General features: G+C 45.1%; 159 protein-coding genes, 2 tRNA genes and 1 other RNA gene. 64 read left to right on the top strand and 98 right to left on the bottom strand.

The window, feature by feature from the left end; genetic code table 11:
- A partial coding sequence (locus ACWYVB_RS17385) for a hypothetical protein (protein ID WP_281190218.1) occupies positions 1–195 on the top strand: 195 nt, incomplete at its 5' end.
- Between the two features lie 13 nt (positions 196–208).
- On the opposite strand, the gene ACWYVB_RS17380 is transcribed toward ACWYVB_RS17385, so the two are convergent.
- Positions 209–1,387, bottom strand: coding sequence for a 2-octaprenyl-3-methyl-6-methoxy-1,4-benzoquinol hydroxylase (locus ACWYVB_RS17380; protein WP_048626106.1), 1,179 nt, complete (start codon positions 1,385–1,387; stop codon positions 209–211).
- Positions 1,388–1,644: 257 nt separating this feature from the next.
- On the opposite strand from ACWYVB_RS17380, the gene miaB reads away from it, so the two are divergent.
- From miaB to lnt, 5 genes are all read left to right on the top strand, one after another.
- Positions 1,645–3,069: a tRNA (N6-isopentenyl adenosine(37)-C2)-methylthiotransferase MiaB gene (gene miaB / locus ACWYVB_RS17375; protein WP_005391310.1), complete on the top strand. Its 1,425-nt coding sequence runs from the start codon at positions 1,645–1,647 to the stop codon at positions 3,067–3,069.
- Between the two features lie 73 nt (positions 3,070–3,142).
- On the top strand, positions 3,143–4,240 hold the full coding sequence (locus ACWYVB_RS17370) for a PhoH family protein (protein WP_457529557.1): 1,098 nt from the start codon (positions 3,143–3,145) through the stop codon (positions 4,238–4,240).
- Between the two features lie 2 nt (positions 4,241–4,242).
- Complete coding sequence (ybeY, locus tag ACWYVB_RS17365; RefSeq protein ID WP_005391311.1) at positions 4,243–4,707, top strand: rRNA maturation RNase YbeY; 465 nt, start codon at positions 4,243–4,245, stop codon at positions 4,705–4,707.
- A gap of 105 nt (positions 4,708–4,812) precedes the next feature.
- The gene (gene corC / locus ACWYVB_RS17360) at positions 4,813–5,712 is read left to right on the top strand and encodes a CNNM family magnesium/cobalt transport protein CorC (RefSeq protein WP_005384118.1); all 900 of its coding nucleotides are present in this window, start codon (positions 4,813–4,815) and stop codon (positions 5,710–5,712) included.
- 33 nt (positions 5,713–5,745) lie between these two features.
- Positions 5,746–7,281, top strand: coding sequence for an apolipoprotein N-acyltransferase (gene lnt, locus ACWYVB_RS17355; protein WP_457529555.1), 1,536 nt, complete (start codon positions 5,746–5,748; stop codon positions 7,279–7,281).
- 229 nt (positions 7,282–7,510) lie between these two features.
- Here lnt and ACWYVB_RS17350 read toward each other — a convergent pair whose 3' ends face one another.
- A complete protein-coding gene (locus ACWYVB_RS17350) occupies positions 7,511–7,981 on the bottom strand; it encodes a zinc ribbon-containing protein (protein WP_005373024.1) in 471 nt (156 codons plus the stop codon).
- Between the two features lie 153 nt (positions 7,982–8,134).
- Here ACWYVB_RS17350 and leuS point away from each other — a divergent pair, with 153 nt between their 5' ends.
- From leuS to lipA, 12 genes are all read left to right on the top strand, one after another.
- On the top strand, positions 8,135–10,708 hold the full coding sequence (gene leuS / locus ACWYVB_RS17345; protein ID WP_005391313.1) for a leucine--tRNA ligase: 2,574 nt from the start codon (positions 8,135–8,137) through the stop codon (positions 10,706–10,708).
- A gap of 152 nt (positions 10,709–10,860) precedes the next feature.
- Entirely contained in the window at positions 10,861–11,400 is a 540-nt protein-coding gene (locus ACWYVB_RS17340) for an LPS-assembly lipoprotein LptE (RefSeq protein WP_005373019.1), read from the top strand.
- A gap of 5 nt (positions 11,401–11,405) precedes the next feature.
- Entirely contained in the window at positions 11,406–12,425 is a 1,020-nt protein-coding gene (gene holA / locus ACWYVB_RS17335; RefSeq protein WP_457529552.1) for a DNA polymerase III subunit delta, read from the top strand.
- Between the two features lie 88 nt (positions 12,426–12,513).
- Positions 12,514–12,831 carry a ribosome silencing factor gene (rsfS, locus tag ACWYVB_RS17330; RefSeq protein ID WP_005373015.1) on the top strand — a complete coding sequence of 106 codons (318 nt, stop codon included), beginning with the start codon at positions 12,514–12,516 and terminating at the stop codon, positions 12,829–12,831.
- A 4-nt stretch (positions 12,832–12,835) separates the two neighbouring features.
- A complete protein-coding gene (gene rlmH, locus ACWYVB_RS17325) occupies positions 12,836–13,306 on the top strand; it encodes a 23S rRNA (pseudouridine(1915)-N(3))-methyltransferase RlmH (RefSeq protein ID WP_017821762.1) in 471 nt (156 codons plus the stop codon).
- 29 nt (positions 13,307–13,335) lie between these two features.
- A complete protein-coding gene (mrdA, locus tag ACWYVB_RS17320) occupies positions 13,336–15,252 on the top strand; it encodes a penicillin-binding protein 2 (RefSeq protein ID WP_457529549.1) in 1,917 nt (638 codons plus the stop codon).
- The gene (gene rodA, locus ACWYVB_RS17315; RefSeq protein ID WP_005391317.1) at positions 15,252–16,373 is read left to right on the top strand and encodes a rod shape-determining protein RodA; all 1,122 of its coding nucleotides are present in this window, start codon (positions 15,252–15,254) and stop codon (positions 16,371–16,373) included. Before mrdA ends, rodA begins: the two co-directional genes overlap by 1 nt.
- A gap of 2 nt (positions 16,374–16,375) precedes the next feature.
- Positions 16,376–17,179, top strand: a complete 804-nt coding sequence (locus ACWYVB_RS17310; RefSeq protein WP_046874297.1) for a septal ring lytic transglycosylase RlpA family protein — start codon at positions 16,376–16,378, stop codon at positions 17,177–17,179.
- Between the two features lie 90 nt (positions 17,180–17,269).
- The gene (locus tag ACWYVB_RS17305) at positions 17,270–18,448 is read left to right on the top strand and encodes a serine hydrolase (RefSeq protein WP_012842069.1); all 1,179 of its coding nucleotides are present in this window, start codon (positions 17,270–17,272) and stop codon (positions 18,446–18,448) included.
- Between the two features lie 139 nt (positions 18,449–18,587).
- Positions 18,588–18,866 (top strand): DUF493 family protein YbeD, encoded by a 279-nt coding sequence (ybeD, locus tag ACWYVB_RS17300; RefSeq protein ID WP_005384135.1) that lies wholly within the window; start codon positions 18,588–18,590, stop codon positions 18,864–18,866.
- Positions 18,867–19,042: 176 nt separating this feature from the next.
- Positions 19,043–19,705, top strand: a complete 663-nt coding sequence (gene lipB / locus ACWYVB_RS17295) for a lipoyl(octanoyl) transferase LipB (protein ID WP_457529545.1) — start codon at positions 19,043–19,045, stop codon at positions 19,703–19,705.
- A complete protein-coding gene (gene lipA, locus ACWYVB_RS17290) occupies positions 19,702–20,667 on the top strand; it encodes a lipoyl synthase (RefSeq protein WP_005391329.1) in 966 nt (321 codons plus the stop codon). The genes lipB and lipA overlap by 4 nt, the downstream gene beginning before the upstream one ends.
- A gap of 448 nt (positions 20,668–21,115) precedes the next feature.
- On the opposite strand, the gene glyA is transcribed toward lipA, so the two are convergent.
- A complete protein-coding gene (gene glyA / locus ACWYVB_RS17285; RefSeq protein WP_301640453.1) occupies positions 21,116–22,366 on the bottom strand; it encodes a serine hydroxymethyltransferase in 1,251 nt (416 codons plus the stop codon).
- 347 nt (positions 22,367–22,713) lie between these two features.
- Here glyA and ACWYVB_RS17280 point away from each other — a divergent pair, with 347 nt between their 5' ends.
- From ACWYVB_RS17280 to ACWYVB_RS17270, 3 genes are all read left to right on the top strand, one after another.
- Entirely contained in the window at positions 22,714–23,316 is a 603-nt protein-coding gene (locus ACWYVB_RS17280; RefSeq protein ID WP_031780204.1) for a YitT family protein, read from the top strand.
- A gap of 90 nt (positions 23,317–23,406) precedes the next feature.
- A complete protein-coding gene (locus ACWYVB_RS17275; protein ID WP_268979760.1) occupies positions 23,407–24,927 on the top strand; it encodes a winged helix-turn-helix domain-containing protein in 1,521 nt (506 codons plus the stop codon).
- A gap of 131 nt (positions 24,928–25,058) precedes the next feature.
- Positions 25,059–25,958, top strand: a complete 900-nt coding sequence (locus ACWYVB_RS17270) for a hypothetical protein (RefSeq protein ID WP_457529542.1) — start codon at positions 25,059–25,061, stop codon at positions 25,956–25,958.
- Between the two features lie 101 nt (positions 25,959–26,059).
- Here ACWYVB_RS17270 and treC read toward each other — a convergent pair whose 3' ends face one another.
- From treC to gmhB, 4 genes are all read right to left on the bottom strand, one after another.
- Positions 26,060–27,745, bottom strand: a complete 1,686-nt coding sequence (treC, locus tag ACWYVB_RS17265) for an alpha,alpha-phosphotrehalase (protein WP_457529540.1) — start codon at positions 27,743–27,745, stop codon at positions 26,060–26,062.
- An 87-nt stretch (positions 27,746–27,832) separates the two neighbouring features.
- A complete protein-coding gene (gene treB / locus ACWYVB_RS17260; RefSeq protein ID WP_005391342.1) occupies positions 27,833–29,257 on the bottom strand; it encodes a PTS trehalose transporter subunit IIBC in 1,425 nt (474 codons plus the stop codon).
- A gap of 178 nt (positions 29,258–29,435) precedes the next feature.
- The gene (gene treR / locus ACWYVB_RS17255) at positions 29,436–30,383 is read right to left on the bottom strand and encodes a trehalose operon repressor TreR (protein ID WP_085342969.1); all 948 of its coding nucleotides are present in this window, start codon (positions 30,381–30,383) and stop codon (positions 29,436–29,438) included.
- A gap of 103 nt (positions 30,384–30,486) precedes the next feature.
- Positions 30,487–31,038 (bottom strand): D-glycero-beta-D-manno-heptose 1,7-bisphosphate 7-phosphatase, encoded by a 552-nt coding sequence (gene gmhB / locus ACWYVB_RS17250; RefSeq protein ID WP_005391350.1) that lies wholly within the window; start codon positions 31,036–31,038, stop codon positions 30,487–30,489.
- A 341-nt stretch (positions 31,039–31,379) separates the two neighbouring features.
- Here gmhB and metN point away from each other — a divergent pair, with 341 nt between their 5' ends.
- Genes metN through ACWYVB_RS17235 form a run of 3 tightly spaced genes read left to right on the top strand, consistent with a single transcriptional unit; the run spans position 31,380 to position 33,923 of the window.
- Positions 31,380–32,414, top strand: coding sequence for a methionine ABC transporter ATP-binding protein MetN (metN, locus tag ACWYVB_RS17245; protein WP_005391353.1), 1,035 nt, complete (start codon positions 31,380–31,382; stop codon positions 32,412–32,414).
- The gene (locus ACWYVB_RS17240; RefSeq protein ID WP_005391355.1) at positions 32,404–33,081 is read left to right on the top strand and encodes a methionine ABC transporter permease; all 678 of its coding nucleotides are present in this window, start codon (positions 32,404–32,406) and stop codon (positions 33,079–33,081) included. Before metN ends, ACWYVB_RS17240 begins: the two co-directional genes overlap by 11 nt.
- 32 nt (positions 33,082–33,113) lie before the next feature.
- Positions 33,114–33,923: a MetQ/NlpA family lipoprotein gene (locus ACWYVB_RS17235; protein ID WP_005391357.1), complete on the top strand. Its 810-nt coding sequence runs from the start codon at positions 33,114–33,116 to the stop codon at positions 33,921–33,923.
- A gap of 113 nt (positions 33,924–34,036) precedes the next feature.
- Here ACWYVB_RS17235 and ACWYVB_RS17230 read toward each other — a convergent pair whose 3' ends face one another.
- Entirely contained in the window at positions 34,037–34,813 is a 777-nt protein-coding gene (locus tag ACWYVB_RS17230) for a Zn-ribbon-containing protein (RefSeq protein ID WP_005391359.1), read from the bottom strand.
- Between the two features lie 2 nt (positions 34,814–34,815).
- Positions 34,816–35,361, bottom strand: coding sequence for a SecY-interacting protein (gene syd, locus ACWYVB_RS17225; RefSeq protein WP_053808745.1), 546 nt, complete (start codon positions 35,359–35,361; stop codon positions 34,816–34,818).
- 108 nt (positions 35,362–35,469) lie between these two features.
- On the opposite strand from syd, the gene queF reads away from it, so the two are divergent.
- From queF to xni, 5 genes are all read left to right on the top strand, one after another.
- Positions 35,470–36,315, top strand: coding sequence for an NADPH-dependent 7-cyano-7-deazaguanine reductase QueF (queF, locus tag ACWYVB_RS17220; protein ID WP_104971358.1), 846 nt, complete (start codon positions 35,470–35,472; stop codon positions 36,313–36,315).
- Positions 36,316–36,480: 165 nt separating this feature from the next.
- Entirely contained in the window at positions 36,481–38,763 is a 2,283-nt protein-coding gene (locus ACWYVB_RS17215) for a tetratricopeptide repeat protein (RefSeq protein WP_134647928.1), read from the top strand.
- Positions 38,764–38,861: 98 nt separating this feature from the next.
- Positions 38,862–40,427, top strand: a complete 1,566-nt coding sequence (locus ACWYVB_RS17210; protein WP_006743207.1) for a GGDEF domain-containing protein — start codon at positions 38,862–38,864, stop codon at positions 40,425–40,427.
- 290 nt (positions 40,428–40,717) lie between these two features.
- Complete coding sequence (gene ppnN / locus ACWYVB_RS17205) at positions 40,718–42,094, top strand: nucleotide 5'-monophosphate nucleosidase PpnN (protein ID WP_248381777.1); 1,377 nt, start codon at positions 40,718–40,720, stop codon at positions 42,092–42,094.
- Between the two features lie 57 nt (positions 42,095–42,151).
- Entirely contained in the window at positions 42,152–42,934 is a 783-nt protein-coding gene (gene xni / locus ACWYVB_RS17200) for a flap endonuclease Xni (protein WP_005391374.1), read from the top strand.
- Between the two features lie 108 nt (positions 42,935–43,042).
- On the opposite strand, the gene rlmM is transcribed toward xni, so the two are convergent.
- From rlmM to pomA, 7 genes are all read right to left on the bottom strand, one after another.
- Positions 43,043–44,134 (bottom strand): 23S rRNA (cytidine(2498)-2'-O)-methyltransferase RlmM, encoded by a 1,092-nt coding sequence (gene rlmM / locus ACWYVB_RS17195; protein WP_005391375.1) that lies wholly within the window; start codon positions 44,132–44,134, stop codon positions 43,043–43,045.
- On the bottom strand, positions 44,131–44,529 hold the full coding sequence (locus ACWYVB_RS17190) for a DUF423 domain-containing protein (RefSeq protein ID WP_005391376.1): 399 nt from the start codon (positions 44,527–44,529) through the stop codon (positions 44,131–44,133). The genes rlmM and ACWYVB_RS17190 overlap by 4 nt, the downstream gene beginning before the upstream one ends.
- Positions 44,519–45,142, bottom strand: a complete 624-nt coding sequence (locus tag ACWYVB_RS17185) for an alpha/beta fold hydrolase (protein WP_104971354.1) — start codon at positions 45,140–45,142, stop codon at positions 44,519–44,521. The genes ACWYVB_RS17190 and ACWYVB_RS17185 overlap by 11 nt, the downstream gene beginning before the upstream one ends.
- On the bottom strand, positions 45,123–46,043 hold the full coding sequence (locus ACWYVB_RS17180; protein WP_005391378.1) for a transcriptional regulator GcvA: 921 nt from the start codon (positions 46,041–46,043) through the stop codon (positions 45,123–45,125). The genes ACWYVB_RS17185 and ACWYVB_RS17180 overlap by 20 nt, the downstream gene beginning before the upstream one ends.
- A 510-nt stretch (positions 46,044–46,553) precedes the next feature.
- Positions 46,554–48,002 (bottom strand): tRNA uracil 4-sulfurtransferase ThiI, encoded by a 1,449-nt coding sequence (thiI, locus tag ACWYVB_RS17175; protein ID WP_457529533.1) that lies wholly within the window; start codon positions 48,000–48,002, stop codon positions 46,554–46,556.
- Positions 48,003–48,213: 211 nt separating this feature from the next.
- The gene (locus tag ACWYVB_RS17170) at positions 48,214–49,161 is read right to left on the bottom strand and encodes a flagellar motor protein MotB (RefSeq protein ID WP_006741833.1); all 948 of its coding nucleotides are present in this window, start codon (positions 49,159–49,161) and stop codon (positions 48,214–48,216) included.
- A gap of 14 nt (positions 49,162–49,175) precedes the next feature.
- On the bottom strand, positions 49,176–49,937 hold the full coding sequence (gene pomA, locus ACWYVB_RS17165) for a flagellar motor protein PomA (RefSeq protein ID WP_005381564.1): 762 nt from the start codon (positions 49,935–49,937) through the stop codon (positions 49,176–49,178).
- Between the two features lie 263 nt (positions 49,938–50,200).
- On the opposite strand from pomA, the gene xseB reads away from it, so the two are divergent.
- The 3 genes from xseB to dxs are packed head-to-tail and all read left to right on the top strand — an operon-like array spanning position 50,201 to position 53,235.
- Complete coding sequence (gene xseB / locus ACWYVB_RS17160; RefSeq protein ID WP_005381566.1) at positions 50,201–50,443, top strand: exodeoxyribonuclease VII small subunit; 243 nt, start codon at positions 50,201–50,203, stop codon at positions 50,441–50,443.
- Between the two features lie 21 nt (positions 50,444–50,464).
- Positions 50,465–51,349, top strand: a complete 885-nt coding sequence (gene ispA, locus ACWYVB_RS17155) for a (2E,6E)-farnesyl diphosphate synthase (RefSeq protein WP_005391389.1) — start codon at positions 50,465–50,467, stop codon at positions 51,347–51,349.
- Between the two features lie 20 nt (positions 51,350–51,369).
- The gene (dxs, locus tag ACWYVB_RS17150) at positions 51,370–53,235 is read left to right on the top strand and encodes a 1-deoxy-D-xylulose-5-phosphate synthase (RefSeq protein WP_047010153.1); all 1,866 of its coding nucleotides are present in this window, start codon (positions 51,370–51,372) and stop codon (positions 53,233–53,235) included.
- 46 nt (positions 53,236–53,281) lie between these two features.
- Here dxs and pgpA read toward each other — a convergent pair whose 3' ends face one another.
- The 16 genes from pgpA to ACWYVB_RS17070 all read right to left on the bottom strand — a co-directional run bounded on the left by pgpA (position 53,282) and on the right by ACWYVB_RS17070 (position 67,730).
- Positions 53,282–53,788: a phosphatidylglycerophosphatase A gene (pgpA, locus tag ACWYVB_RS17145; protein WP_046874310.1), complete on the bottom strand. Its 507-nt coding sequence runs from the start codon at positions 53,786–53,788 to the stop codon at positions 53,282–53,284.
- A 91-nt stretch (positions 53,789–53,879) separates the two neighbouring features.
- Positions 53,880–54,845: a thiamine-phosphate kinase gene (gene thiL / locus ACWYVB_RS17140; protein ID WP_253658727.1), complete on the bottom strand. Its 966-nt coding sequence runs from the start codon at positions 54,843–54,845 to the stop codon at positions 53,880–53,882.
- A gap of 78 nt (positions 54,846–54,923) precedes the next feature.
- Positions 54,924–55,391 (bottom strand): transcription antitermination factor NusB, encoded by a 468-nt coding sequence (nusB, locus tag ACWYVB_RS17135; protein WP_005381571.1) that lies wholly within the window; start codon positions 55,389–55,391, stop codon positions 54,924–54,926.
- Positions 55,391–55,861, bottom strand: a complete 471-nt coding sequence (ribH, locus tag ACWYVB_RS17130) for a 6,7-dimethyl-8-ribityllumazine synthase (protein WP_005381572.1) — start codon at positions 55,859–55,861, stop codon at positions 55,391–55,393. The genes nusB and ribH overlap by 1 nt, the downstream gene beginning before the upstream one ends.
- A gap of 169 nt (positions 55,862–56,030) precedes the next feature.
- Complete coding sequence (gene ribBA, locus ACWYVB_RS17125) at positions 56,031–57,140, bottom strand: bifunctional 3,4-dihydroxy-2-butanone-4-phosphate synthase/GTP cyclohydrolase II (protein ID WP_005381573.1); 1,110 nt, start codon at positions 57,138–57,140, stop codon at positions 56,031–56,033.
- A 174-nt stretch (positions 57,141–57,314) separates the two neighbouring features.
- Complete coding sequence (locus tag ACWYVB_RS17120; protein WP_005391403.1) at positions 57,315–57,968, bottom strand: riboflavin synthase; 654 nt, start codon at positions 57,966–57,968, stop codon at positions 57,315–57,317.
- Positions 57,969–57,976: 8 nt separating this feature from the next.
- Complete coding sequence (gene ribD, locus ACWYVB_RS17115) at positions 57,977–59,104, bottom strand: bifunctional diaminohydroxyphosphoribosylaminopyrimidine deaminase/5-amino-6-(5-phosphoribosylamino)uracil reductase RibD (protein ID WP_256949095.1); 1,128 nt, start codon at positions 59,102–59,104, stop codon at positions 57,977–57,979.
- A 7-nt stretch (positions 59,105–59,111) separates the two neighbouring features.
- Positions 59,112–59,561: a transcriptional regulator NrdR gene (nrdR, locus tag ACWYVB_RS17110; RefSeq protein WP_005381578.1), complete on the bottom strand. Its 450-nt coding sequence runs from the start codon at positions 59,559–59,561 to the stop codon at positions 59,112–59,114.
- Between the two features lie 206 nt (positions 59,562–59,767).
- Positions 59,768–61,018 (bottom strand): glutamate-5-semialdehyde dehydrogenase, encoded by a 1,251-nt coding sequence (locus ACWYVB_RS17105; protein WP_457529527.1) that lies wholly within the window; start codon positions 61,016–61,018, stop codon positions 59,768–59,770.
- 17 nt (positions 61,019–61,035) lie between these two features.
- Complete coding sequence (proB, locus tag ACWYVB_RS17100; RefSeq protein WP_047010158.1) at positions 61,036–62,175, bottom strand: glutamate 5-kinase; 1,140 nt, start codon at positions 62,173–62,175, stop codon at positions 61,036–61,038.
- A 218-nt stretch (positions 62,176–62,393) separates the two neighbouring features.
- On the bottom strand, positions 62,394–63,536 hold the full coding sequence (tnpC, locus tag ACWYVB_RS17095; RefSeq protein ID WP_457529566.1) for an IS66 family transposase: 1,143 nt from the start codon (positions 63,534–63,536) through the stop codon (positions 62,394–62,396).
- Between the two features lie 17 nt (positions 63,537–63,553).
- Positions 63,554–63,820 carry a DUF6444 domain-containing protein gene (locus ACWYVB_RS17090; RefSeq protein ID WP_025441450.1) on the bottom strand — a complete coding sequence of 89 codons (267 nt, stop codon included), beginning with the start codon at positions 63,818–63,820 and terminating at the stop codon, positions 63,554–63,556.
- Positions 63,821–63,882: 62 nt separating this feature from the next.
- Positions 63,883–64,257, bottom strand: a complete 375-nt coding sequence (gene crl / locus ACWYVB_RS17085; protein WP_457529525.1) for a sigma factor-binding protein Crl — start codon at positions 64,255–64,257, stop codon at positions 63,883–63,885.
- A 115-nt stretch (positions 64,258–64,372) separates the two neighbouring features.
- Positions 64,373–65,620, bottom strand: coding sequence for an esterase FrsA (gene frsA / locus ACWYVB_RS17080; RefSeq protein WP_005391416.1), 1,248 nt, complete (start codon positions 65,618–65,620; stop codon positions 64,373–64,375).
- Positions 65,621–65,711: 91 nt separating this feature from the next.
- Entirely contained in the window at positions 65,712–66,176 is a 465-nt protein-coding gene (gene gpt, locus ACWYVB_RS17075) for a xanthine phosphoribosyltransferase (RefSeq protein ID WP_005391418.1), read from the bottom strand.
- A gap of 264 nt (positions 66,177–66,440) precedes the next feature.
- Entirely contained in the window at positions 66,441–67,730 is a 1,290-nt protein-coding gene (locus ACWYVB_RS17070) for an NCS2 family permease (protein ID WP_225461965.1), read from the bottom strand.
- A 1,025-nt stretch (positions 67,731–68,755) separates the two neighbouring features.
- Between ACWYVB_RS17070 and ACWYVB_RS17065 the strand changes: the two genes are divergently transcribed.
- Positions 68,756–70,228 carry an aminoacyl-histidine dipeptidase gene (locus tag ACWYVB_RS17065; protein ID WP_457529522.1) on the top strand — a complete coding sequence of 491 codons (1,473 nt, stop codon included), beginning with the start codon at positions 68,756–68,758 and terminating at the stop codon, positions 70,226–70,228.
- Positions 70,229–70,290: 62 nt separating this feature from the next.
- Here the strand turns inward: ACWYVB_RS17065 and ACWYVB_RS17060 are convergent, their stop codons facing one another.
- Positions 70,291–70,830: a DUF3332 domain-containing protein gene (locus ACWYVB_RS17060; protein ID WP_047010162.1), complete on the bottom strand. Its 540-nt coding sequence runs from the start codon at positions 70,828–70,830 to the stop codon at positions 70,291–70,293.
- 329 nt (positions 70,831–71,159) lie between these two features.
- Here ACWYVB_RS17060 and ACWYVB_RS17055 point away from each other — a divergent pair, with 329 nt between their 5' ends.
- The 3 genes from ACWYVB_RS17055 to ACWYVB_RS17045 all read left to right on the top strand — a co-directional run bounded on the left by ACWYVB_RS17055 (position 71,160) and on the right by ACWYVB_RS17045 (position 75,240).
- Positions 71,160–72,227, top strand: coding sequence for a succinylglutamate desuccinylase/aspartoacylase family protein (locus ACWYVB_RS17055; protein WP_457529520.1), 1,068 nt, complete (start codon positions 71,160–71,162; stop codon positions 72,225–72,227).
- A gap of 264 nt (positions 72,228–72,491) precedes the next feature.
- A complete protein-coding gene (locus tag ACWYVB_RS17050; RefSeq protein WP_457529518.1) occupies positions 72,492–74,678 on the top strand; it encodes a TonB-dependent receptor domain-containing protein in 2,187 nt (728 codons plus the stop codon).
- A gap of 118 nt (positions 74,679–74,796) precedes the next feature.
- Complete coding sequence (locus tag ACWYVB_RS17045) at positions 74,797–75,240, top strand: DNA-directed RNA polymerase subunit beta (protein WP_134647908.1); 444 nt, start codon at positions 74,797–74,799, stop codon at positions 75,238–75,240.
- 90 nt (positions 75,241–75,330) lie between these two features.
- Here the strand turns inward: ACWYVB_RS17045 and ACWYVB_RS17040 are convergent, their stop codons facing one another.
- Both ACWYVB_RS17040 and purL read right to left on the bottom strand, forming a co-directional pair.
- Positions 75,331–75,639, bottom strand: coding sequence for a DUF3622 domain-containing protein (locus ACWYVB_RS17040; protein ID WP_005391432.1), 309 nt, complete (start codon positions 75,637–75,639; stop codon positions 75,331–75,333).
- A 295-nt stretch (positions 75,640–75,934) separates the two neighbouring features.
- Positions 75,935–79,828 carry a phosphoribosylformylglycinamidine synthase gene (gene purL / locus ACWYVB_RS17035; protein ID WP_457529564.1) on the bottom strand — a complete coding sequence of 1,298 codons (3,894 nt, stop codon included), beginning with the start codon at positions 79,826–79,828 and terminating at the stop codon, positions 75,935–75,937.
- A 299-nt stretch (positions 79,829–80,127) separates the two neighbouring features.
- Between purL and mltF the strand changes: the two genes are divergently transcribed.
- A complete protein-coding gene (gene mltF / locus ACWYVB_RS17030; RefSeq protein ID WP_085343063.1) occupies positions 80,128–81,705 on the top strand; it encodes a membrane-bound lytic murein transglycosylase MltF in 1,578 nt (525 codons plus the stop codon).
- 572 nt (positions 81,706–82,277) lie between these two features.
- Here mltF and tadA read toward each other — a convergent pair.
- The 6 genes from tadA to ACWYVB_RS17000 all read right to left on the bottom strand — a co-directional run bounded on the left by tadA (position 82,278) and on the right by ACWYVB_RS17000 (position 87,645).
- A complete protein-coding gene (tadA, locus tag ACWYVB_RS17025) occupies positions 82,278–82,787 on the bottom strand; it encodes a tRNA adenosine(34) deaminase TadA (RefSeq protein WP_373924694.1) in 510 nt (169 codons plus the stop codon).
- Between the two features lie 252 nt (positions 82,788–83,039).
- Entirely contained in the window at positions 83,040–84,599 is a 1,560-nt protein-coding gene (locus tag ACWYVB_RS17020; RefSeq protein WP_005383758.1) for an AbgT family transporter, read from the bottom strand.
- 288 nt (positions 84,600–84,887) lie between these two features.
- Entirely contained in the window at positions 84,888–85,298 is a 411-nt protein-coding gene (locus tag ACWYVB_RS17015; RefSeq protein ID WP_005381606.1) for a type IV pilus modification PilV family protein, read from the bottom strand.
- Positions 85,288–86,541: a hypothetical protein gene (locus tag ACWYVB_RS17010; protein WP_257889602.1), complete on the bottom strand. Its 1,254-nt coding sequence runs from the start codon at positions 86,539–86,541 to the stop codon at positions 85,288–85,290. Before ACWYVB_RS17010 ends, ACWYVB_RS17015 begins: the two co-directional genes overlap by 11 nt.
- Positions 86,538–87,155, bottom strand: coding sequence for a PilW family protein (locus ACWYVB_RS17005; protein ID WP_074190963.1), 618 nt, complete (start codon positions 87,153–87,155; stop codon positions 86,538–86,540). The genes ACWYVB_RS17010 and ACWYVB_RS17005 overlap by 4 nt, the downstream gene beginning before the upstream one ends.
- Positions 87,136–87,645, bottom strand: a complete 510-nt coding sequence (locus ACWYVB_RS17000) for a GspH/FimT family pseudopilin (RefSeq protein WP_047010169.1) — start codon at positions 87,643–87,645, stop codon at positions 87,136–87,138. The genes ACWYVB_RS17005 and ACWYVB_RS17000 overlap by 20 nt, the downstream gene beginning before the upstream one ends.
- Positions 87,646–87,748: 103 nt before the next feature.
- On the opposite strand from ACWYVB_RS17000, the gene ACWYVB_RS16995 reads away from it, so the two are divergent.
- Positions 87,749–88,180, top strand: coding sequence for a type IV pilin protein (locus ACWYVB_RS16995; protein WP_457529562.1), 432 nt, complete (start codon positions 87,749–87,751; stop codon positions 88,178–88,180).
- Positions 88,181–88,249: 69 nt separating this feature from the next.
- Here the strand turns inward: ACWYVB_RS16995 and dnaJ are convergent, their stop codons facing one another.
- The 4 genes from dnaJ to grpE form a co-directional block, all read right to left on the bottom strand.
- A complete protein-coding gene (gene dnaJ, locus ACWYVB_RS16990; RefSeq protein ID WP_005391453.1) occupies positions 88,250–89,398 on the bottom strand; it encodes a molecular chaperone DnaJ in 1,149 nt (382 codons plus the stop codon).
- A 204-nt stretch (positions 89,399–89,602) separates the two neighbouring features.
- Positions 89,603–91,516, bottom strand: coding sequence for a molecular chaperone DnaK (gene dnaK, locus ACWYVB_RS16985; protein WP_005391455.1), 1,914 nt, complete (start codon positions 91,514–91,516; stop codon positions 89,603–89,605).
- A 349-nt stretch (positions 91,517–91,865) separates the two neighbouring features.
- Positions 91,866–93,140 carry a dicarboxylate/amino acid:cation symporter gene (locus tag ACWYVB_RS16980; protein ID WP_012842090.1) on the bottom strand — a complete coding sequence of 425 codons (1,275 nt, stop codon included), beginning with the start codon at positions 93,138–93,140 and terminating at the stop codon, positions 91,866–91,868.
- Positions 93,141–93,557: 417 nt separating this feature from the next.
- On the bottom strand, positions 93,558–94,154 hold the full coding sequence (gene grpE, locus ACWYVB_RS16975) for a nucleotide exchange factor GrpE (RefSeq protein WP_012842091.1): 597 nt from the start codon (positions 94,152–94,154) through the stop codon (positions 93,558–93,560).
- A gap of 146 nt (positions 94,155–94,300) precedes the next feature.
- Here grpE and nadK point away from each other — a divergent pair, with 146 nt between their 5' ends.
- The 4 genes from nadK to bamE all read left to right on the top strand — a co-directional run bounded on the left by nadK (position 94,301) and on the right by bamE (position 99,163).
- Positions 94,301–95,185, top strand: coding sequence for an NAD(+) kinase (nadK, locus tag ACWYVB_RS16970; RefSeq protein WP_213874907.1), 885 nt, complete (start codon positions 94,301–94,303; stop codon positions 95,183–95,185).
- A 265-nt stretch (positions 95,186–95,450) separates the two neighbouring features.
- On the top strand, positions 95,451–96,641 hold the full coding sequence (locus tag ACWYVB_RS16965; protein WP_457529512.1) for a DUF3103 domain-containing protein: 1,191 nt from the start codon (positions 95,451–95,453) through the stop codon (positions 96,639–96,641).
- 167 nt (positions 96,642–96,808) lie between these two features.
- On the top strand, positions 96,809–98,473 hold the full coding sequence (gene recN, locus ACWYVB_RS16960; RefSeq protein ID WP_104969114.1) for a DNA repair protein RecN: 1,665 nt from the start codon (positions 96,809–96,811) through the stop codon (positions 98,471–98,473).
- A gap of 330 nt (positions 98,474–98,803) precedes the next feature.
- Complete coding sequence (bamE, locus tag ACWYVB_RS16955; RefSeq protein ID WP_005391468.1) at positions 98,804–99,163, top strand: outer membrane protein assembly factor BamE; 360 nt, start codon at positions 98,804–98,806, stop codon at positions 99,161–99,163.
- Between the two features lie 105 nt (positions 99,164–99,268).
- Here bamE and ACWYVB_RS16950 read toward each other — a convergent pair whose 3' ends face one another.
- Both ACWYVB_RS16950 and ACWYVB_RS16945 read right to left on the bottom strand, forming a co-directional pair.
- The gene (locus ACWYVB_RS16950) at positions 99,269–99,622 is read right to left on the bottom strand and encodes an RnfH family protein (protein WP_005391471.1); all 354 of its coding nucleotides are present in this window, start codon (positions 99,620–99,622) and stop codon (positions 99,269–99,271) included.
- On the bottom strand, positions 99,612–100,055 hold the full coding sequence (locus tag ACWYVB_RS16945; RefSeq protein WP_005391473.1) for an SRPBCC family protein: 444 nt from the start codon (positions 100,053–100,055) through the stop codon (positions 99,612–99,614). The genes ACWYVB_RS16950 and ACWYVB_RS16945 overlap by 11 nt, the downstream gene beginning before the upstream one ends.
- A gap of 118 nt (positions 100,056–100,173) precedes the next feature.
- On the opposite strand from ACWYVB_RS16945, the gene smpB reads away from it, so the two are divergent.
- The 4 genes from smpB (at position 100,174) to ACWYVB_RS16925 (ending at position 103,606) form a co-directional block, all read left to right on the top strand.
- A complete protein-coding gene (gene smpB, locus ACWYVB_RS16940; protein ID WP_005391476.1) occupies positions 100,174–100,659 on the top strand; it encodes an SsrA-binding protein SmpB in 486 nt (161 codons plus the stop codon).
- Positions 100,660–100,725: 66 nt separating this feature from the next.
- Positions 100,726–101,093, top strand: a transfer-messenger RNA (tmRNA) gene (gene ssrA / locus ACWYVB_RS16935).
- An 818-nt stretch (positions 101,094–101,911) separates the two neighbouring features.
- Complete coding sequence (locus tag ACWYVB_RS16930; protein WP_225462117.1) at positions 101,912–102,463, top strand: DUF6795 domain-containing protein; 552 nt, start codon at positions 101,912–101,914, stop codon at positions 102,461–102,463.
- Positions 102,464–102,466: 3 nt separating this feature from the next.
- The gene (locus ACWYVB_RS16925) at positions 102,467–103,606 is read left to right on the top strand and encodes a lipase family protein (protein ID WP_258508376.1); all 1,140 of its coding nucleotides are present in this window, start codon (positions 102,467–102,469) and stop codon (positions 103,604–103,606) included.
- Between the two features lie 121 nt (positions 103,607–103,727).
- On the opposite strand, the gene ACWYVB_RS16920 is transcribed toward ACWYVB_RS16925, so the two are convergent.
- Complete coding sequence (locus ACWYVB_RS16920) at positions 103,728–104,291, bottom strand: porin family protein (RefSeq protein WP_005391484.1); 564 nt, start codon at positions 104,289–104,291, stop codon at positions 103,728–103,730.
- A gap of 424 nt (positions 104,292–104,715) precedes the next feature.
- Here ACWYVB_RS16920 and ACWYVB_RS16915 point away from each other — a divergent pair, with 424 nt between their 5' ends.
- From ACWYVB_RS16915 to ACWYVB_RS16900, 4 genes are all read left to right on the top strand, one after another.
- On the top strand, positions 104,716–105,597 hold the full coding sequence (locus ACWYVB_RS16915) for a LysR family transcriptional regulator (RefSeq protein WP_301949836.1): 882 nt from the start codon (positions 104,716–104,718) through the stop codon (positions 105,595–105,597).
- Between the two features lie 120 nt (positions 105,598–105,717).
- Entirely contained in the window at positions 105,718–107,253 is a 1,536-nt protein-coding gene (locus ACWYVB_RS16910) for a bifunctional GNAT family N-acetyltransferase/carbon-nitrogen hydrolase family protein (RefSeq protein ID WP_005391488.1), read from the top strand.
- 204 nt (positions 107,254–107,457) lie between these two features.
- Positions 107,458–108,045 (top strand): DedA family protein, encoded by a 588-nt coding sequence (locus ACWYVB_RS16905; protein ID WP_193621589.1) that lies wholly within the window; start codon positions 107,458–107,460, stop codon positions 108,043–108,045.
- A gap of 180 nt (positions 108,046–108,225) precedes the next feature.
- On the top strand, positions 108,226–109,593 hold the full coding sequence (locus tag ACWYVB_RS16900) for a Na+/H+ antiporter NhaC family protein (RefSeq protein WP_186437868.1): 1,368 nt from the start codon (positions 108,226–108,228) through the stop codon (positions 109,591–109,593).
- A gap of 70 nt (positions 109,594–109,663) precedes the next feature.
- Here the strand turns inward: ACWYVB_RS16900 and ACWYVB_RS16895 are convergent, their stop codons facing one another.
- The 3 genes from ACWYVB_RS16895 to ACWYVB_RS16885 all read right to left on the bottom strand — a co-directional run bounded on the left by ACWYVB_RS16895 (position 109,664) and on the right by ACWYVB_RS16885 (position 113,302).
- Positions 109,664–110,503 carry a 3-keto-5-aminohexanoate cleavage protein gene (locus ACWYVB_RS16895; RefSeq protein ID WP_457529507.1) on the bottom strand — a complete coding sequence of 280 codons (840 nt, stop codon included), beginning with the start codon at positions 110,501–110,503 and terminating at the stop codon, positions 109,664–109,666.
- The gene (locus ACWYVB_RS16890; protein ID WP_457529506.1) at positions 110,494–111,825 is read right to left on the bottom strand and encodes an aspartate aminotransferase family protein; all 1,332 of its coding nucleotides are present in this window, start codon (positions 111,823–111,825) and stop codon (positions 110,494–110,496) included. The genes ACWYVB_RS16895 and ACWYVB_RS16890 overlap by 10 nt, the downstream gene beginning before the upstream one ends.
- Positions 111,826–112,033: 208 nt before the next feature.
- On the bottom strand, positions 112,034–113,302 hold the full coding sequence (locus ACWYVB_RS16885) for an O-acetylhomoserine aminocarboxypropyltransferase/cysteine synthase family protein (protein WP_457529504.1): 1,269 nt from the start codon (positions 113,300–113,302) through the stop codon (positions 112,034–112,036).
- A gap of 290 nt (positions 113,303–113,592) precedes the next feature.
- Here ACWYVB_RS16885 and ACWYVB_RS16880 point away from each other — a divergent pair, with 290 nt between their 5' ends.
- Positions 113,593–115,338, top strand: a complete 1,746-nt coding sequence (locus tag ACWYVB_RS16880) for an amidohydrolase (protein ID WP_457529502.1) — start codon at positions 113,593–113,595, stop codon at positions 115,336–115,338.
- 61 nt (positions 115,339–115,399) lie between these two features.
- Here the strand turns inward: ACWYVB_RS16880 and ACWYVB_RS16875 are convergent, their stop codons facing one another.
- Positions 115,400–116,317, bottom strand: a complete 918-nt coding sequence (locus ACWYVB_RS16875) for a LysR substrate-binding domain-containing protein (RefSeq protein ID WP_457529500.1) — start codon at positions 116,315–116,317, stop codon at positions 115,400–115,402.
- Between the two features lie 106 nt (positions 116,318–116,423).
- Here ACWYVB_RS16875 and ACWYVB_RS16870 point away from each other — a divergent pair, with 106 nt between their 5' ends.
- Together ACWYVB_RS16870 and ACWYVB_RS16865 are read left to right on the top strand one after the other, a co-directional pair.
- Positions 116,424–117,680 carry a D-amino acid dehydrogenase gene (locus ACWYVB_RS16870; RefSeq protein ID WP_170903106.1) on the top strand — a complete coding sequence of 419 codons (1,257 nt, stop codon included), beginning with the start codon at positions 116,424–116,426 and terminating at the stop codon, positions 117,678–117,680.
- A 307-nt stretch (positions 117,681–117,987) separates the two neighbouring features.
- A complete protein-coding gene (locus tag ACWYVB_RS16865) occupies positions 117,988–119,535 on the top strand; it encodes an alanine/glycine:cation symporter family protein (RefSeq protein ID WP_012842106.1) in 1,548 nt (515 codons plus the stop codon).
- 99 nt (positions 119,536–119,634) lie between these two features.
- Here ACWYVB_RS16865 and ACWYVB_RS16860 read toward each other — a convergent pair whose 3' ends face one another.
- The 5 genes from ACWYVB_RS16860 to guaB all read right to left on the bottom strand — a co-directional run bounded on the left by ACWYVB_RS16860 (position 119,635) and on the right by guaB (position 127,068).
- Positions 119,635–120,225: an acetate uptake transporter gene (locus tag ACWYVB_RS16860; RefSeq protein ID WP_005391518.1), complete on the bottom strand. Its 591-nt coding sequence runs from the start codon at positions 120,223–120,225 to the stop codon at positions 119,635–119,637.
- A gap of 181 nt (positions 120,226–120,406) precedes the next feature.
- Positions 120,407–122,047: a chitinase gene (locus ACWYVB_RS16855; protein WP_457529498.1), complete on the bottom strand. Its 1,641-nt coding sequence runs from the start codon at positions 122,045–122,047 to the stop codon at positions 120,407–120,409.
- 212 nt (positions 122,048–122,259) lie between these two features.
- Entirely contained in the window at positions 122,260–123,783 is a 1,524-nt protein-coding gene (locus tag ACWYVB_RS16850; protein WP_457529496.1) for a Na+/H+ antiporter NhaC family protein, read from the bottom strand.
- Positions 123,784–123,948: 165 nt separating this feature from the next.
- The gene (gene guaA / locus ACWYVB_RS16845; RefSeq protein WP_005391523.1) at positions 123,949–125,502 is read right to left on the bottom strand and encodes a glutamine-hydrolyzing GMP synthase; all 1,554 of its coding nucleotides are present in this window, start codon (positions 125,500–125,502) and stop codon (positions 123,949–123,951) included.
- A gap of 99 nt (positions 125,503–125,601) precedes the next feature.
- Complete coding sequence (gene guaB / locus ACWYVB_RS16840; protein WP_005391524.1) at positions 125,602–127,068, bottom strand: IMP dehydrogenase; 1,467 nt, start codon at positions 127,066–127,068, stop codon at positions 125,602–125,604.
- A 231-nt stretch (positions 127,069–127,299) separates the two neighbouring features.
- Here guaB and xseA point away from each other — a divergent pair, with 231 nt between their 5' ends.
- Positions 127,300–128,631, top strand: coding sequence for an exodeoxyribonuclease VII large subunit (xseA, locus tag ACWYVB_RS16835; protein WP_258460403.1), 1,332 nt, complete (start codon positions 127,300–127,302; stop codon positions 128,629–128,631).
- Positions 128,632–128,644: 13 nt separating this feature from the next.
- Here the strand turns inward: xseA and ACWYVB_RS16830 are convergent, their stop codons facing one another.
- From ACWYVB_RS16830 to trmJ, 20 genes are all read right to left on the bottom strand, one after another.
- A complete protein-coding gene (locus ACWYVB_RS16830; protein ID WP_053808712.1) occupies positions 128,645–128,869 on the bottom strand; it encodes a zinc ribbon domain-containing protein in 225 nt (74 codons plus the stop codon).
- 309 nt (positions 128,870–129,178) lie between these two features.
- The gene (locus ACWYVB_RS16825; protein WP_053808754.1) at positions 129,179–130,054 is read right to left on the bottom strand and encodes an alanyl-tRNA editing protein; all 876 of its coding nucleotides are present in this window, start codon (positions 130,052–130,054) and stop codon (positions 129,179–129,181) included.
- A 59-nt stretch (positions 130,055–130,113) separates the two neighbouring features.
- A complete protein-coding gene (der, locus tag ACWYVB_RS16820; protein ID WP_046874335.1) occupies positions 130,114–131,610 on the bottom strand; it encodes a ribosome biogenesis GTPase Der in 1,497 nt (498 codons plus the stop codon).
- Positions 131,611–131,777: 167 nt separating this feature from the next.
- The gene (bamB, locus tag ACWYVB_RS16815) at positions 131,778–132,938 is read right to left on the bottom strand and encodes an outer membrane protein assembly factor BamB (RefSeq protein WP_074190949.1); all 1,161 of its coding nucleotides are present in this window, start codon (positions 132,936–132,938) and stop codon (positions 131,778–131,780) included.
- A gap of 12 nt (positions 132,939–132,950) precedes the next feature.
- Complete coding sequence (locus ACWYVB_RS16810) at positions 132,951–133,565, bottom strand: YfgM family protein (protein ID WP_005391529.1); 615 nt, start codon at positions 133,563–133,565, stop codon at positions 132,951–132,953.
- A 126-nt stretch (positions 133,566–133,691) separates the two neighbouring features.
- Positions 133,692–134,960, bottom strand: a complete 1,269-nt coding sequence (hisS, locus tag ACWYVB_RS16805) for a histidine--tRNA ligase (RefSeq protein WP_046874336.1) — start codon at positions 134,958–134,960, stop codon at positions 133,692–133,694.
- A gap of 26 nt (positions 134,961–134,986) precedes the next feature.
- Positions 134,987–136,105: a flavodoxin-dependent (E)-4-hydroxy-3-methylbut-2-enyl-diphosphate synthase gene (ispG, locus tag ACWYVB_RS16800; protein ID WP_005391537.1), complete on the bottom strand. Its 1,119-nt coding sequence runs from the start codon at positions 136,103–136,105 to the stop codon at positions 134,987–134,989.
- A 6-nt stretch (positions 136,106–136,111) separates the two neighbouring features.
- Positions 136,112–137,062, bottom strand: coding sequence for a cytoskeleton protein RodZ (gene rodZ / locus ACWYVB_RS16795; RefSeq protein ID WP_074190947.1), 951 nt, complete (start codon positions 137,060–137,062; stop codon positions 136,112–136,114).
- 435 nt (positions 137,063–137,497) lie between these two features.
- Positions 137,498–138,625, bottom strand: coding sequence for a bifunctional tRNA (adenosine(37)-C2)-methyltransferase TrmG/ribosomal RNA large subunit methyltransferase RlmN (locus tag ACWYVB_RS16790; RefSeq protein WP_005391540.1), 1,128 nt, complete (start codon positions 138,623–138,625; stop codon positions 137,498–137,500).
- A 377-nt stretch (positions 138,626–139,002) separates the two neighbouring features.
- A complete protein-coding gene (gene ndk / locus ACWYVB_RS16785; RefSeq protein WP_005391542.1) occupies positions 139,003–139,428 on the bottom strand; it encodes a nucleoside-diphosphate kinase in 426 nt (141 codons plus the stop codon).
- Positions 139,429–139,523: 95 nt separating this feature from the next.
- The gene (gene pepB / locus ACWYVB_RS16780) at positions 139,524–140,822 is read right to left on the bottom strand and encodes an aminopeptidase PepB (protein ID WP_048626046.1); all 1,299 of its coding nucleotides are present in this window, start codon (positions 140,820–140,822) and stop codon (positions 139,524–139,526) included.
- A gap of 161 nt (positions 140,823–140,983) precedes the next feature.
- Positions 140,984–141,178 carry a Fe-S cluster assembly protein IscX gene (gene iscX, locus ACWYVB_RS16775; RefSeq protein ID WP_005391546.1) on the bottom strand — a complete coding sequence of 65 codons (195 nt, stop codon included), beginning with the start codon at positions 141,176–141,178 and terminating at the stop codon, positions 140,984–140,986.
- A gap of 44 nt (positions 141,179–141,222) precedes the next feature.
- Positions 141,223–141,561 carry an ISC system 2Fe-2S type ferredoxin gene (fdx, locus tag ACWYVB_RS16770; protein WP_005391548.1) on the bottom strand — a complete coding sequence of 113 codons (339 nt, stop codon included), beginning with the start codon at positions 141,559–141,561 and terminating at the stop codon, positions 141,223–141,225.
- Positions 141,562–141,574: 13 nt separating this feature from the next.
- Complete coding sequence (gene hscA, locus ACWYVB_RS16765; protein WP_046874339.1) at positions 141,575–143,428, bottom strand: Fe-S protein assembly chaperone HscA; 1,854 nt, start codon at positions 143,426–143,428, stop codon at positions 141,575–141,577.
- A 21-nt stretch (positions 143,429–143,449) separates the two neighbouring features.
- Entirely contained in the window at positions 143,450–143,965 is a 516-nt protein-coding gene (gene hscB / locus ACWYVB_RS16760; RefSeq protein ID WP_012842113.1) for a co-chaperone HscB, read from the bottom strand.
- A gap of 55 nt (positions 143,966–144,020) precedes the next feature.
- Positions 144,021–144,344, bottom strand: a complete 324-nt coding sequence (gene iscA / locus ACWYVB_RS16755) for an iron-sulfur cluster assembly protein IscA (RefSeq protein ID WP_005391554.1) — start codon at positions 144,342–144,344, stop codon at positions 144,021–144,023.
- A gap of 70 nt (positions 144,345–144,414) precedes the next feature.
- Positions 144,415–144,798, bottom strand: coding sequence for a Fe-S cluster assembly scaffold IscU (gene iscU / locus ACWYVB_RS16750; RefSeq protein WP_005381718.1), 384 nt, complete (start codon positions 144,796–144,798; stop codon positions 144,415–144,417).
- Positions 144,799–144,836: 38 nt separating this feature from the next.
- A complete protein-coding gene (locus ACWYVB_RS16745) occupies positions 144,837–146,051 on the bottom strand; it encodes an IscS subfamily cysteine desulfurase (RefSeq protein ID WP_005391556.1) in 1,215 nt (404 codons plus the stop codon).
- Positions 146,052–146,079: 28 nt separating this feature from the next.
- Complete coding sequence (gene iscR / locus ACWYVB_RS16740; protein WP_457529488.1) at positions 146,080–146,586, bottom strand: Fe-S cluster assembly transcriptional regulator IscR; 507 nt, start codon at positions 146,584–146,586, stop codon at positions 146,080–146,082.
- A 125-nt stretch (positions 146,587–146,711) separates the two neighbouring features.
- Complete coding sequence (gene trmJ, locus ACWYVB_RS16735) at positions 146,712–147,431, bottom strand: tRNA (cytosine(32)/uridine(32)-2'-O)-methyltransferase TrmJ (protein ID WP_457529486.1); 720 nt, start codon at positions 147,429–147,431, stop codon at positions 146,712–146,714.
- Positions 147,432–147,662: 231 nt separating this feature from the next.
- Between trmJ and suhB the strand changes: the two genes are divergently transcribed.
- Positions 147,663–148,466, top strand: a complete 804-nt coding sequence (suhB, locus tag ACWYVB_RS16730) for an inositol-1-monophosphatase (protein WP_047010191.1) — start codon at positions 147,663–147,665, stop codon at positions 148,464–148,466.
- Between the two features lie 209 nt (positions 148,467–148,675).
- Here the strand turns inward: suhB and secF are convergent, their stop codons facing one another.
- From secF to ACWYVB_RS16700, 6 genes are all read right to left on the bottom strand, one after another.
- Positions 148,676–149,623, bottom strand: coding sequence for a protein translocase subunit SecF (gene secF, locus ACWYVB_RS16725; protein ID WP_005391572.1), 948 nt, complete (start codon positions 149,621–149,623; stop codon positions 148,676–148,678).
- 14 nt (positions 149,624–149,637) lie between these two features.
- On the bottom strand, positions 149,638–151,494 hold the full coding sequence (secD, locus tag ACWYVB_RS16720) for a protein translocase subunit SecD (protein ID WP_006741889.1): 1,857 nt from the start codon (positions 151,492–151,494) through the stop codon (positions 149,638–149,640).
- A 21-nt stretch (positions 151,495–151,515) separates the two neighbouring features.
- Positions 151,516–151,845 (bottom strand): preprotein translocase subunit YajC, encoded by a 330-nt coding sequence (yajC, locus tag ACWYVB_RS16715; RefSeq protein ID WP_005381725.1) that lies wholly within the window; start codon positions 151,843–151,845, stop codon positions 151,516–151,518.
- A 166-nt stretch (positions 151,846–152,011) separates the two neighbouring features.
- Entirely contained in the window at positions 152,012–153,160 is a 1,149-nt protein-coding gene (tgt, locus tag ACWYVB_RS16710; protein WP_005391577.1) for a tRNA guanosine(34) transglycosylase Tgt, read from the bottom strand.
- A gap of 150 nt (positions 153,161–153,310) precedes the next feature.
- A complete protein-coding gene (gene queA / locus ACWYVB_RS16705) occupies positions 153,311–154,363 on the bottom strand; it encodes a tRNA preQ1(34) S-adenosylmethionine ribosyltransferase-isomerase QueA (RefSeq protein ID WP_046874341.1) in 1,053 nt (350 codons plus the stop codon).
- A 270-nt stretch (positions 154,364–154,633) separates the two neighbouring features.
- Positions 154,634–155,800: a S1 family peptidase gene (locus ACWYVB_RS16700; protein ID WP_301640500.1), complete on the bottom strand. Its 1,167-nt coding sequence runs from the start codon at positions 155,798–155,800 to the stop codon at positions 154,634–154,636.
- A gap of 323 nt (positions 155,801–156,123) precedes the next feature.
- Here ACWYVB_RS16700 and ACWYVB_RS16695 point away from each other — a divergent pair, with 323 nt between their 5' ends.
- A complete protein-coding gene (locus ACWYVB_RS16695) occupies positions 156,124–156,573 on the top strand; it encodes a CBS domain-containing protein (protein ID WP_005391583.1) in 450 nt (149 codons plus the stop codon).
- A 124-nt stretch (positions 156,574–156,697) separates the two neighbouring features.
- Here ACWYVB_RS16695 and aceA read toward each other — a convergent pair whose 3' ends face one another.
- The 3 genes from aceA to ACWYVB_RS16680 form a co-directional block, all read right to left on the bottom strand.
- Positions 156,698–158,011, bottom strand: a complete 1,314-nt coding sequence (aceA, locus tag ACWYVB_RS16690; RefSeq protein ID WP_005391585.1) for an isocitrate lyase — start codon at positions 158,009–158,011, stop codon at positions 156,698–156,700.
- A 120-nt stretch (positions 158,012–158,131) separates the two neighbouring features.
- Positions 158,132–159,760, bottom strand: a complete 1,629-nt coding sequence (aceB, locus tag ACWYVB_RS16685; RefSeq protein ID WP_301640501.1) for a malate synthase A — start codon at positions 159,758–159,760, stop codon at positions 158,132–158,134.
- Positions 159,761–160,366: 606 nt separating this feature from the next.
- Positions 160,367–161,272: a hydrogen peroxide-inducible genes activator gene (locus ACWYVB_RS16680; RefSeq protein WP_005383681.1), complete on the bottom strand. Its 906-nt coding sequence runs from the start codon at positions 161,270–161,272 to the stop codon at positions 160,367–160,369.
- A gap of 200 nt (positions 161,273–161,472) precedes the next feature.
- Here ACWYVB_RS16680 and ACWYVB_RS16675 point away from each other — a divergent pair, with 200 nt between their 5' ends.
- The 3 genes from ACWYVB_RS16675 to ppk2 all read left to right on the top strand — a co-directional run bounded on the left by ACWYVB_RS16675 (position 161,473) and on the right by ppk2 (position 163,958).
- Positions 161,473–162,084, top strand: a complete 612-nt coding sequence (locus tag ACWYVB_RS16675; protein WP_005381738.1) for a peroxiredoxin C — start codon at positions 161,473–161,475, stop codon at positions 162,082–162,084.
- Positions 162,085–162,367: 283 nt separating this feature from the next.
- On the top strand, positions 162,368–163,111 hold the full coding sequence (locus ACWYVB_RS16670) for a copper homeostasis protein CutC (protein ID WP_457529560.1): 744 nt from the start codon (positions 162,368–162,370) through the stop codon (positions 163,109–163,111).
- 70 nt (positions 163,112–163,181) lie between these two features.
- Positions 163,182–163,958, top strand: a complete 777-nt coding sequence (gene ppk2, locus ACWYVB_RS16665; RefSeq protein ID WP_301640504.1) for a polyphosphate kinase 2 — start codon at positions 163,182–163,184, stop codon at positions 163,956–163,958.
- Between the two features lie 62 nt (positions 163,959–164,020).
- On the opposite strand, the gene phoU is transcribed toward ppk2, so the two are convergent.
- From phoU to ACWYVB_RS16645, 4 genes are read right to left on the bottom strand one after another with little or no spacing between them, the layout of a single operon-like run.
- The gene (gene phoU, locus ACWYVB_RS16660; RefSeq protein ID WP_005381744.1) at positions 164,021–164,719 is read right to left on the bottom strand and encodes a phosphate signaling complex protein PhoU; all 699 of its coding nucleotides are present in this window, start codon (positions 164,717–164,719) and stop codon (positions 164,021–164,023) included.
- Positions 164,720–164,749: 30 nt separating this feature from the next.
- Positions 164,750–165,568: a phosphate ABC transporter ATP-binding protein PstB gene (gene pstB, locus ACWYVB_RS16655; protein WP_005381745.1), complete on the bottom strand. Its 819-nt coding sequence runs from the start codon at positions 165,566–165,568 to the stop codon at positions 164,750–164,752.
- Between the two features lie 2 nt (positions 165,569–165,570).
- Entirely contained in the window at positions 165,571–167,244 is a 1,674-nt protein-coding gene (gene pstA, locus ACWYVB_RS16650; protein WP_301640505.1) for a phosphate ABC transporter permease PstA, read from the bottom strand.
- A gap of 30 nt (positions 167,245–167,274) precedes the next feature.
- Complete coding sequence (locus ACWYVB_RS16645; protein ID WP_301640506.1) at positions 167,275–169,479, bottom strand: ABC transporter permease subunit; 2,205 nt, start codon at positions 169,477–169,479, stop codon at positions 167,275–167,277.
- Positions 169,480–169,686: 207 nt separating this feature from the next.
- Between ACWYVB_RS16645 and ppk1 the strand changes: the two genes are divergently transcribed.
- Together ppk1 and ppx are read left to right on the top strand one after the other, a co-directional pair.
- Positions 169,687–171,777 carry a polyphosphate kinase 1 gene (gene ppk1, locus ACWYVB_RS16640; RefSeq protein ID WP_457529479.1) on the top strand — a complete coding sequence of 697 codons (2,091 nt, stop codon included), beginning with the start codon at positions 169,687–169,689 and terminating at the stop codon, positions 171,775–171,777.
- On the top strand, positions 171,761–173,266 hold the full coding sequence (ppx, locus tag ACWYVB_RS16635) for an exopolyphosphatase (protein WP_316681778.1): 1,506 nt from the start codon (positions 171,761–171,763) through the stop codon (positions 173,264–173,266). The genes ppk1 and ppx overlap by 17 nt, the downstream gene beginning before the upstream one ends.
- Before the next feature lie 34 nt (positions 173,267–173,300).
- On the opposite strand, the gene ACWYVB_RS16630 is transcribed toward ppx, so the two are convergent.
- Genes ACWYVB_RS16630 through phoB form a run of 3 tightly spaced genes read right to left on the bottom strand, consistent with a single transcriptional unit; the run spans position 173,301 to position 176,288 of the window.
- Positions 173,301–174,260, bottom strand: coding sequence for a PstS family phosphate ABC transporter substrate-binding protein (locus ACWYVB_RS16630; RefSeq protein WP_457529477.1), 960 nt, complete (start codon positions 174,258–174,260; stop codon positions 173,301–173,303).
- Positions 174,260–175,558 carry a phosphate regulon sensor histidine kinase PhoR gene (phoR, locus tag ACWYVB_RS16625; RefSeq protein ID WP_005383667.1) on the bottom strand — a complete coding sequence of 433 codons (1,299 nt, stop codon included), beginning with the start codon at positions 175,556–175,558 and terminating at the stop codon, positions 174,260–174,262. The genes ACWYVB_RS16630 and phoR overlap by 1 nt, the downstream gene beginning before the upstream one ends.
- Positions 175,559–175,598: 40 nt before the next feature.
- Entirely contained in the window at positions 175,599–176,288 is a 690-nt protein-coding gene (gene phoB, locus ACWYVB_RS16620; protein WP_005381752.1) for a phosphate regulon transcriptional regulator PhoB, read from the bottom strand.
- Between the two features lie 224 nt (positions 176,289–176,512).
- Here phoB and rdgC point away from each other — a divergent pair, with 224 nt between their 5' ends.
- The 3 genes from rdgC (at position 176,513) to ACWYVB_RS16605 (ending at position 179,250) form a co-directional block, all read left to right on the top strand.
- Positions 176,513–177,427 carry a recombination-associated protein RdgC gene (gene rdgC, locus ACWYVB_RS16615; RefSeq protein WP_005391604.1) on the top strand — a complete coding sequence of 305 codons (915 nt, stop codon included), beginning with the start codon at positions 176,513–176,515 and terminating at the stop codon, positions 177,425–177,427.
- A gap of 165 nt (positions 177,428–177,592) precedes the next feature.
- Positions 177,593–178,993 (top strand): prephenate-dependent tRNA uridine(34) hydroxylase TrhP, encoded by a 1,401-nt coding sequence (gene trhP / locus ACWYVB_RS16610; protein WP_104971298.1) that lies wholly within the window; start codon positions 177,593–177,595, stop codon positions 178,991–178,993.
- A gap of 2 nt (positions 178,994–178,995) precedes the next feature.
- On the top strand, positions 178,996–179,250 hold the full coding sequence (locus ACWYVB_RS16605; protein WP_031780214.1) for a YfhL family 4Fe-4S dicluster ferredoxin: 255 nt from the start codon (positions 178,996–178,998) through the stop codon (positions 179,248–179,250).
- Between the two features lie 42 nt (positions 179,251–179,292).
- On the opposite strand, the gene ACWYVB_RS16600 is transcribed toward ACWYVB_RS16605, so the two are convergent.
- The 5 genes from ACWYVB_RS16600 to ACWYVB_RS16580 all read right to left on the bottom strand — a co-directional run bounded on the left by ACWYVB_RS16600 (position 179,293) and on the right by ACWYVB_RS16580 (position 181,629).
- Positions 179,293–179,601 carry a hypothetical protein gene (locus tag ACWYVB_RS16600; RefSeq protein ID WP_005391608.1) on the bottom strand — a complete coding sequence of 103 codons (309 nt, stop codon included), beginning with the start codon at positions 179,599–179,601 and terminating at the stop codon, positions 179,293–179,295.
- Between the two features lie 322 nt (positions 179,602–179,923).
- Complete coding sequence (mepA, locus tag ACWYVB_RS16595; RefSeq protein WP_258684871.1) at positions 179,924–180,760, bottom strand: penicillin-insensitive murein endopeptidase; 837 nt, start codon at positions 180,758–180,760, stop codon at positions 179,924–179,926.
- 12 nt (positions 180,761–180,772) lie between these two features.
- Complete coding sequence (locus tag ACWYVB_RS16590) at positions 180,773–181,105, bottom strand: DUF1904 domain-containing protein (protein ID WP_005391613.1); 333 nt, start codon at positions 181,103–181,105, stop codon at positions 180,773–180,775.
- Between the two features lie 335 nt (positions 181,106–181,440).
- Positions 181,441–181,517, bottom strand: a tRNA-Trp gene (locus tag ACWYVB_RS16585).
- 35 nt (positions 181,518–181,552) lie between these two features.
- A tRNA-Asp gene (locus ACWYVB_RS16580) sits at positions 181,553–181,629 on the bottom strand.
- Between the last annotated feature and the right edge of the window lie 114 nt (positions 181,630–181,743).

Genomic DNA, 181,743 nt, shown 5'->3' with positions numbered 1-181,743 from the left:
GAATTGGTAGACGCACCAGATTTAGGTTCTGGCGCCGCAAGGTGTGAGAGTTCAAGTCTCTCCTTCCGCACCATTATCGGAAAACCCAGCATTACTTTGCTGGGTTTTTTCTTTTTTTGGTTCTGGACTCGGGAAATCATTAGATTTGCCGAATTAAAAAAGCGAGCCCATGGCTCGCTTTTTTTCTATCTGTGATTTGAGTAGCTTACTACATACCTAACGCGTATTTCAGTACTTGAGCCTTAATTGGCCCTGAGTTTTCAGCAAACTTCAATGCAGCATTACGTACAAACTTCAATGGCCCAAGATCGTTGCTAAAACTTTTATAGAAAAAGTCCATGCCTGTCTGCATGAGTAAGTTGTCAGGTCGACGTGCACGTTCGTATTTCGCTAGTAAGGCATCTTCTAGCTGTTCTCGGTGTTCTGTTACCGAAAGGAGAACGTCTACATCTTTGAATCCTAAGTTTACCCCTTGCCCTGCAAGCGGATTGATCGTATGAGCAGAGTCACCTACTAATACGCAATTTTTGCTTGAGTAGCTTTGCGCATGACGACGAGTGAGTGGGAATGAGCCAAACTGTAAAACTTCAATATCGCCCAATTCAACAGGGAAATGACGTAAGATTTCTTCCCTTAGTTGAGGTTTACCCATCGCACACAGTTGTTTAATGCGTTTTGGCGAGTCATACCAAACCAACGAACCTTGGCCTACTTCTTGACCGTCTTCATTAGTCAAAGAGCACAAAGGTAAAAATGAACGCGGGCCTGAAGGAGTAAATTGTTGCCAAGTGATATCTTGCTGTGGCAATTCTGTTTTCACGTTAATCAACATGCAGTGTTGTCGGTAATCCCACGCAGTCACACCAATTCCAGCCAATTGACGAACTTTAGAGTTTGCACCATCAGCACCAATTACCCAGTTAGCTTCAAACTGCACCCCACTTTCTAGTGTCACAAGGTTTACATCTGCAAACTCAATGTCTTTTAATCGCTCGGGACACATCACGGTTAGATTGTCATACTGAGAGAAGACTTGCCAAAGACCTAATTGGATTAGGCGGTTTTCAACGATATAACCTAGCTGCTCCAATGACAGTTCATCAGAGTGAAAACGAGTACGGCACTCCGGGTGCTCCCAAGTTTCTAAACGCCGATAAGGGCAAACTCGCATACTTTTAATTTCTGACCATGCGCCGAGTGAATCAAGTAACTCCACCGACTGGTGCGAAATCGCAGATACGCGAATATCCATCGCCTGAGCGGCATCAAAAGCTTTGGGTTTTGCACCTTCAACCAAGACAACGCTTCTGCCCTGCTTGGCAAATCCAACAGCGACGGCTGCCCCAACCATACCGCCACCGATCACGGCGATGTCATACTTGTTCATTTTTTACTCTTCATCGTGCTGATTAATTGGCGTTTTTTATTGTACTTTCCATGGCTATTTTTACAAAATTGTTTAACAAAAAACCTTGTTCTGCATAGGGCGAAAAACTAGATTTCATCAGGCTTTGCAGAGAATTAGCCAGATCACTAGTCAGGTGCTTTTTAAAGCAGTACAATACGCCGCTTACCGCCGTGATGGCGGCTATAATTTGAGCAATAGCTCTCCAATTTAAGTACAACTGAACGAGCGAAAGTGAGATGAGTAAGAAACTGCTAATTAAAACCTGGGGCTGCCAGATGAACGAATACGATTCATCAAAAATGGCCGACCTGCTTAATGCTGCAAACGGCTACGAGCTGACGGAAGAGCCAGAGGAAGCAGACGTACTTCTACTTAACACCTGTTCGATCCGTGAAAAAGCGCAAGAGAAAGTTTTCCACCAGCTTGGCCGCTGGAAAACACTAAAAGATAAAAAACCTGGCGTAGTTATCGGTGTAGGTGGTTGTGTAGCAACGCAAGAAGGTGACCATATTCGTGAACGTGCACCATACGTCGACGTTATTTTTGGCCCACAAACTCTGCACCGCCTACCTGAGATGATCAAACAATCTCAGTCGGATGACGCACCAGTTATGGACATTTCGTTCCCAGAGATCGAAAAGTTCGACCGCCTACCAGAGCCTCGTGCAGAAGGCGCGACAGCATTCGTTTCTATTATGGAAGGCTGCTCGAAGTACTGTACTTACTGTGTCGTACCGTACACTCGTGGTGAAGAAGTAAGCCGTCCAATGGATGACGTGCTGTTCGAAATCGCACAGCTTGCTGAACAAGGCGTACGTGAAGTAAACCTACTGGGTCAAAACGTAAACGCGTACCGCGGTCCAACACACGACGGTGAAATCTGTTCATTTGCAGAACTGCTTCGTTTGGTTGCGTCTATCGATGGTATCGACCGTATTCGTTTCACAACGAGCCACCCGCTAGAATTCACTGACGACATCATCGCGGTTTACGAAGATACGCCTGAGCTTGTGAGCTTCCTGCACTTACCTGTGCAAAGTGGTAGTGACCGTATCCTAACTATGATGAAACGCCCTCACACCGCTATCGAGTACAAGTCGATCATCCGTAAACTGCGTAAAGCTCGTCCTGATATTCAAATCAGTTCAGACTTTATTGTTGGTTTCCCTGGTGAGACAGACAAAGACTTCCAAGACACAATGAAGCTAATCAAAGATGTAGACTTTGACATGAGCTTCAGCTTCATCTTCTCTCCACGTCCAGGTACGCCAGCAGCGGATTACCCTTGTGATGTATCAGAACAAGTGAAGAAAGAGCGCCTTTACGAACTACAGCAAACTATCAATGCTCAAGCGATGCGTTACTCTCGCTTAATGCTTGGCACAGAACAACGTGTTCTAGTTGAAGGTCCTTCGAAGAAAAACCTAATGGAACTGCGCGCTCGTACAGAAAACAACCGTGTAGTAAACTTTGAAGGTAGTGCAGACCTAATTGGTCAGTTCGTTGATGTGAAGATCGTAGACGTATTTGCGAACTCACTGCGTGGTGAGCTAGTACGTACTGAAAAAGACATGGATCTTCGTAGTGTGATTTCCCCAACGCAGATGATGGCGAAAACACGTCGCGAAGATGAGCTGGGTGTAGCTACTTTTACGCCATAAGCTCGTATAAATAGCCATGGAGAGCCTGGTCGTTATCAGGCTCTCATTAAGTGGCAAAAAATGAGAGGCAACATTGAGTAATAAAATCGTAACTCTAGAAATTAACCTAGAACCTTCCGACAACCGCCGACTTGCTAGCCTGTGCGGTCCATTCGATGACAACATCAAGCATTTAGAACGTCGTCTAGGCGTTGAAATTAACCACCGTAGTGACCATTTTACAATTGTCGGTAAACCTCATACCGCATCAGCTGCGCTGGATATCCTGAAAACTCTGTATGTTGATACCGCACCTGTACGAGGTGAGATCCCAGACATTGAGCCTGAACAGATCCATTTAGCGATTAAAGAGTCTGGTGTTCTTGAGCAGAATACTGAGTCTAATATCGAGCATGGTAAAGAAGTCTTCGTCAAAACCAAGAAAGGCGTGATCAAACCACGTACGCCAAACCAAGCTCAGTACTTGGTTAATATGGTCACGCATGATATTTCTTTTGGTATTGGCCCAGCTGGTACAGGTAAAACTTATCTTGCTGTTGCAGCAGCAGTTGACGCACTAGAGCGCCAAGAGATCCGTCGTATTCTATTGACGCGCCCTGCGGTTGAAGCCGGTGAGAAACTGGGCTTCCTACCTGGTGACTTAAGCCAGAAAGTCGACCCATACCTACGTCCGCTATACGATGCCCTATTTGAAATGTTGGGCTTTGAGCGCGTAGAGAAGCTGATTGAACGTAACGTGATTGAGGTAGCCCCTCTTGCTTACATGCGTGGTCGTACTCTAAACGACGCTTTCATCATTCTTGATGAGAGTCAGAACACCACGGTTGAGCAGATGAAGATGTTCCTAACGCGTATTGGTTTTAACTCTCGCGCAGTTATCACTGGTGACGTCACGCAAATCGACTTACCTCGTGGTGCAAAATCGGGTCTTCGTCATGCTATTGAAGTACTAAGCGAAGTCGACGACATCAGCTTTAACTTCTTTTTAGCAGACGACGTTGTACGTCACCCAGTGGTTGCTCGTATCATTAACGCGTATGAGAAGTGGGAAGCACAAGACCAGAAAGAGCGTAAAGAGTTCGAGAAGCGTCGTCGTGAAGAACGCGATGCGAAGTTATTAGAAGCAGCGAAAGCCGAACTGAATGCACAAGTTGCTTCCACTAAGGAATAATCATGGCGATTGAACTTGATCTGCAACTGGCAGTCGAAAATGAAGAAGGGCTGCCTTCGCAGCAAGATTTCCAATTGTGGCTAGATAAGACGATTCCTCTCTTCCAGCCACAAGCCGAAGTCACCATTCGCATTGTGGATGAACAAGAAAGTCACACGCTTAACCATGAGTATCGTGGTAAAGATAAACCGACCAATGTGTTGTCTTTTCCATTTGAAGCCCCTCCAGGTATGGAAATAGATTTACTTGGCGACTTAATTATTTGCCGCCAAGTCGTTGAAAAAGAGGCAATTGAACAGAACAAGCCTCTGTTAGCACATTGGGCGCATATGGTTGTACATGGCAGCTTGCATCTGCTAGGTTATGATCATATTGAGGATGACGAAGCCGAAGAGATGGAGTCCCTCGAAACCGAAATCATGCAAGGTATGGGCTATGAAGACCCTTACATTGCTGAAAAAGAGTAGCCATTGGCTATTCAGCAGGGAAAGGCGAACCACCAAAATGATTCTCGTGTTCGCCTCTCTATGTGTGCTATCACACTTCTGATAGCGTTACTTAATTGAGAAACAATGAACGAAGATAATTCTCCCTCTTCTAACGAAGATAAGAAAGAAAAGGCAGAAGGTCCGAGTAGAAAGTCCTTCTTTGAACGTCTAGGTCAATTATTTCAGGGCGAACCAAAAGATCGCCAAGAGCTTGTGGATGTTATCCGTGACTCTGAAGTCAATGACCTGATTGACCATGACACCCGCGATATGCTTGAAGGTGTTATGGAAATCTCCGAAATGCGCGTGCGTGACATTATGATCCCGCGTTCGCAAATGGTTACGGTTGAGCGTACTCACGACCTTGATACCTTGGTTGCCTTGATTACCGATGCTCAACACTCTCGCTACCCTGTGATCAGCGAAGATAAAGACCATGTGGAAGGCATTCTTCTTGCGAAGGACTTACTTAAATACTTAGGCTCAGGCAGTAATCCATTTGATATCGAAGAAGTTATTCGACCAGCCGTTGTGGTACCGGAAAGTAAACGCGTTGATCGACTGCTGAAAGAGTTCCGTGAAGAACGTTATCATATGGCCATTGTTGTCGATGAATTCGGTGGTGTTTCTGGTCTTGTGACCATTGAAGATATCCTTGAAGAAATCGTCGGGGATATCGAAGATGAATTCGATGAAAGCGAAGAGACAGACATTCGTAAGCTTAGCAAGCATACGTTTGCTGTCAGAGCGCTGACAACCATCGAAGAGTTTAATGAGACATTTGGAACTAACTTCAGCGATGAGGAAGTAGATACCGTTGGTGGCATGGTCATGACTGCCTTTGGTCACTTACCTTCTCGTGGTGAACTGGTTGAAATTGAAGGTTACAACTTCAAAGTCACCGCTGCCGATAACCGTCGTGTCATTCAACTCCAAGTGACGATCCCAGACGAAGAAACCCTGGTTGAAGCCACTCAAGAGTAACGCGATACCCATTGGGAATCTCAGAAAATTATAATGATGAATGAACTCTTTCATCGCCTCAAGCGGCCCTTAGTGGCCGCTTTTGTTGGCGCCTCTACTACGCTCGCTTTTGCACCTTACCAGTTGTGGCCTGTTGCCATTCTTAGCCCAGCTATTCTACTGATTCTTCTTGCTAACCAAACTCCGAAACGTGCACTGTGGATTGGCTATGCTTGGGGGTTGGGTCAATTTGCAACTGGCGTTAGCTGGGTGTACGTCAGTATCTCCGGCTTTGGTGGCATGCCACTGATTGCCAATTTATTTTTAATGGGCTTGCTTGTCGCCTACTTGGCTGTTTATTCAGGCTTATTTGCTTGGCTCAACAACAAGCTATTTCCTCAATTCACACTCACAAAAGCGCTTCTCGCTGCGCCCGCTTTATGGCTAATCAGTGATTGGTCGCGTGGTTGGGTGATGACCGGCTTCCCTTGGTTATGGCTAGGTTACAGCCAGATTGATGCTCCACTAGCAAGCTTTGCGCCTATCGGTGGCGTGGAACTGCTCACTCTGTTTGTCCTTATTAGTGCGGGGGCATTAGCCTATGCTTGGGTTCATAAACAGTGGCTGATGGTGGTTATTCCCGCGGTATTACTCAGCACAGGCTTTGGGATTCGAAACTACGATTGGGTAACACCTCGGCCAGAAGACACGACTAAGCTCGCGCTGATTCAAGGTAACGTTGACCAAAACCTTAAGTGGCTGCCAAGCCAACGTTGGCCAACCATCATGAAATACGCCGATCTCACTCGTGAAAACTGGGACGCTGATATTATCGTCTGGCCAGAAGCTGCAATTCCTGCTTTTGAAATTGAAGTGCCTTCATTTTTGAGCAATATCGACAGCGCAGCAAAAATGAATAACAGCGCAATCATCACTGGTGTCGTCAACCAAGCTGAAGATCGACAGTTCTACAACAGTATCCTATCCCTTGGCATCACACCATACGGTGACTACAGTTTCGACTTGAGCGAACGCTACCATAAGCATCACTTGTTACCGTTTGGTGAGTTTGTTCCATTTGAAGATATTTTGCGCCCATTAGCGCCATTCTTTAACTTGCCGATGTCGTCGTTTAGCCGGGGAGCTTTTGTGCAGCCCAACATCGTTGCGAATGGCATGCACATGGCACCAGCGCTTTGCTATGAGATCATCTTTAATGAACAAGTGCGTCAAAATGTGACTGACGAAACGGACTTCATTCTAACGTTATCAAACGACGCATGGTTTGGTCACTCTATCGGCCCTCTTCAGCATATGGAGATCGCCCGTATGCGTGCCTTAGAATTAGGTAAACCGCTCATCCGCTCGACTAACAACGGATTAACAGCGGTAACCGATCACAAGGGAAAAATCGTTGAGCAAGTACCGCAGTTTGAAACTGCAGTGCTACGCGCAGAGCTCACCCCAACCAATGGGAAAACGCCATATCGAATCGTAGGTACTTGGCCATTGTATATTTGGGTTGGGTTAAGTTTAGCGCTGACTTTCGGTTTAAGAAGAAAACAGAGTTATACCAATCACAGTAAATAAGTGATCAGAAATTGCGTAGGAAAAACGCTTGAGAACAAGGCAAAAATTTTCGATAAGTAGTTATTCTACAATCAAAATTTTTAACGCAGTTATCGAGTATTTTAACAAGCTAGAATAACCAGTTATTTACTACGATTGGTATTAAGAGCAGCTTGAAAGTAGAAAAGACAAAAAAGAGGCTACCAAGCCTCTTTTTTATTCATTGCATTATACAGTCGTTACGCGCCATTTATGGCTTTAATGACTGGCGAGTAAAGCCTTTGTGACCACATTTAATACACGGAATGATTACAGTTGGGTGGTTATACGTTGTCTTGTGACCACACTCATCACAGACCAAAGTGCCTAAGCCTATCACCTCTCCTGCTTCATATAGCCCTTGATGCTCTAAGTCATCGAACAACTCAACCCACTCAACTTTAGTTCGGTCTGTAATCTCTAACAGCCCTTGCCATATCGAATCCGCAATCGTTAAGTAAAACGGGCCGCTTTTACTGTCCTCGTAACTCTCTGAAAACTCTTTTAAGTCTGCTTTAAGGTACGCTTTGATTAAAGCCAATTCATCTTTGGTCAAGTCATTAGCAGCATCCACCACTTTGCCCGACGTCTCAATCGCTTTGTTAACTTCTTCCGGACTGTGCTTCAAGGTTTCAATCACATCCTCGAGCATTTCCTCATAACCTGTTTTACGTTTAGGCATAACTGACCTCCATCTTTCTCCTACCTGCGTCACTTAAGGGCGCATGGGTACAGATTGGCTATTGTTGTGATCCCTAGCTTTAGGTATTCTATGACGATCTATTTAAGTCTGTTCTAACCGAACTCACAAATTCCAAGATAACGGATACCATCGATGCAAGAACAATACAACCCACAAGATATTGAACAAAAAGTTCAAAAGCACTGGGATGACAACAAAACCTTTGTTGTAAGTGAAGACCCAAATAAAGAAAAATTCTACTGTCTATCCATGTTCCCATACCCAAGTGGTCGACTGCACATGGGTCACGTGCGCAACTACACTATCGGTGATGTAGTATCTCGTTTCCAACGCCTACAAGGCAAAAACGTGATGCAACCAATCGGTTGGGACGCATTCGGTCTACCAGCAGAAAACGCAGCAGTAAAAAACAAAACTGCGCCAGCACCTTGGACTTACGAAAACATCGAATACATGAAGAACCAACTTAAGCTTCTAGGCTTTGGTTACGATTGGAACCGTGAATTCGCAACTTGTACACCGGAGTACTACCGCTGGGAGCAAGAGTTCTTCACTAAGCTTTACGAGAAAGGTTTAGTTTACAAGAAGACTTCTTCTGTTAACTGGTGTCCTAACGACCAAACTGTTCTTGCAAACGAGCAGGTTGAAGACGGTTGTTGCTGGCGTTGTGATACGCCTGTAGAGCAAAAAGAAATCCCTCAATGGTTCATCAAAATCACTGAGTACGCTCAAGAGCTACTAGACGACCTAGACAAGCTTGAAGGTTGGCCTGAAATGGTGAAAACCATGCAGCGCAACTGGATTGGCCGCTCTGAAGGCGTTGAGCTGAAGTTTGAAGTTAAGGGTCAACAAGACCTAGAAGTTTACACAACACGTCCAGATACGCTAATGGGTGTGACTTACGTGGGCATCGCAGCCGGCCACCCTCTTGCAGCTCTTGCTGCAGAGAACAATCCAGAGCTTGCAGCGTTTATCGACGAATGTAAGAACAACAAGGTTGCAGAAGCTGAGCTAGCGACAATGGAGAAGAAAGGTATGGCTACTGGCCTTACTGCTATTCATCCATTGAACGGCCGTGAAGTTCCTGTTTACGTAGCAAACTTCGTACTGATGGACTACGGTACAGGCGCGGTAATGGCAGTACCTGCACACGACCAACGTGACTACGAGTTCGCAACGAAGTACGGTCTAGACATCGTGCCAGTTATCAAGCCTGCTGATGGCAGCGAGCTAGACATCTCTGAAGCAGCATACACTGAGAAAGGCGTACTGTTCGATTCAGGTGAATTCGACGGCCTAGAATTCCAAGCGGCGTTCGATGCAATTGCAGCGAAGCTAGAAGCAGAAGGCAAAGGCACTAAGACTGTAAACTTCCGTCTACGCGACTGGGGTGTATCTCGTCAACGTTACTGGGGCGCACCAATCCCAATGGTAACGACTGAAGACGGTGAAGTTCACCCAGTACCTGCTGACCAACTACCAGTGATTCTTCCAGAAGACGTGGTAATGGACGGCGTAACCAGCCCAATCAAAGCAGATAAAGAATGGGCGAAGACCACATTCAACGGCGAACCTGCTCTACGTGAGACAGATACGTTCGATACGTTCATGGAATCTTCTTGGTACTACGCGCGTTACTGTTCACCGCAAGCAGACGACATCCTAGATCCAGAAAAAGCAAACTACTGGCTACCAGTAGACCAGTACATCGGCGGTATCGAGCACGCTTGTATGCACCTACTGTACTCTCGCTTCTTCCACAAGTTGCTACGTGACGCGGGCTACGTAACGTCTGACGAACCGTTCAAGCAGCTACTGTGTCAAGGCATGGTACTGGCAGACGCGTTCTACTTCGAGAACGAGAAAGGCGGTAAAGAGTGGGTAGCTCCAACAGACGTAGCCGTTGAACGTGATGGTAAAGGCCGCATTACTTCTGCTAAAGACACTGAAGGTCGCGATGTAACGCACTCAGGCATGATCAAGATGTCTAAGTCTAAGAACAACGGTATCGACCCTCAAGAAATGGTAGACAAGTACGGCGCTGACACAGTACGTCTATTCATGATGTTCGCGTCTCCAGCGGACATGACACTTGAATGGCAAGAGTCTGGCGTAGAAGGTGCGAACCGCTTCCTAAAACGTGTTTGGAAACTAGTGAAAGAGCACACAGCGAAAGGCGCAGCAGAAGCAGTAGATACCGCAGCGCTTTCTGGTGATCAAAAAGCACTTCGCCGTGACGTTCACAAAACTATCGCGAAAGTGACGGACGATATCGCTCGTCGTCAAACATTCAACACCGCGATCGCAGCGATCATGGAGCTGATGAACAAACTAGCGAAAGCGCCTCAAGAATCTGCGCAAGATCGTGCAATCCTTGACGAAGCACTGAAAGCTATCGTTGTCATGCTTTACCCTATCACTCCTCATATCTCATACGAGCTATGGGCAGCACTAGGTGAAACAGACATTGATAACGCGGCATGGCCGACGTTTGACGAAAAAGCGCTAGTTGAAGACGAAAAAACTATCGTTGTTCAAGTTAACGGTAAGCTACGTGCGAAGCTAACAGTTCCAGCAGATATCTCTAAAGACGATATCGAACAGCTTGGTCTAAACGACGAAAACGTGGTTAAGTTCACTGATGGCCTGACTATTCGTAAAGTCATTTACGTTCCAGGTAAACTGCTGAACATCGTTGCAAACTAATCACAGCTTGCAATTTGTCTCTGTTTAGCGAACTTATTTGTTAACCAAGAGTCATTAAACAGGGTAGTTCGCTACCCTGTTTATTTACCTCAAACCATTCACATGAGTGGTTTAAGGTAAATAACCCCTTCAATTTAGGATGAATACAATCAATGCGCTTTTTCTCTTTGATTAAACTACCAGTGGTATTGGTATTAGCGGGGCTTCTTTCTGCCTGTGGTTTTCACCTTCGCGGCGAGTATTCCGTACCGGAAGAGCTGCACACTATGTCTTTCTCCAGCTACGATGAATACAGTGAATTAACTCGCTATGTTCGCTCTCAACTCGAACTGAACAAAGTTGAACTTGTTCAACCATCATCGACTGTACCCAACCTTCATTTGACGGAAGCGACTATCGATGAGCGTACACTGTCTCTGTATCAAAATAGCCGTGCAGCAGAAAAAGAGCTGACATACGTAGTAAAATACCGTGTGACGATTCCTGGCTATGGCTCTAAAAACTTTACGACAACAGTAAACCGCAACTACCTAGACAACCCGTTGACGGCACTTGCAAAATCTGTTGAACGTGACGTAATTGAAGACGAGATGCGCTTGCAAGCTGCAAAACAGATGATGCGCCAGTTGGGCCGTATTCGTGCCGAATATGAAGCAGGACAAATCTCTGAGCCAGCGAACACAAACTCTTAATCACTATGCGAATTTATGCCGATAAATTAACGGATCATTTAACTAAACACGTTAAACAAGTTTACCTAATCTTTGGGAATGAGCCGTTACTGATTCAAGAGAGCCGCCAAGCAATCCAAAAGGCAGCGTTTCAACAAGGTTTTGAGGAAAAACACCGTTTTGCGGTAGACGCAAGCATCGACTGGAATCAAGTTTACGATTGCTTCCAAGCGATGAGCCTGTTCTCAAACCGTCAATTGATCGAGCTTGAAATTCCAGAGAGTGGCGTGACAACCGCCCTCAGCAAAGAGCTGCAAACACTGTGTGATATGCTGCATGATGACATCATGCTCGTCATTGTTGGTAGCAAACTGACCAAAGCCCAAGAAAATGCGAAATGGTTCAAAGCATTAAGCTCAAAAGGCGACTGGGTAAGCTGTTTGTCGCCAGATCTACAACGCTTACCTATGTTCATTCAGGCACGTTGCCGCGCGTTGGGCCTAAAACCCGATCAACAATCACTGCAAATGTTGGCTCAATGGCATGAAGGTAACCTGTTTGCATTGTCACAAAGCTTAGAGAAATTGGCCCTACTCTACCCGGATGGTGAGCTGACCATCATACGTTTAGAGGAAGCCCTAAGTCGTCATAATCACTTTACTACGTTTAACTGGATCGACGCCTTACTGGCAGGTAAAGCAAACCGTGCACAACGCATTCTTCGCCAACTTGAGGCGGAAGGGGTCGAGACCGTGATCTTGATTCGAAGTGTACAAAAAGAGTTGAGCCAACTTTTAAATATGCATCAAGACTTAACTCAAATGGGAATGAACCAGGTATTTGAGAAATATCGAGTTTGGCAAAACAAGCGTCCACTCTATAACGCAGCACTGACCCGCTTATCGGCGAGTCGTATTTGTGCATTGCTCTCCTTGTTGGCTCAAGCAGAGATAAAAGCCAAAACTCAATATGACGAGTCTGTATGGCCAACTATTCATCAGTTGAGCTTAGAAACCTGCTCTCCTGATATTAAGCTGGCAATTTAAAAATCAAAGCGTGATATAGTGCGCGACCTGTTTTGCAAGCAAGAATGTAAAACACTGTAGAGATAAGAGACAAACCGAGGAAAACCGAGTGCTTCGCGAAGAACTGAAAGACTTTTTAGCTGATAAAGCCGACGACATGAAAGCGGAAGACATTATCGTCCTAAACGTGGAAGATAAATCAAGCGTGACAGATTACATGATCATCTGTACTGGCACATCCAAACGCCACGTTTCATCCATCGCTGACCACGTTGCAACAGAAGTGAAAAAAGCCGGTCTTGAGCCACTAGGAATGGAAGGTGAAAACGAAGGTGAATGGGTAGTCCTAGATATGGGCGACGCCATGCTTCACGTGATGCAAGAAGAGCACCGCGAACTCTACCAGCTAGAAAAACTCTGGGGTTAATCTTTTGAAAATTCAACTAATTGCTGTTGGCACAAAAATGCCCAAATGGGTTGAGGAAGGCTTTCAAGAATATCGTCGCCGTTTCCCACATGATATGCCATTGGAGTTGATTGAAATCTCTGCTGGCAAACGTGGAAAAAATGCCGATATCGCTCGCATCCTGCAAAAAGAAGGGGAAGCGATGCTCGCTGCGGTACCAAAAGGCAACCGTATCGTCACGTTAGATATCCCAGGTAAAAAATGGGACACTCCTCAACTTGCTGAGCAGTTAGAAGCTTGGAAATTAGATGGCCGTGATGTATCAATCTTAATCGGCGGTCCTGAAGGACTCGCTCCTGCATGCAAAGCTGCAGCAGACCAAAGCTGGTCATTGTCTGCCTTAACGCTACCCCACCCTTTAGTGCGTATCGTAATGGCAGAAAGCTTGTACCGAGCGTGGAGCATCACCGCGAACCATCCTTACCACCGCGAATAATCGTTGTTTAACTTTAGAGCCAAGCGTTAATGATTCGTAAGCGCCGCAGTCAAATCCGAGATTATCAAGCCGAAGCGCGTCTGTTTGCCAGCCGCGCTATTGTCGCTTTTATCGGTATTGTTCTCTTGATGGGAGCTCTGGTCACCAACATGTACAACATTCAGGTGAACCAGTTTCAAGATTATCAAACCCGCTCGAACGATAACCGTATCAAAGTGGTTCCTATCGCGCCTAACCGAGGTCTGATTTATGATCGAAATGGTGTTTTACTGGCAGAGAACCGTCCCGTCTTTAACTTAGAACTGACTCCAGAAAAAATTAAAGACATTGATGCAACCATCCAAGAACTACAAACCATTCTGGAAATTACCCCAGATCAGATTGAACGTTTCCACCAAGAGCGTAAACGGACTCGTCGATTTAAGTCAGTCCCACTGCTTACCCAACTGAACGAAAAACAAGTAGCGGTATTCTCCGTCAATCAGTACCGCTTTCCTGGTGTAGAAATAAGTGCGACCTTAAAGCGCTATTACCCTTTCAGCGAAGTCTTAACCCACGTGATTGGTTACGTTTCTCGAATCAATGATCGCGACATGCAGCGCCTGATCCGAGAAGAAAAAGATGCAAACTATCAAGCCACTCGCGACATTGGTAAGCTGGGTATCGAAAAATACTACGAAGACCTCTTACACGGTACGGCCGGATATCAAGAAGTCGAGGTAAACAGCCGCGGCCGCGTGATTCGTACGTTAAAGTACGTTCCACCTGTACCCGGAAAAGACATCGTTTTAAACCTTGATATCAACTTGCAGCTGTACGTACACCAATTATTGGATGGCCGCCGAGGCAGTGCTGTAGTGATCGATCCTAGAGACAACGGCGTGCTGGCTATGGTTTCAAGCCCTAGCTACGACCCTAACTCGTTCGTGCACGGAATCTCGGGTAAAGACTATCGCGCCCTTTTGAACGATAAAAACCGTCCTTTGGTCAACCGTACCACACTTGGCATTTACCCACCTGCGTCTACCATCAAACCATTTATGGCGGTAGCCGCGCTGCAAGAAGGTGTCGTCACACCTAACACCACGCGAAATGATCCTGGTTATTGGCGCATACCAAACTCCAACACTCGCCCATTCCGTGACTGGTTGCGTTGGGGGCACGGACGCGTCGATATCATTAAGTCGATCGAAGAGTCTGTTGATACCTTCTACTATCAAATCGCTTATGACATGGGTATTGACCGTATTTCGAATTGGATGATGATGTTCGGTTTTGGTGATTACACTGGCATCGATATCTACGAAGAAAGTAAGGCGAATATGCCGACTCGTGACTGGAAAATGTCTCGCCATAAAACCCCGTGGTACAAAGGCGATACGATCCCTGTGGGTATCGGCCAAGGTTATTGGACAGCAACACCAATGCAAATCGCCAAAGCGACCTCCGTATTAGTAAATGAGGGAGAAGTGATCGCACCTCACTTGCTCAAAGCGACGATAGAGAACGGCAACGACTTCGAAGAACAACAAACAACAGAATACGTGACTTACCCGCCAATCAAGAATGTACCGAAAAAGTACTGGGATATGGCGAAAGAAGGCATGCGTCGGGTAAACCATGGCACGCGCGGAACAGCTCGCCGCTCATTCTACAAAATGAGTTATCAAACAGCGGGTAAATCAGGTACTGCACAGGTCTTCGGTCTGGGTGAAAACGAAGAGTACAACGCCGATGAGATCGCCGAGCACTTACGTGACCATGCGTTATTTACTGGCTTTGCACCATTTGATGATCCTAAAGTGGTCGTCACTGTAGTACTAGAAAACGCCGGCGGTGGTTCTAGCAACGGTGCCCCAGTAGTAAGGAAAATTTTTGACCGAGTCGTTCTAGGCCCAGAAGAAATTGAGCCTGAAAACAATGCGAAGAAAGAGGTAAAACAGTAATGAAGATGGATCCCTCTACAGGTAAAAATCGCGCCCTGTTTGAACGCTTCCATATCGACTTACCACTCCTACTTGGCATACTGGCCCTGATGGGGTTTGGCCTGGTGATCATGTACAGCGCTAGTGGCCAAAGTTTACTAATGATGGATCGCCAAGCTATGCGGATGGTGCTTTCACTCGTTGTGATGATCGTTCTTGCGCAGCTTTCTCCACGAACCTACGAGAGCTTGGCACCTTTGATGTTCGTCGGCGGCGTCATACTGCTCTTTGGCGTGCTGTTTTTCGGTGAAGCCTCGAAAGGCGCACAGCGTTGGCTTAACCTCGGTTTTGTGCGCTTTCAACCTTCCGAGTTATTGAAGCTCGCGGTGCCATTAATGGTGGCACGCTATGTTGGTCGACAGCCCCTTCCGCCAACGCTAAAAACACTCATCGTTGCACTGATTATGGTCTGCTTACCAACCATCCTCATTGCAAAACAGCCTGACTTAGGGACCTCTATCCTAATCGCCGCTTCCGGTATTTTTGTTATCTTCCTCGCGGGCATTAGTTGGAAAATCATCGCTGGTGCCGCCATCGCACTCGGTGGTTTCATTCCGATTTTGTGGTTCTTCTTGATGCGCGAATACCAAAAAGTTCGCGTACGTACTCTGTTTAACCCAGAGTCAGATCCGCTTGGTGCGGGCTACCACATTATTCAGAGTAAAATCGCGATTGGCTCTGGTGGTATTTCAGGCAAAGGTTGGTTGCAAGGCACTCAATCACAACTGGAATTTCTTCCTGAACGACACACTGACTTTATCTTTGCAGTAATTGCTGAAGAATGGGGTATGATTGGCTTCCTTTGCCTTTTAGCCATCTATCTATTTATTATTGGACGAGGTTTATACCTCGCCAGCCAAGCGCAAACTGCATTTGGACGAATGATGGCAGGCAGTATTGTACTCAGCTTCTTCGTGTATATTTTTGTAAATATTGGCATGGTAAGTGGCATCCTACCTGTAGTAGGTGTACCGTTGCCACTCATTAGTTATGGCGGCACATCAATGGTAACCTTGATGGCTGGCTTTGGTATTCTGATGTCAATTCATACGCACCGAAAAGCATTCTCTAAGGCGACCTAGACATGCAAAAACGCGCTTTATATTCCTTGGTTTTCTCTGCTCTTATTTTGGCAGGCTGTTCATCAACTAGCCAAAAAGAACAAGAAGGCCGTTACGAACTCGAATCCGATGTTGCACCGGATACACCGCTTTCAGTCGAACACATCGAGGATGCGCACCCTAAATATGAACCGTACAGCCTAGGTGGGAACAAAGATTACCACTTGCGTGGCAAAGACTACAAAATAGTTCGCGATGCCAAAGGCTTTAAGGAAAAAGGCCGAGCGTCTTGGTATGGGAAGAAGTTCCAAGGTCATTTGACTTCTAATGGCGAAATCTATGACATGTACTCAATGACGGCTGCGCATAAAACGCTACCGTTACCAAGTTACGTAAAAGTCACCAACACTGACAACGGCAAAACTACCGTAGTACGAGTTAATGACCGAGGTCCGTTTCACGATGGCCGTATTATCGATTTAAGCTATGCCGCAGCACATAAGTTAGATGTGATAAAAACAGGTACAGCGAACGTGGAAATTGAAGTAATCAGTATCAATCAGCCCACGGATAAAAAATCATTAGAAGCGCACCCTAAGTACGTTATTCAGGTGGCATCATCAAAAAATGAAGAACGCGCACGAACTTTAGGCACCGAGCTTGGTCAAAAACTGGATACAGAAACTTTCCTAGAAAATGCGAAAGAGTCTTATCGCTTGTTGTTAGGGCCATTTACTGACTATTCCCTGACGCAAGCCACTCTAGATAAAGTAAAGTTGCTCGGCTATTCGTCTGCATTTATTAAAAAACACAACACTGCCAAATGACCTAGTGTCATGAATTTCTCCTCGATCCCCTCTTACATAGCTGGGGATTCTGATAAGATGTCCGCAGTTAACCCAAAAATTTGAATTACCATGAATAAAAATAAGTTTGTGAAATCTATTCTCGTTTCTTCGGTTGCCCTTTCTGCAACTTTCGCTCAATCTGCTCTTGCATCACCTATCGTTGTTCCAGATGCCCCTCAAATCGCGGCGAAGGGCTACGTACTGATGGATTACCATTCAGGTAAAGTACTGGCAGAGAAAGAGATGAACACAAAATTGTCTCCAGCTAGTCTGACTAAGATGATGACCAGCTACGTAATCGGCCAAGAACTAGCGCGTGGTAATATCTCAGAAGATGACGATGTCACCATCAGTAAAAATGCATGGGCGAAAAACTTCCCTGAATCATCAAAAATGTTCATTGAAGTAGGCACAACTGTAAAAGTACGTGACCTAAACCGCGGTATCATTGTCCAGTCTGGTAACGATGCCTGTGTAGCGATGGCTGAACACATTGCAGGCTCAGAAGATGCGTTTGTTGACCTAATGAACGCTTGGGCCAACACACTAGGTATGACGAACTCACACTTTGCCAACGTTCATGGCTTAGATAACGCTGAGCTGTACTCGACACCATACGACATGGCATTGCTAGGTAAAGCCCTGATCCGTGACGTACCAAATGAGTACCGCGTGTACTCAGAGAAGAAATTCACTTACAACGGCATCACCCAATACAACCGTAACGGTCTACTTTGGGATAAGAGCATGAACGTTGATGGCATCAAAACGGGTCACACAAGCAATGCGGGTTACAGCCTAGTAAGTTCAGCAACTGAAGGCCAAATGCGTTTGGTTGCGGTCGTAATGGGCACGAAAGATGCCAATGCTCGTAAGTCAGAAAGCAAAAAGCTACTAAGCTACGGCTTCCGTTTCTTCGAAACAGTAGCGCCGCACAAAGCGGGTGAAACGTTTGTAGAAGAAAAAGTGTGGATGGGTAACAAAGACACTGTAGCGTTAGGCCTTGACCAAGATACTTACGTAACACTACCACGTGGTGAAGCGAAAAACCTAAAAGCCAGCTTCGTCCTTGAAAAAGAGCTAGAAGCCCCAATTAATAAAGGTGATGTAGTTGGTAAGCTATACTATCAGATCGATGGTGAAGATATTGCCGAATACCCACTAATGGCACTAGAAACCGTAGAGCAAGGTAGTCTATTTAGCCGCATGTGGGATTACATCGTATTGTTATTCAAGAGCTTCTTCTAAGAAGAACGTTAGAGTAGCAAACTTATTCGCAAAGCCGCCTGAAAAGGCGGCTTTTTAAGTTTGAGATCCTCGTCTTGAGTTCCCCCTAATTTGACTGTACTATTTCGCACCGCAACGAATATCTACTGGAGTTATCGATATGCTAACCATCAACTCTGATGCAAAATTAAAAGACCTGCTTGAGTTCCCTTGTTCATTTACTTACAAGGTAATGGGTCATGCAAAGCCTGAACTTCCAGAGCTTGTTCTTGAAGTTATTCAGCGCCATGCTCCAGGTGACTACAGCCCGACCGTTAAACCAAGTGCTAAGGGCAACTACCACTCGGTATCAATCAACATCACTGCAACGTCTATCGAGCAAGTTGAGACGCTATACAAAGAGTTAGGTGAAATTGACATCGTGCGCATGGTTCTATAATTTTTTGATAGATTAAATTTTTTTTGAAAGCAGCTTCGGCTGCTTTCTTTTTATTTATCAATCAGATAACAAAACTTTACATCGCTTTCAGTTAAAAATCTGTTACTCAGCGGTAGAGCATCAGGGTTATCCGGTTTATAATCCAAAAACTTTATATATTAGCAACAGGAATTCCCATGCAACACCAACTTGTTGTAAAACGACTTGGCCGCCAAGACTATGAGCCTGTATGGAAGGCGATGCATGAGTTCACCGACCAACGCACAGAAGAAACCCCTGATGAAGTCTGGTTGGTAGAACATAACCCAGTATTTACGCAAGGTCAGGCAGGTAAAGCTGAGCACCTTATTAACACTGGTAACATTCCTGTTGTACAAAGTGATCGCGGAGGCCAAGTTACGTATCATGGCCCTGGTCAGTTGGTCGCCTATTTCTTGATCAACTTACGCCGCAAAAAATTAGGTGTACGAGATCTCGTTACCACTATCGAGAACCTCGTGATCAACACGCTAAAAGCATACAATATCGATTCGGCCGCGCGACCTGACGCACCAGGCGTTTACGTTGAAGGTAAAAAAATATGCTCTCTCGGTTTACGCATTCGTAAAGGATGCTCGTTTCATGGCTTAGCCTTGAACGTAAATATGGATTTAACACCGTTTCTGCGTATTAACCCTTGTGGTTATGAAGGTATGGAAATGGTTCAGGTCAGCCAATTCGGCGGCCCAGACAATGTAGAAGCCGTAGAAAAACAATTAATAGAAGAACTCGTTACTTTGCTCGACTATGAGCAAGTAGAATTCAGCACAGAAGCACCTTCTCAAGGTAATAAAGCATGAGCAAACCAATCCAGATGGAAAAAGGCGTTAAATATCGTGACGCCGATAAAATGGCATTGATTCCCGTAAAGAACATGCCTACAGAGCAGAAAGAAGTGCTACGTAAGCCTGATTGGATGAAGATCAAGCTACCAGCCGACAGCCAACGAATTCAAGACATCAAGGCGGCGATGCGCAAGAATAAACTTCACTCCGTATGTGAGGAAGCATCTTGCCCTAACCTAGCGGAATGTTTTAACCACGGTACAGCTACCTTCATGATCCTAGGTGCCATTTGTACTCGTCGTTGTCCTTTCTGTGACGTTGCTCATGGCCGCCCATTACCACCGGAAGCAGAAGAGCCTCAAAAACTGGCGAAAACCATCGCCGATATGAAGCTGAAATACGTAGTAATCACTTCTGTAGACCGTGACGATCTGCGTGATGGTGGTGCACAGCACTTTGCCGATTGTAACCGCGAGATCCGTGCGTTGAACCCTCATATTAAGATTGAAACTCTGGTTCCTGACTTCCGTGGTCGTATGGACGTAGCGCTTGATCTAATGAAAGATAACCCGCCAGATGTCTTCAACCACAACCTAGAAACAGCGCCACGTCTTTACCGTAAAGCTCGCCCAGGTGCAAACTACAAGTGGTCGCTGGAGCTTCTTAAGAAGTTCAAAGAGCAGCATCCAGATGTACCGACCAAATCTGGTTTGATGATGGGTCTTGGTGAAACCAAAGAAGAAATCATCGAAGTACTGAAAGATCTACGCGCACACGGCGTAACGATGCTGACTCTAGGTCAGTACCTAGCGCCAAGCCGTCACCACTTGCCAGTAGAGCGTTACGTTCCGCCATCAGAGTTTGACGAGCTAAAAGAAGTTGCACTAGAGCTTGGCTTCACGCACGCAGCGTGTGGTCCATTTGTTCGCTCTTCTTACCATGCCGATATGCAGGCTCAAGGCATCGAGATTAAATAAGCACTCGCTTATTTTGAAGAGAAAAGGTTGGCTCAGTGCCAACCTTTTTTGTATCAGTCAAATGGTGATAAAAAGCCATTCTACCTCCGTCATTCTGAACAGCGAGGAACGAGCGTGATTGAGAATCAGTTTCCAACGTACTGATGATTTTTTGGGGAAACGCTGAGTAAAAGAGTGTGCCTCAACAAGATTCCTGATCTCGCCTAGGCTCGTCGGAATGACGCGGTTTGGATATATTGAAAGGGACAGTGTTGGTAGCCATCTCCTTATCACACACTCTTCGCTATATCTCATTCAAAACGCCAGACAAACAAAAAGGCCCTCAATTGAGGACCTTTAGTATATCAATGTTCAAAATAGACGAGTCGAGTTCTAGGAGAACACACGGCGTTTGCGCGAGCAAATGAGTATGTTCGACACCGAAATCGACTCATTCTATGAAGAACAGTTAGGCGTAAACCGGTAGACGCTTACAAATTTCGAGCACTTTCTGTTTAGTCGCTTCGATAACTTCTTCGTTGCCGATGTTATCTAGAACGTCACACATCCAGTTTGCTAGCTCTTTTGCATCTTCTTCAGTGAAGCCACGGCGAGTGATCGCTGGCGTACCTACACGGATACCAGACGTTACGAATGGGCTGCGTGGGTCATTTGGTACCGAGTTTTTGTTCACTGTGATGTTTGCTGCACCTAGTGCCGCGTCTGCGTCTTTACCAGTGATGTCTTTGTCGATCAGGTCCACAAGGAACAAATGGTTTTCTGTGCCGTTAGATACGATTTTGTAGCCACGCTCTTGGAATTGACCAACCATTGCTTTTGCGTTTTTCACTACGCGAGCTTGGTAAGCTTTGAACTCTGGCTCCATCGCTTCTTTGAACGCTACTGCTTTACCGGCGATAACGTGCATTAGAGGGCCACCTTGACCACCAGGGAACACTGCTGAGTTCAATTTCTTGTACATATCTTCGCCAGCATTTGACAAGATAAGACCACCGCGAGGACCTGCTAGTGTTTTGTGCGTCGTTGTTGTTACCACGTGAGCGTATGGAACAGGTGTTGGGTATTCGCCTGCTGCGATAAGACCCGCTACGTGCGCCATATCAACGAAAAGGTAAGCATCTACTTTGTCCGCGATTTCACGCATGCGCTTCCAATCAACGATTTGCGAGTAAGCAGAGAAACCACCGATGATCATCTTAGGCTTGTGCTCAAGCGCTAGCTGTTCCATCTCGTCGTAGTTAATTTGACCCGCTTCATCGATACCGTAAGGGATAACGTTGTAGTGCTTACCAGAGAAGTTAACTGGAGAACCGTGAGTCAGGTGACCACCGTGCGCTAGGCTCATGCCTAGAACTGTATCGCCTGGGTTAAGAAGCGCCATGTAAACCGCGCTGTTTGCTTGAGAACCTGAGTGAGGCTGTACGTTCGCGTATTCACAACCGAACAGTTTGCATGCACGGTCGATAGCAAGTTGTTCCGCTTTATCTACGTACTCACAACCGCCATAGTAACGCTTGCCTGGGTAGCCTTCAGCGTATTTGTTCGTTAGCTGAGAACCTTGCGCTTCCATTACACGTGGGCTTGTGTAGTTTTCAGAAGCGATAAGTTCAATGTGTTCTTCCTGGCGAAGAGTTTCTTCCTGGATAGCTGCGAACAGTTCCGCATCGTAATCTGCGATGTTCATATCACGCTTAAGCATCTGTATCTCCTGACTCAGATTAGTACTGAAAGTTGCAAAAAAACTGTTGAATGACCCTACGCAAACGTTTTCGTCACCCTAATGGCGCGCATTCTACATAATTTGATCTGGGTCATAAAGAGAAATTTACAATTTTTCTCATGCAGTTTTTTCATGATGGCAAGCAATCTGTATCACGCCCGCATTGCAATTGCATAACGACGATCTATTGCCTGTCAATTTTGTGCTTTACACCCTGTAAAACAGCAATTACATAGGTTTACCGTAAATTTTACCCTCTAGCTACCGAAAAGATCATCTTTTTACTACTATGCACGCCTTATTTATCACTAATGACTGCAACATTGATGGAAAAACACTCATTAAAAGAAGACTGGATAGCGATTCTCACGGGTACTTTTTTGGTAGCTCAAGGCGTTTTCTTTCTCCAATCCGCAAACCTCCTAACAGGGGGGACGACAGGATTGGCTCTGCTTATTAGCCAATTTACACCTTTTACGTTTGGTGTGCTGTACTTTTTAGCAAACAGTCCCTTTTACTTGCTAGCATGGAAACGCTTCGGCCGTCATTTCGCCATTAATAGTGCCATTTCTGGCGCTTTGGTTTCTATCTTTGCCGATCATCTTTATTTGCTAATCTCGCTCGAATCGGTAAATGAAGTTTATTGTGCCGTCGCAGGTGGGCTTTTAATGGGACTCGGTATGCTGATCTTGTTCCGACATCGCTCCAGCTTAGGTGGCTTTAACGTGCTGTGTTTATTTATTCAGGACAAATTTGGCATTTCAGTTGGCAAAAGCCAAATGGCAATCGATGCGTGCATCCTGTTTGCGTCATTCTTCTTTGTCACTCCAGAAGTAATTGGTCTTTCGATTTTGGGCGCGTTTGCACTGAATGTCGTGTTAGCGATGAACCACAAGCCTCATCGCTATTCCGTGACCTACGGTTCATAAACTTTTGATGATAATTGGAGCGCAATTTATAAGATTTCGCGCTCCAATCGCTATATAATATTTCGCTATTTCCAAATAACGCGGTGCGGTATGCGCGATTTTTTGCAACAAGCCAAACAAACTCACAGTTGTATTGCGATTGGCGAGTTGGTCTATAACCCGAAGACACAAACTCTTCATCAAGACACTGTCGCGATTGATCTCGAACCTCGTACCATTGAGTTATTAGAGCTGCTGCTAACAAGCGTGGGACATCCGCTCTCTGCCGATACCATTATCGAAACCATTTGGCAGAGCAAATTCATCTCTAAGAATGTACTCACTAACCGCATTAGCACCTTACGTGCGCTGCTACAACAGCATCTCCCCGAGTACGATGCGACTAAGCTCTTGGTCACTTATCCTCGCAAAGGTTACTTTCTAAACCCAGCGAATATCCGTTTAGTGCCACCAGCGAAAAACCATCGACGTGCTATTACAGCTCAAGTTGCGAACCGTAAGAACATCAAGCTGATTTTGGCTTATAGCTTATGTGCCGTACTTGTGGTTTGTAGCGTGACGCTCGCAAGCTTGTTATGGCAACGCCAAGAGATTTCAACGCAGCAAACACGTCATCAGTTACTTATCCCCAAAGTCGAGTTGCTGCTCAACCGTGTCGATGCGATTGGCTCCCAAGCAAGAAAATATCGCATACTGGTCAAAGCCATCTTGCTGCAACAACAGGTCGAATATCCATACACCGACATCGCCAACCAAGACGCTCCCAGTTACTTTCTTGATCCTATCGGTCATACGCCGTATTTCCCTGGCGCGCGAAACATGCAGACCAGTGATTACGAACTCAACATAGAGTTAAAAGACGGCGCAGAGCAAGGCACCTTTAAAGCTCAGATGAACCTTATTTATCCTGCGACAGGGAAACTGGCGTTTCGCAACGAATACACACTGCGCTTATCCGACCTACAATCGGATATCTTCCAAATTCACTCAGATGTCGCGCAATACTTCAACTTGCCTGCACCTTCGGCAAGCACATGGCAACTGTCAGACGTTCACCAAAAAATGCTGTTTGAGAATGTCTTTTCTAACCAACCTCTACAACAAGCTGATGAGTTTGCAGCTATCACAACCGCAAGGCATCTCGCTTTGTACGAGCAAGAACCTCAAAAGCTGGAGGCGTATTTGACACAAGTGCAGTCGTCGTTCGATGTTTTGCCAGATGAGCTAAGCCTCTGGTTGGGCGTATTGCATTTCAAACTAGGCAACCTAGACCGAGCAAAAGTTCTGCTGACCACTCCAGATGGCGACTCACGTATTCAAAACGCGCTGATTTATACGTTTGTGTCTCACATCGCTTATAAACAAAACAAACTCGAACAGTTCCGTCTCAACTACATGGAATCACTGGTGGCACTGCTGCGCGTTTTGCCTTCCGAGACATTGTTTGAACGTCTTTCTCAATCTGAATCGAAAGAGACTTGCCTTCAACCATGGAAAACGTTGCATGTCAGTTTGACCGATCAAGAAATTATCAGCCGATGGAAAGCGCTCATCAACGAGTATTGCACCAACGTAGCTAACGAAATAAGCCCAAATAAAACAAAGACCTAAATATAAAATTAAGCTTTCGTTAAGCCCTATTAGCTTTTGTTTTTTGCCCTTTTTAGCTCATTAAACTTAGCATGCTCGCATTCAAGCAACGGCCCAACATGAAGCGGCCTAATCAATCAGGAATGTAAACCATGCTAAACAAAATGACGCTTATCGCAGCAGCAACTCTGGCTCTTTACGGCTGTGGCGGTGGTTCATCTTCTGGCAGTGCTAATCCAAACAAAGTGCCTCAAGAAAGTTTCGACATCGCGATTCAAAACTCAATCTTCGCTCCCACGCCAAGCACACAACTAAACTACGCGTTTAGCCTGGATGGCCAACCTGAAGGCGAGATGAAACTGAGTTTCCAAGCGATGGATAACGAGCAATTGTTGGCAGCATTGGCACAAATCCCAAACAGCGAAGCAATGGTCCAGTTGGTTAATGACTTGGTGAACTACGGCGCCAAACAGTTGTACTATTCTGACGAACAGTACAACGACGATGAAGAGAGCAATACGCTTTATTTTGCAGGCTCTGATGGCGCACTTCATGAAGTCACCGACGCTTATTCCATTAACCAGCAGTTTGTTGCCATGCTGATGCACAGCAGCCCAATTTTCCGTCTCAACGGTGACGACGTAAAAGAGAAAAGCCCGAACATTGATATCGGTGAAGAGACCATATCTCTGCAAACCACTCTAGCAGGCTACGCAGTTCACAACCTACTAGACAGTTTTGAAGATCATGAGTGGGTGCAAAACCTGCCAATGACAGCATCTTGCCAAGTGGTTTGGCAGCAGCAAATCCGAGAGACTGGCGTACGTAAAACGTTCTCGATTTCAAGCAAGAAAATTGAAGCGGCGTACCTGACAGAAGAGAATACTTACAACCTAAACTGCGATGATATGGACTCAATGGAGTTCGCCACTTCGGCAGAACGTTGGTTTAACCCGAGCTTAGGTCTGATTGAGCAAATCGAGCTGCTAAAAGTACAACAAGTACAAATCAACGAAGAGAAAGTGCTGCTAACAGCAATTGAAACAAAATAAGCCTGTACTCCACAAGTATCTCGCATCTCAATAAAAAAGGCTTTGGGGAGCACACCAAAGCCTTTATCTCGAACATCAATCTTAGGGGGTGACACCCGAGTTTATTCTTCTATCAATAAAATACGAGTTTCGTAAGGTCGTAATACTTGATGTTTTGACGCGACTGCACTCGCTGAGTTTTGATAGTTAGATAGCAAGTTTTTCGCTTTACTCATATCAAAACGCTCTGGCAGAACGCATTCCACCTCTTCAGCGTAGTAGTTGTTGATACACAGCAGCGTTTGTTTGTCGTTCTGGCGAGCGTAAGCAAAAATGCGTTGATGCTCTGGCAATAAATCTTCATAACGGCCATCGGTGATCACCGAAACATGTTTACGTAGCTCAATCAAACGTTTGTAGAAGTAGAACACCGAGTTCAAATCAGCAACCGCAGCTTCTGCGTTGATTTCAGAGTAGTTCTGCGCCACTTCAAGCCACGGTGTGCCTTCGGTAAAACCGGCGTGCTTTTGGCTGTTCCATTGCATTGGCGTACGTGAGTTATCACGCGACTTCTGCGCCAAAATCGCCATCATCTCCTCGTGTGATACGCCATCACGGTTGACCATGATGTCGTACATGTTGGTGCTTTCTACGTCGCGGTACTGGCTGATATCAGTGTAACCTGGGTTGGTCATACCAATCTCTTCACCTTGGTAAACATAAGGTGTGCCTTGCATCATGTGTACAGACGCCGCCAACATTTTGGCTGATTCGACGCGGTATTGTTTATCATCGCCTAAGCGGCTGACCACACGAGGTTGGTCGTGGTTACACCAGAACAGCGCCCCCCACCCTTTGCCATTTAAGCCCGTTTGCCAATGGTTGAAGATCTGCTTTAACTGAATGAAATCAAACGGCGCTTTGGTCCATTTTTCACCATTCGGATAATCCACTTTCAGGTGGTGGAAGTTGAACACCATGGATAGCTCTTTGCCGTCTAGCGAAGAGTATTGCTGGCAGTGCTCTAGCGTGGTGGAAGACATTTCCCCCACCGTGACGCTGCCGTACTTTTGGAACACGGCTTCGCTGATTTCTTGCAGATATTCGTGCACGCGAGGACCATCAGTATAGAAACGACGGCCATCGCCAATATCATCGCTTGGGAAATCTTGTTGTTTAGAAATCAGGTTGATGACATCAAGACGGAAACCATCCACGCCTTTGTCTGCCCAGAAGCTGATGACTTCTTTGACTTCTTCGTGCACCACTGGGTTTTCCCAGTTCAAATCCGCCTGCTCTTTAGCAAAAAGGTGCAAGTAGTACTGCCCTGTCGCTTCATCCAATTCCCAAGCATTGCCTCCAAACTTCGATTGCCAGTTGTTGGGCTCTACGCCATCAACCGGATCTTTCCAGATGTAGTAATCACGGTAAGGGCTGTTTTTATCACCTAACGCAGATTGGAACCACTTGTGTTCTGTCGAAGTATGGTTGACCACGATGTCCATGATGATTCGAATGCCCAACTGATGAGCCTCTGCCAACAGGGTATCGAAATCTTGCATCGTGCCGAACTCGGGGTTGATCGAGTAGTAATCGGAGATGTCATAACCGTTGTCGATCATTGGCGATTGGTAAACCGGCGTCAGCCAAATCGCATCCACACCGAGGTGTTTTAGATAATCCAGTTTAGAAATGATCCCTTTAATATCGCCCGTGCCTTTACTGCCGCTGTCACAAAAGCTTTTTGGGTAAATTTGATAGATGGTTGCGGTTTTCCACCAGCTCTCATCATGCTTGGTCATAGCCATTTCTAACACTCACTTACCAGTAATCGGAAACTTAAAATTTGAAAAGAAAAATAGGGGGAGGCAGCCAAGTCACTGCCTCAAATTGAATTACGCGTTTGCCGCCTCAAGCTCACCTTTCGCTTGTGCACGCTTATAAAGAAGTAACGTTAATGCAGCGGGTACCACCATCGCGACCAACATCGCCAGAGCAAAGATGCCCCAGAACTGCGGCTGGATAGATAAGATGCCCGGCAAGCCGCCCACACCGATACCGTTCGCCATGACGCCCGCACTACCACAGATAGCAGCAGCACATGCACTACCGATCATCGCACTCAACATTGGGAACTTGTATTTCAAGTTGATGCCGTACATCGCCGGCTCCGTTACGCCAAGGTAGGCAGAAATCGCTGCTGGCACTGAGATTTCACGCTCATCCTGCTTTTTACTGATGATAATGATGCCAACCACTGCCGATGCTTGAGCAATGTTCGATAGTGCAATCAAAGGCCAAATCGGCGTGCCACCCAATTCTTGCATCAACTGCAAGTCAACGGCGTTGGTTGTGTGGTGGATACCTGTGATCACAAGTGGCGCGTATAAGAAGCCGAAGATGGTTGAACCAATCATCGCGAAGTCACCCGTCATGGCTGCTTTTGCTGCGAAAGCAACGCCGTCACCCAACATACGACCGAATGGGCCAATGATAGAGTGCGCAAGAATCACAGACACAATGATAGAAACAAACGGTACTACTACTAGGTAAAGGTAAGACGGAATGATGCGTTTTAAGCGTGTTTCGATAAACGCCAGTGCGATACCTGCTAACATCGCGGGAATCACCTGCGCTTGGTAACCGACTTTCTCAATCGCAAACAACCCAAAGTCCCACACTTCAGGTACTTGCTTACCAATCAGGTAGGCGTTCATTAACTGCGGCGAAACCAAAGTTACACCAAGCGTGATACCCAGAATCGGTGTACCACCGAGCTTTTTCACGGTCGACCAACACACACCAACGGGTAGGAAGAAGAAAATTGCTTCACCAATTAACCATAGGAATGAATGAACAGTCGCCCAAAACTGACTGATTTCCGTTAGGGTTTGACCATCAAACATCTTGATGTCGCCAATCACATTACGGAAACCAAGAATCAAACCACCAGTAATGATCGCAGGCAACAGTGGTACAAAGATTTCTGCAAGGTGGGAAATACCACGCTCAACGATATTCATGTTTTGGCGAGCAGCATTCTTGGATTCGTCTTTGCTCGCTTCACTTTTACCGCTAAGCTCGATCAGTACTTTGTAAACCTCATCAACTTCAGTGCCGATGACGACTTGGAATTGACCTGCGTTGGTAAAGCAGCCCTTCACCATAGGTAATGCTTCTAACTGTTTCGTGTCTGCTTTGTCCGTATCGTTTAGAACAAAACGCAAGCGAGTTAAACAATGGCTTACACTGGCAATATTGTCCGGCCCCCCGACCAGCTCAATAAGACGCTCCACGTCTTTACGCGCAATCTTACTCATAACTTTGTCCACCCTGTATTGGATACATTCGATTCATCATTTTATTTTTTTATAAATGGGAACATTCCCATTTCTTAATTTTAATATTGCCACTCAAAGACAAAAAACAAAATGGGAACAGTCCCATTAATTGAGAATGATCACAGTATAATTCTAGAGCAAATCGTTGTAGTGTGGATTAGCGGCAAATAGGTTGTTGAGTGAAGTGAACGACTTCTTCATCGCCATTTAATTGATTAATCAGCATTTTAGCGGACTTTTCACCCGCAAGGGTATAACCAGGATCGACACTAAATACTTTAGGGAAAAGGAAAGAAAGCAACTCGTTACCACCCACGCCTGTCACGACCACGTCTTCACGACCTAACTCTTGAAGACGCTTGATTACGCCCAATGCAATGGTATCGCTGGCACACACAATGGCTTGCGTGTCTGCTTTCAGAACGTGGTCCACCAGCTGATAAGCACTTTCATGGCTAAGCTTACCGGTTTGGAAGCAAGGCGTAAGTTGCTTGCGTTTACACCACGATTTATAAGCATTTAGACGAGCTAAGCCAGTGGTTTTGTCTTCAGGATCAACACCAATATAAGCAATGCGAGATAAAGATTGCTGCTCAAGGTGAGACAAAGCCATGTCTATCACGCCTTGGTTATCATAATTGATGGAAGAGACGTTATCGGTATCCATCGCAATCACCACAATGCGATTGCCCCACTCGGCTAAGGCTTGCTCATCGCACCCAGTAAAGCCAAATACAATCACGCCATCCACATTGCGACGCTTAAGCACACTCAAGTGCTCATTGGTTTTGTCGCGGTCAAACTGACTCTCCATGATCACTGCATCATAACCAGCGGAATACAATGCATTGAGCATTGTACCAACGGCGCGATTTTCTGATGGTGAGTCTAGACGGGAGATGATAACACCAATGACTTTTTGGCTACCGCCACGCATTGATTGCGCAGATTTGGACGGTACATAGCCAGATTCACGAATGATTTGCTCTACTTTCTCTCGCGTTTGAGGTTTCACTTTTGGATCGTTGGTAAGCACACGGCTTACTGTTGATTTGCCAACGCCTGCCAATTTCGCGATATCAAGAATGGTGAGTTTTTTGCTCATAAGTGATCAAACTAGAATGGATGAATGCTTAGGTGACTGAACTTTAACAGTAATAAGAGAAAAGGGAAGCAAACGCTTCCCTTAAATATGCGAATTGTGCAGATTATTTCTTTAGATATGCAGGCACGTCAGCAACACTATCAAGCACAACCGTTGCCAATGCTTCACCTTGCTCGGTGATTGGCTTACCTGTGCGAACCAAAATCTTGGTGCCAACGCCCGCTGCTTCTGCTGCCATCATGTCTTCGGCTTTATCACCAATCATCACAGATTTTTCCATGTCGATTTTCAAGAAGTCGCGAGCAGAGATAAACATACCAGGCTTAGGCTTGCGGCAATCACAATCCTGCTTGTAATCCCCAATGCCATGTTCAGGGTGATGTGGACAGTAGTAGATACCATCAAACTCAACACCATGATCAACAAAGTTCCAGTCCATCCATTGAGTCAGAGACAAGAAACGGTCTTCACTGAATTTACCACGTGCGATGCCCGATTGATTCGTCACTAGCACTAAGAGGTAACCTTGATCTTTCAGCGCTTTCGTCGCTTCAAACACACCATCAATGTACTCAAAATCATGTTCGTCATGAACGTAGCCGTGGTCAACGTTTATCACGCCATCACGATCGATAAAAACAGCAGGTTTTGCCAAAACATATTTCTCTATTAACTCGGTTTAATCAGATTATTACATACCTTATAAACTTCAACACTATCTAATTCGTTCTAGGCCTCGACAAAACAGTTGATTTGTTGGGCAAGAATCGGTAATTCTGAGGGGTCTCTCCGCTTATCTTCTCTTCGTAACTTACTCCTCATTCTTTCCAAAACAGAACATCTATACATTTAGACGTCTAGACGTAAAAATATCTATTGACTTCATTCTGGTTAACCCATAGCATCAACTGAGAAGTGAGATAAAGCTCAACATTAAGTTCTGTCAAATGCCGTTTTTGACAGCGAAGTTCCCCGTATCTTTGGGCAGGTTGAAACATGATAGAAATAAAAAACGTCAATAAAGTGTTCTACCAAGGCAGTAAGGAAATCCTTGCCCTGAAAGACATTAACCTACACATCGCCAAGGGCACCATCTTCGGTGTTATCGGTTCATCTGGTGCTGGTAAAAGTACGCTGATCCGCTGCGTAAACATGTTAGAAGCACCAACATCTGGCTCCATCATCGTTGATGGCATTGATTTAACAAAACTCAGCAAAAAGCAGTTGGTCGAAACGCGCCGTAACATCGGCATGATCTTTCAGCATTTTAATCTGCTCTCGTCTCGTACTGTGTTTGATAACGTGGCGCTACCACTGGAACTGGCAGGCAAAGACAAATCGCAAATCACAACAAAAGTCACTGAGTTATTAAAACTTGTTGGCTTAGCCGACAAACACGAAAGCTATCCGTCCAACCTAAGTGGCGGTCAAAAACAACGTGTGGCTATTGCTCGCGCATTGGCATCCGATCCAAGCGTACTACTGTGTGACGAAGCCACTAGCGCACTGGATCCTGCAACAACTCAATCTATCCTTGAGCTATTGAAAGAGATCAACCGCAAACTCAACATCACGATTCTACTGATCACCCACGAAATGGAAGTGGTAAAAAGCATCTGTCACGAAGTGGCGATCATCGGTGGTGGTGAATTGGTGGAGAAAGGCACCGTTGGCGATATTTTCGCGCACCCTAAAACGGAGCTGGCGCACCAATTCATTCGCTCAACGCTGGATCTATCCATTCCTGAAGATTACCAAGCACGTCTGCAAGCAGAGCGTGTTGATGGCAGCTACCCGTTGGTTCGCTTAGAGTTTACTGGCGCAACCGTCGATGCACCGTTAATGTCGCAAATTTCTCGTAAATACAATATTGATGTGAGTATTTTGAGCTCCGATCTTGATTACGCTGGCGGCGTGAAATTCGGCATGATGGTCGCAGAGCTATTTGGTAACGAAGAAGATGATAACGCAGCATTGGAATACCTGCGTAAGCACAACGTAAAAGTAGAGGTACTTGGTTATGTCCTTTAACACAATTTCTGAATGGCTGAGTTTAAACAGCAAACTACTTTTAGGTGCAACGTGGGAAACGCTTTACATGGTTGCGGTTGCCGGATTAGTCGGCTTTGCCGTGGGTATTCCATTAGGCGTAATCCTCCATATTACTAAGAAAGGCGGCCTACTTGAAAACACCAAACTAAATAGCAGCTTAGGCGCTGTCGTTAACATTGGTCGTTCTGTGCCATTCCTCGTCCTGATGGTTGCGATTATTCCAGTGACAAAAATGCTAGTTGGAACCTTTATCGGTACAACCGCAGCAATCGTCCCACTGACTATTGGTGCCATTCCGTTTGTTGCCCGTCTTATTGAAGGTGCTTTGTTAGAGGTACCAACAGGCTTGGTGGAAGCGGCACAATCAATGGGGGCGACACCAACACAGATCATCACAAAAGTTCTACTACCTGAAGCAATGCCGACTATTGTTAACTCAGTAACGATCACCTTAGTCACTCTCGTTAGCTACTCGGCCATGGCGGGTACGGTAGGCGGCGGCGGCCTCGGCGACGTAGCCATCCGTTACGGTTTCCACCGCTACGATGTAACTATCATGGCTGTGACTGTCGTGATGCTGATTGTTCTAGTACAGATTATTCAGTCTATCGGTGACGCAGTGGTGCGCCGTGTAGACCACAGATAAGCATTGAAAATACAAATTATAAGGAGATAAAGATGAAATTTAGCCTTAAAGGTCTTTTGACTGTAGCAACAGCCGCTTCTGCTCTTGTTCTAGCGGGTTGTGGCGACAAAGAAGTAGACGTAAATAAAGTAAAAGTTGGCGTTATTGCTGGTGCTGAAGCACAAGTTGCCGAAGTGGCAGCTAAAGTAGCAAAAGAAAAGTACAACCTAGACGTTGAGTTAGTAACATTTACCGATTACGTAACGCCAAATGCCGCTCTGGATGATGGTTCAGTAGACGCGAATGCGTTCCAACATAAACCATACCTAGACCAACAAGTGAAAGACCGCGGCTACAAACTGGCTATCGCGGGTAACTCATTCGTTTACCCTATTGCTGGTTACTCTAAGCAAGTGAAGTCAATCGATGAAATCCAAGATGGCGCACGCATCGCAGTTCCAAACGATCCAACAAACCTAGGTCGCTCACTACTGCTTCTTGAGCAACAAGGTTTGATTACGCTACGTGATGGCGTTGGTCTACTCGCTACAGTACGTGACATCGTAGGCAACCCTAAAAATATCGAAATCATTGAGTTAGAAGCGCCACAACTTCCACGTTCATTGGATGACGTAACGCTATCTATCATCAACACCACTTACGCAAGCTCTATCGACCTATCGCCAGAGCGTGACGGCGTGTTCGTTGAAGATAAAGACTCACCATACGTAAACCTAATTGTTGCTCGCGAAGAAAATGTTAATGCGCAAAACGTACAAAACTTCGTAAAAGCTTACCAAACGGAAGAAGTTTACGAAGCTGCAAAAGAGCTATTCAAAGGCGGCGTAGTGAAAGGTTGGTAATCCCACTTTTCTAAACCATACTGAAAATAATAGTCTGAGCATAAAAAAGGGCTGATGTGAAAACATCAGCCCTTTTTATTTCTCTATCTAACCATTTAACTAACCTCAATTAGTTACTTTAGGTGGTCCCAAGAGATATTCGACACGATTCGGCAGTCATCACACTTAAAGTGAAATATGTCATGTAGTGGCTCATCGAGTAGCCACTCTCCACCGCATTTTGGGCACTTGCGCGCTTTCTCGCTCTCCAGCGACTGACCGCCCACGCGATACTGGTAATAGTATGTTGGAACCTTGGTGATGTATTCGATACGACCTCGCAAATCCCAACCGCGGCGGAACAACACGCTGTCTACATCGCAAATCTCGTGCAGCGCCGCATGCTCTGCACGGCACCCGCCAGCCATTTGGATTTCATCGCACGCTTGCCATTCTGTCTGCCATTTGATGACGGCTTTATGGTCACCATTTAGCGTCGGCTCATTGCGATACAAAGGAATCGGCAACAACGTTTCCCCACTGCGCAATGGCGAACACGTATGAACATAAGTCGTGTACAACACTTGCCAGCTAGGGATCTCTTCTTCGGCCGCTTGTTCTGAATTTAAATCACGGCCAAGCATACGCATTTTCGGTGCAAGCAAAGACGCGTCTGACAAACGGTTCATGCACACTTTGACAAAATCTGAGTGATAACGTGGATGCAAACTGTCTTGCTCTGGGCAAACGACACGAACATAAAACTCGCCATCTCCCATCACTATCGGGAATTCACGGCCTAGTACTTGGCCGTTGTAACGCAACGCATCCATCAAGCCATTAATGGCTTTGTCTACCGCGCTGACGGTGGTGTTATCAAAACACTCAAACTGCAACTCAACAACGTACATATTTAGACAGCGGCCTCTAACTTGCTCAAGAACTCAGCCAATGAATCCGCCAGCACATCGCGTTTAGACGTACCTAAACGCTCTAAAATCACATTACCAGTGAGGTTACAAATCGAGATCACATCCATTTCCTCATCTGTCGCCGCGATAAATACCGTTGGTTTAAGTTTCAGGCGACGTTGCGTCACCAAATGACCAAGAATATTTTCTTGTAGGCGCACAAAATCATCATCGCTCCACACTTGCAGCAGCGTCAACGAATTACCTTGCCAAGTTGCCTCCATATCGGCGCTGTATTGAGAACCATAAAAGGCTTTTACATCATCTTGCAGTGACAACTCAATCGCATTTTCCACATTAGTGAAATCGGCCATTTCATCACGTGCGACCGCTTTCCAAAGCACCTTTCCATCACGCTTCTCTTCGACACAAGGAGAAACAAGATCTGCAAGCTCTTCACTGCTTGGCAACTCATTATATTTAGCTTGCCAAGCTTGTTGGTAGCGCAGGCTGAACTCTTGTAGCGCCTGAGTAACGTTTTGGGTCATGAAGGTCTCCTCATTCCTTATTTATCAGATAGCCGTGTTTGCCGGATAGCAATTGACCAGCGGATTCAGTAAAATTCTCGCTATTCTAATCGAAAACGACCACAAAGTATGAGCAAATATTCTGACGCTAAAGAGCTTGCTGGCCTAACACTAGGTAAAAAGACCGAGTATGCGAACCAATACGATCCAAGCTTGCTGCAACCAGTTCCTCGTAGCCTGAACCGAGATGACCTTCAGTTAGGCGACAGCCTTCCTTTTATGGGCCACGACATTTGGACGCTGTACGAGCTCTCTTGGTTAAATAGTAAAGGCTTACCACAAGTGGCCGTTGGCGAAGTATACATTCCAGCCACCAGTGCAAACTTGATTGAGTCGAAGTCTTTCAAACTGTACTTAAACAGCTACAACCAAACCCGTTTTTCAAGCTGGGAAGAAGTTGAAGAGCGTTTAACGCAAGACCTATCTGAATGTGCCGGTGAAAAGGTGTTGGTCGAGGTGAACCCGGTGACTCACTACACCAATCAGCCTATTGTGACAATGGAAGGCGAATGTATTGATGACCAAGACATTGACATCACCAGTTACGATTTTGATGCCGATTTGCTTGAAGGCGCAGCAGGTGAAGAGCAAGTGGAAGAAATCCTACATAGCCACCTATTGAAGTCAAACTGTTTGATCACCAATCAACCCGACTGGGGCAGTGTAGAAATTCGCTACCAAGGTGCGAAAATAGATCGCGAGAAACTGCTGCGTTACTTGGTATCTTTCCGCGAGCACAACGAATTTCACGAACAATGTGTTGAGCGTATTTTTACGGATCTAATGAAATACTGCCAACCAAGCAAACTGACCGTATTCGCCCGCTACACGCGCCGTGGTGGCTTGGACATCAACCCGTACCGCTCAACGGAACAAGACAAGCCAGATCACAACCACCGCATGGCTCGTCAGTAATCACGTTAGTGACAGAAATAAGTTCGGTAATCTAAAGGGTTACCGGACGTTTTTATTGTCCAAGCATGTTACTATATCAAATGGCTTCAACCTGCATTTACGGGGCTTGTTGAGGTCTTTTACCGTTATCCGCCATATCTAAAAACAGTTCGAGGGAACGAAAGGATGTTTTGGGACAGTTCGCGTCTATTCAAGTTGATTGGCTTTCTTTGCTTGCTGTTTGTACAGCCGCTTCACGCGACCATTTTATCGTCCGCGTTACTCAACGAAGCACAACAATTGGCGGAAATAGAGCCATCACAAGCAAAACAAGCGGCAACCAACTACTTGTCACAACGTGAGCTAACGGAACGCAAAGAGAGTGACAGCCCTTCTGCTATGTCTCGTGACGAGACCGATCGTAGCGTTCGCACACCAAGCAGCACCATCGAAGCACACAAGATTATCGCTCAGGCAGACTACGCCATGGGTAACGTTCGTTCGGCTATCGAACACCTAAACAAAGCCGAGCGCTTAGCGCAAGAATATCAATTGCCGTACATGGACTTAGATCTCCAGCTGATGCGCAACCAAATGATTTGGATGTACGACAAAAACTATTCAAAAGCGGAAGATACGCTTGACCAAATTGAGCAGCAACTCGATGAAGCTGATGCGGTATTGCAACGTACCGACAGCGTTCGCTATCGATTAGTGATGCAAAGAGCGCTCCTCGCTTCACATAGTGGCGATCTGATTAAAGCGGAAAGTTTGTATTCTCAAGCCAAAACTATGCTTGAAGACAGCCGATCTGACTTAGCCTTGATCGACTATTACACAGCCGTCGGCGAGTTTTATCTGAATAGCAAGAAATACAATTTGGCTTTGTCGGAACTGCTTTACGGTTATTGGCAATCTATTGAGAGTGACAGTGGCGCAAGGTTAGCAAAAGTTAATCGCCTGTTGGCGAGGCTCTTCCAGGAGCGACGAGTTTACGACAAAGCGATCGAATACTTATCTCAAGCCGCAGACTTCTATGACTCCTACCCTAGCTCTCCCATCCTAGCGGATGTCCTTGAGCAAATGGGTGACATTTATTTTTACCAAGGCAAGTTTAACCTTGCCTTAGTGCACTACTTCAACGTGCTGGACCATGAAAGCACCAGTAAGAACATTAATCGGATCATTAAGATTCGCTTAAGCTTGGCGGCTACCTATCTACAACTCTATAACTACGCGCTAGCTGAACAATACCTAGACCGTTCTAAAGAGCTTTTAGAATACACTGACATTCCTAAGCTTGAAGCAAAGGCAGCGTTGCTTCAGTCAGGCCTGGCTTATCATCAAAACGATAGTAAAAACGTCATTACCAATGCAAAGCTGGCGTTAGCTCTTGCTGAAAAGTCACCAGAAAATAACAACTTCATTAAGCAGCAGTCTTACCGCTTACTCGGGCTTGGTTACGAGCAGGCAGGCGAATACCAACTTTCTCTGCAGGCTTATAAGAAATACACCAACCTTGTGCGTTTAGAGCAAAAACAGCTCAACCAAATCAGTGAGGATGCATTCCGCCAACAAAAAGAGTTTGCTGAACAAACCATCCACTATATCGGCCAATCGGAACGCCTTGAGCAAGTGGAAAGGGAACACCGCAAATTCCAGAAAATCTCATTCGCATTGTTTATTACTGTGTTGGTGATGTTTTTGTTCATTATGCGCCGCGGCGTGATCATGCAGCGCCAAGCAAGTGAAATCGAAAAACTGCGTAATGATCTCTTCACTCACTCTCGTTCCCGTTTACGTAACTTGCGTATGCTGAACGTGAAGCTGTCTCGCTCATTGAAAAAGTCGAGCGAAACTTTCGAGCAATGGCAAATGGGCGAATTGATCCACGAGCCACTTAACGATCGCCTGCGCTTTGTCATGATCGACTTGCCATTCCTACGAAGCATGTACGTCCATAACGGCTATAAGGCTGGTCTAGAACTAGAACGTGCATTTGGTGACTTCCTTGCGGAAAAAATAGAAAAACCGTCGCGTCTTTACCATTTCTCAGATGCAAACCTACTCTATATCGAGCCGAACGCTGACCGTGATGCTTCTGCCGAAGTCATGTTCGAGAAATTCCAGACTTGGGTGGATGAGTTCGCTCAGCAGCACAACGTCAACCGCATTATTCGCATGGGTATCAGCGATTATCCGTTCTTACCACGAGCCTACACTGCAATTAACGACGAGGAATTACTCGATCTGTTGCTGCTTGCGACTCACATTGCGCGAGAAGTCAGCTTGAAGGATAAGCAAAGCCACTGGGTTTTCTTGAAAGCCATCGATAACGCACCCGCCGCAAGCTTTGCAACGGGTAACATAAGAACTGCCTGTCAGCATGCCATTAGCCAAGGCCTGATTAAGATCCATTCGTCCTACAAGAATGAGGACGACATCAAGAAAATATTAAAAAATGGATAATTAAACGCCTGTTAGACATAATAACTAATGACGCTATAACGTTTTTTGTTATTATCGGATAATTGTCAGTAGTACATGGACTTAACCGTAGTCACTTCATGGGAATCTTGGAATCCGATATTCAGTCGCAGCTTCATCAGCTGAGTTGTCAACTTGACCAACTCAGACTGACACATCGTGATACTTCACTCAAATTCAAACGTGAACAACAAGTTCTTAAACGCGTTGTGGCATCATTGTCTTCAGCTTGCCAGGGTTCGAATACCCAGGTATCCAATTACCTGTTTGAAATCCAACAAGAGCTGCAACATCAAAAAGATATCAGTACTCTTATCCCACGTTTAGCGGTATTAGAGAGAATGCTCAAACAGCAGTCGAAGACGATGGACAAACAGAACGGCTACCTAGACGAACAAATCAAACACAGTGGTGAAACACTCCAACGTGTCACAGGTTTACCTGCGCAGTTAAAACGTGAACTACGGAACTTAATGAGTTTCTCAGAAGCTCATGCCAGCAATAAAGCCGATCAAGCCACTAAGCTACTGAGCATTTACGAACGCGCTCTGAAAATCATCACTTCCAACTCGCGTTTGCATCTCAGTGAGTTTGAGAATAATCCTGATAAGTCTCAACTTGAGTGCTTAGCCAGCGATCTACAACATACCATCACCGAGCTGGATTTTGAGGGAGAAACGGGAGATCGATTGCTCGATATTCGGGCTAAGCTGCTTCTTGGCGTGAGTGCAGAATCTCTCATTGAGCTTACGCTCTCAACGCTGAAATTGGTTGTCGAAGCAACAAAATTCGAGCGCGAAGCGTCTAGCCAATTCCTTGATCAGCTGAACACTTCTCTCGCAAGTAACCTAAAAACCGTTCATCAGAACGTCGACCAACATCATACCTACTTTGAGCACCGCCAAGAGCTCAACACAGAAATGAACAGTCTGGTTGAATTGAGTCAACTATCGCTCGACCAAGCTCAAGATCTAGCGGATGTAAAAAAAGAAGTCGCCCCGTTACTTGCGAAAATGGCGTCGCTGACAGAGCGACTTAAAATGACGGAAGAACGAGAACAAGCGCTGCAAGAGCGTTTGAATTACAGTAAGAACCAGCTCGAAGCCGTGTTTGAAACCACCCAAGATCATCGTCGACGCTTAGATGACCAAGCTCAGCGCATGTTGCTAGACCCTCTGACTAAAGTCTATAACCGCACCGCATTTAATGATCGACTAGAGCTAGAGTATCGCCGTTGGATTCGCTCTCAACAGAACCTGCGTGTAGTGTTGTTTGACGTTGATAACTTCAAAGCGGTGAATGACAGCTATGGCTATACGGCTGGTGACAAAGCGTTGAAGATCATCGCTCGCACCATTAATAAACGCGTATCAGAAACTGAGACGGTAGCTCGCTTTGGTGGTGAAGAGTTTATTTTACTCGTTCCAGAACAATCTGAAGAATACACACTGGATCTCATTAAACATATCCAGCGTGATATTAGCCAATTACCATTTAAGTTCCGTGAGCAAAATATCATGATCACCCTAGCGGCTGTGTCGACCTCTTTTAAAGAGTCCGATACACCAGAGTATGTACTCGATCGACTCGGCAAGATGCTTGCGGACGCTAAAAAGCGTGGAACAAATCAGCTTAACTGGAGCTAGATTTAGTACAAAAATCGAACAAACAAACCAGAATTGGCGCAATTTACGCTTTATAAGCACCCATTTTCAACGAGTTATCACATTTCTTCCCTTTCAGTCTGCTAAGCTGTAAAAACCCAAGTCACTTCAAGATGATGCATTTACAGAACGCGAATGTACCATCTTGAGGTTGCTTGGGAGTCAATAACCATAAAACCAAATCGGCCAACTGCCTTTCATCAAACCATACGTATAACCCAAAAAGGTGAGTTGGTACTTTCCCTCAAAATAATGCAACACAAGGAGGCGTTATGATTACCCATATAAGCCCCGCTGGTAGCATGGACTTGCTATCTCAATTAGAAGTAGAGCGCTTAAAAAACACGGCCTCGAGTGAACTTTATCAACTGTACCGCAACTGCACGTTAGCGGTGTTGAACTCCGGCAGTCATACCGATAACTCGAAAGAGCTGCTCGATAAACACCAGTCGTTTGATGTCAACGTAGTGCGCCGCGAGCGTGGTATTAAGCTTGAGCTGACTAACCCACCTGAGCACGCCTTTGTCGATGGCGAGATAATTAAAGGTATCCAAGAGCATCTGTTCTCCGTGTTACGCGATATCGTTTATGTCAATATGCATTTAGCAGACGCACAACGACTCAACCTGACGAACCCAATTCACATCACTAACCTCGTGTTCGGTATTCTGCGTAATGCCAGAGCACTCACACCAGGTATCGAGCCAAACCTCGTCGTATGTTGGGGCGGTCACTCTATCAATGGCGTGGAATATCAATACACACGTGAAGTCGGTAACGAGCTTGGCTTGCGTGAACTTAATATCTGCACGGGTTGTGGCCCTGGTGCGATGGAAGGGCCAATGAAAGGTGCCGCTATCGGACATGCGAAGCAGCGTTATACTCAGCAACGTTATCTTGGTTTAACCGAACCTTCGATTATTGCAGCCGAGCCACCAAACCCAATCGTGAATGAGCTGGTTATCATGCCAGACATCGAAAAGCGTTTGGAAGCCTTTGTACGTATGGCGCATGGCATTGTGATTTTCCCTGGTGGTCCGGGTACTGCAGAAGAGTTGCTGTATATTCTTGGCATTATGATGCATCCAGACAACGCCGATCAGCCAATGCCTATCGTGTTAACTGGACCAAAAGAGAGTGAAGAGTACTTCCGCTCTATCGACGAGTTTGTTCGCGATACACTTGGCGAAGAAGGTCAAAAGCATTACGAGATCGTCATTGACGATCCGGCAGAAGTGGCACGTATCATGAAGCGCTCCATGGACTCTGTACGCCTTCACCGAAAAGAAAAAGGCGATGCTTATAGCTTTAACTGGTCATTAAAAATCGAGCCTAACTTCCAGTTACCATTCGATCCAACTCATGAGTCGATGGAGCAATTGGACTTAAGCTTAGATCAAGAACCTCAAGTCTTAGCGGCCAACCTGCGTCAAGCCTTCTCAGGTATCGTGGCTGGTAACGTCAAAGCCGAAGGCATTCGAGAAATTGAACGTCGAGGCCCTTTCACCATTCACGGTGATCCTGTGCTAATGAAAAAGCTCGATAAGTTACTACAAGACTTTGTCGAACAACACCGAATGAAATTACCTGGCGGTTCAGACTACGAACCGTGTTATCGCATCGCTCACCCAGAAATTGATGGTCGATAGTCAGGCTAGCATTCGTTACACTAGGGGCATTACGCCCCTTTTTATTGCTAAGTCATTATGTCTATTCATCTTGTTATTATTGATGCCCTAAACCTGATCCGCCGTGTGCACTCTGCACAACCGGATCCAACCGACATAGCAAGAACCATCACCACGACACAAAGAACCCTCACTCGCATTCTGTCAGAAGCCAACCCGACACACATCATCGCGGTTTTCGATCACCATGAACAAGACAGAGGATGGCGAGCTGAGATTCTCCCAGACTATAAGCAAAATCGAAAACCAATGCCGGAACCACTGATGCAAGGTCTAGATGCGATTCAGCAAGCATGGTGGGAACAAGGTATTGATTCATTGCTTTCTGAAGGCGATGAAGCGGACGACTTGGTTGCTACTCTCGCGACGAAAGTGGCCAGTCATGGTGAAAAAGTCACCATCGTTTCTACGGATAAAGGCTACTGTCAGCTGCTTTCTCCTACCCTACAGATCCGTGATTACTTCCAACATCGTTGGTTAGATGAACCGTTTATCGAAAAAGAGTTCGGCGTAAAACCGAGCCAACTGGCCGATTATTGGGGGTTAACGGGGATCAGCTCTAGCCAAGTGCCGGGGGTTCCGGGCATTGGACCAAAAGCGGCGAAAGAGATTCTTACTCAGTTTGAGAATATTGAAGCAGCCTACGCCAGTGAAGACCTCGCACCGAAATACCGTAAAAAATTAGACGAGCACATTGAGTCTGCACGCTTATGTAAACGCGTCGCGGCTTTAAAGTGCGACATTGAACTCGGCTTTAACTTACAGGACATTCGCTTTACAGGACCAAATAAAGCGGAATAGTGTCTGATGATGGTTTCAAACCATAAAGCTCTCAGACAATAAAAAAGCGCCATTTGAAGGCGCTTTTTTCTATTCTCGGGACTATCCCCAAATGACTAGGAGATAGAATTAGTACGGCGAAATGTTCGATAGACACTGGATATGAATCGTGATTTCTTCACGATCATGATACAAATGCTTAGCTTGTAGTCTGAACTTTACCTTATTATCAATCAGGAACTGCTTCAGGTTTTCAAGGTCTTGCAGCACCTCGTCATAGCGGCCTTTCATTGGCAGCTTAAGGTTAAAGATTGCCTCTTTCGCCCAACCTTTTAACAGCCACTGGCCCATAAGGTGAGCAACACGAGCTGGCTTTTCTACCATGTCACAAACAATCCATGTTACGTTCTTACGGTCTGGTTCGAATTTAAAACCATCCACCATATGATGCTTGATCTGGCCGGTTTCCATCAAGCTGTCTGCCATCATGCCGTTATCGACACAGTGAACGAACATCGAGCGCTTCACCAATTGGTACGTCCAACCGCCTGGACATGCGCCTAAATCGACCCCCCACATTCCTGGAGCCAAACGCTCATCCCACTCTTCACGTGGAATAAAGACGTGAAATGCTTCTTCCAGTTTAAGCGTTGAACGACTTGGGGCGTCTGCTGGGAACTTAAGGCGAGGAATACCCATGAAGAACTGAGAGTTATTGTCTGTGTAAGAATAACCGACATAACAGTGGCCGGGCTCCACAAAACAAATGTGCAGTACTGGCTTCTTCGCGTTGTCTTTGTTCAACATTAAACCTTTACCGCGCAACGCTTGACGCATTGGGACAGTAAATTTACGGCAGAATTTCAGTAGCTCTTTCGCTTCATTCGTATCCGGAGTTTCAATTCTCAAATCCCCACAGCGAGGAAACGCTTCAATGTCTGCTAGCTCATTCAAAATTGGGCTAATGCGGTCATCACTTGGCAGCGATTGAAACTCAGCCGCTACCGCAAACATTTGGCGAGCGAAGATTAACGACTTAAAGTCCAAACCTCTCGCAAGTTTGTCCGCATCTCCATCTTGGTAACACTCGAAGACAACATAACCTGAGTTTCTCTTCACACGAGGGAAGCCATACACTTCCAACTGTGTCGCTTTGTCCTGAATTTCACCAGCACACTCTTTCTCAAAGCCAGAACGGCAATAGAGCATTAGTTGTTTCACTTGGAGACCTCTTTGATATTGAACGCAGCAAAAAAGAACAGACACCAACCAATCATGAACAGCAATCCTCCCATTGGAGTAATCGGGCCAAACCACTTAATGCCTGTCAGCGCCAGTGCGTAAAGACTGCCGCTAAAACAAAAGATGCCGATGATAAAGCAAATCGCTGCAATGAAAAAATATTTTTGTGCTTTTTGTCCCAAATTCAATAGCAATAAAACCGCACAAAACACAATCGCCAGCGTGTGAATAAATTGGTACAACACTCCGGTCTCAAATACGCCAAGCAAATACGGAGCCAGCTGAGCTTTTAGCCCATGTGCAGCAAAGGCACCTAGAGCGACAGAAACCAGCCCAGACAGACCAGAAAATGAGAGTAACCACTTACTTTTCACGGTACACCCCTTTGATAAACGCCGCTAACTGCTCTACCGCGAGCTCGATGTTACCCGCCTCGGTATGGCCTGAGCTCTTGCGCGGTTTAAAGCTGTGGTCACCATCGGGTAAAAAACTCACCTTAACTTGCGATGAAAGGACAAAGTCATCGAACTCCTCACGCTTACCAAAGGTGTCTCGCTCCCCTTGTAGAATCAGCGTAGGTTTCTCAATAGTTGCTAAGTGCTCGCCTTTGTATTTCTCTGGTTTTCCCGGTGGGTGAAATGGAAACCCTAAACAGGCAATGCCCGCCACCAGCTCATTTTCAGCCAGTAAACTCGACATGCGACCACCCATTGACTTGCCACCAATGACAATAGGTTGAGAGGTAAAGTGAGCAATCACTTCTTCATAGGCTTCCAACAGTTTTGGCGCACGATCTGGTGGGCGCTTTTTCCCATCTTCCGCTCGCTTAATCATATACGGGAAGTTAAATCGCACCACGCGAATTCCTTGCTCAACTAATCCTTTGGCAACGGCGGTCATGAAATCATGTTCCATCCCCGCTCCAGCGCCATGGGCAAAGATAAATAGAGGACCGCTTTCAGGTCCCTCAACTATCCATTGGCTCATCTAGTACTTCCTCTTGCTCTTTTCTCGCGGTCGCTAACATCCAGTCTCTAAACGTTGCGATTCGGCCCATATCTGCCTGCTGTTCATGACACACCACGTAGAATGCATTCTTAGAGATCAACACCTCGTCGAATGGCGCGATGAGTCGTCCAGCTTCCATTTCTGGCTTGGCGAGTACGTTGTTACCAAGCGCAACCCCCTGACCATGCGCAGCAGCCTGTAGCACCATCGTCGAGTGACTGAAAATAGGACCGTGGTTTACATTGATACCTTCGATGTTGTAATGACGCGCAAACTGCTTCCAGTCTTTACGCGAAGTATCATGTAACAAAGTGTGTAATTTGAGGTCACTTAAAGATTCTAATGGTTTGTTACCCAAAAGTAATGAAGGTGAACAAAGTGGGATCAAAAACTCTTGGTACAATTTATCTGCTCGCAAACCTGGCCAGTTCCCACGGCCATAGTAGATCGCCACATCAACATCATCAGTCAGTGAGCCTTCATCCATATCTACGGCTTTAATACGAACATCGATATCGGGCTCTTGAGCATTAAAATCGGCCAAACGAGGTACAAGCCATTGGATAGCAAAACTCGGCGGTAGGCTAATCGTCAATGCCCCTTTTTCGCTACGTTCCAACACCTTATCTGTCGCTTCCGCAATCGAGGTGAAAATATCTTTGATATCGAGAAAGTAACTTTGGCCTTCTTCTGTTAACAACAAAGAACGATTACGTCGACGGAAGAGCTTCAATGATAAGAACTCTTCAAGCGCTTTAATCTGGTGACTGACCGCGGCTTGAGTAACAAATAACTCTTCTGCTGCTCGTGTAAAACTGAGATGACGAGCAGCCGCTTCGAAGACTCGAAGCGAATTTAATGGAGGCAATCTGCGAGACATATGGGACCTCTAATAGGATTAGTTTTTTTAATCTGAAACATTATAAAATGTCCGTTGTCGAACAGCCAGATAAATTCTATATTTCACCCCGCAACACGGGCCTGAACGGCTTGATTTCTTTGGAAATCAATTGGCTTCGTTGTTGCGATGTTGTGTTTGCAAACTCGTATTTCGAGTTAGGTAGATTTCTACCATAATGTTTTGTCCACACTCCCTGTGACAAAACATATACTTCCTGTATTTATTTTTGACCTGTCTGTCAAATTTGTTACACCGCCTAAATTAGGCGGTGTTTTTTTATCTATCAAAAATCTCATCCGCATATCTGGCAGCAATATCACTTTATTACTCTTCTTTCGGATTAATTATCGTTATATCAACACAAAGTGTATGGCTTTGCGATAAGCCTCAACATTATGCTAAGTAATGGTTGTCTGTAACGCGATCAAAAACAAAAAAGGCGCAAATTGATGTCTCAATTTGCGCCTTTTAACGTATTTTAACAGTCAGCTATGGACGGTAAACTTTTACGTTGCTGAAGCCTTGCTCTTGCAAGTAAAGCGCTTGCAGACGGCTCATCACACCGCGGTCACAGTAAAGTAGGTATGTCTTAGACTGGTCTAAGTCACCAAACTGTGTACCCAGCTTGTAGAAAGGGATATGTTTCACATCCACACCTTCGATTTCAAGTGGGTTATCGTCTTCCTCTTCAGGACTACGAATATCTAGCACAACCGCGTGCTCTTCTACCGCTTGAACTTGCTCTACTTCTGGTGCGGCTTGCTCAGACTCTTTCGCGATATCACGAATGTCCATCATGCGAGCTTCTTGAACCACTTGCTCAAGGATACTAAAGTCGAATTTCTCTTCTTCAGCTTCTAGCTTGCCTTTCACCGCTTTCACGGTTGGCTTCTTAGAGATAACACCACAGTATTCTGGCATTGTCTTCGCGAAATCTTCTGTGCCGATTTCACGTGCTAGATTGATAATGTCTTCTTTATCCCAGTTGATAAGCGGACGCAGAATCAGCGTGTCTGTTACGTTATCGATGTGGCGTAGATTGGTTAACGTTTGGCTCGATACTTGACCTAGCGCTTCACCTGTTACCAATGCTTCGATCTTCATCTTCTGGGCGATCATGCCTGCTGCACGCATAAACATACGCTTCAAGATCACGCCCATTTGGCCGTCATCGACTTTCTCTAGGATTTCCGCAACCACAGGTTCGAAATCAACTGAAATGAAACGTACTTTTGCAGAAGAACCGTATTTGTTCCATAGGTAGTGAGAAACCTGCTTAACGCCGATTTCGTGTGCTGGACCACCTAAGTTAAAGAAGCAGTAATGTACTTTTGAGCCACGCTTGATATGAAGGTAGCTAGAAACACCAGAGTCAAAACCACCAGAGATCAAGCTCAACACGTCTTCTTGCGTGCCCAGTGGGAAGCCGCCTAAACCTTTATGACGAGCCAGCACTTGGTTTAGCTTATCGTTCGAGACTTCCACCTTGATCGTCACGTCTGGGTTTTGCAGCTTAACTCTTGCGCTCTCAATCGCTTGGTTTAAACCACCGCCGACATAACGCTCTAGTTCGATAGAGGTAAAGTCGTGCTTACCGCGACGCTTCGCACGTACAACAAAGGTTTTATTTTCGAGTGCAGAGCGATTTAGCTCCAGTACTTGTTCGAAGATATCGTGCAAGTCTTTAAATTCGGTCTGCTTCACTTCCAGTACGTGGTGAATGCCTGGTGTATGAGTCAAAACCTCAAGAACTTCAGCGTGGAATTCGTTACTCTCAGAGGTCACTTCAATGTGATCACGACGGTTGAATACCGCGACAGATTCCGTGCGGCTCTTAATGATGTTACGAATGTTGCACTCTAAAATCTTTGTGAAGCGCTTACGCACAGATTCACTTTTTACAAAAATTTCTGGATGGGGCTTTACAATAAATTTCATAGTCTAATTCGCAGGTTAGTTTCGCAATCAACAAAGAGTGACACTCAACTTCAATGCTTCATACGCAGTAAAACCGCGTTTCAGTCACAAAAAGTAGTCTGAGCTCACTTTTAAGGCGCAAGATTATACACCCAAGCGGATTGGAAAAACAAAAAAAGCGAGCAATCTGCTCGCTTTCTTATCTCTCTACTGACTTGAAACTAAAGTCTAGTTATTGAATTACAGGCACTTCTTCACTGTATAGTGGCTCGCCTTGCATGATGCTGATTTCAACCCGTCGGTTAAGCGCGCGATTTTCATCAGAATCATTCGGCAACAATGGTTCAGTATCTGCCATGCCTCGCACTCTCAAACGTTGATGAGAGAAGCCTCTCACCTTCTCCATCTCTTGTGCAACCGATACGGCGCGCTGAGAGGAGAGATCCCAGTTAGAACGATAAAGCTCTGAGTCTAACGGTCGGTTGTCCGTATGACCAGATACTCGCACAATGCCTGGCACGTCTTTTACTAACTCTGCAATTTGTCGAACTAAAGGACGGAATTTAGGCTGTAAGAAGGCCGAGCCTTCAGGGAATGCACCTTTTTCACGCATACGTATAACAATCTGTTGGCCAAGATTTTCAACTTCAATGGCACCTTGTTCAATCTCTCGCTCTAAGGCTTTCTTGATGCTTTCCATCAAGGTTTCCATCTCTTGCGACATCTCTTCAGATTGCTGCTGTTGCATGTCCGCTTCTGCAGATTGATTGTTTTGCGTTGACGTTTCTGGCGATTGGCCCCCCGTTAACTTGCCTTCATCACGCTTTGTGCCACCAGCACGGTCAGACTCCCCTTCATGAAATTCGAGCGTCTGCTGAGTGATGTCCATGGTTTGCTGCATGATGACATCAATCGGCGTTGGTTCTGGTCGGCCCGGTCGAAACTCTTGAGCAATGATGCTAGTACCTTTGGGAATGTCTTTCACTTCAAGTTGATTTTGTACACCAAAGGCAAATTTCATTGATCCCGCAATCTGTTTGAACTTCAGTACGTCCATTTCAGAAAACGAGAGCAGAAGAACAAAGAAACACATCAGTAGCGACATTAAATCCGCGAATGTCCCCATCCATAACGGGAGACCGGGTGGCGGACAATCGCATTTGTTATCTTCATCATCCATCACTACTCTCCAAGTTACTCGTCAATCTCAAGGGCACGTTTACCTTCGTTGAGGTAGTTCTTCAAGTAACTATCAATCACTCGCGGGTTTTGACCATCTTGAATCGCTAATACACCATCCATGATCAAACGGCGGTTTAGCGTTTCTTGGTCACGTCGCAGAGAAAGCTTATCCGCAATAGGGAAAAACACCATATTGGACAGGATCGCGCCATACAATGTGGTTAAGAGTGCAACCGCCATTGCTGGTCCAATCGCTTTTGGATCATCCATGTTTGAAAGCATCGCAACAAGACCAACCAAGGTACCAATCATTCCCATCGCAGGAGCAACGTCACCAAAGGCGCGAAATACGCCAGTACCTTGCGTATGTCGTTCATCTGTAAGCGCGATGTCTTTTTTGAGTGCCGCTCTCACAACGTCGGCATCATGGCCATCAACCAGTAGATCAATGCCTTTCTGCATGAATGTGTTGTTTATTTCCATCTCTTCAAGAGCAAGAAAACCACCTTTACGCGCCGCATCGGCCATTTCCACAATTTTTGCGATCAGGTCTTCGGGTTCATCCGCTTTAAACATGAAGGCTTTGCCAGCAATCTTTGTCGCACCAAAAAACTGTCCCATTGTGAACTTCATCAATACGACGAATATTGAGCCACCAACGACAATAAGGATCGACGTGACATCGACAAACATGCCGATGCTGCCACCAAGCACCATCGCCATAATGACGAATGCAAAACCACCAATCAAACCTAATAGGGTTGCTAAATCCACAAAGCACTCCTCACGCTATACTCAAATACTGCCATTGGGCGGATTATTACCTGTATCGACAACTCGCGCAGAATTTTTAGAAAAATCTTAGCTAATGGATCACAAATTAGACTTAACAACCTTAACCAAAATATGGGGTTTCAGCGCTTAGGCTCGTTTAACGCTAATTTTGTGACAATTATATAAGGTTAAATTTGACCAAGTTACTAGGCTAAGGTAACTTTCGTGCATCTTCTCCAAGGCTTGATTAAGGCAGAAAAAAGATGGCGGTCAAGAAACCAGAAAACATGACCTTCGAAGCAACCATTGAAGAGCTTGATAGCTTGGTTGATCAATTAGAAAATGGCGATCTTGCCCTAGATGATGCTCTACGTAAGTTTGAACGAGGCATTGCCTTAGCTCGTGCTGGCCAAACTAAACTTAGCGACGCCGAACAGCGCGTAAGTATTCTTCTCAGCGAAGATGATGAAGCACCATTGAGTGACTTCAAACCAGATTCAGAATAACCATCAGTAGTGAGCAATGTGATGCAACAGACATTGACGTCTTTTCAACAAAGAAACAATCAGCAATTGAACTTGTGGCTCGATCAGCTTCCATATCAAGAGCAGCCATTGATTCAAGCAATGAAATACGGCCTTTTGCTAGGTGGAAAACGCGTTCGCCCTTTTCTTGTTTACATCACAGGTCAAATGCTCGGCTGTAAACCAGAAGACTTAGACACTCCTGCCGCTGCTATCGAATGTATACATGCCTACTCACTCATTCATGATGATCTGCCAGCCATGGACGATGATGAACTGCGTCGAGGTCAACCAACTTGTCATATTAAGTTTGATGAAGCAACCGCAATACTGACAGGTGATGCACTACAAACTCTCGCCTTCACCATTATTGCCGATGGTCAATTAAACCCGGCGGCAGAAACTCAACGCATCAACATGATCAAAGCGTTGGCGCATTCTTCTGGCGCCAACGGCATGTGTGTTGGACAAGCTTTAGATTTAGGCGCAGAAAATCGCCAAGTTTCTCTTGAAGAAATGGAAGAGATACACCGTAAAAAAACCGGAGCTCTGATAGATTGTGCGGTAAAATTAGGTGCATTAGCTGCTGGTGAGAAAGGTATCGAGGTTCTACCTCACTTGGAGCGCTACTCAAAAGCAATTGGTTTGGCGTTTCAGGTTCAAGACGATATTCTTGATATCATCAGTGACACAGAAACACTGGGTAAGCCTCAAGGTTCCGACCAAGGTCTGAATAAGAGCACTTATCCTTCCCTGCTGGGTTTAGAGGGAGCCATAGAGAAAGCTCACACTCTGTTACAGGAAGCACTTCAAGCATTGGAAGCTATCCCATACAATACTCAGTTACTCGAAGAGTTCGCCCGATATGTCATCGAGCGCAAAAATTAACACTATAAGCGCGCATTTATATGACTCTTGATATTTCAAAGTACCCAACACTGGCGTTAGCAAATACACCGGAAGAATTACGTCTCCTTCCGAAAGAAACATTACCAAATCTGTGTGATGAACTGCGAACGTATCTGCTAAATTCAGTGAGCCAATCTAGCGGACACTTAGCGTCTGGCTTAGGCACCGTGGAGCTAACTGTCGCTCTGCATTATGTTTACAACACCCCTATCGACAAATTGATCTGGGATGTTGGTCATCAGGCTTACCCGCATAAAATCCTCACCGGACGTCGCGATAAAATGCCAACAATTCGCCAAAAGGATGGTCTACACCCTTTCCCTTGGCGTGAAGAAAGTGAATATGACACCTTATCTGTCGGTCACTCTTCGACATCGATTAGTGCAGGTCTTGGCATGGCCATCAGCGCACAAAAAGAAGGCAAAGGTCGTAAAATCGTCAGTGTAATTGGTGATGGCGCAATTACAGCAGGCATGGCATTCGAAGCCATGAACCACGCTGGCGACGTTCATCCTGATATGTTGGTGATTTTGAACGACAACGAAATGTCGATTTCAGAAAACGTAGGCGCGCTGAATAACCACCTTGCTAAGGTACTTTCTGGCAGCTTGTACACTTCTATCCGTGAAGGCGGTAAGAAAGTGCTGTCTGGTGTTCCACCTATTAAAGAGTTGGTTCGCCGTACGGAAGAGCACCTCAAGGGCATGGTAGTGCCTGGTACTCTGTTCGAAGAGTTCGGCTTTAATTACATTGGTCCGATTGATGGGCACGACGTCAATGAACTCGTCAAAACGCTAAAAAACATGCGTGAGCTCAAAGGTCCTCAGTTCCTGCACATCATGACCAAGAAAGGCAAAGGTTATGAGCCTGCCGAGAAAGATCCTATCGGCTACCACGGTGTTCCTAAATTCGATCCAACGCATAACTGTCTACCGAAAAGCAGTGGCGGTAAGCCAACTTACTCAAAGATCTTTGGTGACTTTTTATGTGATATGGCGGCCCAAGATCCTAAGCTAATGGCAATTACGCCAGCAATGCGCGAAGGCTCTGGTATGGTACGTTTCTCAAAAGAATATCCAGACCAATACTTTGACGTGGCGATTGCTGAGCAACACGCTGTGACACTTGCAACAGGTATGGCAATTGCTGGCGATCATCCAATCGTAGCTATCTATTCGACTTTCTTGCAACGTGGTTATGACCAACTGATCCACGATATCGCGATCATGGATTTACCAGTAATGTTCGCTATCGACCGTGCAGGTCTCGTTGGTGCAGACGGCCAAACTCACCAAGGCGCATTCGATCTAAGCTTTATGCGCTGTATTCCGAACATGGTGATCATGGCGCCAAGTGACGAAAACGAATGTCGACAAATGCTTTACACTGGCCATAAACATACTGGCCCTAGTGCGGTTCGATACCCTCGCGGTAGCGGGATGGGCGTAGAAATCGAAACTGAGTTTACGGCTTTAGAAATCGGTAAAGGACGCATGGTTCGCCAAGGTGAAAAAGTTGCTATTCTGAACTTTGGTACTTTCTTGGGTAACGCGCTAGAAGCGGCAGAATACCTTAACGCCACTGTTGCTGATATGCGCTTTGTGAAGCCGCTCGATGAAGCATTAATTCGTCAACTAGCCGCAGATCATGACGTGCTCGTGACGTTAGAAGAAAATGTTATCGCCGGTGGTGCAGGTGCAGGTGTCGTTGAGTTTATGATGAAAGATAAAATCATTAAGCCAGTCTTAAACCTAGGCTTACCCGATGAGTTTATTCATCAAGGAACACAAGATGAACTGCATGAAGAGCTTGGTCTCGATGCAAAAGGGATTGAAAAATCCATCTTGGATTATTTAGCAAAATAGCATGTAAAAAGGGATGCTCATGGCATCCCTTTTTTACGTCCAACGTTTAATTCATCCAGCCAGCGTATTTTGCGACTAGAAACAGGGCAACACCAGCCATAATTCCCGCCACGATATCATCAACCATAATACCCAGCCCACCGTGAACTCGCTTATCTAGCCACCCAATTGGCCACGGTTTTACCATGTCGAAAAAACGGAACAAGATGAAGCCAGTGAGCAACCACTTCCACTCGGTCAACGGAATATTTAACGCAGGGACGATACCCATCGTAATCCAAAAACCCGCAAATTCATCCCATACGATTGAACCATGATCATGTACTTTCATGTCTGCAGACGTCACTTGGCAGATTTGAATGCCGATCACACACGAAATCAGAACAACAATGACATACGCCGTAAATGGCAATTGCGCCAACAACAAAAAGAAGGGCACGGCCGCCAGTGTCCCCATTGTTCCTGGAATAAACGGGGATAATCCACTGCCAAAACCCGTCGCCAATAGATGCCACGGGTTCTTTAATGAAATCAGAGAAAGAGGGTTGGTCATATCCTTAAACCTATACTGCTAGTTTGGTTTCAATCGTCATGCCTGTGAGCTGCTCAATAGTAACAGGCTCTTGGCTAGAGCTTAGCTCAGATCATTTAAAGTGGTCGAAGCCACTTAAGTCCCAATCAAGTGGTTGATTGTTATCATGCAGCTCGAAGGTTCCATTTGGTCGGATTTGACCAATACATGTGACCTTACAGCCAGTATGAGATAAAGCGCTTTGTAACGAGCCTCGATTTTGCTCCGGCACGGTAAAACACAACTCGTATTCTTCGCCACTTGCTAAAGCATACTGCTGCGCGCTGATCTTATCATCTAAAAACTGGACTAATTCTGAAGAGATCGGTAGCTGAGAGACATCAATACTCACCCCAACCTGAGATCGCTGTAAAATGTGCTTAATATCAGAGATTAAACCATCTGAAATATCTATCGCCGACGAGGCTAAGCCAACAAGAGCCTGACCAGCGAGCACACGAGGCGAACTAAGGTAATGAGCTCGCTCTAGTGCTTCCGCGCCAGCTCTGCTGCGTAGAGAGCCATCTAGAATCACATCCAAGCCAGCTTTTGCATCGCCAAGGTTCCCCGTTACGTACACCCAGTCCCCTGACTTTGCTCCGGAACGTGTGAGAGCTTTACCTTCAGGCACAAAACCTTGCACCGTCAGAGTCAGACACAATGGCCCTTTTGTGGTATCACCGCCAATTAACTGAATACCATAGTAATCAGCCAATTCGAAAAATGCATCACAGAAAGGTGCAAGCCATTCTTCATCTGGCTCGGGCATCGTTAATGCAAAGCTCACCCACGCTGGCGTTGCTCCCATCGCTGCTAAATCACTGATGTTAGAAGCCAATGCTTTGTGCGCTACCCATGCGGGGTTCGCATCGGCTAAGAAATGCGTTCCCGCCACCAATGTATCCGTACTAATCGCAATCTGAACATTAGCCGGCGCTTTGACGAGTGCGCAATCATCACCAGCCGCTAGGTGGACATCTTTACGTTGGCTCTGACGATCGACGAAGTATTTGTCTATCAGATTAAATTCACCAGACATAATTCACTTACTTTTTGATGTAAAAGCTTTTGATACAAAAAAGGTCAGCATGTGCTGACCTTTTCATTGAAGAAATCTTTATTTCTTACGAATGTGAGGTGCTGCTTTATCAAGTACACCGTTCACAAACTTGTGGCTATCTTCTGCTGCGAAGACTTTTGCAAGTTCAATCGCTTCATTGATAACAACTTTGTAAGGAACATCTTCGCGACGAGTCATCTCGTACATAGCAAGGCGAAGAAGAGCAAGTTCCATCATATCTAAATCCTGCATAGGACGAGAGATGTATGGACGAATTTTGCTATCTAGCTCAGCGTGGCTAAGTACAACACCGCTTAGTAGTTCACGGAAGTAAGCTACGTCTGTTTCTGGAGCAGCAAGCGCTGGCTCAGATGCATGAAGTTCTTCTTCATCGTATTTGTCTCCAGACAAAAACTGTTCTTCAATCTTGGCAACATTCTCTTTAGTAATTTGCCATGAGTAGATCGCCTGTAGAGCGAATTGACGTGCGTTACGACGTGCGGCTGGTTTCACACTGGCCCCCATTAGGAATCAATTTCAGATAGTACATTAATCATTTCAAGTGCGCTTAGTGCAGCCTCTGCACCTTTATTACCAGCCTTGGTTCCTGCGCGTTCAATCGCTTGATCGATCGTATCAACAGTCAAAACACCAAATGCTACTGGAATGCTGAATTCCATAGACACTTGTGCTAGACCTTTGTTCATTTCACTACAAACATAGTCAAAGTGAGGCGTTCCACCGCGAATAACAGACCCTAGAGAAACAATAGCGTCGAATTTGCCAGTTTTAGCAACACGCTGAGCTACTAGAGGTAGTTCTACGGCACCTGGACAACGCACAACCGTGATGTTGTCTTCGCTTACTTGTCCGTGACGCTTTAGTGTATCGATCGCACCAGAAAGTAGGCTTTCGTTAATAAAACTGTTGAAACGAGAAATAACGATAGCAATTTTTGCATTTGGCGCTGGGAAGCCACCCTCGATCACTTTCATAAGCTTTCCTTTAACTCTATTTATAAGTGAAATATGTTCATCAAGTGAGAATCGCCGGATTCTAGCACAAATTTGTGAGCAATATCTAATGGAAATTGGAGGCAAATCACCGGTTCCTAGCCATTGACGAATTGAGTGCGTAAAAGACTAGGAACTTATTGTTCGGTTGTTACTCGCAGACGTACTCAACCACGTTCAGACCAAAGCCACCTAATGCGTGGTACTTTTTGTTGGTCGATGACAGAAGGCGCATATCATGTACACCGAGATCCGCAAGAATCTGTGACCCCACACCAACACGGCGAGACGTACCTTGTTTTTTAGCAAGCGTTGGTGCTTCACCTTTGTCTTGCGCTTCAAACATCTTCACGCGATGAATAAGTAGATCGGTCGATTCTTCATGGCCAAGAACAACCAGCACACCGCCTTCTTCACCAATGCGTTTCATTGCCTTATCTAGTGTCCAGCTGCGCTCTGCATTACGATCGCTACGTAGTAAGTCGGTAAAAACGTCTTGAAGATGTACGCGAACCAGTGGCGCTTTTTCTTTCAAATCGCCCTTGCACATTGCGTAGTGCACTTGGTTATCAATGGTGTCCTTGTACGTGACTAACGTGAACTCGCCAAACTCTGTCGGTAACTTGCACTCTGCCACACGTTCAATCGTTGTCTCAGTGTTATTGCGGTACTCAATTAGGTCGGCAATAGTGCCCAATTTAATACCGTGCTTCTCTGCGAAGATCTCTAGATCAGGGCGACGAGCCATGGTGCCGTCGTCATTTAAGATCTCAACAATCACCGATGCAGGCTCTAAACCAGCAAGGCGAGCCAAATCACAGCCAGCTTCAGTGTGACCAGCGCGAGTCAGTACGCCGCCATCTTGGGCCGCGAGCGGGAAGATATGACCAGGCTGCACCAAATCCGCAGCTTTGGCGTTTGGCGCGACTGCCGCTTGAACCGTACGTGCGCGATCCGCGGCTGAAATACCCGTCGTTACCCCTTCTGCCGCCTCAATCGAAACAGTAAAGTTGGTTGTGTATTGCGCATTATTGTCTTGCACCATTGGTGGCAGACCTAGGCTTTCGCAACGATCTTTGGTCATGGTTAAACAAATCAGGCCACGGCCATAGGTTGCCATAAAGTTGATGGCTTCCGGCGTAATATGCTCGGCAGCCATGATCAAGTCACCTTCATTCTCGCGGTCTTCATCATCCATTAGGATGACCATTTTGCCTGCGCGAATATCATCAATAATTTCTTGTGGCGTACTGATTGGCATAGTCTGTTTTCCCGTTATTCTAAATTTGTTATTGCGGCAGCAATGAAAAAATCATGTTGCAGTGAATGCTGGTGAGGTCAATAGTTTGAGCTTTGCACCAAGCAAGTCAATGAATCTCGCGGTGTTCTGTGAGTCTGCTCTTTATCGCATGCCTCACGCAGCCACTCCCAAGACTTATGCAAAACCGTTTTGCTGTAAAAAGTCCATCGTGATACGAGACTCGGCCTTATCTTCTTGTTGCCCTTGCAGTAAACGCTCCATATAACGCGCAAGTACATCAACTTCTAAGTTTACTTTGCGCCCCACTTGAAACTGGTCAATCGTAGTTTCTTCACTCGTATGAGGAACGATCGTCAGCTTAAAAGCATTTTTACGTAAGTCGTTGACGGTTAGGCTAATACCATCAACAGTAATCGAGCCTTTCTCTGCAACGTACTTGCTAATTTCCGCTGGCATTGCAACCCAAAACTCTATCGCACGGCCAACTAAATTGCGTTCGACAATTTCACCAACCCCATCGACATGGCCAGAAACGATATGTCCCCCCAATCGCGTTGTTGGTAACATGGCTTTTTCTAGATTCACCTTCTCGCCTACTTGGTATTCAGCAAACCCAGTTTTCTTCAAGGTTTCTAATGACAGATCAGCACTGTAATAGTGGCTTCCGAAGTCAACTACCGTTAAGCAAACACCATTGGTCGCGATGCTATCGCCTAACTTAACGTCTGACATATCAAGCGTCCCCGTTTCAACCGTAACGGTGATATCTTCGCCCTTCGGCGTAATCGCAGCTAACTTGCCAACTGCTTCTACTATTCCTGTAAACATACTATTTCTTATCTAAGTTCATTACGTTTGATGGTGGCGGTGATGCGAATGTCTACCCCGACCATACGAACGTCTGTAATGTTTAAATCAATGACGTCAGCCATAGCGCTTAATCCTAAAGCACCGATAAGCCCCCGACCATCGCTGCCCATGAGTTTTGGCGCAAGGTAAACAATGAGCTCATCTACAAGATTAGCCTTTATCATCGCACTCGCTAGCGTGGCTCCAGCTTCAACCCATAAGTGATTGATGTGGTGCTCATCCGAGATACGTTTTAATGTTGTTGATAAGTCAATTTGGTCAGCGCTGTCCAATAGAGGGATACATTCTCCATCTGGGCTAACAATAACTCGCTCTCCATCGGTGTGGAACAGCTTGAGCGCATCCGTTAAATGGTTCTGACGGTCTAAGATTACACGTACTGGTTGACGAACTTCTTCTCGTAAATACTGCGCTTGAACACTGGTAGGTAAGTCATCCCAACGCACATTGAGTGACGCATTATCATCAATCACCGTTTTGCTAGTAGAAAGAATGCCACCACTCATTGCTCGATAACGCTGCACATCTTGGCGGGCCGCTGGGGAGGTGATCCATTGGCTCTGCCCATTACTGAGCGCGCTTTGCCCATCCAAGCTGGCTGCCATTTTTAATTGAACAAACGGCATGCCTGTACGCATGTACTTTATAAAACCAGGGTTAAGGGCAAGGGCATCTTGCTCTAACAAGCCAATTTGTACTTCAACTCCGGCATCACGCAACATCTGGATGCCCCGCCCCGCAACTTTAGGGTTTGGGTCTACCATTGCGCAAACCACACGTGCCACTTTGGCTTTGATTAGCCCTTCAGCACATGGCGGTGTACGGCCGTAATGAGAGCAAGGTTCGAGCGTCACATAAGCGGTTGCACCAACTGCTTTTTCACCCGCCATGCGCATCGCGTGCACTTCGGCATGCGGCTCACCAGCGCGCTGGTGATAGCCCTCGCCAACAATTTCTTCATCACGAACGATGACGCACCCCACATTTGGATTTGGGGCGGTGGTATAAATGCCACGTCTCGCTAACTTAATAGCTCGTGACATCATGGCGAAATCTAAATCAGAAAACGCTCTTTCAGGAGTGTGTTGAGTCATGAGCTACTCAGTCTTCTAGGCGGGCAATCTCTTCGCCAAACTCGCGAATGTCTTCAAAGCTGCGGTAAACTGAGGCGAAACGGATATAAGCGACCTTGTCGAGCTCTTTGAGTTGGTCCATAACTAAATTACCAATCATTTCACTCGGAACCTCTCGTTCACCCGTCGCACGCAGTTGTGATTTGATCATGCTGATCGCTAACTCTATAGAATCGGCACTCACTGGGCGTTTCTCTAATGCGCGCTGAATACCGCCAACCATTTTATCTTCATCAAATGGTTCACGGTTGCCATTCGATTTGATCACTTTAGGCATCACTAACTCTGCGCTTTCAAACGTAGTAAAACGCTCGCTACACGCCAAGCACTGACGGCGACGTCGAACTTGATGGCCATCAGCCACTAATCGGGAATCAATAACTTTGGTATCGTTCTCGGAACAAAAAGGACAATGCATATCACCTCCATATCTATACCAAAATAACCTCATGAGCAATCACGAATAACCACACGTTCATGGTTATACGGACTCTATTAAAGCTATTTGGGTATAACGCTTTCAAACCGAAATAAAAGCTCATGTAGTGTAGCGGAATTGGTATGTTAGACAAAACAAAAAGGGGCCCAAAGGCCCCTTTTTCACTCAAGATCTCGTTGAATGTGTTAACTGCGTGCTAAGTAGTTCGCTTTACCAACCCACTTGTAGCTAGTTAGCTCTTCTAAGCCCATTGGACCACGGGCATGTAGCTTTTGCGTGGATACTGCGACTTCTGCGCCAAGGCCAAATTGCGCACCGTCTGTAAAGCGCGTTGAAGCATTCACATAAACCGCCGCCGAACCGACAGAATTGATGAACAGTTCTGAGTTTTCCAAACTATTGGTCATGATCGCATCTGAGTGGCTCGCGTTATGAACACGCATATGATCAATTGCATCTTTCACATCAGACACAACTTTTACACCAAAGGTGTAGCTCAACCATTCCGTATCAAAGTCACCTTCAACAGCATCGCGAACTTGTTTCGCTTGCTCCATAAGTTCTTTTGCTTTTGGCTCTGCCACGAACGTCACTTTATCGTTCATGCGCTCTACGATCATTGGTAGGAATTGTGCTGCAATTTTTTCATGCACGAGCAGCGTATCTAGTGAGTTACACGCAGATGGACGTTGAACTTTAGAGTTCTCAACCACATTCAGGGATTTCTCTAGATCAGCGGATTCGTCGACAAAGATATGGCTAATACCAAAGCCGCCAATAATCACCGGAATCGTGCTGTTTTCTTTACACATTTTGTGTAGGCCAGCACCACCGCGTGGAATGATCATGTCGACGTAATCGTCCAGTTTAAGCAGTTGAGAGACTAGCTCACGATCTGGCTTTTCAATGTACTGAACCGAAGCGGCAGGAAGGTTCGCCTTTGCTAGCGCAGACTGAATAACCTTTACCAATTCCATATTCGAGAAAAATGTCTCTTTGCCACCACGCAAAATGCTTGCGTTGCCGGTTTTCAAGCACAGCGCCGCAATATCAATAGTCACGTTAGGACGCGCTTCATAAATTACGCCCACAACACCCAGTGGTACGCGGCGGCGAGACAATGACATCCCATTTTCCAGTACCTTACTGTCGATTTCGCTGCCCACAGGATCGTTCAAGCTAATGACGTTGCGAACATCATTCGCAATTGCAGTCAATCGTTCTTCATTCAGCAAAAGGCGATCGAGCAGCGCATCGGTTAAACCCGCTTCACGGCCAAGTTCGATGTCTTTAGCGTTTGCCGCCAAAATAGCAGCGGAGTTTGCTTCTAGCTCATCAGCGATGATCGCTAAAGCTTGGTTCTTTTGCGCAGTTGACGCTGTCGCTAATTCGAAAGCTGCATCTTTAGCAGCTTTACCCATATTCGTTAAATCCACTTTGCTTCCCTCTAATTCTATTCCTGAATGACGACCAAATCATCGCGATGAATCACCTCAGAGCCATAATCATGCCCCAAAATAGAGATGATATCTTTACTGTGCTTACCAGTAATTTTAGTTAGGTCATCACTTGAGTAGGCGCTGATGCCACGAGCCACCAACTTACCGTGAGAATTTGTTACACGCGCCACTTCGCCTCGTGCAAAGTCACCACTTACTTTGATTACCCCTTTAGCAAGTAGGCTACTGCCCTTACCGACCACAGCATTTACCGCACCTTCATCAATAATGATGTCGCCCGATGCCGCAGGTCCCGCCAGAATCCAGCGTTTACGGTTTTCTAAAGCTTCAGCGCAAGGTAGGAAGCGTGTGCCTTGTGGCTCTGCACTCAAAGAGTCAAAGATAACATTCGGTGCACTACCGGCAGCAATAATAACCTCGATACCAGCGCGGCGAGCGATGTCTGCGGCTTGCAGCTTCGTTGCCATACCGCCAGTACCCAATGTTGTACCACTTCCTCCTGCGATTTTACGCAGCGTATCGTCGATGGTTTTTACTTCCTTGATCAACTCTGCGTTTGGGTCTTTACGAGGGTCAGCAGTAAACAGACCTTTTTGGTCAGTTAAAAGCAAGAGCTTATCTGCGCCACACAAAATGCCCACCAAAGCGGAAAGGTTGTCGTTATCGCCCACTTTAATCTCACTGGTCGCAACGGCATCATTTTCGTTTACGATAGGAATAATATCGTTCGCAACGAGCGCATTGATGGTGTCACGTGCGTTTAAGAATCGCTCGCGATCTTCTAAATCAGCACGAGTTAGTAGCATTTGGCCGATCTTGATACCGTAAATACCAAACAAAGACTCCCATGTTTGAATCAAGCGACTTTGCCCTACCGCCGCAAGTAATTGTTTACTCGCCATCTCGTTGGGCAATGCGGGGTAACCAAGATGCTCACGGCCTGCTGCAATAGCACCAGACGAAACCATTACCACTGAATGGCCTTGTTTTTTAAGCTCAGCACACTGGCGCGCTAACTCAACCATGTGAGCACGGTCGAGTGCCAGAGTGCCGCCTGTCAGCACACTTGTACCCAGTTTCACAACGACAGTTTGTGGTTGTGAAACAACTGCATTTTGTTGATTCGTTGTCATGATGTCTTCTGAAGTGAAAAACAAATAAAGAGAGGATGTTTTAACAATCAAATAGGGAATTAACAAGAGAAAAGGTGCGTTTTCGCACCTTTTTGTTTGGTATTAAATGAAAACAACCAAATTAAGCGAAATCGAAAGACTCCGTGTGATATTCGACTTCTAATTTGAAGTGTTCTTCTAAAGGTAACCGTTCACCAGTAGGAGCTTGATTTAATGGATTACAGACTAAATACGTTGGGGTAAGGCTTGCGAAGTGTAACAGCTTGAACGATTTCCATTAGAGCAGACAGGCTCGAGATGCCTCGTTTGTTACAGGTCTCAACAAGCGAATGCATACGGCCCCTGAACTTGTCGCCCGCATCAGAGGTCGTTCCGAAGCTAATCTTACGTTGGATGACACTGCCACGTATTCTCCGCTCTGCTTCGTTGTTGGTAAGGGGGATTGAAGGATCGGTTAAAAATAACCACAAGCTTTGACGATGAGATTGTAGCTTTTTACATCGACCTTTATATCTCTGTACGACTATCCCACTGCCTTTTTGAAGCCAGTGGTCGAAAGACTTTCGCAGTCGATTCATGCGGCGAATATACTGTTCGGGCTGGATGTCTGCATTTTCCAAGCGGTGGCGTATTCTGAAAACCATATTGGAGATCAGTGTTAGCCGTTGTCCAACGAGAGCGGTGTAACCACCACCAGTATAATCAGCGATTTGCTGAAGATTTCGTTTCACATGTGACCAGCACAGTTGATGTTTTTCTGGCTTTAGCCAGTTATAGCTTGGGCATTGGTCAGTGACCACAAGGCCACTATAATTCTTACCTAACATGGTCTTGGCGGAATGGGTTGAACGAGAGAACAAGATCTTTTCGTAGACAAGGTCTTCACTGGCGACCAACCAACACCAACGTAAGCTCTCTTCACCATTACGAGGATGGGAAGTTTCATCTACATGAACTAGCGGTGCTGTTTGGATACTATCTCGGATTGCATGATGTAAAGGGGTCAGCATTGAAGCCACTTTGGTCTGAGCTTCGCTGATGGCACCAACAGAGAAGGTTGTACCCAGTTGCTCTTTTAGCAGAGAGCGAATTTTGCGGATACTTAAATGATATTGTCCTGCTAATACAGCGATATAGCTGAGCAAGTTAGGCCCAATAATACCTTGTGAGACATTTTCAGGTTTCTTAGCTCTAACGACCTCATGGCAATATTGACATTGACCTGAAAATAATCGGTACTCAGAGACCTCGACCGTTGGCTTCGGTATTTCGTGAACTTGATGCCGATAAAACGGGTTATTGTGAACGAAGATGTCCGATTTACCACAGCACGGACACGTAGAATCAGGCAAGCAATCGATAACAGTGTCCGTTTTCTTCAGTTTCGAGAGCTGTCGTTGACTCCCTGAGTGACCCTGTTTAGCTCCTCTCGGATTGCGGTCACCAGAGCTTTGAGCTTTTTTCGCTCAGCCCGCTCCTTTGGGCCATCCGAAGACGGTGGTTTTGAAGAGTTGGAGCAACGGGTTTTCAGCTTATCTTCATAATGGCGAAGTTGTTCCCACAACTCTTCGATGAGTGCGTTAGCTTCATTGATATCAGAGGCAACAGGCGGAGCCTCTGCGAATTTGGATTTCTTCTTTTTCATACCTTCATCATGAAGTCTGAAAATGATCACTCAAGAAGAAAAAGTGGATCAAGTGCGGAGAGTCACACTTGATTGTCAATGGGGGACTGGTGAACGGTTACTTCTAAAGTATCAACCAGCTTTTGATGGAATGTGCTCTGCGTCAGATACACTTCCTCTACCGCTTTTTTAGGCAGGGCTTCAGATACCCATTGCCCTTCTTTGTTGTACTTGCCGATATGATATTTGGCAGTAAAGCCTCCTTCGATGGATTCTAAATCCATCCACCAGCCCCAAAATTCACGCTTCTCAGGCGATTTTTTGTCGTCTACACAAACAGATAGACAATCAAAATAATAGCGCCCTTCTTGCGATTGTGGTTCGCGCAGGTAAGGCCCTATCGCCTTCAACTTTGACATCAAGCGAAAGTGAGTCGGGCCCTGAGTCGTCTCTGACATATGAATCTCCGTTTTCATAGTTAAAAGTAAACACCCAAGAATGATTATTATTTTTAATTATCATGAGCTTATTTTTTGCTCAGCTATATCACTTTTAACTAATTTAGGAGAATTGTCACCCTAATAATTCATCTTCTAGCCACTTTATGGCTAAATCGAGGGATTGCTCATATCCTTTTGTAATCGTTTTGGAACTGATTTTTTTCGCTCTGCCATACTGGCTAAACAGCGCGACGAGTTGGTTATCACTGTGTGGAGACACCGGATCGCCTTCAAGGCTCAAAGCTAAAATAGGTACTTTGGTTTTTCTACTGCTCAAGAAGCCCTGAACCTTCAATGACCAGGCCATCATCTGGCCCGCCATGCTATTAATATCAACCGCGCTTTTCCCTAAGCGAGAAGCCAACAGATCCAGATACATCTTCGGCATCTTTTGCAGCTTCTCAGGGGAAGTAAAAATATCATGCACGGGTGCGCCGAGGGCTACACAAGCTTTGATCTTCTCTTGTTCAACAAAAGAGAGTCGGATCATGGCATTACCACCAAAACGAAATCCAACTAACCCCACTTTGTGATGATCCACCCAAGGCAATGAATACAGCTCATTTAGTACCGCTTGGTGCAGACAGCTTGAGTTCTCAGTCAAAGGCCAGTGAGAACTGTGCCCCACCGAAGGCATGTCGACCGTCAACATTGCAATATCTCGTGGTGCAAGATGATTGCGGAACAAACGCCACATGTCGGTTTGTAACGTATCGAGACCAGCGCTCACCATCACCACAGGCAGTTGCTTGTCGGTTCTTGGCAAATGAAGGTTCGCGATGATTTTGCGATTTTGGTAAGGCACTTCAATTTGCTTGATGGTGTACTTGGTCTTCTCTGCGCCGTCAGAATACGCTTTGTTTGCCAGCACTTGAGCCTGCAAGGCCAAATTATCATTCTTCAGATGTGGGTAGCCTGCGATACTAAAACACAAAGAAGCGGTGAAGAGTTCATCGGCGGCCTCCTCACCTTGCATTTCATTTGAACGCTTCTGATGCTCCATGCCGAGCTTAATCCACTCAAATGTCCAGTTGCCGTTGTGGTACCCCATTACGGTGTCTAACCAATCATCATTGGTTCGAGAGTGGGAAGAAGAAGCGATTTTAGAAAGCACACCTTCCATCTCTATCGGAGACAACCCTTGCCAAGCCCATTGCAAGCGGCGCAAATGACGATACCAAGCACGATCACCCTGCGCCTCTCGCTCATCAAGTATTTTTTGACTGGTCGGCATGTACTGGGTAAGCGCAGAGGTTTCTTTTGCTTGCTTATGTTTCACGAACAAAGTTTCGGAAAGATTTTTACTGACGTCTTCAGACATAGGAAGAACCTTAGGCTATTAGCATGAGTTGTTATGATAATAAAAAAAATGCCCCTATACAGGGGCATTTCTCAATATTCTTTAATAGCGTTTATTTTTGCTTGCGGTTTACAGGCTCAGCGTACTGGATTGACATATCCCAAGGTTGTTCAATCCAAGTGTCTTGCGCGATATCTACCACGTAATCATCTAGCAACGCTTTGCCTGAAGGTTTCGCACACACAGCGATCATCTTCGCTTTTGGATACATCTCACGTAGTTTGCGCGCCGTATCACCACTGTCTACTAGGTCTTCAACGATGAGGTAACCTTCACCATCGCCTTCAGGTGCTTTTAGTACCGTCATATCGCGCTGATGATCATGGTCGTAGCTTGAAATACAGATTGTATCAACGTAACGAATACCCAGTTCACGAGCCAAGATAGCGCCAGGAACCAAACCACCGCGGCTTACCGCCCAAATTCCTTTCCATTGCTCAGCTGGCATTTGTTTTTCAGCCAGTTCACGGCAGTAAGTCTGCATTGCATCCCAAGTGATAATGAATTTTTTACTCATTGTAATAACCTAATAATTTGAAAATATGCATCCTCAAAATCTAGTGAACTCACTCAAAAGCGGAATGCTCACTGACCTCTCCAAAATGTATGGAGATGAGGATTTCAAGCTGCGCAAACGATTATTCTACCGAAACACACCGCTAATACCAACGGTGATATCAAAATTCTCTGCCTATTCCGCAGAAAAACCGTCTTAAGTGAACAACGTGAAAAAAGAAAAAGCCAGCGTGAATAAATCCACACTGGCTTTTTGCTCGAGAAATTAACCGGCGAGGTATTTGACGATGAAGATGGCAGACATCACCCACACACTCATCGACACTTCACGGCCCTTGCCGCTGAATAATTTGATCGCCGAGTACGCGATAAAGCCTAACGTAATACCCTCTGCAATCGAGAACGTTAACGGCATCACCAAACAAGTCACAACAACTGGTGATGCTTCCGTTAGGTCACGCCAATCAATGCTTACCAGCCCAGACAACATCAAAATCGCGACATAGAACAGAGCGCCGGATGTTGCATAAGCAGGGATCATTCCTGCTAGTGGTGAAAACAATAGAGCAAGTAGGAAGAGCACACCAACAACCACTGCTGTTAGACCAGTACGACCACCAGCCGCCACACCAGAAACACTCTCAATGTAAGATGTGGTGTTTGAGGTACCAAGTAGTGCACCTACTGACGTTGCCGTTGAGTCTGCAAGTAACGCTTTGTTTAAACGCGGGATGTTGCCATTCTCATCCGTGAGGCCTGCTTTTTGAGAAACGCCAACTAGCGTACCTGCGGTATCAAACAAATCGACAAATAGGAAAGCAAACACAACGGAAATCATGCCAACTTCAAACAAACCAGAGAAATCCAGTTGCATGAAAGTTGGTGCAATGCTTGGTGGCGTTGACATAATGCCGCTCCACTGCACATCACCAAATAGAAGGCCAAGCGCTGTAACACCAAGAATGGCGATCATCACCGCACCTTTCACACCACGGTGAACAAGCGCGATAGTAAGGAAGAAACCAATCGCAGCCAATACAGATGGCAATGATGTGATGTCTCCCATAGAAACTAATGTCGCGGGGTTATCAACGACGATGCCTGCATTTTTTAATGCGATAAATGCTAAGAAAAGACCGATACCGGCTGAAATACCAGTTCGAAGAGAATGCGGGATCGAGTTAATAATCCACTCACGGATCTTAAATATACTCAAAAGAATAAACAGCAGGCCTGAAACAAACACCGCCGCTAACGCAACTTGCCACGTATAGCCCATTCCCAACACAACAGAGTAAGTGAAAAATGCGTTCAGCCCCATTCCTGGTGCTTGTGCAATTGGGTAGTTGGCAACAAATCCCATGATGAAACAGCCGATAGCGGCCGCAAGACAAGTTGCAACAAAAATGGCACCACGGTCCATACCGGTATCCGACAGGATCGCTGGGTTTACAAAAATAATGTAAGCCATGGTTAGGAAGGTGGTAACACCTGCAATGATCTCAGTGCGCACATTTGTGCCATTGTCACTGAGCTTAAAAAGCCTCTCGAGCATGATCGAATCCTGTAAAGGTAAAAAGTAAACGGTTGCGTAATCGATTGGCGGGAATTATAAAGTTATCAAATAGCAAATTCTAGATAGAATCTTCACTCTAATACGATTTTTTTCTTTGGATATGAAACCCATTCGCTAATTCTTAAAAGCAAAACAGGAAATATATTCTTATAAAACAACAAGTAATAATTATCGTTCAGAACCCAACAACAGAATAAAAACTGAACAATGTACTAAACTTTCAAATAGAAACCGGGCGTTTTAAGCGTCATATCTAGGTGGATTTGACGGGGAAGTCGATAAAACTAAAGAACAGAGAATAGAATCCAGCCTTGATGGCAGAAAATGTGTCAGAAAGAGAAAGTGGAGATAAAAAAACGCCACCCAATTTGGGTGGCGGCGAATCATGTCAGCACTATCACTGAAAAAAAATTCCAATTTATAGGGGTGAACAAACTGTTCGAGTCACATGCGTTGACTTCACTTAGTAGCCAAAGCTTGTTGGGTATACAAAGTTGCCGGTGTAAACAGACTTGCTATTCCAGAACATTGTACTTGGTAAACCTTTCATAACTATCACCTTTTAAATCAATTAAACATTCGTTGATTTCTCGGTTCCTTGGAGGCGATAAAACGGACTCATCCTTTGAGCATTTCATTCTTCTCTCAGAAGCTGGTTACAAATATACCACCAAGAAATTTAATTACAAGCATTTTAGTGACCAGAATCACAAAAAATATATAAATTGACCTTCATCAAAGTTTAAATGTAATTAAATTACATTTTTGTGAATTAAAAAATAAAGCCACTTTCAGAATGTATGATAAAGAACACATAGTGCCTGTTGTTGTGTTCACAAACTGTGACAGTTCTGAGAGAAATCCTTGTGCACGCGACTACTCGTACTCCTTATCTGGTGGTATGCTAAACGGCAATTTGAAGGCCAAATCGTCTAGCATTTAATGCTATCTCGACAATATTTTTACGGTATATATTTGGCAAAGCACATCAAAAGGAGTCCTCCGTGTCTGAGTTCCATTCTGAGATCAGTACCTTATCACCTGCTCCACTTTGGCAGTTTTTCGATAAGATTTGTTCTATCCCTCACCCATCTAAGCATGAAGAAGCATTAGCACAGTACATTATCAACTGGGCAACAGAGCAAGGCTTTGACGTTCGCCGTGATCCAACCGGTAACGTGTTCATCAAAAAGCCCGCGACACCTGGAATGGAAAATAAGAAGGCTGTTGTACTTCAAGCACACATCGACATGGTGCCGCAGAAAAACGAAGACACCGAACACGACTTCACCAAAGATCCAATCCAACCTTACATCGATGGCGAATGGGTAACGGCGAAAGGCACGACGCTTGGTGCAGATAACGGGATTGGTATGGCTTCTTGCCTTGCTGTATTGGCATCTAAAGACATTAAGCACGGCCCAATCGAAGTTCTGCTTACGATTGATGAAGAAGCAGGCATGACTGGCGCATTTGGTCTTGAGGCTGGTTGGTTAGAAGGTGAGATCCTTCTCAACACAGACTCTGAACAAGAAGGCGAAGTCTACATGGGTTGTGCAGGTGGCGTTGATGGCACCATGACTTTCGATATTTCTCGAGAATCAACGCCTGCAGGTTTTGTAACACGCCAACTGACGCTGAAAGGCCTAAAAGGTGGTCACTCAGGTTGTGACATTCACACAGGTCGCGGTAATGCCAACAAATTACTTGGTCGTTTCCTTGCCGGTCATGCTCAAGAGCTTGATTTACGTTTAGTCGAATTCCGTGGTGGTAGCTTACGTAATGCAATCCCTCGCGAAGCGTTTGTTACTGTCGCGCTTCCTGTCGAAAACCAAGACAAGCTTGCTGAGTTGTTCAACCACTACACTGAGCTGCTTAAAACTGAATTGGGTAAAATCGAAACAGGTATCGTAACCTTTAATGAAGTGATCACGACTGACGCGCAAGTATTTTCAATCGCCGATCAGCAACGATTCATTGCGGCACTTAACGCTTGTCCAAACGGAGTAATGCGTATGAGTGATGAGGTGGAAGGCGTTGTTGAAACTTCTCTAAATGTTGGTGTGATCAGCACAGAAGAAAATAAAGTCACCGTGCTTTGCTTGATTCGTTCTCTCATTGACTCTGGCCGCAGCCAAGTTGAGAGTATGCTATGTTCAATTGCTGAATTAGCAGGCGCACAAATTCAGTTCTCAGGTGCTTACCCTGGCTGGAAGCCAGATGCAGATTCCGAGATCATGGCAATTTTCCGTGATATGTATGAAGGCATTTACGGTCATAAGCCGAACATCATGGTCATCCATGCTGGTCTTGAGTGTGGCCTATTTAAAGAACCATACCCACACATGGATATGGTTTCTTTCGGTCCAACAATAAAATTCCCTCACTCACCAGATGAGAAAGTGAAGATTGATACCGTTCAGCTGTACTGGGACCAAATGGTAGCGCTTCTAGAGGCAATTCCAGAGAAAGCGTAATTCAATCACGAAATACAACAAAGGGTGCTTTACGGCACCCTTTTTTGTTTGGCTGGACCAAATTACACGCGATTTTGCGTATAAGCAGCTAGCTCATCCATTGAGGTTTGTGCAACGACTTCGCCATCAATGTAGTAAGTGACAAACTCACCATCGCGCACACCCATGAGTGTCGCCTTCTCGCCGTTATTGTAAGTAATATCCATTTGAACAGTATTCTCATCGATTTGCTGCATTCGCCCCTGCTCAATAACACGGTTATTCGCTAACGGTGCAATTGGCGCCGTCGTTAACGATTTATCTAACTGGTGGTTTACATCGATGTAAGTATCCATCTTTGTATCGAAGATATGTGGCTTACCATTTAAAGGGTTCTTACCCGTCCAAAACTCTAGAGAGTTAAACACGATGTAGTCCGCTGCGATTGCGACACCATAAACAGGTGCTAAAAGCATGTTTAGACCACCTCGAGCGTAACGGTTATCTACAGCTTTCAAGTTAAACCCCATGACATAACCTGTCACGGCATTACTGCCAACGCAACCTGAAAGTGAAACTGCTACAGCAGTCAATGCACCAATTTTAGCAATTGCCTTTTTCATCAAAACCTCTAGTTAGAAATGTTAGACCTCAAATTCGGCGCGGATATTATCGGATAAAAAGTAGGGTTAAAAGTCCGTTTTTTTGTCCCTCATTATCAGTATTATTTTTAATACAGTCACATTTTTTAAGGCTATGATTGCTCTTCCTTCTGTACCTCTCGTTATGTATTAAACTGATAGAAAAGATCATATTGAAAACAAAAACTTCACACATGCTGAGATTTCGCGCATGACGATTAAAGTAATTTGTCGTGTCCTTAATGAGAATGATTAGTGCGATTTTGCAGCAATTGTTACATTGCTGATAACGCATTTGACAGAGATGGTTTATGGCCAGAAGTAAAAAAAGCAAAGTGTTTGAGCTCTTAGGGCACCAAATACAACCAGGACAACGATTAGAGGTCGAATTTGAAGCAGCGAAGCTATACACACATTCGCCTTTATCTATTCCTGTGGAAATCATCCATGGGAAACAAGAAGGGCCTGTGTTAATGGTGAATGCTGCTATCCATGGTGATGAGCTTAATGGCGTAGAAATCGTTCGTCAGATCATTAACCAACTGGATCCACAAAAACTGAAAGGCACTGTCATTGCAGTACCTATCGTTAACGTTTTTGGTTTCATCCATAAATCACGGTACTTGCCCGATCGACGAGATCTCAACCGTTGCTTTCCTGGCAGTGAAAAAGGCGCGCTTGCGTCTCGAATGGCACACGGGTTCTTTAACAACATAGCCAAGCGTTGTGACTACATCTTGGATCTGCACACTGGGGCCATTCACCGCACGAACCTGCCACAGATTCGCGCAAACTTAAGCAACCCAGAAACTCTGCGTATTGCTCAGGCATTTGCGACGCCAGTGATTGTTGATTCAGCATTGCGTGATGGCTCTTTACGCAGTGAAGCAGAAAAATGCGATATTCCAGTGCTCACCTACGAAGCTGGCGAAGCATTGCGTTTTGATCCACTTTCGATAAGCGCTGGTGTACTCGGGGTTCGGCGCGTAATGCAAGCCATTGGTATGTTGCGTGCGAGCAGGAAAAAGCTGCCTGAGCCTATCATAGCGAAGTCCACCAGCTGGGTTCGCGCGTCAGGTAACGGCATTTTGCGTACTGTCGTTAATCTGGGAGACAAAGTAGAACAAGGTGAAACGCTCGCCTATATCAGCTCTCCTCTTGGACATGATGAGGTAGAGCTCAAAGCGCCTAAGCGGGGCTTGGTGATCGGTCAACAAACTTTGCCACTGGTTAATGAAGGCGATGCGATCTTCCACCTTGCTTACTTCAACCAAGGTGATGATTCGGTAGAACAAGCCGTTGAAAGTTACATTGAAGGACTGACCGAGTTCGATGTCGAGCCACTGACTACCGGACAGATCCCGTTAGAAACTCAGTAATACCTACCAAGAGTGCACTTCATTAGCTCAACAGGAGTAATAGTGAGCGTGTCCTCTTGTTTAAAAGCCAATGAGCTCAGCGTCCATGATGCTGGGCTTTTTGTTTTCTGTAAGCTAACGATACTCATCGTAGTTTCCAAGAATGGATAAAAAACTTTACAAGCCATAGCAAAAACACATTTGATAATTAATCTCATTATCATTTATTAATCGTAATAATGTTCTTATAATCCGAGCTTCATAAGAACACTATAAATCATCAATATGAAACGATTAAAAAGTCATCCATTCAAAGTAAATCTCATTTCACTGACTTTGCTCTTCCCTCTTTATTCATATGCCGAGACAACGTCAAATGAAGAGCTCGAAGTCATCGGTGTGCGTTATGCCAAACCCATCACCGTTGCTGAGCCTGCGCAAACCACCATTGATTGGTCAGAGATTGAAGAGCAACAGTACTCCAATTTTGCCTCAATGATCGATGCCGTTCCCGGCGCATCATTAGATGGCGGCGGCCGTTCCGGCGGCGAACGTATTAATATTCGTGGTTTTGATGATCCAAGCGATATCGCCGTGTTTGTCGATGGCGCTCCTATTGGCTTTCAACAATACCGCTACGGAACTTTCTTTTTTGATCCGTTCTTGATTGGTGAAGCAGAAATTATCAAGGGCGCGCACGACTATCGAGCACTCAACGGAAAGTTTGGTGGCTCAATTCGTATTAAAACCAAGAGTGTCGATGATCTCCTTTACGGCGACAGAAACTTTGGTGCTCGCATCTCAAGTGCATATAACACCAACGGCGATGAGAATGCCTACACGCTAACACTCTATGGTAAAAACGATGCTGGTTTTTATTTTCTAGCGAATGGCTCTGTAAAAGATTCTGATGACATTAAAGTCGGTGGTGGTGAAACGCTGGATTACTCAGGTTACGAGCAAGAAAACATGCTCGTAAAAGTCGGTTATGAAAACAACGATCACGAGTTTGAAATTAGCCACACTCGCTACAAAGATGAAGGTCGTAAACCTTGGGCTAACCGCCGCGGAAAAATGCCTAACATCACTGAGTACAACATCAAGAAATACGGATCATTAGAAAAAGCCAAATACGCATACACCGTCGATAATAAATACACGGATAACACCACGACCATCTCTTACCACTACATGCCGACTAACCCGTATATTGATTTCAATATCAAAATGGCACGTTCTGAAAACGATCGTCACTGGGTTCGCCCTGACGTAGCATTCGAGAAAATATTCGTTTCTGTTGGCAGTTACGGTCATGAGTCATGGCTGAGTTACGAGCGTGACTATGCTGATGTGTTTAACCAAGCGCAGTTCGGAGACCACACTCTAGTGACAGGGCTTCAATATCAAAAAACCGATAGAGACTCGTTAGTATTCAACGCATCATACGACAGTAATGAAGCCAAAAACTACGGTTGGTATACCCCTTACTACGAACCATCTGGCACTCAGTCAATTTATGCGGCTTACATTGCTGATCACTATCAAGCAACAGACCGTCTAACTATCACACCTTCTCTGCGTTACGAATACATCAAGAGTGAAGGAAAAGGGAACGCCGCGCCGGATTATAATGATCCAGCCGCCGGACATGACTACGGTGAAACGACGCATAAAGGCTTTAGCCCACGTTTGGATATCGATTTTGATGCGACCAATAATACGCGTTTAAACGCCTCCTACGCCTACGCTTTAAAAGCACCAACCGTTGATAACATCTACTCAGTGCAATATGCACGAGCTACCGCTACGGCTACTGCTTTGAATCTGGACGTGTCTCGTATCCATGCTTATCAAGCAAGCGTTATCAACTTAACGGAAGGGCTGGTGAATACTCGCGATAACCTCGCAACAGAGTTAACTCTATTCTATAACGATGTTAGCGACACGGTTGATATACGAACGGGCGAAAACCTCGACACAAATACTACTGAGTTACAAAGCTGGAATACAAACCTAGATGGCTTTAAAAACTACGGCTTTGAGCTAATTTCACAATACCGGATTGAAGATTTCTACAGTAATTTCTCAGCAAGTTACATTCGCGGCAAAAACAAAGGCAGTTTATCTGACTCTACAGGTTCAGATGATGATCACCCTGATGTGCCACCATTAAACATTAATCTGGGTTTAGGTTACGAATGGATTCCGGGTTTACGTACGGGCTGGGAAGTCCGTTGGTATGATGCGCAAACCAAAACCAAGGCAAGCGGTAACAATTTAAAAGTGAAATCGCCAAGTGAGCAATACACGCTACAAAACGCTTACGTGGTTTGGGAAATACAACAAGTCGAAGGCTTGAGTGTTGGCGCTGTTGTGAAAAACTTAACCGATCGTTACTACGAAGCATACCTATCTAATGGCGTGCCTTCGCCTGGTCGCGAAGTCAAACTGCACCTCACTTATCAATACTAACCATACCTAAAAGATGCAGGGCAGACATTAACTGCCCTGTTATATCGTGTCCAACGGACATAATTGCACACCGTTTTATTTACCAGTACTATCATTTCTTTTTGCTTGCATACACACTATGAACAACTTAAAAACACTGTTTCTTCTTGCTTGCTTCGTTCCAGCAAGTCAAAGTCTGGCACAGACTTCTGAGAGCATTGCTGACTACTTACAAGAGCAGAGTCAGCACCAAGTTATTGAGGATCATTACGCACAACCAACAACAAATAATCTGAATCTAGACGCCAAAGCAAACGCGTTAGCTTGGCACGAAGATGGCAAGCCGGATCACTGTCGTTACGCCAAGCAGCCCAAGGACGTCGCAACACATTTCGACTACGGTGAAGCAAACGATCTATCTGACGGATTGCAACACTTTGATTTACCAGAGAGGCACTCGGCAAAGGGCAAGTCAACACATCGCACTTATGCTAATAACCCTCACCTTCTTCCTGGCAATAAACAATTTGCAGCCCCTGAAGACGGTACGTTTAGCCTGTCCGTATCTTCGGATTGTTTTTAAGTCGATACAATAAAAAATGCCCTGAGACAAAGCTCAGGGCATTTTCACTTTTTGTTTGATGGGTGACGTCACCATCTCACCGACTTGAATCTATTCTTCGTCAGCGTCTACTTCAGCGTCACGTGCTTTGCGGGCTTCTTCTTTGCGAACTTTTGCCGCTAGTTGTTCTGCTTCACGCTCTTGACGTTGCGCTGCTTTACGCTCGTTACGAACCACTTGGTTTTGAATAAAACCAGCCAGTTCTTGTTCAGCCCAAGCTTGTGCTTTCTCTTCGCTGTCAAAGCCAGTTTCACGCTTTGATACTACAGTCTTACGAGATGTCACTTGGCGAGTGATTTCTGCGCTCCAGCCGTTACGTTTTTCAGTGACGCGGATAGCAAATTTTGGATTCTTAGACATTTCTTTCATTTCCTAAGGGATTTAGGGATCAATCAGGGATTCGGTCAACTTGATAACTCCATCTAAGCTGAGCTGTTTAACACCATCCCTTGGTAAGCGCGGTATTAGAGCATAAAAGTAACCTAAACGCTGCAAGTTTTTTATGCGAGATAATAGATGACAAAGAAGAGACAGAACAAAGCAACGTTTCGCCTAGTCACGAGAAAGAGCGACGAAGAAAAAAGAGTGATAAGAAAAAAGAAAGCGCTGGTCTCTCAACCAACGCTTTACTTAAGCTAGATTAACCTTTGGTTAATTAACCGATATTCTTACGGGCATTTTGGAACATACGCATCCAAGCGCCATTTTCACCCCAACCTTCCGGAGTCCAAGAGTTTGCAACTGTGCGGAATACGCGCTCTGGGTGAGGCATCATGATAGTTACGCGACCGTCTGCTGTTGTTAAACCGGTAATCGCGTTTGGCGAACCGTTCGGGTTGTTCGGGTATTGTTGTGTTGGGTTACCGAGGTTATCCACGTAACGAACCGCAACCGTACCTGATGCCTCGATCGCTGCTAGGTGCTCTGCATCACGTACTTCTACACGCCCTTCTCCGTGGGAAACCGCGATTGGCATGCGCGAACCTGCCATACCGTCAAAGAATACAGAATCAGATTTCTGAACTTCAACTAGGCTAAATCGCGCTTCAAAACGCTCAGATTCGTTACGAACAAAACGTGGCCACAAGTCTGCACCCGGGATAAGTTCTTTCAGGTTAGAAAGCATCTGACAACCGTTACATACACCTAAAGAGAACGTCTCTTTACGGTTGAAGAACGCTTGGAACTGTTCACGGGCTTGTGCGTTAAACAGGATAGACTTAGCCCAACCCTCACCCGCACCTAGTACGTCGCCATAAGAGAAGCCACCACAAGCTACTAGGCCATGGTATTCATCCAGTACCGCTTGACCCGTTAGGATATCGCTCATATGAATGTCGGTTGCTTCAAAACCTGCGCGATCAAACGCTGCTGCCATTTCAACGTGGGAGTTAACACCCTGCTCACGTAGAATCGCCATCTTAGGTTTAGCACCTTTCGCAATGTACGGTGCTGCAACGTCTTCATTTACGTCGAAGCTGAGCTTAACGTTTAGACCCGGGTCAGAGTTGTCTTTCTTAGCTTCGTGCTCTTGGTCAGCACACGCTGGGTTATCACGTAGACCTTGCATCTTATGCGTTGTTTCAGCCCAGATAACGCGTAGTTCGGTACGTGAACGTTCAAGCACAACTGCATCACCAGAAGTGATAATAAAGTCGTCTGAAGCGTTAACTGAACCAATCACATGTGAACATGCCTCTAAGCCGTTTGCCGCCAGAGTAGATAGAACTGAATCCAGATCATCATTCTTAACTTGAACAACCGCACCTAGCTCTTCGTTAAATAGAACGGCTAGCGCATCGTCACCCAGCTCTGCGATGTTCGCTTTTACGCCACAGTGACCCGCGAATGCCATCTCAGCAAGCGTTACAAATAGACCACCATCACCTTTATCGTGGTAAGCAACCAGTTTGTCATCACGAACCAGTGTTTGCATTGCATCAAAGAAGCCTTTTAGCTGCTCAGCGTTATCTACGTCAGCAGGTTTGTCACCCAGCTGTTTGTATACTTGTGCCAATGCTGTCGCACCTAAGCGGTTTTTGCCGTTACCCAAGTCAACAAGAACTAGAGAAGTATCGCCTTTGTCAGTGCGTAGTTGTGGAGTCACGGTCTTACGTACGTCTTCCACACGACCAAATGCCGTGATAACTAGCGACAGTGGAGAAGTGACTTCTTTACTCTCGCCGTTCTCTTCCCACTTGGTTTTCATCGACATGGAGTCTTTACCAACTGGGATCGTCAAACCTAATGCAGGACAGAGCTCTTCACCCACCGCTTTGACTGCTTCATAAAGACCGGCATCTTCACCTGGGTGACCCGCTGGCGACATCCAGTTCGCAGACAGTTTAATGTGTTTAATATCACCGATGTCTGTTGCCGCAATGTTCGTTAGTGACTCACCAACCGCTAGGCGAGCCGATGCACCAAAGTCTAGTAATGCCACTGGCGTGCGCTCACCCATCGACATAGCTTCGCCGTGGTATGTGTCATAGCTTGCCGCTGTTACTGCACAGTTTGCTACTGGTACCTGCCAAGGGCCAATCATTTGATCACGAGCAACCAGACCCGTTACTGTTCGGTCACCGATAGTAATTAGGAATGTTTTTTCTGCAACCGCTGGAAGACGAAGTACGCGATCCACCGCTTCATTAAGCTCAATACCATCACGAACAATGGCAGGGCTTTCCACCTTTAGTGTGGTTGCGTCGCGGTGCATCTTCGGTGGCTTACCAAGCAGGATATCCATTGGCATATCGATTGGCGTATTGTCGAAGTGAGAATCTTCTAGCGTTAGATGACGCTCTTCTGTCGCCACACCCACCACTGCATATGGTGCGCGTTCACGCTTACAGATGGCATCGAATGCTTCCATGTTTTCTGGCGCTACCGCAAGAACGTAACGCTCCTGTGATTCATTACACCAAATTTCCAGAGGACTCATGCCCGGCTCATCGTTTGGTACATCACGTAACTGGAACTTACCGCCACGCTCACCGTCGTCGACAAGTTCAGGCAATGCGTTAGAGATACCGCCCGCGCCCACATCGTGGATAAATGCGATTGGGTTGTCGTCACCTAGCTGCCAACAACGGTCGATCACTTCCTGACAGCGACGCTCCATCTCTGGGTTTTCACGCTGTACTGAAGCAAAGTCCAGATCTTCTGCTGACTGACCAGATGCCATCGAAGACGCCGCACCACCACCAAGACCGATGTTCATTGCAGGACCACCAAGTACGATTAAGCTCGCACCCACTGGAATTTCTTTCTTCTGCACGTGTTCGTCACGAATGTTACCCATACCACCAGCAATCATGATTGGTTTGTGGTAACCACGGATTTCTTCACCCGCGTGAGAGGTCACTTTTTCTTCGTAAGTACGGAAGTAACCCAATAGATTTGGACGACCAAATTCGTTGTTGAATGCCGCGCCGCCTAGAGGACCTTCAAGCATGATGTCTAGCGCGTTAACAATACGACCTGGCTTGCCAAAGTCGGTTTCCCACGGCTGTTCAAAACCAGGAATACGTAAGTTAGAGGTTGTAAAACCAACCAGACCCGCTTTTGGCTTACCGCCGATACCCGTCGCACCTTCGTCACGGATCTCACCGCCTGAACCAGTCGATGCGCCCGGCCATGGAGAGATTGCCGTTGGGTGGTTGTGCGTCTCTACCTTCATCAAGATGTGTGCATCTTCATGGTGGTAAGTGTATTGACGAGATTTAGGGTCTGGGAAGAAACGACCCGCTTTAGAGCCCGTCATAACGGCCGCGTTGTCTTTGTATGCAGACAGCACATAGTCAGGTGTCGTTTCGAACGTGTTTTTGATCATTTTGAACAGAGACTTAGGTTGATCTACCCCGTCGATAGTCCAATCTGCGTTAAAAATTTTGTGGCGACAGTGCTCTGAGTTCGCCTGAGCAAACATCATCAATTCAATGTCGTTTGGGTTACGCCCAAGCTTAGTAAAGTTCTCTACTAAGTAATCAATTTCATCTTCTGCGAGTGCCAAGCCAAGGGAAACGTTTGCTTCTTCAAGCGCAAGACGACCGCCCGCTAAGATATCAACATGCGCTACTGGCTTAGGCTCTGCGACTGTAAACAGCGCTGACGCAGCTTCAAATTCTGTAAATACCGTTTCCATCATGCGGTCATGAATTAACGCTTTGACAGCGCCAACTTGAGCTTCTGATAGAACAACTGAAGATTCGACATAATAAGCCGTACCGCGCTCTAGACGTTTCACTTTATCCAAGCCACAGTTAACAGCGATATCGGTAGATTTAGAAGACCAAGGCGAGATAGTGCCTGGACGAGGCGTAACAAGAAGTAGAAGACCTTCTGGCTCATGCTCTTCGATGGTTGGGCCGTAAGTTATTAACTTTTCAAGTTTTTCTAACTCTTGGTCATCAAGATCAGACTTTAGATCGGCAAAGTGCATAAACTCGGCATAAATGCCAGTTACAGGCAGATCTTGTTCACGACAAAGTTCCAGTAGTTTATTAACACGAAACTCAGAAAGAGCTGGGGAGCCACGCAAAATTCTCATGTGCTTAGGTCTCTTATGCAATTGATTAAGGTGATATTGGAATAAATTCAGACACTTAAAATAAGCCCTGTCGAACCTATGCCGATTCCACCTCGTCATTGCGAGCGCATTATATAGCAATTGTTTTTGTGATGTAACACCAAAAGCAACCGTTTGCGTCATTTTTTTTGTCAAATTTGAATTACGACTAAAATGTCGATAAAACACACAATGTCACGCTATAAGTGTGTGATTCACTTTGCCCCATGAGCTCGCTTTGATATAAAGGCAAATAGAAATTTCCTAAGATGTACCTATTAATGCAAATAAGCCAGCTCAACCGACTCAAGCGCAGCGCTCTAATTTTTGTTTCTGTGCTACTACTCTCTGCCTGCCAGATTGAGTCGGAACCCAAAAGTGAATTCGAAAAAATTCAGGAACGTGGCGTGCTTCGTGTTGGCACGCTAAACAATCAGCTTTCCTATTATATTGGTCCCGATGGTCCCGCTGGGTTGGATTACGAATTGGCGCGTCAGTTTGCGGAGCAGCTCGGCGTCAAGCTCGAGATTAAGCCTGCCTTTCGCCAAGCCGAGCTTTTTCCTGCTCTTAAGAAAGGAGATATTGATCTCATCGCTACGGGCTTAAATCAAACGTCACAAGCGGTAAAACGCTTTAGACCTGGCCCTGCTTATTATTATGTAAGCCAACAAGTTGTGTATAAAAAGGGGCAACTTCGACCACGTGATATCGAACAGCTGATTGAATACCAAGCATCGAAAGACAGCGAATCTGACGAAGATACAAATGCAGGCGCGCAAACATTAAAGATCGTCGAACAATCGCAATATGTTCCGACCCTAACCGCATTAAAGAAGAAATACCCAGAGCTGCAGTTTGAAATTGTTGGCGATGCTGACACGAGAGACTTACTTAAATATGTATCCACTGGTGAGTTGCGTTTTACTGTGACTGACTCTGTGGAACTTTCCCTAGCTCAGCGCCTTTACCCCGATCTTGCGCTCGCGTTTGAACTTACAGAAGATCAACCAGTATCGTGGTTTACTCGACGCTCTGAAGACGAAAGTTTGTATGCGATGCTGATAGAGTTTTTCGGTAACATTAAACAATCAGGAGAACTGTCCACTCTCGAAGAGAAGTACATTGGTCATATTGAAGCATTTGACTACGTTGATACTCGCGCATTCATTCGAGCTCTGGATGACAAATTGCCTAAGTGGGCACCTTTATTCCAAAAGTACAGCGAAGAGTTCGACTGGCGCTTAATTGCAGCATTGGCGTATCAAGAATCACACTGGAAGCCAGCGGCAAAATCGCCAACAGGTGTTAGAGGGATGATGATGCTTACTCTGCCAACAGCGAAAAGCGTCGGGGTAACAAATCGTTTAGACCCTGAGCAATCTGTTCGTGGTGGTGTCGAGTACTTACGTCGCATTGTAGGTCGCGTGCCTGATAGCATCAACGAGCATGAAAAAATATGGTTTGCCCTGGCTTCATACAACATTGGCTACGGCCACATGATGGACGCACGGCGACTTACTAAAGCGCAAGGTGGCGATCCAAACGCTTGGGCAGATGTAAAAGACAGATTGCCTTTACTGCGTCAGAAGCGTTACTACAGTCAAACTCGCTATGGGTACGCCAGAGGTGATGAAGCGCGTAATTACGTAGAAAATATTCGACGTTATTACCAATCCATCATTGGTCATGTCAGCCAAAGACCAGCGATTGATGAGAATAGCGATGACTTGCAAGTTATCCCGCCGCTCAACCCTGACATTTTGATATCAGGAGCAGTAGAGACCGTTGTAGAGCAAATATCTGGCGCTTCTGACGTCACGGTTGAAGAAGACACCGAACAAGAAAGCCTTGAAGAATAGACCCGCGGTAAACTAAAAAATGACGAGCCCATGAGCTCGTCATTTTTGTTGAGTCCTAGCGAAAACTTATCTAGAATCCAAGACTCTGAGTGACACCAACCACACTCAACCATTCCTTTGGTTGGTCGCCTTTTTTTCACCGTTAGTTAAACTGATTGCTTTGTAACAGATTGCTTCGTAACCACACGGTTTAGCTCACTGATGAAGCGGCGCTTTCGGCTACACTCGGCCGAAGTAACGTCACTCCTATTATTAAGCATCGTATTGAAATTGTTTGCTGGCTCTGTGCAATAAGAACGTTTAAACCATACAACGTTTAGTGCGATTATCGAGCCTATTGCCAAGCATCGATGAGCCGCGCTTTACTGGTATAAGTCTTGTCTGCAGGAGGTTTTGAATATGAGAAAACGTAGAGTGCAGTCAAAGCGTTTAAATAACACAGTAGCTGCTATCCGACGTAAACGTAAACTGACATGTATGAAAAAGAAAGTAAGTTCACGTAATCGTGTTTTTGTACATTTAGTCAATCACTAGTGCGTCCAAGCAAACATCTACCACGTTGTAGGTGTTTGCTAGCCCTCACTACTCCCACTACCTTGCTCGCTCTCTCGATTTTCTAATGCTTTTTGTGCTTGTTTCTTCGCTTTAATTTCCTTTCGGCGACGCTTAAAAAACGCTTGTAGCTGAGTACGGCACTCATCTTCTAGTAGCCCCTTTTCAACCAAGGCGTAATGGTAAGCAGCTTGGCTTTCAAACAAATTAAGCACTGTTCCTGCTGCTCCAGCTTTTAAATCTGGCGCTCCAAAAACGACCCGCTTAACGCGGCTATGCAATAAGGCTCCCGCACACATTGGGCATGGCTCAAGTGTTACATACAAAGTCGTATCCAGAAGGCGGTAATTTTCTAGCTTTTGGCCTGCTTTACGCAGTGTTTGGATTTCAGCATGTGCGGTAGCGTCATTAGTACCAATAGAGCGATTCCACCCCTCAGCGATAATTTCACCATCTTTGACAAGCACTGCACCGACAGGTACTTCCCCCTCAGCTTCTGCTTGCTCAGCAAGCACCATCGCTCTGCGCATAAACAATTCATCTTGAGGGGTAAACGGATGGTTAGACAAAGGAGGCTCCAAAGAAACAAAAAACGATTGAAGTCAGGAATTTTATCACCAACTTCGGTTTCACTACAGCAACACATCACGAGACAAAGTTTGCAACTCCAAAAAACCTAGTTACAAGACCTATCGATGTTCGTTTTGCGAGAACAAAAAAGCGCAGATCGAAGACCTGCGCTTTTTGGCTGCCAATTAGCGGCTTTCACACCCTACACGTTTTTACATGGTGTAAGTGTAAGGAGCTTGAATGCCTAGCGGGATACCTACCATCCAATAAGCAACTAGGAAGATAGACCAACCGATCAGCATTGCGATCGAGAATGGCATCATTAGTGACGCAAGCGTACCGATACCAGCCGACTTCACATAACGCTGACAGTAAACCACTACAAGAGGGAAAAATACCATTAGAGGCGAAATGATGTTCGATACAGAGTCGCCCACACGGTAAGCCGCTTGAGACAGCTCAGGCGAGATACCAACCGCCATTAGCATTGGCACTAAGATTGGACCAATTAAAGCCCATTTTGCCGATGCCGAGCCAATAAGTAGGTTTACAGACGCGGTTAGAAGGATCATACCGATGATGGTCACTTCACCTGGTAGGTTCATCGCTTTTAAGCCTTCTGCGCCATACAACGCTAGCATCGTACCGATGTTTGACTGAGCAAATGCAGATAAGAACTGAGCACAGAAGAACGACATAACAATGTATGCGCCCATGGTCGACATGGTATCAGCCATCGCTTTGATAATGTCGTTGCTGGTCTTGAACGTTCCAGACACTTTACCGTAAACGTAACCAGGAATGATAAACAGAATAAAGATCAACGGCACGATAGACTTCATTATCGGTGCTGAGAAGGCCGTAATTTCACCTTCAGGCGAGCGTAGCGCTGATGTTTCTGGAATTAATGCTGCAACAAGTAAGGCAATACCCGCCATCATTGCCCAACCAGCATAACGAAATGCTTTTGATTCCAGTTCAGTAAATGAGCCTAGGTTTGGCGCAGTTTCCGCATCGTCATCAATTGGCATTTTTGACAAACGAGGCTCAATGATTTTTTCTGTCACGTACCAACCAATCGCTACAATAATGATAGAGGATAGGCCAGTAAAGAAGATGTTCGCTAATGGGTTAACCACGTATTCAGGATCAAGAACCTGCGCCGCGGTTTGCGTAAAGCCTGCAAGTAGTGGATCGATACCAGAAGGGATAAAGTTTGCAGAGAAGCCACCAGATACACCTGCAAATGCTGCCGCAATACCCGCTAGAGGGTGACGACCTGCCGCATGGAAGATAATACCGCCCAGAGGAATAACCAGAACATAGCCTGCATCTGCCGCAGTATGCGACACAATAGCAACCAAAATCAGCATTGGAGTAAGAAGCTTAGCTGGCGTGAAGTTCAACATCTTCTTAAGACCCGTCGTAATAAAGCCCGAAGAATCTGCAACACCCACACCTAGCATTGCGACAAGTACGATACCCAGTGGCGCAAAGCCAGTAAACGTCGTCACCATGTTAGCAAGGAAACTTGCTAGCGCTTCGCCCGTAAGTAAGTTGGTGATAGTAAGAGCTTCGCCCGTTCGAGGGTTTGGAAGATCGAATGATACATTCGATAAAAGTGCTGACGCCGCCCAAGTAATGATCAATGCCCAGAAGAACAAAATCGCAGGATCAGGGATTTTGTTACCTGTCCTCTCGATAAAGTTTAAAAAGCGCTCCATCCCGCTCGGCTTCGATGATGGTGCCTTATTTACAGCTTGGTTACTCATGGTAACTCCATAGTGAATGATGTTGGTGCCAAGGCCTATTTGAGTAATTATGACGGCCTACTATCCAACGAGTATTCTAGTAAACACTAATGGAGAAAGCACAAGGTTCTATATTTTTTTTCATAATTGGAGACATATTTTGCAAAAACACCACTTCAATTAAACATAATAAAAACAGTAGCACATCAACTCGATTAACAGTTCAAAAACCATTTATTAACCGTGACAAATCCGGTATCAAACAGGAATTACACCCGCATTTGTCTCAGCGCATGCATGCAATTGAACTTAGTTTTCGAATTCACTGTATTGTGAGATCATCGTTTTAAGCTGAACTGATCGCGTCTCGCCGATTCTATCCTTCCAGCTAGAGGTAATAGTGATAGTTTTCAGTGTTCCTGAAACCGTGGCAGCTGGAACTTCCCACTCGACGACATAAGATCCAGTAACAGAAGAGCCTGTTGCAATAGAAGCAAAATTTGCAGGTGTGATGGTAGACATCGCCGCAGAAGCACCACGCGTCCGGAACCATTCGAGCTGGTTTTCTGCTAGACGCAGTGCTTCAATACTTTTTATGGCATATTCGGATTCGCGTTCTAGATACACGTTTAGCTTCGTTAAACCTAGAGCCCCAACACCGATAAGCAGAAAAGAAATTAGAACTTCAAGAAGGTTAAAACCTTTTTGTTTAGAGATCATTCCAAGAGCCCTTCTTCCATCTAGGAATTGCATGCGCATTCCTTGAATTGTCTATCACATCTTTATTGTATCTAAAGTCCAAAGAATCGAAGAAAACCGCTGCCTGATCTTCACTATCAAAATATTGACCACCAGATACCGTAAAAGAACCATGCTGATAATAAGAAGCTATTGTCCTGTATGAGTCTTCTACAACACTTGGCACATGATTTAGGTGAGCATTGGCTTCGAACCCAACCCAATCCGCTGTTGCCGGAGCATAATCATGATTGAAATGAAACAAGACCCCTTTAAACTTATTTGATGTAGCGCCGGAGCTCGGTGGTCCCATCACGGAGAAAAGACCATCATGAATGAGCACTGTTACGCCATTGGTCGATGATGTAGCATTCACCAAATCATTGTATTCCGATTGCTTGATTTCACAGCTCCCTTCAACCCATAAATGATGCTTCCCTGACTGAATTTCTGCTGTTAAAGCAGCACCACAATTAGGTATGCCACCAGCCACTGAGCCCGTCATTACATGAAATACACCATTATCTCGGACATCGTTATGCTCTTCAGCCTTTACTCCAAAGAAGGATTCAAATGGCTTTAAATCTGTATCTTGAGTAAAATCATCACCAGCACCAACCCCGCCAACACTAGATGAGAGATGACGGTTTGCCGTCGTGTTTGCACAATCTTTATTTGTAGGGTTGTTAAAATCGGCATAGGGAGACTCTCCATGAATTACGCCTTTATTATCAACTGAAGAGGAGTAAAAGCGCTTTTTATACCTTAACGCAATACACTCCCACCCATCGCTGCTCAATTCCCCTGGATCTGGAGTAGAAAACGTTGCACTAGAATGAAAATAAATGTCGGCACTAGACTGCATTGCACCATAGCTCAAGTTACCTCCCAAAATAATCTCCTTACTAATGCTTGTAAATCCAACATTAGAAGTAACCAAATACCCATTGGAAGTACTCGTAAAATTCGGAACCGTCCAAAGCCCTGAGCCACAATCTGTTATTACTGCAGGTACAATATTACTAACTCTAAATTGCGCCCATGCACATTCAACACCTCCTTCAGCTAACCAATGTGCTTGTCGAGATTTTATTTCGTTTTGCGCAACTTTTATTTGAAAAAATACACCTTTGGATGATGCTAATGATGCAATTAAAGCAAGTAATAAAAGTATAGAAGTCACAAGCAAAGTGGTATAACCGGAATAGTTATATTTAGATGTCATTGCCAATTCCTTTGTTTGATAGAAAACTCCGCGACTTCACTAAAGACTCCATCAATCGTTTGCAAACCTAACTTAACGTTCGTGACCGAACTTACATTTCCTCCATTAGTCACTGTTTCTGAACTAACGGTGAATTGGGTAACTTGGAAAATATCATCATCAAATAGAGAACGACAAAAATCTATACCATCAAAAGATAATATTTGTGTTTGAGACACAACGCCTTTTTCACATATAAAAAACCGAGTATCTCTCTTCTCATACTTAATATTTCGATAGTCTTCATTGGCAGCTGAGTCTTCTTTAAAATACACAAAACCAACAGAAGAGGCGCCGCTCAGCATTATGGTTCCTGTAGCTCCGGATAATTTGAGTGAACTACCGTTCCCACCATCATAACCTGCTCTTTGAATATCTTCTTTCATAACAGATAAAGTGATATTAAGACCTTGCAATAAATTTAGCTCTAAGCTTTTTTCTTTTGCTGTTTTTTGTAAAGTCAAGAATATAGAGCCCACTACACTAAGAACAATTAACCCAATTAAAGAACTAATCATTAATTCAATTAAAGAGCTACCTATTTGATAGCGTTTGTTAGCACTGATGGTAATCATATAACTTCGCTCCAGAATTACTACAAATCTTAATCCTCCCAGGAGGGTTTGAGAGCTTTGCTTGTAGTTTTATGTTTTGAGCATTGGTTGGGAAAAACTCTATATTTCCTCCTTGGGGCCGTCCACGGACCTCATCGAAGCTTATTTTTTGATTATCGTAACTGTGCTTCAAAGATAATTCAGAGTATGCGGAGCCGGAAAGGTTTAAGATTACTCCCCCTGAGCCGCTAGATGAGTCAGTTAACTGTAGAGACCATGCACCTTGACTGACAACAACGTTTTTAGCCATTGAGAAATGTATATATAACTTTTGATTTCTCATTACCGCCTCTGACTTACTTTGGCTTAGAAAACCAGCTAATTCAGTTGCCAATCGCTGCATTTGCACAGTTTGTGAAACACGGCTAAAGCTTGGTGCTGCAAACGCCAATATAATACTCAGTACAGCAACAGTAATAAGAAGCTCCAACAACGTAAACCCGCGAGGCATTTCCCAAATTCCTATGTAAACGGCAGAAGGGCCGTAATTCATCTTGCACAGATGCTATCACCTGCCAAAAATAGGCGGAAAAGTGAAAAGGAAACTACTCGTGATGATTCGAATTTCTCGCTGTAACAGCTACAAAAAAAGATTGGGAGGGATGACATTGATCGAATTACTGATAGCCGTAGTGATTGTCGGGATCATTGCGGCTGTCGCCTACCCTTCTTACACCAATCATGTAATCAAGTCTCATAGGACGGTTGCCTTGAGCGATCTTAGTCGAATTCAGCTAGAGCTAGAGACATCTTATGATGCTGGGTACGACTGGAGTCATATTATCTCTGGAGGCACATGCACTCTATGTGATTCAGACACAGATAGATTTTCTTTCAATATTGCGAGCTCTGCAAGTACGGCCTATACCATTACAGCAACAGCAAAATCGGCTCTGGGACAAGACGACGACGAGTGCTTGACTGGCGCTAAAACGATTACTTTAACGTCAAAAAATGTCGAAGAACCAAGTGATTGCTGGAATTAGAAAGAACACCAAGATGCAAAAAGGCCTGCATTTTAGCAGGCCTTTGTATTTGTGCTTTTCACTAACGTCTTAGCTGGTTAAATCATCAAAGAACTTTTTCACACCGTTGAAAAAGCCTTCTGATTTAGGCTTGTGCTTTGTCGCCGCTTCACCACCACAAGACTCTTCAAACTCTTTGAGCAGTTCTTTTTGGCGTGAGCTTAGGTTTACTGGTGTTTCAACAACCAACTTAACAATCAAGTCACCGATACCGCCACCGCGAACGCCTTTCACACCTTTACCACGCATGCGGAACATACGACCTGTTTGCGTTTCTGAAGGCACTTTTAGGCTTACGCGACCATCTAGAGTTGGTACTTCTACTTCACCACCTAGAGCCGCCATCGCAAAGCTTACAGGCACTTCACAGTACAAATTGTTACCATCACGTTCGAAGATATGGTGCTCTTTCACGTGCACTTGTACATACAAGTCACCAGCTGGTGCTCCCATTTCTCCCGCTTCACCTTCGCCAGATAGACGAATACGGTCGCCAGTATCAACACCTGCAGGGATCTTAACGTTAAGTGTTTTGGTTTTCTGCTTACGGCCTTGACCATGACACTCATTACAAGGGTCTTTAATGATCTTGCCTTTACCGTGACAGGTTGGACAGGTTTGTTGCACTGCGAAGAAGCCTTGGCGCATCTGTACTTGACCATGACCATGACAGGTACCACATGTTTCAGCAGATGAGCCTTTCTTCGCGCCACTACCATCACAGGTATCACAGTGTACTAGTGTTGGTACTTCGATCTCTTTCGTTACACCACGAACCGCCTCTTCTAGCGTCAGTTCCATGTTGTAACGTAAGTCCGCACCACGTTGAGCACGGTGACCGCCACCGCCACGACGACCACCACCAAAGATGTCGCCGAATACATCGCCAAAGATGTCGCCGAAATCAGCACCGCCGCCACCAAAGCCGCCGCCACCGAAACCACCGCCGCCTTGTTCAAAAGCAGCATGACCGTACTGGTCGTACGCCGCTTTCTTTTGAGGGTCGGTCAGAACTTCGTACGCTTCTTTTACTTCTTTAAACTTGTCCGCCGCAGACTCATCACCCTGGTTTCGGTCTGGGTGGAATTTCATCGCTAGACGCTTGTACGCCTTTTTGATATCGCGCTCTGAGGCATCACGGCTTACGCCTAATACTTCGTAAAAATCACGTTTTGACATGTTCTTCGTCACCAGTTAATTACTACAAACGGCATCGATTCACCGCTTGGTGTTTGTATCGTTCTAGGTAAGTGCACTTATCCGCAACATACTTAACTAGAAAGACAGCGTTTACAAACAGACGGGCGTAAGAGTTGCCCCAAACGCCCGCACACGAAGTCTTATCGACCCCAGATGGCTTTGCAGCCATCTGGTTAAGAAATATTATTTCTTGTCGTCTTTAACTTCTTCGAACTCAGCATCTACAACGTCGTCTTCTTTAGACTGTGCATCGGCGTCAGCACCTTGTGCTTGCTGCGCTTGAGCTTGTTGTTGAGCGATTTCCATCAGTTTTTGAGAAGCGGTCATTAGTGCTTGAACTTTAGCATCGATAGCTTCTTTGTCTTCGCCTTTGCGCGCTGTTTCTAGCTCAGAAATTGCTGCTTCAATCTTCTCTTTCTCTTCTGCAGGTAGTGCTTCACCAGCTTCTTCTACTTGCTTACGAGTACCGTGAATCATTTGGTCAGCTTGGTTACGTGCAGTCGCTAGCTCTTCGAACTTTTTGTCCGCTTCTTTGTTAGCTTCTGCTTCTTGAACCATTTTCTCGATGTCTTCATCGCTTAGACCGCCAGAAGCTTGGATAGTGATCTTCTGCTCTTTACCAGTCTGCTTGTCTTTCGCTGACACGTGTAGGATACCGTCCGCATCAAGGTCAAAAGTAACCTCGATTTGTGGCATACCACGTGGTGCAGGCTGGATGCCTTCTAGGTTGAATTGACCTAGAGACTTGTTGTACATCGCTTGCTTACGCTCACCTTGTAGAACGTGGATAGTAACCGCGCTCTGGTTGTCTTCCGCTGTAGAGAAAACTTGGTTCGCTTTAGTTGGGATAGTTGTGTTCTTCTCAACTAACTTAGTCATTACGCCACCCATTGTCTCGATACCTAGAGACAGTGGAGTTACGTCTAGTAGTAGTACGTCTTTAACGTCACCAGCAAGTACACCACCTTGAACTGCAGCACCCATTGCTACTGCTTCGTCAGGGTTTACGTCACGGCGCGCTTCTTTACCAAAGAACTCAGCAACTTTCGCTTGAACCATTGGCATACGAGTCTGACCACCAACTAGGATTACGTCAGTGATGTCGTTTACTGATAGATCAGCGTCAGCTAGAGCTACTTTTAGTGGCTCAAGAGAGCGTTGTACTAGGTCTTCAACTAGAGATTCTAGTTTTGCACGAGTCACTTTAATATTCATGTGCTTAGGACCAGTTGCATCTGCAGTAACGTAAGGTAGGTTTACGTCAGTTTGAGAAGTAGAAGAAAGCTCGATTTTCGCTTTTTCTGCTGCTTCTTTAACACGCTGCATTGCTAGTGGATCGTTCTTAAGATCGATACCTTGCTCTTTCTTAAACTCGTCTACTAAGTAGTTGATTAGGCGGTTATCAAAGTCTTCACCACCAAGGTGAGTATCACCGTTAGTCGCTAGAACTTCGAATGTTTTCTCGCCTTCAACTTCATCGATTTCGATGATAGAGATATCGAATGTACCACCACCAAGGTCGTATACCGCGATAGTGCGATCGCCGCCTTTCTTATCAAGACCGTAAGCTAGCGCTGCTGCTGTTGGTTCGTTGATGATACGTTTAACTTCTAGACCTGCGATACGGCCAGCATCTTTTGTAGCTTGACGCTGAGCATCGTTAAAGTAAGCAGGTACTGTGATAACTGCGCCAGTTACTTCCTCACCAAGGAAATCTTCAGCAGTTTTCTTCATTTTCTTAAGAACTTCAGCAGAAACCTGAGGAGCCGCCATTTTTTGGCCTTTTGCTTCTACCCAAGCGTCACCATTGTCAGCCTTAACAATTTTGTAAGGCATGATTTGGATGTCACGCTGAACTTCTTCGTCTTCAAAACGACGACCGATTAGACGCTTAATTGCAAATAGCGTGTTTTCTGGGTTAGTTACTGCTTGACGTTTCGCAGGTTGACCTACTAGCGTCTCACCGTCAGTGTAAGCAATAACCGATGCAGTAGTACGTTCGCCCTCTGCGTTTTCAATTACACGTGGTTTGTCGCCGTCTAATACAGCAACACATGAGTTAGTAGTACCTAAGTCAATACCAATGATTTTACCCATCTGGCTATCTCCGAATAAATTCTATTTTCGTTTGGTTATAACCCCAATGTGGGGGGAGGAGAATCGGGTTTCAACCCTTGCTCACAAACAAAAATAATCAATGTTTGCTTCTCTATGCCACATAGATAAGGGCGGCAAAATGCTTTTCAAGGGCAGAATTAAAAAAAAGCGTCTTTTTTCGAAATTTATGTGTTTCTTTCTGATTAGTTGGGAACTCGTCACACTGCTGTAGCGCAACAAAACACCATTTCTCAGGTAAATGTATTTATGCCCGACTCTTCCTAAACAAAAAAAACGAGCTCATAAGAGCTCGCTTCAATATTAGGGTTAAAATAAATTATTCAAGGTATTAGGCGTTCGCTTGAGCAGGCTCAGCGTCAACGCCTTCTTCTTTACCAATCTCACCTTCTGTTTTTGCAACAATGGTGTTTACCGCCGTGTCGCCCACAACGTTTGAAGACGTACAGAACATGTCATTAATACGGTCAACCGCAGCAATAATTGCCAAGCCTTCAGGTGGTAAGCCTAGTTGGTGAAGCAAAACGCCTACCATTACCACGCCGCCTCCAGGAACGCCACCAGCACCAATAGATAATAGAAGAATAGTTAAACCAAGCGTGAAGATGTCTGCGGTGTTAATTGGCTGGCCAAAAGCGTTCGCAACAAACATCGTTGCTAGAGCAATATAGATAGACACACCAGACATGTTCATCGTTGCGCCCAGTGGTACACCGAAGCCAGCAACCGATTTAGAGACCTGAAGCTTTTCTGTCAGTGTACGCATCGTTACCGGGATAGTCGCGTTTGAGCTCGCGGTAGATAGAGAGAACAGAATCTGCTCACGAGTTGCACGTAGGAAAGTCTTTGGAGAGGTCCCTGTCGCAAGACTTACTGCCATTGGATAGAAGAAGAAGATCCAGAACACCAACATCGCAACCACCAAGGCCACATAACCAGCCACGGACATCAATGTATTGGCGTTTAGTGTTGCACCCAATTGAATCATTAGCGCGAACACACCATATGGCGCAAGACTCATCACTAACCCAACCAGTTTCATCATGATTTCATTTGCCATTTTGAACGTGCGGATGGCAGGACCACCACGAGAATCCAAAGCTTGAATTGCAAGACCTGTCAGAATTGCCATGAAGATGATTTGCAGCATGTCGCCGTTAGCAAACGCTTGTACTGGGTTGCTAGGAACAATGTTAACAACTAGAGAGAAAATGTCCGGCGTTTCTGTCGTCGTCAGCTGTACGGCCTCAGATACCGTTCCTGCCAGATTAGCACCAGCTCCTGGCTGGAAAATCAAACCAACAGTCAAAGCCGCCGTAATCGCAATGATGGTGTTAAGAATGTAGAGGGTAAAAGTTTTTCCACCAAGACGACCAAATGCACTGATGTCTTTCAAGTCAACAATGCCGCATACGATTGAAACGTAAACTAAAGGAACAACAAGCAATTTGATCAGCGAGACAAACATGCCGCCAACGCCTTCTGCTGCTCCAAGTAGGTATGTATCAAAAATCGCAATACCGCTAAATAAGTACTGAATTGCTGTTCCGAGCACAAGGCCGGCAAACAAGCCTATAAAAATCTTACTAGAAAGCGATTTATCCATTATAAATCTCCGATATGTTGTGTTTGCTATTTACATCTTTGTAGTTATATATGCTTACTTTTAAAGCATTAGTCGCAAATCATACACACGAAGGTTACAAAATAAAGTGATAATTTACATTTTTGTTAACGGAATTGTTGTAGAAAAAATGACTATCTTTACATTCCTATGCAGGACAAACATTCACACAACGAATGATTACAATTACTTATAGCCCTCTTCGTTCATAAACACGCAGTGAGATGAGAAGAAATCTCCTATAGGAAAATAATTAACCAATAAGAAAAAACATGAAGGGGATCAAACTTCCATTTTATCGATATACAATGAAGCTCATTACAACAACTTACGTTTAAAACAAAAAAGCGCCCATCAAAAAATGATGGGCGCTTTATATTTGAAAACAGGCAGTTAAGGTTATTTAGCAACCATTACCATTGCCGGACGAATCACACGGCCGTTTAGTTCGTAGCCTTTTTGCATAACAAACATAACTGTGTTTGATTCATGATCAGGGCTTTCCTGAATCGACATCGCTTGATGGAACTCTGGGTTAAATGCTTCACCTTCAGGGTTGATTGCTTTCAAGCCAAATTTCGCCACAACGTCGACAAACGTTTTGTGTGTTAACTCAACACCTTCTAGGAACGGCTTAACCGTTTCATTCTCTGTATCTGCCGCTTGAATTGCACGCTCTAGGTTATCAATAACAGGAAGCAACTCTTCGGCAAACTTGTTCAACGCAAACTTACGTGCTTTATCGATTTCTTGCTCAGTACGACGACGCATGTTTTCTACTTCAGCTTTAGAACGCAACACCGCATCTTGCTGCTCTTTTACTTTTGCCTCGCTAGACAGTAGTGCCGCTTCTAGTTGAGCAATCTTAGCGTCTGTCTCATCACCAATTTCTTCAAGCTCAGCTTCTACTTCTTGTGCTTCAGCTTCTACTTTTTCAGCCTCTTCGATGATTTGATCAAGCTCTTCTTCTGTAACTTTGTTTTCTTCGTTGCTCATGATATCTCCAGAATTCAACATAATGCCCTTAAAGCCATGCGCGTTTTTGCGGGCTTTAACCACATAAAAATTCGCATATTTAGGTGACTTGCCATTATTATGGGGATGAAGATTCCTGATTCAAGCCTCTTTAATGCGGAAATGCTATGAAAAATCCATGTAACGTGATCGCGATTATCGGAAAACCAAGAGATCAACAAGCAATTCAAACTCATAAAGAGTTGTACCAATGGCTGACCTCTGAAGGCTATAAAGTATTTATTGACGATCGTCTTGCCGCAATACTGGATGATATCCCGCAGAGTCAATTTGCCAGTTTAGTTGAACTAGGAAAAAATGCCGATCTAGCCATTGTGGTTGGTGGGGATGGCAACATGCTAGGCGCGGCAAGAATTTTATCCCGATTTGATGTTCCAGTCATAGGGGTGAACCGTGGAAACCTAGGCTTCTTAACTGACTTAAACCCAGACGAGTTCCAAGCGTCTCTGCAAGCGGTACTCGACGGTGAGTATATTGAAGAGGAGCGTTTTCTTTTAGAGGCGGAAGTACACCGCCACGGACAAATAAAGAGCCATAACGCTGCGCTAAACGAAGCCGTACTTCACCCAGGGCAAATTGCCCATATGATTGAATTTGAAGTGTACATCGATGAAAGCTTCGCCTTCTCTTTACGGGCCGACGGTTTGATTGTCTCCACTCCGACTGGCTCGACGGCATATTCACTTTCTGGCGGCGGCCCAATTCTTTCTCCTAGCTTGAATGCCATTTCACTCGTGCCAATGTTCCCTCATACATTGTCGAGTCGACCTTTGGTGGTTGATGGAAAACGTCGAATTAAATTGGTGGTATCACCAGAAAACCGTGGAACACAAGAAGTTAGCTGTGATGGACAAGTCTCACTTCCAGTTACCCCTGGCGACGAAATTCACATCTATCAAAGTCCAAATGTACTAAAGCTCATCCATCCAAAAGACTACAGTTACTATCACGTCTTACGGAATAAGCTTGGCTGGTCTAGTAAATTGTTCTAACACTTGTTACTCAGGGCAATAACTTCAATAAAAAAGCCAGCAGCTCAATTGCTACTGGCTTTTGGCTTTCTTAGACAAGAAATAGACACAAAGTAGTGAGGCGACACGATATTTGTCATCATTAAAGAGAAGCTTGTAAATTTTGATCCTGTGGGCAAACTTTACACAAAAGATAGAAAAGCAAATTCAATGATCTATGTCCGGTGATATTCTCATCATGAATAGAGTATTAACTCTATTTCATACAATCAATAAAGGACATATTATGAAGAAAACCATCATTCTGTCTGTTCTCAGTACATTAGCACTTATTGGCTGCCAATCAGAGGAAACGCAAGTCAACAGTGTGTCCAATGCAAAAGCGGAAGATATCACTAAGACGAAGCGTGCCCTCGCTCAACAATTGAGTGAGAACTATGCTGCCATTGAACCCATGTTGAGAAGAGATATTACTCCACAACAGACTAGCGTCTCTGTATCAGCATTTGTTCAACAAAACCCCAACTCCGAGTTTAGCCGTCAGCTTGTACAAGCTGACACTCAAATTCGTAGCTGGAAAGGTATTTCTGAATACTCAGATCAGTTGCTGGAAGTTCGTTTAGCGAATGAGGGCATGATATCAGCATGGCAAAGTGGCGAGGTCGAGCCATTATTTGCATTTGAACCAAGTGGTGATGATGAGAATTGGCAATACATCGAAGCATTTGATGTTTATGGCAACATCCATCAACTCGATGTTTACCAGCTCCCTGATGTACCTGTACTTGTCGTTGATAACAACAGCTCTGCAGAGCTAAAGGCTGGCTTGCAAGCTATGCAGGCTGAAATGAAAAAACTCGGTCAGCCTACTTTAGTTCAGCCGTATTTTTCTGATGAACAGCGTCAAAATGCACCGCTATTGTCAAGTAGCACTGTGGGCGAAGCGGCTCCAATTCAAACAACGCAGTTGAAAAAGATCCGTCTAGCCGATGACAAAGAACCTTGGATCTCTGGCAAGGCAGAAATCTACGCTATCGTAACGGGCGTCAATCCAAGTCGTGATGAACCTACTCTCGATTTAGTAGAGCTTCCATACTTAGACTACGATAACCAAGATTACTACCCAAATCAGATCATTATTCACTGGTCTCGTTACCGTTGGGGCGCTGCGGACATCGTGCTCATGGAACAAGATGATGGTACAGACTATAAACAGTTGGCAAAACTCCTTGTTCAAGTTGCTGGAGAAGTGCTGAAAGCGATTCCAGATCCAGAAGTTCAGGCTTACGCGATTATTCCGCAAATCACGAATAAGATCATCGACACGATCCCTGACGGCGTCCTAACGAATGATGATGACTTCGTCGACGTTTACTACACACTAATGCAAGACACATCATACGTGGATCATCCAGGTGCTGGTGTGAATGCAGTAGTCACATTAGAGCCGCTCACGATTAACCCAACTCGTCCGTAACCTGTTCAATTTTAATGAGTCGTTGTAATCACTTCGGCTCATTTTTCCCACTTCATCACAAAAAAGCACCCCACACAGAAATTTTTTCTCACCTGTCTTTACTGTATAAAGAAACAGTATATACTGTTCTCTTATACAGTATTGTTCAGTTATACAGGTAAATAAAAATGCTGGCTCATCTAAGTGTTAATAATTTTGCGATTGTTAAGTCTTTACAACTCGAGCTGTCTAAGGGCATGACCACCATCACAGGTGAAACAGGCGCGGGTAAATCCATTGCTATCGATGCACTTGGGCTCTGCTTAGGCGGACGAGCCGAAGCTGGCATGGTTCGACAAGGTGAAGAAAAAACCGAAGTTAGTGCCGCTTTTTTACTGGACAACAACCTACATGCAACGCGTTGGCTAGAAGATAACGATCTGCTTGATGGCAGTGAATGTATTTTGCGTCGCATCATCACAAAAGAAGGTCGCTCAAGAGCCTTCATTAATGGCAGTCCTGTCCCACTATCACAACTCAAATCTCTAGGGCAACTGCTGATCAATATCCATGGGCAACACGCTCATCATCAATTGATGAAAAGCGAACACCAAATGGCTATGCTCGACCAATATGCAGGTCATCTAAACCTACTAAAAAGCACACGAAGTGCTTACCAACATTGGCGTCAGGCAGACAATAACCTCAAGCAACTAAAAGAAAATAGCCAGCAAAACCAGGCGCAAAAACAGTTGCTTGAATACCAAATCAAAGAACTAAATGAGTTATCGCTAGGTGAAGAAGAATTTGCAGAGCTCGAGCAAGAGCACAAACGATTATCCAATAGTGGTGAACTCGCCACTACCTGTCAGCAAGCCATCGAACTTATTTACGAAGGTGAAGAAGTCAATGCGCTTGGTATTTTGCAATCGGCCAATCACTCCCTAATTCAACTAGCTGAGTTAGATGAAAAGCTATCTGAGCTACCCAACATGTTGTCAGAAGCGATGATTCAACTAGAAGAAACGAAGAACGAATTACGCAGTTATCTAGATGGCATCGATGTGGATCCTGCTCGTATGGCTTATGTAGAAGAACGTTTTTCTAAAGTGATGTCTGTTGCTCGCAAACACCACGTGATGCCAGAAGAACTATACCAACATCACCAAGATCTTCTGGCTCAAGTAGAAGCGTTAGATTGCTCTGATGAACGTTTAGATGAACTCGCGCAAGAAGTGGAACAAAAGTACCAAAGCTTCCTAAACCAAGCAGAAAAACTACACAAATCACGCAGCCGTTACGCAAAAGAACTGAACAAACTGATCACACAAAGCATGCACGAATTGAGCATGGAAAAAGCGGTATTCAATATCGAAGTCAGCAATGAAAACACGCACCCATCACCACTTGGCATGGACAGTGTGTGCTTCTTAGTATCGACCAACCCAGGACAGCCATTGCAACCTATAGCAAAAGTTGCGTCAGGCGGTGAGCTATCACGCATCTCATTAGCTATCCAAGTGATTACCGCTCAGAAAGTGGATACACCAAGCTTGATCTTCGATGAGGTGGATGTCGGTATTAGTGGTCCAACAGCAGCTGTAGTCGGCAAAATGCTACGCAAGCTTGGCGAGTCTACTCAGGTATTGTGTGTCACTCACCTCCCTCAAGTTGCAGGTTGTGGCCATCAACAAATGTTCGTGGCTAAACAAACAAAAGCTGGCCAAACCGAAACACAAATGCACGCATTAGATGAACAACAACGTGTGGCAGAATTAGCTCGCCTACTTGGAGGTAGCCAAATTACAGATTCTACCCTTGCAAACGCCAAAGAGCTCCTCATCGCCGCTTAGCCATGCTCTTTCAAAGATAGAGTCACGAACACTACTCCGTGACTCTACCTCCCCCATCACCATATCAAAGTGCTTGGGTTCTGATTCCCTTTCGAAATAATGGTCAGTGCCACCCCATAGCTCAATAACTTGGCTATTTGTCATTAGTTACCGCTTAAACTGGATAGAAAATCGCTCATCGACATAAACATACATGTGAGAGAATCAATAAATGCAACTCAACTCAAAATTCGTTGTCAGATTTCCTATCATACGACGCATAGCTTTTTACATCTGCGTCGAGCTTGTTTATTATCAGCGCAGTATTTTAAAGGTTACTAAGAAATTATTATGCAATTAAAGAAGTGGTTAGTTGCCGTACCATTAGCAATGACATTGCTGACAGGATGTTCGGTATTGGAAAAACTGGTTTATCGCATTGATATCAACCAAGGCAACTATGTAGAACAAAGTGCGGTAGATAAATTAAAGTTTGGGATGACTAAAGCACAGGTTCGCTTCGTACTAGGGTCGCCAATGCTTATTGAAAACGGCTACCCAAACACTTGGTACTACATTTATCACCATACTCCTGGTCACGGTGATCCAGTGCAAAAAGACCTGATCGTTAACTTTAACGATCAAGGCACACTCGCAGATATCAGTGGTGACTTCCCAAAAAGTGACGCTTTTTACGAGCAGATTCAGTAAACGACTTTTGCAAAAAACCTCTCACATGAGAGGTTTTTTATTATCTAGATATCGCGCCATCACACTTTGAATCAATGACGCCATCCATTGGGATTGATATCAAGTCTACTTATTCTTACGTACAGAGCTAGGCTTACCACCGGTGACTGGGTCTGCATTCCCCTCGGCTTTAGCCTGCTCCGCCCGCTTACGACGAATCTCTTTCGGGTCTGCGAGTAACGGACGATATATCTCTATTCGATCTCGATCTCGAACGGTCGCATCTAACTTCACATTACGACTAAACACACCCACTTTATTCTTAGATAAATCAATTTCAGGGTATAACTCTAACACGCCAGATTGTCGAATGATCTCTTCTACCGTTGCGTGATTATTCACCACTAAATTAAATACACGCTGTTCATGAGGAAGAGCATAGACAACCTCTACGTGAATCATATCTGACTCAATACTCATAACACTCGTAGACCTGTTTTGCGCGTTTAGTGAATGCATTTACCATGTTACTGGTAAGCTCGTTAAAAACCTTACCGAAGGCCATCTCAATCATTTTACTTGAGAATTCAAACTCAAGCTTTAGCTCAACCTTGCAAGCTTGCTCATCTAGCGCGGTAAAAATCCAACCACCACGCAATGTCTTAAACGGACCATCCACCAAGTTCATCATAATTGCTTGGCCTGGGATCAGCTCATTTGAAGTAGTAAACGTTTTGCTGATACCAGCCTTCGCCACATCGACAGAAGCCACCATACCATTACCCGAAGACTCAATGATTCTAGAGCCCGAGCAACCAGGCAGAAACTCAGGGTATTTAGCAACATCGTTAACCAGATTGAACATCTGTTCAGCACTAAAAGACACAAGCGCAGAACGGCTGACTTGCTTCATACATACTCCTATCGATACATGTACAGATTTAAAGCTCCTGCCAATTTTACTTTTATTCCACGATTGCGCAAATAAAAGGATTTCCTATCCGATATCCAACCCGTATAATGTCGCTATTATGGCAAAGAAAAAAACGAAACAAAAAGCGGGTAGCAATACTATCGCGCTGAATAAAAAAGCTCGCCACGAGTATTTCATCGATGATGAAATCGAAGCTGGCTTGGAGCTCCAAGGTTGGGAAGTGAAAGCCCTTCGCCAAGGTAAAGCCAATATTTCTGAAAGTTACGTATTTATGCGTGACGGTGAAGCCTTTGTGAGTGGCATGACAATCACTCCTTTAAATCAGGCATCGACACACGTTGTGGCGAACCCCACACGTGTGCGTAAACTACTAATGAGTCGTCGTGAACTAGACAACCTATTCGGACGTGTGAACCGTGAAGGTATGACATTAACGGCCCTTTCTCTGTACTGGTCTCGCTCTTGGGTGAAACTAAAAATTGGCGTAGCAAAAGGTAAAAAGCTGCACGATAAACGTACGGATTTAAAAGAAAAAGACTGGGCAAGAGAAAAAGCACGCGTAATGAAGAGTACACTGCGTTAATCTTGACCACTTAAACGCATAGTACTGGACAGCCAATGCTTTTCTGTTACTATGCGAATATTACCTGGGGCTGATTTAGGATTCGACGGGAATTCAGAAGTCTGAGGTGCATGCCGAGGTGCGGTAGGCCTCGTTAACAAACCGCAAAAAAATAGTCGCAAACGACGAAAACTACGCACTAGCAGCTTAATAACCTGCTCAGAGCTCTCTCGCCCTAGCTTCCGCACGTAAGACGGGGAATAACGAGGGATCAAACCCAAACGCGCTAGCCCGGATTCTCCCGCCTGAGAGATGAACGGCGAATTTTAATTCAGGCTAGTCATTCATTAGCGTGTCGGTTCGCAGGTGGGTGGCGAAATTAAAGATCGACTAAGCATGTAGTACCAATGATGAACGGTTTTCGGACGCGGGTTCAACTCCCGCCAGCTCCACCAAACGTTTGGAAAAGGCCACCTTCGGGTGGCCTTTTTTGTATCAACAATCCACTTTCCACATTGTCTTCTTTTCTCACGCACTCATACTACCTGATAACTTTTCACGAGCATTACTGCATAACTCTGAACGTACACCGATTTAAAAACTCGTTGAGTATTAAGTAACAGGCGATACGCTCATAAATACACCACCAAAAACACATGGAAGTTCAGAAGAACTCATTCAAGGACAAAAAGTGTGTACTATATGCTCTTCGATTTAAAGTGTTCTAAGTTTTTGGGGTATCAACAACTACGAGTGCTAAATCTAAGTTATAGAATTATGATGGGTTAAAGTTGAACAATTTGGGTTTATCACTAACCATCAAAAGATACTTAATAAGCCTTTTCTTTTGTTCTTGGTTATCACAATTGGCGGAAACATAAATTATCAAGTCAATCTAGCATTACGATGTAAATTAATAAAAACACCTCTTGACCAAGCGACTAATTAACTATTTTCAATATGATTTCATTGTCTGAAACCTAGTATTTATAGAGCTCTTTACCATTCGATAGCTCTCGTTTATTTTGCTTCCACATTACCTGATGAAAGCCTTAAAAATCCAATATAATATAACTACCAAAGATTAGCGAAGACTGAGTGTTCCAGATTTAAACTTTATTAATGCTAATAAAAAGCGGTCAAGTAGATAAACATAAATCTAAAAATGTAATTTTCAAATTCACAAGTTACAAGGACAATGCAGTACTAATCACATAGTTAACATTAAATATTGTAAAAACACACAATACATATACATTTATAGATTTTTAAAATGAAAAAAATCGATGTGAAAAATTACTTAGTTGGATTTATTACAATCATATTGTTGAGCATTAATATGAGTTTTGGAGAGAGTATATTGAATAGCGATAAAGTTAACCAATACACACCACAAATCAATGGTGTGCTAACAAAAAAAGGGAAGCCGATTAATAACCAAAAGGTTAGTCTTAGTATTGGTTTAAGCGCTTCAGGAAAATCAATAGACTTATCAACATTTACTGACAGCAGTGGTCGGTTTGAATTTTCTCCTGTGTATGAAAACAAAGAGAGCGTTAAGATCCCGCTTATTGAACATTATGTAACTATTGTTTTAACCACAGAACTAGATATTGATGAAAGCGTTATTATTTGGGAAGGTTCGTTCGATGGCTATGAAATAGAGGATTACGTAAAAAACAATATGGCTAATCTAGTCTGTGATGCAGCAAACCCTCTTAAGTACTTTGCTTTTTCAATTGATGATGACGAAAACGATGACTATTACGTAAATAGTCAATGTGATTTATTTGGATATATTGACTCTGACTTATATGGAAATTAAAGAATGCAATCACTCTCACCAAAGCTATCATCTAGAATCGCAGAAATCCCTTATTCTGTATTCGCAACTAATGTTCGTAACGTTAGTGGTTATATAGCAAAGTTTTTTACATTTGATCTAAGGAATGATGTCAAAAAAGGAACGACAAGTGGCTTTATGGGATTTGGTGGAATGACATCAGATTTTGTAGCGATAGGTCGAGGTAAGGGCGAGTTTGCCGATACTTTAGTATTTTCCTTCCGAGGCACTCAAGCAAACATCGGCGACATTATGACCGATGGAAACATTGGGATATCAGGTACCTCATCCGGTTACAGGGTACATGCAGGTTTTGTAAATCTCTTCAATACGATAAAGCCACAACTTGCAGCATACATCGCTGGTTATTCGAAAAAGAACATGAAAGCACCGAAGGCAGTACACTGTGTAGGTCATAGTTTAGGTGGTGCTCTTGCTTCATTAGCGGCAGATTGGGTGAAGAGTCAGTACGGCTATAGCGTACACCTATATACTTTTGGCGCACCAAAAGTTGGCTTTAAACCATACGCAAGAAGGGAGTTAGATTCTTCATATCGCTGCACTCATGGTGCAGATCCAGTTCCGATGTCTCCTCTTTGGCCATTTACTCACGGTGGTATTGAGTATCGGCTAGATGGAAGTTCTGGCATCTACTTCTGCGCTCATGGACTAGGAAAAAAATCTGTTCCGGGTTATGTCAATACCGCTACAAGTAATGAGTGGTCGGCACTACAACCCAAATCTCAAACTTACCTAGAACGCAACGTATTTCTTGACTTCAACAATAGATATAATGCTCGAATGACTGATGGTTGGGTAAGTAAAATAGTCTCTTCAATTTTGACCTTACTAAGAATTTCAGGTCTGGGTCATATAATACAACAAATAGCAACCGCAGGCCTTACTGCTTGGGATCAACTAGCTAAAGCTATGGCGTACATTTCAAAACTAAAAAACGAGTATACAGAACACGTCCGCGGTATTTTAGGTCACATGAATGTAATGTCAGGTAGCGCAGCGATCGACCTATCGAGTATTACTTATAGAGTGATAAAACTTTGTTTTTCGAGACTAGTAAGAAGGTTAGACAGTCATGTTAGAAATGCTCTAAATATAGTAGAGTGACAGTAAAAGACACTAAAAATTATTCTAAAAACTGCTCTATTAGCCTCAACTAGATTGAGCTCAAAAAAAGCGAAGCTATTTAGGCTTCGCTTTTTATTAGGGCTTAGAGTTGTTAACAATATTAGAAACGATATTCCACACCTAGCGATGCTTGGTTAAAATCAGTTTTTGTGTTTGCACCATTCGCTACGTTCTCAGCATTCAGTTCTACGTCATACCACATATATTCTGCGTTAACTAAGAAGTTATCAGTAACTTTAAAACCAACACCAGCACCAGCGAATACACCTTCGTCATCTTTGTTGCCTTGGAAGCCCGCAACGTTGTAATCCGTCGAGTACCACATTTGACCGCCTTTTGCGTAAAGATCGACACGATCAGCAATAGGGGCTGTAACTTTTAGTGCTGCGGTGTAACCGTCCGTTTCGGCATTTGCTAGGTTATTACCATAGCTACCAAAGTCAATGTAACCGCCCTCTAACGCTAAGTAAGGGTTAAAACGGTAACCAACCAAACCTTGAATAGCATCGCTGTCATCATCAAAGTCATCTTGTCCATCAACTTTTAAGTAACCATAATTGGCGCCGACATAAACACCATGATCTTTGGAGTCCGCTGCGTGAGATAAAGTACTAAACGTTGCTAAAGAAAAAAGGCCAATCAAAGTAACAACATTGCTTTTCATTTCGTTCTCCTAATATAAGTGCCATTGAAAGTTCGAATTATACAAAGCAAATGCAATGCCAATTTTAATTTAATGAAAAACATCTTCTACTTTATAAAAAAATGACATTATTTTGAAATTAAAACAACAAAACTAAAAGTTATACCGTTTTATTTACCTTGAGAAAACAATATTAGATTTGTGTAAATACTAATGATGTAAAACATTCTATTTTATTTGTAGTTTTTTCAAAAGATAGGAGAAATCAATAAACAAACTCCAATCATCAATTATTTACACACCCATTATATTTAGGATTCTTAATTTTTGGTCTGGATTCTTTATGAACGAGTAAGGAAGGTAATCACACATCGGCTTTTTCTCTCTTTGCTTCAATAGGTAAATCTCCTACTCTGTGAAGAGGCTATCTCCATGGGACTGAAGTATGTTAAAAGGCAGTGAGTACCCTTCTATCCGAGCATTAAGGACGTTTGTCGCGGTTGCAAATTACCTCAGCTTCTCTAAAGCGGCGGATGCCCTATGCATTACACAAAGCGCAGTAAGCAAACAAATCGCCGCGCTTGAACAACTAGTGGGTTTACCTTTAATACAAAGAGGCTCGAATGGTATTGAGTTAACTGAGGAAGGAAAACGCTACCTACCGCAAGTCACAGAAGCACTAGAACTTATTCAGAATGCAACCGCTAACTTAATCCAATCAGATTCAAAGCAAGAATTGCTCACCGTGGATGTTACTCCTTCTTTCGCTAGCCTTTGGTTGGTGCCTCATATTGATGACTTCCACCAGCGACATCCCAATATCCGTGTAAGAATCTGTACCGGAGATGGGAACGTCAAAGGTTCAAGCGGTGAAAGCGACTTGCATATTCGTTGTCTTCCATTGTCCACGCATTATGAATACAGCCACTTACTATGCCAAGAAATACTGCTATTGGTCGGTTGCACTAATACTCCTGCACTCAAGAGTGTGCACGCTGTTAGCGACTATCCGTTGATACCTCAAATCACTCGCCCTCAGTTGTGGGAGCAATTTAAGGCTGCACATGCAGTAGAATCAACCGTTACCTATCACTCTGTAGGCTTTGAACATTTTTACCTAGCTTACGAAGCCGTCAAAATGGGAAAAGGACTCGCCTTACTTCCTGATTTTATGGCGCAGAGTTCTATTTTAAGAGGGGATACCCAACATATTCTCAACCTATCTTTACAGAGTGGTTATGGTTATTACGTGATAATCCCAAATTATCGCCTATCGGCTAAGAAAGTGGCGGCGTTTTACGAATGGTTGAAGAGCAAACTAAGCTAATATTATTTTCTTGAAATGCTTTTGGTAACCCACAACAACTCAAAGACTTCAGTATCTGTCTGCTCCAAATTGTGGCATTCTCATTAACACTGTTTCAAAAGGATAAATGGATTGAAAGATATGGACAGCAATTCGCCCAAACTCTCATTACGTACCATTGAGCCAACGGATTACCCTGAGCTTGCAGAACTAATGGACTTAGTGTTTCCTGATGTTGGCGGCTCATGGCCACGGCTGACTATTATGGATCTCATTCATCAGTTTCCTGATGGCCAAATCTGTATTGAAGATAACGGCAAAATAGTCGGTGCAGCATTAACCATTAAAGTGGACTACAACCGCTTTTCTCTTCCTCACCTGTATACCGACATCATTACCGAAAACAACGTCATACAGAATCAAGTAACTGGAGATGCAATGTATGGTCTCGATGTATTTGTCCACCCAGACTATCGAGGGCTACGTTTAGGTCGACGTTTATATGATGCACGTAAAGAGCTTTGCCGTAGTAAGAACTTCAAAGCCATTTTAGCCGGTGGTCGCATTCCTAATTACCACCAATACGCAGATGAACTGAGCGTTGCAGAGTACATCGACAAAGTAAAACGCCGTGAGCTTCATGACCCTATTTTGTCTTTTCAGCTTGCTAACGACTTCGATGTAAAACGAATCATGCGCGGCTACTTACCAGAGGATAGCGCTTCTAAAGGTTACGCGACACTGCTGGAGTGGGATAACTTTTTCTACGAAGAGGATATTCAATCCGTACACGATGTAGAAAAAACACTGATTCGGATTGGTGTCGTCCAGTGGCAAATGCGCGCGATGAATGACCTAGAGGATTTGCTCGATCAGGCTGAGTTCTTCATCTCTTCTCTTGCGAACTATAAAGCCGATTTCGCCCTATTCCCTGAGTTCTTTAACGCACCGCTGATGGGCTTGCAAAACGACAAAAATTCCGTTGAAGCAATCCGCTTTTTGGCTAGCTTTACAGAAGAGATCAAAAACCGTTTCTCGCAGATGGCGGTCACCTACAACATCAACATTATTGCAGGCAGTATGCCCGTTATCGAAGATGGCAAACTGTATAATGTGGCCTACTTGCTGCAACGAGATGGTGAAATCAACGCTCAATATAAAATCCACATCACGCCTCATGAACAAAGAGACTGGGTGATCGACGGTGGTGACAATGTTCAAGTTTTCGAAACCGATGCGGGCAAAGTCGGCATACTGATTTGTTATGACAGCGAATTCCCTGAATTGGGAAGAATGTTAGCAGAACAAGGCGCACAAATTGTATTCGTTCCTTTCTGGACGGACACAAAAAATGGCTACCAACGAGTACGAATTTGTTCCCAATCGCGAGCCATTGAAAACGAATGCTATGTTGCAATTGGTGGCAGTGTCGGTAACTTACCTCGTGTTGATAACGTGGACATCCAGTACGCACAATCTGCCGTATTCTCACCGTCGGATATCTACTTCCCGCACGATGCGACCTTGACAGAAGCAAGCGCCAACACCGAAATGATGATCTTCGCCGATGTTGATTTGACTAAGTTGAAGCAACTTAATACCGAGGGTTCAGTAACCAACTTACGTCACCGACGCCTTGATTTGTATGGCGCATTTACTAAAGCTAAAGAGTCATAAAGGTGTGCCTTATTCGTCGCCACACGGGAGCGTGGCGGCGAATAAAACAAGCAGCAGATTGATTCCGCACAATAATCAGAGGCATGTCAGTTTTTCTCAGCGGTAAGAAACAAGAATTGACCCAGTAGGACATTCGGAGTATCACTCCAACTTCGTTCCGCTTTTATTAGGGGAAAGCTTTTGGAACACATTAACGAACTTCTCATGTCAATGAAGCCTTTGCTCGAGCAATACGGCTACTTGGCGCTGATTGTCAGTATATTTCTAGAAGGGATAGGTGTACCGATGCCTGGTCAATCGCTGATGATCGCGGCATCTTTGCTCTCTTCAGAACAAGTCATGAACCTAAGTATGGTTATGATGGTATCGTGGCTAAGCTGCTTTTTTGGGAATACCTGTGGTTACCTAATCGGGTATTACTTTGAAGGCTGGTTGGATAAAAAAGGCTATATCTCTGGCCCGAAGATGCAAACACTTCAACTGACTATCCAGAAATACGGCCCTACGTGCTTGGTCGTCAGTCGCTTTATTGAAGGAATGAAGCAATTTATGCCTCTTGCGTGCGGTATCGCGAAAATGCCACGTAGAGAGTTTTTGTTCGGTAACGCCCTCGCGGCGACGGTTTGGGTATTGGTATTCAGCTTGTTAACTCACTTTGCATTTGAACATTTAAGCGTGTTGAGCAACCTGTACACCGAATACAAATATCTGGTATGGGCATTTGCTGCTGTCTTATTTACGTGGATGGTTTTAGGTATTGTTAAACGCAAAAAAGCCAAATCAATGCAATAACGACAGCCTCTTCATTGGCGCATAACTAAAGCTCGTGGTATCAGTGAGATACGTAATACGAGCTTTTATCTTTTTCTTTACGTGCAAAAATTAAACAGCCATTTAGACGTCTAGACGTTGACAATGCGTAAATGTGATATTAGTCTGCTCTTCTCTCTTATTATTAACATTGTCGTTTACATGTCCGGTTCCCAACAAACAACTAAAACAGTTGCACCTTCTGCGGTCGCACTGATCCCATTGATTGTATTCCTTGCGCTGTTTATTGGCGTAGGCACTTACTTATCTTTGCAAGGCGTTGAATTTGCCTTCTACCAGCTGCCTGCACCCATCGCGGTATTACCAGCCATCATCATTGCGTTTCTTTTAAGTAAAGAGAAACTTAACCGCTCAATCGAACACTTCATGCGTGGTGTTGGCCACCCAGACATCATCGCAATGTGTATGATCTATCTGCTTGCAGGTGCCTTTGCTGCGGTAGCAAAAGCCTCTGGCGGTGTTGATGCAACGGTGAACCTTGGTTTATCCGCAATTCCAACCAGCATGATTTTGCCGGGCATTTTTCTGATTTCTGCTTTTATCGCAACAGCGATGGGCACTTCGATGGGTACCATCGCAGCCGTTGCCCCCGTAGCGTTGGGGATTGCTGAATCAGCAGGAATGAGCTTACCGTTAACCGCAGGCGTTGTGCTGAGCGGCGCTATGTTTGGTGATAACCTTTCTATCATCTCTGACACCACCATCGCGGCGACACGCTCTCAAGGTTGTGAGATGAAAGACAAGTTTAAAGAGAACATTCGTATTGCTTTGCCTGCGGCGTTGATCGCGATTGCAGTGTTCGCTTTCAACAGTACAGCGACTCAAGTGCCTGCAACTGGCGATATTGAGTGGCTAAAAGTCCTGCCGTACATCACTATTTTGATCCTAGCGGTATCTGGTGTGAATGTGTTTGTGGTTCTGTCGATTGGTATCCTTTTGGCTGGCGGCGTGAGCTTGGCATCGATTGACAATTACGGACTGACTAATCTAGCCCAAGACGTTTATAAAGGCTTTGGTAACATGCAAGAGATCTTCTTGTTGTCCATGCTAATTGGTGGTTTGAGTGAACTGATGCGTCGTCAAGGCGGCCTTGCTTTCCTAACCAATTTCGTTAGCAGCCTTATCCACGCGTTTGGCTCTAGCCACTCTAAGCATGCCAACAGCCGCGCGAGTGAGCTAGGTATCGCAGGCTTGGTGTCGATGGTCAATGGCTGTACGGCAAACAACACCGTAGCCATCATTGTATCGGGCAGCGTTGCTCGCCAACTGGCGGAAGAGAATAATGTCTCTCCTCGCCGCTCAGCAAGCTTGTTAGACATTTTCTCATGCGTGGTGCAAGGCGTGTTGCCTTACGGCGCTCAAGTGTTGCTGCTAGGTTCCGTATTCAACCTATCGCCAATTGAAGTAGTTGCTAATTCTTACTACTGCTTTGCATTAGCGATAGCTGCTGTTGTTGCGGTGTTTATCAAACATCCCGCACGTCAACCTGTAGTGCAAACTGAGAACTAACGACAAATACCGAAAAGGCTCCGATGGAGCCTTTTTACTTTCTTCTTTATTTTCCTTGCCGCGAACAGATTTACTTCAAAACTGAACGCAAACTTTGCGCACTGTGTAAAGGAATCGCGAAGCAATACGCCACATCGCGTAGAGCTTCCACCTGAGCCGCATTACTGATTGCTAACTCGCCTGCCACATCGAAGTGGTTATTCTCAAACCCCACTCTCACATCGAATCCAAGTAACATCGCACTCGCTAAACAGTCTTGCTCTCGCGCGCCAAAAGCACAAATGGCACATCGAATTTCTTCCTCGACAAAACGCGCCAAATTCAAACCTCGTAAATCCCATGGTGAATACTGTTGAGCTTGTTGATAACACCCTAACACCACTAATGCATGCTGATGCGTTTTAGGTAGCACGCCCGCATCACGCAGTTGAAAATAACGTTCAATGTCGGTTGCATCGTAGAGAATAATTTGGCTCACGATGTTGTTTTCAGCCACCCAATGGAAAAAGGCATGCCCTTCTTTCTCACTTGCGCGATCAGGGATTAACTCCCTCAATGCGAAAGAAGCCGCTTCTGGTTTCACAGCTTTAGCTAACGCCATCTGTTGTGACGGAGAATACAAGCCGACCGCTTCTGTGGTGAGCTGAACCATCATGTTTTCTCCCACCGCTTCTTTCACGGCATGGTAAATTGCCATGTTGTCGTCGATGTCTAATGAATGACGTCCGTTAGCGCCCCTAGCATGCAAATGGATCATGGCAGCCCCTGCCGTTTGACAAGCGATAGCCTCTGCAACCAGTTCGTCTTTTGTCATGGGTAAGTTGGCGTGATCGTGCTTAGTTTTTCTAGCACCGTTTGGGGCCACGATAATGGCGATAGGTTCTCGCAAATATTGGTTTGCTACTTCCATGTCTCCGCCACCTCTTTTAACGTCAGTGAGAGTTTGCCGACTAGTTCATCAATATGATGAGACTGAATAATGAATGGCGGTGCGAGCAAAATATGGTGCCCATTAACGCCATCAATCGTTCCGCCCATTGGGTAGCACATTAAGCCATTTTCCATTGCTCGCTGTTTGATGCGTTTGTCTGCCAATGTGGCTTTACTCAGCGGCGCCTTGCTTTCTTTCTCCGCCACCAGCTCAATGCCCAAAAACAAGCCTTTACCACGAATGTCGCCAATGTATGGTAAATGGGCCAATGCAGAAGTAAGCTCTTTACGCAGCAAAACACTTTGCTGATTCACCGCTGTTAATAAATCATCTTGGAAGATGGTTTCAATTGTTGCCACGGCGGCAGCGCACGCCACAGGGTGCGCCATAAACGTATGACCATGTTGGAAAAAACCGCTTCCATCGGCAATAGCTTGGTAGACTCGATCATTCGCAACCACCGCACCAATAGGTTGATAACCCGCACCAAGCCCTTTAGCCATACACACCAGATCGGGTTCTGCCTCTTCCTGCTCAAACGCAAAAAAACTGCCACTGCGTCCAACGCCACACATGACTTCATCCAAGATCAATAACACATCATATTGGTCGCATATTTCGCGAATACGCTTGAAATAACCTTGCGTTGCAGGCACAGCTCCAGCGGTGGCTCCCACAATAGGCTCGGCGACAAAAGCCATGACATTGTCAGCACCCAACTCAAGAATTTTTGCCTCTAGTTCATTCGCCGCTCGCAATGAGTAATCCAATTCCGACTCATGACTCTGCTGATAACGATAAGCATAGCAAGGGGCAATGTGATGGCTCGGATGCAAGATAGGTTTGAACGGTTCACGTCGCCATTCATTACCACCGACCGCCAGAGCTCCCAACGTATTGCCGTGATAACTTTGCTGACGCGCAATGAATTGCTTCTTCTCTGGCTTACCTGATTCCACAAAATACTGCCGCGCCATTTTTAGTGCCGACTCCACCGCTTCTGATCCGCCACTGACTAAATACACATGGTTGAACTGCTCAGGCATATGCTGACAAATCAATTCCGCTAGTCGCTCACTGCTGTCACTAGTAAAAAATCCAGTATGAGCAAACGTCACTCGCTCGATCTGTTCCAACATGGCTTTTTTAACGGCGTGATGACTGTGGCCAAGGTTTGATACCGCAGCACCACCACAAGCATCGAGATACTGTTTCCCTTGTTTATCGAATAGATAAACACCTTCACCTTTATCGATGATTGGCAGCGTGGCATGGCAATGACGGTGAAATACGTAAGACATTTGAGTCCCTTCCAATGTATAAGATTTGCACATATCATCAGGAACAAACCCAAACGCGACAAGGGAATAAATTTCACCCACCATGAGCTTTTGGAATACCACAACCCAAAAACAATAAAGCCTTTGATATTTAAACAATAAAACAAATAAAGGCCAGCTTTTTTAAAGGCTGGCCTATGGGTAACCAAAAGCTAAAAAAAGAATCGTTTTACGCGTTTAGTGCCTGTTCTAAATCGGCTAGAATATCGTCAATGTGTTCAATACCCACCGATAAACGAATCATCTCAGGAGACACACCAGCTTGTTTTTGTTCTGCTTCGCTCAACTGACGATGGGTCGTCGAGGCGGGATGGCAAGCCAGTGATTTTGCATCGCCAATGTTCACCAAACGCTTAAAGATTTTCAGAGCATCATAAAAACGTACACCTGCTTCATAACCGTCTTTTAAACCAAACGACAAAATCGCAGATGGCTTACCTTTCATGTATTTTTCGGCAAGGTGGAAGTGTTCTGAACTTGGCAATCCGGCATAGCTTACCCAACTGACTTTGTCATTCTGTTCTAAGTACTCAGCCACTTTGAGTGTGTTCTCGGTATGACGCTCCATACGCAGTGGCAACGTTTCTAGCCCTTGCATAAGCATAAACGCATTCATTGGTGATAATGCCGATCCGGTATTACGCAATGGTACGGTACGCGCACGCCCGATAAATGCCGCCTCACCAAACGCTTCGGTATACACCACGCCGTGGTAAGAAGGTTCTGGTTGATTGAAAACGGGAAAGCGGTCTTTGTGCTGCGCCCAAGGGAATTTACCGGAATCCACAATCACGCCACCCAAAGTGGTGCCATGTCCACCGACGTATTTAGTGAGAGAGTGAACGACGATATCGGCACCAAACTCGATGGGTTTGCACAGCACCGGAGTCGCGACGGTGTTATCCACAATCACAGGTACGCCTTGTGCGTGAGCAAGCTCCGCTACACGTTCTAAATCAATGATATTACCGGCTGGGTTACCAATGCTCTCGCAGTACACCGCTTTGGTATTTTCATCAATTAACTCAGCCAAACTTTCTGGTTTGTCATCTTTGGCAAACTTCACCTGAATACCCTGATTTGGCAGCATATGCGCAAACAAGGTGTAAGTACCGCCATAAAGTTGCGGCGTAGAAACGATGTTATCGCCCGCTTGCGCTAACGTCAGAATCGCATAGTTAATCGCTGCACTCCCCGCACTGACAGCCAACCCTGCAATGCCGCCTTCTAACGCCGCCATGCGTTTTTCCAAAACGTCATTAGTCGGATTCATGATGCGAGTGTAGATATTCCCCGGCACTTCCAGGTTAAACAGATCAGCGCCGTGCTGCGCGTTATCAAACTCGTACGCGACCGTTTGATAAATCGGTGTCGCGACAGATTTAGTGGTAGGGTCAGTTTCGTAACCAAAATGGATGGATAGCGTTTCGTCTTTCATGTTCTTCCTTGAGCGTCATCGAGATAAATCGTGAACTTATCATGCCGACTTTTTAACCACAGAACCTCGTTATGGGTCACATTGCCCACGTCCAGAAGCGTTTGTGAAATGGGAAAGGTAACATTTTTGATATTCATCGACGGGTATAACTTGCGCTTGATTGAAAGTCTTTAATCTTGTTGATAATACTCCTTCAATATGAACTAAAGTGAACTTGACCTGTTGAGTTCTCAAACTCATTGAAATGGGAGTTCAACAGGTAAAAACCTTACTCTTTATGGAGATGACCGATGAACAAAAACTGGATCCCAATAGCTCTATCTGGGCTTGCTTTAACAGGTTGCTTTTCTGAAGAAACGAAAGAAACAGAAGCCGTCGCCGAGCCGCTAAAAGTAACCGCCGCAGACAAAATTTATTATGGTGGCGATATCCTAACCATGGCTAGCGATAAGCCAGAGTACGCCGAAGCCGTCGCGACATTAGGCGAGAAAATCATTTATGTCGGCAGCAAAGATGGTGCAATGGGACACAAGTTCGGTAAAACACAGTTGGTCGACTTAAAAGGCAAAATTATGTTGCCTGGCTTTGTTGATCCGCACAGTCATGTGTATGGTGTTGGTCTGCAAGCCATGGTCGCTAACGTGCTGCCATCTCCTGATGGCGAAGCCGATACCGTGGCGAAAATCATCGAAACTCTGAAAAATGCCGCGAACAATGATACGCAACGCCTATTCGTTGAGAAAACAGGTTGGATTTTAGGTTTTGGTTACGATGACGCCCAACTGGATTATTACCCTACCAAAGCGGATCTCGATAAAGTCAGTACAGATAAGCCAGTATTGATCATCCACACTTCGGGGCATTTGAGTGTCGCAAACAGTAAAGCGCTAGAGCTAGCAGGCATCACGGCAGAGTCGGAGGATCCAAAAGGTGGCATTATCCGCCGAATGGAAAACAGCCAAGAACCAAATGGTGTCCTAGAAGAAAACGCGCACTTTGCAATGCTGTTCAACCTCAATAAGTTGATTGATTCAGAACTTCAAGATCGCATGTTAGAAGCCTCGCAAGGTATGTACGCGAAATATGGTTATACCACGGCTCAGGAAGGACGAGCGACATCCGAAGGTTATGAAGCGATGAAACGCGCGTCGAAAAACGACAAGCTGATGATCGACTTGGTTGCTTACGCCGATATGGTGTCGAGTAGTGACTTTATGGACTCGGAATACAACTCGCCAGAGTACACCAACCATTTCCGCATCGGTGGCGTAAAGCTGAACTTTGATGGCTCTCCACAAGGTAAAACGGCATGGCTAAGTCAGCCTTACTTCCACCCGCCACATGGACAAGATAAAGACTACGCTGGCTACCCAACTTTCGAAGATCAACAAGCTTACGATTACGTAGAAACAGCCTTTAAAAATGAATGGCAAGTGCTGACGCATGCCAATGGTGACGCTGCGATCGAGCAATTTATTAATGCGGTAACCAAAGCAAATGAAAAGCTAGGAAAGCAAGACCGTCGACCTGTACTCATTCACGGACAAACCATACGCCAAGACCAAGTGGATCGCTTAGCTGCGCAAGGCATCTTCCCTTCCTTGTTCCCAATGCATACTTTCTATTGGGGTGACTGGCATGTGGAATCAGTACTCGGCCATCCTCGTGCCGATTTCATTTCACCGACTCAAGCGGTGAGAAAGGCGGGGTTAAAATTCAGTACGCACCATGACGCACCTGTGGCGCTGCCAAGTTCATTCCGAGTATTGGATGCGACCGTCAATCGCACCACCAGAACCGATAAAGTACTGGGGCCAGATCAGCGTGTTGACACGTATACCGCACTGCAAGCCATGACGATTTGGCCGGCTTACCAACACTTTGAGGAGTCGTATAAAGGTTCTATCGAGGTGGGTAAGAATGCGGATTTAATCATCCTCGATAACAACCCATTGAAAGTGGAACCTAAAACATTAAAAGATCTCAACGTTGAAGAAACCATCAGCCGAGGCGAATCGGTTTATCAACGACAGTAATCGAATCAAACACCGCCTTTTTTAAGGCGGTGTTTTCTATCTGACTCACCAAGCACTTTATCTATTTGCTCGCCACTTGCTGTAATAACCAAGTACGAAACTTGTTTGTGGACTGGCTTCGTGTGTTCATGATCAAGTAGTACCCTGCATTGGCAGGAACTGGCTGAAAGGGAGAAACTAAACGCTCTGTTGTCAATTCATCCTCAATCAGTGCCATTCGTGCCATCGCAATCCCAACTCCTGCTTCCGCCGCAGACATCGCCATATCCGTTCTATTGAAAAAGTGTCCAACATCGGTTTTAAAATCCAATCCCATTGCTGACGCCCAATATAGCCACTCATAGTCACGCGTCGCTTTTTCCCATGGCATCGCATCGTGTAGTAGCGTCGCCTCCTGCCATTTCTTCACTGACATTAAGGATTCTTGTTCATCAAAAGGCGCTTTTAGCCAACCATGATCCTCAAGGTATTTAGGGCTCATCACTGGCAGCAGCTGCTCATCCAAAATCAACTCCGCGTTAGCATCTCGGTAAGGATGAAGACCATAGTCTATCGCGACGTCATAATCTTTTATCTCACTATTCACTAACGCCCCTTCCGCGAAGATTTGCACTTGGATATCCGGGTTCTCGTGATGAAAACTTTCCAGCTTTGGGACTAACCATTTAAAAGCAAAAGAAGGCGTTAATTTTAAGCGAATCTCATTGGTGTGCTTTTCTACTTTGAGCTCATCAAGCAGTTTGCTCAGCTCGGAAAAGTGAAACTGCGTCGCTTGGTGTAACTGAGTGCCTTTAGCGGTTAAACGAATACCGCGGGAATGGCGTTCAAATAAAGTAAAACCTAATAACTCTTCCAAGTGAATAATTTGTTGGCTCACGGCTCCCGTAGTGAGGTGCAAAAACCTAGCCGCGCCAGTAAAGCTGATGTGTTCCGCGACTTGGCTAAACAGACACAAGCCACTTATTAAATTACTTCTCATCCTTGAGCCTATAGTTTTTCTAAACGCTGTATGTAATTTATATCGATTGTTAACAAAAGGTAAAGAAAAGAAACTAACCACTCTGATAAATGTGTGGAGTACATCAATGGAAGTCATCGTATTAGGCAGCGGCGTCATCGGCTTAACCTCTGCTTGGTATTTATCTCAAGCAGGCTATCAAGTTACCGTTATTGACCGTCAACCAAGCAGTGCAATGGAAACAAGTTTCGCCAATGCTGGGCAGATCTCGTATGGCTATTCTTCGCCTTGGGCTGCGCCTGGTGTTCCTGTTAAAGCCATAAAGTGGTTAATGGAAGAGCATGCTCCACTCAAAATCAAGCCAACCCTCAATGCCGATATGATCAGTTGGGCAAGTAAGATGGTGGCCAACTGCACCCTGTCTCGCTACCAAGTCAACAAAGCTCGCATGCTTTCTATCGCTAACCACAGCCGTATGTGTCTGGAACAATTACGTCAAGAACATGCCATTGAATATCAAGGTCGCCAGTTCGGCACCTTGCAAGTATTTCGAACGCCTCAACAGCTGCAAGCCATTGAAAAGGACATGCAGCTTCTAGAGCAAAGCGGGACTCGGTTTGAGTTGATGGACGTAGAACGCTGCATTGAACAAGAACCTGGACTGGATCTTGTGAAAGATAAGCTAGTTGGTGGCTTGCACCTGCCAGATGACGAAACAGGCGATTGCTATCAGTTTTGCCAACAACTAACAGAGCTCGCTAAGGCCCATGGCGTGAGGTTCGAGTTCGACACCGAAGTAAGCAATTGGGTTACAGTAGGCAAAAAGATCATAGGTGTCCAAACGAATCGAGGACAGTTTAAAGCGGACCAATATGTGGTTGCCTCTGGCAGCTATTCTACAGCACTACTCAAGCAACTCGACATTGAGATTCCTGTTTATCCAGTAAAAGGCTATTCGCTCACCATCCCAATGGAAGATGAGCACTTCTCTCCTCGCTCTACTGTGATGGATGAAACCTATAAAGTCGCCATGACTCGGTTTGATGACAGAATTCGCGTAGCGGGCACCGCAGAATTAGCAGGGTTTGATGCCTCCCTTCCGCAAAAACGAAAAAATACCATCGAAATGGTCATCCGTGATCTTTTCCCTCGCTGCGGCGACTTTAGCCAAGCCGAGTTTTGGAGTGGCTTTAGACCAATGACGCCTGATGGCACACCGATTATTGGCGCAACTAAATACGATAACCTTTTTACTAACACCGGACACGGCACTCTGGGTTGGACTATGGCTTGTGGTTCTGGTCAATTACTAGCGAGCATTATGGCTGGTGAAAAAGCGAAAGTGATGGATGACACAGAGCTTAACCTTTGCCGTTATGCATAAGGACACATCTGCATAAAAAACAAACAGGCCTTTACTCCACAAAATGCATAATATTTGGCATTTTTAACTCATCAAATATGCAGCACATTTTAATGACAATGTGCTGCATATTTAATCATCAGACAAATCTTCTACCTCAAAGGAGTAAATAAGCAACAAGAACTAAATTTTAACAATCACTCTCCATTCTGTGTTCACCATCACGCTACAAAGGATTTATAGCCAAAAAAGTTAACATTTGCATTACATAAAGGGTAATGTATTGTGTGAAAAACAACCACAAACACAACTAACAGGGAAAATACTCATGCAGTCATTAGTTGATTTTCTGAATGGAATTATTTGGAGCCCGGTACTGATCTATCTGTGCCTTGGCGCAGGTTTGTTCTATTCAATCATGACGCGTTTTGTACAAATTCGTCACTTCTTTGAGATGTGGCGCTTATTACTTTCAGGGAAGAGTTCAACAAAAGGGATATCGTCATTTCAGGCACTTGCCGTTTCACTATCTGGCCGTGTAGGTACAGGTAACATTGCTGGTGTTGCTGCCGCTATCGGTTTCGGTGGACCAGGCGCCGTATTCTGGATGTGGGTCGTTGCCTTCTTTGGCGCTGCAACCGCATACGCAGAGTCGACACTTGCGCAAATCTATAAAGAAGAAGACGAAGGTGAATTCCGTGGTGGTCCTGCTTACTACATTGAAAAAGCAATGGGACAAAAATGGTACGCTTGGATCTTCGCTATCGCAACCATCTTTGCATGTGGTGTTCTACTTCCTGGCGTTCAATCGAACAGCATCGGTAACGCAGTAGAAGCAGCATTTGGCTCAGGTGACATGATTGAAACCGCTATTGGTACCTTCAGTTTTGCTAAAATTTTCACTGGTACGGTTGTCTGTGTCATTCTGGCCTTCATCATCTTCGGTGGCGTAAAACGTATTGCGAACTTTACCCAAATCGTTGTGCCATTTATGGCGCTGGCTTACATCATCACTGCATTTGTCATCATCCTTCTAAACATTGGTGAGGTTCCACGCATTTTTGGCATGATCATTGGTGACGCGTTCACACCAATGGCAGGTGTTGGTGCGGCAATCGGTTGGGGTGTAAAACGTGGCGTTTACTCCAACGAAGCAGGTCAAGGTACTGGTCCTCACGCTGCAGCTGCAGCGAGTGTTGATCACCCAGCTCAGCAAGGCCTTGTTCAATCTTTCTCTATTTACATCGATACACTACTTGTGTGTTCAGCAACCGCGTTTATGATTCTTATCACTGGCGCGTACAACGTAAATGGTGCAGTTGAAGGTACGTTCCTAATTCAAAACCTACCGGCTGATATTGGTGCGAATGGTCCTGTATTTACGCAAATGGCGATCGAAAGTGCGCTACCTGGTGTGGGTAAACCATTCATCGCAATCGCACTCTTCTTCTTTGCGTTTACGACCATTCTGGCTTACTACTACATTGCAGAAACGAACATTGCTTACATTCGTCGTACATTCAAAGTAAATGGGCTGATGTTTATTCTGAAAGTCATCATTATTTCATCCGTGTTCTACGGAACCGTGAAAACCGCCAACTTAGCCTGGGCGATGGGTGATGTAGGTGTAGGTCTAATGGCATGGCTTAACATCGTCGGTATTTTGATCATCTTCTTTATGTCGAAACCAGCTCTCAAAGCATTGAACGATTACGAAGAACAACAAAAACGTGGTGTGACCGACTTTACATTCAACCCTGTAGCGCTAGGCATTAAAGGCGCAGATTACTGGGAAGATAAGTACAAGCGTAAAACGGGTAAGGCACCAACGGCAGACAACAGTACTACAGAAACTGTTGAACAGCCATCAACATAGCCTTAACGCATAAACAAGAAAAAGCAGTGGTCCGTTTAAGGGCATAAAAAAGGGGATTAACCATTGGTTAATCCCCTTTTCTGCATTATGTGTAAAGGATTAAGCAGCGACAGCTTCTACTTTACGAGCGATTTTTGCTTTACCTACAGGTAGAACTTCACGACCAAATTCGTTGTTTAGTACTTGCGCCATTGCGAAGTAAATTGCACTTGCGCCACAGAAGATACCTTCGAAGCCAGCGATAGCACCGATCACTTCGCTACCAGTGAAATCACGAGCAGCAAGCAAGAAAAACAGGATAGTTAGAGAACCAAATACCACTTGCTTCGCTGTTGGGTAGCATAGAGAACCAATGAACATGAAACCAGTGAAGATGCCCCAAAGCGCTAGATACCAACCCATAAAGCTTGCTGGGCTTGCAGGAAGACCCATGTGAGGCATTACGATCAAGCCTACTAGTGTTAGCCAAAATAGACCGTAAGAAGTAAACGCAGTTGTGCCAAACGTGTCGCCGCGTTTAAAGCACATGATGCCAACGATTACTTGGCTAAGGCCACCGTAAAAGATGCCCATCGCTAGAATCATAGAGTCAATTGGGAAAAATCCTGCATTATGAATATTGAGCAGAATAGTGGTCATACCGAAACCCATTAGACCTAGCGGTGCTGGGTTAGCCAGTTTTGTCGACATGTACAAATACCTTTTTCAAAAATGTTGATAAAAAATGCGCGCGAATTTTAATGGGCCCCAGAACAAAAGAGAAAAACTGTTATTGAAAACTTAGATTCCATAAATAAGCAACCGCTCAAATAAAAAAAGACCCCGCTAAAAAGCAGAGTCTTTATAGATGGTTAGACTACTTTTCAATCAACTACAGGCAAGAGATCTCGTCCCAGAACCAGTTACTTTGCGTTGGGCTTTCCCACACTCCAGGGCCGTTTTTTGCGACAAAGCATTTGTTTTGGTACGTCACTTTATCGCCGTTAGCGACTTGCGTTACGCCCGGCTCCCACTGAATAAAATTACCTGTCACTGGTGGTTCAGGTTCCGTTGTAGGCGGCTCTGTCGGAGTGCCTGAGACCAGCTTCCACGGGTCGCCTTTCGTTGGCTCATTACCTTGTGACCACCATTTCGCTTCGTAAACAGCACCTTGGTAAGAGACTTGATCACCAGTGTTGTACACTTTGCCTGCATCCCAAGCCGCCACGCCACCTACAGGTGGATCGACCGGATCAACAGGGTCTAGTTTTTCAACCACACGAACTTCTGGCCACCCCGCATGAGATTGGTAGAAGTTAGTTACGCACTTCTCGTAATCACCCGCAACTAGCGCAGAGTAAGCCGTTTGGAAACCAACCAACTCACATTCAAACGAATGGCCTCCAGGGCGATCTGAGTAGTATTTCCAGTTACCATCCCAGTTGGTGTAAAGCACGTCTGTCGCACCATTTAGGTTCAGACTGCCGTAAGGAGTCTGCTGCCAACAAGTGTTTGTTTCATCAGCTTCAATTGGAATTTGATAATGGGCGGCAAGACCTTCCCAATAACGAATACGGTTAACAGGTTGACCTTTATCCTTGTTTTGCTCACCACACTCAATACCACCATTGATCACGTTGATGGTGGTACCAAAGCCGTAACCAATGCCAGCATCAAGCTCACGCTGTGAAGGCACCCAAGTACGGTCAATCACATGCAGCATTGCTGGTTTCGGTGCTTGTGGAGTTAGGAAGAACCAGATAGCCGATGCCAAGTTCAGCCATGAATCCGCAACCAAGCCTGGATTTTTTAGCAATACAGATGCATCACCATCAAACATCACTTCAGAGAACGCGCCATAGTTAAAATGGTAAGAAAGCTGTTTAGCACCACGTCCAAAGTAACCTTGTCCTGGTTCACATGGCCAACGCTTATTTTGCCAGTCATTCTGACCACAACCGGTCGTGTAACCTTCTTGACCTTCTGACCAGCCCATTTCACGCACATGAACCAAAGCTTGCTGCCACTCTTCCAATCCAAGAGGGTTATCCGATACGTTATCAATCGAAATATGACCACCAGTTTCCTGCGCAAAGTGAGCAAAGGCTGTCACGATCGATTTTTTACAAATCGCATCCGAATCTCGACCATCCGTATACTCACCACAGAATGCTGGGAACTTACCAATTGCACGTAGGAAACGCGTGTAAGTGTATTCAGGTGCCGCCATTTGAGTCAGGAAGTCCCACTCACTTTCAGGGAACACACGCTCTACACGCTTCACGTTTTCTGGATTGGTTGCCGCTCCAGGAACAATCGCCTCCACCACTGAGTTCGGGCGCGTCTCTAATGCTTGTGACCAAATGGCATACATAGGGTCAGAGGTTTTGCTTTGCTCTACGGCTTGAACGTCACCACGAGCAATGACATAACCGTTTGGATTCTGCGGATCGGGCTGGATATTCATACTCGCATTCGCTTGTGCAGCTAGGGCACAACTCAATGCAAGAGGAAGATGTTTGAGTGCAAACATGTCTAGTCTCCGGATTTTAACAATACAATATACAAGGAATAACTAGACATATAGTGGATCATATATACAAAACGCCGAGCTAAGTGCGTTGATTCTGCGAGACAAAATGAATAAATAAGTCCTCGCACACATTTTGTCACAAGAAAAATGTTACCTTGACTCAAAAGAAAAGCGGAGACCCAATGAGCCTCCGCTTTATGATATTTCTATCTTTATTGTTCTGCCGAAACCACGTCTAGCTTCGCGGTTGATTTTTGTTTAGACAACACAAAATAAACCACACACTGGGCAACAATGGCGGCAAGCACAATCACTGGCGAGGCGTTGATTCCAGCTAAAAGGAAACACCCGAATGCAATCATTCCATTGAGTAATGCGTAAGGCAACTGTGTACGGAAGTGCTCATACTGCTCACACCCTGCCCCTGTCGACGACAAAATCGTCGTTTCAGAGATTGGCGAGCAGTGATCGCCAAACAGGCCACCAGATAACACTGCACCAATACAAACTAACAAAGGGGCATCAATCGCGACGGCCGTTGGGATCACCAATGGCATCATGATGGCAAATGTCCCCCAAGATGATCCCGTAGCGAACGAAATAATACCAGCAAGCAAAAAGGCGACTGCTGGCAATAGCCAATACGGGAAACCGGCTTGAGCTTGTTCAGCAATGTATGCAGCTGCACCTAATTCTTTTCCAACCGAGCTAAGCGCCCAAGCCAATACCAAAATCACCGCCACTGACATCATGTTTGACATGCCTTTCAGGTAGACTTGGATACCATCGGAAAGCTTTCTGACGCCATAAAACGCCATCAGCGCAATTAAAGTGAAGGCGGCGAAGAAGTATGCAGAAGACAGCGCAGCCCTAAACGTTGAGCCCGCCACTTTTTGAAAAGGAAAACCGTGTGGTACGAGGATGGTACATAGGACCACCAGCATAACGAGCAAAGGCGCCCAGACAAAACTGGATTTTGCATTTTTATGCGTAAATACATTCATCGATTCCTGAACTTTTCCAAAGTCGGAACCTTGTTCAGCTAACCGTTCGGCCTTCGCCATCGGGCCGAAGTCCAACTTGAAGAAAGAGACAATCGGTACAATCGCAATCGCTAGAAAGGCGTAAAACTGGTACGGAATGGCACCAATGAAAGCATCCCAATCACTCATCGTGACATTTAGAGCCGTAAACTCCTTTTGAATCAAACCCATGATGTAAACGCCCCACCCGATAAAAGGGATCAAGATTGCGACGGGAGAGGATGTGGAATCGATAATAAAAGCTAATTTTTGACGTGATACTTTTAGCTTATCAAATAAAGGCCGGAACACCGGGCCAACAATCAAGGGTGTACCAAGGTCTGAGAAGAAGATAACAACACCGCCAAACCATGCAGAGATCTGAGCTTGGCATTTACTCGCCACCCACTGAGTGACCTTTTTAGCAAAGGCAACACCACCGCCTGACTTTTCCATAAGAGCAACAAAACCACCGATGAACACTAATAATAAAATCACACCAGCGTTATAGCTATCGGTAAGTTGCGGAAGCAGGTAACTTTTCATCAATGCACTAAACGATTCTAGCGGCCCTTTTTCGACAAAGGTGCCTTCAAGCATGGCGACACCACTAACCACACCGGCGAACAAACCAACAACGACATTTCTCGTGGTCAGCGCGAGGAAAAGAGTAATAAGGATGGGAATGAGAGAGGTAACGTCAGCCTGTTCCATAGCAATACCATTTATAATATTTAAACAATTAAAATGAATATATATCTAATCTTTCCGCATGTATATATCTCCTATAAAAAATTTGAGTCCCCTCTTCACAAATTTGAAGCACAAAAAAACCAGCCCGGAGGCTGGTTCTTATAAGCTCAACAGTCTAGAGGAAAATTATTCCCACTCGATTGTCGCTGGTGGCTTACCTGAAATATCGTAAACAACACGTGAGATGCCATCAACTTCGTTGATAATGCGGTTAGATACCTTACCTAGGAAGTCGTATGGTAGATGCGCCCAGTGTGCCGTCATAAAGTCGATGGTTTCTACTGCACGCAGTGATACAACCCAGTCGTATTTACGGCCATCGCCCATTACACCTACAGAGCGAACTGGTAGGAATACCGTGAACGCTTGAGATACTTTGTCATATAGGTCTGCAGCGTGAAGCTCTTCAATGAAGATAGCATCAGCACGACGTAGCAAGTCACAGTATTCTTTCTTGATTTCACCAAGAACACGAACACCTAGACCAGGACCTGGGAATGGGTGGCGGTAAAGCATGTTATAAGGCAGGCCTAGCTCTAGACCAATCTTACGTACTTCATCTTTGAACAGCTCACGTAGTGGCTCAACAAGACCCATTTCCATTTCATCTGGTAGACCGCCCACGTTGTGGTGCGATTTGATTACGTGCGCTTTACCAGTCTTAGATGCCGCAGACTCGATTACATCAGGGTAAATCGTACCTTGAGCTAGCCATTTCGCGTTTTTCAGCTTCTTAGACTCTTCATCGAATACATCTACGAATACGTGACCGATAGTCTTACGCTTCTCTTCTGGGTCAGACTTGCCTTTCAGAGCTTCAAGGAAACGATCTTCTGCATCAACTTTAATAATGTTTAGGCCGAACTTATCGCCAAACATATCCATCACTTGTTGGCCTTCGTTTAAACGAAGTAGACCGTTATCGACAAATACACACGTTAGCTTGTCGCCAATTGCGCGGTGCACTAGCATCGCAACAACAGATGAATCCACACCACCAGATAAGCCTAGGATAACTTCGTCGTCACCCACTTGCTCTTTAATGCGAGCAACCGCGTCTTCGATGATAGATTCCGAAGTCCATAGACGCTCACAGCCACATACGCCAAGAACAAAGTTCTCAAGCATTTGTAGGCCACCTTTTGTGTGTGTCACTTCTGGGTGGAACTGAACACCGTAGTATTTCTTCTCTTCGTTCGCCATCGCAGCGTAAGGACAAGTGTCTGTCTCACCAACTTTTACGAAATCGGCTGGGATCTCTACTACTTTGTCGCCGTGGCTCATCCATACGTCTTGAGTTGCTTCAAGATCTTTAAATAAGGCACATTCACCAGAAACTTTAACCTGAGCGTAGCCAAACTCACGTTCGTTAGAGCCTGCTACTTTGCCACCTAGTTGTTCCGCCATAGTTTGCATGCCGTAACATACACCAAGTAAAGGAACACCAGAGTCAAATACATATTGAGGCGCGCGTGGAGAGTTCTCTTCCGTTACGCTTTCTGGACCGCCAGATAGGATAATGCCATCTGGGTTGAATTCGCGAATATCCGCTTCTTCTACATCCCAGCTCCATAGTTCACAGTAAACGCCGATTTCACGTACGCGGCGTGCTACTAATTGAGTGTACTGAGAACCGAAGTCCAAGATCAGAATACGTTGGTCATGGATATTTTTAGTCATTTTGAGCAGTCTTTTTAAGGCTAAGTGATTAAAACCGAGGCGAGTGTACTCGCCTCTTCTTAATGCTTCAAGGAAAAAGCAAACGTTTCCGTTAGGTAATTAGTTCCCTAGACGGTAGTTCGGTGCTTCCTTAGTAATTTGAACATCGTGTACATGAGACTCTTGCATACCAGCACCAGAGATACGTACAAATTCAGCTTTCGTACGCATATCTTCGATAGTTGCAGAGCCAGTTAGACCCATGCTTGAACGTAGACCACCCATTTGTTGGTGTACGATCTCTTTTAGACGGCCTTTGTATGCGATACGACCTTCGATACCTTCTGGTACTAGCTTGTCCGCTGCGTTGTCAGACTGGAAGTAACGGTCAGAAGAACCTTGAGACATTGCACCAAGAGAACCCATGCCACGGTAAGACTTGTAAGAACGGCCGTTGTATAGAATCACTTCACCCGGCGCTTCTTCAGTACCTGCAAACATAGAACCAACCATCACACATGATGCGCCTGCTACGATTGCTTTACAGATATCACCTGAGAAACGGATACCACCGTCAGCGATAACTGGAATACCATAATCATTAGCAACTTCTGCCGCATCTGCGATTGCAGTGATTTGTGGAACTCCCACACCCGTTACAATACGAGTTGTACAGATAGAACCAGGGCCGATACCAACTTTCACTGCGCTTACGCCAGCTTCGATTAGTGCTTTAGCACCAGCACCTGTTGCTACGTTACCACCGATGATGTCTAGATCTGGGTAAGCTGCACGTGTTTCACGAATGCGGCTTAGAACACCTTCAGAATGACCGTGTGAAGAGTCGATAAGTAGAACGTCAACGCCAGCTTCAACTAGTGCAGCAACTCGCTCTTCGTTACCAGCACCAGCACCAACTGCTGCGCCGACACGTAGGCGACCACGCTCATCTTTACATGCGTTTGGTTTACGTTCTGCTTTGTGGAAGTCTTTCGCAGTAATCATACCGGTTAGTTGGAACTCATCATTCACAACCAATACTTTCTCTACGCGAGCTTCGTGCATTTTCTCTTGCACTTCTTCTCGTGTAGCACCTTCTTTAACCGCTGCCAACTTCTCTTTTGGCGTCATTACTGAAGATACTTTCTTAGAAAGGTCCGTCACAAAACGAACGTCACGACCAGTGATAATACCAACAAGCTCATTGCTCTCAGTGACAACAGGGAAACCTGCAAAACCATGCTTTTCAGTGAGTGCAACAACATCAGCGATGGTCGCGTCAGGGTTTACTGTAACCGCGTCAGTCACCATACCAGCTTCGAACTTCTTAACTTTACGAACTTCGGCTGCCTGCTGCTCAATAGACATGTTCTTGTGGATAAAGCCAATGCCACCCTCTTGCGCTAGCGCGATCGCTAGACGAGCTTCAGTAACAGTGTCCATAGACGCTGAAATCATTGGGATGTTTAGGGTGATGTTCTTAGTTAGCTGAGTGCGAAGATCAGCTGTGTTTGGGAGAACGGTGGAGTGTGCTGGCACAAGTAGTACGTCATCGAATGTCAGCGCTTCTTTGGCAATTCTTAGCATTTGCAATATCTCACAATTAGAGGAGTAAAAAGAACAATCCAATCTCATCGTTTCGCATAATGAGGGTAACCTGTGTTAGCAACAAGCTACATTTGGATTAGATATTGCGGAGGGATTATACGGTTAACGCAATCGCTTGACCACAAATTTTTTAATTTTTTTCTTGCAATTACCCCCTTGCTATGTATTATATTACCGCTAATTTCCATACTCACGTCTAAGAGATTAGCTGTGCTCTCCAAGACCAATCAAAACATCTTTACTGTTTCTCGTCTCAACGCAGAAGTTCGTTTACTCCTTGAAAACGAAATGGGGATCGTTTGGCTCGTCGGAGAGATATCCAACTTCTCAGCTCCTGTCTCTGGTCACTGGTACCTCACTCTTAAAGACTCTCGCGCTCAAGTTAAATGTGCCATGTTTCGTGGTAACAATCGCCGCGTTACTTTCAAACCCGCTAACGGTAATCAAGTCCTAGTAAAAGCTCGTCTGTCTCTTTATGAGCCTCGCGGTGACTACCAATTGATCATCGAAAGCATGCAACCGGAAGGTGACGGCCGTCTTCAGCAAGAGTTTGAAGAGCTGAAAATGAAGCTTGCAGCAGAAGGGTTGTTCGCGCAAACCAATAAGCAATCTTTGCCTGAGCACCCTAAACGTGTTGGCGTCATCACATCGAAAACTGGTGCCGCGCTTTACGATATCTTAGACGTATTGAAACGTCGTGATCCTTCCCTACCCGTTGTGGTTTATCCGACAGTGGTACAAGGTGAGGACGCAGCCATTCAAATTGCACAAGCCATTGGTCGCGCTAACAGCCGTGATGAATGTGATGTGCTAATTGTGGGCCGAGGTGGTGGTTCATTAGAAGACTTATGGTGCTTTAACAACGAGATATTAGCTCGCACGATTGCAGCAAGCCAAATTCCTATTATTAGCGCCGTTGGACATGAAGTTGACGTGACAATAGCTGATTTTGTCGCCGACGTACGCGCGCCTACTCCATCAGCTGCCGCTGAGCTAGTAAGCCGTGATAACAGCCACAAAGATCAAGCTTTAGTTACCCGCCAGCATAAGTTAGCGAGCGCGATGCGTTACTACCTAGCACAACAAAAGCAGCAATCTGCTCAATTAGTGCACCGTCTAGAGAGACAGCACCCAAGCTATCGCTTGCAACGTCAGACGCAACAGTTAGATGAGTTGGACATGCGCTTACAGCGAGCGATGAGTCGTTTTATTGCCTTGCGTCAACAGCGAATCGAGCGTCAACATTATCGGCTGCAATTAAATTCTCCTGTAACACGCCTTGCCGAGCAGAAGTCGAAGCTAGAACGTGTTGAGCAAAAGCTCATGGATGCAATGGATCGCAAGTTACTGACTATGCGCCATCAACTCGCGATTGCTGCAGAGAAGTTAGACACCGTCAGCCCACTAGCGACATTGAAACGAGGTTACTCAATTACTCAAACTGAGCAAGGTAAAGTAATTACGCAATCTTCAGATGTTAAGTCGGGAGATGTATTGATTACTCGATTAGCCGAAGGCGACGTTCGTTCTACCGTTAACTGAATACAAACTCTGGTTAACTGATTTTCTGGAACTCAAATCGGACACGTGATTTTGATTTGAGTTCATTACACACATTGCAAAAGTAACTCGCAGCACCGCATGCTTGCAGCTTCTCCAGCTCCGCCTCACAATCAGGGCAAAAACCTACTTTTTCAAAATCCGATTCACACTGTTCACAATGGTATTGTCCTGTCCATTCCAGTTCGACATTGCAAGTCGGGCAAATGTTCTGCTGCATATCCCGTTCCTCTCTCTAAACTAAGCAATTTCGAGTAACGCATGCTACTCAAAATAACGAACAAGTATGTTGATCTTCATCACCGCCCTAACAAGTTTCACGAGGCGATAACCATACTTGATACGTAGGATCTTATACTGATCGTCTGATATTTACTCCTTGATCAGCGATCACCCCTTAAAAGAATATTTATATAACCACACACCGAAAGCATAAGTTACATATTCTGCATTCGAATTCAAGGCAGAACAAAAAACCTTATAGGAATCTAATTAAACGAAAAATTAGAATTTAATAAAAAGATCTTATTCAGAAAGCAGTGTTTACATTGGTGTGCATTTCGATAGTTTGAGCGTCGAGCTCAACGAGTTTAACTTGGATAAAAGCAAACTCATTTAAATGGCTCGCATGCGTTCCACCACAAGGGATTACCGCTAATTGACCTTCCCCTAAATCGCACTTCCAATAGCGAGAGTCAGTTAATCTATCGCCGTGGCATTCCATGGTGATCATCGCATCTCTTTGAAGCCATTCAACCAGTTGGCCATTCACTTTTTCTGCAATCGCCTGGAGGTCATTCAGCATATCTGCACTGTTTAATCCTCTTTTACGGAGTGTTTTGCCTAAACGGTACGTATCGAGGCACTTGTCTGGAGTAACATAACTCGTAACTTGCGCATAGCTATTAAAGTCATAATAACCATGTGGGTCTTTGCGGTCTGCGTCTTTTCGCCAATAGTCTTCCGCTAGTACTTTATTCAACGCCAAATACGCTAAGTGTCCTGCAGTGTGGCCTCGGCTCAAAGCATTTTGATAGTCTTTATCTACCGCTAATATTACCAAGTCATTAATTGCAAGTGATTCCGTACGTGATAAAACATGCACGACGACAAACACCCAACCTTCAGCATCACGCTTTACAGGGATGTCACTACCCACATACAAAGCACCACTCTCCTGCTCCACTGCTCCAACTTGGCAATCTACCACGTCATGCTCAGCCCCATTCACCTTCAACGTTCCTTTGTCTGCAGGGTGATCCGGCCATATGTGACTAACGGGATGGAACGGCGTGACATCTGTAATAACGTAAGTCACTTCTTCCGTAGATTGAACGAGCTGTATTTGTGCTTCTAATTGCCATGTTTGATGACAAAAACGAGTCTTTGTTGCTGTGATAGTCATTTTTACGATTACTTTTGATAAAAAAATACCCAAGTAGAAACTTGGGTATTCGAATTTCATTATTTATTGCGGTTTTTCACCATCGACATCATACGCTTACGTTTACGCTCTTGTGATAGCGTAAGCTTATTCGTACGGTTCTCGTATGGGTTATCACTGTTGTGGAAGTTAATGCGAATCGGTGTTCCCATAATTTCCAGAGACTTACGGAAGTAGTTCATCAGATAACGTTTATACGAATCTGGCAATTCACGAACCATGTTACCGTGGATAACAACGATCGGTGGGTTGTAACCACCTGCGTGTGCGTATTTGAGTTTAATACGACGGCCACGAACCATTGGCGGTTGGTGATCATCCACAGCCATCTTCATGATACGAGTCAGTACTGAGGTACCTACACGTGTTGTCGCCGAGTTGTATGCTTCTTGGATAGATTCAAACAAATGACCAACGCCAGTACCGTGCAGCGCAGAGATAAAGTGGATACGCGCGAAATCGACGAATCCTAGACGGCGGTCCAGTTCTTTCTTCACGCTTTCTTTCACGTCACTGTCTAGGCCATCCCACTTGTTAACGGCGATGACAATTGAGCGGCCAGCATTCAGTGCAAAACCAAGCAAGCTTAGGTCTTGGTCTGAAATATTTTCACGTGCATCAATCACCAGTAGAACGACGTTTGCATCTTCTACCGCTTTCAGCGTCTTAACAACAGAGAACTTTTCAACCGTTTCATTGATACGACCACGACGGCGAACACCTGCGGTATCAATTAGTACGTATTCGCGTCCATCACGTTCCATCGGGATGTAGATAGAATCACGCGTTGTACCAGGCATATCGTATACAACTACACGTTCTTCACCCAGAATACGGTTAGTCAGTGTCGATTTACCTACGTTAGGACGACCGATGATCGCCAACTTAATCGGCTGCTCTTGAAGGCGCTTGAATTCAGCTTCTGCGTCTTCTTCAGTGTAATCTTCAACAAGAGGCTCTTCGTCTTCGAATCCAGTCAGGTCTTCAATCTCACCGTCTTCAGATTCACTTGTTAGTAGATCATCAAAGAATGGAGATAAAGCACGCTCAAGCAAAGCGGTCACACCACGGCCATGAGCGGCCGCAATCTGGTACATATCATCCACGCCGAGCTGCCAAAAATCAGCACACGCCGCATCGGCATCAATACCATCGATTTTGTTTACCACCAGCATCGCTGGCTTTTCAATTTTACGCAGATGCGCAGCAATTGCTGCATCTGAAGGAGTCAGACCAGCACGACCGTCAACAAGGAACAATACAACATCAGCCTCATCAATCGCGGCTAATGACTGTTCTGCCATCTTTGTTTCCACGCCTTCTTCTGTGCCATCAATACCGCCGGTATCAATCACAATGAATTCGTGCTCTTCACCAAGTCTCGCCTGGCCATACTTACGGTCTCGCGTTAGGCCTGGAAAGTCCGCAACCAACGCGTCACGAGTGCGAGTCAATCGGTTAAATAGTGTAGATTTACCTACGTTCGGACGCCCTACTAGAGCTACAACAGGTACCATAACAACCTCTACAATAATCTTTCTTCTGTAGTTATAGGTAACGACTTGCTCGATGCCAAATCAAACCAGCTTTTTACCTATAACCACGTCAGGGTTAATAAATTCAAACAACAAAACGGCTCCTAGCTGTCACCAGCCAGGAGCCGAATGTGAATTATATCACGATATTATTCGTTAATGGTTAGTTTCTTTACATCGCCGTTGCGAGTTGTAATCACATAACCATCCGACAATAACGTCGGGCCAACGGCCAAGCCGCTATCATCGATAAACTGCTGTGCAACAAATTCGCCCGTTGAGCGATCCATCCAGTGAAGGTAACCAAGCGTGTCACCGACAACGAGATAATTGCCGACAATAACTGGCGCTGTAAGTTGTCGGTGCTCAAGCAAGCTGTTTTCCCACAACTCAGTCCCACTTCGTGAATCAACGGCAACAACATGATCTTTTTCCGTTATCACAAAGATGCGGCTACCATCTGTAGAAATATCTGTTGCAGATGAGTAATTACGCTTCCAAATCGGGTTCGCTGAACGCAAGTCAATGGCTATAAGTTGGCCATTGTATCCAATGGTGAAAAGAGTACCGCCTAGCACAATTGGCGATGAATCAACGTCAACCAAACGATCAATTTCTGTCGCGCCTTTTGGCGTACCAACAGGCTGTTGCCAAATCAGCTGACCACGCTCAACGATAGCAGCTGCGAGTCGGCCATTTGCCGTTCCCCAAAATACACCGCCGCCAATTGCAGTCGGAGTACTATCGCCACGTAAAGTTAGGTTCGGCACTTCTGTACTCAATGCCCAGCGTTGCTCACCTGTACTCTCATTAAGGGCAATCAACATGCCTCGGCTAGTATTGATGATAATAAGGCCTGAATCTGCAACTGGCTTCGCCAGTACCTCACCACCAACTTTTACACGCCAAACAATTTCACCTGTTTCTTGGTCAAGAGAGATGACTTCACCATTCTCAGAGCCAATGTAAAGGTTTCCGTATGCTGCTGTGATACCACCAGAGAGACGAGCAATGACATCTTCTTCTAGGTCCGTTTGCCAACGTTGTTTACCGTTTTCAGGATCCAGCGCTTTTACTAAGCCATCGCGACTTGCCACGAACAATGTATCATTCGCAAATACAGGGGATAGCTTTGAAAAGTAATGACCAACACCATCGCCAACCGATGTACTCCACTCACTACTGGTTGTAAACTCACTGTCTACCTGAGGTAGTGGCGCCATTACAATGGTATCTTTCTCACCAGCACAACCGGCAAGAATTCCCACTGTTAACGCCCCTAACAAGGCTTTGTTAAAGACTCTTTTCATCCAATGCGGTCCTTATTTCGCCAGATCGTCCAATTTCATTTGTAGTGTCGGGCTTGCGTCTGCCGCTTGCTGAGCTTCAGTATACGCAGCGTATGCGGCATCTTTGTCACCTTGGCGAATCGCAATATCGCCACGAAGTTCAGCAATACGACCTGTCCATGCTGCATCAGTGACGTTACTTAGCTCTGCCGTTGCAGCGTCAAAGTTACCCATTTCCGTTTCAATGCGCGCAATACGGTAACTAATCAATGGTAACAGCGCAGCATCTTGAGTGTTGCTTTGCGCCCACTTCAATTGCTCTAATGCAGCAGAAAGATCTTGAGCTTCAACTTGTGCTTTAGCAAGTTGTAGCGCAGCCAATACTGAATATTCTTTTACTTCATTTGACTCAATGAAAGCTTTCACGTCAGCTTGAGCATCAGTACCTTTATCTTGCAAAGCATTCATTGCTGTCGTGTAGCTTTGAGAAGCTGCTTCACTCGCCTGAATCACAGAATCCTGGTAGTAACGCCAGCCAAATAAACCACCTAAGCCAACAACCGCACCGATGATGACGGCTTTGCCGTTTTCCTTCCACCAGTCTTTAATGGCTTCAACTTGTTGTTCTTCAGTATCGTAAAGTTCCACTTCCTGTCCTCTTAAAACATGTAAATGGCAGCTTAGCTGCCATTGTTCCTATTTCGTTTAAAGGCTCCACATTTGGGAGCCTTAGCTTACGAACTAGGATGTAATTTTGTTAGATTACTAAAAGACTTAAATCAGTGCTGCGATCTTTTCTGCAACTTCGGCTTGGTTGTAAGTCTCTTGCTCACCACCAGCCAAGTCTTTCAGTACTACGGTGTTATCCGCAACTTCGTTTTCGCCCAGAACCAATGCTACTACAGCACCAACTTTGTCTGCGCGTTTAAACTGTTTCTTGAAGTTACCACCACCGAAGTGATTCATCACACGAACGCCAGGGATGGACTCACGAAGCTGCTCTGCTAGCTTCATTCCTGCCATCATGGTGCCTTCGCCTGCTGTTACTACGTAAACATCCACACTGCGACGAACGTCTGTTAGTTCTAGTGTTTCTAGCATCAGAACAAGACGCTCTAGGCCCATTGCAAAGCCAACTGCTGGTGTTGGTTTACCACCTAATTGCTCTACAAGACCATCGTAACGACCACCGCCACAAACGGTGCCTTGAGCACCTAGGCTCTCAGTGATCCATTCAAATACCGTGCGGTTGTAGTAATCCAGACCACGAACTAGACGTTCGTTAACTGTGTATTCGATACCTGCGGCGTCTAAAAGTTCACATAGACCTGCGAAGTGTGCTTTAGATTCTTCACCTAAGTAATCTGAAAGGCGAGGTGCATCACCTAAAATAGCTTGAACGTCAGGGTTCTTCGTATCCAGAACACGCAGTGGGTTCGTGTGCATGCGACGCTTACAATCTTCGTCTAGCACATCGATATGTTGCTCAAGGAATGCAACGAGTGCTGTGCGGTAGTCTGCGCGATCTTCTTGAGAACCGATAGAGTTCAGCTCAAGACGAACATGTTCATTGATACCCAGTTCACGCCATAAGCGTGCCGTCATCATGATAAGTTCTGCATCAACGTCAGGACCGTTAAGGCCAAACACTTCGACACCACACTGGTGGAATTGACGGTAACGACCTTTCTGCGGACGCTCATGACGGAACATAGGCCCCATGTACCACAGACGCTGTTCGTCACGGTTGATCAGGCTGTTTTGAATACATGAACGTACACAACCCGCAGTACCTTCAGGGCGAAGTGTTAGGCTGTCTCCGTTACGATCATCAAAGGTGTACATTTCTTTTGAAACGACGTCTGTCTCTTCACCAACAGCGCGGCTGAATAGGTTTGTTTCTTCAACGATTGGCATGCGCACTTCGTTATAACCGTATGCGCTAATTACATTTTTCACTGTGTTTTCTAGTTTCTGCCACAGTGGAGACTGAGTTGGGAGGCAATCGTTCATGCCTCGAATTGCTTGAATTGTTTTTGCCACAATACTTACCGTAATTCTCGTTGAGATTAATCTTGTACTTTAACTTCAATGCGGTTTTCGCCATTCATCATGGCTGCTTTCGCACGGATCTTAGCTTCTAGCTGATTCACAAGGTCATCGTTATCAAAGCGTTCTTTCTGGCGTTTACCATCTTCGTAGAATGCGCTCTTCTTGTTACTGCCTGCTAGACCTAAGTGAGAAACTTCTGCTTCACCAGGGCCGTTTACCACACAACCGATGATAGACACATCCATTGGCGTGATGATGTCTTCTAAACGCTGCTCAAGTGCGTTCACCGTGCCAATCACATCAAATTCTTGGCGCGAGCAACTTGGGCAAGCAATAAAGTTGATGCCTCGAGAGCGAATACGCAGAGATTTAAGAATGTCGAAACCGACTTTGATTTCTTCAACTGGATCGGCAGCCAAAGAGATACGCAGCGTATCGCCGATCCCTTCAGACAACAGCATACCTAAGCCAACAGATGACTTAACAGCACCAGCACGAGCACCACCCGCTTCTGTAATACCCAAGTGAAGAGGCTGATCGATTTTCTTCGCTAGCAGACGGTATGAATCCACCGCAAGGAAGACGTCTGAAGCTTTCACGCTAACTTTAAATTGGTCAAAGTTAAGACGATCGAGATGATCTACGTGACGCATCGCCGATTCAACTAAAGCTTCTGGCGTTGGTTCGCCGTATTTCATCTGTAAATCTTTTTCCAAAGATCCACCGTTGACACCAATACGGATTGGGATGTTTTTATCGCGAGCACAGTCAACAACAGCGCGAATGCGCTCTTCATTGCCAATGTTACCTGGGTTGATGCGTAAACAGTCAACACCGTACTCCGCCACTTTCAGCGCGATACGATAGTCGAAATGAATATCAGCCACTAATGGTACAGAAACTTGCTGTTTAATCAGTTTGAAAGCTTCTGCTGCGTCCATGGTAGGTACAGAAACTCGAACGATATCTGCACCGACTTTTTCTAGTGCTCGGATTTGAGCGACTGTCGCTTCTACGTCAGTCGTGCGAGTGTTAGTCATTGACTGTACGGCAATTGGCGCACCATCACCAATTGGCACATCACCCACATAAATACGCGTCGATTTACGACGAATAATTGGAGATTCGTGTTGCATAATTTTTTATAACGGTAGAGTGAATCTAGCTACTTTGCCTGAAGTATACCCAGAAAGGTCGACAGGTTCACTTGCAAATGTCATTGTAACCCCTTCCGGTGCGCCTAATATCACTTTAAACGGCGCTTTTCCGGTAAGTTCTACATCTTGTCCTGGTTTATGAGTACCACTTACCAGCGTTTTACCATTGGTGTCTTTTACTTGAATCCAACAGTCCGCTTTAAACTTCATAGTAAGAAGTGTCATGCCTTCAGGTACGACTGGCGCAGGCTGTTCCTCTTCCGCAGTTTCAATCACGGCAACAGGTTCTTCAGAATCTACGCTTGTTGTATTTTCAGTTTCAGCAAGCAGAGGATCGCTACCCTGCTCGACTGGTACTTCACTCGTTTCAACAACATCGTTACTTGTTGAAACAACGTCTTCAGGAGTACTTGCGATTAACTCCTCAGCCGTCATTAAATCGATATCAGCTAACTCTTGCGCTGTGGGCTTCGGCGCTTCAACACTTGAATCCGTAACTTCCTTCGTTAGGCTATTCTCTTGCTGGTTTTGCCACCACCAAGCTGCAGAAATACCAATAATGACCAACCCGATAACCCAAGTCAGGAGCATGATACGGCTATTGTGCTTCTCATCTTTTGTTTTGCGAGAGAAGCTCTGCATTTCAATTTCTTGCTCTTGCGGCTGTACATCTGCTGTCTGCTCTAACGCAGTCAAAACCATCTTCTCATCAAGGCCCACGAACTTCGCGTAAGAACGCAAGTAACCACGCGTAAATGTCGCAACTTGTTGAGACTCAAATCGGTTATTTTCAATATCTTCAATAACAGAAACGCGAAGCCTCAGGCGATCAGCAACTTGCTTTTGACTCATCCCAAGAGATTCGCGTTTGTTTTTCAGTAATGTGCCAGCTTCAATAGAAAGTGGCACTTCATTCGTATTTTCGTGTTCTGTCATAATGGTGGTATTTAATCTGTTTTAGTGGCTAACGTGGTTATGTATTTTCGTTATTGTTCTTAAGCCTCTTTAAAAGATAGCTAGCCTAAACGCGTTAACCAAAATAATAATTTTAAGAAACTCTCAGCGATTTGAGTGTGAATACCCGTTTTGCAAAAATCAGCAAAGCGTATGTGAGAAAATGCTGAGAATTATCGGTGTCATCGTTAATGTCACATATCATGATAAGCGAATGTGTAACGAAGACAAAAACTCTTTACACTCAAACTAACAGATAGCTCAAGCTTTTGTCCAAACTTTGACAAAGGAATTCGAAATTATACCCAAATAACCTCGAGTTGGAGAGTTGTCGTCATAAATCTTGGCAGAAATGCCCTTATCGCTAAACAAAATAGCCAGAGCAAATGGCTCTGGCTATTTTTGAATTCCGGTCGTTTATACCGCTTTTACTTCAATGGTATCAGCACCGCGCGACGCTTTTAACATTGCAGTACGTTTAGTTCGGTCAATCACATCACCGACTAACTGACCACACGCCGCATCAATGTCATCGCCACGAGTCTTACGAACCGTTACTGTATGCTCATATTGCATCAATGTTTTTTGGAAGCGATCGATACGTGAGTTACTTGGTTTCTTGTAAGGTGACCCTGGGTACGGGTTAAACGGAATCAAGTTAATCTTACATGGTGTGTCTTTCATCAGCTCAGCCAGTTCACGAGCATGGTCCATGTCATCATTCACATGATCAAGAAGTACGTACTCAACCGTTACCTTACCGCGGTTTGCATTCGATGAAGCGATGTAACGACGAACTGATGCTAGGAAATCTTGAATATCCCAACGATCGTTAATTGGCATGATTTCACTACGCAGCTTATCGTTTGGCGCATGAAGGGAAATTGCCAACGCGACGTCGATTTTGCCTGTCATCTGATCAAGACCAGAAACCACACCTGATGTAGATACAGTCACACGACGTTTTGACAAACCAAAGCCAAGGTCGTCCAGCATTAGCTCTAATGCCGGGATCAAGTTCTTCATGTTTAGAAGCGGTTCACCCATCCCCATCATCACGACGTTCGTAATTGGGCGGCGACCTGTTTCTTTCTCAAGACCAATTTCACGTGCAGCACGCCACACCTGACCGATGATCTCTGAAACTTTCAAGTTACGGTTAAAGCCCTGCTGTGCTGTTGAGCAGAACTTACATTCCAACGCACAACCTACTTGAGAAGACACACAAAGCGTTGCACGATCATCTTCTGGAATGTAAACCGTCTCTACATCCTGATCACCAACGTTCATCGCCCACTTGATCGTACCATCAGAAGAGTGCTGAGCTTCTGCGACTGTTGGTGCCTTGATTTCGCACTTGTGTAAAAGCTTTTCGCGCAGCTTCTTGTTAATATTTGTCATTTTTTCGAAGTCATCTACACCGAAATGGTAGATCCACTTCATAACCTGATCGGCACGAAACGCTTTCTCGCCGAGTTCTTCTGCGAAAAACTGACGCATGCCTTTGCGATCAAAGTCGAGTAGATTGATTTTTTCAGTGGTCATGTTGCCTCTCAATGACTGAAACAAGAATAAGGGCGCGAATTGTACAGCCTTTATGCAGCCACAACAAGGGGTGTAAAACCCTGAGTTTGCTAAGGCATTAAAATCAAAATGATTAAATTTTAAGCACCTCTTGCGCTATAAGTGGCTATTACACTATCAAAAGTAAAAGCGTAGAAATCGTAAAGGGAAAAGACTAAAAATAACTCACGTTACTGGGCTTTAAAGCCCATTATATAGTCAGACTAGTTCGCGTATAAGAGATCACTTATGCAGTCAACATTGCCACTCAACTCAGGTATATGAAATGAAAAAGCCTCGGAAAGTTCCGAGGCTTTTCTGTATCAGACCATCACTAACAAGTGAAGTATCACCCCTAATTAGCGAGAGAAAACCTCTGACTCAGGGAAGAAAAACTCAATTTCACGCGCTGCAGATTCAGGGCTATCGGAACCATGAACTGAATTGTGACGCATGCTAAGTGCGTAATCAGCACGCAAAGTGCCGCATGCCGCTTCCTCTGGGTTAGTTTTACCCATCAGTTCACGGTAACGTGCAATCGCATTTTCACCTTCCAGTACCTGAACCATAATAGGACCAGATGTCATGAACTCTTTTAATGGAGGGAAAAACTCTTTGCCTTCATGCTCTGCATAAAAACCGCTTGCCTGATCTTCAGTCAGGTGAACCATTTTAGCAGCGACAATACGTAGGCCAGCCTTTTCAATACGGTTATAGATTTCACCAATTAGGTTTCGCTCTACCGCATCCGGCTTAATGATTGAAAATGTTCTTTCTAGAGCCATAAAGTTTCCTTTCTGTACTTGTAATAATAGTTGTGTTTTTAAAGTGACTTATTGGGTAAGAGCAGCACTCAAGCAAGAGAGTGCTGCAATCAATCTTATTTAACAGCTTGCTCATTGAGGAAACGAGCAAGTGTACGAACGCCCATACCCGTAGCTCCCGCAGCCCATTTATCAGACGCGGCTTTACGGTATGTACCCGCACAGTCGAAGTGCAACCAGCCTTTTTTGTAGTCTTCTACGAAGTAAGACAAGAATGCAGCTGCTGTGCTTGCACCCGGAGAGTAGTCGCCAGAACTGATATTCGATAGGTCAGCAAAGTTTGACGGCAGCATTCCACGGTGGAAGTCAGCAAGTGGTAGCGGCCATAAACCTTCTTTTTCTTGGTTTGCCGCAGTGAGCGCTTGATGCGATAACTCGTCATCGAAACTCATTAGTGCGTGGTAATCATTACCCAACGCATTCTTCGCCGCACCTGTTAGTGTTGCACAATCAATGATTAACTCAGGTTTTTGCTCACTAGCGTAGATAAGACCATCAGCAAGCACTAAACGACCTTCTGCATCGGTGTTCATGATTTCAACGGTTTTACCGTTTTTGTAGGTGATGATGTCGCCAAGCTTGAGTGCGCGACCAGAAACCATGTTCTCTGCACAACAAAGGATCAGTTTTACACGCTTGTTCAAACCACGAAGAATCGCAAGTGCAAGACCACCGGTGATGGTGCCTGAGCCACCCATGTCTGCTTTCATTGCGCTCATGAAGTTAGAAGGCTTCAAACTGTAACCACCCGAATCAAAGGTGATACCTTTACCGACAAGACACGCGAATATTGGTGCGTTCTCGTCACCTGTCGGGTTGTAGTCTAGCTGAAGCATCGCAGAAGTACGCTCAGAACCACGGCCTACGGCGTAAATGCCTTCCCAACCTTCTGCCAACAAGTCTTTGTCTTTGACGATACGAGCTGTCACTGTGCCTTTAGGCGCAACAGATTTGATGAATTCAGCGGCCATTGTCGCTAGCTGACGAGGGGCAACTTCTTCTGCGGTTTTATTGATGATATCTCGGGTAAAATCAGTCGCAGTAATACGCGCTTGAAGCTCTGCTTGATCTTCTTCAGACAATGCAGACCACTCAACTGAGCCATGTTTTTTGGGGTTACGGTAACCTTGGTGGAAAGCCCAAACGCTCTCTAAATCCCAGTTATCACCGGAAAGAAAAATAGAACGAATTCCTTGGCCATCTAGCTGACGAGCTGCACGTTGAATTGCACCAAGATCGTGACCTTCACCTAAATGAATGGTTGCGCCGTTTTCAGCGAATGAAAGCAGTGCTTTTTCACCCCAATGTGGTGCTGCCGACTCTTGACTTAAAAATACAGACATCTGTGTAGACATGGTTTCTCCTTGTCTTATAGCAGCGTTGCCTACGCTGCTTCTTTTTAATAACTCACGGATGTTAGCATTATGTAGGGCAAAAATGTCAATTGGATAAAAAAACGGACCTAAAGGTCCGCTTTTTTTAGTAAGAATTGTTAACTAGGCTGTGTTTTACAGACTTAGTCTGCTTCATCCATCCAGCACATGATAACGGCTTCCAGAATCTTTTCGTTACAATGGTTTGGGTCATCTTCAAACTCATCTAACTCCATGATCCATTGATGAAGATCGGTAAAACGCACCGTTTGCGGATCAACATCTGGAAACTTGTCACAAAGTTCAATCGCGATATCGCGAGAATCTGTCCATTTCATTGCTCATCTTCCTTTTGCTTCTTCCCTATATTGGGAAGATAGTTTTAGTGATCTTCTGAAGCGTGGTTTAGCGTGTACTTAGGAATTTCTACCACTAAGTCTTCATCAGCAATTTTCGCCTGACACCCTAGACGTGATTCAGGCTCTAGACCCCACGCTTTATCCAGCATGTCGTCTTCCAGCTCTTCACTTTCTTCTAGCGAATCAAAACCTTCACGGATGATCACGTGGCAGGTGGTACAAGCACATGATTTTTCACACGCATGTTCAATACCGATACCATTTTTTAGCGCTACGTCCAGAACGGTTTCACCAGTGTTTGCTTCCAACACTGCGCCTTCTGGGCACAAATCGTCGTGTGGTAATACAATAATCTTAGGCATAACTACTTATCTCTTATATATCGTCTACTGATTGACCTGACAGCGCAGCTCGAATCGATTTATCCATACGGCGCGATGCGAAATCTTGGCTCGCTTTATCGGTATCTTTAATGCCTTGCTCAATCGCATCGGCATCATCACCATTACGCAGCTCAATCAAGGCTTCGATGGCTTTTATCAGGTCTTGTTTCTCTTGTTCTGATAGTAGTTCGTCACCATCAGCTTGCATGGCTGCAATCAAGCCTTCTATCACACGGTCGGCCTCAACACGCTGCTCAGCTAGCGCACGAGCTTGCATGTCTTCTTTAGCGTGCGTCATTGAATCACGCAGCATATCCGCCACTTCATTATCGCTTAACCCGTAAGAAGGTTTTACTTGAATCTCTGACTGAACACCGGTGCTCTTTTCCATTGCCGTAACAGAAAGAAGACCGTCAGCGTCTACTTGGTAAGTCACACGAATATGTGCCGCACCCGCCGCCATCGGTGGAATGCCTTTCAATGAGAAACGAGCCAGTGAACGACAATCATCAACCATTTCACGCTCACCTTGTACCACATGAACACTCATGGCCGTTTGGCCATCTTTGAATGTGGTAAATTCTTGCGCACGCGCAACAGGAATCGTGGTATTGCGAGGGATGATCTTCTCAACCAAACCACCCATGGTTTCAATACCAAGCGACAGTGGGATCACGTCAAGAAGTAACATTTCTGAATCAGGCTTGTTACCCGCTAGAATGTCGGCTTGGATACCCGCGCCGATTGCGACAACTTCATCAGGATTAATGCTTGTTAGCGGTGTGCGGCCAAAAAACTCGCCTACCATTTCACGAACCAGCAATGTGCGTGTTGAACCACCAACCATGACAACTTCGAGTACTTCGTCTGCATTAACATCAGCATCTTTTAATGCACGACGACAAGACATTAGTGTTTTCTTCACTAATGGGCGAATCAGATCTTCGAACTGCTCACGAGTAACGGTGCCCTTCCAGCCAAACACGTCAACATCAACGCTGTCTTGCTCAGAGAAAGCAATCTTAGTCGCAGTAGCAATGTTCAGTAGCGTACGGTTTTTTTCAGCAGAAAGTGGGGCTTCGAGACCCGCTTGCTCCATTAGGTAATCCGCTAACAGATGGTCAAAGTCATCACCGCCTAACGCAGAGTCACCACCTGTTGCTAATACTTCAAATACGCCTTTCGACAAACGTAGGATAGAGATATCAAATGTACCGCCACCTAGGTCATAAACCGCAATCACCCCTTCTTGGCCTGAGTCTAGACCATAAGCAATTGCCGCGGCAGTTGGTTCGTTCAGAAGACGGAGCACATGAAGGCCAGCTAATTTCGCGGCATCTTTCGTACCTGCACGCTGAGCATCATCAAAGTAAGCAGGAACAGTGATCACAACACCCGCTAACTCACCACCTAACGTTTCTTCTGCTCGCTTACCTAGCGCTTTTAGAATGTCCGCAGATACTTCAATCGGGTTTTTGTCACCTTGAGGCGTTTGCAGGATCGGAAGACCATTTTCACTCTCTCTAAAACGATAAGGAAGTGAAGAGTAACGGGACTGAATGTCCTTTAATGAACGACCGATCAAACGTTTTACAGAGATAATAGTGTTCTCTGGTTCAAGCTCTGCTTTGGCTTTGGCTTCGTGGCCAACCGTTAACGTTTCCTCTGTGTAATTAACGACTGAAGGTAAAATAGTACGGCCCTGCTCGTCCGCAAGTGGAGTTGCATCGCCGCTACGTACAGAAGCAACCAAAGAGTTGGTAGTACCTAAGTCGATACCCGCTGCTAACTTATGCTCATGAGGTGCCGAGCTTTGGCCCGGTTCTGCGATTTGAAGTAGTGCCATGATAGGTCCTTGTCACGCTAACTAGCCGAGGAGTTTGTCTTCGACTAGTTCAATTTCGTTCTTTAGTTTGGCAATGAATTTTAGCTTACGAACTCGGTCTGCGGCTTCAGCCCAAAGACCATCATCAAGCTCTTGCTCGACGCTTGCCAGATGCTGTTTGTACATTTTGCTGACCTTAGAATCGAAGTCAAAAAGCGCCGATTCAGGATCGGTGCTGTCAGCAATTTCTTCCAGTTCTTCGCGCAGCTCCATTTGCTCCATTAAGAACATTGGATCTTGCATTGTCTGCTGTTCACCTCGGATCTCAACTCCCTGCTCTGCGAGGATGTACTCGGCACGGGAGATAGGATTTTTCAGAACTTGATAGGCATCGTTGATTTGCGCTGCCTTTTGCACCGCCATCAAACGGTCACGTTCAGATCCCGTTGCAAAGTTATCCGGGTGGAAGCGTTTTTGTAGTTCTCGGAACTGAGAAGAAAGAAGGCTACCATCCAGCTTAAACTGACTTGGTAGCCCAAATAATTCAAAGTGATTCATTAAGTTCGGGTCCTAGTAAAGCCTTCCGGACTCGCTTGCCCAGAAGGACAATCAATTAGACGTTGAAGCTTTCACCACAACCACATTCACTTTTCGCGTTAGGGTTGTTGAATTCAAAACCTTCATTCAACCCTTCTTTCACGTAATCCAACTCGGTACCATCTAGGTACACTAAGCTTTTTTTGTCGATAATGATTTTCACTCCAGAGAGTTCAAAAACTTCATCTTCTTCGTTAAGCTCATCAACAAACTCAAGTACATATGCCATGCCTGAACAACCAGTCGTCTTCACTCCAAGACGTAAACCGATACCTTTGCCTCGGTTATCTAGGAATGCTCTTACGCGACTTGCCGCTGATTCTGTCATTGTGATGGCCATACTGCACCTTAGTCTGTCTAAATTTCGATTGGAATGGGAGCGTCAAAGCTCCCATTATATTACGGAATAATTATTCTTGGTGTTTTTTCTTGTAGTCTGCAACCGCTGCTTTGATTGCATCTTCAGCAAGAATTGAACAGTGAACTTTCACTGGTGGAAGCTCTAGCTCTTCAGCAATTTCAGAGTTTTTAATTGCTGCTGCTTCATCAACTGACTTGCCTTTTACCCACTCAGTTACTAGTGAGCTTGATGCGATTGCACTACCACAACCGTATGTTTTGAACTTCGCATCTTCGATGATACCTTCCGGTGTCACTTTGATTTGAAGCTTCATTACGTCACCACAAGCTGGAGCGCCAACCATGCCGCTACCTACTGATGGGTCTTCTTTATCGAATGAACCAACGTTACGTGGGTTCTCGTAGTGATCAATTACTTTTTCGCTGTATGCCATGATAAATTACCTCGAATCCTCTATTTCAATCCCTGAGATTAATGGTGAGCCCATTCAACAGTGCTCAAATCAATCCCTTCTTTGTACATATCCCATAGAGGAGACATGTCGCGTAGCTTAGTCACTGCAACGCGGATTTGTTCAATTGCGTAATCAATTTCTTCTTCAGTCGTGAAACGACCAAACGAGAAACGAACCGAGCTGTGAGCCAATTCATCATCCATGCCTAGGGCACGAAGAACGTAAGAAGGCTCAAGGCTTGCAGACGTACAAGCACTACCAGAAGATACCGCTAGATCTTTAAGCGACATTAGTAGTGACTCACCTTCTACGAATGCGAAGCTGATGTTTAGGTTGTGTGGTACACGTTGCTCAAGGTCACCGTTTACCGTCACTGCTTCTAAGTCTTTCACGCCATCAAAAAGACGGTTACGAAGCGCTAAAGCGTGATCGTAATCTTTTTGCATGTCTTCTTTTGCAATGCGGAATGCTTCACCCATACCAACGATTTGGTGAGTAGGAAGTGTACCAGAGCGGAAACCACGCTCATGGCCGCCACCGTGCATTTGCGCTTCAAGACGAATACGAGGCTTACGACGAACGTAAAGTGCACCGATGCCTTTAGGGCCATAAACTTTGTGAGCAGAAAGCGAAATTAGGTCAACTTTCATCTCTTGAACGTCGATTGGTAATTTACCTGCAGATTGCGCTGCATCCACGTGGAAAACAATTTTACGCTCACGACACAATTCGCCGATCGCAGTAATGTCTTGAACCACACCAATCTCGTTGTTTACGTGCATAATAGACACAAGCACTGTGTCATCACGCATTGCCGCTTTAAGCTTCTCTAGATCGATCAAGCCATTTGATTCTGGCTCAAGGTAAGTCACTTCAAAGCCTTCACGCTCAAGTTGACGACATGGGTCAAGAACGGCTTTGTGCTCTGTTTTACAAGTGATTACGTGCTTACCTTTCTTCGAGTAAAAGTGCGCTGCACCTTTAATCGCAAGGTTGTCTGATTCTGTCGCACCAGATGTAAATACGATTTCGCGAGGATCTGCATTTAGAAGGTCAGCAATTTGCTCACGAGCAGTATCGACCGCTTCTTCTGCCTGCCAGCCGTAACGGTGCGAACGTGACGCTGGGTTGCCAAATGTGCCATCCATTGTCATGTACTGAACCATTTTTTCAGCAACACGTGGATCAACTGGACATGTAGCGGAATAATCAAGATAAATCGGCAGTTTCATTCTCTACTCCAATGTAAAAAGCTGACCGCTAAGAGCGGACGTTTACACCGATGGGCGCGGCGGTTGTATTTTTGTTTGATAGCCCATGGGTTACCGCCAGATCAATGTCCTGACGATCAGAAATTTCGAGGACTTTATTGTCTGTCATCAACTCACCAAGAGTGATGTTATTCAAGAAGTCACTAATGCGAGAGCTTAAGTCGCGCCATAGCGTGTGAGTAAGGCAACGTGTTCCACCTTGGCAATCTCCTTTGCCCTGGCATTTGGTTGCATCGACTGACTCATCAACGGCTGCAATCACGGTACCAATAGCGATACTGTGTGCGTCGGCACCAAGTCGGTAACCACCACCAGGACCACGAACGCTGGCAACGAGACCTGCTTTACGCAATTTTGAAAATAGCTGCTCTAAGTAAGAGAGCGAGATCCCCTGACGCTCTGAGATGTCAGCAAGAGGTACAGGGTTTTGTTGCGAATGCAGTGCCACATCCAGCATGGCTGTCACCGCATATCTTCCTTTAGATGTAAGTTTCATACCACACCGTATCCACATGGTTTGTAATGGTTAAGATTTTTCCATACCTGAGTAATTTGGTCAAGTATTTATTTGACCATTTTACTCAGGTATTCATCCTTACACCTGAAGTGGTTATTCTTTATTCAGAACTTCTTTTCTATCGAGGTCAAAATGCCGCGTAGAATATTGAGCTCCTGGGTTTCTGGCCGAGCACGAGAGAACAAGCGACGCAATTTATTCATCACCTGCCCTGGTTGCTCTTTATTGATAAACTGGGTCTCAACCATCACCTTTTCAAGATGCTCGAAGAACATTTCGAGCTCTCTATGACGTGGGTACTCTTCCGGATCATTTGGGGCAAACTGGCTTTGCTCTAAGTTCAAATGCGCAACTCGTACTTCGTAACTCAGTGTTTGTACGGCCATCGCTAGGTTAAGCGAGCTATATTCAGGGTTAGCAGGAATGCAAACATGGTAGTGACACCTTTGCAGCTCTTCGTTTGTTAGACCAGTTCTTTCACGACCAAACACGAGCGCGACAGGATGTTTTCTACCCTCAACCGCAAATGTCTCACCACATTCACGTGGCTCAAGCATTGGCCATTCTAATGTACGAGAGCGAGCACTGGAGCCCACCACGAGGCTGCAATCTTCAACCGCTTCCTCTAATGTGCCGACAATCTTTGCATTTTGAGCAATATCACCAGCCCCCGCAGCCAAAGCAAGAGTTTGTTCATCCACTTCACATTGTGGATCGACTAATACTAGTTGGCTTAAACCCATCACTTTCATAGCTCGAGCTGCTGAGCCAATATTGCCTGAATGAGAGGTACCTACGAGTACAATTTTTACTTGATCCAACATCTGTGTTTGCTACCTAAATTAAAACCGCAGAATGTTACCATAGTTTTTTAACACACCCTAGGGCGAAGCAGGCCTCTCTTCTCATTCTTGGTCATTGTTCTCGTTCGCCTCAAGCTAAATACAATAAAACCACTGACTTTAGAACAAAAAATAACCACTTCCCTTTTTACTGATCTCTGGTATACTCGCCGCCGCTTTCATTTGTTCTTTAACATCCGTTGGGAAATTCGTATGCATCCAATGCTAAACATTGCTATTCGCGCTGCGCGAAAGGCAGGCAATCATATTGCTAAATCATTAGAAAACACTGATAAAGTAGAATCTACTCTTAAAGGCACTAATGACTTTGTCACTAATGTAGATAAAGAAGCAGAATACATCATCATCGATACTATCAAGCAGTCTTACCCTGAGCACTGTATCGTTGCTGAAGAACAAGGTCTTATCGAAGGTAAAGATAAAGACGTACAATGGATCATCGACCCACTGGATGGCACCACTAACTTTGTAAAAGGTTACCCAACTTTCGCGGTTTCTATCGCAGTTCGTATCAAAGGCAAAACTGAAGTTGCTTGTGTTTACGATCCAATGCAAAACGAGCTATTCACTGCACAACGTGGTGCAGGCGCTCAACTAAACAGTGCGCGTATCCGTGTTGCTCAACTAAAAGACCTTCAAGGTACTGTTCTAGCTACTGGTTTCCCATTCAAACAGAAACAACACGCTGAGTCTTACATCAAGATCGTTGGTGCGCTATTCACTGAATGTGCTGATTTCCGTCGTAGCGGCTCTGCTGCTCTTGACCTATGTTACGTGGCTGCTGGCCGTGTTGATGGTTACTTCGAGCTAGGTCTAAAACCTTGGGATATGGCAGCAGGTGAGCTTATTGCTCGTGAAGCTGGCGCTATCCTAACTGACTTTGCTGGCGGCACTGAGTACATGAAGTCTGGTAACATTGTTGCTTCAAGCGCTCGTGGCGTAAAATCAATCCTTAAGCACATCCGCGAAAATGGTAACAGCGCGATCCTTAAGTAAGATTTGAAAGTCATATTTAGCCCGTCACGCTGATGACTTTAGAAAGCCCCGCTCAATGAGCGGGGCTTTTTTGTATCTACTGAAGCGTATCTACTTAGCGGCAATGTAAAGCTCTCCATACAGTGAGGTTTTGCAAGCATACGGCTCGATTCAGATACAAAAAAACCGCTGATTGCTCAGCGGTTTTTGTTTTCGATTCTCAACCTGCCTTATGGCATTTCGTCGAACTCTGCGCCTTCTTTTTCTACTTGAGGTGGCATCAAGTGCTCTTTCTGGATGCCCAGTTTTAGCGCTAGTGCTGATGCTACGTAGATAGAAGAGTAAGTACCTACAGTGATACCAAGTAGAAGTGCGGTTGCGAAGCCGTGAATCATCGCCCCCCCCTGCATGAACAGTGCAATAACTACGAACAAGGTTGTACCCGAGGTAATCAACGTACGGCTCAACGTTTGGGTGATTGAAGCGTCCATGATATCGGCTGGCTCACCTTTACGCATCTTGCGGAAGTTTTCACGGATACGGTCAAACACAACGATGGTATCGTTGAGCGAGTAACCGACTACCGTTAATAGTGCCGCGACGATGGTTAGGTCAACTTCTATTTGTAGGAATGAGAAAACACCTAACGTGATAATGATATCGTGAGCCAATGCCATAACCGCACCAGCTGCTAGACGCCATTCAAATCGCATCGAGACATAAAGCAGGATACAGATCAGCGACACGAGGATCGCTAGACCGCCAGCTTCTGTTAGCTCATCACCAACGTTAGGACCTACGAATTCAATACGACGCATTTCTACGCTTTCGCCAGTACCATCTTTGATAGCACCAATGATTTGGTTGCCCAGCGTTTCACCAGAAACGTCGTCACGTGGACGAAGACGAACCATTACTTCACGAGCACTACCGAAGTTTTGTACTGTCGCATCACCAAAACCTTTCGCATCTAAAGCGGTTCGGATTTTTTCAAGGTTCGCAGGTTTTTCAAAGCCAACTTCAATTAGCGTACCGCCAGTGAAGTCTAGGCCCCAATTTAGCCACTTAGTTGACAAAGTGAAGATAGAAGCAGCAATCATAAAGATTGAAAAAACGAATGCTACTTTCGACCAACGCATAAAGCCGATCGTCTTCTCTGCTTTTAGAATTTGAAACATATTAATTCCCAGCCTTAGATCGACAATTTATCAACGCGTTTGCCACCGTAAATAAGGTTCACGATACAACGTGTACCAATAATGGCGGTGAACATTGAAGTTAAGATACCGATAGATAGAGTAACCGCGAAACCTTTCACTGCACCAGTACCGACTGCAAATAGGATAATTGCAGTAATCAGTGTCGTGATGTTCGCATCGGCAATCGTACTGAATGCATTCGCGTAACCTTGGTGAATAGCTTGTTGTGGACTACGCCCATCACGAAGCTCTTCACGGATACGCTCGAAGATCAGTACGTTCGCATCAACCGCCATACCGACCGTTAACACGATACCGGCAATCCCCGGAAGCGTCATGGTAGCGCCTGGAATCATCGACATAACACCAATGATCAACACTAAGTTAGCCATTAGAGCGATGTTGGCAATCAAGCCAAAGCCACGGTAGTAAAGCAGCGTAAACAGCATTACGGCAACCATACCCCAGATACACGCTTGGATACCCATATCGATGTTTTGCTGGCCCATTGATGGACCAATAGTACGCTCTTCAACGATAGAGATAGGTGCGATCAGTGCACCAGCACGTAATAGAAGTGCAAGGTTGTGCGCTTCAGCTGCGGAGTCTATACCCGTGATACGGAAGTTACGTCCAAGAGCCGATTGAATCGTCGCTTGGTTGATGACTTCTTCATGCTTATCTAGGATGACTTTGCCTTCTGGCGTACGACGACCACTGTCTTTGTACTCAGCAAACACGGTAGCCATTAGCTTACCGATGTTCTTCTTAGAGAACGCTGACATCTTGTTACCACCTTCGCTGTCTAGCGAGATGTTAACTTGTGGACGACCGTATTCATCGACACTTGAGCTTGCATCCGTAATGCTTTGACCACCAAGAATAACACGCTTCTTAAGCACAACCGGACGACCGTCTCGGTCCATTTTGATTTCACTGCCTGCTGGCGCACGACCATTTGCCGCCGCTGATAGGTCAGCTTTATCGTCAACTTCACGGAATTCTAGCGTTGCAGTCGCACCTAGAATCTCTTTTGCACGAGCAGTATCTTGAACACCAGGAAGCTCAACAACAATTCGACTTGCACCTTGACGTTGAACGAGAGGCTCTGCAACACCTAGCTCGTTTACACGGTTACGTAAAATCGTAATGTTTTGCTCAACAGCGTAGTTACGGATCTCTTGTAAACGTTGCTCGGTAAAGGTCGCAGTAAGAGCGTAACGGCCATTTGAATCAGATTCGACAAAGAGCATGTCCGGGTGATTCTTTTCTAGCATTGCTTTCGCTTCTGCTAATTGCTCTTCGTTACGTAGCAGAACCTCTACCGCTTCTTTGCCAGAAGGGCGGATAGCACGATAACGAATTTTTGCCTCACGAAGTTCGCTACGGAAAGCTTCTTCTTGCTGACCAACGAGCTTTTCCATCGCAGCGTCCATGTCTACTTCCATTAAGAAGTGGACACCACCACGAAGGTCAAGACCCAGCTTTAATGGTGACGCGCCAATCGCTTCTAGCCAATCGGGTGTAGAAGGAGCAAGGTTAAGTGCAACAATTGTGTCTTTGCCAAGCGCTTCGCTGATGACATCACGAGCACTGATTTGCGTGTCAGTGTCGTTAAAACGAACAAGAATTGATCCATTCTCGAGAGCAATGGATTTATGAGAGAGTTGCTCTTTATCAAGAGCAGTAGTGACAGCATCCAGCGTTGACATATCTACAGAGGCGCCACGCGCCCCTGTAACTTGAATAGCCGGATCTTCACCGTAGATATTTGGAAGTGCGTATAACGCAGCGGTGATGATGGCAAAAAATACCATCAAGTACTTCCATAATGGATAACGGTTTAGCACAGCGAGGATCCTTTAGCTGTTTTATAGAGACTTAAGCGTACCTTTTGGCAGCACTGCAGTGATGAAGTCTTTCTTGATTACCACTTCATTGTTCGCGTTAAGCTCGATTGAAATGTAGTCATTGTCTTCAGCAATCTTAGTGATTTTACCCACTAGGCCACCGCTAGTTAGAACTTCGTCGCCTTTGCCCATAGAAGCCATTAGGTTCTTGTGCTCTTTTACACGTTTCGCTTGTGGGCGGTAAATCATGAAGTAAAAGATCACTGCGAACATGCCAAGCATGATTAGCATTTCAAAACCACCGCCTGCTGGCGCGCCTTCTGCTGCTGCGTGAGCCTGAGAAATAAACATTAAAACATCCTCATTATATTTTATTGATAATCCAACAAGTTGGGCTTTCGCATTTTAGATTCAAGTCTGAGAGTAACTAATAGCGATCACTCTCTCAAAAATAACGTGCGTTAGCCTACTTTATTAGCAAAAGCCTCTGGCGACATGCCAAAGGCTTTAATTCTTTTTAGTCCGTCAATGACTGTTCTTTTGCTAGTGGTGGCACTTCACGGCCACGACGCTCATAGAACTCAGTAACAAACTCATCAAAACGATCTTCATCAATCGCTTTACGAATACTTTCCATCAGACGCTGGTAGTAACGTAGGTTGTGGATCGTATTCAGACGAGCACCCAGAATTTCATTACAACGCTCTAAGTGATGAAGGTACGATTTACTGTAGTTTTGACAAGTGTAACAGTCACAGTGCGGATCCAGCGGGGTTGTATCCGTTTTATGTTTCGCATTACGGATCTTGATCACACCACCAGTCACAAACAGGTGACCATTACGCGCGTTACGCGTTGGCATTACACAGTCAAACATGTCGATACCGCGGCGAACACCTTCAACCAAGTCTTCTGGTTTACCCACGCCCATTAGGTAGCGAGGTTTGTCTTCTGGAAGCTGCGGACAAGTGTGCTCAAGAATACGGTGCATGTCTTCTTTAGGCTCGCCTACTGCCAAGCCACCAACCGCGTAACCGTCAAAACCGATTTCCGTTAGACCTTTTACCGACACATCACGTAGATCTTCGTAAACACCACCTTGAACAATACCAAACAGGTTGTTCGGGTTTTCTAGCTTCTCGAAGTGATCACGTGAGCGCTGTGCCCAACGTAGTGACATTTCCATCGATTTCTTCGCTTCATCGTGTGTCGCTGGGTATGGCGTACACTCGTCAAAAATCATTACGATGTCAGAACCTAGGTCTTTTTGAATTTCCATCGACTTTTCTGCGTCCATGAAAATCTTGTCACCATTAACTGGGTTACGGAAGTGCACACCCTCTTCGGTAATAGTACGCATCTTGCCAAGGCTGAATACTTGGAAACCGCCTGAATCAGTAAGAATAGGACCGTGCCAGTTCATAAAATCATGCAAGTCGCCGTGCATTTTCATGACTTCTTGACCTGGACGCAGCCAAAGGTGGAACGTGTTACCTAGTAGGATTTCTGCGCCCGTACCTTTCACTTCTTCTGGCGTCATGCCTTTAACCGTACCGTAAGTACCAACTGGCATAAACGCTGGGGTTTGAACAGTGCCACGTTCGAAAGTCAGTTGACCACGACGCGCATTGCCGTTTTTCTTCTTAAGATCGAATTTTAATTTCACGATGCCTCCGGGTGTCAGAGAAACAGTCTGACTGAGTGTTTAGGGCTCTACCCTACTTTAAGGAGCGGTCGCTTTTCCTTGCGAGAGATAAAGCAGAGGTTCTGCTCTATTTCCTAGCTTACTGCTAGCACTCGTAAATCTTATTTTTTACTAAATCGTTTTCTTCTTGATGAACATTGAATCACCATATGAGAAAAAGCGATATTTGTTTTCTACCGCATGCTTGTAAGCATTCATGGTGTTCTCATAACCTGCAAATGCACTCACCAACATGATCAGTGTGGATTCTGGCAGGTGGAAATTGGTAATCAAGCAATCCACAAGCTGATATTCGTAGCCAGGGAAAATAAAGATTTCTGTATCACCAAAGAATGGGACCAACTCAGTCCCTTTTTTCAATGCGTCTTGCGCTGCGCTTTCAAGTGAGCGTACCGATGTAGTACCAACAGCAATAATTCGTCCACCTCGCGCTTTCGTCGCTTTAATTGCTTCGACGACTTCTTGCGGTACTTCTACGTACTCAGCGTGCATATGGTGATCGTTGATGTTTTCTACTTTTACTGGCTGGAATGTACCTGCCCCAACGTGCAAAGTGACGTAAGCAAACTCTGCGCCTTTCGCTTTGATTTTCTCTAGTAGAACATCATCAAAATGAAGACCCGCTGTCGGCGCCGCTACTGCGCCTGGCTTCTGGTTATATACGGTTTGGTAACGCTCTTTATCTGCATCTTCATCTGGGCGGTCAATGTAAGGAGGAAGCGGCATGTGGCCGATTTCTTCCAAAATTTCTAATACCGTCTTATCAGCGTTAAATTTCAGTTCAAATAGAGCGTCATGACGCGCCACCATTTCTGCTGAGTATTCATCATTCTCGCCAACAATGATGGTTGTACCTGGTTTTGGAGATTTAGAGCAGCGAACGTGCGCGAGGATGCTTTTCTCGTCAAGCATGCGCTCCACCAGCACCTCTAGCTTACCACCCGACTCTTTACGACCAAAAAGACGAGCAGGTATAACACGAGTATTATTAAACACCACGAGATCACCGGGTTGAACTTGGCCCAATACATCAGTAAATGTGCCATCAATTAGCTCTCCGGTATTGCCGTCCATTTGTAATAGTCGGCTAGCGGTACGCTCTGGCTGAGGGTAACGAGCGATAAGTTCATCTGGAAGGTCGAAATGGAAATCTGATACTTGCATGTTACTTGTCTTATATATTGGTCAAATCACGTCTAGGACGACGATAAAATTGCGACGAGTTTTTCGCAGCAGACTAGTATATGTTTACATGCTGCAATAGCAAGCAAATCCCCAGAATATCACTGTAAAAGCCATGATGAAGAGTGTAATAAAACGTGAAAAACCGCGATCACTTGGCATTATTTTTCAGTTTAAGTCGAAAGAAATGGAACATTAAAAAGCAAAGCAGCGCATAACGCTGCTTACTCGTTTGGTATTCAAATCGCCCTATCAAACCTCACGCCTTCGCCACCACGCCAAGGGTACGAATAGACCCAATAGCCACAGACCCAGACTGCCACCATCATCATCTGACCCTTTGAAATCACAGTTATTGGTTGCGATACCATCGTGACACTCTTTATCTCCGCCGACTTCGTTATTAGCCTCTTTAATAAAGTTCGGTGCAATGATGTAGCTACTTGGTGGCGCATCGGCAGTAATGTAAGACTGTACCCAGTCGTAATATTGGCTCACCTTGGTGTAGAAGCTTGGAATCGTCAAAGAGCCACATGTCGGAAGAATGAGAGGTCCACCGCTAACTATACCAATCTGTTTTCCCGTCGCCACATCGACCAGCGGACCCCCACTGTCACCTTTACATGCAGAGTTACCATATTGGGTGTGGCTATCCGGCTCTAATACTCGGTTTTTCGTTGGTAGTGTACAAATTTTGGTTTGGTTTTCTGTTGAGTCGATGATCCCCGGAAAACTGCTGCCAATTTCTAAACGCTCATAACATTTGTCGATGGGTAAAAATGTACTAATGGTGGTTTTGAGCGTATTGGAAGGTTCAGAAGCATCCGGCTGAGTGGTCCCCCACCCAAACACTTGCACATTTTCGACACGTTGATTGGTCAGGTAATTATCGTTCCAATCCGCTGCCAACCGCGCTTCGATACTCTCCATGTCGGCTTTGTTTGCTAAATCAGCAAAGCTCGCGTTTGCCACTGGGCGCGTGAGATACAGCAACGCGATGTCTGAGTCTAAACCGGTTTGTATAGGTTTCACGTTACCATTGCTGTCGGTCTCAGCTTTTGAAATCCGCGTGTAATCAGGGTGAACCACAACGTGAGACACCGGATAGAAGTTATCAAGCCCTGCTGAATTAAGTTCATGCACATTCGCATTCACCGACAACTCGCCCGGCGGGGTCACATAGTAGCTGGCTTCATTCGTTCCCTGCCCCATTACCACGCAGTGTGCCGCAGTCAACACCCACTGCTCCGTCAGCATGGTGCCGCCACACAGTGGGAACTCTGCCATATTACTTGCTCGTAAAGTAACACGATCAACAGAGTCGGTTAGTTCATCTCCTAACACAATCGCCTGTGCAGATTGCACACTGAATGCCGCCACTGCGAGCGCAATGAGTTTGTTACACGTTGTTCTTTTCATTTAGGTTGCTGTCTTCAATTTGGTAAGCCTGAACGTATCTTCTTCGAGTGACGAATCTTGGAAAATCCAACGAATAAAAATGTGCGATTCAATTCATTGGATTACCTTGGGTACACATTCAATATCAATCAAAAATGCCAACTGACTCGCACGAAAATCGACTTATTCAAATTAATAAAAACGTCGATAAGACACAGATTACGCAGACAAAAAGAAGCGCAAGTGTATTGTGCTATTTAATTGATGAAAAACGAGTTAGCTCCCAGATATACAGAAAAATATTCTCTATATTTAAGAGAAGGACAATGCCGCTGGAGGTCTCTATGATCAAGGTTGAAGACATGATGACTCGTAATCCTCATACCTTACTGCGCACGCACACCTTGCGTGATGCAAAAAGCATGATGGATGCGCTTGATATTCGACATATTCCGGTTGTTGATGCCAATAACCACTTACAAGGCTTGGTGACTCAACGCGACATTCTTGCTGCTCAAGAATCGAGCTTGCACCCAGATGAGGCTGAACAATCTTTTACTCTAGATACACCGCTCTACGAAATGATGCACACTAACATCATGACGGCCGAACCCATCGCGGGGCTTAAAGAGAGCGCTATCTACATGCAAAAGCACAAAGTTGGCTGCTTACCTGTTGTCACCAAGGGTCGATTGGTAGGCATCATTACTGACAGTGACTTTGTGACCATTGCGATTAACTTATTGGAACTGCAAGAAGAAGTGGAACCCGAAGAAATCGAGCCAGAAGAATAATACGCAAACGCGTTATCTTGGGTGTAAATTTCGTTTCTTAAACGTTTTAAACGAAAAAAGAGCGGCAGGGTTGCCGCTCAAAATGCCATTACTGACGCTGATTAAGGAAGTGTTTCTCTGCCAATTAGAATTGGTCTTCTTCGGTCGAACCGGTTAATGCGGTCACTGAAGAGTTACCACCTTGGATGGTATTGGTCATTCTATCGAAGTAACCTGTACCTACTTCTTGTTGGTGCGCAACAAACGTATAGCCTTTTTCAGCCGCTTGGAATTCAGGACGCTGAACTTTCTCAACATAATGACGCATACCTTCACCTTGAGCGTAAGCGTGCGCCAGTTCGAACATGTTGAACCACATGTTATGGATACCTGCTAGCGTGATGAATTGGTACTTGTAGCCCATGTCTGCCAACTCTTGTTGGAACTTAGCAATGGTTTCTGCATCTAGGTTCTTCTCCCAGTTGAAGGACGGCGAACAGTTGTACGCCAACAGTTGATCTGGGTATTCAGCGTGAATCGCTTCTGCAAACTTACGTGCTTCTTCCAAACATGGCGTCGCTGTTTCACACCAAATCAAATCTGCATATGGTGCGTAAGCCAGGCCACGAGAAATCGCTTGGTCGATACCAGCGCGAACGCGGTAGAAACCTTCTTGAGTGCGCTCACCTTCAATAAAGTCTTTATCGTATGGGTCGCAATCTGAAGTAATGAGATCTGCCGCATTCGCATCAGTACGAGCAATAACCAAGGTTGTTGTGCCCGCCACATCAGCAGCCAAACGAGCAGCAACCAGTTTTTGCACCGCTTCTTGCGTTGGGACTAATACCTTGCCACCCATGTGGCCACACTTTTTCACCGATGCTAGCTGGTCTTCAAAGTGAACGCCCGCTGCGCCTGCCTCGATCATCGATTTCATGAGCTCGTAAGCGTTAAGCACACCACCAAAGCCCGCTTCAGCATCCGCTACGATTGGTAGGAAGTAATCAATACCACCTTCATCTTCAGGCGATTTACCTGCAGACCATTGGATTTGGTCTGCACGACGGAACGAGTTATTGATGCGTTTTACTACTGACGGTACAGAATCGACTGGATATAGAGACTGGTCAGGGTACATCGTTGAAGCGGTGTTGTTGTCCGCCGCTACCTGCCAACCAGATAGGTAAATCGCTTCAATACCAGCCTTAGCTTGTTGAACAGCTTGGCCGCCAGTTAACGCACCAAGACAGTTTACGTAACCTTTTTTCGCGCTACCGTTGACCAGTGACCAAAGTTTGTCTGCACCACGTTGTGCAATTGTGTTGGCAGGTACCATAGAACCACGCAGTTCCACCACTTCCTCAGCAGTGTATGTACGCTTTACATTTTTCCAGCGCGGGTTAGTTGCCCAGTCTTTTTCCAGAGCTTCAATTTGTTGGCGGCGAGTTAAGTTAGTCATTGGTCTATCCCTCTTTATAATTTGCACTTTATGCGTGTGCGTTGAGTTTCCGTTCTCAGGCAGTACTTCCCTATCTGCCCTGAAAATCCTTCACGTTATTGGTGTTACAGTTATTCTTTATTAATCCAGGTAGTCATAACCAGGAATTGTTAAAAAGTTGGTCAGCTCATCGCTCGTAGTGAGCCTTGCCATCAAGTCTGCCGCTTCTTCAAATCGACCCGCTTGGTAGCGCTGCTCGCCAATTTCTTGTTTCACTACTTCAATCTCTTCTTTTAGATAGAGCTCGAACAGATCCTTAGTGACCTTCAATCCGTTATCTAGCGACTTGCCGTGTTGAATCCATTGCCAGATAGAAGCGCGAGATATTTCAGCTGTCGCCGCATCTTCCATCAAGCCATAAATCGGTACACAACCATTACCAGAAATCCAAGCTTCGATGTATTGCAGCGCAACACGAATATTGTGGCGCATTCCGGCTTCTGTACGCTCGCCTTCACAAGGCTCGAGTAGTTCAGCCGCTGTAATAGGTGCATCCTCTGAACGACTCACATCCAATTGATTGGTGCGCTCGCCCAGTACAGCACTAAAAACTTCCATCGCGGTGTCAGCCAAACCTGGATGAGCTACCCAAGTACCGTCGTGACCGTTGTTTGCTTCTAGCGATTTGTCAGTCTGGATCTTGTCTAATACTTTTTGATTCTCTTGCGGGTCTTTCGCTGGGATAAAGGCGGCCATTCCTCCCATCGCGAAAGCACCTCGTTTATGACAAGTACGCACCAATAATCGCGAGTAAGCGTTCAAGAATGGCTTGTCCATAGTGACCACTTGGCGATCTGGCAGTACGCGTTCAGGGTGCTTCTTCAAGGTTTTGATGTAGCTAAAGATGTAATCCCAGCGACCACAGTTCAAACCAACGATGTGTTCTTTAAGTGAGAACAGAATCTCATCCATTTCGAATACGGCTGGTAAAGTTTCAATCAGCACAGTCGCTTTGATGGTGCCTGTATCAAGACCGAAATAGTCTTCCGTGAAATGGAACACTTCGCTCCACCACTTCGCTTCGTGATGCGATTGTAGTTTCGGAATGTAGAAATAAGGGCCGCTGCCTTTTTGAAGTAACGCTTTGTAGTTGTTATAGAAGTACAGAGCGAAATCGAATAGCGCACCTGGAATGATCTGACCGTGCCACGTAACGTGTTTTTCTTTTAAATGAAGGCCGCGAACACGGCAGATCAACACCGCTGGGTCATCTTCCAGCTGATAATGCTTGCCATTGCCAGGGTTGGTGTAACTGATGGTGCCATTCACGGCATCGCGTAAATTCACTTGCCCATCCAGCACTTTACTCCATGCTGGAGACATTGAATCTTCGAAGTCTGCCATGAACACTTTTACATTCGCATTCAGTGCGTTAATCACCATCTTGCGATCAGTTGGTCCGGTAATCTCCACACGGCGATCTTGCAGATCTTGTGGGATTCCTAAGATCTTCCAGCTTCCTTCACGGATGTCTTGTGTCTCTGGTAAAAAGTCTGGCAGCTCACCTGCATCAATACGCGCTTGCTTCTCTTCTCGTGCTTCCATCAACTGCTCAACACGTCCGGCAAATTTTTCACACAGCAGAGATAAAAAGGTTTGGGCTTCAACAGGGAAAATTGCTTGATGTTCTGGAGCAACGACTCCATTCACCTCAAGCATGCCTTGGGTTTGCTTTAGTTGTTGTGTTTTTTGTTCTGTCTGAGCAAGCATAATCATTCATCCTTAACGTGCTTTATCCATCTTGGGCAGTCAGCGTAAAGCTACATTTGTAAGTTATGAACAACAAATTACATCCTTTAACTTTGTGTTCAACTCGTCTAGCCATGTCGATAGATTGCGTAATGTTATGTGTATTTTCAATCTAGACATAAGTCTTATCGGCCTTTAAATAAGCTATCTCAACAAAGGGTTTAACGAAACCCCCAAGATAAACAAAACAGAAAATTCGAAGTTTTATTCGGCAGGGTAAAAACCGCCTATCGAACACCTATTTTTGTAAGTTATTACGTAATTAAATTACATTAATTTTAAGGCCGATTTATCATTTCAAACGAGTGTATGAATATAGACTGGCAAACAAACGCCTTGTATTCACAAGGGCTGGCAAGGTGGATTCAAACAAGGGTCAAACAAGACATACAAGGTTTTGTGTAAAATTAACATTGTGAAATTTCACTATTTTATGAAAGCTTCATCAAAGAAGAGCTGTAAAATTTTACAAGTCAAAGTTCACCAACAGAATAAAATACTAGAAAGCGCACTGTTTTCAGTGCGCTTTTAGATAAATAATGGAGATGTAGAGGCTAATACTAATAGCTAAAGCAGTTCGGAAACGACTTCTGCAAGCTGATTAAATGTTTTCGTTCTTGATGAACTCGGACGCCAAACTAAGCCAATTTCGCGATAGGCTTGCTTTCCTGGGGGATCGATCACGACTAAATTCTGGTTATGCAGCAGGCCGTGGTCGATAGCCATTTGAGGAATGAACGTCGTTCCCAAACCATTCGCAACCATTTGCACCAAAGTATGAAGGCTGGTTGCTGTAAACGGATTAATTTTTTCTTTATCTGTTAATTTACACGCAGATACCGCGTGTTCCGTTAAGCAATGCTCTTTCTCTAATAAAAAGACGGATTCGTCAGGTAAATCTGCGTAACGAATCGGCACAGGCACCGATTGGGCTTGATTCGCACTAATAACCATTCGAAACGGATCCTTACCCACCACTCGACTTTCCATACCGTCAATTTCCACTGGCAACGCTAAAATGAGCACATCCAACTCACCGTGTCTAAGCGCTTGAAGTAAGTTTGTTGTCGTGTCTTCTCTTAATAAAAGATTCAGTTGTGGGAAACGGTAGTTAACCTCTTGCACCAAATCACACAGTAAAAACGGAGCAATTGTTGGTATGCATCCCACTTTTAGCTGGCCTTGCATATCGTCGCCTTGGCACATACGTCCAAGCTCGACCAAATCTTGCCCTTTTGCTAACAGCTCTCGCCCCTGCTTTACTACCATTTCTCCCGTTTGGGTAAAAACCAGTGGACTTTTCTTGTCTTTCTTTTCATATAATGGACAACCAATCAATTCCTCTAAGTTTTGAATACCTTTACTTAAAGTCGACTGACTGACAAAACAACGCTCTGCAGCGTCACTAAAATGTCTTGTTTCATGCAGCGTGACTAAGTAGTGCAACTGCTTCAAACTGGGCCATTTATTCATAATTGTATTTGTATCTACCGCCGTTCCAGTGATCGAGTTAAGAGTTTTGCTATTATCGTTTTTTTCGATTAACTCAATCTATTTATTTCGCTTTTTTCAATACTACAATCTGTACTATAGTTTGTCTCGTACAAACACGGACCAAACCGACACAACTGAATTCGGTTTGGAACTAACCATACTTTTTAGGAGCAAAAAAAATGGTACTAGTAGGTCGTCAAGCCCCTGATTTTACTGCAGCAGCTGTTCTAGGTAACGGTGAAATCGTTGAAAACTTCAACTTTGCAGAGTTCACTAAAGGTAAGAAAGCAGTAGTATTCTTCTACCCACTAGATTTCACTTTCGTTTGCCCATCTGAGCTAATCGCATTCGACAACCGTCTAGCTGATTTCCAAGCTAAAGGTGTTGAAGTAATCGGTGTTTCTATCGATTCTCAGTTCTCTCACAACGCATGGCGTAACACTGCTATCGAAGATGGCGGTATCGGTCAAGTTAAGTACCCACTAGTTGCTGACGTTAAGCACGAAATCTGTAAAGCTTACGACGTTGAGCACCCAGAAGCAGGCGTTGCTTTCCGTGGTTCTTTCCTAATCGACGAAGAAGGCGTTGTACGTCACCAAGTAGTTAACGACCTACCTCTAGGCCGTAACATCGACGAAATGCTACGCATGGTTGACGCTCTTAACTTCCACCAGAAGCACGGCGAAGTATGTCCTGCACAATGGGAAGAAGGTAAAGCAGGTATGGACGCATCTCCAAAAGGTGTTGCAGCGTTCCTATCTGAGCACGCAGCTGACCTAGGCAAAAAATAATAGACCTTCACCCTAGCTCAACGGGTGTGATGGTTGGATGTATATAAAGCAAAAAGCTAATGCGGAAAACCGCAAACGCCAATCAGTCTAAGTAAAGTCCTATCAAAGCCCAGAGCAAATGCTCTGGGCTTTCTTTTACCTTCAGATAAACCGCCAAAATGAGGTAACGCTGCAGCGTAAACTTTACCTCTATTTCTCATGCCCTCCATACAGATTCTGCTTACTGGCCCTGTTAATATCTTAGCCACAACACTTATTTGTAACGTTAGCAGGATAAATGAACGTGGTTACTCACCTAGAAGTCTGTATCGATAATATTGAATCTCTGCACTACGCCATTGCTGGCGGCGCCACTCGGATTGAGCTTTGCTCCTCTTTGGCTTTAGGCGGGCTAACACCCAGCTATGGCTTTATGCAGCAAGCCGCTAAGCTTTCGACTATTCCGGTTTATGCCATGATCCGCCCACGCCAAGGTGACTTCTTCTACAATGAAGAAGAGATCGAAATGATGCGGTGGGATATTGAAGCTGCTCACCAATCGGGCTTGGATGGTGTGGTTTTAGGTGTACTCACTCAAGAGGGGGATATTCACATGCCCTTTGCAACAGCACTGTGCGAATTCGCACAGGAATTAGGGCTGGGCATAACGTTCCATCGTGCTTTTGATCAATGTAGAAACGCTCAATCAGCATTGGAAGAGGTCATCAGTTTGGGCTGCGAACGCATTCTCACTTCAGGGCTCGCACCTTCTGCGCCAGCAGGCCAGAAAGTACTTAAATCTCTTGTTGAACAAGCCCAAGGACGCATTGCAATCATGGCGGGTGCTGGCGTTAATGCGAGTAACGTACGTGCATTAGTAGAAGACACTCAGGTTCCTGAAATCCATTTGTCAGGGAAAACGACTCGACCGAGTAAAATGACCTTTATTGCTGAACAAAGCAAAATGGGCGCAACTGATGTCGATGATTTCTTAATCCCCATCACAAGTACACAAGCCATTACCGATGTCGTAGCAACTCTCAAATAGACCACCGCAACCTCACACGCATAGCTTTTGAGTGCTAACATATTGTTTATCAAGGAGTGAGGAAAGATGTATGTCTAAATTGAAGAAAAAGGAATACGAAAAGGAGCTCAAAAACCTTCAAGTTGAGCTCGTAAAACTTCAAGAGTGGGTCAAACACAAAGGGTTAAAAGTGGTGGTTCTGTTTGAAGGCCGTGATGCTGCGGGCAAAGGCGGGGTGATAAAGCGAATTACAGAAAAGCTAAACCCGCGTGTTTGTCGCGTAGTGGCTCTGCCTGCACCGACAGAAAAAGAAAAAACGCAATGGTACTTCCAACGTTACGTCGCTCATTTGCCATCTGCTGGTGAAGTCGTTTTATTTGACCGAAGTTGGTATAACCGAGCGGGTGTCGAAAAAGTCATGGGGTTCTGTACTCCAGACGAATACGAGGAGTTTTTACGCTCTTGCCCTGAATTCGAGAGAATGTTGCAACGCTCTGGGATTATTCTGATTAAGTATTGGTTTTCGGTTTCAGACGAAGAGCAGGAAAAACGTTTTCTAGGTCGAATTAATACGCCGATCAAACGTTGGAAATTCAGCCCAATGGATTTAGAGTCACGTCATCGCTGGGCGGAGTATTCGGAAGCAAAAGATAAGATGTTTGCCTATACAGACACGAAAAACTGCCCTTGGTGGGTCGTCCCTTCTGATGACAAAAAGAAAGCGCGCTTGAACTGTATCAGTCATTTACTAAGCCAGATTGATTACAAAGCACTTGAGTACTCACCCATCGAATTACCTGAACTCAATAAAGAAGGTTATGTCAGAGCGCCCATTGATGATCAGACCTTCGTGCCCGATAAATATTGACGTGCTTTCCCTCTCCCTAATAAATAGACCAGACTAAAAGCTGGTCTATTTATTGAAATCAGTTACTTCAGTACGTCATCAATGCTTTGATCACCTAGATGGCGTACATCTTTCCCTTTCACGAAGTAAATAATGTATTCACAGATGTTCTGGCAACGGTCCCCCACGCGTTCAATCGCGCGTGCAGACCACATCACTTGCAGAATATTGGGGATATTTTTTGGATCTTCCATCATGTAGGTCATCAACTGACGAATTACCGCTTCATATTCGGCGTCTAGCTTGTCATCTTGTTTGTGCACCTCTGCTGCCGCTTCTACATCCATGCGGGCAAACGCATCCAAAACCTGATGCAGCATATTAATTGCCTGACGGCAGAGAGGCTCTAACGACACTTGGAACTGTCGTTCTTTTGATGATGGGCTTTCAATGGCAACGTAAGCAATGCGTGTCGCCACGTCACCGATACGTTCTAAATCAGTGATCGTTTTGATGATAGCCATGATTAAGCGCAAGTCTTTTGCCGTTGGCTGACGCTTAGCAATAATGCGTGTGCAGGCGTCATCGATCGAGACTTCCATCGCATTCACTTTATGATCGTCACGCACAACCTTACGCGCCAGTTCGATATCTTCTTTATGCAAGGCTTGAATAGCATACGAAAGCTGCTGTTCTACCAAGCCACCCATGGTTAATACATGAGTACGAATCGATTCTAGCTCTACGTTAAATTGTCCTGAAATATGACGTCCAAAGTGCATGATGTTCCTTATTCCGTATAGAGTCGCGACTTAACCGTATCGACCCGTAATGTAATCTTCGGTCTGTTTCTTCATTGGCGAAGTGAAGATCGAGTCCGCGTCAGAGTATTCAATTAACTTACCCATATGAATGAATGCGGTGTGATCACTCACTCGCGCCGCTTGCTGCATGTTATGGGTAACGATAACGACAGTATATTGAGTCTTAAGCTCATTGATAAGCTCTTCAATAGTTAAAGTTGAGATTGGATCCAACGCTGATGTTGGCTCGTCCAATAACAGGACTTCCGGCTCAATCGCCACCGCGCGCGCAATGACCAAGCGCTGTTGCTGACCACCAGATAAACCAAATGCGTTCTCATGCAAGCGGTCTTTTACCTCATCCCACAACGCCGCCGAGCGCAAGGATCGCTCCACTGCGTCATCTAAACTACGGCTGTTTTTTACACCTTGTAAGCGTAAGCCATAAACTACATTTTCATAAATAGACTTAGGAAATGGATTGGGTCTTTGAAACACCATCCCCACTCGGCGTCGAAGTGTCGCAACATCGACATTAGGATGATAAACATTTTTGCCATGTAGACGGACTTTACCTGTGACTCGACACCCTTCTACTAAGTCGTTCATGCGATTGATGCAACGTAATAACGTCGACTTTCCACACCCTGAAGGACCGATAAAAGCGGTGACTCGCCCTTTGGGAATTCGCATCGAAATATCATGCAGCGCCTGAGTTTGACCATAGAACAGATTAAGGTTCTCGATTGAGATTGCTGTTTGTTCATCCGTTAAATTATGAACGTCCAATGGTGGCTCATAACCTAATGTACTATCAAAATTAAACATACTTAATCTTGTCCTAACGTTCTGTATTTTTCTCGTAAATTATTGCGAATACTGATTGCTGTTAAGTTTAGCCCGACAATCACTGTCACGAGTAAGAAAGAGGTAGCATAAACTAATGGTCGCGCAGCTTCGATGTTGGAGGTTTGAAAGCCAACATCGTAAATGTGAAAACCTAAATGCATGAACTTTCTATCCAAATGCACATAAGGGAATTGCCCGTCAACCGGTAAACTGGAAGCCAATTTCACGACCCCCACCAGCATCAGTGGCGCTACTTCGCCAGCTGCACGCGCAATCGCAAGGATCAACCCTGTGATAATAGCTGGCGTCGCCATAGGCAAAACCACACGCCATAGTGTTTCAAACTGAGTTGCACCAAGCGCCAGAGAACCATGTCGTACTGAACTCGGAATACGAGTTAAACCTTCTTCTGTCGTCACAATCACAACCGGAAGCGTCAGCACGGCAAGAGTTAGTGCAGACCACAACAAACCCGGCGTACCAAAGGTTGGTGCCGGTAGCTTCTCCGCATAGAATATGTTGTCGATAGAGGCACCAATCGTATAAACAAAGAAGCCTAAACCAAATACGCCATAAACAATCGATGGAACACCCGCTAGGTTTATAACCGCAATACGAATAACCCTGGTTAGAGCGTTATTCTTAGCGTATTCATGCAGATAGATAGCGGCGATCACCCCAAGTGGCATCACAATGATCGACATGATAATTACTAAGAAAACCGTACCAAATATCGCAGGGAACACGCCTCCCTCGGAGTTAGACTCTCTTGGATCTTCAGATAAAAACTTCCAAACCTGCTTCCCCCAGTGCATGACTTTATCAGGCAGTGACATTTGGTTTGGGTACCAGTAGTCCAAAATGTCTTCGAGCGGAATCGATACTTGTGAGCCCGTCATATCCTCGACAATCAGGGCATAGCCAGAAAGCTGTAATCGTAAGCCATCAAGCTGTAAATCTAACGTCGCCAGAGCTTTCTCTATCCGCTCTTTTTTCGTCTGGTTTTCCTTTAAGAAGCTTTCTGTCAGCGTGTCATTCAACTCATGCTTGCGCTTTTCTAATCGCAACTGCTCTAGCTTCCAACCAAGCTCTTTAAGCTGATCGACAACCAAAGAGTCAATCTCATGGCGCAGAGTTTCTGCATCATCCAGTTTTTTGTTCAAGACTGATTGAATATCGTTGGTGTATAAGTTATCCCCATCCTGAAACGCCACCAGCTTACCAAAAAAGTAACCGCCGCTGCTGCGCTCGATCACAGCCCACTCTTTTGGCGTCGTGGGCTCATCCAACTGCATTTGCAATACGGAGATAAAATCGGCGGGATACAACTCTCGGTTGGCGATTTTGATACTGAGTCGCGTAGCAAAGTCTTCATCGTCTTCTAATTTCTGCGCCGCGCTTTCAGGCAGATAACTCTTCGGTACAAAGCTGCGTTCATACACTTGACCAATCAGAATAGTATTTTCATGTAGCACTTCGCCTTGCACAGGGGTCAGCGCTGCAACATTCCACTGATACAAGGGTGCTGGCCAAAAGTAAGTCAGGCCTTTCCAGCCGATAAGGAGTAACAACCCTAATACCGACAACAAACTGATGCTGACTGCACCGCCTGTTAGCCATATCCACGGTGCGCCAGAACGAATCCAATTTAACACGTCATTACTCGCTCTTTATTCAAACCATTATTACAACGCACGGTACTTATCTCTCAGTCTTTGACGAACCCATTCCGCAAGCGCGTTTACTGCAAACGTAAATACAAACAAAATCAATGCAGCTAGGAACAATAGACGATAATGCGAACTTCCAACTTCCGACTCTGGCAACTCAACGGCGATGGTCGCCGACAGGCTGCGCAATCCTTCCAAAATATTCCAATCCATTAATGGCGTATTGCCCGTTGCCATTAACACAATCATGGTTTCACCAACAGCGCGTCCCAGGCCCATCATAATGGCAGAAAAAATACCCGGGCTTGCGGTAAGCAAGACAACATAGATTAAAGTTTGCCAAGGCGTGGCCCCTAATGCCAAAGAGCCATCCGATAAATGCTTCGGCACAGAGAAAATGGCATCTTCGGCGATGGTAAAAATCGTCGGGATAACAGCAAACCCCATCGCTAACCCCACCACCAATGCATTACGTTGATCGTAACCAATGCCATGCTCGGTTAAGAACAAGCGCATATCGCCACCAAAGAACGTCTGCTCAATCGTAGGCGAAATCCACACTCCAAGCCCAATCAGTACCAATATGACAGGCATGAGCACTAAAGCATGCCAACCATTAGGCAGACGATTCCGCAAAGGTTGCGGTATTAACGCCCATAACCCGCCCATAATCATGGTGCTCAAGGGCAAAACAAACAGCATGACGACGATCGTAATCAGGTGATCTTCGACGATAGGCGCGAACCACAGCCCCGCTAGGAAACCAATGATCACCGTCGGCAGTGCTTCCATTAGCTCAATCGACGGTTTTACGACACGACGCATGCGTGGCGACATAAAGTACGCCGTATAAATAGCACCTAGCACTGCGAGCGGTACTGAAAACAGCATCGCAAACATCGCCGCTTTTATCGTCCCAAACGCAATAGGTACTAGGCTGAACTTAGCCTCAAAGTTATCGCTCGCCGAAGTCGATTGCCACACATATTCAGGCTCAGGATACCCTTCGTACCACACTTCTTGCCATAATGAGGACAATGAAATTTCCGGATAGGCATTGTCCACTTCCGCAACATTTAACGCATTATTTTGCCAAGTGATTAAGTAGTGTTCATTGTTAGACATTGCTGCGATTGCGGGCGCTTGATTGTACGCACGCTTAAACAACACCAGTTTTTCACTGGTTGTATAATGGCTTTGCAACGTGCCGTTGGTGTAAAAGCTATAAAATCCTTTGCGATGAGAATCCGGCAACAAATACTTAAGCTCTGATGCCAATTTAAAATCACGAATATGCGTTAACGTGCGTCTCTCTTCTTGCAGCGTGTCAAACCATTGCGACACCCGACCATCGTTGTGTGTCACCAAAAGCGAGTAAGCACCAGCCAGTAGGTCCATTGTACGAACGGAGTGCTCCTTATCACCTTGAGTGAGGTCGACCACCTCTCGCACAGCAAATTTACGTGCGGTTTTCTTTAACACGATCAACTCAGAGCCATCGCGCAAATAAAGCGTTTCACCATCAGGTGTCAATAACATTTGCTGAGGGGCATCAAAGCCTGAAGAGAACGTAAAATCGATCGTTGTAGGAGGCGTCCCCAAAGACGAAGCCACTTGCCAGCGTGCTTTCACTTCACCGCTTTGCGTCTGCCAAACAACCGTTGGTAAGGGCGTCGAAGCTGCAAATACAAACTGAGTCACAGGATCTTGAGGCGTACTTAGTGTCAGATCCATGCTGGTGTCTAGCTCAATCACTTCCGGAGGACGTGTATTTTCTCTCAATGTGGCATTAAATTCTGGCTTGAAAAGGTTCGCTTTACCCTGCCCATCAACAAATCCATACCAACCTAGCCCAGGAGTAGATTGAGAGAAAGCGACGGGTTTCTGGACGACTTGCTGTGTATACACCGCAGGTTTCGTAGGATCGTCCATCGACAAATATTGAATCTCACCACTTTGGGTTAGAACGAACGCGAGCTGAGCGTAATCATCCACTGAAATCGCAAGTGGTGTTTCAATATGAGTGGCTCGAATGGCTTGGTTGGTTTTGATCTCCGCATCAGAAAAAAGCGGAATGATCACCATGGCGAGGTAGACAAAGATCAAAATAAGCGCCGCGAGTACGCCGACACCCCCGGATGTCACTGCAAGTCGAACTAAACGATCTTTTATCAGTCGTTTCTTATCTTTTTCCTGCAATGAAAACTCGGCTTGTGCCATTTAAATCTCTACCTTTTTTGACTTAGTACTAGAATATGTCGTTAAGATGACAATTATATTACAGATCACATTAAACACCTGAAAAGAATACAACTCTTATGCAATGCGTGGTATGAAATAAATCTGTAATGAAAATCTCATAATGTTCTCACTCATCCATTTTTCCAAGATGAGTACGTATTACTTCACTTTTGGCTAGGTAAGGTTATGAGCGCAGAAAAACTATATATAGAAAAAGAACTTAGTTGGTTGTCTTTCAACGAACGAGTATTACAAGAAGCTGCCGATAAAACCGTCCCTTTGATCGAACGTATTCGCTTTCTTGGGATTTTTTCCAACAATTTAGATGAATTTTACAAAGTACGCTTTGCGGACGTGAAGCGCAGAATCCTAATCAGCCAAGAGCGCGGTGGCAGCGATAGCCCTAAACGACTGTTAACCAAAATGCAGTCGAAAGCACTCAAGCTTAACGAACAATTTGATGAGCTTTACAGCGAATTGATTCGAGAAATGGCGCGACGTCGCATTTTCTTGGTCAACGAGCAACAACTGGATGAATCGCAGCAAAAGTGGATCGCGAAATACTTCCGTAGAGAGGTCATGCCGCATATCACCCCTCTGCTAATGAAAGATGAGATCGATGTTCTGCAATTTCTCAAAGACGAGTACGCTTACATCGCCGTAGAGCTACGTAAAGAAGAACATTACCAATACGCTTTGATCGAAATTCCGACCGATCACCTTCCCCGCTTTGTGATGGTACCAGAACAGAAAGGAAAGCGTCGAAAAACCATCATCTTACTTGATAATATTATCCGCCACTGTTTGGATGAGCTGTTCAAAGGCTTTTTTGATTATGATGAGCTTAGCGGCTATGCGATGAAAATGACGCGTGACGCCGAATACGATTTACGCAACGAAATCGAATACAGCTTGCTCGAACAAATGTCTGAAGGTGTCAATCAGCGACTGACAGCAAAGCCCGTTCGCTTCGTCTACGAACGTGATATGCCGCCCCAAATGCTAGAGTTTCTTTGTAACAAGCTCAATATCTCTAATTACGATAACCTTATTCCCGGCGGCCGCTATCACAATTTTAAAGACTTCATTGCGTTTCCAAATGTTGGGCGAGAGTACCTTGAAAATAAACCACTTCCGCCAATGAAATGCGCCGATTTCGAAGGTTACGCTAACAGCTTTGATGCGATTAAAGCGAAAGATATTCTACTCTATTACCCCTACCACACTTTTGACCACATTAGTGAGTTGGTACGCCAAGCCTCCTTCGATCCGAAAGTGCTTAGTATCAAGATTAACATTTACCGTGTCGCGAAAGATTCTCGCTTGATGAACTCGTTAATTGATGCCGTGCACAACGGCAAAAACGTCACCGTGGTCGTGGAGCTGCAGGCTCGCTTTGATGAAGAAGCCAATATCGAATGGTCAAAAGTGTTGACCGAAGCTGGTGTGCACGTCATCTTCGGAGCGCCTGGCCTTAAGATTCACTCAAAGCTACTGATGATCAGTCGCCGTGAAGGTGAAGAAATTATTCGCTACGCGCACATCGGCACAGGCAACTTCCATGAGAAGACGGCACGAATTTATACCGACTTCTCTCTCCTTACCGCAGATCAAGAAATCACTAACGAAGTTCGTAATGTCTTCGGTTATATTGAGAATCCATACCGCCCAGTGAAGTTCAACCACCTCATGGTATCTCCACGTAATTCTCGTACCCAAATCTACCGCTTAATTGATAATGAAATTGCGAATGCCAAGCTAGGAAAGAAAGCCGCTCTTACGATCAAGGTCAATAACCTAGTCGATAAGGGCATCATCAATAAGCTATATGGAGCAAGTACGGCGGGAGTGAAAATAAATATGATCATTCGCGGCATGTGCTCCTTAGTACCGGGCATTGAGGGGATCAGCGACAATATTCGCATCATCAGTATTGTTGACCGCTTTTTGGAACACCCACGCGTGGTGATTACCCATAACGATGGCGATCCGCAAGTCTATATCTCTTCCGCTGACTGGATGACAAGAAATATCGATCACCGCATTGAGGTGGCGGCGCCAGTCCGTGATCCACGTTTGAAACAGAGAATTATTGATATAACGAATATCCATTTTACCGATACAGTAAAGGCTCGTTTTATAGATAAGGAAATGAGCAACGCTTACGTACCACGAGGTAATCGCAAAAAAGTTCGTTCTCAAATCGCTATCTATGACTATCTTAAAAATATAGAAAAGCAAACTAGAAAACAAAATTCAGATGCCTCAAATACTTGAACAAGATACTCGCTACATTGCCGCGATAGACCTCGGCTCAAACAGTTTCCACATGGTGGTGGCCAAGGTTGTAGGCAGTGACTTACAACTGGTTAGCCGTCATAAACAGCGTGTTCGCTTAGCATCAGGACTCGACAGTGAATTGAACTTAAGTCATTCCGCGATGGAACGTGCGTTAGAGTGCTTAGCCATGTTCGCTGAGAGGCTGCAAGGGCTTGATGAGTCGAATGTGCGTATCGCCGCGACACACACACTAAGACGCGCTAAAAATGCTCATCTATTCATTGAGCGTGCGAAAGAAGTGATGCCCTTCCCAATAGAAATCATCCCAGGGGAAGAAGAAGCCCGCCTGATATACTTAGGTGTCGCTCACACTCAAGTAGAGTCAAACTCCAAGTTGGTCGTTGATATTGGTGGCGGCAGTACCGAAATGATCATTGGACAAGAGTTTGAACCTGAGCTTCTCAACAGTAAACAGATGGGATGCGTCAGCTTTACAGAGCAATATTTTAAAAACGGCAAACTGTCTGGGAAAAACTTTAATAAAGCGATGTTAGCCGCCGAGCAAAAACTCGAGTCCATCGCTTCAGCATACCGTAAAAAAGGCTGGGATATCGCTCTCGGCTCATCAGGAACCATCAAAGCGATTCAAGAAGTGCTAGTAGGATTAGGTTTTGAAGATGGCCTGATCACCGCGAAGAGACTGGACACGCTTATTGAAACTCTGTGTAATTTTGATTCAATTGAAGAGATTGAACTGACAGGTTTAACAGAAGAACGTAAGCCCGTATTCGCGGCAGGCGTGGCGATTTTGTCCGCAATTTTCAAAGCACTTCGCATTGAGCAGATGTTTTTCTCCGATGGTGCTCTGCGCGAAGGTCTGTTGTACGAAATGGAAGAGCGTTTTGCGCGCTCCGATATACGTATGCGCACAACTGAAAATTTAGCCAACAAACACCGGGTTGACTTAGAGCATGCTGCTCGTGTTAAAGGCCATGCACGTGAGATGTTATGTCAGGTGCGCTCTGAACTAGGCATTAAGAAAAAGAGTGAGTTATTTGACTTACTAGAATGGGCAGCATTGCTTCATGAAGTCGGATTAAGTATCAATTTACGTAGCTTCCATCGCCACTCTTTCTATATTCTGTTGCATTCCACTCTACAAGGCTTCAACCGTGAACAGCAATTAGTGCTCGCAACATTAGCCCGCTTCCAACGCAAAGCACTTAAACTGCAAGAACTGCCAGTTTTCAACCTCTACAAACAAAGTGACGTGATAAGCCTCATCAAAATATTACGACTTTCTATCGTATTAAATGGGCAGCGTAACGAAGATCCATTGCCTGATATCACCTTATCCATCAAAAATGACGAATGGATTCTCACATGCACAGATGAAGCATGGCTAGAAAACAACAAATTGCTTCATGCTGATTTGCAGGAAGAACAAGAACGTTGGGACAACGCGAAGTGGACACTCACTTTCTGATTTCGTACTGTTCATACCTAAATAAAAAGTCGGCTTACAGGCCGACTTTTTTTAACTCTTCTTCTGCAAAGTCTGCCGTAATGGGCACATAACCATCTTTCTCAACCAACGCTTGCCCCTGAGCGGAGAAAATAAAGCGAATAAACTCGGCTTCTATTGGTGTTAATGGGTAATCCGGGTGCTTATTCACATATACATACAAGTAACGTGATAGTGGGTACTTACCACTAACAATATGTTCTCGCGTTGGAGTCACGTAGTCATTTCCTATTTTTGCCACAGGAACTAAGCGCACGCCTGCCACTCGATAACCAACACCAGAATAGCCAACTCCACTGATAGTAGAGGCAACAGCTTGCACAACTGACGCTGAGCCTGGCTGCTCGTTAACTCGTGTTTTAAAATCGCCACCACATAAGGCATTGCTTTTGAAGTAACCATAAGTTCCAGAAACGGAGTTACGACCAAACAACTGTACGTTGCGCTTTGCCCACTGTGATTCAAGACCGAGTTGCTGCCAGTTCGTGATAAATTGACTTTCACCACAGCGTAGCGTGGCAGAAAACAAAGCATCTAATTGACTAAAGTTAAGTCCTTGAATTGGATTGTCTTGATGAACAAAAATACCGATTGCATCGATGGCCACCCTGAGCGCCGTTGGCTTGTAGCCATGTTCACGTTCAAACGCTTCAACCTCTCTTAAACGCATAGGGCGGCTCATGGGACCAAACTGAGCTGTTTGTTCGGTCAATGCTGGGGGGGCCGTAGAAGATCCAGACGCTTGGACTTGCGCATTAATATTCGGGTAAATGGATTTAAACTCTTCAACCCAAAGTGTTGTCATGCCCGCAAGTGTATCGGAGCCGACAGAGAGCAAATTCCCGACAATCCCAGTCGTTTTATGATAATTCGGCAATGGCTTATCTTGAGCGACAGCCATACAGGAACAAACAAGCGCGAATAAACTGAATGTTTTTGCCAATCGTAACGCCATTATTTCACCACCAAACGTTCAGGCAATACAAAAGAAAACTTACTGCCCACGCCCACTTCACTGTGAATTTCCAAATGAGAATCATGGTGGCTCAGCGCATGTTTCACAATAGCCAACCCTAACCCACTCCCTCCGGTATCGCGTGATCTTGCTTTATCGACGCGATAAAAACGCTCAGTAAGCCGATGGAGGTGCTGAGGCTCTATACCATCACCACTATCCTCCACCTCTAAGCATGCGCCTTGAGATGTCTGGAACCAACGAACATTAATGTTCGCGCCAGGCGGTGTGTATTTGACAGCATTATAAACGAGGTTAGAGATAGCACTACGTAACTGGTCATCATCGCCCAGTACACGTAGGCTAGCATCAACATCAAATTTCAATTTATGTTGGTTGTCCCCACTAAGGCTGACCGCCTCTTTTTCTAGTACTTCTAGCATCGCAGGTACATTCACGACTTCTTCAAGCTCATGCATAGGTGCCGCTTCAATTTTAGATAGCGTCAGTAGTTGGTTCACCAAACTGTTCATGCGGTTGAGCTGCTCCGTCATAACACCATGCGCTTTGCTCCACATTGGGCCCACAACCATGTCAGGGTCTTCTGTCATCTCCAAATAACCTTGTAGCACCGTCATTGGTGTACGCAGTTCATGAGAAACGTTAGCAAAGAAATTACGGCGCATTCCCTCAAGTTGTTTTAACTGGCTAACATCACGCACCACCATCAAATGTTCACCTTCGGTATACGGTACGATACGTAGTTCTAGCATGCGTTCGACATTGAGTGGTGAACGCATTTCCAATGGCTCAGAGAAGTCTTTCTTGTTGAGGTACTTGATAAAATCAGGCGTACGAATGAGGTTGGAGATAGGTTGACCAGAGTCTTCCGGCCAATGGAAACCCAATAAGTGTTGAGCCAGTTTGTTACACCAAACGATATTGCCTTCAGCACGGAACACCACGACGGCATCGGGTAACGATTCCGCACCATTTCTGAATCGGCGAATGAGATTAGTAAGCTCTTTGCGTTTACGGCGTTGACGCTGCTGTAAGCGATACAAGCCATTGAACAAAGATTCCCAGTTACCGCTACCAGACGGTGGTGTAAGGCGCTTTTCATCCCATAACCAAGAAGATAAACGTACTTGGTTATGCAAATGCCACACAAGCTGCAATGCCGTAGCTGCCAAAAGCAACCACGGCATATAACCGAATATCCAACCTACTATCACCCATGGGGTGTAAAAAAAAGCCAGCTCCCAGGCCAGCTTTTTCCACGTTAATCTTTCAACCACTCATAACTCCAGAAATGGTACCGATAAGCTGCGTGTTAATTTATGCCTTTGTCGAGAAGCGGTATCCAGCACCACGAACAGTTTGGATCAGCTTATCATGACCTGCGGCTTCCAATGCTTTACGCAGGCGGCGAATATGAACATCGACCGTACGATCTTCAACATACACGTTAGTACCCCAAACATTGTTTAATAGCTGCTCACGGCTGTACACACGCTCTTGATGCGTCATGAAAAAATGCAGCATTTTAAACTCTGTTGGGCCCATATCTAATGGTGCATCATTAGCCGTGACACGGTGTGATACAGGATCAAGCTTCAATCCCTGCACATCAATTACGTCTTCCAGTGCGGTCGGGGTTACGCGACGAATCACCGCTTTTAAGCGGGCAACCAACTCTTTAGGAGAGAATGGCTTAGTAATGTAGTCATCCGCACCGACTTCTAAACCGCGCACTTTATCTTCTTCTTCACCACGAGCGGTAAGCATCACAACTGGAATGTTGCGCGTTAATTCCTCTCGCTTCATGTGTTTGATGAAGTTAATGCCGCTGCCGCCTGGTAACATCCAATCCAGTAAAACTAAATCAGGGAAGGGTTCAGCCAGTTTGGTTACTGCAGTATCGTAATCTTCCGCTTCCACCGCTTGGTAACCTTTCTGCTCAAGTACGAAGCACAGCATTTCGCGAATAGGAGCTTCGTCTTCAACAACCAGAATCCTTCTAGACATAATTGAGTAACCTTATGTTCGTTGAGCTAATGAATTTAAGAGACAAAGCGCCCCTCTATGCATAAGCATTATCACTACCAATTATGACACTTTTGTGACCTTTGAAAACAAATTTTCATATAACTTTCTTTTGAGGTTCATTCGGATATTTTTCATTTCTATTAAGACATCAGCACAAAAATTCCCTATGATTAGTCCCTTGTCATCAAGCCTAGAGAAGATTTATGTGGTTTAAAAACTGTCTGGTATACCGCGTTAACCGCGAGGTTACTTTCAACGCCGAACAACTAGAAACTCAACTGTCTGAATTCCGATTCACCCCATGTGGCAGTCAAGATAAACAGAAATTTGGCTGGGTCAGTGCAATGGGTAGACATGGCGACATGATGACTCACGTGTCAGAAAACCGCATTCTGATTTGCGCCAAGAAAGAAGAGAAAATGCTACCTGCCTCAGTGATCAAAGAGTCATTGAATGCAAAAGTAGAAGCAATGGAAGCGCAAGAAGGTCGTCCTCTGAAGAAGAAAGAGAAAGACAACCTGAAAGATGACATCGTAATGGATTTACTGCCTCGCGCATTTAGCCGCAGCAGCCACACTCACGTGCTCATCATGCCAAAAGAAGGGTTCATCCTTGTTGACGCAAGCAGCTACAAAAAAGCGGAAGACGTATTAGCACTACTTCGTAAAACCATGGGTAGTTTACCTGTTGTTCCTGCCATTCCAGAAGTAGCGATTGAAACAACGCTAACCGAGTGGGTGAAAACGGGCGACACACCTCAAGGTATCACCATGATGGACGAAGCTGAGCTAAAATCCGTGCTTGAAGAAGGTGGCGTGATTCGTTGTAAGAAGCAAGAGTTGACCACAGATGAAATCCGCAACCACATCGCAGCAGATAAAGTCGTAACGAAGCTTGCACTTAATTGGCAAGATCGTATTGAATTCATCATGACAGAAGATGCGGGTATTAAGCGTCTAAAATTCTCTGATGAATTGAAAGATCAAAATGACGATATTCCACGTGAAGATCAAGCAGCTCGATTTGATGCAGACTTCTCTCTGATGTGTGGGGAGTTCAGTGCTTTCCTACCCAACCTATACGATGCGCTAGGCGGCTTACCAAATCCCAACGCTTAATATTGTATAAAGGTTAACCATAACGCCCTCACTTTTTTTGAGGGTGTTTTTCTATCTGAAGCACAATTACCCTAGTCACAGTTCACATTTTGACGTAAAATTTGCGCCCCATTTCCATTAGGTGGAATTGGCCTGACTTGTGATCAGATAAAAGAGAATTGAGCAATGACAACTGAGAAAGCATTCGTACCTGAGCTACTGTCTCCTGCGGGAAGCCTGAAAAACATGCGTTACGCATTCGCCTACGGCGCAGATGCAGTTTACGCTGGCCAACCTCGCTACAGCCTTCGCGTACGTAACAATGAGTTTAACCACGAAAACCTAAAAATCGGTATCGATGAAGCGCATGCTCTAGGCAAAAAGCTTTATGTGGTATGTAACATTCAACCACACAACTCGAAGCTAAAAACCTTCATCCGTGATCTTAAACCAATCGTAGAAATGGGTCCTGACGCATTGATCATGTCAGATCCAGGTCTAATCATGATGGTTCGTGAAGCTTTCCCAGAAATGCCAATTCACCTTTCTGTACAAGCAAACGCTGTAAACTGGGCGACTGTTAAGTTCTGGGCAGCGAATGGCGTGGAACGAGTGATCGTTTCTCGCGAACTATCTTTAGAAGAAATCGAAGAAATTCGTGAGCATTGTCCTGAAACTGAACTTGAAGTATTCGTTCACGGTGCATTATGCATGGCTTATTCTGGTCGTTGCCTACTTTCTGGTTACATCAACAAACGTGATCCTAACCAAGGCACTTGCACTAACGCGTGCCGTTGGGAATACAAAGTGGAAGAAGGCAAAGAAAACGACGCTGGTGATATCGTAGAGAAATTTGATCCGTCTGAAGCGCAGCCTGTCGAAATACAAGACGAACGCCCTGAAACCACAATTGGCCGTGGTAAACCAACGGATGAAGTCGTTCTACTTTCTGAAGCGCACCGTCCAGAAGAAAAAATGGCAGCGTACGAAGATGAACATGGTACTTACATCATGAACTCTAAAGACCTGCGAGCAGTGCAGCATGTTGAGCGCCTAACCAAGATGGGTGTGCACTCGCTGAAAATCGAAGGTCGTACTAAATCATTCTATTACTGTGCTCGTACTGCACAGGTTTACCGCAAAGCAATTGATGACGCTGTAGCAGGCCGACCATTTGATGAAAGCCTAATGGGCACACTAGAGAGCCTAGCTCACCGTGGCTATACCGAAGGCTTCCTACGTCGTCATACTCACGACACCTACCAGAATTACGATTACGGCTACTCCGTCTCTGATGCTCAACAGTTTGTCGGTGAGTTCACAGGTAAACGTCGTGGCGATATGGCTGAAGTAGAAGTGAAAAATAAATTCCTTGTCGGTGATAGCCTTGAGCTAATGACGCCAAAAGGTAATGTTGTTTTCACGCTAGAAGCGATGGAAAACCGTAAGTCAGAGTCGATTGAGGATGCCAAAGGGAATGGTCACTTCGTCTTCATTCCAGTACCAGCAGATCTAGATTTAGAATACGGTCTATTGATGCGTAACTTAAACTCAGGGCAGGACACCCGTAACCCGACTGGTAAGTAATCATGGCTTTGCTCATTACTGACAAATGCATTAACTGCGACATGTGTGATCCCGAATGCCCCAATGGGGCAATCAGCATGGGAGAAAGCATTTTCGAGATTGACCCAGCTCTATGTACAGAGTGTAAGGGACATTACGAAAAGCCGACCTGTCAGTCAGTGTGCCCGATTACAAAATGCATTATCACAGACCCGGATCATGTAGAAACAGAAGAGCAGTTACTGGAGAAGTTCGTGATTATTCAAGGGTTAGCATAAGAACAAGTAGGTTCAACTTTGGAGACAAAGTTGAACCTTTTTTTAACCCGACTTTTCAATAGGATAGATATTACAAAACAACTCTTTTTCAAAATGAGACTCTAACCGATCTCGCCAATTTTCAGCTTGGGAAACCGGCACAAGATAAAAGTTTTCTCGGCTCGTGTCCGTAACAAAAGCCATTCCATATTGCATCAGCTCGTAATGCACATCATTAACAAATCCGGGATCAAGACGCTGACGTCCTGTCAGGTGGTTTACATCAACCCGAGTCAATAAGACCCCTTTCGTTTCACTGCTAAATCTGTGTCTTAACCACTCTGCAAATTCTTTTGCACAAATCATAGTCATGGTTTTATCCTTGATTTACTCTTCTAGTAGGAGAAGTATCCATTCCCACCTCACACACTTGTCTGCCTTGTTATTGCTTCGCTAGCCAACTGACAGACATATTGCTAAGAAACCAAAGTATCGTGACGAAAGATCTTTCTAAACAGAGAAGTTACGACTTATCTATACTACAACTCTTTGTTTAATTTAGATTTCTATATTATGTCACCAAAACTAATTAGGTTAGTTTTTGTATTGGTATTATTCACTGTAGACAAAAGTATGATGTTTCTCCAGTTTCATAAAAGAGATACGTAAGGGAATATAAACCTATAGAGTCACTCTAGTTAGTAGAGATAAGTGATTGGCATTGCGGTGGAATCGCTTTTTTTTGCTTGGGCTTAGTAATAACTTTCGCAGACGGAGGCTTATCGATAGGCTTAACTTTCGGTCCCCAACTAGCAAGCTCTACCCCGCAACCATCACCAGCGGGAGGCAGAGCTTGTTCAACACAATAGCCACTCGACTCAGGACAAGATAACCTGACGTGGAAGTGGTAATGATGCCCCCACCAAGGGCGAACTTTACGTAACCAAGAACGTTCTTTGCCTTCTTCTTGCGAGCAAAGCTGCTCCTTAATAACAGGATGTACAAAAATTCGTGCAACATCCTCACTCTGTGCAGCATATCGAATCAGCCTAAAGTGCCTATCTTCCCAGCGATGGTTAAGTATGGAATACCCTTTTAAGTCCACCACACTCATTGGCTTAGGGAGTTGTAATTCGTTATAAGAAAGCGGTTGGTCAGCGAGTCTTAACCAGATATCAATATCTAACCCAGTTTGGTGACTAGAATGGCCAGAAGAAAACCTTCCTCCTCGTGGTAAAGACAGGTCACCTATAAGCAGCGTTGTGTCGAGATTTTGATGAGCTTTAAGCGCTAGGTTTTCAATAAACTCTATCGTTTTAGGGTGCCCATAGTAGCGTTTCGTTTTACTGCGTAAAACTTGATAACCAACGCCATCAAGAGGCAAAGGTAATGCACCATCCAAACAACCGTTAGCATAGCTACCAATAGAGGAAGAAGAGTTTTGGGTAGGGTTAGCAACAGACTCCCAAGGAGTAGAGTATACTGAAGCTGAGAAACATAAACCCAAAGATACAATGAAACTCAGCTTCATAGATTTTAGCCTTTAGTAGTGTTCGCCATTATCGTAATAAGCTTTAGGGGATAAAGCTGAAAAGATAACTGCAACATCAATATCCGCACCAGCAATACCACGAACTTGCTGTGTAATAAGCTTAGCAACTTTATCTTGTACTTCCTGACCACGATCAAACCAAAGCACTTCGACAAAAGGATATGCAGCACTCACCTCGCCCTCATTGAAAAACGTAGTGTAGATATACTCAAAAGTAAAATCCTCACGCGGACAGTCCATCAGAGGCTGAAGTTCATCCGTCAGAGGCTTTGATAGTGCCTGAACAGCTTGCGGCTCTACAGCACGGAATCGAAAATGTGGCATAAACTTACTTCCTAATTATTAGCATTAACTCATGATAATAACAGGAACCAAGTCAGTAATCATCCAAGCCAATGTAACCACTAACCTTTTCTATTCACGTCATATAGATCAAGTAGTAAATCAACTAGCTCACTAACGAAGAATAATGGGAGTATGAACAGAGGTAAGAAGGGGGAAAACGATACACCGAAGCTTAGTGACGCAATCTATTGCAAGGGAAATAGAATGGCTTAAGTCACCGATGTAATATGTTCTTAAGATCAATGTGCATCAGATGTCGACAACTATTCGCTAGAAACGAAAAAGGCTCTGACCTAAGTCAGAGCCTTGATATATGGCAGGGGTGGAGAGATTCGAACTCCCAACACGCGGATTTGGAATCCGCTGCTCTGCCAATTGGAGCTACACCCCTGCAGTTCGTGTTTAATGAGACGACTCTCAAATAAGTGGCGGAGTGGACGGGACTCGAACCCGCGACCCCCGGCGTGACAGGCCGGTATTCTAACCAACTGAACTACCACTCCGCAGTGGTATCACTCGCTTGTAATCAGCAAGTGTCCAAAATTTAAAGCCTGGCGATGTCCTACTCTCACATGGGGAAGCCCCACACTACCATCGGCGCTATTTCGTTTCACTTC

Source organism: Vibrio sp. JZG10, assembly GCF_054064075.1.
Note: the sequence above shows the minus strand (reverse complement) of the source record. Positions and strands in the feature narration are given on the sequence as shown.

Excerpts from the sequence above, each read along its gene's own strand:
- ACWYVB_RS17380 (WP_048626106.1), bottom strand. The coding sequence starts at position 1,387 with ATGAACAAGTATGACATCGCCGTGATCGGTGGCGGTATGGTTGGGGCA.
- miaB (WP_005391310.1), top strand. The coding sequence starts at position 1,645 with ATGAGTAAGAAACTGCTAATTAAAACCTGGGGCTGCCAGATGAACGAA.
- ybeY (WP_005391311.1), top strand. The coding sequence starts at position 4,243 with ATGGCGATTGAACTTGATCTGCAACTGGCAGTCGAAAATGAAGAAGGG.
- corC (WP_005384118.1), top strand. The coding sequence starts at position 4,813 with ATGAACGAAGATAATTCTCCCTCTTCTAACGAAGATAAGAAAGAAAAG.
- lnt (WP_457529555.1), top strand. The coding sequence starts at position 5,746 with ATGATGAATGAACTCTTTCATCGCCTCAAGCGGCCCTTAGTGGCCGCT.
- ACWYVB_RS17350 (WP_005373024.1), bottom strand. The coding sequence starts at position 7,981 with ATGCCTAAACGTAAAACAGGTTATGAGGAAATGCTCGAGGATGTGATT.
- leuS (WP_005391313.1), top strand. The coding sequence starts at position 8,135 with ATGCAAGAACAATACAACCCACAAGATATTGAACAAAAAGTTCAAAAG.
- ACWYVB_RS17340 (WP_005373019.1), top strand. The coding sequence starts at position 10,861 with ATGCGCTTTTTCTCTTTGATTAAACTACCAGTGGTATTGGTATTAGCG.
- holA (WP_457529552.1), top strand. The coding sequence starts at position 11,406 with ATGCGAATTTATGCCGATAAATTAACGGATCATTTAACTAAACACGTT.
- mrdA (WP_457529549.1), top strand. The coding sequence starts at position 13,336 with ATGATTCGTAAGCGCCGCAGTCAAATCCGAGATTATCAAGCCGAAGCG.
- rodA (WP_005391317.1), top strand. The coding sequence starts at position 15,252 with ATGAAGATGGATCCCTCTACAGGTAAAAATCGCGCCCTGTTTGAACGC.
- ACWYVB_RS17310 (WP_046874297.1), top strand. The coding sequence starts at position 16,376 with ATGCAAAAACGCGCTTTATATTCCTTGGTTTTCTCTGCTCTTATTTTG.
- ACWYVB_RS17305 (WP_012842069.1), top strand. The coding sequence starts at position 17,270 with ATGAATAAAAATAAGTTTGTGAAATCTATTCTCGTTTCTTCGGTTGCC.
- ybeD (WP_005384135.1), top strand. The coding sequence starts at position 18,588 with ATGCTAACCATCAACTCTGATGCAAAATTAAAAGACCTGCTTGAGTTC.
- lipB (WP_457529545.1), top strand. The coding sequence starts at position 19,043 with ATGCAACACCAACTTGTTGTAAAACGACTTGGCCGCCAAGACTATGAG.
- lipA (WP_005391329.1), top strand. The coding sequence starts at position 19,702 with ATGAGCAAACCAATCCAGATGGAAAAAGGCGTTAAATATCGTGACGCC.
- glyA (WP_301640453.1), bottom strand. The coding sequence starts at position 22,366 with ATGCTTAAGCGTGATATGAACATCGCAGATTACGATGCGGAACTGTTC.
- ACWYVB_RS17280 (WP_031780204.1), top strand. The coding sequence starts at position 22,714 with ATGGAAAAACACTCATTAAAAGAAGACTGGATAGCGATTCTCACGGGT.
- ACWYVB_RS17275 (WP_268979760.1), top strand. The coding sequence starts at position 23,407 with ATGCGCGATTTTTTGCAACAAGCCAAACAAACTCACAGTTGTATTGCG.
- ACWYVB_RS17270 (WP_457529542.1), top strand. The coding sequence starts at position 25,059 with ATGCTAAACAAAATGACGCTTATCGCAGCAGCAACTCTGGCTCTTTAC.
- treC (WP_457529540.1), bottom strand. The coding sequence starts at position 27,745 with ATGGCTATGACCAAGCATGATGAGAGCTGGTGGAAAACCGCAACCATC.
- treB (WP_005391342.1), bottom strand. The coding sequence starts at position 29,257 with ATGAGTAAGATTGCGCGTAAAGACGTGGAGCGTCTTATTGAGCTGGTC.
- treR (WP_085342969.1), bottom strand. The coding sequence starts at position 30,383 with ATGAGCAAAAAACTCACCATTCTTGATATCGCGAAATTGGCAGGCGTT.
- metN (WP_005391353.1), top strand. The coding sequence starts at position 31,380 with ATGATAGAAATAAAAAACGTCAATAAAGTGTTCTACCAAGGCAGTAAG.
- ACWYVB_RS17240 (WP_005391355.1), top strand. The coding sequence starts at position 32,404 with ATGTCCTTTAACACAATTTCTGAATGGCTGAGTTTAAACAGCAAACTA.
- ACWYVB_RS17235 (WP_005391357.1), top strand. The coding sequence starts at position 33,114 with ATGAAATTTAGCCTTAAAGGTCTTTTGACTGTAGCAACAGCCGCTTCT.
- ACWYVB_RS17230 (WP_005391359.1), bottom strand. The coding sequence starts at position 34,813 with ATGTACGTTGTTGAGTTGCAGTTTGAGTGTTTTGATAACACCACCGTC.
- syd (WP_053808745.1), bottom strand. The coding sequence starts at position 35,361 with ATGACCCAAAACGTTACTCAGGCGCTACAAGAGTTCAGCCTGCGCTAC.
- queF (WP_104971358.1), top strand. The coding sequence starts at position 35,470 with ATGAGCAAATATTCTGACGCTAAAGAGCTTGCTGGCCTAACACTAGGT.
- ACWYVB_RS17215 (WP_134647928.1), top strand. The coding sequence starts at position 36,481 with ATGTTTTGGGACAGTTCGCGTCTATTCAAGTTGATTGGCTTTCTTTGC.
- ACWYVB_RS17210 (WP_006743207.1), top strand. The coding sequence starts at position 38,862 with ATGGGAATCTTGGAATCCGATATTCAGTCGCAGCTTCATCAGCTGAGT.
- ppnN (WP_248381777.1), top strand. The coding sequence starts at position 40,718 with ATGATTACCCATATAAGCCCCGCTGGTAGCATGGACTTGCTATCTCAA.
- xni (WP_005391374.1), top strand. The coding sequence starts at position 42,152 with ATGTCTATTCATCTTGTTATTATTGATGCCCTAAACCTGATCCGCCGT.
- ACWYVB_RS17185 (WP_104971354.1), bottom strand. The coding sequence starts at position 45,142 with ATGAGCCAATGGATAGTTGAGGGACCTGAAAGCGGTCCTCTATTTATC.
- ACWYVB_RS17180 (WP_005391378.1), bottom strand. The coding sequence starts at position 46,043 with ATGTCTCGCAGATTGCCTCCATTAAATTCGCTTCGAGTCTTCGAAGCG.
- thiI (WP_457529533.1), bottom strand. The coding sequence starts at position 48,002 with ATGAAATTTATTGTAAAGCCCCATCCAGAAATTTTTGTAAAAAGTGAA.
- ACWYVB_RS17170 (WP_006741833.1), bottom strand. The coding sequence starts at position 49,161 with ATGGATGATGAAGATAACAAATGCGATTGTCCGCCACCCGGTCTCCCG.
- xseB (WP_005381566.1), top strand. The coding sequence starts at position 50,201 with ATGGCGGTCAAGAAACCAGAAAACATGACCTTCGAAGCAACCATTGAA.
- ispA (WP_005391389.1), top strand. The coding sequence starts at position 50,465 with ATGCAACAGACATTGACGTCTTTTCAACAAAGAAACAATCAGCAATTG.
- dxs (WP_047010153.1), top strand. The coding sequence starts at position 51,370 with ATGACTCTTGATATTTCAAAGTACCCAACACTGGCGTTAGCAAATACA.
- pgpA (WP_046874310.1), bottom strand. The coding sequence starts at position 53,788 with ATGACCAACCCTCTTTCTCTGATTTCATTAAAGAACCCGTGGCATCTA.
- thiL (WP_253658727.1), bottom strand. The coding sequence starts at position 54,845 with ATGTCTGGTGAATTTAATCTGATAGACAAATACTTCGTCGATCGTCAG.
- nusB (WP_005381571.1), bottom strand. The coding sequence starts at position 55,391 with ATGGGGGCCAGTGTGAAACCAGCCGCACGTCGTAACGCACGTCAATTC.
- ribH (WP_005381572.1), bottom strand. The coding sequence starts at position 55,861 with ATGAAAGTGATCGAGGGTGGCTTCCCAGCGCCAAATGCAAAAATTGCT.
- ribBA (WP_005381573.1), bottom strand. The coding sequence starts at position 57,140 with ATGCCAATCAGTACGCCACAAGAAATTATTGATGATATTCGCGCAGGC.
- ACWYVB_RS17120 (WP_005391403.1), bottom strand. The coding sequence starts at position 57,968 with ATGTTTACAGGAATAGTAGAAGCAGTTGGCAAGTTAGCTGCGATTACG.
- ribD (WP_256949095.1), bottom strand. The coding sequence starts at position 59,104 with ATGACTCAACACACTCCTGAAAGAGCGTTTTCTGATTTAGATTTCGCC.
- nrdR (WP_005381578.1), bottom strand. The coding sequence starts at position 59,561 with ATGCATTGTCCTTTTTGTTCCGAGAACGATACCAAAGTTATTGATTCC.
- proB (WP_047010158.1), bottom strand. The coding sequence starts at position 62,175 with ATGACAACGAATCAACAAAATGCAGTTGTTTCACAACCACAAACTGTC.
- ACWYVB_RS17090 (WP_025441450.1), bottom strand. The coding sequence starts at position 63,820 with ATGAAAAAGAAGAAATCCAAATTCGCAGAGGCTCCGCCTGTTGCCTCT.
- crl (WP_457529525.1), bottom strand. The coding sequence starts at position 64,257 with ATGTCAGAGACGACTCAGGGCCCGACTCACTTTCGCTTGATGTCAAAG.
- frsA (WP_005391416.1), bottom strand. The coding sequence starts at position 65,620 with ATGTCTGAAGACGTCAGTAAAAATCTTTCCGAAACTTTGTTCGTGAAA.
- gpt (WP_005391418.1), bottom strand. The coding sequence starts at position 66,176 with ATGAGTAAAAAATTCATTATCACTTGGGATGCAATGCAGACTTACTGC.
- ACWYVB_RS17070 (WP_225461965.1), bottom strand. The coding sequence starts at position 67,730 with ATGCTCGAGAGGCTTTTTAAGCTCAGTGACAATGGCACAAATGTGCGC.
- ACWYVB_RS17060 (WP_047010162.1), bottom strand. The coding sequence starts at position 70,830 with ATGAAAAAGGCAATTGCTAAAATTGGTGCATTGACTGCTGTAGCAGTT.
- ACWYVB_RS17055 (WP_457529520.1), top strand. The coding sequence starts at position 71,160 with ATGGCCAGAAGTAAAAAAAGCAAAGTGTTTGAGCTCTTAGGGCACCAA.
- ACWYVB_RS17050 (WP_457529518.1), top strand. The coding sequence starts at position 72,492 with ATGAAACGATTAAAAAGTCATCCATTCAAAGTAAATCTCATTTCACTG.
- ACWYVB_RS17045 (WP_134647908.1), top strand. The coding sequence starts at position 74,797 with ATGAACAACTTAAAAACACTGTTTCTTCTTGCTTGCTTCGTTCCAGCA.
- ACWYVB_RS17040 (WP_005391432.1), bottom strand. The coding sequence starts at position 75,639 with ATGTCTAAGAATCCAAAATTTGCTATCCGCGTCACTGAAAAACGTAAC.
- purL (WP_457529564.1), bottom strand. The coding sequence starts at position 79,828 with ATGAGAATTTTGCGTGGCTCCCCAGCTCTTTCTGAGTTTCGTGTTAAT.
- mltF (WP_085343063.1), top strand. The coding sequence starts at position 80,128 with ATGCAAATAAGCCAGCTCAACCGACTCAAGCGCAGCGCTCTAATTTTT.
- tadA (WP_373924694.1), bottom strand. The coding sequence starts at position 82,787 with ATGCGCAGAGCGATGGTGCTTGCTGAGCAAGCAGAAGCTGAGGGGGAA.
- ACWYVB_RS17020 (WP_005383758.1), bottom strand. The coding sequence starts at position 84,599 with ATGAGTAACCAAGCTGTAAATAAGGCACCATCATCGAAGCCGAGCGGG.
- ACWYVB_RS17015 (WP_005381606.1), bottom strand. The coding sequence starts at position 85,298 with ATGATCTCTAAACAAAAAGGTTTTAACCTTCTTGAAGTTCTAATTTCT.
- ACWYVB_RS17010 (WP_257889602.1), bottom strand. The coding sequence starts at position 86,541 with ATGACATCTAAATATAACTATTCCGGTTATACCACTTTGCTTGTGACT.
- ACWYVB_RS17005 (WP_074190963.1), bottom strand. The coding sequence starts at position 87,155 with ATGATTACCATCAGTGCTAACAAACGCTATCAAATAGGTAGCTCTTTA.
- ACWYVB_RS17000 (WP_047010169.1), bottom strand. The coding sequence starts at position 87,645 with ATGCCTCGCGGGTTTACGTTGTTGGAGCTTCTTATTACTGTTGCTGTA.
- ACWYVB_RS16995 (WP_457529562.1), top strand. The coding sequence starts at position 87,749 with ATGATTCGAATTTCTCGCTGTAACAGCTACAAAAAAAGATTGGGAGGG.
- dnaJ (WP_005391453.1), bottom strand. The coding sequence starts at position 89,398 with ATGTCAAAACGTGATTTTTACGAAGTATTAGGCGTAAGCCGTGATGCC.
- dnaK (WP_005391455.1), bottom strand. The coding sequence starts at position 91,516 with ATGGGTAAAATCATTGGTATTGACTTAGGTACTACTAACTCATGTGTT.
- ACWYVB_RS16980 (WP_012842090.1), bottom strand. The coding sequence starts at position 93,140 with ATGGATAAATCGCTTTCTAGTAAGATTTTTATAGGCTTGTTTGCCGGC.
- grpE (WP_012842091.1), bottom strand. The coding sequence starts at position 94,154 with ATGAGCAACGAAGAAAACAAAGTTACAGAAGAAGAGCTTGATCAAATC.
- nadK (WP_213874907.1), top strand. The coding sequence starts at position 94,301 with ATGAAAAATCCATGTAACGTGATCGCGATTATCGGAAAACCAAGAGAT.
- ACWYVB_RS16965 (WP_457529512.1), top strand. The coding sequence starts at position 95,451 with ATGAAGAAAACCATCATTCTGTCTGTTCTCAGTACATTAGCACTTATT.
- recN (WP_104969114.1), top strand. The coding sequence starts at position 96,809 with ATGCTGGCTCATCTAAGTGTTAATAATTTTGCGATTGTTAAGTCTTTA.
- bamE (WP_005391468.1), top strand. The coding sequence starts at position 98,804 with ATGCAATTAAAGAAGTGGTTAGTTGCCGTACCATTAGCAATGACATTG.
- ACWYVB_RS16950 (WP_005391471.1), bottom strand. The coding sequence starts at position 99,622 with ATGAGTATTGAGTCAGATATGATTCACGTAGAGGTTGTCTATGCTCTT.
- ACWYVB_RS16945 (WP_005391473.1), bottom strand. The coding sequence starts at position 100,055 with ATGAAGCAAGTCAGCCGTTCTGCGCTTGTGTCTTTTAGTGCTGAACAG.
- smpB (WP_005391476.1), top strand. The coding sequence starts at position 100,174 with ATGGCAAAGAAAAAAACGAAACAAAAAGCGGGTAGCAATACTATCGCG.
- ACWYVB_RS16930 (WP_225462117.1), top strand. The coding sequence starts at position 101,912 with ATGAAAAAAATCGATGTGAAAAATTACTTAGTTGGATTTATTACAATC.
- ACWYVB_RS16925 (WP_258508376.1), top strand. The coding sequence starts at position 102,467 with ATGCAATCACTCTCACCAAAGCTATCATCTAGAATCGCAGAAATCCCT.
- ACWYVB_RS16920 (WP_005391484.1), bottom strand. The coding sequence starts at position 104,291 with ATGAAAAGCAATGTTGTTACTTTGATTGGCCTTTTTTCTTTAGCAACG.
- ACWYVB_RS16915 (WP_301949836.1), top strand. The coding sequence starts at position 104,716 with ATGTTAAAAGGCAGTGAGTACCCTTCTATCCGAGCATTAAGGACGTTT.
- ACWYVB_RS16910 (WP_005391488.1), top strand. The coding sequence starts at position 105,718 with ATGGACAGCAATTCGCCCAAACTCTCATTACGTACCATTGAGCCAACG.
- ACWYVB_RS16905 (WP_193621589.1), top strand. The coding sequence starts at position 107,458 with ATGTCAATGAAGCCTTTGCTCGAGCAATACGGCTACTTGGCGCTGATT.
- ACWYVB_RS16900 (WP_186437868.1), top strand. The coding sequence starts at position 108,226 with ATGTCCGGTTCCCAACAAACAACTAAAACAGTTGCACCTTCTGCGGTC.
- ACWYVB_RS16895 (WP_457529507.1), bottom strand. The coding sequence starts at position 110,503 with ATGGAAGTAGCAAACCAATATTTGCGAGAACCTATCGCCATTATCGTG.
- ACWYVB_RS16890 (WP_457529506.1), bottom strand. The coding sequence starts at position 111,825 with ATGTCTTACGTATTTCACCGTCATTGCCATGCCACGCTGCCAATCATC.
- ACWYVB_RS16885 (WP_457529504.1), bottom strand. The coding sequence starts at position 113,302 with ATGAAAGACGAAACGCTATCCATCCATTTTGGTTACGAAACTGACCCT.
- ACWYVB_RS16880 (WP_457529502.1), top strand. The coding sequence starts at position 113,593 with ATGAACAAAAACTGGATCCCAATAGCTCTATCTGGGCTTGCTTTAACA.
- ACWYVB_RS16875 (WP_457529500.1), bottom strand. The coding sequence starts at position 116,317 with ATGAGAAGTAATTTAATAAGTGGCTTGTGTCTGTTTAGCCAAGTCGCG.
- ACWYVB_RS16870 (WP_170903106.1), top strand. The coding sequence starts at position 116,424 with ATGGAAGTCATCGTATTAGGCAGCGGCGTCATCGGCTTAACCTCTGCT.
- ACWYVB_RS16865 (WP_012842106.1), top strand. The coding sequence starts at position 117,988 with ATGCAGTCATTAGTTGATTTTCTGAATGGAATTATTTGGAGCCCGGTA.
- ACWYVB_RS16860 (WP_005391518.1), bottom strand. The coding sequence starts at position 120,225 with ATGTCGACAAAACTGGCTAACCCAGCACCGCTAGGTCTAATGGGTTTC.
- ACWYVB_RS16855 (WP_457529498.1), bottom strand. The coding sequence starts at position 122,047 with ATGTTTGCACTCAAACATCTTCCTCTTGCATTGAGTTGTGCCCTAGCT.
- ACWYVB_RS16850 (WP_457529496.1), bottom strand. The coding sequence starts at position 123,783 with ATGGAACAGGCTGACGTTACCTCTCTCATTCCCATCCTTATTACTCTT.
- guaA (WP_005391523.1), bottom strand. The coding sequence starts at position 125,502 with ATGACTAAAAATATCCATGACCAACGTATTCTGATCTTGGACTTCGGT.
- guaB (WP_005391524.1), bottom strand. The coding sequence starts at position 127,068 with ATGCTAAGAATTGCCAAAGAAGCGCTGACATTCGATGACGTACTACTT.
- ACWYVB_RS16830 (WP_053808712.1), bottom strand. The coding sequence starts at position 128,869 with ATGCAGCAGAACATTTGCCCGACTTGCAATGTCGAACTGGAATGGACA.
- ACWYVB_RS16825 (WP_053808754.1), bottom strand. The coding sequence starts at position 130,054 with ATGACTATCACAGCAACAAAGACTCGTTTTTGTCATCAAACATGGCAA.
- der (WP_046874335.1), bottom strand. The coding sequence starts at position 131,610 with ATGGTACCTGTTGTAGCTCTAGTAGGGCGTCCGAACGTAGGTAAATCT.
- bamB (WP_074190949.1), bottom strand. The coding sequence starts at position 132,938 with ATGAAAAGAGTCTTTAACAAAGCCTTGTTAGGGGCGTTAACAGTGGGA.
- ispG (WP_005391537.1), bottom strand. The coding sequence starts at position 136,105 with ATGCAACACGAATCTCCAATTATTCGTCGTAAATCGACGCGTATTTAT.
- rodZ (WP_074190947.1), bottom strand. The coding sequence starts at position 137,062 with ATGACAGAACACGAAAATACGAATGAAGTGCCACTTTCTATTGAAGCT.
- ACWYVB_RS16790 (WP_005391540.1), bottom strand. The coding sequence starts at position 138,625 with ATGACCACTGAAAAAATCAATCTACTCGACTTTGATCGCAAAGGCATG.
- ndk (WP_005391542.1), bottom strand. The coding sequence starts at position 139,428 with ATGGCTCTAGAAAGAACATTTTCAATCATTAAGCCGGATGCGGTAGAG.
- pepB (WP_048626046.1), bottom strand. The coding sequence starts at position 140,822 with ATGTCTACACAGATGTCTGTATTTTTAAGTCAAGAGTCGGCAGCACCA.
- iscX (WP_005391546.1), bottom strand. The coding sequence starts at position 141,178 with ATGAAATGGACAGATTCTCGCGATATCGCGATTGAACTTTGTGACAAG.
- fdx (WP_005391548.1), bottom strand. The coding sequence starts at position 141,561 with ATGCCTAAGATTATTGTATTACCACACGACGATTTGTGCCCAGAAGGC.
- hscA (WP_046874339.1), bottom strand. The coding sequence starts at position 143,428 with ATGGCACTACTTCAAATCGCAGAACCGGGCCAAAGCTCGGCACCTCAT.
- hscB (WP_012842113.1), bottom strand. The coding sequence starts at position 143,965 with ATGAATCACTTTGAATTATTTGGGCTACCAAGTCAGTTTAAGCTGGAT.
- iscA (WP_005391554.1), bottom strand. The coding sequence starts at position 144,344 with ATGGCCATCACAATGACAGAATCAGCGGCAAGTCGCGTAAGAGCATTC.
- iscU (WP_005381718.1), bottom strand. The coding sequence starts at position 144,798 with ATGGCATACAGCGAAAAAGTAATTGATCACTACGAGAACCCACGTAAC.
- ACWYVB_RS16745 (WP_005391556.1), bottom strand. The coding sequence starts at position 146,051 with ATGAAACTGCCGATTTATCTTGATTATTCCGCTACATGTCCAGTTGAT.
- iscR (WP_457529488.1), bottom strand. The coding sequence starts at position 146,586 with ATGAAACTTACATCTAAAGGAAGATATGCGGTGACAGCCATGCTGGAT.
- trmJ (WP_457529486.1), bottom strand. The coding sequence starts at position 147,431 with ATGTTGGATCAAGTAAAAATTGTACTCGTAGGTACCTCTCATTCAGGC.
- suhB (WP_047010191.1), top strand. The coding sequence starts at position 147,663 with ATGCATCCAATGCTAAACATTGCTATTCGCGCTGCGCGAAAGGCAGGC.
- secF (WP_005391572.1), bottom strand. The coding sequence starts at position 149,623 with ATGTTTCAAATTCTAAAAGCAGAGAAGACGATCGGCTTTATGCGTTGG.
- yajC (WP_005381725.1), bottom strand. The coding sequence starts at position 151,845 with ATGTTTATTTCTCAGGCTCACGCAGCAGCAGAAGGCGCGCCAGCAGGC.
- queA (WP_046874341.1), bottom strand. The coding sequence starts at position 154,363 with ATGCAAGTATCAGATTTCCATTTCGACCTTCCAGATGAACTTATCGCT.
- ACWYVB_RS16700 (WP_301640500.1), bottom strand. The coding sequence starts at position 155,800 with ATGAAAAGAACAACGTGTAACAAACTCATTGCGCTCGCAGTGGCGGCA.
- ACWYVB_RS16695 (WP_005391583.1), top strand. The coding sequence starts at position 156,124 with ATGATCAAGGTTGAAGACATGATGACTCGTAATCCTCATACCTTACTG.
- aceA (WP_005391585.1), bottom strand. The coding sequence starts at position 158,011 with ATGACTAACTTAACTCGCCGCCAACAAATTGAAGCTCTGGAAAAAGAC.
- aceB (WP_301640501.1), bottom strand. The coding sequence starts at position 159,760 with ATGCTTGCTCAGACAGAACAAAAAACACAACAACTAAAGCAAACCCAA.
- ACWYVB_RS16680 (WP_005383681.1), bottom strand. The coding sequence starts at position 161,272 with ATGAATAAATGGCCCAGTTTGAAGCAGTTGCACTACTTAGTCACGCTG.
- ACWYVB_RS16675 (WP_005381738.1), top strand. The coding sequence starts at position 161,473 with ATGGTACTAGTAGGTCGTCAAGCCCCTGATTTTACTGCAGCAGCTGTT.
- ppk2 (WP_301640504.1), top strand. The coding sequence starts at position 163,182 with ATGTCTAAATTGAAGAAAAAGGAATACGAAAAGGAGCTCAAAAACCTT.
- phoU (WP_005381744.1), bottom strand. The coding sequence starts at position 164,719 with ATGCACTTTGGACGTCATATTTCAGGACAATTTAACGTAGAGCTAGAA.
- pstB (WP_005381745.1), bottom strand. The coding sequence starts at position 165,568 with ATGTTTAATTTTGATAGTACATTAGGTTATGAGCCACCATTGGACGTT.
- ACWYVB_RS16645 (WP_301640506.1), bottom strand. The coding sequence starts at position 169,479 with ATGGCACAAGCCGAGTTTTCATTGCAGGAAAAAGATAAGAAACGACTG.
- ppk1 (WP_457529479.1), top strand. The coding sequence starts at position 169,687 with ATGAGCGCAGAAAAACTATATATAGAAAAAGAACTTAGTTGGTTGTCT.
- ppx (WP_316681778.1), top strand. The coding sequence starts at position 171,761 with ATGCCTCAAATACTTGAACAAGATACTCGCTACATTGCCGCGATAGAC.
- ACWYVB_RS16630 (WP_457529477.1), bottom strand. The coding sequence starts at position 174,260 with ATGGCGTTACGATTGGCAAAAACATTCAGTTTATTCGCGCTTGTTTGT.
- phoB (WP_005381752.1), bottom strand. The coding sequence starts at position 176,288 with ATGTCTAGAAGGATTCTGGTTGTTGAAGACGAAGCTCCTATTCGCGAA.
- rdgC (WP_005391604.1), top strand. The coding sequence starts at position 176,513 with ATGTGGTTTAAAAACTGTCTGGTATACCGCGTTAACCGCGAGGTTACT.
- trhP (WP_104971298.1), top strand. The coding sequence starts at position 177,593 with ATGACAACTGAGAAAGCATTCGTACCTGAGCTACTGTCTCCTGCGGGA.
- ACWYVB_RS16605 (WP_031780214.1), top strand. The coding sequence starts at position 178,996 with ATGGCTTTGCTCATTACTGACAAATGCATTAACTGCGACATGTGTGAT.
- ACWYVB_RS16600 (WP_005391608.1), bottom strand. The coding sequence starts at position 179,601 with ATGACTATGATTTGTGCAAAAGAATTTGCAGAGTGGTTAAGACACAGA.
- mepA (WP_258684871.1), bottom strand. The coding sequence starts at position 180,760 with ATGAAGCTGAGTTTCATTGTATCTTTGGGTTTATGTTTCTCAGCTTCA.
- ACWYVB_RS16590 (WP_005391613.1), bottom strand. The coding sequence starts at position 181,105 with ATGCCACATTTTCGATTCCGTGCTGTAGAGCCGCAAGCTGTTCAGGCA.